This window comes from Citrobacter sp. Cpo015 (assembly GCF_030333035.1).
Classification (GTDB): domain Bacteria; phylum Pseudomonadota; class Gammaproteobacteria; order Enterobacterales; family Enterobacteriaceae; genus Citrobacter; species Citrobacter portucalensis.
The window spans coordinates 345356-576041 of record NZ_JAOWGS010000019.1 but is presented as its reverse complement, the minus strand read 5'-3'; the positions used below and the strand labels follow the sequence as shown (position 1 = coordinate 576041).

The window sequence follows — 230686 nt, the reverse complement described above, 5'->3', positions numbered from 1 at the left end:
ATCCAGCTCAGGAGTTCCGGGATATTGGCGCCAAGAGCAAACTGTTCACCGGTAAAATCCGGGAATTGCTGCAAATGCCTCTTTCCACCGACCAGAACATCCGCCGTCGCGACCGCTTCTCGTGCCGCAGGCGTCATCAAATGCAAACCGGCGGGGCCCATCCCTACAACGGTTAACATTGCATCTCCTCAGCAATTTCTGCGACCGGACGATTACTTCCAAGAACCTGATTATCAAAAGAAAACATGATGGCATCGCAGGTCGGGGGATTTTTGGTAAAACGCAATGTTTGCAGGACACGCATACAAATGCGCTGAGCCAGATGGTCATAAATGTGCTGGAAACCGTACGCGTCGATATGTTCCATCGCCGCTTCGGTGGTATCGCACTCGCTGACCAACGTCAGCAGTTCCAGCGGTGCGCCAAGTAGCGCGAGGTGGGCCACCAGCGTTTCCATGCGGGCATCGGCAATATGGCTATGGGTATGGAAGATCCCCGCCGCGATTTTGACGAGCTTGCCTGGATGTCCCACCAGCACGATTTGCCGGAACCCCAGACGTACAGCTTCTTCAATCATGTAACCGACAAAGTTGCTCATGGTGACCACCACCTGGGTGTCGATACCCATCTGCTCGCGCACAAAACGCTCGCCGTGGTTTCCCGGCACCAGTACAACACGCTCCAGCCCTGCCGCCCGCTTAATTTCCAGCTCCAGCGACAGTGAACGCTTCCAGCTCTCTTCTGACATCGGCGTGACAATACCCGTGGTGCCGATAATCGAAATGCCGCCAAGAATGCCAAGGCGAGAGTTGTAGGTTTTTTGCGCCCGTTCTTCGCCTTCTGGCGCGAAGATTTCAATCTGCGCCCCACGATTTGGGCCAATCGCTTCGCGGACAGCTGATTCAATGGTCTGGCGAGGTGTACGGTTAATCGCCGAACTGCCCACCGGCAGGCCAATCCCTTTGCGGGTTACCGTACCGACCCCTTCACCGCCCTGTAAGGCAATCACGCCACTATCGTCTAACGTCACGCGAGCAAAAATCAGCATGCCGTGGGTGGCGTCCACATCATCTCCACCGTCTTTGCGGATGGCCGCTATTGCCTGCCGCCCTTCGATATGCGGTGACTCCACGTTCAGGCACAGCGTCACCCCGGAAGGCGTCACGATGGAAACCTGATGGATGAGGTGTTGGCGCAATACCATCAACGCGGCAACTTTTGCCGCCGCCGTGGCGCACGATCCCGTGGTATACCCTTTACGCAGCGCTTTACCGTTGTGCCACACCGGCGTATCGAAGGCCTCGCTCATCGCGCCCCCTGCATGTGATAAAGCATGGCGTTGACGATAGCGGCGGCGACATTGCTTCCCCCTTTGCGGCCTAACGCTGCAATGGCGGGCAAATTGCTTTGGGTCAGGGCATCTTTCGACTCTTCAGCACCAACGAACCCAACCGGTACACCCACCACACCGCTGACGGCAACATCATGCTCAAGCAGGCGGAACAGCGCAGTCGGCGCGTTGCCAAAGACAAACAGCTTTTCCCCCTCTTCCTTCACCGCAATGTCGACTGCCGCCATGGACCGGGTAATACCCTGCTCTTTTGCCGTACGCACAACCCGCGGGTCGCTGATGTAGCAGCGGCATTCACCGCCGAATTTTGCCAGCAGCGTTTTATTGATCCCGGAAAGCGCCATCGTGGTGTCGGTGTAAATCACGCTCGAACGGCTAAGCGCCGCACAAAACTGCTCCAGCACATCACTGGAAAACCACAGAATGTCCAGCCAGTCGAAATCTGCCGTCGTGTGAATAACCCGCTTGATAATGGCTTCATGTAACGGACTGGCAAACTGATAGTCCGGACGGGTTTCACGGATGATCTCGCCAATAATGTCGAAACTTTTGGCTTCAATCGCTTGGGGTTGCTGGATGTATTGCATTATGTTGTCCTCAGGCTACACCGACCCACAGCCACCGCAGCGCAATAAACAGCGCCAGTGCCAGCGTCGATGCCACCCACATCAGTCGAATCGTATGGGAAATGTCGTCTACCGAAATGTCGCGTTGTGCATCACCGATCCACGGTTTCTCAACGCGCTCGCCAAAGTAGTCATTAGGACCACCCAGACGAATGCCTAATGCCCCGGCTACGGATGCCTCTGACCACGCACAGTTTGGGCTGCTATGGTTGTAGCGATCGCGCCAGCCAATCTGTAAAGCTCGCGAGCCGTCTTTACGACATAAAAATGCCGCCACGCCCAGCAACAGCCAGCTCAGTCTTGCAGGAATAAAGTTCGCGACATCGTCCAGACGCGCGCTGACCATACCAATAGCGCGGTATTTTTCATGTTTGTAGCCCACCATGGAGTCAAGGGTGTTTACCGCTTTGTAGGCCATCGCCAGGGGCGCACCGCCGAGGAGGAGAAAGAACAACGGCGCGATAATGCCGTCTACGGTGTTTTCAGCCACGGTTTCCACCACCGCGCGATTGATCTGCTGCGGTTGCAGCTGTGAGGTATCACGCCCCACAATCCACGATAGTTTTTCCCGACTCTGAGCAAGGTCACCGGCCCGTAGCGGACGTTCGACATCCTGCGCGGCCTTTGCCAGGCAGCGTCCGGCCAGCACGGTAAAGATCATCCATACCTCTACCACCCACCCCAACCAGGGATGAATAGATTCTGCCAGTGCCAGCACGCCCCAGGACACAGCCCAGGTCAGACCAACCACCACAATCCACATCACCGCGCCGCCGATGCGCAGCGCACGGTCGCTATGGCAATAACGCCGAATAACTCGCTGCACGGCAGAAATCAGATTGCCAATCCAGCGCACCGGATGTGGCCAGTTCTGCGGATCGCCGATGATAAAATCAAGCAGCCAGGCAACACACCATGCAAGGATCGTCATAGCGCACTCCTCGCGGCTGCCAGCCAATGGTTAAGCATCTGCGGACGTTGAGCAAAATGAACGTGTAGATAGCTGGCAAAGGTGTTTCCGACCTGCCAGCCGCCGGACCAGGCTTGCAGCGTTTTACCATCGCGCACTTTGCGACAGTTCATCACCGCTGGCGTTTCAGGGGTAAAATCGGAGTAGTGGAATTCATGTCCGCGCAGCACTTCGCCTTCTGCAGCTAACAATGTTTGCTGCGCGGCCTGCGCTTCGCAGTAGCCAAATCGGGTCAGACGTTTCCCCATTTTGCTGTGGCCGGGAATGATATCCGCCATCAGCCAGGTATCGCCGTTGCTGTCCTCAAGCGAACTGCCGAGATACATCAGCCCCCCGCACTCTGCATAAATCGCGACGCCACGTTGATGTGCCTCTCGCAGTTGATTCAGCATCGAGACATTGCGAGCCAGCGCCGCAGCGTGTAGCTCTGGATATCCGCCACCTAACCAGATCATCTGACAGTCCGGTAAACAGGTGTCGTGCAACGGGCTAAAACGGACAACTTTAAGCCCCGTACGTTCCAGCAGCGTAATGTTATCCGGGTAGTAGAAGTTGAAGGCTTCGTCATCGGCAATGGCAACCGTTAGCCCTGCTCCGGCGTCTGCGGCAGGAAGCGCGGGCCATTCGCCAGCAGGAAGATTGGTTGACTGGCTTAATGTCAGAAGCGCGTCGATATCAAGGGTTTGCTCCAGCGTCGCGGCAAAAGCCTGCCACGGTTGCTGATTGATAACCGACTCACGTGCGGTTACTAAACCCAGATGACGTTCGGGAAGGGCAACCCCATCCATACGGGGTACGTAGCCCAAGACGGGTACATCGCAGTAACGTTCGATTGCGACTTTCAGTAACTGGTAATGCGTTTCGCTGTTAACCCGATTAACAATAACCCCGGCGATGTTCAGGGTGGGATCAAAATGCTGAAAACCCATTACCGTTGCGGCGATTGAAGTGGAAACGGCTTTGCCATCAACCAGTAAGATGACCGGACAGCCTAACTGTTTAGCCATCGCGGCGGTGCTGCAGTAGTTTGGGTCGGTACCATAGCCGTCATACAGCCCCATAACACCTTCAATAACGGCGATATCCGCATGTTGCATCTGCTCGTTGAATAGAGCGTTCAGCGTGGGGACGGGAAGCATGAAGCTATCAAGATTGCGGGAAGCGGTACCGCATACCGCTGTATGCCAGCCGGTATCAAGGTAATCAGGACCTACTTTGCAAGGCTGGACGCGCAAACCGCGTTTTTTCAACAAGCTCAACAAGCCCAGCGTCACCGTGGTTTTACCACAGCCGCTTCCGGTACCTGCAAGAACAAATGCGTGAAAATTGGCCGCCATACCCTGATCCTGTTCAGGGTGGTAGGGGTGTAGAGATACCCAGTCTCTCGACTGTATGCATCTGAACCACCCACTTCCCACCGAAGTTGTTGGTAGTCACTGACAGGCAGGTCTTCTGGCTTAGCGTCATCCTCACCCGTCCTTCCCAATCTTGCGATCAGTGGTCCATACGGGGTCGTCAGCATCACAGCAGCGGGGGCTGCGGGGGATTCTCACCCCCTTCCCTACCACAAATGTGGCAAACCTGTCAGTTCAAGAGCCTGGTTAATTAAGCGCTCTGTTATGAGGTAAATTCACGACCTCATGACAATAATTCAATTTAATATCTTTCCGAGTTCATTCAGCCAATTTTCTGGCCTTAACCCACTTATTCACACGTTCACTTTTTGAATGAAAGTATCAGCTAAGAATAAAGAAAGTCATTCACACAGACACTGTATCTCATCACAAAAATAAAAACTGGTGCAGTTTATCCCTCTAATACCATTATTTTGTTGCGCTATGACAATTTATTGACTGCTGTTGTCACATTTCATTTTATAATGACTAACATAGCGCCCGATATCAAAAATCGGCAATAGCAAAATATTGCTATTTAAGCGGATTCACCGCGTGAAATGACATTTATTTGCTGGCGAAATGCCTGCGGCGTAACCTGATAGGTCTGGCGGAAAACTTTGCAAAAATAACTTGTTTGCGAAAAGCCTAAATTACGCGCAATGCTGGCTATGCTCCAGTCACTGTGACAAAGCAGCTCTTTGGCACTGGCCATTCTTTGCTGGTTTACCCATGCGTTAAAACCAATACCCTGATATTTTTTGAACAATTTGCTGAAATAGTACGGGCTAAGGAAAACATGAGAGGCAACATCTTCCAGACGTAGATCGTCTGATAAATGTGCATCAATATAGCGCAGGGCTTTTTTCATTTTACTGTCATGAGGGTTGGTACTACGGTTAGCGCGTACCGGCTCTGACTGCTGCGGGTTATCTTTGATAACAACAAAATTAAGTTGTTTCTTAAGGCAATTTTCGACGATGAGCTTGAGTAAATCCGCTGAAGCAATGACGCGAGAATAGTCCATTTCAGGTACATTACGGAACTCGTTTACCAGCTCTGGATCGGCTTGCCAGCGGTCATCGACGTTCAGAATATCAACGAGGCCTACATCGTTACTTAAGCGTACTTGTCCACAAAGCACGAACCCTACCAGGTGTCCCGCGATGACCAGCGGAATTGAGAAATCGGTAAGCCCGGCATGGCAGCGATAAATGCAGGGTTGATCGGATTTAGAGGCTTCCAACCCTCCACAGCGGTCGCTCATACGACAACGCGTACTATGCTGAGGATGCTGGCGCATCAACTGGCAAAAAGGAGTGAAATTAAAAAGCTCAGAAATTTCATCACCGTGAATATTGACAACCACAACAGCCAGACTGGTGGCCTGTGCAAAATCCTGTGCGATTTTATTAATGAGTTCTGAGTTCAGGGCACTCGCAGAAATCATGATAAAACCTCTCAGTTAATTTATTGTTATAAATAAAACATATTATTCACACATTCATTTTCATCTCGCGATCCAGCGCTCTGATGAAAGTCAGCATTGAACATAACAAAAGTCTCCCATTGTTGGGAGACTTTTTAAGCCGTTCAGGAAACCGGATCACGAAAACAGTTTTTACCTTTCAATAATAAACATCTTTCGTGAAGCTAGCTCTCGTTTTCCTCCAACTTACACGAATTACACGGTAAATTTTTGCCAATAAAATAACGATAAATTGCTGCGCCCGCACAGGCGCCGATGATGGGTGCCACAATCGGCACGATGAAATAAGGGATATCGCGCCCCCCGGTCATCGCAACATCACCCCACCCGGCCATCCAGGCAAACAATTTAGGACCAAAATCACGTGCCGGGTTCATCGCAAAACCGGTAAGTGGACCGGTTGATGCGCCAATAACAGCAACCAGAATACCAATCAGCAGTGGTGCTAACGGGCCTTTGGGAACACCGTTACCGTCATCCGTTAGCGCCATAATCATCCCCATCAGAATGGAGGTAATCACCACTTCGACCAGTGCGGCCTGCCAGACACTCAGTGCGGCGGCAGGATACGTACTAAAAATGCTGGCAAGTTGCAGGCTTTCCAGACTACCGCGTACCATTTGATGGGCTGATTCATACTCAATAAATAAGCTGCCGTACAACAAATAGGCCAGCATAGCGCCACCAAAGGCCCCCGCTATCTGAGCGACAGAATAAGGTAGTACCTTACGACCCGGAAAACAGGCAAACAACCAAAGTGCGATGGTAATAGCGGGGTTGAGATGGGCCCCAGAAATCCCGGCTGTCAGGTAAACTGCAAGCGAGATCCCCAAGCCCCATATGATGCAGATCTCCCACAATCCCAAACTGGCACCCGCGACCTTCAGGGCGCTCAGGCACCCAATACCAAAAAACAAAAATAGTCCGGTACCTAAAAACTCAGCAATACATTGCGCTCTTAGTGAATCGTTCATTGTGACACCTTCTAAGCAGAGTTCGTGTCTTTACCAGCGGACTCCTTGCTGGCAGGAAGATTACTTCAAGGCTTACTATAAAAATCTGTATCGGCAAATTGTTGGCAATCTGCAAGCGACATGCCCTTAAAAATCGTGTTGTGATAGCAAATTCTTGCTATCACCTTTATTAAAGCAGGCGGTAAAACGAGGATTTACCCTATTAAAAGTACATTTTCAAAATAATAAAATATTGCGAAAAGCAGAATTCTATTTTCAAACGATCATCACAATTTCATTTTTCTCGCATAGCAAATGATATTTAAACTGTCACTCGGAAAAGTGTAAATATGGAATTAACATAACCAAATAGTCACATTACTTAAACTAAAAATAACCAACAAAAACAAATTATTATGATGACATATAGCAATTTTATCTCACCATAACCCCACTATTTTTTCACTCTTACTTTCAACTCAGCCATTCTTTTTCCTCGCTTCTTTTTATAGTCATGAAAATCGGGACAACCCAGGCGAGGTCTTTATGCAACAAGAAGCGTTAGGAATGGTAGAAACCAAAGGCTTAACTGCAGCCATAGAGGCCGCAGATGCAATGGTGAAGTCAGCCAATGTAATGCTGGTCGGCTACGAAAAAATTGGTTCGGGGCTGGTAACAGTCATTGTCCGTGGCGATGTCGGCGCAGTCAAAGCAGCAACAGATGCAGGTGCCGCCGCAGCCCGTAATGTGGGAGAAGTGAAAGCCGTACACGTCATCCCACGCCCGCATACCGATGTAGAAAAAATCTTACCGAAGGGAATTAGCTAATGAGCAGCAATGAGCTGGTTGAACAGATCATGGCGCAGGTGATTGCTCGCGTGGCAACGCCGGAACAGCAGGCTATCCCTGAAAATAATCCTCCAACACGAGAAACGGCTATGGCAGAGAAAAGCTGCAGTTTAACGGAGTTTGTCGGTACCGCGATTGGCGACACCGTCGGTCTGGTAATCGCCAACGTAGACAGCGCCCTACTGGACGCGATGAAACTTGAAAAACGGTATCGCTCCATTGGCATCCTTGGCGCCCGTACTGGCGCAGGCCCGCACATCATGGCCGCCGATGAAGCGGTAAAAGCCACCAATACTGAAGTCGTCAGTATTGAGTTACCACGTGATACCAAAGGCGGCGCAGGTCATGGTTCGCTGATTATTCTTGGCGGCAACGATGTTTCCGACGTGAAACGCGGCATTGAAGTCGCACTGAAAGAACTGGATCGCACCTTTGGCGATGTTTATGCCAACGAAGCCGGTCACATCGAAATGCAGTACACCGCACGCGCCAGCTACGCGCTGGAAAAAGCCTTTGGCGCACCGATTGGCCGTGCCTGTGGCGTTATCGTCGGCGCGCCAGCATCCGTTGGTGTCCTGATGGCCGATACGGCCCTGAAATCCGCCAACGTGGAAGTTGTGGCCTACAGCTCCCCTGCCCATGGCACCAGCTTCAGTAACGAAGCCATTCTGGTTATTTCGGGTGACTCTGGCGCTGTTCGTCAGGCCGTTATCTCCGCCCGTGAAATCGGTAAAACCGTACTCGGGACCCTCGGCTCAGAGCCGAAAAACGATCGTCCGTCCTACATCTGATATCAGTGAGGCTGATTCATGAGATCGAAAAGATTTGAAGCACTGGCGAAGCGCCCTGTGAATCAGGATGGTTTCGTTAAGGAGTGGATCGAAGAAGGCTTCATTGCGATGGAAAGCCCGAACGACCCCAAACCGTCGATTAAAATCGTCAACGGTACAGTCACTGAACTGGACGGTAAATCCGCCAGTGAATTTGACTTAATCGACCATTTCATTGCCCGCTATGGCATTAACCTAGCGCGCGCAGAAGAGGTCATGGCGATGGACTCGGTCAAACTGGCCAATATGCTTTGCGACCCTAACGTGAAGCGCAAAGACATAGTGCCGCTGACCACCGCAATGACGCCGGCAAAAATTGTCGAAGTGGTGTCCCATATGAACGTCGTTGAGATGATGATGGCGATGCAGAAAATGCGTGCTCGTCGTACACCATCTCAACAAGCGCACGTCACTAACGTCAAAGATAACCCGGTGCAGATTGCCGCTGATGCCGCTGAAGGCGCATGGCGCGGGTTTGACGAACAGGAAACAACCGTTGCCGTTGCACGTTATGCGCCATTTAACGCCATTGCGCTGTTAGTCGGCTCACAGGTTGGACGCCCGGGCGTATTAACCCAGTGCTCGCTGGAAGAAGCTACCGAACTTAAACTCGGCATGCTAGGCCACACCTGCTACGCGGAAACCATCTCCGTCTATGGTACTGAACCCGTCTTTACCGACGGCGATGACACGCCATGGTCGAAAGGCTTCCTCGCCTCGTCCTATGCTTCCCGTGGTCTGAAAATGCGCTTTACCTCCGGCTCTGGCTCAGAAGTTCAGATGGGTTACGCCGAAGGCAAATCGATGCTTTATCTGGAAGCCCGCTGCATTTACATCACCAAAGCTGCGGGCGTACAGGGCCTGCAAAACGGTTCAGTAAGCTGCATCGGTGTCCCTTCCGCCGTGCCGTCAGGCATTCGTGCAGTGTTGGCTGAAAACCTGATTTGTTCCTCTCTGGATCTGGAATGCGCCTCCAGCAACGACCAAACCTTTACCCACTCGGATATGCGTCGTACTGCGCGTCTACTTATGCAGTTCCTGCCGGGTACTGACTTCATTTCTTCTGGTTATTCCGCGGTGCCGAACTACGACAACATGTTTGCGGGTTCGAACGAGGATGCTGAAGATTTTGACGACTACAACGTTCTTCAGCGCGACCTGAAAGTAGACGGTGGTCTGCGCCCGGTTCGGGAAGAAGACGTTATCGCCATTCGTAACAAAGCGGCACGTGCGCTGCAGGCCGTCTTTGCCGGGATGGGATTACCACCAATCACTGATGAAGAAGTGGAAGCTGCGACCTACGCCCACGGTTCGAAAGATATGCCGGAACGTAACATCGTTGAAGACATCAAGTTTGCACAAGAGATCATCAATAAAAACCGTAACGGTCTGGAAGTGGTGAAAGCCCTTGCTCAGGGCGGATTTACCGATGTCGCTCAGGACATGCTCAATATCCAGAAAGCCAAGTTAACCGGGGATTACCTGCATACCTCCGCCATTATCGTTGGCGACGGACAGGTGCTATCCGCTGTCAATGATGTTAACGACTATGCCGGTCCGGCAACAGGTTATCGCCTGCAAGGCGAACGCTGGGAAGAGATCAAAAACATCCCTGGCGCACTTGATCCCAACGAGCTTGGCTAAGGGGTGAAAAATGGAAATTAATGAAAAACTGCTGCGCCAGATAATTGAAGATGTGTTGTCTGAAATGCAGACCAGCGACAACCCCGTCTCTTTCCGCGCATCTACAGCGGCAAGCGCACCTCAGGCTGCGGCGACACAGGGAGACAGCTTTCTAACCGAGATTGGTGAAGCCAAACAAGGCCAGCAACAGGACGAAGTGATTATTGCCGTAGGGCCGGCGTTCGGGCTCTCGCAAACCGTCAATATCGTAGGGATCCCGCATAAGAATATCTTGCGCGAAGTGATTGCCGGTATTGAAGAAGAAGGCATTAAAGCGCGCGTTATCCGCTGCTTTAAATCCTCCGATGTGGCGTTTGTCGCCGTTGAGGGGAACCGTCTGAGCGGTTCCGGGATCTCTATCGGCATCCAGTCAAAAGGTACCACGGTTATCCACCAGCAGGGGTTACCGCCGCTTTCAAACCTGGAGCTGTTCCCTCAGGCACCGCTTCTGACGCTGGAAACCTATCGTCAGATCGGTAAAAACGCCGCGCGTTATGCCAAGCGTGAATCTCCGCAACCGGTCCCTACTTTGAATGACCAGATGGCCCGTCCTAAGTACCAGGCCAAATCAGCCATTCTGCACATTAAAGAGACCAAATACGTTGTGACAGGCAAAAACCCGCAGGAACTGCGCGTGGCGCTTTGATAAAGGATACCTCCATGAATACCGACGCAATTGAATCGATGGTTCGGGATGTGTTGAGCCGGATGAACAGCCTGCAAGGCGAGTCTGCGACTCCGCCCGCGGCGAGTTCATCAGCACATACCGCGAAAGTCACGGATTACCCTCTCGCGAATAAACATCCTGAGTGGGTAAAAACTGCGACCAACAAAACGCTGGACGACTTCACGCTTGAAAATGTTCTGAGCAACAAAGTGACCGCGCAGGACATGCGCATCACCCCTGAAACACTGCGCCTGCAGGCGGAAATCGCCAAAGATGCCGGACGTGACAGGCTGGCGATGAACTTCGAGCGCGCAGCCGAGCTAACCGCTGTTCCTGACGATCGCATTCTTGAGATCTACAACGCGCTGCGCCCGTACCGCTCAACAAAAGATGAGCTGATGGCTATCGCCGACGATCTCGAAAATCGTTATCAGGCAAAAATCTGTGCAGCTTTCGTTCGTGAAGCGGCAGCGCTGTACGTTGAGCGTAAAAAACTCAAAGGCGACGACTGACTCAGGGAAAGGATCATGCGATATATAGCTGGCATTGACATAGGCAACTCATCAACGGAAGTCGCTCTGGCTACTCTCGATGAGTCTGGCGTACTGAGCATCACCGGCAGCGCGCTGGCAGAAACCACCGGAATTAAGGGCACATTACGTAATGTGTTTGGCATTCAGGAGGCCCTTACGCTGGCGGCAAAAAACGCCGGTATCAATGTCAGCGATATTTCGCTCATCCGTATTAACGAAGCCACCCCGGTCATTGGCGACGTGGCGATGGAAACAATAACCGAAACCATCATCACTGAATCCACCATGATCGGCCATAACCCTAAAACACCGGGCGGCGTCGGGTTAGGCGTGGGCGTCACTATTACGCCGGAAGACCTTCTCAGTCGCCCGGCGGATACGCCCTATATTCTGGTGGTGTCATCGGCATTTGATTTCGCCGATGTCGCTACGATGATTAATGCCTCCGTCCGTGCTGGATACCAGTTGACTGGCGTTATTTTGCAGCAGGACGACGGAGTGTTGGTCAGTAATCGTCTGACTCATCCCCTGCCCATCGTCGATGAAGTCCTTCATATCGACCGTATCCCGTTGGGGATGCTGGCTGCCATTGAGGTCGCTGTACCAGGAAAGGTCATTGAAACCCTTTCCAACCCCTACGGCATTGCAACTGTCTTTGGCCTCAATGCCGATGAGACTAAAAACATTGTTCCGATGGCACGGGCGCTGATCGGCAACCGTTCAGCCGTGGTGGTGAAAACGCCGTCAGGTGATGTGAAAGCGCGAGCGATTCCTGCCGGAAATCTGGAGCTACAGTCTCAGGGTCGTACCGTACGGGTCGACGTTGCCGCGGGCGCCGAAGCGATTATGAAAGCGGTTGGTGAATGCCCAAAACTGGATAACGTGACCGGAGAAGCTGGCACCAATATTGGCGGCATGCTGGAGCATGTGCGCCAGACGATGGCTGAATTAACCAACAAACCCAGTCATGAAATTTTTATTCAGGACCTGCTGGCGGTCGATACCTCGGTTCCCGTCAGTGTGACGGGTGGACTTGCCGGTGAGTTCTCGCTGGAGCAGGCTGTCGGCATAGCCTCCATGGTGAAATCAGACCGCCTGCAAATGGCGATGATTGCCCAGGAGATCAAGCAAAAGTTCAACATTGACGTCCAGGTTGGCGGGGCCGAAGCCGAAGCTGCCATTCTGGGAGCCTTAACAACTCCGGGCACAACACGACCACTGGCTATTCTGGATCTCGGCGCGGGTTCAACCGACGCTTCTATCATCAATCCTAAGGGCGAAATTATTGCCACGCACCTGGCAGGCGCAGGCGATATGGTCACGATGATCATTGCCCGTGAACTGGGTCTGGATGACCGTTATCTCGCTGAAGAGATTAAAAAGTATCCGTTGGCGAAAGTTGAGAGCTTGTTCCACCTTCGCCACGAAGACGGCAGCGTTCAGTTCTTCCCTACGCCTCTCCCACCAACGGTTTTTGCGCGCGTGTGCGTAGTGAAACCCGATGAACTGGTGCCACTGCCTGGTGAACTGGCGCTGGAGAAAGTACGGGCCATTCGTCGCAGCGCCAAGGAGCGCGTTTTCGTTACTAACGCACTCAGAGCGCTACGTCAGGTCAGTCCGACCGGGAACATTCGGGATATTCCCTTTGTGGTACTGGTTGGCGGCTCATCTCTGGATTTTGAAGTTCCACAGCTGGTCACCGATGCTCTGGCGCATTATCGACTGGTTGCCGGGCGCGGCAACATTCGTGGTACCGAAGGTCCGCGCAATGCGGTTGCGACAGGACTGATCCTCTCCTGGCATAAGGCATTCGCTCATGGAAAGTAATCTCACCACACCAGCCATCGTTATCTTCACCAGTGCTGACTGTGCTGACGTCTGGAATGACGTACTGCTGGGTATTGAAGAAGAAGGGATTCCCTTTGTGATTCAGGAGAGTAGCTCAACTGACGTTATCCACAACGCATGGTTGGCCGCCAGCCAGTCTCCATTGCTGGTCGGTATTGGCTGTAACAGCGAAAAACTGGTCGTGCACTACAAAAACTTACCCACGTCAGCACCACTTTTTACGCTGACGTATCAACAAAATAGCCACGATCGCCGCAGCATTGGTAACAACGCTGCGCGGCTGGTTAAAGGCATTCCGTTCCGGGAATGCCACTCATAACCCACAGGAGAAAAGCAGTATGAATAACGCACTGGGACTGGTTGAAACAAAAGGGCTTGTCGGCGCTATTGAAGCCGCTGATGCCATGGTGAAATCCGCAAACGTGCAGTTGGTTGGTTACGAAAAAATCGGCTCTGGCCTTATCACCGTTATGGTTCGCGGTGATGTCGGCGCAGTGAAAGCAGCCGTAGATGCTGGAAGCGCAGCCGCAAGCGCCGTTGGTGAGGTGAAATCCTGCCACGTTATCCCGCGTCCGCACAGCGACGTTGAAGCCATTTTACCTAAATCCGCATAAGTCGTTGCAACCAAGGAGCACAGCGTGAAGCAATCACTGGGATTACTTGAAGTTAGTGGTCTGGCATTAGCCATCAGTTGCGCGGACGTCATGGCGAAAGCCGCCTCCATCACGCTGGTGGGCCTCGAAAAAACCAACGGCTCAGGCTGGACGGTGATCAAGATAATCGGGGATGTGGCCTCCGTCCAGGCGGCCATTTCCACCGGTGTCAGTTTCGCTGACCAGCGAGATGGACTGGTGGCTCACAAAGTCATTTCCAGACCCGGGGATGGGATCCTGTCGCATAGCGTTGTCCTGGAGCCTGAGCCAACGCCCGAACCCATACCAGCCGTACCGCATGAAGAAATATTTGTAGACCATGATGTACCCGAAGCACCGCAAGATGCAGAGTTGATTAGCTGCAATTTGTGTCTTGATCCTGCCTGCCCTCGCCAAAAAGGCGAGCCGCGCACGCTTTGTCTTCACTCTGGCAAACGAGGTGAAGCGTAATGGATAAACAGCAACTGGAGACCACTATCGCTAAGGTTCTGGATGAAATGCGCGAGCGCCCGATTCCGCTGGGGATCTCTAATCGTCATATTCATCTGTGCGCTGAAGATTACGGTCGCTTGTTTCCCAATAACCCCATTAGTGAGAAAAAAGGGCTGCTGCAGCCAGGACAATATGCAGCAGAGCAGACTGTCACGCTGGTGGGGCCAAAAGGTCAGTTAAAAAATGTGCGTTTACTCGGCCCGCTGCGCAGTACCAGCCAGGTCGAAATTTCTCGTACCGACGCCCGCACGTTGGGAATTGCTGCTCCGCTGCGGATGTCGGGCAATATTCAGGGCACACCCGGTGTTCGTCTCGTCAGCCCATTTGCTGAACTGGACTTAGCATCCGGGGTGATCGTCGCCCAACGGCATATCCATATGTCTCCGCTCGATGCTCTGATTCTGCGGGTTTCCCATGGTGATAAAGTCTCGGTCGCCATTAATGGCGATGAACGTCGACTGATTTTCGATAACGTCGCCGTACGCGTTTCGCCGGACATGCGCCTCGAAATGCATATCGATACAGATGAAGCCAATGCTGCAGGCGCTGATAATCCCCAGGCATTCGCCACACTGGTGACCTCACGATGAACAACGAACTGCTGCAACGCATTATCGAGGAGGTTGTTTCCCGATTAAAAAAACGCGCGGAAAGCACGCTCACTCTTAGCGTTGCGCAGTTACGGGAAATCGATTCACGGACAGTATGCTGCCAGTACTCGTCGCTCCTTCTCCAGCAAGTGGATCTGCCATTACTGGAACAAATTGCCGAAGGCTGCCCAGCCAACATGTCGGTGGGAAAGATTCACGACGCGCTGGCATGCGGAGTCCGCGTAAAAATTTCACTACAACACCGATTGTTACCCGCAATCCCCGTGAAAAAACTCGCACGTCTGCCGCTGGAGTTCAATGATGAACGGGGACGAATCATCTTTTTGCATCCTGAGAAGCTTCTCAGCTATGCCGACGTCGCCCAATTAAGGGATGGCGTACTGGTGTTGCGCCGTCGGTGTGTCGTGACGGCTCTGGCTCAGGAAGCAGTCAGTCTGCGAAATGTCCAACTAATTAAGCAGGAGTGAGCTATGCATCTGGCCCGGGTTACAGGCGTTGTGGTTTCCACGCAAAAATCCCCATCACTGGTGGGAAAAAAACTGTTGCTGGTACGTCGGGTAAGTGCTGACGGAGAGCTTCCTGCATCCCCGGTGAGTGGAGATGAAGTCGCTGTTGATTCTGTCGGCGCAGGGACCGGCGAACTGGTATTACTCAGCAGCGGATCCAGCGCCAGACACGTTTTTTCTGGCCCTAACGAGGCCATCGATCTGGCTATCGTCGGCATTGTCGACACGCTTTCTCGTTAGGAGGAATTATGGCGATTTATACCCGCACTGGTGATGCCGGAACAACAGCCCTCTTTACCGGACAGCGCGTGAGCAAAACGCATCCACGCGTGGAAGCCTACGGTACGCTGGACGAACTGAATGCGGCGCTAAGTCTGTGCGTTTGTGCAGCGAAAACCCCGCAGCACCGGCAGTTACTTGAAAATATCCAGCTGCAGCTTTTTTGGTTCAGCGCCGAACTGGCAAGCGAAAGCGAAGAACCAACGCCAGAGCAGCGCTACATCAGCTCAGAAGAAATTGCGGCACTGGAAGCTGCCATCGATACCGCAATGGGAAGAGTACCGCCCCTGCGCAGCTTTATTCTACCTGGCCGCAGCGAAGCCGCCAGCCGACTGCACTTTGCCCGTACGCTGGCACGCCGTGCAGAGAGACGACTGGTCGAGCTCTCCACCGAGATCTCCGTCAGACACGTGCTGATGCGTTATATCAATCGCCTGTCCGACTGCTTATATGCAATTGCACGAGCAGAAGATCATGACGCCCATCAAAACGACATCATTCAGAAAGTGGCTGAGCGCTATCTCGCTGCCGTTCAAGCACCAGCCATAAAGGAGCCGACTATGTATCTGTCTTTTCAGGAGCTCCACCAACTCACTCGCGCTGCGGTGACGAGAGCAGAAGAACTTCAGGTTCCGGTCGTCATTAGCATTGTTGATGCCAACGGAACCCAAACGGTGGTCTGGCGCATGCCTGACGCATTACTCGTGAGTAGCGAACTGGCACCCAAAAAAGCCTGGACTGCCGTGGCGATGAAAACCGCCACGCATGAGTTGACATCAGCAGTGCAACCCGGCGCCGCTCTTTACGGTCTGGAAAGCCATATGCAGGGAAAAGTCGTCACCTTCGGTGGCGGGTACGCATTATGGCGTGAGGGTTTACTCCTCGGGGGTCTTGGCATCAGCGGAGGAAGCGTTGAACAGGATATGGACATTGCAGAAACGGCCATTGCGGCGATTAACGTGAGAACACATCAATGAATACTTCAGAACTTGAAACCCTTATTCGTAACATTTTGAGTGAGCAACTCGCCCCGGCAAAAGCAGAAGTTCAGGGTAACGGTATTTTTCCGTCCGTTGGCGAAGCTATCGATGCAGCGCATCAGGCTTTTCTGCGTTACCAGCAATGTCCATTGAAAACCCGCAGCGCCATCATAAACGCCCTACGCGAAGAACTGACGCCTCATCTTGCTTCACTGGCCGCTGAGAGCGCTGCCGAAACGGGTATGGGCAACAAAGAGGATAAGTTCCTTAAAAATAAAGCCGCGCTGGACAACACTCCGGGTATCGAAGATCTCACCACCACGGCGTTAACCGGCGACGGCGGCATGGTGTTATTCGAGTATTCACCGTTTGGCGTGATTGGTTCTGTCGCCCCCAGTACAAACCCGACAGAGACCATTATTAACAACAGCATCAGCATGCTGGCGGCAGGGAATAGCGTTTACTTCAGTCCGCATCCGGGTGCTAAAAAGGTTTCACTCAAGCTGATTGCCATGATCGAAGATATTGCTTTCCGTTGCTGCGGAATTCGTAATCTTGTCGTCACGGTCACAGAACCCACTTTTGAGGCTACCCAGCAGATGATGGCGCACCCTAAAATCGCAGTTCTGGCGATTACCGGTGGCCCTGGCATTGTTGCTATGGGCATGAAAAGCGGGAAAAAAGTCATCGGCGCAGGCGCAGGAAATCCACCCTGCATTGTTGATGAAACGGCCGACCTGGTTAAGGCGGCGGAAGATATCATCAATGGCGCATCCTTTGATTACAACCTCCCCTGCATTGCTGAGAAGAGCCTGATTGTTGTTGATGCCGTTGCCGAACGACTGGTTCAACAGATGCAGTCTTTTGGTGCGATGCTTCTCAATAGCGAAGAGGTAGACAAACTGCGCGCTGTCTGTCTACCAGAAGGCATAGCCAATAAAAAACTGGTGGGTAAAAGCCCGGCAACCTTACTGGAAGCAGCAGGAATACCGGTTCCGGCAAAAGCGCCTCGATTACTGACAGGCATCGTCAAGGCTGACGACCCGTGGGTTACCAGCGAGCAATTGATGCCAATGCTCCCCGTCGTAACGGTGAGCGATTTTGACAGTGCATTAACGTTGGCCCTGAAAGTTGAAGAGGGATTGCATCACACCGCCATTATGCATTCGCAAAATGTGTCACGTTTGAACCTTGCCGCGCGCACGCTTCAGACCTCAATCTTTGTGAAAAATGGCCCCTCTTACGCCGGGATCGGCGTTGGTGGTGAAGGTTTTACAACCTTCACTATTGCGACGCCAACCGGTGAAGGAACAACATCTGCGCGCACTTTCGCACGCTCTCGTCGTTGCGTGCTGACAAACGGTTTTTCTATTCGCTAATGGGGCCGTTATGAATAGCTTTTCACTGCAAACTCGATTGTACAGCGGCCAGGGAAGTCTGGATGTGCTCAAGCGTTTCACGAATAAGCATATCTGGATTATCTGCGATGGTTTTCTCGCACGTTCTCCCCTGATTGAAAAGCTGCGCAACGCTCTGCCAGCGGATAACCGCATCAGCATTTTCAGCGATATCACCCCCGATCCCACCATCGGTACGGTAGTACAAGGGATTGCACAAATGCAGTCCCTGCGACCGGACGTCGTGATGGGTTTTGGTGGCGGCTCAGCACTGGACGCCGCAAAAGCCATCGTCTGGTTCAGCCGACATTTCGGTATTGAAATTGAAACCTGTGTTGCAATTCCCACCACCAGCGGCACAGGCTCCGAGGTAACCAGTGCCTGCGTGATTAGCGATCCGGATAAAGGCATTAAATATCCATTGTTTAATAATGCGCTTTACCCGGACATGGCCATCCTTGATCCAACGTTGGTTGTCAGCGTACCACCTGCCATCACCGCGAATACCGGCATGGACGTGTTAACGCATGCGCTGGAGGCTTACGTGTCCACGAAGGCCAGCGACTTCACAGACGCACTGGCTGAAAAAGCGGCTCAAATCGTCTTCCAGTACCTGCCTGTCGCCGTCAGCAAAGGCGACTGTCTGGCAACCAGGGGGAAAATGCACAATGCATCAACGCTCGCGGGAATGGCATTTAGTCAGGCTGGACTGGGGATCAATCATGCGATTGCCCATCAGTTGGGTGGTCAGTTTCATCTGCCGCATGGACTTGCCAATGCGCTGCTGCTGACCCATGTCATTCATTTTAATGCCCGCGATCCGCGAGCTGCGAAGCGCTATGCCCGTTTTGCTAAAGCCTGCCACCTATGCCCGGATAACGCGAACGATACAGCAGCATTGAATGCGCTCATTCATCATATTGAGCTACTGAAAAAACAGTGTGCGTTGCCTTCTTTTGTTGACGCGCTTAAAGACGGAAAGCAAGCCTGGTCACAACGTATCCCGTCGATGGTTCAGGCCGCGCTGGCTGACGTCACGCTGCAAACCAATCCTCGTGTTGCCGATGCCAGTGCCATGCAGGAACTGCTTGAGGAATTATTATGAAGACAGCCATGACGGCAGAGTCCACGCTTTATGATGCACAGACCATTCGCGAACGCGTTCGCGCAGCGGGTGTTGTCGGCGCCGGAGGCGCAGGCTTTCCTGCTCACGTAAAATTACAGGCCCAGGTCGATACCTTTCTGGTCAATGCGGCTGAATGTGAGCCAATGCTGAAAGTTGACCAGCAGTTGATGGCCGTCCAGGCTGAGCGACTTATCCGCGGCGTTCAATATGCCATGACGGCGACCGGAGCCAGTGCCGGAATTATTGCGCTCAAAGAGAAATACCAAAAGGCTATCAATGCATTAACGCCCCTGCTGCCTGCCGGGATCCGCTTACATATTTTGCCTGATGTCTACCCGGCTGGTGACGAGGTTCTGACCATCTGGATGGCAACAGGTCGGAGAGTTCCGCCTGCCGCGCTGCCGGTTAGCGTCGGTGTGGTGGTCAATAACGTCCAGACCGTGCTCAACATCGCCAGAGCAGTTGAGCAGCAGTACCCCGTTACGCGTCGCACCCTGACCGTTAATGGTGCAGTCGCCAGTCCCATCACACTCACTGTCCCTATCGGAATGCCTTTACGTGACGTTCTGGCGCTGGCTGGTGGCGCAACCGTTGACGATCCCGGCTTTATTAACGGTGGTCCGATGATGGGCGGCCTGATTACTTCACTGGATACCCCCGTAAGCAAGACCACCGGGGGCCTGCTGGTTTTGCCTAAGTCTCATGCGTTAATTCAGCGACGGATACAGGATGAACGCACCGTGCTTTCTGTAGCAAAAACCGTTTGCGAGCAGTGCCGTTTGTGTACGGATTTGTGCCCAAGGCATTTGATCGGCCATGAATTATCCCCGCACCTGTTGGTTCGTGCGGTTAATTATCAGCAGGCGGCCACACCGCAGCTGCTGCTCACGGCCCTGACCTGTTCAGAATGCAACGTGTGTGAAAGCGTAGCCTGCCCGGTTGGGATTTCACCGATGCGCATCAACCGTATGCTGAAACGCGAGCTGCGGGCGCTCAACCATCGTTATGAAGGGCCGCTAAATCCTGAGGATGAAATGGCGAAATACCGGTTGATCCCGGTTAAGCGCCTTATTACCAAACTGGGTCTTAGCGACTGGTATCACGATGCGCCACTGGCTGAGACTGATTATTCCACAGATAAAACGACGCTGTTGTTACGCCAGCATATTGGTGCCAGCGCCATCCCATGTGTAGAACAAGGCGAACGCGTTGTTCGCGGTCAATGCGTTGCCGATGTGCCGTCCGGTGCATTAGGCGCGCCTGTTCACGCCAGCATTGACGGTATTGTCAGCGAAATCACTGAGCAATCTATCACGGTAATTAGAGGTTAATCATGTCTCAGGCTATAGGGATTTTAGAACTCACCAGCATTGCCAAAGGGATGGAAGCTGGTGATGCCATGTTAAAAAGCGCGAATGTGAATTTACTGGTCAGCAAGACCATCTGCCCGGGAAAATTTCTACTCATGCTCGGTGGTGACGTAGGTGCCGTACAACAGGCGATTGCCACTGGAACATCTCTTGCTGGCGATATGCTCGTTGACAGTCTGGTACTCCCCAACATTCATGCCAGCGTACTCCCCGCAATCAGCGGCCTAAACAGCGTGGATAAGCGTCAGGCTGTTGGTATTGTCGAAACATGGAGCGTTGCTGCCTGCATCTGCGCCGCCGACCGGGCGGTTAAAGCCTCCAACGTCACGCTGGTACGCGTCCATATGGCATTTGGTATTGGCGGCAAGTGCTACATGGTCGTTGCTGGCGATGTATCCGATGTGAATAACGCAGTGACGGTTGCCAGTGAAAGCGCGGGTGAAAAAGGCCTGCTGGTTTACCGCTCGGTCATACCCCGCCCGCATGAAAGCATGTGGCGACAAATGGTGGAGGGATAATGGAAAGACAACCCACCACGGATCGAATGATTCAGGAATATGTACCTGGCAAACAGGTCACGCTGGCGCATCTTATTGCTAATCCAGGTAAAGATTTGTTCAAGAAGCTGGGATTACCAGATGCGGTTTCCGCAATCGGTATTCTGACCATTACCCCCAGCGAAGCCTCAATCATCGCCTGTGATATCGCCACGAAATCAGGGGCGGTAGAGATTGGTTTTCTCGACCGGTTTACCGGTGCGGTGGTACTGACGGGTGATGTTTCCGCCGTTGAGTACGCGCTGAAACAGGTAACCCGAACGCTGGGCGAAATGATGCGTTTTACCGCGTGTCCCATCACCCGGACGTAATCTCATGAAACGTATCATGCTAATTGGCCCCAGCCAGTGCGGTAAAACATCGCTCACGCAGTGCATGCGGGGAGAAGCGCTTCACTATCAGAAGACCCAGGCCATAGTCTGGTCTCCTACGACAATAGACACACCGGGTGAATATCTTGAGAACCGCTGCCTGTACAGTGCGCTGCTGGCCAGCGCCTGTGAAGCAGACATTATTGCGCTGGTACTCAATGCTGACGCGCCGTGGTCACCATTTTCTCCCGGTTTTACCGGACCAATGAACCGACCCGTTATTGGCCTCGTTACCAAAGCCGATTTAGCCAATCCGCAGCGTATTTCTCTTGTGGAGAGTTGGTTAGTTCAGGCTGGTGCGCAAAAAGTATTTGTCACCAGCGCGCTGGAGAATACTGGGGTCGATGAGATGTTCATTTTTCTGAATGCAAAGGAACCTTCATGTCTCACAAAATAATGGCCATTAATGCAGGTAGTTCCTCGCTTAAATTTCAACTACTGGCGATGCCGCAGGGTGAAATGATCTGTCAGGGGTTGATTGAACGTATCGGTTTGTCTGATGCGCAGGTCACCCTAAAAACGCCAGCGCAGAAATGGCAGGAGACTTTGCCCGTAGCCGATCATCGTGAAGCCGTAACGTTGCTCCTGGAAAAACTGCTCAACCACCACATTATCAACAGTCTGGAAGAGATCGACGGCGTGGGTCATCGCGTCGCGCACGGCGGAGAATCTTTTAAAGACTCCGCGCTGGTAACTGATGAAACGCTGGCAGAAATCGAGCGACTCGCGGAACTGGCCCCTCTGCATAACCCGGTAAATGCGTTGGGGATCGCGGTATTCCGCCAGCTATTGCCCAAAACACCAGCCGTTGCGGTGTTCGACACCGCCTTTCATCAAACGCTTGATGAGCCTTCTTTCATCTATCCCCTGCCCTGGCGTTACTATGCAGAGTTGGGTATTCGTCGCTATGGTTTTCATGGTACCAGCCACAAATACGTTAGCTCACAGCTTGCTGAAAAACTGGGTGTACCACTCAGCGCCCTGCGCGTTGTTTGTTGTCATCTGGGCAACGGCAGCAGCATCTGCGCCATCAAAGGCGGACAATCGGTGAATACGTCAATGGGCTTTACGCCGCAGTCTGGCGTGATGATGGGCACGCGAAGTGGCGATATCGATCCGTCCATTTTACCGTGGATTGCCCTGCGAGAAGGCAAAACACCGCAGCAGCTCAACCAATTGCTCAACAATGAGTCCGGATTGCTCGGTGTTTCTGGCATCTCACCTGACTACCGCGACGTTGAACATGCCGCAGATACGGGCAATCACCAGGCGGCGCTGGCGTTGACGCTTTTTGCTGAGCGCATTCGTGCCACCATTGGTAGCTATATTATGCAGATGGGCGGTCTGGATGCCCTGGTGTTTACCGGTGGTATTGGCGAAAACTCCGCACGGGCGCGCGCTGCGATTTGTCGTAATCTGAATTTCCTGGGGCTGGCCGTTGATGAGGAAAAAAATCAGCGTAATGCCACCTTCATTCAGACGGAAAATGCGATGGTCAAAGTGGCGGTGATTAATACCAATGAAGAGCTGATGATTGCGCAAGACGTTATGCGTTTAGCGATATCTGAAACTGTGACATTGGGCATTCCTGCATAATACTGCCGCACCGCAAATTGCGGCAAATCATGGTAATAGCGCGATCGCCATGACACTATGCGCCGAAGATTTCTGATCACATAGGTGAAGACGTGGCTGTTGCGCAATGTCCCGCATCGTGCGGAGAACTTATCCAGGGCTGGATTCTGGGCAGTGAGAAATTGGTCTCCTGCCCGGTTGAATGGTATAGCACCGTTGAGGTCACTTCAGGTTCACCGCTGACAGATGAACGTCCACTTTCGCGGGCGATGGTTGAGAGGTTATTGCTGCACTGGCAATACCCGGCACAAATGAGTCAGGATATTCGAATTGATGTCCAGTCAACCATTCCTGTCGCTAAAGGGATGGCCAGCAGCACAGCGGATATCGCCGCCACGGCAATCGCCACGGCGCAGTATCTGGGTCATCAGCTAGACGAATCCACTCTGGCGCAGCTTTGCGTTTCGCTGGAACCTACCGACAGCACCGTTTTCCGCCAGCTTACGCTGTTCGATCACAACGACGCCTCCACGCAAATTGCCTGTGAAGCCCAGCCTCAACTCGATCTGCTGGTTCTCGAAAGCCCGGAAACCTTGCTTACCGCTGATTATCACCGTACTCCACGCCAGTCAGGGTTACTTGCAGGCGCTCCAGCGCTGAAACGCGCATGGGAAAAGGTACAGGAAGCCTGTATCAGTCAAAATCCTTATCGGATGGGTGAAGCCGCCACGCTGAGCGCGATCGCCAGCCAGTTGCTGTTACCTAAACCAAATTTTGATTCACTTTTAGCGCTGGTAGAAGAATGTGATTTATACGGTGTCAACGTTGCGCACAGTGGCAGCGTAGTCGGTCTGATGCTCGACAGAAAGCGTCATGATGTGGACTACATTAAATGGATGCTGACGCAGAAAAAATTAACGGAACACTGGCCGGAACAGCATTTGTTGCGGATGGTAACTGGCGGGGTCGAACTGCAATAAGGGCCGCCGCTATGCAGCGACCCGGACAAGCATAAAATCGTTACTCGGCTTTCGCTTCGCCGTTTTTCACTTCGCCCATCGCTTTCAGCTTTTTAGAGATGTCGCGGCGCTCTTTAGAGATCTCAGCGTTTTTGATGATGTAATCATCAACACGATCTTCATAATCGCTTTTCATGCTGGCGATAATGCCCTGAATCGCTTCCACGCTCATTCCAGGCTTGATGTAGTCGCTCAGGTTGTCCAGCAGCAGAACACGTTTCTGGTTGTCACGGATCTTTTTCTCAACGTCCTGGATTTCACGTTGCAGTTTGTTTTTACGACGGAACAGACGAACAAATTCCAGCACGTCCTGGAAAGAAGGCTTGGTAGTTTCCATTTTTACACCCCTGATAATGTGAGATTCGGATTCGTTAAAACAACGGCTAAAGTGGGTCAACATTACTTTCATGCCCGCCATACTTCAAGTTGCATCTGCATCGACCATGCATGGTTGAAACCTGAATTATCGAGGGTAAAGCCATTGCAGTTACCAATGGTTTTAGCCTTTTTCAGTATCATACCTCTAATCGTTGCTGAATCGAAGCAGCAGTAGAACCAATCCCCTCATCTGCTCTTTATTTGCGCAGCGCGCGACAGATCAAATGAGAGAGCAACTCCAGCTGTCGCGCCATTTCCATATTTAGCCAAACGTAGCCGTGAATGGGCGTTTCAGCGACATTATCGCCCTTATGCTCAGCAATAAGCTGACGTAACTCCACCACGGTGTCATTGAGTTTTTCCGTATTGGCAAGCACCGGTTGTGGATTACCTTCATACAATGCGTGGGTTATCGTCAGTAGCGCCTGTTGTGTCCTGAGCTGTGTTTCACGCAAAGTATGCGCATTCAACATAACAAAGTGGCTGGTACGGCTGGCCCAGAGCGCATTGATTTGCAGCTCAAGCATGCAGACCAGGTTGCGATTAACCGTCTGAATAGCTTCAAAGATTGATTTTTGAATGCGGGTTTCTTTGCTGGCAGGAACGATGAGCCCACGCATTTTGACAACATCGCTTAAAAGCTGTTGTAAATGCTTTTCCAGTCGCGGTTGCTCCAGCAGGTTGGGAGATAGCGCAGCCTGATACACCCGATTGTACCCCGTTACGCAATGCGCCAACTGAATTCGCCAGTGTATAAATGCCCGCTGCGGCCAGATACCGGTAAACAGCATTGCCAGTAATGAACCCAGAATAACATCGCCGCCGCGCCATAACGCTGTGTTCATATCACCAGCGGGGGCGCCCACAACGACCGCAAGCGTTATACCAATCAGCAACGCCTGATACGGCTTTTTACCCAGTGCCAGCCAGCCGCAGAGAAACATCGCTACCGCGCACCATATCAGCATTAGCGGAAGTGAAAAGAGCTCCAGACGAAGAGCCACCAGCCCAAGTACCGAACCCAGAATTGTCCCGCCAATACGCTCAAACGCTCTGGGGACAACGTTCCCCCAAAAGGAAATAGGCCCCATAATTACCACCAACGTAATCAGAGGCCATGTACCTTCAGGAATGTTCAACAGGCGAACCAACAGAAAAGTAAAAAGAAACGCCAGCGCAATGCGAACACCATGCACCACACGATAATGACGATACAAACGAATTTCAAAAGGACTCAGTGACTTATCTGCACGCACTCATGCACTCCGTCAGGGAATTGCAAAGAACAGAATTGTACCTGTTTTTTGAGTGAAAACATCACCCTGATGACCAGGACATTCATCCTGATTTACACCAAAAACAGTTACTTCGACTGTACCGGCACGTACATTTCAATGTCCCAGTAGCCGTCCTCCATGCCATTGTTCATATAAACTTCAAAGCAAGGTTTAGCGGCTATCGCATACGTCGAATCCTGCAGCAGGCGCTCAAAGAACTGATACCACGGCGTCGCGAAGTCATGATTTTCAACGCGCGCAACGGCGATAGCATAGTCGCCCCCCGCCAGTTCGGTCTGGATCACCCCTTCGCTGTTTTCTGGGATCTCAAAACCTTCAGGCACAGACACCACGGTATCACAACGCAGTTTTTCCGCCGGAACAACGTCAGGATTGTCGTAATAAACGGCTATCCATTCCAGCGGTACGATCTGCTTACCGTCGACCCACATCATTAACTGCTCGAAACCCTGCTTTACCGTTTGTTCCCACGGTCCAACCATATGGAAACCGGCAATTATGCGTTTCTCAACCTGCTTTATCTCGTACTCCATATAACCTCCGTTATTACACTGTATTTATATACAGTGTAATTTTTAGGTATGACGGCCACAAGGAATCAGTGATTATTATGTGAGCAGATTCGCACTCTTGCCAGTCAGGCACATCAGGAAAAACTACGCCTTGTGGTGGAAGTAATCGCTCAAACGCGAGAAGACACCGCCTTCGTTGACAGACTCCAGCGTAACCAGAGGCCAGTGCGCCACCAGTTTATCCCGATCGTAGAGTTCAATTTCCCCCACACGTTGATGGGCAGCAATGGGGGCAACCAGTTCTTTCTTATCAAGAACATATTTTGCCTTGATATTAGCGACTTCGGCTTTAGGCAGGGCCATCCAGAAATCCTGCTCTGTGCCAAGGCTAATTTTTTCTTTATCGCCGTACCAGATCCGTTCAATACCAACCTGCTTACCGCTACGTAATACCTGCACGGTATCGAAGTTCTGTTGTCCCCATTGCAGCAGTTTTCGCGCCTGGTCTTCACGCCCTTTCGCACTCTCCGCCCCCATCACAACCGCAATCAGGCGGCGCTGACCATCAACAGCTGAAGCAATCAGATTGAATCCAGCGCCGGAGGTATGCCCAGTCTTCAGACCGTCGACGTTCATGGTTTTATCCCACAACAAACCGTTACGGTTTTGCTGCGTAATTCCGTTCCAGGTAAGGCTTTTTTCACTGTACATATGGTAGAAATCCGGCTCTCCATGGATGATAGCTCTCGACAGCACGGCCAGATCGTATGCTGAGCTGTGCTGACCTGGCGCATCCAGACCATGTACCGTTTCAAAATGCGTGTCCCGCAAGTTCAGCTTTTGCACATAGCTGTTCATCATCGCGACAAACTGCGGCTGCCCTCCGGCGATGTAATCCGCCAGCGCCACGCAGGCATCATTACCGGAATCAACAATTAGCCCGCGACTCAGGTCGCGCACAGAAACGCGATCACCTTCTTTCAGGAACATTATGGATGAACCGACGAATACCGGATTATCTTTCGCCCAGGCATCGCGCCCTACGGTGACAATATCTGTCGGACTAATACGCTTGCTGTCGATTGCGCGATCGACAACATATCCGGTCATCAGCTTGGTCAGGCTGGCAGGGTTGCGCTGCTGGTGTTCATTTCCGGCTGTCAGGATTTGGCCCGTGGTGTAATCCATTAATACCCACGCACCGGCATTAATTGCTGGAGGCTGTGGAGCGAAACTGGCGACGTCGGTCGCGTACGCGGGCGAAAAACTCATCGCAAATAGTGAAGCGGCAATAAACAAACGGCGTTTCAACAGCATGTCCTCAGGAAATGGAGAAATAGCCGTTCTTTTTACGGAAGTTCTGGCGAACAAACATGGATAAATTGCAAGAAAATGTGACATAAGGCACATTTTCTTGCTGTAAGGAAAGGATTTCAGATATCGACCGCGTCTGACGTTACCCTTTGCGCGGTGCTGTCTCTGCGTGATGGCTGCGATGACGATGATAGCCATCTATCATGCTGCGGAAAATTTGCCCCGGTGTGTCACCCAGCGTGCACAGGTAAATATGTGCACAGATGAACAGTAAGCCGACAATCGCCAACACCATATGCAGCACCAGCATCACAGGCCCAGCCCCTACCACCTGCGGGTAGAGGCATAACAACCCGGTGATGATTAGCAGCGGAATCAGCGCATACATGATGGCCAGATAAGCCAGCTGTTGTAGCGGGTTAAATTTACTCTCTGCCGTTGCGGCAAACGGGTGTGGTTCACCCTTCATGATGCCATACAGATAAAAGCGCGTTTGCAACAAGCAGCGTGATATCAACCCGTTAAACTTCACCCGGTAATGACAACCGTTGCCGCTGGTTGCGTTGATTAGCACAAAACCAACCCAGAAGGCCAACAAGGCGAAACCGCACCAGGTATGTACCTGCACCATCAATGCCACCGGTCCGACAGAGAAGTGACCAAACAGGCCACTCAGCAAAAGCAGGATAAAAAGCAGCGCATTACCCCAGTGCCAGCGGCGGACTGCCAGAGAATAAAGGTAATCCCGGTGCTCTTCTCCGGTTGCCGTCTTGGGTGCCAGCATCCGACGTAACAGCGCGTGCATAACCAGGCCCGCAATCATCAGCACAACAACAACGCCTGCATAAATGAGCCACAGCGGCCAGTAGTCCGGCGCATAGTTAAGCTCTGCTCCCCAGATAGAATTCATGCTTTACCCTCCTGATGGATCTCTTTACGCCGATAAACACTCACCGGGCCGCTACGCGTATCCTGCTGGCGATAAACCTCTTTTTGATTTATCCAATGCTGAATTTCCGGGTCGTCACGACGACCAAATTTCAGCGCATCCGTCGGACAAACGGAAACGCAGGCGGGTGATTGACCGCTCTCGAGTCGGGTATCTGCGCAGAAGTTACATTTGTCGGCAATTCCCGTTTGCGGATTGAGATAACGGACATGGAACGGGCAAGCGGCAACGCAGTAGTCACAGCCAATACAGCGAGACTTATCCACTTGCACAATGCCATTTTCGTCGCGAAATGATGCACCGGTCGGACAAACGCTGACGCAAGGCGCATCTTCACAATGCTGACAGGAAACGCGAACAAACTGGAAGTGGGACAGTACCTCGGGTTCATGTTCGGGTGAACGGATCTGCACCTGTAGACGGCTAAATCCCTCTGGCACATCATTCAGAACTTTGCAGGCAACCGTGCATGCCTGACAGCCGATACAGCGTTTCTCGTCGTGCAGCATGACATAAGGGTTTGTAGATTGATTCATGATGTTCTCCTTTCTCATGCCCGACGAAGAGTAACGCCAGCGGTGTGGACCACCGTACCGGAAACCGGACTGGTAACATGCGGAAGCAAATTACCGCAATGGATACCGTGCGTTGTCGCTGCGGTTTTGGCTCCCGCCTTGGCGCCAAATCCCATATAAACAAACAGCGTATCGGGCCGAATTCCGGCGGTGACCAGCGCTTTGCCTTTTTCCTTGCCGGTCGCATTTTCCAGCCAGATGTCATCACCGCTTTTGATGCCTTTTTCACGGGCCGTTTGCGGGTGGATCCACACCGCGTTATCCCACATCAACTCGCTAAGCAGTGGCACGTATTGCGTCGCACCGTTGGTATGAACCGCCACTTTTCCCTGGATAAAATAGAGTTCACTGTCGCCTTTAAGCGCAAAATTGCGCGCGCGCGGAATACCATAGCCAGGCAGGAGCGTTTCCAGCTCTTCGGAATAGAGTTCGATTTTTCCTGACGGAGATTTAAAGCGCAGTTGCTCGCCATAGGTACCGTCGCTGTCAACCGCCACCGCGCCCGGATAGCGTTCCACAAACTGACGCACCGCTTCAGGTTCACGCAGCAGCAACGGAACACCCCACTCCCGATACCCTTTCTGACGCAATTCAGCAGATAGCGCATGATCGCCATTAAGCTGGTATAACTGACGCGTTTGCATATCCTGCCATGGGTAGAATTGGCCAAGGCCTAACTGCACGGCCAGCTCTTTCCAGATTTGCCAGCTCGGACGCGCATCACCAATAGGTTCTACTACCTGCTGACGCAGGGCATAGGCTGGATTCAGACCCGACATGTCTGAAACTTCTTCATCGCGCTCAAGATAAGTACATTCAGGCAAAAGGTAGTCGGCATACGCCGCGCTTTCGCTTAGGTAGACATCACAACTGACCACAAGGTCGAGCTGTTCAACGGTTTTGACCAGATCTGGTCGACAGGTTACGGTTTGGAAAGGGTTGTGTCGGGACATAATCCATCCCTTCACCGGATAAGGCGTCTGGTTTAACACAGCATCAATGATGCTTTGCACCACACCACCGCCCGCCGCGATGTACTTAAACTGCGGGGCTACCAGATCGATACGCTGCGCCGTTGGCTTGGGTAATTTGACATCGGGTTTTGCCAGCACCGGAGCGACCTTCTCTCCAGCCAGCTTATTGTAAGTTGCCGCCGCTTTTTTCTGATACAAACCGCCTTCACGCTCAATATTGCCAAGCAGCACATTGAGGGTAAAAATCATGCGCCGCATATCAATTTCTTCTTGCGAAAACGTCGCGCGATGGCCCGGACTGACGATGGCATGAGGCGCGCAGGCGGCCATTTCGCGGGTGACCCGAACAATGACATCAGCAGGCACATCCGCGAGCTGCTGCGCCCATTCCGGCGTGGTCTCTTGTACCGCTTCTGCCAGTTGCTCAAACCCCGTGGTGTAGCGCGCAACAAAGTCCGCGTCATACAGATTTTCATTGATCATGACGTGACACATGGCCATCAGCACCGGTAAATCGCCGCCCGGCTTGAGCGCATGCCATTCATCCGCCTTGCTGGAGAATACGGACAGACGGGGATCGAAGCTGACCATCTTCGCCCCCTTCTCCTGCGCGGTCATCAGCTCATGCGTATCAGCAACCTCGATCCCTTCATAGAGGTTATGGCCAAAAGAGACCATATAACGGGTATTGGCGATATCCATGGCTAAATCGCCACCCATCATAACTTTAGCGGCAATGGCTTTACCGGCAGGACACGTTGATGCGTGAGTAAAGGTATTCGGTGACCCGAAAGCCGTCGCGAGGTGAAATAAATGGCCAGACAGCGAGCCAGATTTAGACGAGAAGACGACTCCCTGGGGACCATATTGCGTTTTTATTGCCGTCATTTTTTCGGCGATTTCTTTATACGCCTGTTCCCAGCTAATAACCTGCCAGTCACCGCTCCCGCGAGGTCCTGTGCGTTTCATGGGTTTAACAATGCGATGAGGGTCGTTGACCAGGCTAACGCCGCTGCCGCCGCGAGCGCAGACACGTGTCCCCTGCTGTGGCGCATTAGGGTTTCCCTGAATAAAAACCGTTTTATTATTAATCACCTGAGCCTGAATTGGGCAGCGAAAAGAACACATCTCGCACAAACTTGGCGTCAGGGATGTTTTCCCTTTGATACTCTCAGGAGAATTTCGCGCCAGTGCCCCAGGCGGGAAACTGCCTATCGCACAGGCTGAACAGCCTATACCCACTCCTCGCAAAAAATTACGCCGACTAATGCTCATATAACCTCCTGTTATTAGATATATCCAATAATTATATGGCGTTTAGATTATTTATTTTTTACATCAATCACATTTCATTACAATGTATGACAGCGAATTGACATAAATAAAAACCCATTGTTTATAAAAGATTTTTAAAGTTTCCAGAACACAGTAAATAAAAGGGAAATAACAATAATGGTTATCAGTTAGATTATTTACAAACCCGCAACCTCAAGATATTTTATTTCCGTAATTTATTTTAACAGTGCGGAATTTATTAATTAATTCCATTAACGTCCTGTTTATCTCAATTTTATTGCGTACACAATCCAGCTTCGATAATGCCATAGCTGATTATCTCGCTATTTTTTGGTATTCTTGAACCAGCGCTAAATTGATCCCGGACATAACTGAACAATGAATGACGGCAAGCAGCAACCTGGTTTTCTCTTCCACGATTACGAGACCTTTGGTACCCATCCGGCGCTGGACAGACCCGCGCAATTTGCGGCTATACGCACAGATAATGATTTCAACATCATCGGTGAACCAGAAGTCTTTTATTGCAAACCCGCGGACGATTATCTGCCGCAGCCTGAGGCGGTGTTGATTACGGGTATCACACCGCAGGAAGCACGTGAAAAGGGAGAAAATGAAGCCGCTTTTGCTGCACGCATCCACGCCCTGTTCACCGTGCCGGAAACCTGTATCCTGGGCTATAACAACGTGCGCTTCGATGATGAGGTGACGCGCAACATCCTGTATCGCAATTTCTACGATCCCTATGCCTGGAGCTGGCAGAACGATAATTCGCGCTGGGATCTGCTGGATGTGATGCGCGCCTGCTATGCCCTGCGCCCTGAAGGCATTAACTGGCCGGAAAACGACGACGGCTTACCCAGCTTCCGCCTGGAGCATTTGACCAAAGCCAACGGTATTGAGCATACCAACGCTCACGATGCGATGGCGGACGTATACGCCACAATCGCAATGGCGCAATTAGTGAAGTCGCGCCAGCCGCGTCTGTTTGATTACCTCTACAGCCATCGTAATAAGCACAAGCTGGCCGCGCTGATTGATGTCCCGCAAATGAAACCGCTGGTCCATGTCTCTGGTATGTTCGGCGCATGGCGCGGAAACACCAGTTGGGTAGCGCCGTTGGCGTGGCATCCGGAGAATCGTAACGCGGTTATTATGGTCGACTTAGCCGGTGATATTTCGCCGCTGCTCGAACTCGACAGTGACGCCCTGCGCGAGCGGCTTTACACGTCTAAAGCGGATCTGGGTGATAACCCGGCCGTACCGGTTAAACTGGTGCACATCAACAAATGTCCGGTACTGGCACAGGCGAATACCCTGCGTCCGGAAGATGCCGACCGTCTTGGCATTAACCGCCAGCATTGTCTGGATAATCTCAAAGTTCTGCGCGAAAATCCGCAAATACGCGACAAAGTGGTCGCGATCTTTGCCGATGCGGAACCCTTTACACCATCAGATAACGTGGATGCCCAACTGTACAACGGCTTTTTCAGCGATGCTGACCGTGCGGCGATGAAAATCGTTCTGGAAACCGAACCGCGCAATTTACCGGCACTGGATATCTCCTTCGTCGATAAGCGCATTGAAAAACTGCTGTTTAATTACCGTGCACGTAACTTCCCGGGAACGCTGGACGAAGCTGAGCAGCAGCGCTGGCTGGACCATCGTCGCCAGGTATTCACACCGGAGTTTTTGCAAAATTACGCCAATGAATTGCAGCTTTTGAGCCAGCAATATGCGGATAACAAAGAAAAGTTGATGCTGCTGAAATCACTCTGGCAGTATGCCGAAGAGATTGTATAAATCCCACGTATAAAAAAACGGAGAACATGTCTCCGTTTTTTTTAGTTAAATACTGTTATTACGCGACATCTTCGTCGTACTGCGGTACCGGATTGCGGAAGCTTTTGGTCACACAAGCCAGGTAAATCAGACCGATACCAGCCCAGATCAGACCCAGAACCATTGAGCTCTCTTCCAGGTTCACCCACAGCGCACCAACGGTCAGCGCGCCGCACATCGGCAGGAACAGATACTGGAAGTGGTCTTTCAGCGTCTTGTTACGCTTCTCACGGATCCAGAACTGGGAGATCACCGACAGGTTAACGAAGGTAAACGCCACCAGCGCACCAAAGTTAATCAGCGCCGTCGCCATCACCAAGTCGAAATTGATTGCCAGCAGAGCAATCGCACCAACCAGAATGATGTTCATAGACGGAGTACGCCATTTCGGGTGTACATAGCCGAAGAAACTTTTCGGGAACACGCCGTCACGCCCCATTACGTACATCAGACGCGCTACGCCTGCATGCGCCGCCATACCGGACGCCAGTACGGTAATGGTAGAGAAAATCAGCGCGCCAACCTGGAAGAATTTACCGGCGACGTACAGCATGATTTCCGGCTGTGAAGCGTCTGGATCCTTGAAGCGCGAGATATCCGGGAAGTACAGCTGCAACAGATAGGTGGAGACGATAAAGATCAGGCCACCAATCAGCGCAGTCAGGAAAATCGCACGCGGGATCACGCGCTCAGCGTCTTTGGTTTCTTCTGACAGGTTGCTGATACCGTCAAAACCGGTGAACGAGAAGCACAGGATCGTAGCGCCCGTGATCATCGGGATCACGTGTGCATCACCTGACCAGAACGGACGGCTGCTCGCCAATGTACCAGCACCTTCCCCTTCGAACACGCCATAAACGACCATGCCGAGGATCACTGCAATCAACACCACCTGCAACAACACGATTACGGTGTTGAAATTCGCAACGGATTTAAGGCTGCGCAGGTTAAAGGCGGTCATAAAGGCCACCAGCGCCACCACGAATATCCATGACGGTATCGACGGCACCAGGGCTTCAAAATAAATTTTTGCCAACAGAATGTTGATCATCGGAGCGAACAGGTAGTCCAGCAGTGATGACCAACCCACCATAAAGCCAACGGTCGGGCTAATGGATTTCTGGGCGTAAGTGTAGGCAGAGCCTGCAGACGGATAGCGACGCACCAGTTTACCGTAGCTCAGTGCGGTAAAGAGGATGGCGATCAGTGCAAAGGCGTAAGCTGTCGGGACGTGACCATCGGTCATTCCTGATACGATACCGAATGTATCGAACAGCGTCATCGGCTGCATATAGGCAAGGCCCATCATGACAACCGGAACCAGCGTAAGCGTTTTACGTAATTCCACGCGAGAGGTGTTTGGAGTAGCGTTATGCGACATGGTTATCCCCCATTACGGCGAAAACCGTCGCGTAAGCAAAAAATTGCCCCATTTTTTGTTAATCCTCAGCGACAACAACTGTCGATTTTTAAGTAAGTATCTATCCGGTACGAAGCCCGGCCTCTTTTATGAATGATTGGTTTGATGCAAAAAAATAACCGACGCGTATTAAAACGTCGGTTAATGTCATTTTTTGCAAGCGGCGTATTTTGCCCTAAATTGGGGAGAAATAACAAGAGATTGAAGCGACCACAAAAGAATATTTTTTCTTAACTGATTGATTTGTCAGCAGCCGTTTTAACATACACCCCCGCAATAGCACTATTTGCTAAAATTTCATCCCGCCACCAGGCACTGGCCAACCCGGCGGTCTGTTCATTCCAGCCTATCCACACGGGTTCAAAGACAATTTGCGCGACCACTTTTTTCTCAATCAGTGCGCCGCTCTCCAGAAATCGCTGCGCCAGGTAGCGCGGAATATAGCCACATCCCAGACCACTGATTTGCAGTTCCAGCTTGGTTTTGAAGTCAAAAACGGTAATGGCTTCCTGATCGTCCAGCACCTGGGAACCTGAGACGTTGGCATGCTGCGCATTGTCGCCCACCACAATGGCGCGAAAACGGCGAATGGTACGACGATTTAACGGTTCCTGTTCCTGCGCCAGCGGGTGATGCGGCGCAACCACAAACACCTGTTCCAAAACCCCGAGCCTTGCAAAGCCAAATTCACTCGCAGCAGGGGGTTCATGCATGGCGCCAACGATAATATCCGCCCGGCCCTGAGTGAGGGCATCCCAGGAGCCGCCCAGCACGCCATTGATAAATTTCAGGCGCGTCACGCTGTGGTGTTGATAGAAAGACTCGATGAGTGGGGCCAGCAGTGAAAAGGGAAACGTATCATCTACGCCAATAACCAGTTCATTCTCCCAGCCTTCGTGAAGTTTAATCGCCTGCTTTTCAAGTTCGCGGACGGTGTGCAGCACCTCCCGCCCCTTTTCCAGCAGCATCTGCCCGGTGCGGGTGAACTTAGCCCGGTGTCCGCTGCGATCGAGTAGCTGAATATTAAGATCGCTTTCCAGCTTATGGACGGTGTAGCTAAGCGCAGACGGCGTCTTAAACAATTTTGCCGACGCCGCCGCGAAACTGCCCTCTTTTTCTAATGCATCGAGGATGATAAGAACGTCCAGCAGTGGTTTCATACTCGCCCCCTGGCGGTATACAGCGGCACTCTGCTGGATTGTCACTCCATCGGCATCACCAGCGGGTCAGGATACTGGTACTCAAACCCAAGCTCATTACAAATACGGTTGCCATCAATGACTTTACCTTTACCGTTATCCGTACCGCCGCGAAATTCCGGCGGCTCCATCCCCAACTGGCGGGCCATCTGCGGATAGAACACGTTACGCGCTGGATGCATAGGCGCACATATATTATAGATGTGTCCCCCTTTAGGCGCTTGCAGCAGTAACGTGATGGCAGAAACCACATCGTCCAGATGCACCAGATTGACGCCATGATGTCCGTCAGGTGCCGTCTTGCCAGCGAAGAAGCGACCAGGATGTCTTCCCGGACCGACCAACCCGGCCAGACGCAAAATATCCACCGATGTGCCTGGCAAATTGTGCAACCAGTCTTCAAGTTCTTTCAGGACACGACCGCTCGCCGTGACCGGATTACGCGGCGTCCCCTCTTTCACTGTGCCTTGAACGTCACCATAGACTGACGTCGAACTGGTAAAAATAATTCGTGGGATCCGATACGCCAGCGCGCTGTCGACCAGCTCCTGCATGGCCTGCAAGTAAAATGCTTCCCCAGGACCGCTACGACGCGCAGGCAGCGTAATAACCAGCGCATCGGCGTCCATCAGTGCGTCGAGATCGTCAGCCTCACAGACCAGTTCAGGTTCCAGGCGCAGCGAATAACTCTCGATACCGCTCATGCGGGCCGCTTCCACCCCATCCAATGTGGTTTTGCTGCCGGTAACCTGCCAGCCTCTCGCCGCCAGCGACATGGCTAACGGCATGCCTAACCAACCTAACCCGACAATTGCGACCTTTTTCATGCCTTCTCTCCTGACTTTTGGCCTATAACGCAAGGCTACGCCAGCCCACGGTGGCTGACAATTCATAGTATCAATATGAAATGAATTAATGATCAAAAAAAGCCCTTGCTTTCCGTAGCTAAAGTGGTTTAGGTTAAAAGACATCATATGAATAAACATTCATCGAGAAAATTTATGACACGCGCTCAATTCAAACACCATCATCACCATCATCCTGACTAGTCTTTCAGGCGATGTGTGCTGGGAGACGTTTAAATCTTCCAGCGGTGCATGAGCGTATGAGAAAGCCCCCGGAAGATTTCTTCCGGGGGCTTTTTTTTGTGCGTGACCCAAACTGATTCAGACAGGATAACGAGGAATAAAGAATGTTAGACAACACCCGTTTACGCATAGCTATGCAGAAATCAGGCCGCTTAAGCGATGATTCACGCGAATTACTGGCCCGTTGCGGCATTAAAATTAATCTTCACACCCAGCGCCTGATTGCGATGGCGGAGAACATGCCGATCGATATTCTGCGCGTGCGTGATGACGATATCCCGGGCCTGGTGATGGATGGTGTCGTTGATCTCGGCATCATCGGGGAAAACGTTCTGGAAGAGGAACTGCTCAACCGCCGGGCACAGGGTGAAGACCCTCGCTATTTTACTCTGCGCCGTCTGGACTTCGGCGGCTGCCGTCTCTCGCTGGCTACCCCGGTTGATGAAGCCTGGGATGGCCCGGCAGCGCTGAACGGTAAACGTATCGCGACCTCTTACCCACACCTGCTCAAACGTTATCTCGATCAGAAAGGAGTTTCGTTTAAATCTTGTCTGTTAAACGGCTCAGTAGAAGTCGCTCCCCGTGCGGGTCTGGCTGATGCGATTTGCGATCTGGTGTCCACCGGCGCAACGCTTGAAGCCAACGGTCTGCGCGAAGTAGAAGTGATCTACCGCTCTAAAGCCTGTCTGATTCAGCGCGACGGCGAAATGGCCGAAGCCAAGCAACAACTGATCGACAAACTGCTAACCCGTATCCAGGGGGTTATTCAGGCCCGTGAATCCAAATACATCATGATGCACGCGCCGAGCGAGCGTCTGGACGAGGTCATCGCCCTGCTGCCCGGTGCTGAGCGCCCTACCATTCTGCCTCTGGCGGGCGACCAGCAGCGTGTTGCCATGCACATGGTCAGCAGCGAAACCCTGTTCTGGGAAACAATGGAAAAACTGAAAGCGCTCGGTGCCAGCTCAATTCTGGTGTTGCCGATTGAGAAGATGATGGAGTGATCTGATGCCTGATGGCGCTTCGCTTATCAGGTCTACAAGAATTGTCACAATTATTGATATTACGGGTCTTGTAGGCCGGATAAGGCAGCGCCGCCATCCGGCAACACCCGATGATGGAGTAACGACCATGAGCTTCAATACCCTGATTGACTGGAATAGCTGTAGCCCCGAGCAGCAGCGCGAACTGCTGATGCGCCCGGCAATTTCCGCCTCTGAAAGCATCAGCCGTACGGTGGCTGAGATCCTTGAGAACGTCAAAAATAACGGCGACCGGGCGCTGCGTGAATACAGCGCGAAGTTTGATAAAACCGAGGTTGGCGCGCTGCGCGTCACCGAGGAAGAAATCCAGCAAGCCAGCAGTCGCCTGAGCGACGAACTGAAACAAGCCATGCAGGCGGCGGTGCGTAATATTGATACTTTCCACAGAGCGCAAATTCTACCGCCGGTGGATATCGAAACCCAGCCGGGCGTACGCTGCCAGCAGGTTACCCGCCCTATCGCTTCCGTGGGCCTGTATATTCCTGGAGGTTCGGCACCGCTGTTTTCCACCGTATTAATGCTGGCGACCCCGGCGCGCATCGCCGGTTGCAAAAAAGTGGTGCTGTGCTCACCGCCGCCAATTGCCGATGAAATCCTCTACGCCGCGCAGTTGTGTGGCGTAAAAGAGGTGTTTAATGTGGGCGGTGCGCAAGCCATTGCCGCGCTGGCGCTGGGCACCGAATCTATTCCTAAGGTCGATAAAATCTTCGGGCCGGGCAATGCGTATGTGACCGAAGCCAAACGCCAGGTCAGCCAGCGTCTTGACGGCGCGGCCATCGACATGCCTGCTGGCCCGTCCGAAGTGCTGGTTATCGCCGACAGCGGTGCGACGCCGGACTTTGTTGCCTCTGACCTGCTATCTCAGGCAGAACACGGCCCCGACTCGCAGGTTATCCTTCTGACGCCAGACGCTACGCTTGCCGAAGGCGTTGCCAAAGCCGTTGAACGCCAGCTTGCTGAGCTTTCCCGCGCTGAGACCGCACGTCAGGCACTCTCCTCCAGCCGCTTAATCGTGGCGAAAGATCTGGCGCAGTGCGTTGAAATATCTAACGCCTACGGTCCGGAACACCTGATTATTCAGACCCGCAACGCGCGTGAACTGGTTGATGAGATCACCAGCGCCGGTTCGGTGTTCCTCGGCGACTGGTCGCCGGAATCCGCAGGCGACTATGCTTCTGGCACCAACCACGTTCTTCCGACCTACGGCTATACCGCGACCTGCTCAAGCCTTGGACTGGCTGATTTCCAGAAACGGATGACCGTACAGGAATTAACCCCACAAGGTTTCTCTGCCCTGGCCTCAACCATTGAAACACTGGCCGCTGCTGAACGACTGACTGCCCACAAAAATGCCGTCACCCTGCGCGTTAACGCCCTGAAGGAGCAAGCATGAGCACTGACAACTTTCTCAGCGTCACTGATTTAGCCCGTAAGAATGTTCGCGAATTAACGCCCTATCAGTCTGCCCGTCGTCTCGGCGGTAGCGGAGATGTCTGGCTCAACGCGAATGAATACCCCACCGCCGTTGAGTTCCAGCTCACTCAGCAAACGCTGAACCGCTACCCGGAATGTCAGCCGAAAGCGGTGATTGAAAATTACGCGCAGTATGCTGGCGTCAAGCCGGAGCAGGTGCTGGTCAGCCGCGGCGCAGATGAAGGGATCGAACTGCTGGTGCGCGCGTTTTGCGAACCCGGTAAAGATGCGATTCTGTACTGCCCGCCGACTTATGGCATGTACAGCGTCAGCGCCGAAACGATTGGCGTTGAGTGCCGCACCGTTCCAACACTCGACGACTGGCAACTGGATTTGCAAGGCATCGCGGACAAGCTTGATGGCGTGAAGGTAGTCTACGTATGCAGCCCTAATAACCCAACCGGCCAGCTGATTAACCCGCAGGATCTGCGTTCACTGCTCGACATGACGCAGGGTAAAGCTATTGTGGTCGCTGATGAGGCCTATATTGAGTTTTGCCCGCAGGCCACGCTGGCAGGCTGGCTGTCTGAGTATCCGCATCTGGTGATATTACGCACGTTGTCCAAAGCGTTTGCGCTCGCCGGTTTACGCTGCGGGTTTACGCTGGCGAATGAAGAGGTTATCAATCTGCTGTTAAAAGTGATTGCCCCTTACCCGCTCTCTACGCCGGTGGCAGATATCGCCGCCCAGGCGCTGACGCCGCAAGGGATTTCCGCCATGCGTAAACGCGTAGAGCAGATCCTGGAAGAGCGTCAGTATCTGGTGGAGAACCTGAAAACAATTCGCTGTGTAGAGCAGGTATTCGATTCTGAAACCAACTATGTTCTGGCGCGCTTCACCGCATCAAGTAGCGTATTTAAATCTTTGTGGGATCAGGGCATTATCTTACGAGATCAGAATAAACAACCTTCGTTAAGCGGCTGCCTGCGAATTACTGTCGGAACCCGTGAAGAGAGCCAGCGCGTCATTGACGCCTTACGTGCGGAGCAAGTATGAGCCAGAAGTATCTTTTTATTGACCGTGATGGAACCCTGATTTCCGAACCGCCAAGTGACTTTCAGGTCGATCGCTTTGACAAACTTGCCTTCGAGCCGGAAGTTGTTCCCGTTTTGCTGAAACTGCAAAAAGCAGGTTTTAAGCTGGTTATGATCACTAACCAGGATGGACTCGGAACCCAGAGTTTCCCGCAGGCTGATTTTGACGGTCCGCATAACCTGATGATGCAAATTTTCACTTCTCAGGGCGTGACGTTTGATGAGGTATTGATCTGCCCGCACCTGCCAGCGGACGAGTGTGATTGCCGTAAGCCAAAAGTGAAGCTGGTTGAACAGTATCTGGTTGAACAGGCCATGGATATGGCGAACAGCTACGTCATTGGCGATCGGGTAACCGATATTCAGCTCGCTGAAAACATGGGCATTAGCGGATTGCGTTACCATCGCGATACCCTGAACTGGGCGATGATCGGCGAGCAGTTGACCAAACGTGACCGCTACGCACACGTTGAGCGTAATACTAAAGAAACGCAGATTGACGTCAAAGTCTGGCTGGACCGCGAAGGCCGCAGCAAAATCAATACCGGCGTTGGCTTCTTTGACCACATGCTGGATCAAATCGCCACCCACGGCGGTTTTCGCATGGAGATTGCCGTCAAGGGCGATCTGTATATAGACGATCACCACACCGTTGAAGATACCGGTCTGGCGCTGGGCGAAGCCTTAAAGCTGGCGTTAGGCGATAAACGCGGCATCAACCGTTTTGGTTTTGTGCTGCCGATGGATGAGTGTCTGGCACGTTGCGCGCTGGATATCTCCGGCCGTCCACACCTGGAGTACCGCGCGGAGTTTACCTACCAGCGCGTTGGCGATCTGAGCACGGAGATGATCGAACACTTCTTCCGTTCACTTTCTTACACTATGGGCGTCACCCTGCACCTGAAAACCAAAGGCAAAAATGACCACCACCGTGTGGAGAGCCTGTTTAAAGCCTTTGGCCGTACGCTGCGTCAGGCGATTCGTGTAGAAGGCGACACGCTGCCCTCCTCAAAAGGAGTGCTGTAATGAACGTGGTGATTCTGGACACCGGTTGCGCCAACCTGCATTCGGTAAAATCCGCCGTCGCACGCCACGGATACGATCCTGTTGTCAGTCGTGACCCGGACGTGGTGCTGCGCGCCGATAAACTATTTCTGCCGGGCGTAGGCACCGCGCAGGCGGCTATGGACCAGTTGCACGAGCGCGAACTGATTGAACTGATTAAAGCCTGTACGCAACCGGTACTGGGGATCTGTTTAGGTATGCAACTGCTGGGCCGCCGCAGCGAAGAGAGTAACGGTGTCTCCCTACTGGGCATTATTGAGCAGGACGTCCCGAAGATGACCGATTTCGGTCTGCCGCTGCCGCATATGGGCTGGAATCGCGTCTATCCGCAGGCGGGAAATCGACTGTTCCAGGGCATTGAAGATGGTGCGTATTTCTACTTTGTACACAGCTACGCTATGCCGGTAAACCCGTGGACCATCGCCCAGTGCAATTACGGCGAACCGTTTACCGCGGCAGTACAAAAGGACAATTTCTTTGGCGTACAGTTTCACCCGGAACGTTCGGGCGCGGCTGGGGCACAGTTGCTGAAAAACTTTCTGGAGATGTAATGATTATTCCGGCATTAGATTTAATCGACGGCACGGTGGTGCGTCTTCATCAGGGCGATTACGCTAAGCAACGTGATTACGGTAACGATCCTCTCCCCCGTTTGCAGGATTATGCAGCCCAGGGGGCTGAAGTGCTGCACCTGGTAGATTTAACCGGCGCGAAAGACCCGGCACAGCGCCAGATCCCGCTGATCAAAACGCTGGTCGCTGGCGTCAATGTTCCGGTACAGGTTGGCGGCGGCGTGCGTACGGAAGCAGACGTGGCGGCGCTTCTTGACGCAGGTGTGGCGCGCGTGGTGGTGGGTTCGACGGCGGTAAAATCCCCCGAGATAGTCAAAAGCTGGTTTGCCCGTTTTGGTGCCGACGCACTGGTGCTGGCGCTGGACGTTCGTATTGACGAGCACGGGAATAAACAGGTTGCGGTCAGTGGCTGGCAGGAAGATTCAGGGGTTTCACTGGAAGAACTGGTTGAGACCTATTTACCCGTCGGCCTGAAGCACGTGCTGTGCACCGATATCTCCCGCGACGGTACGCTGGCAGGCTCAAACGTCGCGCTGTATGAAGAAGTATGCGCCAAATACCCGCAGGTGGCGTTTCAGTCATCTGGCGGCATTGGCGGAATCGAGGACGTAGCGGCCCTGCGCGGGACCGGAGTTCGCGGCGTGATCGTCGGACGAGCCCTGCTGGAAGGAAAGTTCACCGTTGAGGAGGCCATTCAATGCTGGCAAAACGCATAATTCCTTGTCTGGACGTCCGTGATGGGCAGGTGGTAAAAGGCGTCCAGTTCCGTAATCACGAGATTATTGGCGACATTGTCCCGCTGGCAAAACGCTATGCCGATGAAGGCGCAGATGAACTGGTGTTCTACGATATCACCGCTTCCAGCGATGGACGCGTAGTGGATAAAAGCTGGGTATCACGCGTGGCGGAAGTGATCGATATTCCGTTCTGTGTTGCCGGTGGCATTAAATCCATCGACGATGCGGCGCGCATTCTCTCCTTCGGGGCGGACAAAATCTCCATCAACTCCCCGGCGCTGGCCGAACCGGAACTTATCACCCGTCTGGCGGACCGCTTCGGCGTGCAGTGCATCGTGGTGGGCATTGATACCTGGTATGACGCCGAAACCGGCAAATATCATGTAAATCAGTATACCGGAGATGAAAGTCGTACCCGCGTCACGCAGTGGGAAACACTGGACTGGGTGCAGGAGGTCCAAAAACGCGGCGCGGGCGAAATCGTCCTGAACATGATGAACCAGGACGGCGTTCGTAACGGTTATGACCTGGAGCAGTTGAAAAAAGTGCGCGACGTCTGCCACGTCCCGCTGATTGCCTCCGGCGGTGCGGGCACCATGGAACACTTCCTCGAAGCCATCCGGGATGCCGACGTTGACGGCGCGCTTGCCGCCTCCGTCTTCCACAAACAAATTATCAATATTGGCGAATTAAAAGCGTACCTGGCAACACAGGGCGTGGAGATCAGGATATGTTAACGAAGCAACAATGCCGCGAGCTGGACTGGGAAAAAACCGACGGACTGATGCCAGTCATCGTGCAGCATGCGGTTTCCGGTGAAGTATTGATGCTGGGGTATATGAACCCGGAGGCGCTGGATAAAACGCTCGAAAGCGGCAAAGTGACCTTTTTCTCGCGGACCAAGCAGCGCCTGTGGACCAAAGGAGAAACCTCCGGTCACTTCCTGAATGTGGTGAGCATTGCGCCTGACTGCGACAACGACACCCTGCTGGTGCTGGTTAACCCGATTGGCCCAACCTGCCATAAAGGCACCTCAAGCTGCTTTGGCGACGCCAGCCACCAGTGGCTGTTTTTGTATCAGCTTGAACAACTGCTGGCCGAACGTAAAACCGCTGACCCAGCCAGCTCCTACACCGCGAAACTGTATGCCAGCGGCACCAAACGCATCGCACAGAAAGTGGGTGAAGAAGGCGTAGAAACCGCGCTGGCCGCGACGGTGAACGACCGTTTTGAGCTGACAAATGAAGCCTCTGATCTGATGTATCACCTGCTGGTGCTGCTGCAAGACCAGGACCTCGACCTGACGACGGTGATTGAGAATTTACGTAAGCGTCATCAGTAATCTGCAGACGTAAAAAAACCGGGCAGAGCCCGGTTTTTTGTTGTCAGCTTTAGACTTACTCAGCTTTGGCTTTGTAACCACGCAGAGCATTTCGCCCCAGCACCACACCGGCACCAATCATCCCACCGAGCAGAACTGCCAGTACGAGGGTAATCGCTTTTTTCGGGCTGTCACGACGAATTGGTAACGTTGGTTTCATCACATAGCGGTAGGCGTGTAACTCAGCCCCTTCAAACTTAAGATTTTCAATATCCAAAAGCTTTTGCTTGGTCTGGAAGTAGTTATCAGACAATATCAAAGGACGTGTAGATTCGTGCTCAATCATGGACTTCAGGGCATCACTACCCAACAGGAACATACTGTCCTGTGTCACATCCTGCGTCTGCTGAATTTGCGGCTTAGTCACCCCGGCCTGCTCTGCATAACGCAGCGCTTCCTGAATTTGCTTAATTCGCAGATCTTTTTGCTCCTGCGCGACCACTTCCTGAGTTTTCAAAGAGTCCTGAATCGTGGTTGTTTGCAACTTGATATTATCAACCAGGTCAAGCTCCAGCTCTTTAGCAACCTTTTCATCTGTTTGTTGAATGTATTCAGCCAGTTGACGCTGAGCGTCTTCTGGTGAGCCACTCACATAAGAAATCGCCAACGGCAGTGGTTGACCTTTAACAGACTGATCAATCGTCAGTTTTTCTGGTTTTTCCTGATTATCAAGCATTTCAGCCAATGCAGATAAAGAGGTGCTGAATCGCCCGATCACATTTGCCTGAAGTTCAGTGGTCTTAGGCGCACTGGCACCATACAACACATTGAGGGCGTTGTTATATGTGGCGATCTGACCAACATCCGGTTGAGTAATAATGGCTGTTGAGGTCCATTTCTCCTTAGCAACTGCCAGATAGCCCACAGCAAGCACTATGGCAATAACAATCGCGATAACGATTGTTACTTTCCCACGCCACAACTGTACCAGTAAATCAATCAGATCAATCTGTTCCGGATCGTGACTGCGCCCGGACATGTTGTTATCACTTACAGACATAGAAACCCTAGATAAGGAAAGACTTAAACTGGAATCAGTTTAGCTATAAATTGAGGTAATGCCATAGGATTAATGATAAAAAAATCAAATTGTTTCAGGGATTTTGATTGGTATTTCAATCACTACTGAAAATCGATACGATTAAACAAAAGTGTCAATACTCAAAGAACATCTTCATGCGCAAAAAACCATCAACACACAGGTTTCATGCCCGCTAATCGTTATACTTTACAATTCATTTTATTGAATTCATATCGTGAATACTTACCGTCTGACCAGTAAAAATGGTAGGCGTAAATAATATAACAATTAGCTTTTTTACCATCTAAAGGTATCATTCCACTTTTTAGTAGCACCTGTTGGTGCCTGGCTATTATTTAGCCAAAAAGAGGAATAAACATGAAATACCTGGTTACGGGTGCCGCTGGTTTCATCGGCTTCCACGTTAGCAAACGCCTCCTTGAGGCTGGCCATCAAGTAGTCGGTATTGATAACCTGAACGATTACTACGACGTCAGCCTTAAACAAGCTCGTCTGGAATTACTAGCACAGCCTGGTTTCCTGTTTCATAAAATTGATTTAGCCGACCGCGAAGGCATGACCGATCTCTTCGCATCCGGGCATTTTGAACGTGTGATTCATCTCGCCGCACAAGCTGGTGTACGTTATTCACTCGAAAACCCGCATGCCTATGCAGACTCAAATATCACAGGCTTTCTGAACATACTGGAAGGGTGTCGCCATAATAAAATTCAGCATTTACTCTACGCATCCTCCAGTTCAGTTTACGGCCTGAATCGCAAAATGCCTTTCTCTACGGATGATTCCGTAGATCATCCCGTGTCGCTGTATGCAGCAACCAAAAAAGCCAACGAACTGATGGCCCATACTTATTCCCATTTGTACGGATTGCCCACAACCGGGTTGCGTTTCTTTACCGTGTACGGTCCTTGGGGTCGTCCTGATATGGCGCTGTTCAAGTTCACCAAAGCGATGCTAGAAGGAAAGAGTATTGACGTCTATAACTATGGCAAAATGAAGCGTGACTTTACCTATATTGATGATATCGCAGAAGCAATCATTCGCCTGCAGGATGTCATTCCACACGCAGACAGCCAATGGACCGTTGAAACAGGCACGCCAGCAGCCAGCATTGCGCCCTATCACGTCTACAATATCGGCAATAGTTCACCGGTTGAGCTAATGGACTATATCCAGGCTCTGGAAGATGCTCTGGGTATTGAAGCGAAGAAAAACATGCTACCACTACAGCCAGGTGATGTGCTGGAAACCAGCGCAGACACTCAAGCGCTGTATGAGGTAATTGGTTTTAAACCTGAAACCACGGTAAATGATGGGGTGAAGAACTTCGTTGACTGGTACCGTGATTTCTACAAAGTTTGATTACTGGCCTGATTAAAATAAAAAAGGCCTTATATAAGGCCTTTTTTATGGAGACGAGATTAATCACTACCAAACAAATCGCGGGTATAAACTTTATCGGCAACATCAGCTAATTCTGACGTCATACGGTTGGAAATAATAATATCCGCTTCATTTTTGAACGCATTAAGATCACGCACAACTCGGGAATGGAAAAATTCATCCTCTTCCATGACCGGTTCATAGATAATAACAGGCACGCCCTTGGCTTTAATGCGCTTCATAATCCCCTGAATAGAAGACGCGCGGAAGTTATCAGAGCCACTTTTCATGATCAAACGGTACACGCCAACTACCTTAGGCTTACGCGCAAGAATAGAATCTGCGATGAAGTCCTTACGCGTACGGTTCGCATCAACGATCGCGCCAATAATGTTATTCGGTACAGACGCGTAGTTCGCCAGCAACTGCTTAGTATCTTTCGGCAGACAATAGCCACCATAGCCGAATGACGGGTTGTTGTAGTGATTACCGATACGCGGATCCAGGCACACACCTTCAATAATCTGCCGTGAATTCAAGCCAAGACTTTCTGCATAGCTATCCAGCTCGTTAAAGTAAGCCACACGTAACGCCAGATAGGTGTTAGCGAACAACTTGATGGCTTCGGCTTCAGTCGAGTCGGTAAACAGCGTCGGAATGTCCTTTTTAACCGCTCCTTCCTGCAGCAGCGCGGCAAAACGCTCGGCACGTTCGGAACGTTCACCAATAACGATACGGGACGGATGCAGGTTGTCGTACAGTGCACGACCTTCACGCAGGAATTCTGGCGAAAAGAAAATATTGTCGATACCCAACTGTTCTTTAATGGAGTTCGTAAAGCCAACCGGAATCGTTGATTTAATTACCATCACCGCATTTGGGTTAATTTCGACTACATCGCGGATCACTGACTCGACGCTCGAGGTGTTAAAGTAGTTAGTTTTTGGATCGTAATCAGTCGGTGTCGCGATGATAACGTAGTCCGCGTCGCGGTAAGCATCATACTTATCGGTCGTTGCACGGAAATTCAGCTGTTTTGTCGCCAGATACTCTTCGATCTCTCTATCAACGATCGGCGATTTTTTCTGATTCAGCATCTCGACCTTCGTCGGAACGATATCCAGAGCGACCACTTCATGGTGCTGGGCAATCAGAATGCCATTGGATAAGCCGACATAACCGGTACCGGAAATTGTTATTTTCATTCGATAGTAACTTTTGTGAGTTAAACCACGGTGAAAGTCCATCGACCATCACAAGAATTAGTTTTTTAACTCTGACAACTAGTTAATGTCAAGGTTGAGTCCTGTTACCGGGAGGAGGTTAAGGCCCAATTAACGGTTTGCAATTTCAGCGATACCACAGAACCTCGGCATTTTGGGCACAAAGAAGGCCGATAATAAACTTCGGGGCTGGAAATTATGGATGATTAAATCAGATTAATCTGCAGGTAGTGATTGTATAACTAGGCGCTGTGGTTTTGAACTTTAGAACACCCATTCCCCCCCATAATCAAGTTAAAAAGTAGCATTAATCACCATGAAAATGGTGGAATGCAGTCGCTCTGGTATACAGTTCTATACTCACGATGATACCTATCCGAAGGCTTTCATACTGACACCACCAAAATGACTATGGCGTCGGTTACAGTTCTAGAACACTTCAATGTAATCGAAGATATCCATCGGCCATACTACAAATTTTATATAACTTCTTCCTGATGTGTTCTTTTCAGAGAACGACTCAGGTACAGGATTTTCCCTGCAGCGGCCCATGCTCATTCCCCTGATCTCTGCACACCATGATGTTTTTGCCACCAGACCGCAATACAAGTGCATGCAACGACAGCACTCGTAACAGTTTGGATTTCATCGTTCAGCCCACCATTTATGACTATGGCCAGATTCAATCAGTCCTGTTGATATAAGTAATATCGGTTGTCCTCACTTGATGGAGCTTCAGAGCAGTAAATTCATGCTGTAAGCAATTAGACACTATAAGTGATGGTCGAGCCGGAGTCCGCTAGGCACTTTATAACCATGTATGCCTGTATCCTATTTTCCTCGTAACTCAAGCAACACGGTTGCTGCAGCACACCTCACAGATTTCAGAAAAAACACCGTAGATCCAGCGGTAACCGTGAACTCCACTTCTCAGCGTATAAGTGCCACGGATGAGGTCGAGCAGTCACTGGTTATCCTTTTCTCCGGCGGATACAGCTACATGGAACCAGATATAAAATCCATCTCGGACAACATTTCGCATAAATCCAGGGGGAGTCTATAGACTCCTCCGGCATTGTTTGATGATTTAGGGATTTAACGCTGATTTTAATCTCTTGGTAATAAACTTAACTGCCAAATTCGCCTGATAATATTCAGCACCATTTTTACCTAATTCTTTACAATGGGAGGGATCATTCATCATTGTTTGTATACAGTTAACGACCTCATCAATTTGTTTATGGGTAAAACTATATCCAGCACAAGCTACTTTCTCAACAAACGTTCCATAGTCAGTAGATTCCTCAACTAAAGAAATAACGGGAATGGAACACCTAAAATAATCAATAGTTTTTGATGGGAATGTAGGGACATCAACATTATCGACTGTAGCAACTATTCCTAATTGACATGCTGACACCAACGCCAAATATTCATCACGTGGAACATAGTCATATAACAGAACATTTTTAATATTTTCATCAAAGATTCTTTTCTCAACGTCAGACTTTAATGAACCACTTCCCAATATAATAAACTTAACTCTATCAGACTTTATATTCTTTTTAATATCTAATATACTATCAATACCACGTCCAGCTTCTAATTGTCCACCAAACACACAGACAAAATCATCACCAGCAATATGATATTTTTCTTTAATCAAACTTAGGCATGTGTTTTCCTGAAATATTTCATTCGGTCCCCATATGGGAATTATTTTCTTTCTACCGCAATAGTCAGGGTATTTATTATTGAAATACTCCATATTACGCTGACTCATCAACCCAACAAAATCACTTTTATAGATATAAAATTTTTCAATCAATGAGAAAGGCTTAAGTAACAGTTTGGGCAGCAAACCTATCTGATAGTGATGATAAGGGAAAAAATCCCATAGTATAAAAGCAGATGTGCATTTATATTTTCTTTTAAAAAACCAGTTAAGAAAACCACAAGTCATCGCAGGTGAAAAATGAATAATTAAATCATATCTATCCCTATTTATTTTTTGTGACACATCACGCCACACCCCAATACCAGAAGTAAACCACTTATGTAATTTACCATATTTATTACTTCTTGGACGAATAAGAAAAACACTCCCATCAGACAATTCTATAGACTGTTCTACATTAACAGAACTCCAGTCATTAAATATAACATCCACTACATCACCTTCGGTTTTGAATTGTTCTATTAACTCATTAGTTAACCATGGTGATTTCCCAGAAATATCCATTTTACTGCACAATATCAGTATATTCAATTTTTCGAACCTTTTCATAATAAAAATATACATACAACAAAGTAATACTTTGAGTTATTACATATCCTATCAATGGAGCTCGCCACCCAACATATGAAATTAAAAACAAAGTAGCACTTATAAAAACTATAGAATTCAAAAACTCTACAGCAATAGAATATTTAACCTTTCCACAAGACAGTATGTACATCAGAAGAGAACTATACAGAAGCTTAATGACATCACCAATGATTTGTAATTGTACATAGCTTGCTACTAACTTAAATTCCTTACCTAACAGCAACCAGACAATAATGTCCCTACCAAAATAAACGACAATAAGGCTACCAATTAACATTGGTATATAGAACACCATGAATCCTTTGAAGTTTTTGACCTTAATGTCTTTTTTATTTACAGATGAAAGCTTAGGATATAGATAACTTAATAAAAATATAGAAAAAAATTGAATATAAGCATCTGAAATTTTTATGCTTGCGAACCAGTAACCTACAACCCCCCACCCTAATTCAGTGCCAATTTCCTTTCGCAGAATAAATTGTGAAACAGGCCACAGCACCGCACCTGAAATAGTAACCATTGCGTAACCGGATAGTTTTTTTACATACCCAGACTCTATTCTTGTTAATGAAAAAACCCCACAATATTGTTTTCTTTTTTTAAAGAAATATATTACTCCATATATCCCCATAAATAAATTAACAAACATAGCTGTATAGATCAAACTTTTTTCAGTAAAGAATAAAACCCCAATCAATACAGTAATCAAAAATAAAGCTGAGTTAAAAACTGTCTGCAGACTGCTATTCCACGTATCAACACCACTAATAAAAAACACATTCGAATATAAACCAAAAGCAACAAAAAGTTGCACTATCGCATAATATCGTATTATGTCTGCGTGCAAAACACTTGTAAAAATTAAGAATGAAAATTCATTTGCAAAAAAAAACAAAATAAAAAAAAGTATAATATTTATAATGGCTACTATTGTAAAATTCTGATTAAAAACCTTAAGCCAACTCTTATAATCTCCTTTATTTTCCGACAAATATTTAACCATTCCATTATTTCCTCCTCCAAGAGATAACATGGAAACAATCGCGACAAAGGTTAAAAACTGACCTAAACTACCAAACTCTTCCGGAGTAATATAGCTAGATATAATCTTAAGGTATATAAAACCCACCAACATTTTTATTAAGTTACTGCTACCTAACTTAATAAAATGTAGAGTCATACTGTTTTTTTCCACTGAACATCCTTAATAAAAATAACAACCCAAACTATGAATGCAGTATAGATTTCGGGTGCAATAGCGAGTTGGTTGTTCGCAGTGGAAAAAATGACGCCGTAAAAAAGGAATATAAAGACCATCACAGCAGAAAAAAGATTCTCTAATACAGCTATTTTCCATGTAGTTGCTAAAAATAGAGACATTAATAATATAAAAGGAACAACAAGATAATAGGAAATATCATTAGCCAACCATGGATAGATGGTACTCCATGTATAACCATCACTCCAACCGACTCCATTTAGTTGTCCCATAAGCGAGCAACTATATAAATCAATATTCAATAGGTTATCAATGGCTGAAACAAGGAATGGAGAATGACCAACAAAGAAGGTGAAACACTGATCCATTCCCAATGTCAAGTAGAGTCCATAATATCCTTGGGATAGATAAGACGTTAACATGCTAACCGAGAAAAATATTTCGTCCGACATAAACGAATGAAATATGGAGTTTTGATTGGCGCAAGCAATATTATAAACACAAAAATCAAGGTCTCCACTCAGTCGCTCATATTTCCTAAAGGAAAAAATAATGAAGAACAACAAAAATAAAATTATGAGAATAAAGAATACTCTTAAAACTTGATAAGTCGAAAACTCACCACTTCTAATTTTTTGAGCGATTAGTACAAGAGTTACGCTAACAAGAAGAATGACTAACTCACCAATTTCTCTATCAGTACCTCGGAAGATTGAAAATAAGATCATTCCAAGTACAAATATAAACCCAAAGAATACTTGCTTTCTTGTTAAGTATTTCCAGCGCATAACCATTAAGGGAATGACCGCATAATACAAAGGAGCCATTATTATGGAGAGTATTTTATAAAGATAAAATCCGCTTCCTTTTTCTGCCTCATGTGTCAACATTGTCTGATAGGCTAATCGAGGATCAATCGCTAATTCAAAAATATTACCAAGCGAGTTTCCTGTATAGATAAAGATCGCCATTAGTGTAATGGTGAAAAGAATCGCTGATATTGTCGAAAAATGTCTTACTATTTTTAGCCCAGAAACATAATTTTTTGATGATATAAATGCTTTCGCATTTAGGCCTAAATAAATACCTAGGTATGATGCACATATAATACAAGCTACAAATAAACTTAGTATCCACACCCCATTTGTATCTATTGGCCATAGAATAATATCTGACAGGAATAGCAAAAAAGTAAATAACACATATAGCGGTAACAAATAAATTAGTGAGAGCAATTGAAACCTCAATATTTTTTGGTTTGAGAGTTTAGCTTATGATAGGAATTACCTCCACCTACAGCATATAAAACTGAAGAGAGATTTACTATATCTACGAAGTTAACGAAGTTTACACCAGAAAACACCATCACCCACTGAGACTTAATATTTCTATAGTAAACTCAACGAAAACTTACATGATATTCCAACTATTAGCTATGCCCCGAAAAAAACATACATCTATAAAGATTATATATCAATAAAATCACTTTACTAGCAGAATTGAATATAAGCATTGAAATACCATATTACGTGTAACTTAGTCTTATTCCAATCATTTTTGTATTTGTCGCATAGCAAATAAACTATTAATCTTAGAAAGATCTTATAGTGAGTAACTGCAAGAATTAACTCAGATATATAAAAAGAGAAATACAGCATCACTTAATTAAGCCAATAAGTGAATTCAACTCTACTTATTGGCTATTAATAAAAACGGTTACTCTTGGAACCACTCAGTGTGGAACACACCTTCTTTATCGGTGCGTTTATACGTGTGCGCGCCAAAGTAGTCACGCTGCGCCTGGATCAGGTTAGCCGGCAGTACCGCAGAGCGGTAGCTGTCGTAGTAGGCTACCGCTGCAGAGAAGGTCGGTACCGGAATACCGTTCTGCACAGCATAAGCCACTACATCACGCAGCGCTTGCTGATATTCGTCAGCGATATTTTTGAAGTACGGAGCCAGCAGCAGGTTCGCGATACCTTTGTTTTCAGCATAAGCGTCAGTGATTTTCTGCAGGAACTGCGCGCGAATGATGCAGCCCGCGCGGAAGATCTTCGCGATTTCGCCGTAGTTCAGATCCCAGTTGTATTCGTCAGACGCAGCGCGCAGTTGAGAGAAACCCTGCGCGTAGGAGACAATTTTACCCAGGTACAGCGCGCGACGCACTTTCTCAACAAACTCTGCTTTATCACCAGCCAGTTTAGCCTGCGGGCCAGACAGCACTTTAGATGCCGCAACGCGCTGGTCTTTCAGAGAAGAGATGTAGCGAGCGAATACGGATTCAGTGATCAGCGACAGCGGTTCGCCCAGATCCAGAGAACTCTGGCTGGTCCATTTACCGGTGCCTTTGTTCGCCGCTTCGTCCAGGATCACATCAACAAGGTATTTACCTTCTTCATCTTTTTTGGTGAAGATGTCTTTAGTGATGTCGATCAGGTAGCTGCTCAGCTCGCCTTCATTCCACTCGGTGAAGGTAGTAGCCAGCTCTTCGTTAGACAGGTTCAGGCCGCCTTTCAGCAAGGAATAGGCTTCAGCAATCAGCTGCATATCGCCATATTCGATACCATTGTGCACCATTTTTACGTAATGACCTGCACCATCCGCACCAATATACGTTACGCACGGTTCGCCATCTTCAGCTACCGCAGCAATCTTGGTCAGGATAGGAGCAACCAGCTCATACGCTTCTTTCTGACCGCCAGGCATGATAGACGGGCCTTTAAGTGCGCCCTCTTCACCGCCGGAAACACCGGTACCAATGAAGTTAAATCCTTCCCCGGACAGTTCACGGTTACGACGGATAGTATCCTGGAAGAAGGTGTTACCACCATCAATAATGATGTCGCCTTTGTCCAGATACGGCTTCAGAGAATCAATGGCAGCATCGGTGCCAGCACCCGCTTTCACCATTAACAGGATACGACGAGGGGTTTCAAGAGACTCGACGAACTCTTTCACCGTGTAGTAAGGAACCAGTTTCTTCCCCGGGTTCTCGGCAACAACTTCTTCAGTTTTTTCGCGGGAACGGTTGAAGATAGAGACGGTATAACCACGGCTTTCGATGTTGAGCGCCAGGTTGCGCCCCATCACTGCCATACCGACGACGCCGATCTGTTGCTTGGACATTACATACTCCTGTCTGGTGTGATCGCCACGCTACTTATGCGCGGCTTGAATGTATTCTAGATGTTAACTCAGGATACTTGAAAGTAGATAGCAGTTGATGCGCTAACTCAACATGTCACATTCAAAGCGCATCCAGAGACATTATGCTTTGCATGCCATACCAGATCACAAATGCCATCAGTAGGCTGAAAACCTGTTGGAATTTTCAGTAAAAGAGTACGAATGATATCATGCTCAAATTTAGTACATGCCTCATCCATTTGCTTAAGGTAACTTTCAAGTTCTGTCCAACTGAGCATATCTTCATGCGCAGTCATAATTCTCGGATGAGATGTGCCAAGAACTTGCTCGCCAATCAGCAATTCTTCGTAGAGCTTTTCTCCTGGGCGCAACCCAGTGACTCTAATTTCTATATCGCCATCTGGATTTGATTCATCTTTAATCTTTAGGCCGCAAAGTTTGATCATACGAGTAGCAAGGTCATATATTCGCACAGGATCGCCCATATCAAGCACAAAAACATCTCCACCTTTGGCCATGGCGCCAGCCTGAATAACTAACTGAGAGGCCTCTGGTATTGTCATGAAATAGCGGATGATATCTTTATGCGTCAGAGTAACAGGCCCACCTTGCTCGATTTGCTTTTCAAACAATGGGACAACCGACCCTGATGAGCCTAAAACGTTACCAAATCTGACCATACTGAAACAGGTTGTTGACTGCTCTTGCGCTAAAGCCTGTAAAACCAACTCCGCAACACGTTTCGTCGCCCCCATCGTATTAGTCGGTCTCACAGCTTTATCAGTTGAAACCAAGATAAAAGTCTCAACATTAGATGATATCGCTGCTTGAGCACAATACAGCGTCCCAAAAATATTATTCCTAACACCTTCTACTACATTATATTCAACCAGCGGGACATGTTTATAAGCTGCGGCGTGATAAACAGTATTAACATTAAAAACACGCATAATAGTTTCTAAACGATGCAGTTTTTGAACTGATCCCATTAGCGGAATTATTACAACATCATTATTATCATTATGCGCGAGCATAGTTAGTTCTTTTTCGATAGAATAAAGTGCGAACTCAGATACTTCAAACAAAATCAGAATCTTGGGGTGTTGTAAAATAATTTGCCGACATATCTCAGAACCAATTGAACCACCAGCCCCAGTAACCATGACAACTTTATTACAAATATTTTTCGCTAATAATTCTGCGTCAGGAGAAACAGGTTCCCTTCCGAGGAGATCATCAATAGACACCTTTTTAAGTGCCATAATTTGAGCCTTTCCTTCAACAAGATCTACCATGCCGGGTATAGATAAAACCTCACATGGGAAATCCTCTAAATATGTAATAACTTCCTTTCGCTTTTCAATTGAAATAGAAGGCATCGCTAACAATATCTTTTTTATGCCATAACGATGAACTAACTTACCAATATTATTACGAGAGTAAACGGTCACCCCATGAATAACAACTTTATTCAATAAAGGATTATCATCAATAAATGCAACAGGAAAATACTCATCTACCTGTCTTAGGGCTGTTAATAGTTGTCTTCCTGAAGCACCTGCGCCATAAATAATGACTGGTGTACGTCCACGTACCGCATAGGTAAGCAACATTCTAAATAACAGTCTTGATCCGCAAATGAATAATAAAGAAAAAGAAAAGTAAATTATTGGTATTGCCCTGGGAAGAAATATACCAAAGAAATAAGATAATGTTATAAGCAGTACGGTTGATACGCAAAGACCTAACAGGACAGTAATAAATATCTTAGCTGTCACATATCTTAAAACTGTACGGTATAAACCCGTCCTTGCAAAGATACATACAGTAGCAACAATAAGACAAGCCAATAACTTCCAGTGCTCGTAGCTAGTATAAGGTGCAGAAACATCCATCCGGATCCAAAAAGCACCCCAGAAAGCGATAAGCAATAAAACAAAATCTATTGCTACCATTATTATGCGTTTTATATGACGAGGCAAGCTGAGTAGTTGCGTTAACATTCTATACCACATTTAAATAAGGAGGAGATAGCACGATCTGCTATCTCAAGTAAGGTTAGTCGATACTTATAACTGACAAATTTTGTCAAATAAAGGCATTAATCAGGACCTTACGTGCAACTTCACATGTTAACTCAATTTCTGAGGACGTTAACGTTGGATGAACCAAGAACATCAGACTAGTATTCCCCAACTCCACAGCATGAGGTAGAGGGTTTGCAGGTCGCCATGGTGTATTATCGAAGGCTTTTTCAAGATAAATTTCAGAGCAACTCCCCTGATAGCAAGGTACTCCGGCATTATTAATTTCATTAATTATACGATCTCTGGTCCATCCTTCTTTTAAAGCTGATGGCTTAATAAATATATAATGCTTGTATTCAGCATGTTCAATATAATCTGGGATATTTACTAACCTCACACCACTAAGGTCAACTAATGCTGCATCAATTGCTTTACCATTTTCCTGGCGACGCTGAGTCCATTCATTCATTTTTCTTAATTGAATGCGTCCGATCACAGCCTGCATTTCCAACATGCGCCAGTTGGTACCAAATGACTCATGCAACCATCTAAAACCTGGTTTGTGTTCACGGTTATAGACAGCATCATAACTTTTGCCGTGATCCTTGTAACTCCACATTGAAGACCAGAGGGACTTATCATTAGTGGTCACCATTCCACCTTCGCCTCCCGTCGTCATGATCTTATCCTGACAAAATGACCAGGCAGCAATATGACCAATACTACCAACTCGCTTGCCTTTGTATCGCGCACCATGTGCCTGCGCACAATCTTCTATAACATAAAGACCATGCTTTTCAGCTAGTTCCATAATAGGATCCATTTCAGCTGGCATCCCAGCCAGATGTACAACAATTATTGCTTTCGTTTTCGATGTTAAAACAGCCGAAATTGTTTCAGCTGTGATGCATTGACTATTGAGATCGACATCAGCGAAAACAGGATTAGCCCCGGCAGTTACAATGCATGATGCTGATGCTAAAAAAGTGCGAGATGTTACGATAACATCATCACCACATCCAATATTTAATGCCTTGAGAGCAACATCCAGCGCCAATGTACCATTGCTCAATGCAACCGCATATTTAGTGCCAACCCATTGAGCAAATTCCTCTTCAAATAGACGACACTCATTACCTGTCCAATAATTGACCTTATTTGACAATAATGTAGAGGAAACTGCATCTGCTTCCTCTTGCGTAAACGAAGGCCATGGAGAAAATTTTGTATTTAGCATAATATAATTCCTTTAAGCTCTAAAATCGATCGCAGCCAAATATGTGGGCGAGACTGCTCTGAGGTAATTTTATTTTGAGAGTGAATGTTACGTCCATCATTCATAATCCCAATTGTTTTCCACCCTAGATTATTAGGGGTAATAAAATCTTTATTTATATTATCCCCTACATAAATATATTCACAGTTCCCGTGAAGATTCTGGATATATTCAAATCTGAGTGGATCTGGTTTTTCAGAGTTATCAAATTCTTCCGATATATAAGCGGTGAACTCTTGTAGGCAAAGAGCCTTTATTTTATTTCTTTGTGTTATGGTGCGTCCATCAGTGAGAATGGAAACACCACTAGTGCTATCCTTTAGGTATCGAAGCATAGTCAGGACTTCATCATCAATAGCAATGATGGGTTGATGATTTCGATACATCCAAATAAATTGTTCTTTCGATGTTTGAGGAAGACCGAGCCAATTTATTATATCTGTAAAAAGATCTTTTGAATGGCCGTCATAATAATTACTCAATAAATCAATAATATCTCGGTCATATAACCTTATGACCTCTTGTCGAATATATTCAAACCCAGAATTTCTGAAATCAACTTCTTTATATAAGGTATCATCAAGGTCAAATACCCAATAACTATTATCAGATATCTGGATATTCATGAGATAATACCTTGGCATCATAACGTAACATTAAAAGATCAGCTTCCCAGTCATCAATAAAATGGATAACTTGATCACTTATGTATTCTTTTAATAAATACAACGGGTAATTTGCTCCAGCTGCATAAGATAAAGGATATCCACCACCAAAACGAGGGTTAATCTCCAACCCTTTAACATCACCTGTTGTTTTATTATAGAACACCTGTACAGTAACACAACCGACAACACCTGGTATTTTTATCAAGCGTTCAAGAAGATATTTATAAACCACTCCTTTCCTTGTTACCCCTTTACTCACCTCACCACTTCGCGTTTCTATTCTTTCTCGAGGAACAAGACATTTAAGTTCACCCAGCTTAGAATAATAACAATCAACTGTAACTTCCACGTACTCCTTCCCGATGAGTTCCATGTACATATTATTCTTATTATTTAGGATATCATCAGTAAGATCATTTTCATTATTTAGTACAAAAGCACCAATACTGCTACTTCCATTATAAGGTTTACAGAAACATGGAAACTTCATGGAATCACTATCATAAATTTCAGGTGATGTTATATCTAACCTTTGAAACAAATCCGCGGTCTTTCTCTTATCGCGGCATGCAGTAACAAATGTTGGTTCCGGTACTGAAATATGACAACCAAATTTACTGAAACTATCTTTAGCTCTACTTAATTTTTCTAAATCTGTATCAATAGTAGGAATAACCAATTTGATAGAGTTACTCTGACAAATAGCCATCAGATTATCAATATATGCTTTATCTGTAGCTCGAGGAACTTTAAAAAAACCATCAGCGACCAGACATGCAGAAGACAATTCCGGAACCATATCGGTACACATGACCTTGCCACGAATGTTGAGACTAGCCATCGCTTCACGGAATGCTATTACCAATTCAACACGTCTTCCAGCCGATAATATAAGAACGTTATTCATCATTTCTTTCCTTTAAAAACTGGCATCGTTGCATGTCCTTCAGAAGATATCCCTTCCTTTATAAATACTTTTTTTATGGTTAGAAATAATATTTTAATATCAAGCCACAATGAATGGTTATCAACATACCAGACATCCAGTTTGAACTTTTCCTCCCAACTCAATGCATTACGCCCATTCACTTGTGCCCAACCCGTGACACCAGGTCGAACATCATGTCGGCGTTTTTGTTCTTCATCATATAGTTCGAGGTAACTCATCAATAAAGGTCTGGGTCCGACCAGACTCATATCCCCTTTGAGTACATTCCATAACTCCGGAAGTTCATCCAAGCTTAATGCTCTAATTTTCCTACCAAAAGCGGTCAAACGCTCTTCATCAGATAATTGATTACCTTGTACATCGACAGCATCCTTCATGCTACGGAATTTAATCATTTCGAAGGGAACGCCATTTTTCCCCGGACGAAGTTGCCTGAAAAAAGCAGGTTTTCCTAACTGTTGCCTTACAAGAATAAAAGTAACAGCAATAACAGGAGATAGGCATATCAAAAGTATTACTGATGCAATGATATCAAATAATCGTTTTAACATATTACTTTGCGACCTGATTAAATATATCAATGAATTTTTTCACACCCTCACTGAGGCATAAGTTTTCAGTATAATAAGCAGACCCATTGCGACCTAAAACAGCAAGCTCATCACCTGATAGTGAGGTAAGGTGTTTAATACCTAAAGCAATCGATGCAGGGTTACCCGGTTCACATATTACTCCTGCATTAGCCCTACTAACTAACGCGGCAGCATCCCCATCAACAGCCATGACAATAGGTTTTCCACATGCAAGGTATGCTTGTGTCCGCGAAGGTATCGTAATTGAGAATAACTCATCATTAATTAAATGAACAAGCAGGGCATCAGACTGTTGAAAAATGTCACCAATTTCAGAAGGTGGGACGCGCGGGATGAAAATTACATTGCCTATTTTTTGCTCGATAACTATTTTCTCAGCATCTGACTTAGCTAAACCAGATCCTACTAAAACGATGTTAGCATTTACCCCATCTTCCTGTAATAGCTTTGCAGCAGAAATAATAGATGGTAATCCTTGAGCAAGTCCAAGATTTCCAGCGAATACAACATTAAACTTACCATCCGGTAAAACAACACTGCTTTTGTGGTGATTTCTTAGATTTTCTTCATCACTCCAATTATATATAACTTCAATTTTCTCAGGAGGAACCCCTCGCGAGATTAGCCTTTGCTTAAATCCCGGCGAGAGTACAACTATTTTTGTTGCCCGACGATAAACAAAATTGCAAACGCCGTTAACAATATTAAGAATTTTTTTATTTGTAAGCATCCCTGTCGATGCCAATGTGTCAGGCCATAGGTCTTGTATGTCAACAACAAATGGCGTCCTGCGAAACAATGAAATAATTGAGGCCGAAAGAGCTGTTGTTAATGGAGGATGGTACGCATAAATAACATCAGCCTTTTGCTTACGGAATACTCCATAAATCATGCTAGATAAAAAGAATGATATATAGTTAAAAACCCTTTTTAAAGCAGAACGCCCATGGTGTGGATAAAGTGGAACACGGTTGATTATTATATCCTCGCATTTCTCCCGTTGGAAAAACTTTATTTTGTAGCCATCATATACTTTTCCTCCCGGGTAATTAGGGAAACCAGTAATCACTTCGACTTCAACATTTTGCTTTCTTAATTCTTTAGCAAAAGCAAGACCTTTGAAAGTAGGTTCAGGATCAAACCATTGTGTCAACAATAAGACTTTCACTTTAATCTATACACCATCAAAAAGTCACTCTGGACTCGCCAGAGTGATGGCCTTATTAGTATTTACGCCAAACAACACGTTTAACATAATCAGTATAGGAGAGGATAATTCTTGCCACTTTATCAGAGACATTTGGCATTGAATAGTCACTCACTTGGCGTAGGAATCGTTCATTATCACGTGGCTGATTTTTTATCATATCAAGAGCCTGAAGAATACGCTCAGGATCAACACCGGTCATTATTACCGTACCTTCTTCCATTCCTTCTGGACGCTCGTGCGCCTCACGGATATTGATAGCAGGAAAATTGAGAATCGATGATTCTTCAGTAATTGTACCGCTATCAGAAAGGACCGCTCGTGCTTCCTTCTGTAATTTTACATAATCTTTAAAGCCAAGCGGCTTTAACAATTGTATGTGCGAGTTAAATACAATTCCTTTTGCATCAATTCTTTTCTGAGTTCTCGGGTGTGTAGAAATAATTACGGGTAACTGATAAGTTTCTGCTACTTTGTTTAACGACTCGACAAGATTCATTAAATTCTTATCTGAATCAATGTTTTCTTCGCGGTGAGCACTTACTACAAAATATTCGCCGGATTTGACATTAAGACGTTCAAGAATATTTGATGCTTCAATACCATCGGAATAATGAGTAAGAACTTCAAACATTGGGCTGCCAGTCTTAATGATACGATCAGCTGGTAATCCCTCCGCAAGAAGATATTCTCGTGCTATATCACTATAGGTAAGATTAATATCAGCCGTATGATCAACTATACGACGATTTATTTCTTCTGGAACTCGCATGTCGAAGCAGCGGTTCCCGGCTTCCATATGGAAAATAGGAATCTTACGTCGTTTTGCTGGAATGGCCGCAAGACAGCTATTAGTATCACCAAGAACCAGCAATGCATCAGGTTGAGTTGATTCGAGAACCTCGTCAACTTTGATGATAATCTGACCAATAGTTTCAGCTGCATTTTTACCAGCTGCATTCAAGAAATGATCAGGTTTACGAACACCAAGATCGTCGAAAAAAATTTGATTAAGCTCGTAATCGTAGTTTTGACCAGTATGAACAATCGTATGTTCAAAATAATCATCTAGTTTAGCCATAACACGCGACAATCTGATAATTTCAGGTCGTGTACCAACGACAGTCATAACATGCATTTTTTTCATCTTTTACTCATCAGAGATTTTGTAGTTAACTGTATCAGGATTCTCAGGATCAAAAATTTCATTTGCCCAGAGCATGACTATCATTTCATCATCACCAATATTCGTGATGTCATGCGACCAACCAGGAACAGTCTCGACTATTTTCGATTCATCTCCATCAATAAATATTTCGTAATAGTCATTCGAATCAATATGTCTGAATGCAAATTTTGCTTTGCCCTTAATAACCAAGAATTTCTCATTTTTAGTATGATGATAATGCCCACCTCTTGTAATGCCAGGATGTGCAGTAAAAAATGAAAACTGACCAGACTCTTTGGTTTTTAGCATTTCAACAAACGTCCCGCGAGGATCGCTATGACGTTTGACTGAATAAGCAAATTCTGAGGGAGAATAATAACTCAGATAAGTTGCATATAGCGCTCTGGTTAAACCGGTACCAACGTGGTCGATTAGCAGGCCATGCTGCTTATTCTTAAATGACCTGATGGTGTCAACAACGTTACCGACACTCGTACTATAAACAGGTGTGACTTCTGCGCTTTTCTCATCAACTTTGCCTTTTAAGCAATCAACGAATGATTTGCAGACATCATCAATATAAACCAGTTTTAGCGGGGCATCCGGATTATTTATAGTCACGTCTAACCCGTTAAGAATATTATAGCAAAAAGTTGCAACTGCTGAATTATAGTTAGGTCTACACCATTTGCCAAACACATTAGGTAAGCGATAAATATACGTTTTTGCGCCAGTCTCTTTCGCATATTTGCTTACTGAATATTCTGCTGCCGCCTTACTTTTTCCGTAATGATTGTCGAGTTCAGCTTGAATTGATGAAGTTATGAGTAAAGGAGTTTTATTACCAAAATCAACTAATTTATTTACAATGTAATCAGTTAAGTTAGCATTGCCCTCATAAAACTCTGAATCACTTGTTGGGCGGTTAATCCCAGCAAGATGGAAAACAAATTCCGCAGATTGCAATGCTTCATCAAGCTGCTCAAGTGAGTTGTCTCGATCGATACAAATTACATCGTCATACCCGTTTTCACGTAAATGGACACGCAGATTTTTTCCGATGAACCCATTAGAACCAGTAATGACAATCTTCATATTATTCATCCAGTTGATATTCTTTTTTATCGCAAATAGCTCTAATAAAAGCCAGTTTTAGCAATAATTTTTTCATACCTTCTACATCAAGACGATCTGTATTGTGTGAATTATAATCTTCAATTTGCGAAATTCGCTGATCGCCCTGTTCTACGTATTTCCCATAATTGAGGTCTCGAAGATCAGGTGGAACACGGTAATATTCACCCATATCTTCAGCAGCGACCATTTCTTCACGGCTCAGTAATGCTTCATACAATTTTTCACCGTGGCGGGTACCAATAATATGTACAGGGTGTTCTGGAATCTCCATCAGTTCTTTGAGGGCAATAGCCAATGTTTCAATTGTTGCAGCTGGTGCTTTTTGAACAAAAATATCACCATTATTGCCATGTTCAAAGGCGTATAACACGAGATCAACCGCATCATCTAAAGTCATCATGAAACGTGTCATATTTGGGTCAGTAATCGTCAGAGGTTTACCCTCTCTAATCAAGTCCACAAATAATGGAATAACCGAGCCGCGCGAAGCCATAACGTTTCCGTATCGAGTACCACAAATTACGGTTTTAGACTTATCAACATTTCGGGATTTAGCTACAATAACTTTCTCCATCATAGCCTTGGAAATACCCATCGCATTGATAGGATAGACTGCCTTATCTGTACTCAGGCAGACAACACGTTTCACACCATTTGCAATTGCAGCCTCGAGTACATTTTCAGTACCTAACACGTTCGTTTTTACTGCTTCCATGGGATGGAATTCACAAGATGGTACTTGCTTCAAGGCCGCTGCATGGTAAAGGAAATCTACACCACGAGTTGCATTTAAGATTGATTGATAGTCACGGACATCGCCAATATAAAACTTCAATTTTGAGTTATTATATTTTTTTCGCATGTCGTCTTGCTTTTTTTCATCACGACTGAAAATACGAATCTCTGCAATATCCGTATCTAAAAATCTTCTTAAAACCGCATTCCCAAAAGAACCTGTACCACCTGTAATTAACAAAACCTTATTTTTAAACATATAAAATTTCTCTCATTAGCTTTTTAGACGCTTAACGTCTTTTCCTACAACGTCTTTGACTGTAGTAAATTAAATATTAATCTTATAAAAATGAAATCTACTGGAAGTGTATGCAGTTTTGCTTTTTCTGATCGTTTATTAATCAACAAAGTTCAGAATTACGTTTAGAAAGATCAGGCATCGATATACCTTCACGATCAAACACGCTACCGCCCCTGGCTTTACAGCTACCAGACCACTAGCTAGATTCCAAAGATGATGGTCACTGCCAACTCAGGCAAAGACGTCAAAATCAAGCACTAATTGTCTTACCAAATGCTGACAGAAACAAGGAAAAACCCAACAAAAAACAGATTAAACTTAGTAGGTTAACTTATTATAATTAGTTGCTTTTCATATAAAAAACGACAGTAACACTCCGCTGCATAAAGCATAGACACCGGAATGTTAACTGCCGCTCTTTTTTCTGGCATACATCACAAAGACGTGAACATCTTCTACTCGCTCAACAACTTCTCAATGCCCTTCCTGAACTTAACCCCTTCCTTCAGGTTACGCAGCCCATACTTAACGAATGCCTGCATGTAGCCCATTTTTTTACCACAGTCGTAGCTGTCGCCTGTCATCAGCATAGCATCAACAGACTGTTTTTTAGCCAGTTCTGCAATGGCATCCGTCAACTGGATACGTCCCCAGGCACCTGGAGCAGTTTTTTCCAGCTCTGTCCAGATATCAGCCGAAAGCACATAGCGCCCTACAGCCATCAGATCAGAATCCAGCGTTTGCGGCTGATCCGGTTTTTCGATGAACTCAACGATACGGCTGAATTTACCTTCGTTGTCCAAAGCCTCTTTGGTTTGAATAACAGAGTATTCAGACAGATCGCCCTCCATACGCTTAGCCAGCACCTGACTGCGCCCAGTTTCATTAAAACGAGCAACCATAGCAGCGAGGTTGTAGCGCAGCGGATCCGCACTTGCGGTATCCAGAACAACGTCAGGTAATACCACGACAAACGGGTTATCACCAATGATAGGACGAGCGCAAAGGATGGAATGACCCAGACCCAGCAACTGAGCCTGACGGACGTTCATGATAGTCACGCCCGGAGGACAGATAGACTGCACCTCGGCTAATAACTGGCGCTTAACACGCTGCTCAAGGAGTGATTCGAGTTCGTAAGAGGTGTCGAAGTGGTTCTCAACGGCGTTCTTAGACGCATGAGTCACCAGAACGATTTCTTTGATACCTGCAGCTACAATTTCGTCGACAATGTATTGAATCATCGGCTTGTCTACGATCGGCAGCATCTCTTTAGGGATTGCCTTCGTGGCAGGCAACATGTGCATCCCCAGACCCGCTACCGGAATAACTGCTTTCAAATTAATCATTAAGTCATTCACCTATTCAATTGTTGCTGAATTATAGCTTTTTAGCTTGTTTTAGCCAGTATGAATTACATTACTCCGATGCCGCGTATGTTACGCCGCTTAACTGCGGAATGCAGTAATCTTAATCCCAGGCGGGTACAACTTTTGCCAGGAATGGTCGCAAAGTTACCTCCCCTGCCCCGGTAGCCGAAAATTCACCGCTTCGACATTCACCACCTGATGGTTTACCCGGTCAATGTCAACTGAACTTTGCCCGCTTTCGTTTACCGCATGGATATTCGCCAGTGATAGCAAGGTGTCCTGCTTAGCCATAAACTTGCCGCGTACGTCCTTGCGCAGATCGAAGTGCATCTTGAGCGCGGGTCCTGTTGCGGATTGCTGCATCACTCTGATGTTACGTAAAAAAAGGTGCTGCGGTTGGTTGTGCAACTCAAGTGTGGCTCGCTTCATCTCCACGTTGGTGATGGCCACGAACGACGTTGCATTACCTGATGAGATCTGAATGCCGCGTAATTTATATTCAAGTTTCGTGTTATCCAGATGGATATTATTTAACTTAAAGTTCTGCGGGATGGATAAATATCGTCCTTTAATAACACCGTAGCCAATGAGCATACCTGCGCTATTTTCCATATTGATATTATCAATCACGAAATTATCGCAGCCATAAATAGCAACCGTTGCATTATCAATGCCTGCTTTCTTACTAAAATCTGGGGTAATATTTCGTGCGGTGATATTACGAATGATAAACTGTTTGCCGTTCTCTACATGGACTAACTGTCGACAGTCGGTACCGGTGATATTCGCCACCACAAAGTTTTTTACCGCCAGTTCATCGGGATAGGAATTGTCATAGGTACTGCCCGCCAGCCCGATGCCGATGCCCCAGTTCACGTTGCCGTTGGTACAGTTAATACGTTCAATGACATGGTCAGAAATGAGAATGTTGCTGTCGTTGATCGCCACATTCCACTCAATGGCATCTCCCTGTAGATCGCTAAAACGGCAGTTTGTAATCTTTACGCCATCCATCCGGTTATGAAAGCCCTGACGCAGGATCCCATAGTTAGCGCGCGTGACGGTAATATCCTGAATAGTCAGATTGCGCATCAGCCTCGGTGTTTTGCCGCCGATATAGATTTGCGTCACTGGCCCGAAACCACTCATGGCAATCCCTTTTATCACGCAATCCGAACCGCGCACATCGAGAGTAACGTTTCTCAGACTCCCCCCCTGCTCACCCATCACCTTACATCCATCCTGCAGAACAAAGCGACCACGGCCATTGCCGCTGATTCTGCCTTGCAGGTGTAGCGTTTTGCCAGGAGGAATAACGATAGCGGTATTGAGATCCTTGCATTCCAGTTCTTTGGGTACGACTACCGTTTGTCCTTCTTTGAACGCCTGCCTGAAAGAAGCGACCCAATCCTTTGGGTTGTAATTCTGAATGTTGACGCTGTCCGATGATTCAAGCGCCCGGACAACGGGAGAATGCAGTACGACAAGCGCAGAGCCTGCCGTCAGAAAAGTACGGCGTGAGAGTTTGTTCTCTGACATACAACCTCGATTTACATCGTTTGCAGCAGACTGGCTAACTGTTTATTGATCGCTAACTGATTAAATTCAGTTTCAATTTTTTCGCGCGCGCACTGCACAATCGGTTGTACCTGCTCACTGTCGAGCAGGCTAAATGCCGCTAAACGCTCTGCCAGTGCCTGCGCATCGTTTTCCGGTGCCAGCCAGCCAGACTTGCCCGATTCGACCAGTTCAGGGATCCCACTGTGGACAGTTGAAATTACCGGGATACCCACCGCCATCGCCTCCATCAGCGCCACCGGGATCCCCTCCATATCGCCGTCTCTTCCGGTAATCGACGGCAGCAAAAATACATCCGCCTGCTCAAGCATCTCCTTTACCTGATGGCTGGGCTTAAAGCCGGGCATCTCAATCACGTCATCGAGTTGATATTGCTCGATCAGTGTGCGTAAACGTCGCTCCCAAGGGCCGATACCCAGAATGCGATAACGAAATGAAACGCCCTGCTCTTTTAACTGACGACAGGCTTCGATGGCGACGTGCAGTCCTTTTTTCTCGGTTAACCGGGCGACAGAGATAATTTCCAGCGGTGCAGCTGGTGCTTTCGGTTGGCGAGGGGTAAAACGCGTCATGTCGATACCCATACGCGAAACCGCGATTTTTTGCGGCGGGCATCCCATGTTTTTTAAACGTCCGGCCCAGAGATTGCTGATGGGTAACATCAAATCTCCACGTTGAAACAGCTGCTGATACTCAGGGGTATAGCGGGTAAGCACATCACGATGCGAAACATCGACACCGTGAAATACCGTAGCGATTTTTCCGCGGATCATCCCAAGCTCACGCAGCTTAGCGGCCGTTACGCCTGCTGGCCCAAAATGAGCAATAAAGACATCCGCTTCAAACGCCCGCGGATTCCCACCGCAAATGGCCGCCAAAATCAGATTGCGCGCCTCCTCGCCATAGCGTGGAACATTCAACGCTTTCCAGGTCGCTGCGCGGGTAATACCGTTCAGAACTGCCGCCGCCCTATATTTCAGCTTCGCCAGTTTGCTTTCCGGTTCATTCAGCAACCAGCGCGTTTTTTCACCCAGCCGGTAGGTATTAAATGAGGCATGCGTATTTTCAAGATCGCCCTTCTGCAAAGCGACAATCTCCACGTCGTAGCCCATATCGATAAATGCGGTTATCTGATTGAGTACAAAGGTCTCAGAAGAGAGCGGAAATTTAAGCAGGAAAAAGCCAATCTTCATTTTTCCCCCTCAATACGCGTTAAAACCGACTGCACCATGTGTACCCCGCGTTCGCGTTCGCGTGTCACAGCATCCCCAAGCCGTATGTTCAGATCAGGTAACTGTCCGAGGGTATCGGCGACCTTTCCTTCCAGACTGCCATCGAGCAGATGGCGAATATCGACAGCCATCTCCGGCAACCCCAACTGTTGCATAATTCCTGCCGATTTATGCTCGTAGTTAATGGCGATGGCAGGCGTCATAAAATTCATCGAGATGATGGCAGAGTGCAAGCGAGTCCCCACCGTCAGATCGCATGCCCCCAGAATCTTCCCCATCTCCAGATCGTTAAGTTCATCCATCACCACGTGATATCGGGACGAATCGTTAACATACTGACGCAGGTTTAACGCCACCATGCGGTCATCTTTGTTGTAACTATCAATACCAGTGCAGGTTGACAGCGCTATCACCTGGTAACCTTCATCAAGGATGCGGTTCACCACGCCGGCAAAGGCTTGCTCATAGGCCTGCTGCGTTGTCCCCAGACGCTTATCAAAAGGAGCCAGCTCGCGCAATGTAATGGCAACGGTCTTCTGTTTAGCCGCCATGTCTAACCAGTGCTGTACCGCATAACCTGGCTCAAAATCCTCATGATGATTGTCGACAAGCCAGGCCGTATCCACGCCTGTTTCGACTTTATCCGTGGTAATTGCGCTGCGCTTCATCAGATCCAGACTGACGGATTCACGTAAAATCAATGCATTACAGTGGCCAAACACGTAGTTCGCCAGTTGATTAAACTGCTCATCCTGGAATGGCCCCACGCTGTGACCAATCATGTACAACGGTTTTTTCGCCATAAACGAACACAACGCATGCTCAAACTGCGGCACACCATACAGATCGACAAAGAACGATCCGCCGACCTGGATGATGGCGTCATAGCGCGACAACAAACGAACAAAATCGGTAAAGCCCTGGGCGATAGCGATATTGCGCAGATTACCGGAGTCGGTAACACGCGAGAGCAGTACCTGGTGCTGATAGCGACGACGCAGCACTTTCTTCACGCGCCCCATAACACCCACTGCGTTGTTGTGTTGCTTCATCTGGGAATACAGCGGATCGCCCATCACCGGGCGGTTCAGCAACCATGAGGAGCTCACCGGGTAGCGGCTCATAACATCCACTTCAGTCTCGGGACGCAACGCGTTAATGGCATCCAGCAAACCGCGCAGGATCGCGCTATCCCCTCGGTTCCCGCAGGTATGGTTGCCCAAAATTAATAGTTTCATTTTGACCTCTTAAAGCGTTGTTCTTATCCTGCACGGAGCAAGGTTTTCATTTTTTCACTGCGACAGAGCTGGCGTTTTATTTCCACCACCAGCGGATGACGCGACAGCACTATCATTAGCGCAAACGCCAGCGCCCCTGCCGTTATCTGGCTCCCCAACAACACGCCCAACGACAGTTGGCCATGCAGCATTACGCCCAGCGCATAGCTCACCACAAGGGTTGGCAAGGAGAGATACAACGGTAGCCAAAGACTGAGCATGTACTGGCGGTAGCTGGGGCCAAGAACAGGTTTAATCATCACGAAATAGCTGAGGACGGTGTTAATCACCTGGACCAGCAAAAAGCCCAGCGTCACGCCAATTGCCCCAGCCAGATGTCCACCGATGAAAATGGCGGGAATAAACAGAAAGGTTTTGAACACATTGAATTTAAAGCTGATATCGACCCGCGCTTTCGCCATCAGCAGTGAACCGATTGGATTCCCCACCGAGCGCAGCAGCCCAACAATGCACAGCAGTTGCTGAATGGGGATAATGCCGTTCCACTTCTCGCCGAACACCAGCGGCACCACGTTATTCGACACCACCATCAGTCCCAGCAGCGCCGGGAAGTTGATAATCCCAACCACCGACAGCAGCTTGTAAAAATTCACTCGCAGCTTTTCACTGTCGTCCTGGATTTTGGCAAACGCCGGAAACAGCACGCGGGTGATAATCGGGTTCAGTTTGATCGGGGGGACAACCGCCACATTCCAGGCGAGATTGAATCCGCCTGCCACGCCAGCTCCCAACGTGCGGGCTAACACCAGTGTGGAAAGGTTGGTATTGATGTAATTGATGATGCTGTCTGCCGTCAGCCACGCACCAAAACGCAGATTCGACGAAACGGATGCCAGCGAAAAATGCAGCCCCGGACGGTAAATCCGGCGACCAAAATAGCCGAACAGCAGCGTACGTAGCGTACTGTTTACCAGATACCCGAGAATGGCCGTCAGTGCGAGCGGCCAGAAATGGGCGCTGACTACGGTAAAGATAAAACCAGCCAGTACCGAACTGGTTTCAATCATGCCAATTTTGTTGAAGGCCAGCTCTTTTTGCATCAGCGCGCGAAACTGCTGCCCGTGCGGTATCACCACAAACGCCAGCGATAACGTTTTGATGAGCGGTGCCAGTTCTGGGTTATTAAGTACGCTGGCAATCGTCTCGCTCAGCAGAAACATCGCTACGCATACCACGATACCCAGCCCCACGTTGAGCCAGTACAGCGTGGTCAGTTCAAGATAGCCAATCTCTTTGCGCTGAATAATTGAGTTGGCAATACCAAAGTCAGACAACGTATCAGCCAGCGCGATGATCACCAGCGCCACGGTTAACAACCCGAACTGGTGGTTATCAATAATCCGTGCCAGTACGGTCATCTGGATAAGACCCAGACCAATGATGATCACCGTGGCAATCGCCGACCACTTTGCGCCGTTCAGCGTTTTTTCTCGTAAGCTCATGTTAATACGCCGCTTTGTTGACAAAGCCTTTGAATACCGTCAGAAAAACAATTTTGATATCGAACCACACGCTCCACTCGCGAATGTATTCGAGGTCAAACTCCACACGTTTTTCCATTTTTTCCAGCGTATCGGTTTCACCGCGCCAGCCGTTGATTTGTGCCCAACCGGTAATACCCGGTTTCACCTTATGGCGTAACATGTACCCCTCGATCAGCTGGCGGTACTGTTCGTTATGCGCCACCGCATGCGGGCGTGGCCCAACAATAGACATGCCCCCGGTCAGCACGTTAATAAACTGCGGCAGTTCATCGAGCGACGTTCGGCGCAGGAAATTCCCCACAGGGGTAACGCGCGGATCGTTTTGCGTCGCCTGCGTCACCACCGCGTCGTTTTCCATCACTTTCATCGAGCGAAATTTCCAGACTTTGATCGGCTTTCCGTCCATGCCATAACGGGTCTGGCGGAAAATCACCGGTCCTTTGGAGGTCAGTTTTACCAGTAGCGCTATGCCACACAGCACCGGAGAAATAAGCAGCAGGATCAGCGAAGCCAGCACGATATCTTCCGCGCGTTTCAACAGGCGATTGATCCCCGAGAGCGGCGTGTCATACAGCGGCACCACCGGAACGCCATTCATCTCTTCAATCCGTGAATGCAGAATGTTGAAGGTAAAGACATCAGGAATAAGGATCACTGAGCAGGTGGTGTCGGCCAGCTCACGAACCAGTTTTTTGACGCTGGCGCCATCGCTCATCGACATGGCGATATAAACGTTATGAATACGTGAGGCTTTGGCGTCATCCACCAGCTGTTGCAGATTACCGGCCCAGTCGCGGGAGTTTTTTCCAGGGATAGGATCGTGATAGACACCTGCTACTTCAAATCCCAGCCACGGTTCATGGCGAAAGCTGTCCAATAGCATTTGTCCGGCTGGCAGGTCCCCTGCCACCGCCACCCGGCGAGTGTTATACCCGCGATTACGCAACCATCCCGCGCCGTAGCGAATAAACGAACGGCTCAACACCAGGCCAACGCTGGATAGCAGATACCACGCCAGCCAGACGGCGAGACGGTTATCAAAATCGTTATTAAAGGCGATCAGACCTGCGCAAAAAATCAGACTCAGCGTCCAGTTTTGCAGCAACAGCACCAGCTCAGTGGAAATTTTGACACCGCGCCAGGAGCGATAAAAATCCGTTATGCCACCGAGCATCTGAAAAACGACCAGCGTGATCAGCGCCACCAGCAGGTGCATGTACAGGAAAGGCAAACCGCTTAATTCGCAGATTACCCACAACCCGCCAAACATGATGGTGATATCTGAAAAGCGTTGCACCATCGAAATTAACGACGCATTGGTTTTGGCGCGTTCGCGCTTTTTTAGATGTGTCATCGTGGTTCCTGTTAGTCACCCTTTGCCCAGAATCGGGCAAAGGAAGCACCAGCATTACTGATTCAGTAACGCCAGAAGAGTGCGCGTTCGCGCTTCCATCAACGGAATATCTCCGCGCGATTCCACGTTCAGGCGCACCACCGGTTCGGTATTGGAAGAGCGTAAATTGAAGCGCCAGTCGACAAACGACATGCTGATACCGTCCGTTCTGTCCACCGACAACGCCTCACGGGAAAAATGCTGCTCCACGCGCGCAATCGCTGCCGTCGGCTCTGCCAGCGTACTGTTTATTTCTCCGCTCGCCGGGTAGGCCACCATCCGGTCACGGACCAGTTCGCCCAGCGACTGCCCTTTCAGACACAGCAGCTCCGCCACCAGCAGCCACGGGATCATTCCGCTGTCGCAATAGGCAAAATCGCGGAAATAGTGGTGCGCGCTCATTTCGCCACCATAAATGGCATCTTCATGGCGCATCCGCTCTTTGATAAACGCGTGCCCGGTTTTAGACATCACCGGTTTACCGCCTGCCGCCGTCACCACATCCACGGTGTTCCAGGACAGGCGTGGGTCGTGGATAATTTTCGCCCCCGGATTCTTCTCCAGAAACGCTTCCGCCAGCAGGCCAACAATGTAGTAGCCCTCAATGAACTGACCTTTTTCATCGAACAGGAAGCAGCGGTCAAAATCACCGTCGAAGGCAATCCCCATATCCGCGCCGTGTTCAATCACCGCGTTACGCGTGTCTGCCCGGCATTCCGGCAGCAGAGGATTGGGAATACCGTTGGGGAAGTTGCCATCCGGCGTGTTGTGAATTTTGATGAACTCGACCGGCACGCCCAGCGCCTTAAAACGGGCTTCAATAGCGTCAACCACCGGACCTGCCGCGCCGTTGCCGGAATTGAGCACCAGCTTCATCGGTTTCAGGTTGGCGGGATTGATGTAACCCAGCAGGTGATCAATGTAGGCATCGCGGGTAGTAATGCGCTGGTAGCGGCCACGTTTTGTCTCATCAACCGCCGGGAAGTCATTGGCTTCCGCCAGGCGCTGCACGTCGCGCAGACCGGTATCACCGCTGATGGGCCGTGCCCCTTCCCGCACCAACTTCATGCCGTTGTAATCCATCGGATTATGGCTGGCGGTCACTTCAATACCGCCGTCAATGTCCAGGTGGAAGGTGGCGAAGTAAATCTCTTCGGTGCCCGACATGCCAATATCCAGCACATCCACCCCCGCATCCTGCAGTCCTTTCGCCAGCGCCAGCTTTAGCGTCTCGCTGGTCAGGCGCACATCGCCGCCAAGGACAATCGTTTTTGGCTTCAGGAACTCGCCGTAAGCGCGGCCAATACGCCACGCGATATCTTCATTCAGCTCTTCGCCCAGCCTGCCGCGAATATCGTAGGCTTTGAAACAGGTTAATTTCGTCATGATTTACCCTTCTTCAGGCAACAGGAGGCCCTGACTCTTAATGAGCCTTTTAATGAGTGTTAAATGCATTTCCCGGAGCGCTTCGCTTATCGGGCCTACGGTGTTGTAGGCTAGATAAGCGCAGCGCATCCGGCATCAGGTACGCCCGTATCTGTCCGCAAACCGCACCACATCATCCTCATCGAGATAAGATCCGGAACGCACTTCAATCAGATCGAGCGGGATTTTCCCCGGGTTCTCCAGACAATGGGTAGCCCCCAGCGGAATATAGACAGACTCGTTTTCAGCGAGCAGTTTGATGTCATCATTGATTGTCACCTTCGCGGTCCCAGCCACCACAACCCAATGTTCAGCCCGGTGATGATGCATCTGCACGGACAATCCCTCACCGGGTTTAACGGTAATCCGCTTCACCTGGTAACGGTCTCCGGCATCAATAGAGTCGTACTTGCCCCATGGACGGTAAACTTCACGGTGAATATGGTGCTCATGACGTCCGTCAGCTTTAATTTGCTCCACCACTTTTTTGACGTCCTGCACCGCGTTGCGATCGGCGATCAGCACCGCATCTTTGGTCTGCACCACCACCAGATCCTTCACCCCGACGGTCGTCACCAGGCCAGATTCGGCATACACGTAGCTGTTTTCCGTTTTATGGCTAATGACGTCACCATGATGCACATTACCTTCAGCAGTATGGGCGCTGATTTCCCACAATGATGACCAGGAGCCAACATCGCTCCAGCCTGCGTTCATGGGCATCACCACCGCATCGGCCGTACGCTCCATTACCGCATAGTCCACAGACTCTTCCGGGCAGGCGAGAAACGCCTGTTCATCAACGCGGATAAAATCGAGATCGGGGTCAACCGTACTCATGGCGTTTTCGCAGGCCTCAAGAATGTCGGGGCGATATTTTTTCAGTTCTTCCAGATAGCGCCCGGCCCGGAACAGAAACATGCCGCTGTTCCAGTAGTAGTTGCCGCTCGCCACGTAAGCCTGCGCGGTTTCCAGATTGGGCTTTTCAACAAACTGCGCCACCTCAAAAGCCACGGCGTCGGTATTGGTCGGCGAAACCTCGCCGCGACGTATATAGCCGTAGCCGGTCTCCGGCTGGTCCGGCACGATACCAAACGTCACCAGCTTACCCGCGCTGGCATACGGCATTGCATTGCGAACCGCCTCGCGAAATGCCTCTTCATCGGCAATCATGTGATCGGCCGCCAATACCAACAGCAGCGGATCTTCCCCCGGACTTTGACGTTTTGCCGCCAGCGCGGCCAGCGCTATCGCCGGTGCAGTATTGCGCCCGGCGGGTTCGAGAATAATATTCTCAGTCAGCTTGTGCAGTTGTCGTAGCTGTTCCGCCACGATGAAACGGTGTTGTTCATTACAGATAACCACTGGGCTTTCGCACTCCACACCGTTCAGACGACAAATCGTTGTCTGCAGCATGGTGAGATCGCCTTTCAGGCACAGAAACTGCTTTGGATATAGTACGCGGGACAGAGGCCATAAACGGCTACCCGAGCCACCGGCCATCACCACCGGAAAGAGTTTGTTTTGACTCATCATGTACCCCGAATATCTGCAATAAATTGGCTCAGCACGTTTTCTTTATCCAACGTGCGTTCGGCATACTCACGTGCCACCGTGTTAATCTTTGGCATGGTTAACGCCTGTTGAATCCCGCCAACCAGCGCACTCACTGATTCAGGCTCGACACACACCGCGATGCCTGGGTGAGCGTCACACAACTGACCCAACTCGGTCTCAGGTTCGGCGGTAATCACCGCGTTACCACCAACGGCGAGGATATTGGTCAGTTTGGAGGGCAATACGGCATCCGCCGCACCGCGCTTTTGTACCACCAGATGACAGTCCGCCATCTTGAGCAGCGCAGGCAGCGCGTCATAAGATTGCAGCGGAAAGAACTTCACATTGTTCAGGCCGCGTTCGCCAGACATACTCTCCAGCCGTGCTTTACCTCCGCCCTGCCCGACAATCACAAACATCCAGGGCTGTTCGCTCAACAGGGCCGCTGCGTCAATCACACTTTCCAGCCCTTGCTTTTCACCGATATTGCCTGAGTAGAGAATGATTTTTTTATCATCAGGCAAGCCCAGTTGCTGGCGCAACGCCAGAGCATCGGCGTCGCTCACGTCACGAAAACGCGCTACTTCTGACCAGTTCGGAAAGAAAATGACCTTCTGTGCATCAACGCCCTTCTCCTGCGCTTTATTCATCATTGAGCGAGAAATGGTCGAAATATGATCCATATTCAACAGCCCACTGCGCTCAAAGGCGCTGGCCAGTTTTGCCACCGCGCCACGCTTGCCTTTGCCCGCCATGCCAAGCCCCAGCATGGCATCGACTTCGTAATCCTGAATATGCAGCAGCGTGCGCGCCCCGGACAGCTTCGCCAGCAGGCGCATGCCCGGCGTACAAAACAGCGTCGGCACTACCCCAATGATGCGATCCGGCTTCCAGCGGCGCTGCGCAAGCAGCGGGAAGAAACTGCTCAGGGCGAAACTGCCTAGATGCAGCAAGCGCTTGAGCGTAGAAGGCTGCTCAGGCACATACAGCGGACAACGCCAGACGATGGCATCGCCCTCTTCACGTCGATAGCGCCAGGATGAATAGCGACCGTTGACCTTCCACTGCGGATAATAAGGCGGCGCAGTGATCACCCGTACGTCATGCCCCTGTTGCGCCATCCACTCCACCATTTCACCGGTGTATTTACCGATACCGGTCAACTCCGGCGAATAGTTGATGCCATACACAAGGATCTTCATAGCCCGGGTACTCCGGCCTGACTCTTCTCACAGAAGTAAGCCCGGCTGTTGTCATGCACGTGGTCACTGGTCAGAATCTCTTCAATTGTCAGCCAGCGGTACGCGTCATGTTGAACGTCAGGCAGTTGCAGGTCGTTTTCCGACACCCGCAGACGAAATCCCAGCACGATGTAATGCGTTGAGAAATCTTCCCCGGAAAAGTTGTCGTCATAGAAGTGCTGCCAGACCCCGTAAAACTCTGCAGCGGACAGCGGTAAACGTAACCCCAGCTCAGCTTCAGTAAGCCGCTCAAAAGCTGCGCGCAGCGGTTCATCTTTTTGCACCCGACCGCCGGGCACGAACCAGTACCCCTGCGCCGGACGATTGAGGCGCTTGCCAAGCAAAAATTCGCCCTGGGCGTTTTCCACGATCAAATCGATGGAAATCAGCGGAGTTGAACGTACAACGGTGGCAAAATCCTCATGACGTAAAAACATGCTTACCCCCGGTAACGCTGCTGGTTTTCAAGGAACCACTGATATGTACTGGCAAGCCCCGCTTCCAGAGATATCTCGTGATACCAGCCCAACTGATGCAGACGCGTAACGTCAAGCAATTTGCGCGGCGTGCCGTCCGGTTTGCTGGCGTCAAACACCACGCGCCCCTTGTAACCCACGACCTGCGCGATAGTCTGGGCCAGTTCACGGATGGTGCAGTCCACACCGGTGCCCACGTTGATATGCGACAGCATTGGTTGGGTATATTCCTGCAACACTTCCTGAGCCAGCTCCATCACGTGGATACTGGCCGCCGCCATATCGTCGACATGCAGAAATTCACGCATTGGCGTCCCGCTTCCCCACACCACCACATCCGGCGTATTTTGCTCGCGAGCCTCATGAAAGCGGCGCAGCAGCGCCGGGATCACATGCGAATTACTCGGATGAAAGTTGTCATGAGGTCCGTACAGATTGGTCGGCATCACCGAGCGATAATCACGGCCATACTGTCGGTTATACGATTCGCACAGCTTGATACCGGCAATTTTGGCAATCGCATACGGCTCATTGGTCGGCTCCAGTTGCCCCTGCAAGAGTTCACTTTCGGCGATTGGCTGGGTAGCTTGCTTGGGATAAATACAGGATGACCCGAGGAACAACAGTTTATTCACGTTATGCAGATGCGCCGCATGAATAATGTTGCTCTCAATCATCATATTTTCATAAATAAAATCAGCAGGATAAGTATTGTTCGCCACAATCCCTCCCACTTTTGCCGCCGCCAGATAAACCTGGTCAATACTTTCAGCGGCAAAGAACGCCTGCACCGCACCGGCGTCCAGCAGATTAAGCTGGTCGCGAGTACGCAGCACCAGTTCTACGTTATCTCGCTGCGCCAGTTGTCTGACGATGGCGGCCCCCACCATCCCGCGATGGCCCGCCACAAAAATACGTTGTGTCTTCATCCTCAGTACTCCAGCGCGATGGCGACCTCGTAACCGTGCGACTTGAGCAGGGAATGTTTCTTCGCCGCATCAAGATCGTTGGCAACCATTTCCGAGATCATCTGGCGCAGTGTGATTTCCGGTTTCCAGCCCAGTTTTTCATGTGCTTTGGCCGGGTCGCCCAGCAGCGTTTCCACCTCAGCCGGACGGAAGTAGCGCGGGTCAACGGCAATCATGACATCCCCGGGTTTCACCCCCGGCGCATCGTGTCCGGTCACAGAAACCACGATGCCTTTCTCATTTACACCCTCGCCTTCAAAGCGCAATTTAATCCCCAACTGAGCGGCCGCCATTTCCACGAACTGGCGCACGGAATACTGCACGCCGGTGGCAATCACGAAATCTTCCGGCTTATCCTGCTGCAGCATCATCCACTGCATCCTGACGTAATCTTTGGCATGTCCCCAGTCGCGCAGTGAATCCATGTTGCCCAGGTACAGGCAAGACTCCAGCCCCTGAGCGATGTTGGCGATCGCCCGGGTAATTTTGCGAGTGACAAAGGTTTCGCCGCGGCGCGGAGATTCGTGGTTGAACAGAATGCCGTTACAGGCATACATCCCGTAAGACTCGCGGTAGTTGACGGTGATCCAGTAGGCGTACAGCTTGGCAACGGCATACGGTGAACGCGGATAGAACGGCGTGCTCTCTTTCTGTGGGATTTCCTGTACCAGACCGTACAGCTCAGAGGTGGACGCCTGATAAAAACGGGTCTTTTTCTCCAGACCAAGGAAGCGGATAGCCTCCAGCAAACGCAAGGTGCCGATCGCATCAACGTCTGCGGTGTATTCCGGTGAATCAAACGACACCGCGACATGGCTCATGGCGCCCAGGTTATAGACCTCATCCGGTTGGACCTCTTTTAAAATACGGGTCAGGTTGGATGAATCCGTCAAATCGCCATAGTGCAGATGAAATTTGGGATTGCCTGAATGCGGATCCTGGTAGATGTGGTCCACACGTTCGGTGTTGAATGATGAAGCGCGACGCTTAATACCGTGTACTTCGTACCCTTTTTCCAGCAGGAGTTCTGCCAGGTAAGAACCATCCTGCCCGGTTACGCCAGTAATGAGAGCGACTTTTGACATGTTATAACCTCTTCAGTGATCCCCTCAGGGAGTAACTTTCTCGACGCGTTCGCGCGTGACTACTGCGGGATTTCCCCGACAAATGACATTTGCTGGCAGCGATTTAAATACGCTGCTTCGTGCTCCAACGACGGTGCCATCGCCAATCGTCACGCCAGGCGCGACAAAGACATCTGTCGCCAACCAGCATTTAGCGCCAACCACAATCGGCGTGGCGTTAATATCAAAATGTTGACTGGCATAATCATGACTCCCGGTGCATAAATAACTTTTTTGCGAAATAACCGCATGGGCGCCAATCGTAATATCACCTAACGTATATAAAACCGCGTCGTCACCCACCCAGGCATAATCTCCCAGGGTTAATTTCCACGGATAAGTAATTTTTACTGAAGGCCGAATGACTACGTTTTTTCCTATTTTTGCGCCAAACATTCGTAATAAAAATGCACGCCAGCGATACATAACCTGCGGTGACCAGCGAAATAATGTTGCTTGTACCGCCCACCATAATTGCACTTTAATAGCACCACCGCCGCGAAAACCTCCAGGCACTTTAAATCCGCTTAAGTCCTGCATAATATGCCCTTACGTTTTTCCATATAAGGTTTTTGTTTTACCGGTTGTGCGCAGACGTAAATATTCTGACAAACCGGTCCAAAAACCTGGCATGTGTAATATCTGGCGCTGTACTTTTTTGGCATCCCGACACAATTCCAGATTATTCGTCGTTGACACTCCGCCCATGGAAAACTCCGACACCAACCCGCTCAGCTTTTTAAAAGCGTAACCGGACTTGTATAATTGGGCTGCCAACGCGTAATCAGACGATATTTTATATTGCAAATCATAATGCCAGACATTCAGCCCTGAGAGCGGAAAGAATATCGCCTGATGACTGGCGGGCAGGCTGTGATAAATATACCAACCCGGTTTTGCCCGGCGCTTAATTTTGTTGCCATTGCCGAAATCCAGCAACGCATCGCCAATGACCATGGTTTGGTCGCTCTGCATTTTTAGCTGGCGGATAAAATGTGCCGCATCCGCATGCAGAATATCCCCGGAGTTGAGGAACAGTGCAAACCGTCCGCGCGCCATCGCGATGCCTTTGTTCATCGCATCATAGATGCCGTTATCCGGCTCGCTGACAAACCGTAACCGGTATTCCCCACAGAGCCCTTCAAGAAACGCCGACGAACCATCCGAGGAGCCGCCATCAACAACAATCCACTCAAAACTGATATCACCCGCTTGCGCCAGATGTGCCAGCGATGCGTGAGTTTTGACGATCCCTTCCAGATTGCGAAAGGCGACGGTAATGATACTGAGCAGCATGTGAGTTACCTCGCGATATTCAGCGCCTTGCGCAATATAAACGGACACACAATTAAAAATGCGTATTCCGGACTAAATACTGAACCTGTAAAAAACAGTGACAACGGTGTAAAAAGATAAAGCTGCACCCGATAATTCTGATTATCGCCAAACGCATTGATCATCATTTTCATGACCTTCCCCATGTACCACAGGGCTAATATCACCGCGAACCATGAAAAATAAATAATCAGCAGATACAAACCATTGTCTATTGTTTTACCGACATCTGCACCGTTAAAAATTCCGAATGACGCAACGTATTCATAAAGTGAGCCAAATCTCACTACGCCATCAACGTTCAGTAATGAATAACCGACCATCACTAATGGCCCTACGATACGATAATACGATGACGAACCTTCAGTTCCTAAATCACCAAGCCGCGTTTCGATGTACGGAAAAGCAAATATCACACCAACTAAAAACACGCTTAATGAGATTATCGCCAGCGGTAGCTTCTTTTTTATCGCATCCTTATTCAGGTACTGAAACGCCCACTCCAGGAGGTAAAACAAAATAAACGTCATTACCCCTGAAAACGATCCTGATAATATTATCCCTGCCAGAATCATAGCATCGGACTTAGGTGTTTTGATACCAAACTGTTTGATGCTGAGCCAAATTGAGATTAACGCCAGAGCGAAGAATGCCGGTTCGAAATAGAGCGCAGTGGTACGTTTCCCACCAAATTTAATAAAGTTCAGAACATAGCTGTTACTGTAAATAAGATATTTCGAAATAACTTCCATTAAACTGCTGCCGCCGCTGAGAATTATCTGCGCCATTTCAACCGCAGCTAACCCCACCACCAGTCCCACAACCAGCCAGAAAAACCGCAAGATCTTAGCGTAGTTATGCGGTGAAATGGTTTTGAAGCGAATACTCCACACCATGCCAATGATCACCACGGTATAAACAAACAGCATCGCTGACGTTACGTACTTACTGGCATCCAGTGATTGACCGAACAGGTAGTTAAACGCCGTCAGCCCGCCCCCTACCCCCAGCGCGATCATTAATTTTTTGATATTGATGCGCTCGACAAACAGCAACAGCAGAACGGGTAAGAAGGTGACGATAGTTATCGGGAAGCTCTCGCCAAGCTGGGCGAGTTTGACGTTAACCAGCAGATAAAGCAGCGGTAGCACCAGATAGCTACAGATTCTGATAGAACGAGACATATTCCTCCAGCATCTGTTGCCCACTGTATGCCACCCGACTGCGTTGACTGAACGCGGTAAGGGACGTGTCAAATACCGCCTGCGCAATGTCTGATTTTTTCAGCTGCACCAGCTGCAATACGTCCGCTTCGCTGAACGTTTTGCCGCCTGATTTGGCCAGCACTTCCTGCGCGGCATCGCTGTGCGTGGCAATTACCGGTACGCCGATGGAAAGCGCTTCACACAAAATCAGCGGGTAGTTATCGACACGGGAGCTGAACACCAGTCCATCCATCTGGTTAAGCGCACTCATCAACGTGCGCTTATCGCTCTCAAAACCGTGGTTGATGACGTTATCTCCCGCAAATGGCGAAAACTTGCCGAAGGTATGCAGCTCAATTTTGTCCCCAAGCGCGCTAATCGCTCGCACCAGTTGTTGACTGGTTTTGCCGTCATAGCGCAGGTCATGAGCCACCACGGCAATTTTCGGCCGACCGCTCTCCGCAGGCATCGCGGGTAGTTCGGCAAGAATGGCTTCGGTTGCCACATCAATGCCATTATTGATAACGCGGCAGCATCCCACGCCATACAGGCTGTTGAATGCGTCGGCCACATGTTGACTGGGCGAGATAAACTGGCAGCCCAGCGCCAGCATGGCACGGAACATCTGCCGCTTACCGGGCAACTGCTGATGGGCTTTATCGACTTTTACCGGCGGATAGTTGCTGAGCGTTGGGCATTTCTGACAGCCCGTTCTCCAGCCTTCGCAGCCATCGGTAAAGGCACAGCGCCCGGTCACGCTCCAGTGATCGTGCAGGGTCCAGACGAAGGTGATATCCGGTTTATGCGCCTTCACTTTTTGGCAAAAGGTCACCACCTCTTCCAGGTTCAACCAGTAGCTGTGCAACACATGAAAATGCAGTACCAGCGGGCCGCAGGTGCGGGTAACCGTGCGATATAGCTTGTCGAGATTGCCGAACATGTCGCGATTTGCAAAACGAAACAGCGCAATGTTAGCCGCCGACGTCAGGCGCGGCGTATATTTGATAACCTGTGGGTATTTCGCATGACTGGCGCTTTTTTTACCGCCTTTGCCATAGCCATAGACAAACCGTGACGACAGCCCTTTTTCCAGCGCGCGAAGATGCAAATCTAACGCCACGCCTGCCGCACCACCTTCTGCGAGTCGCACATTAAACTGTAATATCTTCATTTTATTACCTTCACCCGTGCCTTCTCGCCCACGACCAGCGTATTGTCCGGGACGCTATCCACCACGACGCTCCCGGCGCCAATCGTCACGTTATCTCCAATAGCAACGTCGCCGAGCAGAGTGACATTGGCCCCCAACTCAACGCCGTTACCGATGACCGGACAGGATGGGTCGTTGGCACCAAGATTGCCGATGGTGACGCCGTGGCGTAGGGTAAAATCATCCCCCGCCACCACGTGTTTATTGATAACCACCCCATAGCCATGATGGATGGTGAAACGACGACCGATTGATGCAGCAGCCTGAATTTCATAGCCAAACAGGCATTCGGTGATAAGGCGGTACATCACCAGCACCGGGGCAGCCCACAGGTTGTTTATGATGTTTTTTTTACGCCAGACGGAGCAAAAATGGGCAATCCGATAGGCCGCCACCATGCAGCAGGGGCGCAGACTCCAGCCGTTCGCGCGTAAATCTTCCAGCATACTTAGCGTCCTCGCAGTCCGTCGGCCAGACGCTTACTGTTGCGAACAGAAAGCAGCGTCAGCAGCGTGCGCCAGTTCATCCGTTTGTTGCGGATCTGATAGAGGGTAAACAGCTGATATTTCTTGCTGGCCCGGTCAAATTTGCCTTTGTGCTTGCGGTAAAACTGAAAGTAGCCGGAGAATTTATTCGGCGATGAGGTAATACGCATCTCGCCGTGATTCACATGCAGGATCTGCGTCGCCTCTTTGACCTTCCACGGTTTGCCATACGCCACCACCATGCGCAGGAAGATGTCGTAATCCTGCGCCGCTTTCAGCGTGGTATCGAACAGGCATGCTTTAAACCGCCATGCCCAGGTAAATACCTGATTACCAATGATGTTGCGCTTATAAAACCTGCGGCGTGAATAAACGGACTTCGGATAGAGCGGCAGACTGGTCGGCTGCGAATACACTTCGCCCTCACAGACATAGTCATTGGCATACAGAAACGCCCGTGTGACCAGTTGATGCCGATACTGCAGGAACACGCTCAGGCGGTTCGGCGTCCATTCATCATCATCATCAATCCCCGTAATGTATTGCCCGTTGGCCAGCATAATGGCCTGATTACGCACCGCACAGGCCCCGGAGTTGGTGGAATTATGCGTATACGACACGCGCGGATCGTTGAGTTCCTCAACAAACTGCTGCAACTGCTCATATGAGGAAGAGCAATCATCCACAATGATCATCTCCCAGTGAGGGTAGTCCTGGCGCAACACCGATTTAATCGCCCGAATGGCCAGCTGCTGGCGGTTCCAGGTTGGCATATAAATTGAAATTAGCGGGTTTTCTGTCGTCATTTTCGTTTCCGGATAGATACGCTTTTGTAGGCCGGATAAGGCGTTTTCGCCGCATCCGGCAGGGTTGGTGATTTATTTCGCATCCGACGTATATTCGTATTCGTAGTAGCCGTAATCCTGATACCCGCTGGCACGGCGGAAGATCGAGTTGAGGATCACCCCTTTCACCTGAATGCCGTTTTGCTCGAAGCGACTCAGGCTGGTTTCCACCTCTTTCAGCGTGTTGACCGCATAACGCGCCACCATCAACGTGGTGCCGACGTGACGCCCCACGATGGCCGCATCGGTCACTGCCAGAATTGGTGGAGTGTCAATCAGCACCAGGTCATAGTGCGAGCTGGCCCAGGCAATCAGTTCGCCGAAACGCTCGCTCATCAACAGCTCGGAAGGATTGGGAGGGATTTGACCGCGAGGGATCAGATCAAAATGCGGAATCGATGTCGGTTTGGCGCTGGATGAGATATCCCCCTTGCCAATCAGGATCTCAGACAGGCCGTTGACGTTATTGGTCCCCAGCAGTTCGTGGGTATAGCCTTTGCGCATATCGCAGTCGATCAACAGCACGCGTTTGTTGGTCTGGCTGATGACTGCCGCCAGATTGGCGCAGACAAACGTTTTGCCAATCGACGGGCTGACGCCGGTCAGCATCAATACGTTGTTACGCGCCTGCATCATGGCAAAGTGCAGGCTGGTACGCAGGCTACGGACCGCTTCTATGGCGAGATCGGTTGGATTACCCACGGCCAACAGCTGGCTTTGCTTGTAGCGTTTCACACCTTTAATGGTCTGAACGTTATCACGTGCTTTTTGCCATTCGGACAGCGGAATACTGGCATACACGCTGATACCATGCTCTTCCAGCGCCTGCGGGCTTTCAATCCCGCGATTAAACAGAGAACGCAGCAGTACGCCCACCACCGAAAGCATTAAACCGAGAATGATACTGCCGAGAATAATCAGCGCCGTTTTCGGCTTCAGCACGCCAGGCTGGGCAATCGCGGGATCGACAATGCGCACATCGCCAACCGTACTGGCCTCGGTAATCTTCAGTTCCTGTTGCTTGTTCAGCAACTGCATATAGACCTGCTGACCGGACTCCACATCACGCGTCAGACGAACAATTTCCTGCTGCGTTTTCGGCATCGCCGTTACGCGCCCGTTCAGCTTACTTTTCTCATCTTCCAGCGCCTGGCGTTTTTCCAGCAGCGTGCGGTACGCCGGATGCGCTTTGGTGAACAGCTTGGAAATCTCCGCTTCTTTGAAGGTCAGTTCATTCAGTTGCGCATCGATATTCACCATCGAATCCAGCACCGCTTTGGCTTCCAGCGGCAAATCCACGGAGTCTTTATCCTGACGAAAGGCGTTCAGCTTGTTTTCAGCAACGTCAAGCCGGTTACGTACCTCAGGCAGTTGCTTTGCCAGAAACGCCAGACTTTTGGCAGCCTCTTCGGATTTACGTTCCACGTTTTGTTGCAGATAGTTGCGGGTAATACTGTCGAGGATCTGGCGGATTTGCTCGCGGTCTTCGCCGGTAAACGTCAGGCTCAATACGCCGGTGTCTTTGCCCGTTTCCGTCACCATCAGGTTATTTTGCAGGGTGTTTATCATGCCCAGCGTGGAGAATTTGCTGACGGTAAATTGGCTCTCCGGGCTGGCATGAATCGCCTCAACCAGCATCGTCACGCCATCATGTTCCAACACCTTGCCGACTTGCCCCCGGGCGCTAAAACCCCCGTCACTCACCAGTTGATAGCTTTTGTCATTCAGCACATTGAGCGTGAAGGTCTGTTCATTCATTGCCTTTGGCAACGTGAAGGTGGTCACATTAACCGTTTCGTTCTGGCGGCCCATCAGCCGGTCCCAGCCCGCGCCAAAAATAGGGAATGTATCTTTGGTAACGGCGATATCGAGGTTAAGATCGTCTACCGTTTTCCCTAATACCAGACGCGACTGGATGAGCTGAATTTCCGCTTCCGAGGCCGGAGGTTTGTTCGACAACGCCGAGCCAATATCCTGCACCAGTGAATTTCCGGTATTTTGCTCAATTTGCACCAGCGCGTCCGCACTGTAGATGGGTGTGGCGAACAGCGTGTAGACCGCGGCGCACAATGCAAAAGCCGCGGTAATGCCAAGTACCCACCAGCGGGCTTCCACCACCGTTGCGACCAGACGACCAATATCGATTTCATCATTGCCGGTTACCGGCGCAGCAGACTGTTTAACTTTTTCTGTCATTGTTTTCCCTGCTCTGCGTTCAGTGCCTGAGCCCATTGGCGGGCAGACCGTTCAAGTAATGCGTACACCGCGTCAAACGCATCACGGCTTTTACGATACGGATCGGGAATTTCGCGCTCGCTGTCCCAGTGCCCAAAAAGCATCACTTTGCCACGCATCTCCGGTACCATTTCACACAGGGCAGAGATATGGCGCTTCTCCATGGTCAGGATCAGGTCATACTCCCGGCACATTCGTCCCGAGATCTGCCGGGCACAATGATTATCCAGTGACAGGTTGTGCGCCTGTGCCACGCTAATAGCACACGGATCCGCGCCTTTCCCCACCAGCGCCCCAAGACCGGCTGAAGAGACCGTTAACGCCGGATGAAATTGCCTTAATAAGCGCTCTGCCGTCGGGGAACGACAAATGTTCCCCACACAGACAACTAAGATTTTGTTAAACATGATGATTACCAGTTGTGAAGGTCGCTGGCCGTGTCCGTCATATAGCGAACACCGCTAATAGTCGGCAGCAACTGATTGATCAAACGGTTCCAGCGAGCAACCGGCGCGGTAGTGACGTACACTACATCGTATGGCTGGAGTCGGAATGATGTTGCCATCACCAGCGACGTCGCATCGGACATATCAAGCTGATAGATATTGGCGATCTTGCCGTTGTTCCCGCCCTCGCCTTTCAATGGTCGAATAACGAAAATGCCGCTGGCATTGGAGGTAGTCAGGTCAATACCTTCGGCATTGCCCAGCGCTTCGGTAAGCGTCATGCCGCTGAAGTCCATTTTGAGGGTGCTCTGTTTTTTCACTTCTCCCATTACGAAGACTTTCAGATCGTCATTACGCGGAACAAACAGAATGTCGCCAGGATAGAGCAGACGGTTCTGGCTCAGGTCGCCATTTTGCATCAGCGCTTGCAGTGAAATACGTTGCTCCTGCCCTTTATGAGTCAGTACAACGTTGCGCCAGTCTGCTGCCTCGGTGAGGCCGCCAGCGGCGTTAATTGCATCGAGAACGGTAAGCGGCACGTTGGTGATGGCCTGCTGGCCGGATTTGTTCACCTGCCCGGAGACATAGGCCTTCTGCGAGCGGAAAGCGGCGATATTAACGTCCACCTGCGGGTCAGCAATGTACTTCGCTAAGCGCCCGGTAATATCACTACGAATCTCTGCCAACGTTTTTCCCACCACGCTGACTTTGCCGATGTAGGGGTAAAACATGGTGCCATCAGGCTGAACCCAGTTGCCGGTATCGCTTGAGCTACGGTACTGCCCAGCCGGCGTGGTGAGTTCAGGATGGTCCCAGACGGTCACATTCAGGACATCCCCCGGGCCGACCCGGTACTGATATCCGGAAATCTCCTGGTCCAGCGACATATTAGGCTGGGCAACATTTGGTCGAGGACGTAATTGTTCGACCAGCCGTGGCGTGAGTGGATAAACATTCACCATGCGATCGATATCAAAATCAGCGTCCTGCTGTTTAATCACATCTTTGCCCATCGTAGACATATTGCTGCCCGGAAGCACGGTACAACCGTTTATCAAGATCACCGATACCAATACTGGCATCAATTTAAGTTTGGATTTCATCATTGATTATTTATCACTTTGGCAGAGTATTTATCACATGCAATCTAAATAGCGACTTCGCCTGTACGTATTTACCTTGCCGTTAATTGAAATGGAATTTAACTGGCATCAGTCCTAAAAAAAATGAATTCATCTGCGGTCTCTTGACAGAATAATTTAGGCTTGTTTCAGGCGACCAGACACGCTACCGCCCCTGGCTTCACTAGCTACCAATGCACTGATTAATTTAAATTTTTATCTTCTCCTTTATTTTCATCACATTTACAGCGTTAACGCATCGGGAATGGCGCCACTGATTGATGAGGAAATATTTATCTTTTGATTATTACCGCAAGAATTGTTGCAGCTATGCGAATATCAGGCAAGATAACAAACCGCCGATACCTGGCTTTTAAGATTAATATTAAGCGTCGGATTTATATATTTTTAGGATTTTATTGATATTGACAATATTGATATAAAAATATTCCACCTGCGATATTTCCTAAATATATTTAGATTAATAAAATCATTTCCTGTAGTTACATTAAGGCTATTATCCTGCATCAGTTCTGATATAACCGACAGAGAAATCCCTTCTCGCCATTGCATTTTTCGCCAGTTTTACCCATGATCGAATTGTGACAATTGTCATACAACTATGGGTATAGCATTTACTATGGAATGGATTGCCGATCCGTCAATCTGGGCCGGACTGGTCACGTTAATCGTGATCGAACTTGTTCTTGGCATTGATAATCTTGTTTTTATTGCCATCCTCGCGGAGAAACTACCTCCTGCCCAGCGGGATAAGGCGCGTATTACCGGGCTACTGCTGGCGATGGTTATGCGCCTGCTGCTGCTGGCATCAATATCCTGGCTGGTAACGCTGACCACGCCGCTGTTCAGCATTCGCGATCTCAGCTTCAGCGCCCGCGATCTGATCATGCTGTTCGGGGGTTTCTTCCTGCTGTTTAAAGCCACTATGGAGCTCAACGAACGGCTGGAAGGGAAAGACAGCGATAACCCCACCCAGCGTAAAGGCGCTAAGTTCTGGGGTGTGGTCGCGCAAATCGTGGTGCTGGACGCCATCTTCTCTCTGGATTCCGTCATTACCGCTGTTGGCATGGTCGATCACCTGGCGGTGATGATGGCGGCAGTCATTATTGCCATCAGCCTGATGTTGCTGGCCAGCAAGTCGCTGACGCGCTTTGTTAACAGCCATCCAACTATTGTTATTCTGTGTCTGAGCTTCCTGCTGATGATTGGTTTCAGTCTGGTGGCCGAAGGGTTTGGTTTCCATATCCCGAAAGGTTACCTGTACGCGGCCATCGGCTTCTCGGTCATGATCGAAGCATTGAACCAGTTGGCTATCTTTAACCGTCGTCGCTTCCTCTCAGCCAACCATACTCTGCGCCAGCGCACCGCCGAGGCGGTAATGCGGCTGCTGAGCGGGCAAAAAGAAGATGCCGAACTGGATGCCGAAACCGCGGCGATGCTGGCGGATCATCATGAAGGTCAGATTTTTGCGCCTCAGGAGCGGCGGATGATTGAACGTGTGCTGAACTTCAATCAGCGTACGGTCAGCAGTATCATGACCTCGCGCCACGATATTGAACATATCGACCTCAATGCGCCCGAAGCAGAAATCCGCGCCTTACTGGAAAAAAACCAGCATACGCGTCTGGTGGTCACTGGCGAAGACGAGCAGGAGGAACTGCTGGGCGTGGTGCATGTCATCGATTTGCTGCAACAGTCTCTGCGCGGCGAACCGCTCGACCTGCGCGTCTTGATTCGCCAGCCGCTGGTGTTCCCGGAGACCTTGCCGCTGCTTCCGGCGCTTGAGCAGTTCCGTAATGCCCGGACGCACTTCGCGTTTGTAGCCGATGAATTTGGTTCCGTCGAAGGGATTGTAACGCTGAGTGATGTGATGGAAACCATCGCCGGCAATCTGCCAAACGAGGTAGAGGAAATCGACGCCCGCCATGATATTCAGAAAAACGCCGATGGTTCGTGGACCGCTAACGGACATATGCCGCTGGAAGACCTGGTGCAGTACGTGCCTATCCCGTTAGACGATAAGCGTGAGTATCACACCATTGCCGGGCTGTTAATGGAGTATTTGCAGCGTATCCCAAAAACCGGGGAGGAAGTTCAGGTTGGCGACTACCGACTGAAAACCCTGCAGGTGGAAAATCATCGCGTGCAAAAGGTCCAGCTGATACCGCTACACAGTGAAGAAGAGATGGATTACGAGGTGTAAGTCACGAGCCGGATGGGGCATTAGCCACCATCCGGCAATATGAATCAGAGCTTATCCAGCAACTTTTTAACATCTTTGCCGTTGCGGGAATCTTTATTGCGATCTGCCCAGTCATTCAGACGACGTTTTGCTTCATCCTGCAGATGCTTACGCAAAAGCTGATCAACTTGCAGACTGTAGTTCAGTGATTGCCACTGGCCATAGACCCTGAGAGGAACCGGGGTGGCCTTCAGGAAACTAATCAACTTACTTTCGCCATCCCAACCGCCCAGCACGCGAATGTTAAACAGCGTGTCGCAATTCTGCTTCACCAGATCTAACGTTCCTTTGCCGGTTAGCGCCAACATCGCGGACTCGCCTGCCATGTTATCCAGCGTCACCTCTCCGTTATCCAGTGTCATATCGGTTACAAAATGATCCAACCGGGTCACGTTATCGAGGTTTTGCTGAGATTTAACATCCCCACCGCTGCGTTCTACAGCCTGTTGAATCATCTGCTGGAAGTTCATCCCTTCCATTCGCGTATCGTTCATTTCGACATGGGCCTGCCCTTGCCAGCTATGGCGAAACGCCTGGGCATCAATATCTGAGCCGGAAAAATCTCCCGCCAGCGACAGCTTGCCGGTGAGTGCGATGGGGTAATCAAAGGCCTTCAGAATCGTGCCAATTTCCACACCTTCCAGGCGCGGATGAAAGACCGCTCGCGGTTCTCCCTTTCTGGCATCCAGCGCGCCGGGCAGTGAGATCAGCCCGCCATCACTTTTTCCCTGCAACTGCGCAATGTTCAGTAAGCCGAACCGGTTGTCTATTTTTGCCGAAACATTCTCAAACGCCATTTTCCGCCACAGCACTTTGTCAGCCTGCAAAGCGATGTCTGCCGAAAAACCCTTGAGTCCCTGATACGAAACGGCATCAACCTGGGAAGCAATGACGGGGCGCGCCAGCGTTGACTGACTCTGACCTTGCTGAACGTCACCTTTTGCTGTCGCCGCTGCGTCATGCTGTACGAGCAGGTTATCCAGATTGAGCTGACCAAATTTTAAGTCGACGGCCCATTCCGGTTTTTCCAACAAGGATACGTGCGCTTGCCCGGAGAACGAAGAGTCATTAGCGGTCAAATTTATCTGGCTAAACGAAAGCTGTTTTTTCTCTTCCAGCCATTGCGCCTGAAGATGTCCCTGACCGTTGATCCCCTGGGGCGGCAGATCGGCCCCCTGCAATTGCCAGCTTAACTGCTCGATATTCGCAGATAAGTTGTGCGGATAATCGGAGGCATCGACCGTGCCGTTAAAGGATAACGCGAGATCGCGCTGATCGCGGTTCACACGCCCGGAAAAATCAAACGTACCGCGGTGCTGGCTATCTTGTTCCATCTCCAGACGAATATCACGAACGGTAACTTGTTCGTCGTCTTCATGCTGGAATACCAGAACACTGTCGGCAACCCGCAAACGGGCGATATCAAACGACCACCCTTTGTCTTCCGCCAGATCGGGCAACATATTGTCTTTTGGGGCAACGGGCGCATCTTTACCGCGCACCGCCTCAGTTTGCGGGGTCAGTTGAATCACTGCGCCTTTGAGCATCACCTGCTTCACGCTGAGCTGGTGGCTCAACAGCGGCCACAACGCGACGTCGAGACGCATATTGTCGGCACGAACCAGAGGCTCGCTGGCACCTTCAGCCGTTAACACCACTCGCCCTGAGAGGATACTCAGTTGCGGCCATACGTGCCAACGCAGGGGGCCATCCAACTGCAGCTGATACCCACTACGTGCGGCAACCTGCTTGACCATATACGCGCGGAAATCATTCGGATTCACCAACAGTACTAACGCAGAAAAGCCGGCCACCAGCACGACCAGAAGAATCATCAGCGTCGTCAGAAATCGTCTCATGCTATCCCCAATGGACTGATAAACAATCAGTCTTTATCGATCCGGCTGGCAACAGCGCCCTGCTGGTCGCGATACTTCGCATCCTGACGACGGTTGTATGGTCGCGCTGCCGGACCGGAAAGCGGTTCGAAACTTAACGCGCCAATCGGCATGCCCGGACGCAGAGCCAGCGGTAATTTTCCGGAGTTGTAAAACTCCAGTACGATACAGCCAGACCAGCCCGGATCGATACGGTGTGCGGTGACGTGTACCATCAGTCCCAGACGCGCCAGAGATGAACGGCCATCTAACCAACCGACGAGATCGGAAGGCAGCGTCACGGATTCGAATGTTACTGCCAGCGCAAGCTCACCCGGATGCAAGAAGAATGCCTCGCCGTCCTTGAGGACGATTTCATCACTCATCACGCGATCCAGCGCGGCGCTGACTTCATCTTTCGGTCCGCTCAAATCGATATACGCCGCCGTATGACCGCGGAACGTACGGAATTTGTTGCCAAGACGCACATCCACCGTGGCGCCATTGATTCGCTCGACAGGAGGGCGTGGAGTGATCGACAGGCGACCTTCATCCAACCAGGCTTCAATATCTCGATCACATAAACGCATGGCACTTTCTCCTTTCGTGCTTCAAACCCTTAATGCCAGGTGCGTTAAGGGTGAACCAGGTTATCACTGAACGGTACACAATTCGCTGAACTTATTCAAAGAACTGACTGATTTTAGCCTTCAGAATATCGATGGCGATGCGGTTTTTACCCCCGCGCGGCACAATGATGTCGGCGTATTGCTTTGAAGGCTCAATAAATTGCAGGAACATTGGACGGACGGTTTTCTGGTATTGCGCCATCACCGAATCCATTGAACGACCACGTTCATTCACATCGCGCTTGATACGGCGCATCAGACAAATATCCAGCGGCGTATCAACAAAAATAGAAAAGTTCATCTCATCGCGCAAACGCGCATCCGTCAGCAGCAAAATGCCTTCCAGGATAATGACTTTCTTCGGTTCGATATGAATAGTGTCTTGCGTACGCGTGTGTTCAACGTAGCTGTATACCGGCAGCTCAATGGCACAGCCGCGTTTCAGCGTTTGCAGATGTTGAAAAAGCAGGCTGTGATCCATCGCGTTCGGATGGTCGTAGTTGGTTTTTACGCGTTCTTCCATCGACAGATGGCTTTGATCTTTGTAATAGCTGTCTTCGGGAATAACGCCAATATGTTCGTCACCGACTTGTTCACGCAATTCGCGATAAAGAGTACTGGCAATAAGGCTCTTGCCGGAAGCCGATGCGCCGGCAATGCCGATAATGACGCACTGATGGGACTGATCAGTCATAAATTTAGCGACCTGATTAACCTGGATGTAAGGAAGGGCGGCGTCGAAACGCCAAACGCGGCAATTATAGGGATTTCAGCGGCGCGATGCCACCCCAGGCTGCACCAATGCTGTCCCTGTCGCAAATTAAAATGGTCAGATTTAGAACAGCCGCTATATTTATTCACCTGCCTTAGGAATTAATAGCTTGGGAGTGTTAATTTATGAGCAGCTGGCGTATAAATTGTAAATTGTTTGTACTAGCATAATCCCAGATTAAATGTGATGCGTCCGGCATCTCTGCTGGGCGACAACGGCTATTTGGGTAGAGTGGTAATGAGTAAACAATCCCAACATGTTTTAGTTACCTTACCCCATCCTCTACTGCGCCTGGCCAGTTTAGGTCTGGTGGCTTTCATCTTTACGTTGTTTTCGCTGGAACTATCACGTTACGGCGCACAGCTTGCCCCTCTGTGGTTTCCAACCTCTATCATGATGGTGGCTTTTTACCGTCACGCGGGAAAGATGTGGTCTGGGATCGCGCTGGCTTGCTCATTCGGTAGCATCGGCGCCTCTTTACTTTTTTTCCCCGGACAGTCGCTTAATTTCTCCTATACGGTCATTAACATTATTGAGGCTGTTGTTGGCGCAATGTTATTGCGTAAACTGCTGCCCTGGTACAATCCCTTACAAAATTTGAATGACTGGGCGCGCCTGGCATTTGGTAGCGCGGTTGTTCCGCCACTGTTGGGCGGCATTTTGATGTGGTTGTTGCTGCCGAAGGACACGTCGTTAAATACCTTTCTCATTTGGGTACTGTCAGAATCCATTGGCGCACTGGCGCTGGTGCCGCTGGGTTTGTTGTTTAAGCCGCATTATTTACTCCGCCACCGCAACCCACGCTTACTGCTTGAGACCCTGATTACCCTGCTGGTGACCTTAACGCTCAGTTGGCTGTCGATGATGTACATTCCGTGGCCATTTACCTGCGTTATTGTCCTGCTGATGTGGAGCGCTGTCCGTCTGCCGCGTATGGAGGCATTTTTAATATTCCTCAGCACCGTAATGATGGTTTCGCTGATGCTGGCCGCCGACCCTTCGCTGCTCTACACCCCTAAATTGACCGTATTGACCAGCATACCGTGGCTACCGTTTTTGATGATCCTGTTGCCCGCCAATATGATGACCATGGTGATGTACGCATTTCGAGCCGAACGCAAGCACATCTCTGAAAGCGAATCGCGGTTTCGCAACGCCATGGAATATTCCGCGATTGGCATGGCGTTAGTCGGTACCGAGGGGCAATGGTTACAGGCCAATAAAGCCTTGTGTCAGTTTCTGGGCTATAGCCAGGAGGAGTTACGCTCACTGACCTTCCAGCAATTAACCTGGCCGGAAGATTTGAACAACGACATTGAACAGTTGAACATGCTGGCACGCGGAGAGATTAATAGCTATTCCATGGAAAAACGCTATTACACCCGTTCGGGCGACGTCGTCTGGGCGTTGCTGGCCGTTTCGTTGGTGCGTCATAGCGACAATACCCCACTCTATTTTATCGCGCAGGTTGAGGACATTAACGACCTGAAGCATACCGAGTGGATTAACAAACGGTTGATGGAGCGCATTACCCTCGCCAATGAAGCCGGGGGGATTGGGATCTGGGAATGGGAACTCCAGCCTGACGTGATCAGCTGGGATAAACGGATGTTCGATCTCTACGAAGTTCCTGCGCATATCAAGCCCAGTTGGCAAGTCTGGTATGAGTGCGTGGTACCCGAAGATCGTGAGTACGCCGAAAATGTGATTCGTGATTCACTGGCCGCACGGGCTCCGTTTAAGCTTGAGTTTCGTATCGCGGTAAAAGATGGCATACGCCATATCCGCTCGTTGGCCAACCGGGTACTGAATAAAGACGGTGAAGTTGAACGCTTACTTGGTATCAATATGGATATGACCGAAGTCAAGCAGCTTAACGAAGCGCTGTTTCAGGAAAAAGAGCGCCTTCACATTACGCTGGATTCAATCGGCGAAGCGGTGATTTGTATTGATGTCGATATGAACGTGACCTTTATGAATCCGGTTGCTGAGAAAATGAGCGGCTGGCAGCAGGACAGTGCCATCGGCATTCCGCTATTGACGGTACTACATATTACTTTTGGCGAGAACGGTCCGCTGATGGAAAATATCTACAGTGCTGACATGTCGCGTACGGCAATCGAACAGGAAGTGGTCCTGCATTGTCGTAACGGCAACAGTTATGACATTCAGTACAGCATCACGCCCCTCAGCACCCTCGACGGCAGCAGCATTGGCTCGGTGTTGGTTATTCAGGACGTCACAGAGTCGCGGAAGATGCTCCGCCAGCTTAGCTACAGCGCCTCGCATGATGACCTGACCCAGTTGGCAAACCGGGTCAGCTTCGAAAACCATCTAAAACAATTGCTGCATTCGGTACACGACACGCACCAGCGCCATGTGTTGGTTTTTATCGATTTGGATCGTTTTAAAGCGGTGAACGACAGCGCGGGTCATGCCGCTGGCGATGCCCTGCTGCGTGAACTCTCAGCGCTTATGCTCAGCATGTTGCGATCCAGCGATATGCTGGCACGCCTGGGCGGCGACGAGTTTGGTCTGTTGCTACCGGATTGTAATATCGAAAGCGCCCGCTTTATCTCAGGTCGCGTCATCAGTGCTATTAATAATTACCACTTTATGTGGGAAGGCCGCTTACACCGTATAGGTGCCAGTGCGGGAATTACGCTGATTGATGAGAAAAACCATGTCGCGACCGATGTGATGTCTCAGGCCGATATCGCCTGCTATGCGGCGAAAAACAGTGGGCGTGGACGTGTCTGCATTTATGAACCGCAGCAAAGCCAGGGTCATGCCGCGCGTAGTCAACTGACATTGGATGAGCAAAGACACACCATTATGAACAACCCAATGCTGATGATCGCCAGAGGTGTGGCTTCCCCGCGTATACCGGAGACGTTTAGCTTCTGGATTATTTCGCTTCGCTTAGGCACCGCTGAGGGTGAAGTCATTGAGGAGCAAGCCTTCCGCGCCGGGCTGGTCGATCCCGCGTTAAGCAAGGCGCTTGACCGTCGGGTATTTAGCGAGTTCTTCCAGAACTCTGCCCAAGCAGTAGCCAGTAAGGGCCTCAGTATTGCCCTGCCCCTTTCCGCCGTCGGCCTGCTCAACACAGAACTTATCGATGAGCTGCTGGAGCACTTGCAACGCAGTCCACTACCGCCGCGATTGCTGCATCTGACCGTTCCGGCAAGCGTCTTCAAAACCAACCCAACGCAGGCTATATCCGCCCTGCATCGACTGCGTCAGTACGGTTGTCGAATTGTATTAAGTCAGGTTGGTCGCGATTTAGAGCTCTTTGACAACCTGAAATATCGCATTGTCGATTACCTGTTGCTCGACAGCGAGCTAAGTGCCAGCGCTCCCGGCAACCTGATCGACGAAATGTGGGTGTCCATTATCCAGGGTCATGCCCAGCGCCTGGACATAAAAACTATCGCCGGTCCGGTGCAGTTGCCACTCATCATGGATACGCTTTCTGGCATCGGTGTTGATATGATTTATGGCGATATTATTGCCGATACCCAACCGCTGGATCTGCTACTGAATACCAGTAATTTCGCCATCAACTGACGGTTGCCAGCCATCCGTATACCAAATATGTAACAGCGCATAGGAGCGCCAGGGTTTCCAGCGCTCTGCATACCGTCGGATCTGGGCCGGTGTCATGCCGGGAAAACGCTGTTTAATCAGATAATCATCCGGCAGAAAAACGTCCTTCGCCTGCCAACCACGTAGCGCGAAATAGTTGGCGGTCCAGCGCCCTATCCCGGGAAACGTTTGTAGCTGCTTAACGCCTTGTTCGATATCGGCAGGGGCTGTTGTCGCGAGCGTTCCTTCAAGGGTTGCATGAGCCAGGTGAATCAACGCTTCAGCGCGTTTGAGCGGCATTCCTAACGCTTTCAGGCGTAGCGGATCGGCATTGGCAAGCGCTTCCGGCGTAGGAAAACACACATACTCGGGCGCATCCTCCAGCGCTTCCCCGTAAGCGTGCGCCACTTTCGCCGTCAGTTTCGCGGCCATCAATACGCTGACTAACTGCCCTAAAATCGCCCGCACCCCTTGCTCAAACGCATCGACACATCCCGGCAGGCGCAGTCCCGGACGCGCCGCACCGAGGCTACCCAGCGCGGCGATAATTTGCTGCGGGCAACAGCCAAGATCGAACAAGCGCGTTATTTTTGCCAGGCACTCGGAAGCTACCGGCTGTAACCCTGTGCTCAACGTCACGTGTAGCACGTTGGCGTCTAGATCCGGGACAACGCGCACCAGACCACGATGCCCCCCTACGGACAGGCTTCTGACATAATCCAGCTCTCCTACGGTTTCGACACCTTCAACCGCACGGGCGGCAAGAAACCCCAGCATCCAGGGCCAGTCATAAGGCGGTTGCCAGCTCAGCGTGAACATTCAGTTTTCCTTTTTACGCAAACCTACAGCATAAACGGTATTCAATCAGTACGCCTTGCTTTCATATTCCAGTTGTCGGGGCGTCAACTATTCGTTAAAGTCACGCCCCTTCTTCACTGGCATGGGGATTTTTACGGTGTTTATTGGTTTTGACTACGGTACGGCAAACTGTTCAGTGGCCGTTATGCGTGACGGGCAGCCCCACCTGCTCAAAATGGAAAATAACAGCACGCTGCTACCCTCAATGCTGTGCGCACCAACGCGCGAAGCGGTTAGCGAGTGGCTGTATCGCCATCACGACATCCCAACTACGGACGATGAAACGCAGGCGCTGCTTCGCCGTGCAATGCGCTACAACCGCGAAGAAGACATCGACGTTAACGCCAACAGCGTGCAGTTCGGTCTGGCATCGCTGGGTCAGTATATTGAAGACCCGGAAGAGGTGTACTTCGTTAAATCGCCAAAATCATTTTTGGGCGCCAGCGGTCTGAAGCCGCAGCAGGTTGCGCTGTTTGAAGATCTGGTCTGTGCAATGATGCTGCACATTCGCAACCAGGCGCAAAGCCAGCTGCCGGAAGCTATCACTCAGGCCGTGATTGGTCGGCCCATCAACTTCCAGGGATTAGGTGGCGATGACGCCAACACCCAGGCGCAGGGTATTCTTGAACGTGCGGCCAAACGCGCCGGTTTTCAGGATGTCGTCTTCCAGTACGAGCCGGTAGCGGCGGGACTGGATTACGAAGCGACGCTGCAGGAAGAAAAACGCGTGTTGGTGGTGGATATTGGCGGGGGTACGACCGACTGTTCACTGCTGCTGATGGGGCCGCAATGGCATCAGCGTGCCGATCGCGAAAACAGCCTGCTGGGACACAGTGGCTGCCGCGTAGGCGGGAACGATCTGGATATCGCGCTGGCGTTTAAACACCTGATGCCACTGCTAGGTATGGGCGGTGAGACAGAAAAAGGTATCGCCTTACCGATTCTCCCGTGGTGGAACGCGGTCGCAATCAACGACGTTCCCGCGCAAAGTGATTTCTATAGCAGCGCCAACGGTCGACTGCTCAACGATCTTGTCCGCGACGCGAGAGAAGCCGATAAAGTCGCTCTGCTGCTTAAAGTCTGGCGCGAGCGTCTGAGCTATCGCCTGGTGCGCAGTGCAGAAGAGAGCAAAATCGCACTCTCCGACCAGACGATTGTAACGGCGGCGATACCGTTTATCAGCGACACGCTGGCAACCGATATCAATCAACACGGACTGGAAGCTGCGCTCAATCAGCCCCTGGCGCGTATTCTCGAGCAGGTCCAGCTGGCGCTGGACAACGCACAGGAAAAACCAGACGTGATTTATCTGACCGGCGGCAGCGCGCGTTCGCCGCTGATTAAAAAAGCCCTCGCCCAGCAGCTTCCCGGGATCCCTATCGCGGGTGGCGATGACTTCGGTTCTGTCACCGCCGGACTGGCCCGCTGGGCTGACGTTGTTTTCCGCTAAGCCGCTCGCATGCTGAAAAGTGTGCGTATTGACATCATCCTTGCTGTGGCTTATTTTCAGGAGTGAGGGTTAGGGAAGGTTTCCCCTCCCCCTGGTGTCTTAGTAAGCCGGTAAGCTAATGACTAAGAGTATCACCAGTATGATGACGTACTTCATCATAACCCTTTCCTTATTTTGGCCCCTTCCTCGGGAGGGGCTTTCCCGTTCCAGCGTCCCGCTGAAATCTCTGGCTTTCCTCCTTTTTGCCTTGTCAGCACTCTATCGCACAATTGCGTATTCGCTATCTTCACCACCGATTGTTGCGTAACGCCTCGCAAAGCCGCGTCAGCATTCAGACGAATCCCGACAGTGTTTCATAATTCCTCCATTTTTCTCCCTTGTTCACTGGCTAAACTAGTATCATTCCGCGAATCGTTTCAGGATGAGAAACTCATAACAATGAAAGGCAGTAATAAATCCCGCTGGGTGATAGCAATCGTGATCGTCGTGGCCGCCGTCGCCGCCATCTGGTTCTGGCAAAGCCGCAGCGCATCCCAGGGAACCCCACCGGGCGCGACCAAACCCGCGCAGCACACGGCGGGGTCAGGACGGCGTGGAATGCGCTCCGGACCGTTGGCTCCCGTGCAGGCTGCCACCGCCACCGAGGAAGCCGTGCCACGCTATCTGACAGGGCTGGGGACCGTTACTGCCGCAAATACCGCCACGGTGCGTAGTCGGGTGGATGGTCAACTCATCGCCTTACACTTTGAGGAAGGACAACAGGTTAAAGCCGGTGACCTGCTAGCAAAGATAGATCCCAGCCAGTTCAAAGTTGCTCTGGCTCAGGCGCAGGGACAACTGGCAAAAGATAAAGCCACGCTGGCGAATGCCCGTCGCGATCTTGCCCGCTATCAACAGTTGGTTAAAACCAATCTGGTCTCCCGTCAGGAGCTGGATGCCCAGCAGGCGCTGGTCAATGAGACGTTAGGCACAATCAAAGCGGATGAAGCCAGTGTCGCCAGCGCACAGTTGCAGCTCGACTGGAGCCGGATAACCGCGCCTGTCGATGGTCGTGTCGGCCTGAAACAGGTCGATGTCGGTAACCAGATTTCCAGCGGCGATACCACCGGAATTGTCGTCATTACGCAAACGCATCCTATCGACCTGATATTTACGTTGCCGGAAAACGACATTGCTACCGTATTGCAGGCACAAAAATCGGGGAGCCCGCTGAAGGTCGAAGCCTGGGACCGAACCAATTCGCAAAAGCTGAGCGAAGGCGTTCTGCTCAGCCTCGACAATCAAATTGATGCCACCACCGGAACAATCAAAGTTAAGGCTCGTTTTAACAATCAGGATGATGCTTTATTCCCTAACCAGTTCGTTAACGCCCGCATGCTGGTCGACACACAACAAAATGCTGTTGTGATCCCAACTGCCGCCCTGCAAATGGGTAACGAAGGCCACTTTGTCTGGGTACTGAACAGCGATAACAAAGTGAGCAAACACCTGGTTAAACCGGGTATTCAGGATAGCCAAAAAGTGGTGATTGCCGCCGGGCTTTCTGCGGGCGATCGGGTCGTGACCGACGGGATTGACCGTCTGACGGAAGGCGCAAAAGTCGAAGTCGTTGAGGCGCACGACGCCTCTGTTCAGGACGAGAAAACAGCGCCACGCGGATACGGCAAAAAAGGAGCTAACTCCTGATGCAGGTGTTACCTCCGGACAACACAGGCGGACCATCGCGCCTGTTTATTCTGCGCCCCGTCGCCACCACGCTGCTGATGGTCGCGATTTTGCTTGCCGGAATTTTCGGTTATCGCTTCCTGCCAATCGCCGCCTTACCTGAAGTGGATTACCCCACGATTCAGGTCGTTACGCTCTACCCTGGCGCCAGCCCGGACGTCATGACCTCGGCGGTCACTGCACCGCTTGAACGTCAGTTTGGACAGATGTCTGGCTTAAAACAGATGTCATCACAAAGCTCCGGTGGCGCATCGGTCGTTACGTTACAGTTTCAACTGACGCTCCCGTTGGATGTTGCCGAGCAGGAAGTTCAGGCCGCGATTAACGCCGCCACCAATTTATTACCCAGCGATCTCCCTAACCCTCCGGTATACAGCAAGGTAAACCCGGCAGATCCGCCGATCATGACGCTGGCGGTCACATCCAGCGCCATGCCGATGACGCAGGTGGAAGATATGGTCGAAACCCGCGTCGCGCAGAAAATCTCTCAGGTATCCGGCGTGGGCCTGGTAACACTTTCCGGTGGGCAACGTCCGGCGGTCCGCGTGAAGCTTAACGCTCAGGCCATTGCCGCACTCGGTCTGACCAGCGAAACCATCCGTACGGCCATTACCGGTGCCAACGTCAATTCGGCGAAAGGGAGTCTTGATGGCCCAACGCGTGCCGTTACCCTGTCAGCCAACGACCAGATGCAGTCCGCGGATGAATATCGTCAGCTCATTGTTGCCTATAAAAGCGGGGCACCGGTTCGTCTGGGCGATGTTGCCACCGTTGAGCAAGGGGCCGAAAACAGCTGGCTGGGCGCATGGGCCAATAAGCAACAAGCCATTGTGATGAATGTTCAGCGTCAGCCGGGGGCAAACATCATTTCCACTGCTGACAGTATCCGCCAGATGCTGCCACAACTCACCGAGAGCCTGCCCAAATCGGTTAAGGTCAGCGTACTTTCCGATCGTACGACCAATATCCGTGCGTCCGTAGCGGATACCCAATTTGAATTGATGCTGGCGATTGCGCTGGTAGTCATGATTATCTACCTGTTTTTGCGCAATATTCCGGCAACCATTATTCCTGCGGTCGCCGTACCGTTATCGTTAATCGGTACTTTCGCAGTGATGGTATTTCTTGATTTCTCCATCAACAACCTGACCCTCATGGCGCTAACCATTGCGACAGGTTTTGTGGTGGATGACGCTATCGTGGTTATCGAGAATATTTCACGCTATATCGAAAAAGGCGAAAAACCGCTGACTGCTGCCCTGAAGGGCGCGGGCGAGATTGGTTTTACCATCATCTCTCTGACATTTTCACTGATCGCCGTACTGATCCCACTGCTATTTATGGGTGATATCGTAGGTCGATTATTCCGGGAGTTCGCTGTGACGCTGGCCGTGGCGATTCTGATTTCCGCCGTTGTCTCGCTCACTCTTACGCCGATGATGTGCGCGCGTATGCTGAATCAGGCCTCATTGCGTAAGCAAAACCGCTTCTCCCGTGCCTCAGAGCGCATGTTTGATCGCGTTATTGCCGGGTACGGTCACTGGCTGGCAAAGGTACTCAACTATCCGTGGCTGACGCTCAGCGTGGCGCTTGGTACGCTGGCGCTGAGCGTCATGCTGTGGGTCTTTATTCCCAAAGGCTTCTTCCCGATACAGGATAACGGCATCATCCAGGGCACGCTGCAGGCACCACAGTCCAGCTCGTTTGCCAGCATGGCCCAGCGCCAGCGTCAGGTTTCAGATGTCATTCTGAAAGATCCGGCGGTAGAAAGCCTGACCGCTTTTGTCGGTGTGGACGGCACTAATACGGCATTGAACAGCGCGCGCTTACAAATCAACCTTAAGCCTCTGGATGAACGCGACGATCGGGTGCAGAAAGTGATTGCCCGCCTACAGGATGCGGTTGACAGAGTTCCCGGCGTTGACCTTTATCTTCAGCCCACTCAGGATCTGACGATTGATACTCAGGTCAGCCGGACGCAATATCAGTTCACGCTGCAAGCGACATCCCTTGATGCCCTCAGCACCTGGGTTCCACAGCTGATAGCAAAACTAAATCAGCTACCGCAACTGTCCGATGTCAGTAGCGACTGGCAGGACAAAGGGCTGGTAGCATATGTGAACGTCAATCGTGACAGCGCCAGCCGTTTGGGCATCAGCATGTCAGATGTCGACAACGCCCTGTACAACGCCTTCGGCCAGCGACTGATTTCAACCATCTACACCCAGGCAAATCAGTATCGCGTGGTGTTAGAACATGACACCAACAATACGCCAGGGCTTGCGGCACTGGATACAATTCGTCTGACCAGTAGCGACGGCGGCATAGTACCGCTCAGCGCGATCGCCAGTGTTGAACAGCGTTTTGCCCCGCTGTCGATTAACCACCTCGATCAGTTCCCGGTCACCACCATCTCGTTCAACGTGCCAGACGAGTGGTCGCTGGGTGATGCGGTACAGGCCATTCTGGATACCGAAAAAACGCTTAACCTGCCCGCAAATATTACCACCCAGTTCCAGGGCAGCACGCTCGCCTTCCAGGCTGCGCTGGGAAATACCATCTGGTTGATTGTGGCTGCGGTTGTCGCGATGTATATCGTACTGGGTGTGCTGTATGAGAGCTTTATTCACCCAATTACTATTCTCTCCACGTTGCCGACGGCGGGCGTCGGGGCGCTCCTGGCATTAATGATTGCCGGGAGCGAACTGGACGTCATCGCGATTATCGGCATTATTTTGCTCATCGGTATCGTCAAGAAAAACGCCATCATGATGATCGATTTTGCCCTTGCCGCGGAGCGCGAACAGGGAATGTTACCACGCGATGCCATTTTCCAGGCTTGTCTGCTGCGTTTTCGCCCGATCCTGATGACTACACTGGCGGCACTGCTCGGCGCGTTGCCGCTGATGTTGAGTACCGGCGTGGGCGCAGAGTTACGTCGTCCATTAGGTATTGGCATGGTCGGTGGGCTGCTGGTGAGTCAGGTATTAACCCTGTTTACCACCCCGGTGATTTATCTGCTGTTTGACCGTCTGTCGTTGTACGTGAAAAGCCGCTTCCCGCGTCAGGAAGAGGAAGCGTAAATGAAATTTTTCGCGCTTTTCATTCATCGTCCGGTGGCGACCATTCTCATTTCGGTAGCCATCACCCTGTGCGGCATACTCGGATTTCGTCTGCTGCCGGTCGCTCCGCTACCGCAGGTGGATTTTCCGGTGATCATGGTCAGCGCATCGTTACCGGGTGCCTCACCCGAAACGATGGCGTCCTCGGTCGCAACTCCGCTGGAGCGCTCGCTGGGGCGCATTGCGGGCGTGAACGAAATGACTTCGAGCAGTTCACTTGGCAGTACGCGTATTATTCTCGAATTCAAATTCGACCGTGACATCAATGGCGCGGCGCGGGACGTTCAGGCCGCAATTAACGCCGCGCAAAGTCTGCTACCCAGCGGGATGCCGAGCCGACCAACGTATCGCAAAGCCAACCCTTCCGATGCGCCAATCATGATCCTGACGCTAACATCGGACACGTACTCGCAAGGTGAATTGTACGATTTCGCATCAACACAACTGGCGCAGACCATCGCACAGATCGACGGCGTGGGCGACGTGGACGTTGGAGGCAGCTCACTGCCTGCGGTGCGTGTAGGGCTTAATCCGCAGGCGCTGTTTAACCAGGGCGTGTCGCTGGACGACGTGCGTAGCGCAATTGACAACGCCAATGTACGTAAGCCGCAGGGCGCTATCGAGAATGATACCCACCGTTGGCAGGTACAAACCAACGATGAGCTGAAAACCGCCGCCGAATACCAGCCGATTATCATCCACTACAATAACGGCGCGGCGGTGCGACTGGGCGACGTTGCGTCTGTAACCGACTCGGTGCAGGACGTACGCAACGCGGGGATGACCAATGCCAAACCGGCCATTCTGCTGATGATCCGCAAGCTACCGGAAGCCAATATTATTCAGACGGTAGACAGCATTCGCGCCAAATTGCCGGAGCTACAAACGCTGGTCCCGGCCGCTATCGATCTGCAAATAGCCCAGGACCGCTCGCCGACTATTCGCGCCTCGCTGGAAGAAGTCGAACAGACGCTGATTATCTCCGTGGCGCTGGTTATCCTGGTGGTCTTTATTTTCCTGCGCTCCGGGCGCGCGACGCTGATCCCCGCGGTAGCTGTTCCGGTCTCGCTGATCGGTACCTTTGCCGCCATGTATCTGTGCGGATTCAGCCTGAACAACCTGTCGTTGATGGCGTTAACCATTGCCACGGGATTTGTCGTCGATGACGCCATCGTGGTGCTGGAAAATATTGCCCGCCACCTGGAAGCAGGAATGAAGCCGCTCCAGGCGGCGTTACAGGGTACACGCGAAGTGGGATTCACCGTGCTCTCCATGAGTCTGTCGCTGGTGGCGGTATTCCTGCCACTGCTGTTAATGGGCGGATTGCCTGGGCGCTTGCTACGCGAATTTGCCGTCACGCTGTCGGTTGCTATCGGTATCTCGCTGCTGGTGTCGCTGACATTAACGCCAATGATGTGCGGCTGGATGCTCAAATCCAGCACCCCGCGCGAACAGTCTCGCAAGCGGGGTTTTGGTCGTGTGCTGGTGGCGCTGCAACAGAGTTACGGTACCTCGCTTAAATGGGTGCTGCGCCATACGCGGCTGGTAGGCGTGGTGTTACTCGGTACCATTGCGCTGAATATCTGGCTTTATATTTCCATCCCCAAAACCTTCTTCCCGGAGCAGGATACGGGTGTATTGATGGGTGGGATCCAGGCCGACCAGAGCATCTCATTTCAGGCCATGCGCGGCAAACTGCAGGACTTTATGAAGATCATCCGCGACGACCCGGCGGTGAATAACGTCACCGGTTTTACCGGTGGTTCGCGGGTCAACAGCGGGATGATGTTTATTACCCTCAAGCCACGTGATGAGCGCCGTGAAACCGCTCAACAGGTGATTGACCGCCTGCGCGTCGCGCTTTCAAAAGAGCCAGGTGCGAATCTGTTTTTAATGGCGGTGCAAGATATTCGCGTTGGTGGACGCCAGGCCAACGCCAGCTATCAATACACATTGCTGTCCGACGATCTCGCGGCGCTGCGTGAGTGGGAACCGAAGATCCGTAAGGCGCTTGCCGCCCTGCCCCAACTGGCAGACGTCAACTCCGATCAGCAGGACAATGGCGCGGAGATGAATCTGATTTACGATCGCGACACCATGTCTCGTCTGGGGATCGACGTGGCAGCCGCCAACAGCCTGTTGAATAATGCTTTCGGACAACGGCAAATTTCGACCATCTATCAGCCGATGAACCAGTACAAAGTGGTGATGGAGGTCGATCGACGTTACACCCAGGACATCAGCGCACTGGACAAAATGTTCGTCATCAACAATGACGGTAAAGCGATCCCGTTATCGTTCTTTGCTAAATGGCAGCCGGCGAATGCGCCACTGTCTGTGAACCATCAGGGCTTGTCTGCCGCCTCAACCGTGTCGTTTAACCTGCCGACAGGTTCTTCACTGTCAGAAGCGACAGAGGCCATCAACAGAACCATGACCCAGCTCGGCGTCCCTTCCACGGTTCGCGGTAGCTTTGCCGGTACCGCACAGGTATTTCAGGACACCATGAATTCGCAGGTGATCCTGATTATCGCCGCCATCGCCACGGTCTATATCGTGCTGGGGATGCTGTATGAAAGCTATGTCCATCCGCTGACCATTCTCTCCACGCTACCTTCGGCTGGCGTCGGGGCGTTGCTGGCGCTGGAACTGTTCAATGCCCCGTTCAGCCTAATCGCCCTGATAGGGATCATGCTATTAATTGGCATTGTGAAGAAAAACGCCATCATGATGGTCGATTTTGCGCTGGAAGCGCAGAGAAACGGCAAGCTACAGCCGGAAGAAGCTATTTTCCAGGCCTGCTTGTTGCGCTTTCGCCCAATAATGATGACCACGCTGGCGGCGTTGTTTGGCGCGTTGCCGTTGGTGTTATCCGCAGGAGATGGCTCTGAACTGCGTCAGCCTTTGGGGATAACCATTGTCGGTGGGCTGGTCGTGAGCCAGCTCCTGACGCTGTACACCACGCCCGTGGTCTATCTCTTTTTCGACCGTCTGCGTCTGCGTTTTTCGCGTAAAAACAGCAAACCGGTAGCAGAGTTATGACAGAACTTCCCGACAGCACCCGCTGGCAACTTTGGATTGTGGCATTTGGCTTTTTTATGCAGTCGCTGGATACCACCATCGTTAACACCGCGCTTCCCTCGATGGCGGCAAGCCTCGGGGAAAGCCCGTTACACATGCATATGGTCATTGTGTCATATGTTTTAACTGTTGCCGTGATGCTGCCCGCCAGCGGATGGCTGGCGGACAAAGTTGGCGTGCGTAATATCTTCTTCACCGCCATCATCCTGTTTACGCTTGGCTCGCTGTTTTGTGCCGGGTCCAGCACGCTCAACGAGCTGGTGATGGCGCGCGTCTTACAAGGCGTTGGCGGCGCGATGATGGTGCCGGTCGGCAGGCTAACGGTGATGAAAATCGTCCCGCGTGAGCAATATATGGCGGCAATGACGTTTGTCACTTTACCCGGTCAAATCGGCCCGCTGCTGGGCCCGGCGTTAGGCGGAATTCTGGTTGAATACGCCTCCTGGCACTGGATATTTTTGATTAACATTCCGGTTGGTATTGTCGGCGCGATAGCGACGTTAATGCTGATGCCCAACTACACCATGCAAACCCGACGTTTCGACCTCTCAGGGTTCGCGATGCTGGCGGTCGGCATGGCGGTACTGACGCTGGCGCTCGATGGCAGCAAAGGAACCGGCCTCTCCAGTATCACGCTGGCGGCGCTGGTTATCTGCGGGGTATTGGCTATTGCGCTGTATCTGAAACACGCCCATCGTAATCCGCGTGCGCTATTCAGCCTGAATCTGTTTCGCACACCAACCTTCTCGCTAGGTCTGTTCGGCAGTTTTGCCGGACGCATCGGTAGCGGCATGTTGCCGTTTATGACACCAGTGTTTTTACAGATTGGCCTCGGTTTTTCACCTTTTCATGCCGGGCTGATGATGATCCCGATGGTGCTGGGCAGTATGGGCATGAAGCGCATTGTGGTGCAGGTCGTTAACCGCTTTGGTTACCGTCGCGTACTGATTACCACTACGCTTAGCCTGTCGCTGGTCAGTCTGTTGCTAATGACCACGGCACTGCTGGGCTGGTATTACGCCCTGCCCTTCGTGCTGTTTTTACAGGGAATGGTCAACTCAACGCGTTTTTCATCCATGAACACGCTTACGTTAAAAGATCTGCCTGACGATCTGGCCAGCAGCGGTAACAGCCTGCTGTCGATGATCATGCAGCTATCGATGAGTATTGGTGTGACCATCGCTGGCCTGCTGCTGGGCATGTTCGGCCAACAGCATATCGCCATCGACAGCGGAAGTACGCATACCGTCTTTATGTATACCTGGCTGTGCATCGCATTCATCATTGCGCTGCCCGCCATTATTTTTGCCCGCGTGCCGAACGACACGCAAACCAACGCGGTGATTTCACGGCGCAAAAGGAGCACCTGATGAAGTTCTGGCGGCCCGGTATCACCGGCAAACTGTTTCTGGCGATTTTCGCCACCTGCATTGTGTTGCTGATCAGCATGCACTGGGCCGTACGCATTAGCTTCGAACGTGGTTTTATTGACTATATCAAGCACGGCAACGAGCAGCGGCTGCAAATGCTCAGCGACGCATTAAGCGAGCAGTACGAGCAGCACGGCAACTGGCGATTCTTACGCAATAACGATCGTTTTGTTTTCCAGATCCTGCGCTCTTTTGAACACGACAACGACGATGATAAACCGGGTCCAGGCATGCCGCCGCACGGCTGGCGTACACAGTTTTGGGTTGTCGACCAAAACGCCCGTGTGCTTGTCGGCCCGCGCGGCCCAGTTCCTCGCGACGGCATGCGCCATCCCATACGCGTTAACGGTAGCGAAGTGGGCGCCGTGATTGCCTCTCCTGTGGAACGCTTAACGCGGAATACGGATATCAATTTCGACATGCAGCAACGACGATCCAGCTGGCTTATCGTTGCGCTCTCCACGATCCTGGCCGCGCTGGCGACATTTACGCTGGCGCGCAGCCTGCTGGCCCCGGTTAAGCGGTTGGTGGAAGGCACGCACAAACTGGCGGCGGGCGATTTCACCACTCGCGTTACGCCAACCAGTACGGATGAGCTGGGCAAGCTGGCGCAGGACTTCAACCAGCTCGCCAGTACACTGGAAAAAAACCAGCAGATGCGTCGTGACTTTATGGCCGATATTTCTCACGAACTGCGTACGCCGTTGGCGGTGTTGCGCGGTGAACTGGAGGCCATTCAGGATGGTGTCCGCCAGTTTACCCCTGACTCCGTTGCCTCGTTGCAGGCTGAAGTCGGTACGCTCACCAAACTGGTTGACGACCTTCATCAGCTCTCCATGTCAGATGAAGGCGCGCTGGCCTACCAGAAAACATCGCTGGACCTCATCCCCCTATTGGAAGTGGCAAGCGGCGCATTTCGTGAACGCTTCGCCAGCCGTGGATTGACCATACAGCTTTCGCTCCCCGACAGCATGACGGTATTTGGTGACAGGGATCGTCTGATGCAGCTGTTCAACAACCTGCTGGAAAACAGTCTGCGCTACACCGATAGCGGTGGCGGGTTGCATATCAGCGCCGAACAACGCGAACGCATGGTGTTATTAACCTTCGCAGATTCCGCTCCCGGCGTAAGTGACGAGCAGTTACAGAAGCTGTTTGAACGATTTTATCGCACCGAAGGCTCGCGCAACCGCGCCAGCGGAGGTTCCGGGTTGGGGCTGGCGATTTGCGTCAATATCGTACAAGCGCATAATGGTCTAATCCGCGCCGCCCATTCGCCTTTTGGTGGGGTTAGCATTACAGTAGAGTTACCGCTGGAACGCGATTTACAGAGAGATGTATGACTGAGTTACCCATTGATGAAAACACACCGCGTATTCTGATCGTGGAAGATGAGCCTAAGCTGGGGCAACTGCTGATCGACTACCTGCGGGCAGCGAGCTATGCCCCTACGCTGATCAACCACGGCGACCTGGTTCTGCCTTACGTGCGCCAAACGCCGCCCGATCTGATCTTGTTGGATCTGATGCTGCCCGGTACCGACGGTCTGACTCTGTGTCGGGAAATCCGCCGCTTCTCAGAAGTCCCCATCATGATGGTAACCGCTAAAATCGAAGAGATTGATCGCCTGCTAGGGCTGGAGATCGGTGCTGATGATTATATTTGTAAACCTTACAGCCCGCGTGAAGTTGTCGCGCGCGTAAAAACGATCCTGCGTCGTTGCAAACCGCAGCGCGAACTGCAACAAATGGATGCAGACAGCCCGCTTATCGTCGATGAAGGCCGTTTTCAGGCCTCCTGGCGTGGGAAGATGCTCGATTTAACGCCCGCCGAATTCCGCTTACTTAAAACGTTGTCACATGAGCCGGGTAAAGTGTTCTCCCGTGAACAGTTGCTCAATCATCTCTATGACGATTACCGCGTCGTTACAGACCGCACCATCGACAGCCACATTAAGAACCTGCGACGTAAGCTGGAGTCGCTGGATGCCGAGCAGTCGTTTATTCGCGCGGTCTATGGCGTGGGGTATCGCTGGGAAGCCGATGCCTGCCGAATTGCTTAAACTCTCATGCCCTTCAGGGCTCAGTTGTTCCGTGAGCCCTGGTAACTAGCAACTCTCCAAATATCGCTCATACTCTTTCTGACAATACTGTCGTCAATAACTGTTTGATATAAAACTTTTAATCAAGGAGTTCATATGGCTGGTTGGTTTGAATTAAGTAAGAGTAGCGATGATCAGTACCGCTTTGTTCTTAAAGCTGGGAACGGGGAAATAATCCTTACCAGTGAGCTTTACACTACAAAAGGCGCTGCAGAAAAAGGGATCGCATCTGTCCAGGCTAACAGCCCTCTGGATGAGCGTTATGAGAAAAAAACAGCGTCTAATGGCAAATTACATTTCAACCTGAAAGCTGCAAACCACCAGATTATTGGTAGCAGTCAACTGTATGCGAATGAACAGTCACGCGAGACCGGTATTGCTTCAGTTAAGACCAATGGTGTCAGTCAGACGATAAAAGATAAGACCTGATAATTATTTGCTCAGCCGGGTAACGCAACGCTGTCGCCCGGCGTTTTTCTTTACCTGACTTCCTCGCAGCGCTACAATGCCCGCCCTTAATATGGGGGCACTCCCCTAACCGCCTCATTGAGTGAGGCGAGTCTGACCTGTCATCAGAACGAGAAAATTATGTTTAAACCGGAACTCCTTTCCCCGGCGGGAACGCTGAAAAACATGCGTTACGCTTTCGCCTATGGCGCTGACGCTGTGTATGCGGGCCAACCGCGTTACTCACTGCGCGTACGCAACAACGAATTCAACCACGAAAACCTGCAGCTCGGCATTAATGAAGCCCATGAACTGGGTAAAAAATTCTATGTGGTGGTTAACATTGCCCCACACAATGCCAAGCTGAAGACCTTCATTCGTGATCTGAAACCGGTGGTGGAAATGGGGCCGGATGCACTGATCATGTCAGACCCTGGTCTGATTATGCTGGTGCGCGAAAACTTCCCTGACATGGACATTCACCTTTCAGTACAGGCTAACGCCGTAAACTGGGCGACGGTGAAATTCTGGAAGCAGATGGGGCTGACCCGCGTGATCCTCTCCCGCGAGCTGTCGCTGGAAGAAATCGAAGAGATCCGCACCCAGGTGCCGGATATGGAGCTTGAGATCTTCGTTCACGGCGCGCTGTGTATGGCCTACTCCGGCCGTTGCCTGCTTTCTGGCTATATCAACAAACGTGACCCTAACCAGGGTACCTGCACCAATGCCTGCCGCTGGGAATACAACGTGCAGGAAGGCAAAGAAGACGTGGTGGGCAATATCGTGCATAAGTACGAGCCTATTCCGGTACAAAACGTTGAGCCTACGCTGGGTATCGGCGCACCGACAGACAAAGTCTTTATGATTGAAGAAGCCCAGCGTCCGGGTGAGTATATGACCGCGTTCGAAGACGAACATGGCACTTACATCATGAACTCAAAGGATTTGCGTGCCATTGCCCACGTTGAACGCCTGACGCAGATGGGCGTGCATTCCCTGAAGATCGAAGGCCGCACCAAGTCATACTATTACTGTGCACGTACCGCGCAGGTCTATCGTAAAGCCATTGATGATGCCGCAGCCGGTAAACCGTTCGACCCGCAACTGCTGGAAACGCTGGAAGGTCTGGCGCATCGTGGTTACACCGAAGGGTTCCTGCGCCGCCATACCCATGACGACTATCAGAACTACGAATACGGCTTCTCTGTTTCCGAGCGTCAGCAGTTTGTCGGCGAATTCACCGGCGAACGTAAAGGTGAACTGGCCGCCGTACTGGTGAAAAACAAATTCACCGTCGGCGACAGCCTGGAGCTGATGACCCCACAGGGCAACATTAACTTTACCCTCGAACAGATGGAAAACGCGAAAGGTGAAGCCATGCCGGTTGCGCCGGGCGACGGTTACACCGTGTGGATGCCAGTACCAGAGGATATCGATCTGAATTATGCATTGTTGATGCGTAATTTTACCGGTGAGTCCACGCGCAACCCGCATACTAAGTAGTTAATTACGGTTATTTTTCAGCGTTCGGAAGATTCTTAGAAATCGATCACATACCGTTTCGTTCATTAAGGGTATTATCCCCTCCGCTGAAAAACATAACCCATAAATGCTAGCTGTACCAGGAACCACCTCCTTAGCCTGCGTAATCTCCCTTACGCAGGCTTATTTTTTGCCTGTAATCTACTGAAATAAATGGATTTATTTCTATCAATGTCCACACATTGACCACATCGATACTAAAAGCCTCGCTTATGCGAGGCTTACCCCTTCCTCACCTGAACTAAAAAGTAATGCCACATCAGACAGGAAGAAGCCCTTACAAATCATTTTTTCAGGTTGTATAAATGAGATACCAGACACTTATTTTCGATTAATACCAATGTATTCTCATTAAATATTGTAAAATTTCTATGAAAACAAGGAATTGGCAAAGATGGATACTAAGAGAAGATTAAAGCGGGCTCTAAGTGCAATTGATGACGCCATGACCGTTTTGAAGCGTACACGCTCCAAGGTAGAGAATGGCCGTTCAGATATCAACAGGGCTATAAGTGAACTTGACGACGCAGAATCAAACATACGTAAAGCGATACGCGAACTACCGGACGATGTCTAATCGCGAAAATACAGAAAACCCCGCATTTGCGGGGTTTTCTTTTGGTTCACAGCCAGGGCATTTGATGCTGACCGGTCATCGTCGGGTGCGGCGGAGCCGGTACGACTTCCCCCGGCGAAACGATGAAGCGCTCAACGGTTTCAGTCGTGACAAAAGTACAACTGCAGTTGATGTTAGTGCACTGATGATACCGCTCTTTTGTGGTATCAGAAAAATAGCGACTCGTGCGGGCGTGAGCGGCGTAATGGCATTTCGGGCAGTGAAACATGATGAGCACCTCTGAGCGTTTTCAATACAGTGATCCTACTAATTTTATACTTATAAAACAAATATATACATAAAATTACTGCGCTATTTCCTCGCTCTCATACTCCACATCAGAAACCTTAACCTCAAGCTCTAAGCCCGTCGTGAAACCACTCCCGTTTAGACTGTGCACCACACGGCTGATTATCCACGCCTGTTCGTCTATCACGCGCTTAAAGCCTTTCACGGCCACCGGCGTTTCGGGAAATAAATCAGCCCGGCCAGTGGCAAGCGTAATGGAAAACTCCGCCACGCCCCGCTGTATCTTGTCCCACTTTGCCTGAGCCGCGCGCATGGCCTGCGCCTTTGTGGCATAGATGGTCGTGAGCTCAAGAACGTTGTCCGACTCTCCGGCCATATACTCACCTTCCCGCGCTTCCTGCTCTTTTTTCTTCTTAGCCTTTGCTGATGTTTTGGTGGCTTTCGGGTGCTGCAGCGCGCGCAGGTGCTGCTCTTTGGGTTTACGTTTGAGCTTCACCTTTTGCTTTTGTGGTTTCGGGTCTCTGGTATGCAACCATTTCGCCGTCACACCGGTGTACGCCTCCCGGTCTGCAATGGCGAACTGATGGCGGTCGCCGTCCCCACGCTCGACGGTCATTTGGGGGATCGGCTTACCACTGGCCGTCATCGCACTACCGGCTTTCAGGAATAATAATTTCCCGGCTTTCACCGACACTGATGCACCGTTACGCTCAGCAAGTCGGGACAAAAACGCCGCGTCGGATTCCTGCGTCTGGTCGATATGGGGAATAGCGATGGCTTTCAGGGCGTCAGCAACACTGGCCGTCAGCTTATTACGCTGCGCGATGGTCTCCACAATCACCCCGAGCGTGGTGTCGTGCCATGACTGCTCGCGCCGTGAGTTCAGCGAGCCGCGAAAATCGGCGCTACGTCCCCGGATGGTCAGCGTATCAGGCGCACCCCGGTGCTCGATTTCATCCACCGTGAAACTCCCCTTGTTGACCAGTGCGGAGCCCTGCCAGCCCAGCCACAGCGTCAGTGATGCCCCGCGCGGCGGCAGCTCGACCAGCCCGTCAGTATCATCGAGCGCGATATCGAGCTGGTCAGCCTCGAATCCGCGATTGTCGGTCATGGTCAGACCGATAAGCCGGTCGCTGAAATTCTGCGTGATATCCGCCCCGTCCAGCGTGAGCATATACGCAGGGGCAACACGCGCCCCAGCCTGAATATTCATTCCCGTTATCATCCTGCCAGCCCTCCCGCCCATTCACCGGCAGACGTGACCAGATTATCCGCCTGCGTTTTCAGGTCGCCATACATGGCCGCGAGCGACTCGTCGACGCGTTTCAGGGACAGAGTGAACTCGATTTTTCTCGCTGCGCCGTCGCTGAAAAGCTCGGTGTGGTTATGAGTCACTTTATCGATAACGTACATCCCGTGGATCATGCCGGTTCCGTCAATCAGCGGCCACGCACGCCCCTCATCGGCCATCAGCTCAATCGCCAGCAGCGACAGACGCCCGCCGGTGATTTCAGGGTACAGCGTCCCCGACAGGGTGCGTGAAGTTTCCCCCTCGCCGAGAAACTGATAAGCCGGTCGCCTGCCGATACGGTCATTGGACACCCACCGGTAGTCCTTCGAATACTGCATCGACTGATGCGGCAGGGTTCGCCGCTCAAACACAAAAAAGCCCAGCACCATTAACATTTTGCCCCCTCTCTCAGTCGAGTCTCATATTGGATCGCTGACGCGCACGCTTTTCACGGTCTAGTTTGTCGACGGCGTCGCGGAGCTGACGGTCAAGGTCGCCACCCGGCGCCCCCCCGCCCTGCAGTGTGATGTTGTATTCGCTTTTGCTCTGGTCGATATAAGAGCGACCTGCAGGCGCAGTGACCGGCTGATACGCCTGATACCCGCCATAACTCGCTGTCGCAGGGATATACCCGCCACCCGGTGAAGCCTTATCCGCGTTGGCTACAGTCTGGTCGAGGTCGGTCGATTCTTTTTTGATAACGCCGAGTTTCTCCAGCAGCCAGTCAACCTTGCCGCTCAGGCTGTTAAACAGGTTGAGCGGCGTCATCAGCGCATCAGCCAGCGCCTGACCAAACGCCACGCCGACATTTTTGCAACTGTCGAGCGTGTCCTGCGTGGCTTTCACCGGTGCAAGCAGGTCTTTAAACCACTGGCAGACAACGCCCAGCTTTTCCGCAATGGCATCAAACACCGGCGCGAGCGGGGAAAACATCGCCCCCACCGGTGCAAAGGCGGCTTTCAGCCCCTCCACCACCCCCGAGAAAAATGCGCCAATCGGCTCCCAGTATTTACGGATGAGCAGCGCCCCGGCCACCACCGCCCCGGCAACCGCCAGCACCGGCAGGCTGATTGCGCCAATAGCCGTGACAATCGCGCCGCCGACCGTACTGAAAACCACACCGAGCACGCCAGCCGCCGCAATGATGGCATTAATCCCCATCACCACCGGCCATGCGATAAGGCCAATCCCGCCCATCACACCAATAAGCGCCAGCGCCCCCCCGACCACCACGCCGAGGGTGGTCGCCAGCCCCTTATTTTTCTGGATCCAGCCGTCGAGTCTGAGCACATACTGCGTGGCCGTCTGCGTCAGCTTACGCAGTGAGCCCTCCTGCTGGTCAAACAGGTCAGTCCCGACCGCCTCATAGGCTGACTGAAATTCTTTGAAGTCGCCGCCGAGGTTATCCTGCATAACCTTAACCAGCTCCTCAGTCTTGCCGTCCGAGGCTTTAAAAGCGGCGGTGAGCTTATCGAGCTTGCCGGTTGAGGCCGCCGTCATCAGCACGGCGGCCGCCGAGCTGGCCTCCTCCCCGAAAATGGTTTTCATGTATTCCGCGCGCTGACCCGTCCCGAGATTATTTTTCTCAAAACTGCGCTGCATTTCTTTCAGGATGGAAAATATCGGGCGCGTGTTGCCCTTGCTGTCGGAGGTTTTCACCCCGAGCTCTTTGATGGCGTCGTAGGCTTTGCCGGTCGGTGCCTGCAGGCGACTCATAACAGCACGGCTTCCCGTTCCCGCCATCGAGCCGGTGATTTTTGAATCGTGCAGCGCCCCCACCATCGCGGCGGTTTCCTCGATACTCACCCCGGCATTTTTCGCCACCGGCGCGGCATAGGTCAGCGCATCGCTCATCCCGTCAAAATCGGCGGCGGTTTTGTTCATCGTCATCGAGAGAACATCACCAATATGCGCGACCTTGTCATTTGAGAGCTGAAACGCTGATTTCATCCCGGTCAGCAGCGCGGCGTTCTCTTCCATCGTGCGCTTGTTGGACAGCGCCATATTCAGCGTGACCGGCGTCGCCGCCTGAATGGCCGCCGCATCCCCGCCACTTTTGGCGATAATAATCTGCGCCCCCGCCGCATCATCGGCAGAGGCCGCTGTATTGTCCCCGAGCTGGCGAGCCTGTTTGCGCAGCGCCTGCATTTCGGGTGACTGTTTGTCGACACCGAGCACCGCCTGCAGCTCTGAGTTCTTCTGCGCAAATTCATAGCCCGGCATCAGCAGCTTAACCCCGGCCATCGTTCCCGCCGTCGCAATACCGACACCGGCAGCGCCCGCCGCCGCCGCATTACCGGCCAGTGATTTACCGGCCTGATACCGCTCTTTCACCCGGCTTAACTTCGCCTGCTGTGCGCTGACTTTCGCCAGTGCCTCGCGCTGACGGTTAAGCTGGGCGGTGGTTTCAGCGATGCGGGATTTAAGCCCCCGCTCATCATTTGCCAGATTACGGGTATTAATTCCCGCCGCACCGAGCTCGCGCTGCTGGCGCTTTACTGACTCCGTGAGGCTGTTGTATTTCGTCTGCAGCCCTTCGGCGGCGCGCTTTGCGGATTCAAGCACCTGCGCCTGCGCGCGCGTCGGGCGCTCCGTGTTTTTAAACTGCGTGGCGAGTGCTTCGGCTTCCTGTTTCGCTTTATCAAGCGCGTGACCGGTCACGGCAAGCTGTGCGCTGGCTTTTCGGAATCCGTCGATACGGGATGCCTGCGCATTCAGCTCGCGCAGGCTTTTCTGTGAGGTGCGGATATCACCGGACAGGGATTTGCTGGCGTTCTGAATCGCTTTGAGCGGTCGGCTTGCCCGGTCGACGGCATTCAGCAACACCTCGATTCTGACGTTATTGCTCATGATGGTTTCCGCTTCGTTGCAGCGCCTTGTCGCGCCATGTCAGGAGCTCGGTCACGCTCAGGGAATGTAACTCTGATGGCGGCCAGTGGAAAATCACCGCGATATCCGCCATCAGGTCATCGACCGACAGGTTTTTCGGAAAGGTCAGCGACCCGAAGCAGGCGACAAAAAACCGACCACCTTACCGGCCAGCGAAATCAGATCAGACGCATCAAGACGCGTGACCTCGTGCTCGGTCAGGGCGGGATACGTCATGCGTGGCAGCACTTTAATCAGCGCATCAACGTCGGAATTCGCCAGCGAGGCCAGCGACACCCCGCGCAGGGTTCCGGCATTCGGTTTGGTCAGCGTGACCTGTTCAATTTTCTGCTCACCGCGCATCAGCGGGGTATCAAAAATCACCATATTCGGATTGACGGTTTCAGTGTCAGCAACGGCAGTTTCATTGATATTTTTCATGGGTATTCTCATCAGTAAAAGGGACCGGCCAGCCTCACTGACCGGGTAAGGGATTACAGGCCAATCGCCCTGCGGTGCTCTGCCAGACGGTCGACGCCGTCGACTTTCAGCACCATGTTAACGACGTCAATCTCGATGACTTCGCGGCCATCAATCGTGAGCTGGTAATAGGCGCACTCGGTCGACATTTTGGTCGTGCCGCTTTCGCCCTGCCTGTTCTCACCGCCGTCATATTCTTTGTGACGGCCACGCATCACCACCTCGACGGCAGAAATCGCGCCAGTGTCATCACGCTGGAAAGAGCCGGTAAAGCGCAGCGGCACACTGTCAGCGCCCGGCGAGGCATACTGCGCCCACAGTTCAACGTCAGGCAGACCGCCGAGCGTCCATTCCAGCGACAGCGCGTCGTCATCGAGGCCGAGGTCAATTGATACCGCGCCCGGCATCCCGCCGCCGCGATATTTCTCCAGCTTGCGGGTCAGCTTGGGCAGGGTGACGGACTCAACGACGCCCATGTAGCTGAGGCCATCGTTGAACATATTCAGGTATTTAAGTTTGCGGGGTAACGCCATGCTCTGAGCTCCTTAGCTGTTGACCGAGTCTGACAGATTCGCCAGATAGGTATCGGTGATGCGCTGGCGCAGGGTCAGGTTCTCCAGCGGCGGGACGGGGGTGTAGTCATAATCGATATACAGTTTCCCGACTTTCAGGGTCGCCGTCTCGTTTGACTCCGGGTCATACCAGCAGGAGCCGTCAACGATATACCCGTTATTTTTCAGCTCGCGGAATTTGGCATTGATACCCGATACGATGTCGCGAATGAGGGTCGGGGTAATGGGTTTATCCATCGCCCACGCATGCGCCTCCGCCATCGTGTCGGCCAGTACCTGCGCGGTGCGGGTGTAGTTCTCATACAGGAAAAGCGGGTCATCTGAGCAGGTGCGGTTTCCCCAAAACTTGAAACCGTCATTGCGGATAAGCGTCGTAACACCGGCTTTGTTAAGCAGGTTGGCGTCGGTCGCGGGCTCCTGCAAATCCCACGACACAGAGGCGCTGACGCCGGTGACGCCATTCACGCCGACGTTTGACAGGGTTTTATGCCAGCCGACGGTCTGGTCAATTTTGGCACGCAGACCGAGCGCGCGCGCCGTTGCCCAGGCTGTCGCAGTCTCATTCGCCGTGGTGTCCCATGCCAGAAAATCAGGGAAGATAACCATCAGCTCACGCTGGCTGAAATTCTCGCGGTAGTTGATGGCGTCAGAAATGGTTTTGCAGCCCCACGCGCTGACATAGCCAAACGCGCGCAGGCTCTGGCAGGTGGACGCGAGCGCCGTCGCCACTTCCTGCGTATCCAGACCCGGCACGCCGAGAATGCGCGGCTTCACGCCGGTGACGGTCTGCGCCGCCAGCAGCGCTTTCAGGCCGGTATATTTGCCGTTTTCATCTGTCGTGCCAATGATGTTGGAAATGGTTTGTTTCTTCCCGGCCTCCGGGTCATCCGGGTCTTCTGCACCTTCGGCCACGCGCACGGCCACAATGACCGGCTTACACTGGTCAGCGATGGCCTGCAGGGACGTCGACAGCGTCCCCTTTTTGCCCGCCTTGCCGATAGCGCTTTGTACGTTGGTAATGAGCACCGGCTCATTGAGGGGAAATGTCTTTTCGTCAGCATCACTGGCCGTGCAGACCATGCCGATGATGGCCGTTGAGACGGTGGAAATGGTGCGCACGCCATCGTTAATCTCGATGACCTCTACGCCATGATGAAAATCACTCATCCGTTTAACTCCGTGGTTAAGGGTGAGTGTATTTTCTGTTGTGTGGTGACGGCGGGCTATTTGTCAGGGTTGGATAAGGTCTGACACAACCGGAGGCAGGAAAGCGCGGGCAACCGCCCGCCTGAGTGATGCCGGTTATGCGGGCAGTTCCGGCCATGTGATATCGGGTGCATCTTCGGGTTTGACCCTGTTGAGCATGACGCGATACTTTTTCCATGCGAGTAAACGCGCCGCTTCGTCTTCCGTTGCCATATCCAGATCAACGGCATCCTGCAGCGGGGCAATCGCCGATGTTGCAATCATCAGCAGGTTTGCTTTTTCCTGCGCCGCCTGCCCCTGACGAAATGTTTTTTCCGCTTCGACATCGTGGATCCACTTAGCACCATCCCATTTTACATACTCCCCGTCAGGTGCAACCGACACAACGTTATCAGGCAGAGCACCCAGCTTTTCAATAACAGCGGGCTTGCCGGTGCTGATGTCATAAACGGTTGTCCCGCGGTGGTCTTCCACCCGCGACCATTTATTAGCCTGAGCATCGAAAACAGCCACAAAACCCGCCGTCACTTTTGGGGGCGCAATATCGGTGCTGTAGGCAGGCAGACCTGTATTAGCCGGAATAAAGCCATCCCCTTTACCGATAAACTCATTCGTGGCAGATGACAGGTTGTAAATCGTAATAACCCGGTTGGTGCTGGTCATTTTAAAAGCCATTATGCAAGCCTCACTAAATAATTAAATGCGGTGTTTTTTACGGTGTTTTCAGCCTGACCCGAGGGCGAAACGGTCACGCCGTGACTGTGCGCACCAATGTAGACAGAGTGAGCATGCGCCCCTATCCCCACAACGTGATCATGCGCACCAATGCCGACGGCGTGAGCGTGGTCGCCGACGCCACCAACAGCCCCCCAGTTTGTCCTGTCAGAGCCGGTATTGGACATGGCAACAACATCCCCCGCCTGACCGAACTGCGTTCGCCCGGAAATCGGGTGGTTGTGTGCGCCCGCGCCGGTTGTGGATTTTGTGCCATAGTCAAAGACCGATACCGGTTTGGTTCCGTAATCAAATCCGGTGGTGTCCCGGTTTCCGAGGTCGGTACTTGCGACCGTTGCGCCGTGGTCGTGCCACTTAATGCCGTCCAGCTCCTGAGACAGGACCGCACGACTATCAGGTCTGCCCTTTATCGTCTGGCCGCGCATATCTGGAATAACGCCAGAGGGATACGCCACAGCCAGCAACGGATAGACTGATTTATCAAAAGGTTGTCCCTGCATTAAGGCGTGAGCGGGTGGAACGGTATCGGATGGCCACGGAATCGGCGCACCGACAGGAAAAGCATCATCGGGTGTCCACGTCGTCCACGGCTGCGTGGAATATTTGCTCCGCGAATAGCTTCGGGAACTGCTGTACACGCGATAAACCTGCGTTATCCCTGCGCCCTTTAACACCATCAGCGAACCGGCATTATTTTCCGGGTAATGCAGCGCAGCACTGGTATTGGCATTTGCAGGTTGAAAATACAGACCCGGCGTCTGGTAATTATCCAGATTCTGGTCAGCACCAAGCTCAATGCACTGACCGTCAAAAATATCCTGTGACGTGACGCTGATATCACCGGCCAGCGAATGTCCGTTAACTTTTCGCTCAGACGGGACGCGACCATTCGCATTATCATTCACCGCCTTAACCGCTTTCGGTGTCGCGGCGAGGGTCTCAGATGTGCTGTCGGTGGCGCTGCTGAGTTTCACCAGACCTTTCTGCGCCGTGCTCGCGTCCTGAGCCGTATATTTACCATTAGCAAGGTCATACGCCGTCTTAATCGCTTTCGGCGTCGCGGCGAGCGCCTCAGACACGCTGTCGGTGGCGCTACTGAGCTGCACCAGACCTTTCTGCGCCGTGGTCGCGTCCTGAGCCGTATATTTACCACTGGCGAGGTCATACGCCGCCTTAACCGCTTTCGGCGTCGCTGCGAGGCTCTCAGACGTGCTGTCGGTGGCGCTACTGAGTTGCACAAAGCCTTTTTCTTTCAGCGTGGCGTCAGGATGCCTGCGGGACTGCTCATGCTCTGCCAGCTTGTCGTCAACATAATCCTGCGTCGCCATGACCGTTGTCGCGTCAATGGACAGCTCCACTGAGGCGATACTGCTGACAATAATCACCATGCGACAGGTCTGCGCACGCCCCGAGCCCTCCGCCAGCTCCGGCTTGTAGCTCTCCGCCATATTGGCAACGGCTATCAGCGTGCCTGCGTCATCATACAGACCCAGCTCACGCATCCAGAAGCCGCCCACCTCGGGAGGAATGACCAGCTCCGCAACGATATAGTTTTTATTTTTGTTATCCTGGCTGATTTTATTCAGCGCATGACGCCAGACTTCATTGATGAGCTTTACCTGCCCGACGTTCGGCTCCGGCAGTGCGCCGCCGCCATCACCGACGGCCATCGCGGTAAGGTTCACTTTTTTACCACCCGGCACCGTCGCCGCCGCCAGTTTTGCAGCTCCGGCAGTGGTAATGATTGTTTTAAATTTCGTGCTCATTATTCCTCACTCATCCGGGATAAACCGTAATAATGTCGCCGTCATACACCACACCACCGACATACATATGACCGGGTATGTCCTGGATAATATTCAGACCAATCAGATGACGGCTGGCAGGCTTCGCATCCGCAATCAGGCGCTCCATTTCAAAATACATTTCCTCAGTGATACCGCTTTCCAGCACACCGATATCAAGCCGGAATGTGCCGGGCGGCTCGCTGGTCTCCCACCATTCCGTGACGTTGATGACATAGCCGAGCGGCTCCACCACCCGACGAACAGCGCCGATAGTGCCTTTGTGGCAGTGAATAAAGTACGCATCACGGATGACGGCGCGCTTCGTTTCTTCCGGCCAGTTCTCATCCCAGCGGTCGACAGAAAACGCCCACGCCAGCCACGGCAGCAAATTTGCCGGGCAGGTGTCAGGGCTCCACAGACGACGCAGCGGGACGGGGGTGTTTTCTATATCCGCGCAGGCACGCGCCGCCGCCACCTCAAGCGGTGACGAGCCCACCGGCAGCAGACGGGTATCACTCATCCGAGCCCCCGATCACAATGCTGTAATCAGTGCAAAATGACGCCTGCGCACTGCTGAGCACAAGGTCAGCCACCGGCGCGGCCAGCTCCACACGCTGGACACCCTCGACATGCAGCGCGGCATAAATGGCAGACAGGCGAATGTCACGCCCGAGGCGGTGCTGCGCACTGATATAGCCCTCCAGCTTTTTCACGGCAGCGGCGCGAATGGGTTCACTCTCGGGACCGGGATAGAGATAAAGCGAGGCGGTTATCTGGTATTCAACAATGTCGGCTGACTGCACCGTCACACGGTCTGCGACCGGCCTGACATCTTCGGCGTTAAGTGCGTTACGTACCACGGCGAGCAGCTCATCAGAGGCGACGCCGTTGTTTTCACGCGACAGCACAGAAATCGTCACACAGGCGGGTGACGGGCTGGTCACTGAGATATCTGCGACCCGCCCGTCAGCGCTGCGACCATGGAACTGATAAGCGCCGACAGACCCGGCCACGCTCATTCCTTCAAATGCCTGCTGAACGCGCAGACGGTAATCGGTGTCCGACTCCATAACGGCAGGTGTGGGCGGCAGCGTGGTCTCATCTGCAGGCGTGATAACAAGACGCCCGACGCTGAAATTTGCGCCGATATTATCGAGGTCATTACCGGCGGCATACGCCAGCATGACCGCGCGCGCCGATTCATTCACGCGCTGACGCCAGATAACCTCCCGGTAAGCATTCTCCTGCAGCAGCTTAACAATCGGCTCAGATTCAAGCGTCAGCGTGCGCGCAACCGCCTCCTGCTGTTCCTCCGGGTACAGTGAGACAAGCGTCGCCTTTCGCTCTGCCAGAATGGTTTCATAATCCAGCTCATCCACCACATCAGGCGCAGCGAGCAGGCTCAGGTCAACAATAGCCATAGTGTTTAACTCAGTGGAATGGTGATAGAAAAAGGCTGGCCTGACGCCGAGCGCGTGCCGGTGATATCGACATACATCGCGCCGTCATTCTCCCCGCGCTCAAAGGTGATAGTCGTCAGGCTGACGCGCGGCTCCCACTTCTGGATCGCGGAATAACACGCGGCCATAATCTGCAGGCGCAGTGCCGGGGTCTGCGGCTGGTCAGTCAGTGCCGACAGCAGCGAGCCGTATTCACGACGCATGACACGCGAGCCAACCGGCGTGACCAGAATGTCGCGCACGCTCTGCCTGATATGCTCAATCTCAGAAATACTGAGCCCGGTATGACTGTTCATGCCCAGATAGCTCGTTGTCATTTTGTCCCCTGCGTCCAGTTGTCACCGGCTTTAACGCCGCCGTGGCCGTGGTCATCCACCTGTACGCCGTTGGATTTAAACGTACCGCCGCCGTGCTCGATGTTGCCGCTCATCTTCCCGCCCTTTTGCACCTCAAGCGTGGCCGTGGTCAGTTTGTTGGTGCAGACCACCTCGGGGGTATCGAGCGTGATGCGGGTGGACGCTTTGACCAGTACCAGCGGCACCGTTGCGGTAATGGCGTCCGACGCGGTAACGTCAGCGGTTTTAATACCGCTCACCGTGAGCGCCCCGCTCTCGGGTTCGTACTCGATAACTGCCCCATCAGGAAAGGAAACGTGAAAGGCATCAGGCGAGGCCGACGGCGCGGGATGGTCATCAGAGAAAATACCGGGCAGCACAAAGGCGGTATCGAGCTCGCCACCAATGGCAAGAATGAGCACCTGCTCGCCAACCGAGGGAGCCCACCAGACCCGCGAGCGACCGGCGCGGCAGGTCAGCCAGTTTAACCAGGTGGTTTGCATCCCACCGGTCTGGACACGACAGAGCCCCTCATCGGGATTGACTGCGGTCACAATGCCGGTGCGGATAAGGTTTCGGATCGCGCGGGCGATATCCTGAATGGAATTTAAAGTATTCATGGGGAAAGGATGCCGCCGGGCAAGGCCTGCGGCAATCTGGCGAGGTTTTACCAGCCTTAGTACAACATAGAGTCGCCCTAAAACAATTCCAATCCGTGATTATAAAAATACTTTTAATAAACGAAATCACTATAATATAATTGATAAAATTCAAAATCATCTTAGTCGTTCATTGACAAATATTATTTTTTATGTAAAACAAGTAATTTCATTAACTTATAAAGAGAAAAGAACGTGGCTAAACTTAGAGACATGGAAGAGCTTATAGAAGAGATAGTTGATGTAAATATGAAATCATATATGCGAGAGGCGCTAACATGCTATATGACTGATGCCTATAGAGCTTGTATCGTAATGTCATTCATAGCAATATTTGAAGATATTTATGCAAAACTTGATGGTTTAGCAAAAACAAATTCAGTTGCAAGAGATATTTACAACCAAATAAAAAGACAGAGAGATGAACAAAAAGTTTTCGAAAGTGATTTACTAACAAGACTAAAAACAGCCCAAATAATATCAGAGTTAGACGCGGATTTTTTAGATGTACTACGAAAACTTAGAAACAAGGCAGCCCATCCATCAGGACATAAGCCAACCGCAGAAGAAGCGAGATACGTTTTTGCTGAAACAATCGATAGATTTTTAGCAAAACCTGTATTGTCGACAACACAAATTGCTGATCAGATCATCAAAAAATTGACTCATGCTTATATATTCCCAACTGTTTATATCACTGATCATGCTGAAATAGTTAATTTAGACGTTAAAACTTTGCATGAAGATGGTTACCACTACCTAATTAGTAAATTATTAATAGCTTTTTCAGATGTAAATGAACAAACAAAAATAAATGCCAGGAGATATATCCTCGGACTTACATACAAACCACTCAACGATAAAGTTTTATTGCAAATAAAAAAACAAGTTATCGAAGCAGGAAGCACAGATGAATCCAAACGAGACCTATTAATGAGTTGCATTTCTGCAAATAGTAACACTCTTTCAGAGCTAGAAAGCATGGTTTATGTAAGACTAAATGCAATGTTAGAGAAAACCATTAAACTCACAACCACTTCCGATCAACCTAACAAGTTAACCCATCCTGTATCAGTATTTATCAGCTTAGTAAAGGCTGGGGAGGAAATAGCCCTCAAACATTTTGATAAAAACATAACGACAATTATTGACAAATACAAATTCAATGAATACGTTTTAAAAAACGTAAAAAAACATTCATGGATACGGGATATTTTAATAAAATCAATATATGCGGAAGCCGGTTCAGATCAATTTGAAACTGCTAATAAATTTGCCGATTCAGCTTATTCTCACGATGAGGCATTATCAGAGTTACTTGATGAAAAAGAATGCTTCGAATTAATTCTCAATATTTATAAAGCATCAGAAATCGGAGCATTCTCTGCAATTAGACTGCGCAATGCCAAATTCACGCAACTGTCAAAGGTAAAGGAAAAGGCATTAAGCAAATCTACTGAGCATGAAATCGAATACGAAGAACTACTCAAAAAGATCGTACCAAAATACGAAAATCTAACTGATTTCCTTAGCATCGTAAGCTAAATAAAAACAAAATGGGAGGAGTATACTATCACACGCCTCCCAATAAAAACCTTTCACACCAAAAAAAGTTAATCTGAAAATATAAATTCAGTCAAAATCTTATCAATCATTTCTTTTTCACAACGCCCAACCCCTAATAAGATTCGCTCACTATACTTTATTTTCCGACTGTTATTACTAGGTTTATCTTTCAAACCATATTGATGAACTCGCGCTATACGCTGCACTTTGCCAGTAAACTCCACCACAGCAGTAGCATTGCGGCCACTGGCTTTCATGTAGCGACTCGTTCGCAGCTTCTGAAACATCGCCCGTTTTATTCGCCCTTTTTTCGCCCTGAGCGGTTGGCGTTTTCTGGCCTGATAAGGTGAGCCGTCAGGCGCTTTTTGCTGTTTGATGCGTTGCTGTTGCGATCTGCGCAGCTCCTTTGCGATTTCAGAGGCCAGCTTACGCCGACCCGCCGGTGATATTGCCGCGATCAACCCCGCAAGTTTGTCATCAAAAGGTTTAAATTCATTCATCCCACTTGCTCACCAGCTCGCCATTTATATACAACTCAGTAGGTCGCATCACCGGCTCGGGTAATGGCGGTTCAGGTGCATAGCTGACGTGCAGCGCTCCGTTTTCATCCCTGACGAGGGTGCGCTCAGTAAGCTGCAAGCTGATACTGATATCAACATTTTCCCCGTCATTTAAATCCATCTGGAATCGATAGCCCTTTTTGCGCCCCTCATCGAGCGTGCAGATATCCGGCTGGTTCTCACGCAGCCACGCCGCAACCGGCACGAAAATCAGGTCAGGGTCGCCCACAAAATCGCAGACGATCACATTCAGGGTGTAATTCTTTTCATGAGACAGTGAGGCCGCGAGACGCGCATCGATATTTCCCTCATCGGCAAAGATACGCATCATTTCGGGGTTGTTTTTTAGCTGTGGTACGGCGTCATTCAGCGCTTTGCGCAGGCTTTTCATTTTCTGCATCGATTTTATCCTGACAGTCTTTGATGGTTTCGACCTTAATCGCACAGGCGGTGAGCGCGTGCTCAAGCCTGCGAATATCGGCACTCAGATCACCGTTAGTGACGGGCTCACTTCCCGGCATCGGGCAGAGATTCACCTTCGGACAGGCGTTGTAAACAACGGGCGGCGGAGGCGCAGCCTGTTCGGATGTGCAACCGGCGCACAGCATCAGGCAGCTTATCGCTGTACCAGCGGCGTAACGTCTCGTTTTCATTCATCAGCCTCGTTATGGTTTCTTCCCGCTTAACCGCCTGATCACCGGCAACGGCCAGCTCATCGCCGAGCCTGACCTGCGCATCTTCATTCGCCCTGGCGATTCGCTGCGATACGGCAAGCTGATTTTTCAACATGCCAATAGTCGTCTTTTGCTCGCTGGCAACACGGTTCGCTTTCTCAAAGGAACGGGATAAATTCGCGTTATCGTGACGCAGCCACAGCACCACGACGAGCAGCCCGGCCAGCAGGATCACCAGCACTTTCATTGCATCCCCTTTACGCAGTAAGCCCGTTCCCGCGCGCGGCGGTTCTCCAGCCCTTTATTTTTTGTACCGTTGACATACACCCAGCGGGTGAGCTGGTCGCACGCCTGCCACCACTGATGACGTTTGATATACGAGACCAGCGTCGACCGGCAGGCCGCACCGGTTCCGACGTTAAACGCAAAACTGACCAGCGAGTCATAGACGCGCGGTGGCATATCTACCGGCACACAGACCGCGAGCCGTTGCTCGACGTTAAGCACATCGGCAACGAGATTCTCCGCCGCCTGTCGCTCTGTGATATCCCCTTTCGGGACCACCCCGGCAGTGTGGCCGATGCCCGCCGTCCACACTCCCGCGCTGCACTGGTAAGGTGTCAGGCGACATCCTTCGAGGTCGGCAATCAGTGCCAGCCCCTCGGGCGAGGTGTTAAGCAGACGAAAGTCAGGCATCAGCGCGGCCAGCGCCAGCACGGCGGCCACACTGCAGCGTTTAATGATTGAGCTCACGGGCAGCCTCCTTATCGAGTCCGAGTGAGGTCAGGTAGCGGTAGGTTTTGCGCTTAAACCAGTAATTCGTCAGCGCGGTAAAAATGGCGCAGGCACTCCCCACATAGAACGCCAGCTTTTCGGGGGACATCGCCCCGAAATACGCCAGCCCCGCGGCCAGCCAGTAAGCGATAAACGTCGTGATTTTTTCCACACTCAGTCCCATAAATTCACCGTCTCGGTTTTCGGGGCGCTGTCAGTTTCGGGCAGTTCAATTGCCGTGCCGTGCGGCAGAATAACGCCCAGCTCCGACAGCCCCGGATTCGCCTGCAGCACCGTTTCAACGACGCCCTCAGTGCGCCCGTAATACCGGGCGCAAATCGCATCGAGGGTGTCGCCCTGCATAGCCCTGACCTTCATCAGATTTGGCCGACAATACAGCGCGGCTTGTCCTGAATACGCGCCACAGACCAGCGCATATCCCGCCACAGCTCATCGATAACCGCCTCGGTGCTTTCCGCCTTACGGTCACCTTTCGCCGTCGCATCGATGCCGCGATAGCGCTCAAACAGCGTGGCACTGGTCATGGCGCAGACGGCGCGGAAATAATGGAAACAGCGCACGCTTTCGCCATCGATATCATCGGCTGGCACATCGGCCAGCGTGTTATGCCCTGCGGCCATTTGCTCAACCCGCCACAGGGCAAGCTCCGCATTGGTTTCAGCCATACCGGCTTTAATCGCATCATTCAGGCGCAGCGCGGAAACGGTCTGCTCCAGACGCATCAGCTCGCGCACACGCTTCGGATCCACATCAGGGAAAAAGAAGGTATTTTTTATTACCGGCTCGCTCACGTCCGGTGGTGGTATCACCACGCCCGGCACATCCTGCGGCTCTTTTTTTGGCTCAATAATCACTGTCGTCATGACAACCTCGGGTAATGGGTGGGCGGTGGACGCCGGTCGCAGTCAGGGCAATCAATACCCGCATTGACCGGCGTGCCGCCCGGCTCGGGGAGCGTTCTGTTAACCTGCGGCTTTTGCCGCTTTCGGGGGACGCCCGCGCCGTGCCGCCGGTTTAGCGGCAGGTTTGCGCGTGCGCGGTTTATTCTGTTTGGGTGCAGGTTCTGGTTTGGGTTTCAGCGCACGCTCGAGCTGTTCAATATCTTTTTTCACACCGACAGTTCGCTCTAACTGGATCGCACGCTGCAGGTGCGCCAGCGCGTCAGTCAGACGGCCAGCCTCACGCAGCACGTAGCCGGTAATTTTGTGCAGCTTCGCGCGCACGATATCCGGCATGTCTGCCCGTTCGGTCAGTGCAATGGTGTCGAGCAGGAGCTGCAGCCCGACAGGCTGTTTCGCATCGAGCAGGCGCTGCGCTGACAGGGCAACCTCTTCGGCGAGTAAATAAGGCGTGGTGCGGCGGTGGCCGCCGGTCGGCATGGTCAGGCCATAGGTCATCGCATAGCGGGCAATCTCCAGCGCACCGGCTATGTCATCCGCATCGAGACGCCACAGCATGACGGTCATGACAATGTCATCCTGTGCCCCTTTTCCGGCGCTGAGGACACCCGACACCCACGGCAGATAGAACGGCAGCAGTTCACGCTTTTTGTCTGCCTTGCGTTCATTGGAGCGGATTTGTTTTAACGTGCGACAGTCTGCGGCCAGCTTGACGAGCATCTGCTCATAGGCAGTTGCATTGCGCAGCGGAGCAGCAGCCCGCCGCGCAGTTTCAGAGGCCGAGACCCGCATCATGTGACGCGCTGCGGGACTCGTCATGGCTTATTCCCCGCTTTCCGGTGCAGCAGGTGCAGTGAAGTCACCGAGTTTGATGTTTTCAATCAGGCAACCGGCGGCGTAAGCCTCGACCACATAGTCAATATTCATCGACTCGTAGTTTTCGACGCGGTCTTTCTTCGGCTCCTCGATGATGGCGCGACGGTGTGCATCATCCATGAAGTAAATCGACAGGTTATCGAGGCGCGTCACCATCAGGGCATTCGCCGGGAAGTACGGCACGCGCACTGCAGGCAGGTTGCCGATACGCTTCTGGCTGATGATGATGTCAGCAGCCAGCGTTTCGCTGTTTTCCTGCGCTTTGTTGACCAGCGGGAAATATTTATCTGCCATCAGCTTACGGCCAGTGATAACGACGAGCTCCGGGTCATCCTGATAAATCTCATCAATCAGGTTGGTGGTCGAATCCATCACCAGCGCATCGAGGTTTTCATAGTCACCGTTTTTACCCACGCGGATCACATCGGAAATGACCTTGCCGTCATCATCGGTGACGTTGGACATCACGCGCGCAGCAGCTTCATTGCGGTATTTCTGCAGCCAGCCCACCGCGACATCCTGCAGCATCGGATTCGTTTTGCGGTTGGAGGTCTCCGCGCGGGTGATACCGTTGAAACCGGCCATGATGAAATCGAGCGACTGACGCTTGATAATCGCGTCGCGGATACGGGTCTGAAAGTCCTGAAAACGCGCCCACAGGTCGAGCTGTTTGTAACGGATATGGAAATCAAAGTTGATTTGCGCGCACTCGTATTTGTTGGATTCGAGCGCAGTGAAATCAGCGGTCTTACGCTCGTCATCGGCGGTGGTGTCCGTGGTGCTCGCAATCGTACCGTTGACGCCTACCCCGACTTTTTCGCCTTTCAGCTCGTCGACCGGCACGATATTGATTTTGGTCAGAAACGCGGATGACGCCTGCAGGGTGGTCATCAGGGTCTGTGTCACGGACGGCTCAACGGTGAATTTTTTCGCCACGTCATCGGTGTCGACGCCGTTCAGCTCCGCCACGCGGGACAGGTAAGCATTGAATTTAAAGCGGGTATCTTTACGCATTGTTATTCCTGTTTTTCTAAAAAGGGGCATCAGGCCGGGTGACGCGCACCCGGCAGGTCTGTCAGCAGTTGGTCAGCAGCTCGTCGCCCGTCCCGCCTTTCGACTTCTCGCGGCGCGGCTGGCGATAGCTTTCGGTGTTATCGAGGGAGCTTTTCAGGGCGTTAAGCGCCTGCGCGCTCTGCGTGATCTGGCTGGTCACGTCCTGCTTTAGCTGTGCAAAGGCGGTTTCCAGCTCAGTGACGCGCGTTTCGGTGGCGGTCAGGTTGGTCTGTACCTGCTCAGAGACGGCGGTCACCGCCTCATGCACATCAGAAAGGCGGGCGTCATCGCTGACCTGTTTGCGGCTGAAAATCGATTTGACCCTGTCGGTCAGGCTGTTGAGCATGGTCTCGGGAACATCCTCGAATTCCAGCTCAGCAAGGGTGGCCACCGAGAAGAGGTCGCCCGGCTGGTCTTTTTTACCGGCGAGCGGGTTCTGCGCAGCACGGCTGCAGAATTCGAGATATTCCGTACCGAGGCTTGCCGGGTCATCGGTCACGGCGAGACCAATCAGATAGCATTTACCGGTATTTGAGAAATTCGGGCGAATTTCCATGGAGGTGTAAACCTTCTGACCGGCACGCACCATGCTCACCAGTTCATCAAGCGGTGCAATCCTGGCAAACAGCGCCTTTTTACCGTTCAGCGCAGAGTCATCACTGATGATTTCCGCTTTCACTTCGGTCACATCGCCGTAGCGTTTAAACGGGCTGTCAGGCCAGAGGCTTTTGATGTGTTCGAGGTTAATACGGCAACCATAGACGCGCGGGTCAAAGGTATCCGCCATGTCCTGAATGTCATCACCGTTGATGACACGGCCATCGCAGGTGTCACCCTCGACGCCGATGCGAAACCATTTAGAAACTTTCTTTGCCATTGTTCAGGTGTCCTGATGTTGGGTTTTCGGTTCGGGTGTAGTTTCCCGACTCCGCCCCGCATCAGCCACCGCTTGCAGACGTGCCCCCCCTGACACAACAGGGGGTTAGCGATAATGCCCCGCTATTTCCTTAGCCTTGCCCCGTATTCACTGACACGAGGCAACCATGACCATTTCAACTGACCTCTCCCTTTTGCACGACCCGCGACGACAGGCGCGCCTGCTGTTCTGGCAGGGGTTTTCCGTGCCACAAATCGCCGACACGCTGCAGGTCAAGCGCCCGACCGTGCAGAGCTGGAAACAACGTGACGGCTGGGAGGAAACCGCCCCGCTTAACCGCGTGGAATCCACGCTCGAGGCGCGCCTGATTCAGCTTTATGCAAAGCCTGACCTGACGCCGCATGATTTCAAGGTCGCTGATTTTTTGTCACGCCAGATGGAACGGCTCGCGCGTGTCAGCCGCTACGGCCAGACCGGAAACGAGGCAGATTTAAATCCCAACATTGCCAGCCGCAACAAAGGCGACCGCCGCAAGCCAAAACGTAATTTTTTCAGCGATGAGGCTATCGAAAAGCTCGAAGAGATTTTCTTCGATCAATCCTTTGAGTATCAGCTCAACTGGCACAAGGCCGGTATCGCGCACCGTATTCGCCACATCCTCAAATCGCGCCAGATTGGCGCAACATTCTACTTTGCCCGCGAGTCACTGCTGCGCGCCCTGAAAACCGGGCAAAACCAGATATTTTTGTCGGCCAGTAAGACGCAGGCTTACGTGTTCCGAAAGTACATCATCGCCTTTGCGCGCATGGTCGAGGTCGACCTGTCAGGCGACCCGATTGTCATCGGCAACAACGGCGCAGAGCTGATTTTTCTCGGGACAAATTCCAACACAGCGCAGAGTCATAACGGCGACCTGTATGTCGATGAAATCTTCTGGATCCCCAACTTTCAGAAACTGCGCAAAGTCGCCTCGGGGATGGCGTCACAGTCGCACCTGCGCACCACCTACTTTTCAACCCCCTCGACGCTGGCACATGGCGCCTATCCGTTCTGGTCAGGTGAGCTGTTTAACCGGGGACGCAGCAGCGCCGCCGAACGTGTCGACATCGATATCAGCCATAAGGCGCTGGCCGGGGGCGTGCTGTGCCCGGACGGACAGTGGCGGCAGATTGTCACCATCGAAGATGCGCTCGCCGGGGGATGCACGCTGTTTAATCTGGATCAACTGAAACAGGAAAACAGCGCCGATGATTTCCGCAACCTCTTCATGTGCGAGTTTGTCGACGACAAGGCGTCGGTATTCCCGTTCGAGGAGCTGCAGCGCTGCATGGTCGATGCGATGGAAGAATGGGAGGACTTCGAGCCGTTTTCTGACCGTCCGTTTAACTGGCGTCCGGTGTGGATTGGCTATGACCCGTCACATACCGGCGACAGCGCAGGCTGTGCGGTACTGGCTCCACCACTGGTTGCCGGTGGCAAGTTCCGCATCCTTGAGCGTCACCAGTGGAAAGGCATGGACTTTGCGACACAGGCCGAGGCCATCCGCGAGCTGACCGAAAAATACTGCGTCGAGTATATCGGCATCGATGCGACCGGCATCGGCCAGGGTGTTTACCAGCTCGTGCGCTCATTCTTCCCGGCAGCGCGCGCCATTCGCTACACGCCGGAAATGAAAACCGCGATGGTGCTGAAAGCGAAAGACACCATCCGACGCGGGTGTCTGGAATACGACGCCGGTGCAACCGACATCACTCAGTCATTTATGGCTATCCGTAAAACCATGACCAGCAGCGGGCGCAGCTCCACCTATGAGGCCAGCCGCAGTGAAGAAGCCAGCCACGCAGACATCGCATGGGCAACCATGCACGCCCTGTTAAACGAGCCGCTTTCCGCCGGTAGCGGTATGCATTCAACGTCAATTCTGGATATTAACTGACATGAAAAAACAACAGAAGAAACCTGCCACAACGACCGCCAACGCGCCGCAAAAAATGGAGGCGTTCACCTTTGGCGAGCCCTCCGCCGTTCTGGATCGCCGCGATATCCTCGATTATGTCGAGTGCATCAATAACGGGAAGTGGTACGAGCCGCCGGTCAACTTCTCAGGTCTGGCAAAAAGCCTGCGCGCCGCCGTGCATCACAGCTCGCCGATTTACGTGAAACGAAATATTCTGACGAGCACCTACATCCCGCACCCGCTGCTGTCGCGTCAGGATTTCAGCCGCCTCGTGCTGGATTATCTGGTCTTTGCCAACGGTTATCTTGAGAAGCGTATGAGCGTTACCGGCCAGCTTTTAAAACTGGAAACATCACCGGCAAAATACACCCGTCGTGGCGTCGAGGAAGGTGTTTACTGGTACATATCGAGCTTTAACAACCCGCACCCGTTCGCACCCGGCTCGGTGTTTCACCTGCTGGAGCCTGATATCAATCAGGAGCTATACGGCATGCCGGAATACCTGAGCGCACTCAATTCGGCCTGGCTGAATGAATCCGCCACCCTGTTTCGTCGCAAGTATTACCAGAATGGCGCGCATGCGGGTTACATCATGTACGTCACCGACGCGGCGCAGAGCAGCACTGACGTCGAGTCGCTACGCTCTGCGATGCGGGATTCAAAGGGACTCGGGAATTTTAAAAACCTGTTTTTCTACGCACCCAACGGGAAACCGGATGGCATCAAAATAGTGCCGCTTAGTGAGGTCGCCACGAAAGATGACTTTTTCAATATTAAAAAGGTGAGCGCCGCTGACCTGCTCGATGCGCACCGCGTACCGTTCCAGCTCATGGGCGGCAAGCCGGAAAATATTGGCTCAATGGGGGATGTTGAGAAGGTTGCGCGGGTGTTTGTGCGTAACGAACTGACCCCGCTGCAGGAGCGCTTTAAAGAGATTAACGACTGGCTCGGGATGGAGGTGATCCGCTTTAAAGATTACAGTCTTGAATCAGAATAACCCTGCAAAAATCGCCGCCTCCGGGCGGCCTCATCCCTGACAGCCTCAGCCCCACCACACACAATCCAATCTCATCGCGAAACCATCGCAGACTTGCAACATGACAGCGCCGTCACGACGCGCACAGACGCATTAAATTAAATGCTGTCACCGCCTCTGGCGCGCAGTGCTATCCCCGCCTCGCCTGCCCTCTTGATGGGTCGGTTTTAATGCAGTTGCATTCCACGTACCGTGCTCACTATACCTAGCCCTATCCTTCTTAAACCTTCCAATGATATACATGCAAATCAATGCAGAAATACGCGGCGTACTATTGACATTTTTATGTTTAGATATTTTTATTTTTTTGACATAAATCACAACTGAAACTAGATGAATCATAACAAGTAAAGTAACCTACACCTTTTAAACAAATCATAAAAACGGTAATTGATAATGACGAAATTTTTAACAAAAATATACAACAATACTGACTTTTCCCTAGATGATAACGTAATCAATATACAAGGGAAAAACTTAATCATCACAGGAGGAAATGGTTGTGGAAAAACAACTCTCCTAAATGAGATAAACAACAAAATATCGACCCATCTTATTAATAAAAATGTCCAATCCATGACGCAACTGAACTCAAACTTACAACACTATTTAAGAGAGAGAGAAAAACATCCTAAAGGTTCTAATCAATATCATCAAGCACAAACACAAATACAATATTACGAAAAGGAGATAGAAAGAACATGGGGAGGTTTACAAATAGAGTATAGCGATCAGAACGAGTTATCAATTTTACTCCACAGCTGAAAAGCAATCATAGCTAACTTCCAGGCTAACAGACAAGCGACCATAGCTCCTGCAACCGGAGCTAACAAATTAGAAAAAGCAGATGAATCTAATTTCATAAATATATCTAATCAGCAGCTTGGAAATAAATTCGAGCAACACCTAGCAAATTTAAAAACTCGCCAATCCTTTGCCAAAACATATGACAACAACATTACCCTTTATAACTCTATTGACAACTGGTTCAATCAACTAGAAAATAACATAGCCTACCTAATGGAGGATGATACATTCACTCTTAAATTTGAACCTGATGATTTTAAATTTTATTTAATTCAAGAAAACAAAAAACCATATACTTTTCAAACATTATCATCTGGCTATTCTGCTATATTTAACATCCTGTCAGATTTAATTATGAAAACTGAAACATTTAAAATTTCGCCAAGTGAATTGCATGGTATTGTAATGATCGATGAAATAGATGCTCATCTGCACGTTTCACTTCAACGAAAAATATTACCATTCTTGACAAGAACCTACCCATTAATTCAATTCATCGTTACTACACACTCACCCTTCGTAATTGGCTCATTAGAAGATGCTATAATATACGATCTGAGTTCAAAGCAACACTTTGAAGATCTTTCTATTTTCTCCTATGAAACAATAATAGAAGGGTTGCTAGGTGTACCTGTTGTTTCAATTTCTCTTGAAAAAGACATAAGAAGGCTATCAGCATTAATAAATGAAACAAACTTAGACCTTAGTGCTATAGGTGAGATAGTCACAAAACTACTCCCATATAAAGAAAAATTAGATGATGAATCAGCTATATTTTTATTAAAAGGAATTTCATTACTTCAAAACAATAAGGAAGGTGCATGATGTTTCCTGTGCAAAAATCAAAAATAGCACCTAACTCCCTTGAAAAAAAGACATCCTATAGAGAAAAGGATGTAATAGAAGCGTTATCTCATGACTTTTATAATAAATGTTACATTTGTGAAATTAAAGACCCACTTGTCTTAAACGTTGAACACTTTAGGCCTCATGAAGGCGATGATGATAAAAAATATGACTGGAATAATTTATTTTTCGCTTGCGGGCGCTGCAACAACATCAAGAGAAATAACTTCGAGAACATTCTTGACTGTACAGACCAACAAACAGACGTATTGAGAGCGGTTAAACATACTTTTCCGACAACGGCTTATGCAGAAATCGTCAATATCACCCCAATGAATGACGATCCAAAAACTTTAGAAACCGCCAATCTAATATCTAAGGTTTTTAATGATGCAAACACTGGAAATAAAGACCTTACAAGAGTGTTTCTTAAAAAGAGATTAATGCGCCAATATAGAAAATTCTTAGAGTTAATTTATTCTTATGATGATGAAGATACATTACCAGAAGAAAAAAATGAAATATCAAAAAAAATAAAAAACATGCTCCGGGTTGAATACGAATTTTCAGCTTTCTTAAGATGGTCGATATTAGAAGCTCCACAACTCCATCATTTTAAAGAAGGTATCTTTTAACATATTTTTAGCGAGATGCATTCCATAAATCGCACCTCGCTAATAATTATATTTTTGGAAAGATTAATTATGCAAAATTATAGTGTAAATGGGTATTATGACATGTCTAAGCAAGCATACTGATGCTGTTAAAATTGTTTTTTCAAAAATCGCGCCACTTTATTGGTGCCTGATAGCAATATCATTCCCCATCATAAACAACTGCCACCCCACGAACCAACGCAACGAGCTCCCACCATTCTGGGGAAATTCCTTTCAGAAGCAAATCGAAATGAATTATCAGTATCTGCTGCCTTACCGCTTTGGTTATCCTAACTGATGGTGCTTGGTCAGCAGGTTTGAGCGGTGCGGCTTTTCTGAGGTGTATCAACTTTTAAAGCGCCTTTAAGCACCTTCACAACGTCCGGCTCATCCCAAGCAAGAACCCCTCTATCAATCAGATTTAACACCGCTGCAGCTTGCTCAGATGGTGCGGGTGTCATAACTGGAGTATCAATACCGGTGAGTTTTCCACAGTTATTGACAGGACTCCGAGGCGCGGCAATGCCGCTTTTTAAAGTCAAAGGCTCAACGGCCAACAGCTTTGGAACGATGCGCCATTCGGCTGTACGGGTAACATGTATCAGCTCAGAGCCCAAGTGCGGAGCGTAGATGCCCACGACTCTCTCTATATCCTCTTCGTAGGCGTTGACCTCGTCAGTCACGTTACGAGCCACACGGACGGTCTGACTATCACGTGGTACGTTCGCCCCACCCTGCGCCGCGATATAAAGGTCAAACTCACCCTCGTCAGCTGCGGCTCTTGTAGCCTCGACTCGCTCATCAAATTCATCAGCAATGCTTACGCCACGAGGTAATTTGCGCAGCTCACGATATGCCCCCATCGTTGGCAGTCCAATAGATTTAAATTGCGGGATACGCCACGTTGACGCCCATGCGGTTACTGCTGCTGCAGTATCAGTGAGAGGTTTACCGGTATCGTGATCGACTTGCCCATCAAGTGCATACCCGTCGATATTCTTCGCAATGTATTTTGCGATGTAACCGGCTGCACCACCTTGATTGAGGTGCTTCGCTTCAAAACGCTGTGCTGCAGCACCCTTTTCGTCGCCATCTTCCTTTAAGGCATAGCGTCGCATGATTTCAGTAATATGTTTACGTTGCTCTGGTTTGCAAAAAAGCATCATGTGCCAGTGCGGCGTTCCGTCATGATGCGGCTCTACAACACGCATACCATAGACCTGCAAATCATTATCTTTAAAGGCTGTACGCATCAGGCTCCAGATACGACATAAATACCGCTGACCATCCTTCGGCGTAAAAGCGGTGTCATTCCATCCGTGATTAAGTTGCACCGTCTTTTTATCGCCCTTTCCGACCTGACGTGTAGGGTGATACTTCGATGGCGTGGTGATAGTGATAAACATACCGACGTCACCCTGCCCAGCCGCATAGCGTTCAATACCTGCGATTGTGTTCATCAGTTCCATACGACGGATTTCAGGGTTTGAAATACTTCCCATGACTTTGCTGATGAGATCGATACGCTCACCGGTAACTTTGTTTTCCAGCTCGCACGATTTGAGGTATTCGAGATTAGCCAAGCGGCGAGAATGCACGTCGCGGATCGCCGTTCTGCTGGCGTATGGGGAACGGTCTTTATTCACCTCACCGGCAGCAATCAGCAATGCCTCGTGCCAGCGCATACGCTGCGCCTTAAACTGGTTAATCCACCACTCATCATTAATCAAACGAGATATAGCGGAAAATGCCTGGCGGATCGTGATTTGCCCTTTGCAGTATTTTTTCCAGAACATCGGTGTAATGTTGAATGCGCGAGCTGCACCAGCAACGTGGCCGTACAAATGCGCCTGAGCCTCATCAGTAAAAAGAGTCTCTTTACCGCCGTGAGTATCAGCCCAAGCGTCGCTAAGTTCTTCATAAGCAACATAGAGCTGCGAAGCGATACGGGCAGCAAATTTTTTGAGAGCCTTGTCACTCATACCTGCTAAACGCGAATAGCTTTCGCGCTCACTCAGGAAGAGTAGCGATGCCGTCTCGTTCATTCCGTTTAGCTGATTGACCCGCTCAAGACGCGGCCCCACCCTTTTCTCGACAGTGTTCTTGAGGAAATAGAAACCATGAAGGGGGCTTTTATTACGACGGATGAAATCATAACGCGAGTTAAACAGCGTTTTTAAGACATAAGGCAGACGATTAACTTTACCTAAAACACCTTGCACCTGACGGAATTCGCCACGTGTAAGAGGTCTGTCACGGCCAATTGCAGAACGTGGAGCATTCCAGGGATAAGCACCGACGAATGTATCATCGGTGTGCTTCGAGAAAGGAGGTGGTGGCGAAGGGGCAGTACGCCCCCGAGGTTCAGCAGCCATTCGAATTGAAGGCGTCCAGACATTGCTTCACTACACGCTCAATCTGAGTTTCAAGCGCAGAGAAACAGGTAGCATCTCCCGTTAAAAGGTCATGCAAAGCAAGGCCTGAAACGAGCTTAGGGATAGTTGGGTAGTAACCCACAACATCTAGCCATTCCTTACCTTCGTTTTTCCCGGAGGTAGCGATTTTCTTTTCCTGCAAAATAAACTGATAGCGGTCACTAGTAATAACGTACTGGTTATTTATATCGATACGGATACTCATTCTTACTTCCTTCTAAAGTGGATAAACCGCTCAACCAAAAATTGAGTTGTGCAATTTTTCTGATTCTTGACCTAACAAATCGATAATCTCAGTGCGGCTAAGTTCTGACTTACTGATGTGCGCGATAAGCCCGTCAAATTGAGAAGAGAAACGGGTCGCCGTGTCGCGCTGTGCTTCACTTACTGCCTGCTCCAGAAGTGCCGAAAACGCACCCCGCTGAGCTGTTTTTTGTTTTTGCATTTACCTATCTCCAGACAAAAAGGGTCCCCACGCTGTAAGGCGTGTAATAAATCGAATCCAGATTAATTAATGTAAATACTGCTCAGGTTTTACCGAGGTTAAAATAGTCGGCGCATACTCAAAAAGGCTAAACAGCTCTCGCAAGGCGCGGAAAAGTTTGTCCCGCCAATAGCAGTCGTCCTCGTTCAATCGCCAGTGCGGCATACTGAATTCTTGATCTGTGAGCCCGGCATGACGAAAAAGAGAACGCCTTTGGCTAACAGTAAGACGGCTAATGAAAGTCGCCCTAGTAGAGCCATGCTGACGAAACCGACAAAATGCGAATCTCAGTTCATCCAGCGCACAGACAAGGCGCTCGCGATCTGCTTCGTCCATTTCTTCTAAGCGCATGACAGAGTGACGCTGTTTTAATTGAGCATGAAAACAAACTGTCAGTCGTTCGCGCTCCATCATTTGATTGTAAAAATCACAGGTGTCTTGCCAGCGTGGCTGAGCCAGGTACTTACCAACCAGCCCTCGAAGTGCCGCTGGCTGTTTCTGGATCACATCAAGAGTCATAACGGTCATAACCATTTCCCTCTTTTTCTGACCAAACGGAAAAGTGTCTCAATAATGTCAGGCTTACGAGTGCGGATGATGATGCCCCTGCGGCCGGACCCGTGAGTGATAGTAAAGTTAATCGGGTTAGGGCTTTCTCTCCGGAGTAGCTGGGCAATGCAACGAGGTTCATTTGTACTTTCAATATTCATTAACGTGGTTCCCCTAGACCGAGCCACATTAGCCACCCTTCTCGAATCGCTTTTGGGCGGCTCTCATACGCCATTTTCATGCCGTTGTTCCATGCAGGAAGATAAACCCAATATTCTCCAGCTCTACCAGTTGCAGACTGTGGATCGGTCATCTCAACGATGGGTAATTTGCCCTTCTCAATCATCCCCTTAACAGCTGCAGGGCTTTTACCTATCAGGCGTGCAAACTCTTGATAAGGAACTGCGTCAGTGGCGCTCTCTAATGACTTCTTCATCTGGTACACTTCTCCGTTAGCGTTTTAATTGCTCTTAATGGCTTATAATTGCCTTTAATGAGACTACGAATGTGAAATACAAACTACGATAAACACAAAATTACGCAATAGGAGTAATTATGTCAATAGACGTTTCAGAGAAGCTAAAGCTTATGCGGGAGTCAGAAAGACTAAACCGTAAAGAAGTCAGCGAGTTAACTGGCGTACCTTACAGCTCACTTTCAAGCTATGAGAGCCGTTCAAAAAATGCAGGTGTAGAATCCATCATGAAAATTCTCCAACACCCTCGTTTCACGAAGTACACGATGTGGTTTATGACTGACCAAATAGCACCTGAAGCTGGGCAAGTTGCACCGGCTCTCGCGCACTTTGGGCAGCAGACAACAACATCTCCCCACTCCGACCAGAAAACTGGCTAACCATTTACGGCGCTTATTTGTGTAGTAAATGCACGAAGAGTTTTTGTTATTTAAATCAGGAAATTGAAGTAAGCAGTAACATCATCGGGAGGCTTTATGTCTATTAAAAAGCTCGATGATGGTCGATACGAAGTGGACATCAGACCTGCAGGGCGCAACGGAAAGCGCATCCGCAGGAAATTTGACAAGAAAAGTGAGGCTGTAGCTTTTGAGAAACACACTCAATACAACCATCACGATAAAGAATGGCTGGCTAAACCGACAGATAAGCGGCATCTGTCTGAATTAACAAAAGTCTGGTGGGATCTGAAAGGCAAGCATGAAGAACACGGAAAATCCAACTTGGGTAAGATTGAAATCTTTACCCGGATCACTGATGACCCTTGCGCGTTTCAGATAACCAAAGCTCTTATTAGCCAGTACAGCATGACTCGCAGAGGGCAAGGCATAAAACCGGCCAGTATAAACCGCGACCTTACCTGCCTGAGTGGTATGTTTACTGCGCTAATTGATGCGGAGTTGTTTTTTGGTGAACACCCTTTCAGAGGGATGAAAAAGCTCAAGGAGCAGAAACCAGAAACCGGCTATCTGACGCAGGAAGAAATAACATTGTTGCTTGCCAATCTTGACGGGGACAACAAGAAAATCGCGATTCTCTGTTTAAGTACCGGCGCTCGATGGGGTGAGGCCGCGAAACTGAAAGCTGAGAACGTAATACAGAATCGAGTTACGTTCGTTAAAACAAAGACGAACAAACCGCGTACTGTCCCTATCTCTGAGGAAGTAGCCGTAATGATTGCGGGTAAGGGTTATCTGTTCCCTGATGCTTCATACCCGAAGTTCAGGCGAACAATGAAAGATGTAAAACCGGATCTACCGGACGGGCAAGCAACTCACGCATTGCGTCACAGTTTTGCTACCCACTTTATGATTAACGGCGGGAGTATCATCACCCTGCAGAGAATACTGGGACATTCACGGATAGAGCAGACAATGGTCTATGCGCACTTTGCCCCGGAGTATCTTCAGGATGCTGTTTCACTCAATCCGCTACGTGGTGGTGTTGACTCCCGGAGTGTCCACACAGTGTCCACAGTAGGGTAGTTTATTATGGCTTTCAGTGGTCTTGCGTGCCGCGCAAACCCGCATTGCACCGCTGAAAGCCCATGTTACCTACCCTGAAAAACGCCCTTACGCAGGCTTATTTTTTGCCTGCCGTTTAAACTCCCCTGAATATCCCAATTCAAATCACTTTTATCAGGCGAAAAAAAACCGGGCATTGCGCCCGGCTGATTAGGTGATTAAAGATTAATGTGCAGCTTCTGGCTTGTGCTTTTGTGCACTCTGGAAACCATAGGTCAGCTCATTTTTCTCTTTATCCAGCGCAACGGTCACCTGGCCACCATCCACCAGCGAACCAAACAACAGTTCGTTAGCCAATGGTTTTTTCAGGTTATCCTGGACCACACGCGTCATTGGACGTGCGCCCATTGCGCGGTCATAGCCCTTCTCTGCCAGCCAGTCACGTGCTTCCTGGCTCACTTCCAGAGAGACACCTTTCTGATCCAGCTGAACCTGAAGCTCGACGATAAACTTATCAACAACCTGATGAATCACCTCGGTAGAGAGATGATCGAACCAGATAATGTTGTCGAGGCGGTTACGGAATTCCGGCGTAAACACTTTTTTGATTTCGCCCATTGCATCAGTACTGTTGTCCTGATGAATCAACCCAATCGATTTACGCTCAGTTTCACGCACACCGGCGTTGGTGGTCATGACCAGCACCACGTTGCGGAAATCCGCTTTACGCCCGTTATTGTCGGTCAGCGTGCCGTTATCCATCACTTGCAGCAGCAGGTTAAAGACATCCGGGTGCGCTTTTTCGATTTCATCCAGCAGCAGTACCGCATGCGGATGCTTAATAACAGCATCGGTCAGCAAACCGCCCTGGTCGAAACCGACATACCCCGGAGGCGCACCAATCAGGCGGCTGACGGTGTGGCGTTCCATATATTCGGACATATCAAAACGCAGCAGTTCAATGCCGAGTGCTTTGGACAACTGCACCGTGACTTCGGTCTTACCGACGCCAGTTGGTCCGGCAAACAGGAACGAACCGACCGGTTTATGCTCGTGTCCCAGACCGGCACGGCTCATTTTGATCGCTTCAGTCAGCGCCTCAATGGCTTTATCCTGTCCGAATACCAGCATTTTCAGACGGTTGCCCAGGTTTTTCAGCGTGTCGCGATCGCTCTGCGAAACGCTCTTCTCCGGGATCCGCGCAATGCGGGCCACAACGGACTCGATATCCGCCACGTTGACGGTTTTCTTGCGCTTGCTGACCGGCATCAGACGCGCACGCGCGCCCGCCTCATCGATCACGTCAATCGCTTTATCCGGCAGATGACGATCGTTAATGTATTTCACCGCCAGTTCAACCGCTGCACGCACCGCTTTGGCGGTATAGCGGACGTCATGGTGCGCTTCGTATTTCGGCTTCAGACCGTTGATTATCTGCACGGTCTCTTCTACCGATGGCTCAGTGACATCGATTTTCTGGAAACGGCGCGCTAACGCACGATCTTTTTCAAAGATATTGCTGAATTCCTGATAGGTTGTGGACCCTATCACACGAATCTTCCCGCTGGAGAGCAACGGCTTGATAAGGTTAGCCGCATCCACCTGGCCGCCCGATGCCGCACCCGCACCGATAATGGTGTGGATCTCATCGATAAACAGAATGCTGTTAGTATCCTGTTCCAGCTGTTTCAGCAGCGCCTTAAAGCGTTTCTCAAAATCACCGCGATATTTGGTGCCAGCCAACAGCGAGCCGATATCCAGGGAGTAAAGGGTGCAATCAGCCATGATTTCAGGCACATCACCCTGGACGATACGCCAGGCGAGGCCTTCAGCAATGGCGGTTTTACCGACACCAGACTCTCCCACCAGCAGCGGGTTGTTTTTTCTGCGACGGCACAGTACCTGAATGGCGCGCTCCAGCTCTTTGTCCCGGCCAATGAGCGGATCAATTCCGCCCACTCGGGCAAGCTGGTTAAGGTTAGTCGTGAAGTTTTCCATACGGTCCTCCCCGCCAGCTTGCTCTTCGTTATTTGGCTGATTCCCAGAGTCAGAAGACTGATTGGGTTCGTCTTTGCGCGTGCCATGAGAAATAAAATTCACCACATCAAGACGACTTACTTCATGCTTACGCAGCAGATAAGCCGCCTGAGATTCCTGCTCGCTGAAGATAGCGACCAGCACATTTGCGCCGGTAACTTCATTGCGCCCGGAGGACTGAACATGAAAGACCGCGCGTTGCAGTACACGCTGAAAACTCAACGTTGGCTGCGTGTCGCGTTCTTCCTCACTGGCAGGCAATACAGGTGTGGTCTGTTCAATGAAGGCTTCGAGTTCCTGACGGAGCGCCACCAGATCCACAGAACACGCTTCCAGCGCTTCGCGGGCCGATGGGTTACTGAGCAACGCCAGTAACAAGTGCTCGACGGTCATAAACTCATGTCGGTGCTCGCGCGCTCTGGCGAAAGCCATGTTTAAACTGAGTTCCAGTTCTTGATTGAGCATAGGCACCTCCCCCAATGTTTATGCCTGCATTCAGGCTTTTTCCAGCGTACACAGCAACGGATGCTCGTTCTCCCTCGCATATTTGTTCACCATCGCTACTTTGGTTTCAGCCACTTCGGCAGTGAACACACCGCAGATAGCTTTGCCTTGATAGTGAACTGCAAGCATCAGTTGCGTTGCACGTTCTACATCATAAGAAAAGAATTTTTGTAACACGTCAATAACAAACTCCATCGGAGTGTAATCATCATTGACTAATATCACTTTATACATAGATGGCGGTTTTAGCGCGTCGCGCAATTTGTCTTCCGCCAGCAGATCGAAATCCAGCCAGTCGTTCGTCTTACCCATTGTCAGTCGTCATCTTCAGTTACGGTTTCCGGCAGAAAATCTTGCCGCTGACAAGCAGCCTATGCGCACAATCAATCTACCTCAAGTATTAGATAACTATCATCTATTAGTGCCATCCGCGACATCTGTCACATAACCGACAATAGCGTTAACTGCTTCAAATTTTGATGCATTTTTACCCTATTCCGTCTGCATGGCGCTTGACGCCCCGCCTGATTTCTCTAAATTGTAGTTTCGAGAGTTGGCGAGGTTTTGAACAGCCCCCACTCCGCCACCGGTTCATTCCATCTTACTTATATAAGATTTACGAAGGATGTCGAAGTATGGAAACGGGTACTGTTAAGTGGTTCAACAACGCCAAAGGGTTTGGTTTCATTTGCCCCGAAGGCGGCGGCGAAGATATTTTCGCCCATTACTCCACCATTCAGATGGATGGTTACAGAACGCTAAAAGCCGGACAGTCTGTCCAGTTTGATGTCCACCAGGGGCCAAAAGGCAATCATGCCAGTGTCATCGTGCCTGTCATTGAAGCAGAAGCTGTCGCATAGCTCTTCTGTCTCATTGTGTACATCCCGCAGTCAAAATGCCAGCCCTTGCGGCTGGCATTTTTATCTCTGTGGCATTATTCCCGCGCCAGAGCATCTACCGGATCCAGACGTGCCGCATTCCGCGCCGGTAGCCAGCCAAACAACACACCGGTTGCAGTCGAACACAGAAACGCCGTCAACAGCGCGACGGGTGAAAATCCAATTTCCCAGCCCGGCAGAAATAGCTGTAGCGTAAAAGCGATCAGCATCGACAGGCTAATGCCCAACGCGCCGCCAACCAGACACACTAACACCGCTTCAATTAAGAACTGTTGCAGCACGTCACTGGCGCGAGCGCCAACCGCCATACGAATACCAATCTCACGCGTTCGTTCGGTTACTGAAACCAGCATAATATTCATCACGCCAATCCCACCGACCACCAGCGAAATCACCGCCACCAGCGTCAGGAAGAGTTGTAATGTACGTGTGGTCTTTTCGGCGGTTTTCAAGATACCGTCCATATTCCAGGTGAAGAAATCCTTCTTACCGTGGCGCAACGTCAACAGTCGGGTCAGTTGCTGTTCGGCCTGGGCACTGTCAAAACCATCCTTCACCCGCACGGTGATCGAGTTCAGCCACGACTGTCCCATGATTCGCCCGGACATAGTGCTATAAGGCAGCCAGACACGCAGGATCTTGCTACTGCCAAACATCGACTGTTTCTCTTCTGCAACACCAATCACCGTGGCAGGCATATTCCCCACCAGCACGACTTCGCCAACAACTTTCGCTTTATTGGGGAACAACTGACGACGGGTATTACTGTCGAGCACCACCACCTGAGCGCGCCCCGCCAGTTGCTCGGCGTTAAAGGTGGTCCCTTCGCTAAATGTCATGCCATAGACGTTGAAATAGTCGCCGCTAACGCCATTAGCACTGGCAGCAACATCGATATTGCCATAGCGTAACCGCAGGTTCTTCGACACCGCAGGCGTTACTGAACTGACCCAGGGCTGCTTCTGTAGCGCCGTCAAATCGTCATACTTCAACGCCTGTTGATATTGCGGATCGTCGTCGCCGAAGTCTTTGCCTGGATAGATATCAATGGTGTTAGTACCAATAGCGCGAATATCTGCCAGTACCAGTTGTTTAGCCGCATCGCCTACCACCACGATCGACACCACCGAAGCAATACCGATGATGATCCCAAGCATGGTCAGTAACGTACGCATCTTATTCGCGGCCATTGCCAACCAGGCCATGGTAAGTGCTTCACGAAAACCGCTGACAAACTGGCTCCAGCCGGATGCCGTTTTCACCGTTGGCTCCGCAATATCGCGTCCGCCAGAGGGTTTCTGTGGCGGTGGATTGCGCACAATCTCACCGTCACGAATTTCAATGACCCGTTCGGCCTGCGCGGCGACCTGGCTGTCGTGAGTAACGATAATTACCGTATGCCCGCGATCGCGCAGCTGATGCAAAATCGCCATCACCTCTTCGCCGGAATGGCTATCCAGTGCACCGGTGGGTTCGTCGGCAAGAATAACCTGCCCCCCGTTCATCAGCGCACGCGCGATACTGACCCGCTGCTGCTGACCACCGGAAAGCTGGGAAGGTTGATAGTCAACCCGGTCACCCAACCCCAGCCGCTGGAGTAATTCCTGCGCACGCGCCAGGCGCTGCTTACGTTCAGTGCCCGCGTAGACCGCCGGTACCTCAACGTTTTGTGCGGCGGTTAAATGCGACAGCAGGTGATAGCGCTGGAAGATAAAACCAAAATGCTCACGACGCAGTTGCGCTAGCGCATCGCTATCCAGCGTAGAGACATCACGTCCGGCAACGCGATACGTACCGCTGGTTGGCTTATCCAGACAGCCGAGAATGTTCATCAGCGTCGATTTACCCGAACCCGACGCCCCGACAATCGCCACCATTTCCCCGGCCTGAATGCTCAAGGATACGTCCTTCAACACCTCAACCTGGCCTTCGCCTGACGGATAGCTGCGGCGGATATGGCTCAGCTCAAGCAATGCTGTCATTTTGCAGCTCCAGCGTTGCCCTCACCGGTAATGACTTCATCCCCCTCTTCCAGCCCTTTCACGATCTCCACATCGGTGTCATTACGCGCGCCGATAACCACTTCACGTTCGCGGGTTTCGCCGTTACGCAGCAACCTGACGTTATAACGATTATTGCCGATAGGATCGCCCAGCGCCGACAGCGGGATGGTCAGGACATTTTTGACATCAGTGAGCTGGATATGGACCTGCGCGGTCATATCCAGGCGCAGGATCCCTTTCGGGTTGGGAACTTCGAAGCGGGCATAGTAGAAAATCGCATCATTCACTTTCTCTGGCGTCGGGAGAACATCTTTGAGCTTATCTTCGTAGCGCGTCTGCGGATCGCCCAGCACGGTAAACCAGGCCTTTTGCCCCGGATGCAGGTGAATTACATCAGCCTCAGAAACCTGCGCTTTCACCAGCATGGTGCTCATATCCGCCAGGGTCAGAATGTTAGGTGCCTGCTGGGCGGCAATAACGGTTTGCCCCTGCAGGGTAGTAATTTGTGTTACTTCGCCAGCCATTGGCGCAACGATGCGGGTGTAATCAAGGTTGGTTTTCGCCGTATCGAGAGAGGCCTGATTACGCTTAATTTGCGCGTCAATTGTGCCAATTTGCGCCTGTTTGACCGCCATTTCGGTGGCCGCCGTGTCGAGATCCTGCTGTGAAACGGCCTGAGTTTTCGCCAGCTGTTGTTGGCGGGAGAGAGTGACCCGCGCCAGCTTCCACTCAGCTTCGGCTTGTAAACGCTGGGCGCGCAATTCCATTAGCGTCGCTTCAACCTCTTTGATTTGGTTTTGCGCCTGTTCAGGATCGATAACACCGAGCAACTGATCTTTTTTCACTTTATCGCCAATCGCGACCGACAGCGTTTTTAACTGCCCGCTGACCTGCGCCCCGACGTCAACTTTACGCAGCGCATCCAGCTTACCGGTCGCCAGCACGCTTTGTTGCAGATCGCCAGGACGAACAATTAATGTTTGATACTGAGGTAAAGGCGCATTAAGCGTTCGCCAAAGTGCAATTGCCGCCACAATAAGGACGACGGCGAACAGAAAATAGCGTTTTTTGATTTTTCCCTTGAGCTTCATAAATGTCCCAATTCCCCCAATACGCCCACCAGAGTGGAGTGCTAAACATCAACGTTAAATAAATCGCCGTTGAAAAGCGCAAGAATAACAGAGTTATTGATGAATGGTTAAGATCCGCTGTGCTGAAATTAGTACAAAGGTATCAATCGGATTTATATTATGAGCCAGCTAACTGAAAGCACTTTTCTTTCCACCAAACCAGTCACGCGTTTTGGCCTTTTTTTCAGCCTGAGCAGCGGTCATTTACGGCCCGCACATTGCTGGGATAAACGGAGCTTTCGTCGTAAGTTTATCTGGCGTTCATTATTGATACCCCGCCTCACTCAGGAATGGATGACTGAACTGGCCCAATGGCCGGATCTTGGCCCCCTGCTCGCCCGTCAACCCCGACTGCCGGTTCGTTTGCACCGTCCTTATCTTGCGGCAAACTTCTCCCGCAAAATGCGTTTAGATGCGGTGCGTTTTCATTACCATTTTATCCGCCACGCATTCTTACCCGCTGAATTTAACGCCTTATTAAGCAATGACGGGTTACATCTGGCGCAAACTGAAGGTAAAGACGGCGATATATTTACCATCACCATGATGATGTTTCCGGTACTGGATAAAGAGGGTGAAGCCACCATTCAGGTGCGCAATGGTGACGGAGACGTGCTAACTAAAATGACGTTTACGTTCTGCGAATATAATGGGAAAAGGACATTATTTATTGGCGGTGTGCAGGGCAATGCGCAACTACCGCACGAAGCAATTCAAAAAGCGACGAAGTCCTGCCATGGAATTTTCCCAAAACGTATTGTGATGGAAACCATTTGCCGTTTAGCCGAACAGTTGAATATTGAAAAAGTTATGGCTGTAAGTAATGAACAGCATATCTTTCGCAGTCAACGCTACCACGATAAAAACAAGGTGATCCATTCTGACTACAACGCTTTTTGGGAGTCGGTTGGCGGTGAGTGCGACAGCAACGGGTACTATCATATTCCGCGCACGCTGGCGCGAAAAAGCGAGGCGGATATTGCGAGCAAAAAACGCGCAGAATACCGCCGCCGCTATCAGCTACTGGACAGCATCCATTCGCAGCTGTCGTCGATGTTTCGCCACTAATCCGCTCTGCCGCGTGCCAGCCACAGCACGCGGGAAAACATTTTTCGCAGCAGCGTTGGCACCGCATCAACGCCCCGTCGCCCGGCTTCCATCGCCACCTCAATGGCCAAATCCGGTTTTGACGAACGATGTATCGCCTTGGAGATTATTTTGCGCATATTCATAGGCACATTCTCCGGAATTTGCGCCACCCGGTGAAAGACGTCAGCAAATCCCTGGCGATACATAAAGTGTTCCATATCCAGCGCGGGGAGCATGGTCAAATGCTCACGCTCTTCCTCTCTGTCGTCATTCAATAAGCTACGTACCGTGGCCGCGTACTTTTTCCCGGCTTCATCGCCATCGACCAGCACATGCCACTCTATCCCCATCCGGCGGGCGAATTTAACCAGCGGCTTAAGACCGGACTGGGCAAATTCAATGACTTTAATCCCTTCTGCATCAAAGTGATGTCCGCACTGCCGGGCCAGTTCGTTAATAACCCAGGTTTCCGTTTCACCTTCCACCAGCAGCCAGCAGCGGGCAAACAACGATGACGCACGATTAAAACGAATATGAAATGCGATTCGCCGACCATCTTCTGCACTGATCCCACCCGGCCCAAGCCGCCAGGCAGCGACACGGGATGATTCACGTACCAGACGAACAACATGCTCAACAGGCGTAAGGGACAGCAGCTCACCGGAGTTGGTGGTCGCCACTCGCTGCAGAGGCAGTAAATTCAACAAGTGCCAGGCCACCGACAGCATGATGGGATGTAAACGCGTTTCCGGATCTTCCACCAGCAGTAAAGGTCGGGCGTCTTTATCCAGCCTTAGCGTGCCTTTGGCCTGCAACAAGGTCGAAAAGAGGCCCAACAGAATAACCCGGTGCGTACGTCCGCCGGGTTTATCAATCATGCGGTTAATAATGTCCAGATAGCGCCAGCTTCGTTGTTCGTTATTGGAGCGACGGCGCATCAGACGGTAGCGGGACTGGCCAGCCCCCTGCTCGGAAAAATAGTGCTCCAACAACTGAACCATGGCCGATAACCCCTGGCGAATCTGCCCGTCAGTCAGGTTTTGCGGCCGGGTAGCCAGCTCACGCGCCAGAAAATCCAGTTGGCGGGCGGTGACTTCGACATCCGCCGAGTCCGGCACGGTACCGTTGCGGATCCGTCGCATAAATCGCGCGTCGCGCAGACGCAGTACCGGCATCAGACGCACAAGGTGGCGCGCCTGATCGTTAATGTCATCGAGAGGTAATGGATGGCCGTCGCCATCAAGAAAACTGCGCAAGGTAAGAACGCTACCGTCATCCGCACACTCGCCTTCCAGGCGATAAAAAATGCGGTGATAGCCATCCTGGCAAGGCGTCCAACTGGCTTCCAGAGGACGATAGCGACGCACCCGGTGACGACCTGGTTGGGATTCACGAAACGTCAGGATAATGTGCAGGTGGTGTTCCCGGCCCTGTATATCACCCGGCGGGAACCAAAAATCCTCGCGGACAAAATGATACAAGTCTGACTCCGGCGACAGCAGCAGGGTCAAGGCATCCAGCAGACTGGATTTACCCCACGCGTTCTCTCCAATCAGCACGTTGCTCTGCTCCAGCATCAACGACAGACGGTTAATACCACGAAATCCAACAATCTCAACGCGTTCGAGAATCATATAGCCTCCGGAAATGCTAACTTTTTCCTTCAAGTTATCAGGAGTATAACGGCAAGCGGGCGCTCAGGACACCCGATATCAATCTGGCGTGAATCGCAAAAGCAAAAAAAATAAGAATATTCTTCTTATGTTTTCTCCTGAATATAATTTCAGAACTTAATCATCGTCCTTTCGCTAATTGAACTATGCTTCATTCACCCAAGATTCAAAAAGGAATCGCAACATATTGCCTTAAATCAAATTTTTTCATCAATTTAACTGGCGAAGGGATGATATTTTTTTCTAAAATACCCGCTCTTTCATCATCGTCCCTTTTAGCGATGAATTACCGGGTAAGGAACACGAACCCGGAACTTTTAATTGAGGTGGTTATGTTCAGGAAATTAGCAGCTGAATTCTTCGGTACGTTTTGGCTCGTTTTTGGTGGGTGCGGTAGTGCAGTGCTGGCAGCCGCATTCCCAGAATTGGGAATTGGATTTGCCGGTGTCGCGCTGGCATTCGGCCTGACAGTATTAACCATGGCATTCGCTGTGGGTCATATTTCAGGTGGGCATTTTAACCCGGCGGTAACCTTCGGTTTATGGGCTGGCGGTCGTTTCCCGGCAAAAGATGTTATTGGTTACGTTATTGCTCAGGTTGTGGGCGGTATTGTTGCAGCTGCGGCACTGTATCTTATTGCCAGCGGTAAAGCAGGTTTTGATGCAACGGCCAGTGGTTTTGCTTCGAACGGCTTTGGTGAACATTCACCAGGCGGTTATTCCATGCTTTCTGCCGTCGTCATTGAAATTATTCTGACCGCAGGTTTCTTATTAGTGATCCACGGCGCGACCGATAAACATGCTCCGGCAGGTTTTGCACCTATCGCAATTGGTCTGGCGTTAACACTGATTCACTTGATCAGTATTCCGGTCACCAACACCTCCGTAAACCCGGCGCGTAGTACCGCAGTAGCCATTTTCCAGGGCGGCTGGGCATTGCAACAATTGTGGTTCTTCTGGGTCATGCCGATTATCGGTGGGGTTCTCGGCGGTCTTATTTACCGCACCCTGCTCGAAAAACGCGATTAATCGCTAACAAAAAGGCCTGGCGAAAGTCAGGTCTTTTTTTTCCTCTCTATATTTCCTTTTATTTGCAACTTTACTCCCCTCTTTGCATTGAGTAGTGTGTATACCCGTTATACTTCAAGTTGCAGATGTGTTGACTGCGCTCGCTCCCCCCAGTCACGTACTTATGTACGCTCCCGGGGATTCACTCCCTTGCCGCCTTCCTGCAACTTGAATTATTTAGGTTATAGTGACGCATTTCGTCTTACTTCTCAGCAAGGATCTGATTTTCATGTTTTCAGGGCTGTTAATCATTCTGGTTCCCCTTATTGTGGGCTACCTTATTCCGCTCCGGCACAGGACTGCATTACAACTTATCAATCGCCTGTTAAGCTGGATCGTCTACCTTATTCTCTTTTTTATGGGTATTAGCCTGGCGTTTCTGGATAATCTCGCCAGCAACCTGTTAGCCATTCTTCATTATTCTGCGGTCAGCGTGACGGTCATTATACTGTGTAATATTGCGGCGCTGTTCTGGCTGGAGCGTTCGTTGCCCTGGAGACACAACCACAAGCAAGAAAAGCTCCCCTCGCGAATTGCAATGGCGCTTGAGTCGCTTCAGCTTTGCGGCGTCGTCGTCATCGGCTTCCTGCTCGGCCTCACTGGGCTTCCCATTCTGCAGCATGCCACCGAAGCCAGCGAATATACGTTAATCTTTTTACTGTTCCTGGTGGGGATTCAACTGCGCAATAGCGGCATGACCTTAAAGCAAATTGTGCTGAACCGTCGGGGGATGATCGTGGCCGTCGTCGTCGTCGCCAGTTCGATGCTGGCGGGGGTTATCAATGCCTTGATCCTCGGTCTACCGCTGAAAACCGCGCTGGCGATGGCATCAGGTTTTGGCTGGTATTCCCTGTCCGGTATTCTGTTAACCGAATCGTTCGGGCCCGTAATTGGTAGTGCCGCCTTCTTTAACGACCTGGCCCGTGAGCTGATCGCCATTATGTTGATTCCAGGAATGGTGGGCCGCAGCCGCTCTACCGCGCTGGGATTATGCGGCGCGACATCAATGGACTTCACCCTGCCCGTTTTACAACGCAGCGGCGGTCTGGAAATGGTCCCAGCAGCCATCGTCCACGGCTTTATTCTGAGTCTGTTAGTGCCTCTGCTGATGGCGTTTTTCTCCGCCTGACGCCGGAACAAATACCTCTCTGGCGGTAGTCAGCTACCGCCAAAATTGCGCTAAATCAATCTCCCTGCAAGTAGTAGTAGAAATCCCTTTTATCCCTTCGCGCACAGGCATAACCTTAAACATGTATATTAAATATAACTTTAAAAGGTGTGACCATGTTTTGTGTGCAATGTGAACAAACCATCCGTACTCCGGCAGGAAACGGCTGCTCTTACGCGCAGGGTATGTGCGGTAAAACGGCTGAGACCTCCGATTTGCAGGATCTGCTGATTGCTTCCCTACAAGGTCTGTCTGCATGGGCTGTTAAAGCACGTGAATACGGCATCATCGACCATGAGGTTGATAACTTTGCGCCGCGTGCGTTCTTCTCCACGCTGACTAACGTTAACTTCGATTCCCCGCGTATTGTTGGCTATGCCCGTGAAGCTATCGCCATGCGCGACGCCCTGAAAGCGCAATGCCTGAACATCGACGCGAACGCAACGGTCACCAACCCGATGGCCGATCTGCAACTGGTCAGCGACGATCTGGGCGACCTGCAACGTCAGGCCGCTGAATTTACCCCGAACAAAGACAAAGCAGCCATTGGCGAGAACATTCTCGGCCTGCGTCTGCTGTGTCTGTACGGCCTGAAAGGTGCGGCAGCTTACATGGAGCACGCGCACGTTCTCGGTCAGTACGACAACGAAATCTACGCTCAGTACCACAAAATCATGGCATGGCTGGGTACCTGGCCTGCCGATATGAACGCTCTGCTGGAGTGTTCAATGGAAATCGGCCAGATGAACTTCAAAGTGATGAGCATTCTGGACGCCGGTGAAACCACCAAATACGGCCACCCGACCCCGACTCAGGTCAACGTAAAAGCAACCGAAGGTAAGTGCATCCTGATCTCCGGTCACGACCTGAAAGATCTGTACAACCTGCTGGAGCAGACCGAAGGTACCGGTGTTAACGTTTATACCCACGGTGAAATGCTGCCGGCGCACGGCTACCCGGAACTGCGTAAGTTCAAGCACCTGATCGGCAACTACGGCAGCGGCTGGCAGAACCAGCAGGTAGAGTTTGCCCGCTTCCCAGGTCCGATCGTCATGACCTCTAACTGCATCATCGACCCAACCGTTGGCGCGTACGACGACCGTATCTGGACCCGTAGCATCGTCGGTTGGCCGGGTGTAAGCCACCTCGAAGGCGACAACTTCGGCCCGGTTATCGCTCAGGCACAGCAGATGGCTGGCTTCCCGTACAGCGAAATCCCGCACCTTATCACCGTAGGTTTCGGTCGTCAGACCCTGCTGGGCGCTGCTGATACCCTGATCGACCTGGTGAGCCGCGAAAAACTGCGTCACATTTTCCTGGTTGGCGGTTGTGACGGTGCACGTGGTGAACGTAACTACTTCACCGACTTCGCCACCAGCGTGCCGGATGACTGCCTGATCCTGACCCTTGCTTGCGGTAAATACCGCTTCAACAAACTGGAGTTCGGCGATATCGAAGGCCTGCCGCGTCTGGTGGATGCTGGTCAGTGTAACGATGCTTACTCTGCCATCATCCTGGCGGTAACCCTGGCTGAGAAACTGGGCTGTGGTGTGAACGATCTGCCGCTGTCTCTGGTGCTCTCCTGGTTCGAACAGAAAGCGATTGTTATTCTGCTGACCCTGCTGTCTCTGGGCGTGAAAAACATCGTCACTGGCCCGACTGCACCTGGTTTCTTCACACCGGATCTGCTGGCAGTTCTCAACGAGAAATTTGGTCTGCGTTCCGTGACCACCGTTGAAGAAGACATGAAGCAACTGCTGAGCGCGTAAGGAGTAAAGAATGACAATGCCAACTCATCAGTGCCCATGGCGGATGCAGGTTCACCACATCCATCAGGAAACGCCGGATGTATGGACAATTTCGTTGCTATGCCACGATTATTATCCTTACCGCGCCGGGCAGTATGCACTGGTCAGCGTACGTAATTCAGCGGATACGCTGCGTGCTTACACCATTTCTTCAACGCCGGGCGTTAGCGAGTACATCACGTTGACCATCCGCCGGATTGACGATGGCGCAGGTTCACAGTGGCTAACCCGCGACGTGAAGCGCGGCGACTATATCTGGCTGTCGGATGCAATGGGTGAGTTCACCTGTGAAGATAAAGCGGAAGACAAGTTCCTGATGCTGGCCGCCGGCTGTGGTGTCACGCCAATCATGTCAATGCGTCGCTGGTTGGCAAAGTACCGCCCACAAGCGGATGTACAGGTAATCTTTAACGTTCGCTCGCCGCAAGATGTCATTTTTGCCGACGAGTGGCGCGAATATCCGGTGACATTAGTTGCTGAAAACAATGCCACAGAAGGTTTTGTTTCCGGCCGACTGACGACTGAACTGCTGAAAAGCGTACCGGATCTGACCTCGCGTACCGTGATGACCTGTGGCCCGGCACCGTATATGGATCTGGTCGAGAAAGAAGTCAAAGCGCTGGGTGTGACGCGCTTCTTTAAAGAGCAGTTCTTCACACCTGTTGCCGAAGCCGCCACCAGTGGCCTGAAGTTTACCAAGCTACAGCCGGCGAAAGAGTTCTACGCGCCAGTGGGCAGTACGCTGCTGGAAGCGCTGGAAAGCAACAAGGTTCCGGTTGTCGCCGCATGCCGTGCAGGTGTTTGCGGCTGCTGCAAAACCAAAGTGGTTGACGGTAACTACACGGTCAGCAGCACCATGACGCTGACCGACGCAGAAATCGCTGAAGGTTATGTGCTGGCTTGTTCCTGTCATCCGCAGGGTGATTTAGTGCTGGCGTAATTGGCCGGTATCTGATGTGCAAAAGGCCGCCTGGCTGTACCGGGTGGCCTTTTTTTATGCTGTCAGGCGTTGCAAAATTCTGATGTTTTCACTCTCCCCGCAAATTATCGACCACACTTACCCTGCGCAGATTAAACATAATCCCCGACTAGCACGTCGAACTTTCTACAAGGATCCCCATGAAAAAAGTGGCTATTGTCGGCGTCGGTCCCACCGGGATTTATACGTTTCATGCCCTGGTTGAGCGCGGTGAACCGCTGGAAATAGAGCTTTACGAGCAAGCTGAAGAGGCGGGCGTTGGCATGCCTTACAATAGCGACAACAACGCAGACCACATGCTGGCAAATATAGCCAGCATTGAGATCCCGCCGATCTATATCAGTTATCTGACGTGGCTTCAGAATCAAAGTGATAACTATCTGGCCCAGTTTCAGATTGAACGCGCGTCTTTGCATGAGCGGCAATTTTTGCCCCGCGTGATCCTCGGCGACTATTATCGCAATCGTTTTTTAGCCATTGTCGAGAAAGCGCAACAAGCCGGTTTCACGATTCGCATACATGAATCAAGCGAAGTCACCGACCTGCGAGCAGACCCGAATGGGGTTTCTTTGTGGATCAACCACGCGTCACAACCCGTTGAGGTGGATTTCGCCGCTATCGCCACTGGTCATCTGTGGCCTGAAACGGATGCTCAGGAACGCAAATTTTTCCCCAGTCCTTGGACCGGTCTGATGGACGCGCAGATTGGTGCTTGCCGGGTAGGGATTCTGGGCACCTCATTAAGTGCTATCGACGCCGCAATGGCTGTGGCCAGTCAGCATGGCACCTTCACTACCAATACCGACCATTCACTGCAATTCACACCTAAATCCGACAGTCAAAACCTGAAGCTGACCCTGATGTCGCGCAGCGGGGTACTGCCTGAAGCGGATTTTTACTGCCCCCTTCCGTATGAATCGCTGAATATCGCGACGCCAGAAGCAATTGAAGATGCCATTGCCTATGGACAAAACGGATTACTGGACCGCATCTTTCAGCTTATGGCGCAACAACTGCAAGACGCAGCGCCAGGCTGGTGCCAACAGGTGGCGCTTGCGACGCTTAACGCCGACACGTTCCCCGAAGTCTATTTCGCCGACAGGCTCAGACATGACCCTTTTGACTGGGCGAGACGTAACCTGGTAGAAGTTGAGCGCAACAAGCAAAAACAACATACCGTCGCCTGGCGCTATACCTTGCTGCGCCTGCACGAGGTTATCGAGGAGATAGTCCCTCATCTTGATACCCGCGACGAAAAACGTTTCAGGTGCGGACTGGCGCGGGTATTTATTGATAACTATGCGGCAATCCCGTCAGAGTCAGTTCGCCGACTGCTGGCGCTGCACGAAGCCGGGCTGATTGAGATCCTCGCGCTTGGCACAGATTATGAGCGTATGAATGAACAGGAAATGACGGTAATTTCCCACCACGGTCAGCGCAGCGAATTTGATGTGTTTATTGACGCCCGAGGACAACGGCCATTGCAGAGCAAAGATATCCCGTTCCCAACGCTACGCGATCAACTGCTGGCCTGTGGCGATGAGATCCCGGATATCGGCGAAGATTACACGCTGCAAGCGCCGGAAAACGCCCGCAATCGCATCGCTTTTGGCGGGCTGCCGTGGTTAATGCACGATCGTCCGTTTATTCAGGGACTGGTGGTCAGCGCTGAAATAGGCGCCGCGATGGCAAGGGCATTGACGCAGCGAGCGCTGAGACGTCGGCACAAACTATGGAACAGTGACGACATATAGATTAGCGACAAATTGAACGACGAGGCGGAGCAATGCTACGCTTTCCCGCCTCGGTATTGACTCTCAGATGGTAACTATCGCCAGGCAGAATTCCCGGCAACGGAGTAACGCCCCGCGCCCAAAAACGCCACGGCCAGCGCGCCGATAAAGAAATAAACCAGACTTTCAATCGCCCATGCACCGGTTTTATCCAGTGTCCAGGTTTCCCCCATCCCGACCATCAGCCATGCCACAACCATCGTAAACGCCAGCCCCAACGCCGCCGGACGCGTCAGGATGCCAAGAATAATCAGGCACGGTGCCACAACCTCTCCCAACAGAACGCCATACGCAATAAAGCCTGGGAAACCTTTCGCTATCAACATACCGCTGATGCCATCAATACCCGCAAAGAGTTTATGCAGCCCATGAAACAGCATCAGCCCACCGACGGCAAAGCGTAACAATAACTTGCCAAAATCTTCGTGAGTCAGTACTCGGTTAACTGAATTTAATAGTTTTATAACCATTTGAATTTATTCCTTGTTTCACCATGTCCAAAACAAACTACGCTTAATACAGGTTAAATGAAACCTGCCGGAAATAAGGGGAAAATGAGAAGCATAACTATTATCTTCATCTAAACTTGTAACCGGTATCACATTAGAGGAGAAGGAAAACCATGAAACAAACGGTTGCCGCTTTTATTGCTAAAACACTCGAACAGGCTGGCGTAAAACGCATTTGGGGTGTAACGGGTGACTCGCTAAATGGTCTGAGTGACAGTCTGAATCGTATGGGAACAATTGACTGGATGCCAACCCGTCATGAAGAGGTTGCAGCCTTCGCCGCGGGCGCTGAAGCGCAGTTGACGGGCGAACTGGCCGTCTGCGCAGGCTCGTGCGGGCCAGGCAACCTGCACCTGATCAACGGGCTATTTGATTGTCACCGTAACCACGTCCCGGTACTGGCAATCGCCGCGCATATTCCCTCCAGTGAAATAGGCAGCGGTTATTTTCAGGAGACCCACCCGCAAGAGTTGTTCCGCGAATGTAGCCACTATTGCGAGCTGGTTTCCAGCCCAGAACAGATCCCACAGGTGCTGGCAATTGCCATGCGTAAGGCGGTGCTCAACCGTGGCGTTTCCGTGGTGGTTTTACCCGGTGACGTGGCGCTAAAACCTGCACCTGAAAGCGCCACCACGCACTGGTATCATGCGCCGCTCCCGGTGGTGACTCCACAAGAAGAAGAGCTGAGAAAACTGGCGCAACTGCTGCGCTACTCCAGCAATATCGCCCTGATGTGCGGTAGTGGCTGCGCCGGTGCGCATAAAGAACTGGTTGAGTTTGCGGCTAAAATCAAAGCGCCGATTGTTCACGCCCTGCGTGGTAAAGAGCATGTTGAGTACGATAACCCCTATGATGTGGGTATGACCGGGCTGATTGGCTTTTCATCCGGCTTCCATACCATGATGAATGCCGACACGTTGATCCTGCTTGGCACCCAGTTCCCCTATCGCCCGTTCTACCCCACCGACGCCAAAATTATTCAGATTGATATCAATCCGGCGAGCATTGGCGCGCACAGTAAAGTTGATATGGCGCTGGTAGGCGATATTAAATCTACGTTACGTGCCCTACTGCCGCTGGTGGAGGAAAAAACCGAGCGTCAGTTCCTGGACAAAGCGCTGGAGCACTATCGCGAGGCGCGCAAAGGGCTGGATGATTTAGCCAAACCCAGCGATAAAGCCATTCACCCGCAGTATCTGGCGCAGCAGATCAGCCACTTTGCCGCTGACGATGCCATCTTTACCTGCGACGTTGGTACGCCAACGGTGTGGGCAGCGCGCTATCTGAAAATGAACGGCAAACGTCGTCTGCTCGGATCGTTTAACCACGGGTCGATGGCGAATGCTATGCCGCAGGCACTCGGTGCACAAGCGACCGAACCAGGACGCCAGGTTGTAGCAATGTGCGGTGACGGCGGCTTTAGCATGCTGATGGGGGACTTTCTGTCGGTTGTCCAGATGAAGCTGCCGGTGAAGATTATTGTCTTCAACAACAGCGTACTGGGATTTGTCGCAATGGAGATGAAAGCGGGCGGTTATCTGACCGACGGCACTGAACTGCACGACACCAACTTCGCGCGGATTGCCGAAGCCTGCGGCATTACAGGCATTCGCGTGGAAAAATCCTCAGAGGTTGATGAAGCGCTACAAAGGGCGATGTCGATTGACGGCCCGGTGCTGGTCGATGTGGTCGTGGCGAAAGAAGAGCTGGCGATCCCGCCGCAGATCAAACTCGAACAGGCTAAAGGTTTTAGCCTGTATATGCTGCGCGCAATCATCAGTGGACGCGGTGATGAAGTGATCGAACTGGCGAAAACGAACTGGCTCAGGTAAAACATCCTTATTAAATCACACACAAAATCATTCATGATGCATCAAGGCGGCTAGCCCGAAAATCCCCAGGAGCATAGGTATACTATGTGACTGGGGTTTAAGGGTGCGGCCAACGCCGAGGCAGCCTGAAGGATGAAGTGTAATAAGGAGACACCATGATTGATTTACGCAGTGATACCGTCACCCGGCCGAGTTGCGCCATGCTGGAAGAGATGATGGCAGCCCCGGTCGGGGATGACGTGTATGGAGACGACCCTACCGTTAACGCCCTCCAGCAATACGCCGCAGAGCTTTCTGGTAAAGAAGCCGCTATTTTCTTACCTACCGGTACTCAGGCTAACCTGGTGGCGCTGCTCAGCCATTGTCAGCGTGGCGAAGAGTACATTGCCGGCCAGGGCGCGCATAACTATCTCTACGAAGCAGGTGGCGCAGCGGTGCTCGGTAGCATTCAACCGCAACCTATCGACGCCGCACCGGATGGCTCCCTGCCTCTGGACAAAGTAGCTGCAAAAATCAAAGTGGACGATATCCATTTTGCCCGCACCCGCTTGCTCAGCCTGGAAAATACCCACAACGGCAAAGTGCTGCCGCGCGAGTATCTGAAAGACGCATGGGAATTCACCCGTGAGCGTAATCTTGCCCTGCACGTCGACGGCGCACGTATTTTTAACGCCATCGTCGCCTACGGCTGTGAACTTAAAGATGTCACGCAATACTGTGATTCGTTCACCATTTGCCTCTCCAAAGGCCTCGGTACCCCCGTTGGTTCACTGCTGGTCGGCAGCCACGAGTACATCAAACGCGCTATTCGCTGGCGCAAAATGACCGGTGGCGGAATGCGTCAGGCCGGTATTCTGGCAGCGGCCGGGCTGTATGCGCTGAAAAATAACGTGGCGCGTTTGCAGGAAGATCATGACAACGCCGCCTGGATGGCGGAGCAGCTGCGCGAAGCAGGGGCGGACGTCATGCGCCACGACACCAATATGCTGTTTGTTCGCGTTGGCGAAGAGCACGCTGCCGCGCTGGGCGAGTATATGAAAGCGCAAGGTGTGCTGATTAACGCCTCCCCGATTGTGCGCCTGGTGATGCACCTGGACGTATCACGTGAACAACTTGCTGAAGTCGTCGCCCACTGGCGCGCTTTTTTAACCCAATAAGGAGATGGGCGTGCCGCAACGGATTTTGGTTCTTGGCGCCAGTGGCTACATTGGTCAGCATTTGGTACAGGCGCTCAGTCAGCAAGGGCATCAGGTGTTGGCTGCGGCACGTCGCATTGAACGGCTGGAAAAGCAGCAACTGGCCAATGTCAGTTGCCACAAGGTCGATTTGAATTGGCCAGATAACCTCACCCCGCTGCTGACGGGTGTTGATACGGTTTATTATCTGGTTCATGGTATGGGCGAAGGCGGTGATTTTATCGCCCACGAACGTCAGGTGGCGATGAACGTGCGCGATGCGCTGCGTAATACGCCAGTTAAACAGCTTATTTTCCTGAGCTCATTGCAGGCTCCCCGGCATGAACAATCCGATCATCTGCGTGCGCGACAGATAACCGCAGACACCCTGCGCGAGTCAGGCGTGCCAATGACGGAATTGCGCGCGGGCATTATCGTGGGGGCTGGTTCCGCTGCTTTTGAAGTCATGCGCGATATGGTTTACAACCTACCGGTTCTCACCCCTCCACGCTGGGTACGCTCGCGTACCACACCTATCGCGCTGGAGAATTTAATGTACTACCTGGTGGCATTGTTGGAAAATCCCACACAGCATCACCGCGTCCTCGAAGCCGCCGGGCCGCAGGTGTTGAGCTATCAGGAACAGTTCGAGCATTTTATGGCGGTCAGCGGTAAACATCGCCTGCTCATCCCCATCCCCTTCCCTACCCGCTGGATTTCGGTCTGGTTTTTGAACGTCATCACGTCAGTGCCGCCAACCACGGCCAAAGCGCTGATCCAGGGCTTAAAACACGACCTGCTGGCCGATGACACCGAATTACGTGCGCTGATCCCACAAAAACTGATTGCCTTTGATGACGCGGTGCGCAGCACGTTGAAGGAAGAAGAGAAGCTGGTCAACTCCAGCGACTGGGGTTACGACGCACAGGCGTTTGCCCGCTGGCGTCCAGAATATGGCTATTTCGCCAAACAAGCTGGCTTTAGCGTTGAAACCTCTGCCAGCACAAAAGCGCTGTGGCAGGTTGTGAATCGACTCGGCGGCAAAGAAGGCTATTTCTTTGGCAATATTCTATGGAAGACGCGCGCGGCGTTGGACCTGCTGGTCGGCCATAAGCTGGCAAAAGGTCGCCCCGAACACCCACTATTGCAAGTTGGCGACACCGTTGATAGCTGGAAAGTCATCATCGTTGAGCCGGAGAAACAGCTGACGCTGCTGTTTGGGATGAAAGCGCCGGGACTGGGTCGCCTGAGCTTCACACTGGAAGATAAAGGCGATCACCGACGCATTGATGTACGCGCGTGGTGGCATCCGCACGGTATGCCTGGCCTCTTCTACTGGCTGTTGATGATCCCCGCCCACCTGTTCATTTTCAGGGGGATGGCGAAGCGTATAGCCAAACTTGCAGAACAAATCACAGACTAATGATAAAAAGAGCCTGTATTCTTTCATGTTTCCCATTGCATACAGGCGTAATTCACGGAAGAATGCGCACGACGTTTTTTAAACACAGTGGATTGATATGAAGGTACTGGTTACCGGAGCCACCAGCGGCTTGGGCCGAAACGCGGTTGAGTTCTTATGCAGCAAAGGCGTCAGCGTCAGAGCCACCGGTCGCAACGAAGCGATGGGCAAGCTGCTGGAGAAAATGGGCGCAGAGTTTGTGCATGCGGATTTGACCGAGCTGGTTTCTTCGCAGGCAAAAGTGATGCTGGCCGGCATTGACACGCTGTGGCACTGCTCCAGTTTCACCTCTCCATGGGGAACTCAGGAAGCTTTTGATCTGGCCAACGTTCGTGCTACCCGCCGTCTGGGCGAGTGGGCCGTAGCCTGGGGCGTACGTAACTTTATTCATATCTCCTCTCCGTCGCTGTATTTTGATTATCACCATCATCGCGATATCAAAGAAGACTTCCGTCCCCATCGCTTCGCCAACGAATTCGCCCGCAGCAAAGCGGCTGGTGAAGAGGTGATTGCGCTGCTCGCCCAGGCCAACCCGCAGACTCGCTTTACTGTCTTGCGCCCACAAAGCTTGTTCGGACCTCACGATAAAGTCTTTATTCCCCGCCTCGCCCATATGATGTACCACTACGGCAGCATCCTGTTGCCGCATGGCGGGAGTGCGCTGGTGGATATGACCTATTACGAGAACGCAGTTCACGCGATGTGGCTGGCGAGTCAGGAAGCCTGCGATAAGCTGCCGTCGGGTCGTGCGTACAATATAACCAACGGTGAACATCGCACCCTGCGCAGTATTGTGCAGAAACTTATCGACGAGCTGAATATTGATTGCCGTATCCGCTCCGTGCCCTACCCGATGCTGGACATGATTGCCCGCAGCATGGAACGCTTAGGCAATAAATCGGCGAAAGAGCCAAAGCTTACGCATTACGGTGTTTCGAAGCTGAATTTTGACTTTACGCTGGATACCAGCCGCGCCCAGGACGAGTTAGGTTATCAGCCCGTTGTGACGCTGGATGAAGGGATTGAGCGTACCGCGGCCTGGCTGCGCGACCACGGTAAGCTGCCGCGTTAGGCTGATAGCCATTGCAGGGTGGCGGAAAAACCTGCCAAATTAACCGTAGGCCTGATAAGCGAAGCGCCATCAGGCATTGGTGTCTGCGTTAACCCTGCCCGTATTTCTCCAGTAACGCTTCGGCAATCGCCTGCGTTTCCGCGTCCGCCACGCCATTCCACAACGTCGAGCGGAAGTGCATCTGGAACGCCATAATCACCCGCTGCTGTTCACACGGCGTCATCTCGGGTTTTACCTCATAGCCATAGCGTGACAGCAGATCGAGCAATGACGCGGTTTCTACCGGCGTATGGGGCGCTCGTCCGGCGAGATAAAATGCCACACGCTGAGCATCCGGCCATGCGCCAATGCCCTGAGCGGCCAGTGCTTGCCACGGAAACAGCGGACCGGGATCGTCCTTACGCTGCGGCGCAATGTCTGCATGAGCCACCACGTTTTGCGGTTTTATGTCGTAGCGGGCGATAATATCTTTCGCCAATGGGATTAACGCCTGAATCTGCGCGGGCTCAAACGGCGCAAAATACTTGCTGCCCGCTGATTTTTGCCAGCCGCGGTTTTCCAGCTCAATGCCAATTGAGGTATCGTTAATACGCGTAGCGCCGCGCCAGAAGCTAATCCCCGCATGCCAGGCCAGATCTTTTTCCGGCACCAGTTGCCAGATACGCGGTTTACCATGGTAAAGCGGCGGCACTGCGGGGATCAAATAGTGTGAACTGACGTTTTTATCGGTCAGCGTAGCCAGGGAAGAGTCAAAATCATCGGCCGTGTAATGGATAACCAGTACTTTAATGCGCGGATAAGCAGCCTGGGCCTGACGGCGGGTATATAACTGATACCCGTCTTTGTCGACAATCCCTTTTTCGCCAGCACATCCCACCAGCAACAGCGTAAATGCCAGCAGACACAACAGACGTTTCATCGGCGAGTTTTCACCGCGGTACCGCTGACGCTCACCATCAGCATGCTACCGTCTTTGCCTACGGTTTCGTAATCGATATCGATACCGACCACCGCATCAGCACCCAGCGCTTTCGCCTGTTCGCCCAGCTCCTGAAAAGCAATTTCACGCGCTTTACGCAGCTCTTTTTCATACGCGCCGGAGCGACCGCCAACAATATCGCGAATACCGGCAAAAAAATCGCGGAAGATATTCGCGCCTAAAATGGCTTCACCGGTAACAACACCGCAGTACTCCACGATGCTCTGTCCTTCCAGCGTAGGGGTTGTCGAAAACTGCATGGTTAATCTCCTTTTTGCGCTAAGAGTACGACCTCAAAAGCATTATCAAACCAATACACTATGACACTCAAAGGAAAGCCCGCCAAATAAAACTGCTATCCTTGTTGATGTGTAGCGGTTTCAGGTGGTGCGTTTTTTATTTTTATTTGACTGGCATGCCGCCAAAAATAAAAAAGCCCCCAGATGCTTGGGGACCTGAAGTTATTATTTTCTAAAATCTAATGGCGCCTGGCCGGACTGAATGTACATTGCTACGTTATCAAATGTAATCATTTTTGATTTACAAAAAATACATTTTGCCCCGAACGGATTTCCCTCAGTAACATCAAAGGTTGATGTTCTGTATTGGGAACCATGGCAACATGGACAGCGAAAGTGAATATGATTAGTAATAATAGTTACCTCAAAGCGCCACAACATTAATTGCGGATGGACCTTTAGGTCCCTGCTCCACACCGAATTCGACTTTCTGGTTTTCATTCAGCGTCTTAAACTCATTACTTTGAATCGCTGAGAAATGGACAAAGACATCTTTGCTGCCATCTGCAGGCGTAATGAAGCCAAAACCTTTTTCAGGATTGAACCATTTAACTAAACCAGTCATTTTAGTAGACATATATTTATTCCTTAATTTGAGCCTTTCGGCAAGCTTGGTTTTTATGACAGAAACTTCGTAGTGCTTAATGAAGAGACTCAAAGAGGGGATAAACGGATTACACCTGAAAATGAGAACTGCTTGAGTAAACTACTTTGTATATCGTCTGTTATTCAAACCGACCGGATCATTAACGCACGGGCACCGAGATTAAGCAACTCTTATTTTAGCCATCCGTAGTCCCTTATAGCCAACAGCACGGCATGAATTTTGTTTAGCCAGGCGTAAAGCGCGGCAAATGGAACATGCAAATGCTCATATGGTCTATACAGTATAAGAAGCATGAATGGCCGCCAACGCCCCGTTGCAGGTTGATATACTAAAGCTGAAGCTGGCAACGAGCGCCACCAACATACTTCAGGTGGGGTGTCCGCGAATTTGCTTTAGCAAAAACAATGTGTTAATCGATCATACAATCTTTAGTGAGACCGAATTGTTCATCGTAGAACACAATTAGTAGGAAGCTTATAAGGAAATCATTATGCGCTATTCGAAACTCTCTCTGCTGGTTCCATGTGCACTACTTCTCAGCGCCTGTACGACCGTGACGCCGGTCTACAAAGATAACGGCACGCGTAGTGGTTCATGCATAGAAGGTGGGCCAGACAGCGTGGCTCAACAATTCTATGATTACCGTATTCAGCATCGAAACAATGATATTACCGCCCTTCGTCCGTACCTGAGCGACAATCTGGCTAAACTGCTGACCGATGCCAGCCGTGATAATGCACACCGCGATCTGTTTAACAGCGATCCGTTCTCCAGTCGCGCTACGTTACCAGACAGCGCCAGTGTCGCCAGCGCATCGACTATTCCGAATAGTGATGCACGCAACATTCCACTGCGCGTAGAGCTGAAACAGGGTGACCAAAGCTGGCGTGATGAAGTGCTGATGATCCGTGAAGGTCAGTGCTGGGTCGTTGATGATGTACGCTATCTGGGCGGCAGCGTACACGCGCCAGCCGGGACGCTGCGCCAGTCTGTCGAAAACCGCTAACCGCCCCATTCACCCGCTTAAATCATAACCCCCATAAATTGTCTGGCATTCTGCATAGAATGCCGACATTTATTCTTGCCCACTGGTGGCCCCGCTATTTTGTGCTATGTTTAGAGAAGAATGCGGTTTGCATTTAACTTTTAACGCATAAATATTGCATAACTATTCTGTCAAAGGTAGTATCTGCGGCTTCAATAGCTATCAGACTGCCAGTATCGAGTGTCAATGAGTATTCAATTAAACGGCATTAACTGCTTCTACGGCGCACATCAGGCGCTGTTCGATATCACGCTGGATTGCCCTCAGGGTGAAACACTGGTGTTACTTGGCCCAAGTGGAGCCGGGAAAAGCTCGCTGCTGCGCGTACTCAACCTGCTTGAGATGCCGCGCTCGGGCACGCTCTCTATTGCAGGCAACCGTTTCGACTTCACGAAGACCCCGTCAGATAAAGCCATTCGGGATCTGCGTCAGAACGTGGGCATGGTCTTTCAGCAATATAATCTCTGGCCGCATCTCACGGTTGTGCAGAACCTGATTGAAGCGCCCTGCCGCGTACTGGGTCTGACAAAAGAGCAAGCGATGGCGCGTGCCGAGAAACTGCTGGAACGTCTGCGCCTCAAGCCTTACAGCGATCGTTACCCATTACATCTTTCCGGTGGCCAGCAACAGCGTGTGGCCATTGCCCGCGCGTTGATGATGGAGCCGCAGGTGCTGCTGTTTGATGAACCGACCGCCGCGCTTGACCCGGAAATTACCGCCCAAATCGTCAGCATCATTCGCGAACTGGCGGAAACCAACATTACTCAGGTGATCGTCACCCACGAAGTGGAAGTTGCACGTAAAACGGCCAGCCGTGTGGTGTATATGGAAAACGGTCATATCGTCGAGTTTGGGGATGCGAGCTGCTTTGCCAACCCGCAAACCGAAGCGTTTAAAAACTATCTTTCTCACTAAGATTCGGGACAATACAATGAAAAAAGTTCTGATTGCCGCGCTAATCGCAGGTTTTAGTCTTTCCGCTACCGCAGCCCAAACCATTCGTTTCGCCACCGAAGCGTCTTATCCTCCGTTTGAATCTATCGATGCGAATAACAAGATCGTAGGTTTTGACGTTGATCTGGCAAACGCGCTGTGTAAAGAGATTGACGCTACTTGTACCTTCACCAATCAGGCCTTCGACAGCCTGATTCCGAGCCTGAAGTTCCGTCGTTTTGACGCGGTAATGGCCGGTATGGACATCACACCTGAGCGTGAAAAACAGGTGCTGTTCACCACCCCGTATTACGACAACTCTGCGCTGTTTGTGGGCCAGCAGGGTAAATACACCAGCATTGACCAGCTGAAAGGTAAAAAAGTCGGCGTTCAAAACGGTACTACGCACCAGAAATTCATCATGGATAAACATCCGGAAGTGACCACTGTGCCGTATGACAGCTACCAGAATGCCAAACTCGATCTGCAAAACGGTCGTATTGACGGCGTCTTTGGTGATACCGCAGTAGTAACCGAGTGGCTGAAAGACAATCCTAAGCTTGCCGCGGTTGGTGACAAAGTGACGGATAAAGATTACTTCGGTACAGGTCTGGGCATCGCGGTACGCCAGGGCAATACCGAGCTGCAGCAGAAATTTAACGCTGCGCTGGAAAAAGTGAAGAAAGATGGGACTTACGAGACCATCTACAACAAATGGTTCCAGAAGTAATATTTGATGAATGAATTTTTTCCTTTAGCAAGCGCCGCCGGGATGACCGTCGGCCTTGCCGTTTGTGCGCTGATCATTGGCCTTGCGCTCGCCATGTTTTTTGCCGTCTGGGAGTCAGTAAAATGGCGCCCGGTGGCATGGGCGGGCTCGGCCCTGGTCACCATCCTGCGCGGTCTGCCAGAAATTCTGGTGGTTCTGTTTATCTATTTCGGCTCCTCACAGCTGCTGCTGACGCTGGCCGATGGCTTTACGATCAATCTCGGGTTTGTACAAATCCCGGTTCAGATGCAGATCGAAAACTTCGATGTCAGCCCGTTCCTGTGCGGTGTCATTGCACTGTCATTACTGTACGCCGCTTACGCGTCGCAAACGCTGCGTGGCGCGCTGAAGGCCGTGCCACTCGGACAATGGGAATCAGGTCAGGCGTTGGGTTTGTCTAAAGCCGCGATCTTCTTTCGTCTGGTGATGCCGCAGATGTGGCGTCATGCCTTACCGGGACTGGGTAACCAGTGGCTGGTATTGCTGAAAGATACCGCGCTGGTCAGCCTTATCAGCGTGAACGATCTGATGCTGCAAACGAAGAGTATTGCCACCCGCACCCAGGAGCCATTTACCTGGTACATTGTGGCGGCCGCTATTTATCTGGTGATTACGCTGGTGAGTCAGTACATTCTCAAACGCATTGACCTGCGCGCGACACGTTTTGAGCGGAGACCAGGCTGATGCTTGAGTATTTACCTGAATTGTTGAAAGGGCTGCATACCAGCCTGACGCTGACGGTCGCCTCCATCGTGGTTGCTCTGGTGCTGGCGCTGATCTTCACCGTCATCCTGACGCTGAAAACGCCGGTGCTGGTGTGGCTGGTTCGCGCGTATATCACGCTGTTTACCGGTACACCGCTGCTGGTGCAAATCTTCCTGATCTACTACGGACCAGGACAGTTTCCGGCATTGCAAGAATATCCGGTACTGTGGCATCTGCTCTCTGAACCCTGGTTATGCGCCTTAATTGCGCTGTCGTTAAACAGTGCGGCCTACACTACGCAACTGTTCTACGGCGCTATCCGTGCAATCCCGGAAGGCCAGTGGCAGTCCTGCGGAGCGTTAGGGATGAGCAAAAAGGATACGCTGGCGATTCTGTTGCCGTACGCCTTTAAACGCGCCCTCTCCTCGTATTCCAACGAAGTGGTGCTGGTATTTAAAAGTACCTCACTGGCTTACACTATCACGCTGATGGAAGTCATGGGCTATAGCCAGCTGCTGTACGGTCGTACTTATGACGTTATGGTCTTCGGTGCGGCAGGTGTGATTTATCTGATCGTCAACGGTTTGCTGACGCTGATGATGCGCTTAATCGAACGTAAAGCGCTGGCGTTTGAACACCGGAATTAAGCATATGCCTGACGGCGCTACGCTTATCAGGCCTACGGTTCATGCACCTTTTGTAGGCCGGATAAGGTGCTAGCACCGCCATCCGGCAAATATGCATAAAGCAAAATAATAAAGACGGACAACAACCTAAATTGTCCGTCTTTTTTTATACCATAAAAAATATTTAATCATTTTTATTGCATACAAATTCATAAAATGGCATTGTTACCCCACGCCGCAGACACGGTAATAATCATAAGATTGACAGACGGGAGTTCCACCATGAAAAAGTTAGTACTGGCCGCATTACTTGCTACTTTCGCCGCTGGCGCCTCAGCTGCTGATAAAATTAGTTTCGGTGTATCAGCCACGTATCCGCCATTTGAATCACTGGACGCGAGCAATAAAATTGTCGGTTTTGACATCGACCTGGCAACGGCGCTGTGCAAACAGATGCAGGCAGAATGTACTTTCACCAATCACGCTTTCGACAGCCTGATCCCCGCGCTGAAATTCAAGAAATATGATGCGGTAATTTCCGGAATGGATATCACACCTGAGCGTAGCAAGCAGGTTGCATTTACTCAGCCTTACTATGCCAACTCCGCGCTGGTGATTGCCAAAAAAGATACCTATAAAACCTTTGCCGATCTGAAAGGAAAACGCATCGGTATGGAAAACGGCACCACGCACCAGAAATACCTGCAGGACAAACATCCTGAAGTGAAAACCGTGGCCTACGATAGCTATCAGAATGCGATTATCGACCTGAAAAATGGCCGTATTGATGGCGTATTTGGCGATACCGCTGTGGTTAACGAATGGCTGAAAACCAACCCGCAGTTAGGCGTTGCCACTGACAAAGTAACCGATCCGCAATACTTCGGTACTGGCCTTGGCATCGCGGTTCGCCCGGATAACAAAGCCCTGCTGGAAAAACTGAACAGCGCGCTGGCGGCAATCAAAGCTGACGGCACGTACCAGAAAATCAGCGATCAGTGGTTCCCGCAGTAACGTCTGCCCAATCTGAAAAGCCGCGCTCTGCGGCTTTTTTTATCTCTTCGCCTGCGCTTTCAGTCAGTTCTTACGCCATAAACGCTTTCCTGGCATACACTTGTTAAAACGAAAAAAAGTGAGGCAAACGGATGATAGCGTTCCCTGCCAGTTTACTGATCCTCAATGGAAAAAGTGCTGATAATCTCCCCCTGCGTGATGCCATTGTGAAGCTTCGCGATGAAGGCGTGGAAATCCATGTTCGCGTGACCTGGGAAAAAGGCGATGCCCAACGCTACGTTGATGAAGCTCGTCAGCTAGGCGTTGCTACGGTGATAGCCGGCGGCGGTGACGGCACCATCAACGAAGTTTCGACAGCGCTGATTCAGTCGCAGGGTGGCAATATTCCAGCGCTGGGTATTTTACCGTTGGGAACGGCGAATGACTTTGCCACCAGTGTTGGTATACCCGATGACCTTGATAAGGCGTTAAAGCTGGCTATCGCTGCAAATGCGACTGCAATCGATATGGTGCTGGTCAACGATAAAACCTGTTTTATCAACATGGCGACCGGCGGGTTTGGCACTCGCATCACCACCGAAACGCCGGAAAAACTCAAGGCCGCACTGGGCGGTGTATCGTATTTTATTCACGGATTAATGCGCATGGATACGCTCAAGCCCGATATCTGTGACATTCGTGGGGAGGATTTTCACTGGCAGGGTAAAGCGCTGGTGATTGGTATCGGTAACGGTCGCCAGGCCGGTGGTGGGCAACAGCTTTGCCCGACGGCGCTGATCAACGACGGCCTGCTGCAACTGCGCATTTTTACCGGCGAAGAACTACTGCCAGGACTGCTTTCGGCGTTAACGCAATCCGAAGACAACCCTAACATTATTGACGGCGCATCGTCGTGGTTTGATATCCGCGCCCCACACGAAATTACCTTTAATCTCGATGGTGAACCACTCAGCGGACAAGAGTTTCATATTGAAATCCTGCCCGCTGCGCTACGTTGCAGACTGCCGCCGGGTTGTCCGCTGTTGCGCTAACCCAACAACAATCCGAGGGATCAGGCAATAGTGACTTTGCTGTCCAGATAAACGTCCTGTACGGCGTTAATCAACTTAACGCCGTCGGCCATGGTTTTCTTGAACGCTTTACGCCCCAGAATCAGCCCCATACCACCCGCACGTTTGTTAATAACCGCCGTACGCACTGCATCGCTCAGGTCGGTGTCACCGCCGGCCGCCCCGCCAGAGTTAATTAACCCGGCACGCCCCATATAACAGTTCGCCAGTTGGTAACGCACCAGGTCAATTGGATTCTCGCTGGTCAACTTGGTATAGACGCGATCGTCGGTATAGCCAAAATTAACCGCTTTATACCCGCCGTTATTTTCCGCCATTTTCTGCTTAACGATATCCGCTCCGATAGTGGCAGCCAGATGGTTAGCCTGCCCGGTAAGATCGGCGGAAACATGGTAATCCACGCCATCTTTTTTAAACGCGGAGTTACGCAGATACGCCCACAGCACGGTAACCATACCCAACTCATGGGCGCGCTCAAACGCCGCTGAAATCTCTTCAATCTGGCGGCGAGATTCCTCAGAACCGAAATAGATGGTTGCCCCTACCGCAACCGCACCCATATTGAACGCCTGCTCTACGCTGGCATACAGCGTCTGGTCAAAGGTATTCGGATAGCTGAGCGTTTCGTTGTGGTTAATTTTAACGAGGAACGGGATACGGTGCGCGTAGCGGCGGGAGACAGAAGCCAGCACACCGTAAGTCGATGCCACGCAGTTGCACCCTGCTTCGATAGCCAACTCCACAATATTCTTCGGATCAAAGTACAGCGGGTTAGCGGCAAACGAAGCCCCAGCAGAATGCTCTACCCCCTGATCCACCGGTAGGATCGACAGATACCCTGTCCCGGCAAGTCGCCCCGTGTTATACAGCGTCTGCATATTACGCAGCACGGCAGGCGGACGATTGTTATCCACCATTACGCGATCGACGTAATCATGTCCAGGCAGGTAAAGTTGGTCAGAAGGAATGGTCATACAACGATGCTGTAAAAGGCTGTCGGCATCTTTGCCAAGCAACTGCGCAATATCAGTCATAGCTATGCTCCCGTAAGTTCCGGTTTAAAACCGGAATATGGATTGTCCTGACCCGCCTTTTTGCGGGCAGCATTAAGCCTGGTACCGACTGCGCTTTTTTTCCATCTTTAGCGCACTTTTCAGCAACTTCTGCTGGCTCGATTCAGGAAAAAATAATGTTAAGACGGTCAAAGTTTAACCTCAAAGGTATTTCAAAGGTATTATTGAATGGTACTATCAGCGCGTACCTTACCTGTCATGAAGGATTTAAAGATGAAAACTACAGTTAAGCTGTCGTTCATGATGTTTGTAGAGTGGTTTATCTGGGGTGCCTGGTTTGTACCACTGTGGCTGTGGCTGAGTAAAAGTGGCTTTAGTGCCGGTGAGATCGGCTGGTCCTACGCCTGCACCGCCATTGCGGCGATCCTGTCGCCCATTCTGGTCGGTTCAATCACTGACCGCTTTTTCTCCGCGCAAAAAGTGCTGGCGGTGTTGATGTTCGTCGGCGCTATTCTGATGTACTTCGCCGCCCAGCAAACCACCTTTAGCGGATTCTTCCCTCTGTTACTGGCCTATTCGTTGACCTATATGCCGACGATTGCGCTGACCAACAGTATTGCTTTTGCCAACGTACCGGATGTTGAACGTGATTTCCCGCGCATCCGCGTGATGGGCACCATTGGCTGGATTGCCTCCGGTTTGGCCTGCGGTTTCTTACCGCAAATGCTTGGCTATAACGACATCTCACCGACCAATATTCCCCTGCTTATCACTGCCGGAAGCTCCGCATTGTTAGGCATTTTTGCCTTCTTTTTACCGGATACGCCGCCAAAAAGTACCGGCAAAATGGATTTCAAAGTTATGCTGGGTCTGGATGCGCTGATCCTGCTCCGCGATAAGAACTTCCTCGTCTTCTTCTTTTGCTCTTTCCTGTTTGCGATGCCACTGGCGTTCTATTACATCTTTGCCAACGGTTACCTGACAGAAGTCGGTATGAAAAACGCCACCGGCTGGATGACACTGGGCCAATTCTCTGAAATCTTCTTCATGCTGGCGCTACCGTTTTTCACCAAACGCTTTGGCATTAAAAAGGTATTGTTGCTTGGTCTTATTACTGCGGCGATCCGCTACGGATTTTTCGTTTACGGCGGTGCGGAAGAATATTTCACTTACGCCCTGCTGTTTCTCGGCATTCTGCTGCACGGCGTCAGTTACGACTTCTATTACGTCACGGCTTACATCTATGTCGATAAAAAAGCGCCGGTCCACATGCGCACCGCAGCTCAAGGGCTTATCACCCTCTGCTGTCAGGGGTTCGGCAGCCTGCTCGGTTACCGTCTGGGCGGCGTGATGATGGAAAAAATGTTTGCTTATCAGGAACCGGTTAATGGTCTCACCTTTAACTGGGCTGGCATGTGGGGATTTGGCGCGGTCATGATTGCCGTCATTGCCGTGATGTTTATGATTTTCTTTCGCGAATCAGACAAAGAAATCACCGCCATTAAGGTGGACGATCGCGATGTAGCGTTGAAACAAGGGGAAGTAAAATGAAAGCAGAACGTATTCTCGGTGCTCTTTATGGGCAGGCGTTAGGGGATGCGATGGGCATGCCGTCGGAACTGTGGCCAAGAACCCGGGTAAAAGCACACTTCGGTTGGATCGACCGTTTTTTGCCCGGCCCTGCGGAAAATAATGCCGCCTGCTATTTTAACCAGGCGGAGTTCACTGATGACACGTCCATGGCACTATGTCTGGCAGATGCCCTGCTTGAGTGCGACGGCGAAATTGTGCCAGACGTTATTGGTCGCAATATTCTGGCCTGGGCCGAGCAGTTTGATGCCTTTAATAAAAACGTGCTCGGCCCGACCTCGAAAATTGCGTTGAACGCTATTCGTGACGGTAAACCGGTCGCCGAACTTGAAAACAACGGCGTGACCAATGGCGCGGCAATGCGCGTTTCCCCGCTGGGATGCCTGCTGCCCGCCCGCGATCTTGATGCCTTTATCGATGATGTGGCACTGGCCTCCAGCCCAACGCATAAATCGGATCTGGCTATCGCGGGAGCCGTTGTCGTCGCGTGGGCGGTATCGCGCGCCATCGACGGAGGAAAATGGTCAGAGATTGTCGACGCGCTACCTGCCATTGCCCTGCATGCGCAGCAAAAACGAATCACCACTTTTAGCGCATCGCTTTGTGCACGCCTTGAACTGGCGCTGAAAATCGTCCGTAACGCCGATGGCGTCGAGTCCGCCAGCGAGCAGTTGTATCAGGTTGTGGGGGCAGGAACCAGCACCATTGAGTCCGTTCCTTGCGCTATCGCCATGGTTGAGCTGGCACAGACCGATCCTAACCGCTGCGCCATTTTGTGCGCTAACCTCGGCGGCGATACCGACACCATCGGGGCGATGGCAACCGCCATTTGTGGTGCATTACACGGAGTGAGCGCGATCAACCCAGCATTGAAGCAGGAGTTGGACGCGGTGAATCAGCTGGACTTTACCCACTACGCCAACGGGTTAATGCGACTGCGCGAGCAGCGGGAGGCGCTATGAGCAACACGCATCTGCAACAACTTCTCTCGCAGTTACGTACACAGCAGCCAGTAACGGTGGTGGGTGCGGCGGTGATTGATGTCATTGCCGATGCGTATGCCCTCCCCTGGCGCGGCTGTGACATCGAGCTCAAGCAGCAAGGTGTTAACGTTGGCGGCTGCGCACTCAATATCGCCGTCACGCTTAAGCGTTTAGGTATCGATGCCTGCAATGCTCTACCACTGGGTCAGGGAGTGTGGGCCGACATTATCCGCAACCGGATGACAAAAGAGGGACTGCATAGCCTGATCGACAATGCCGAAGGCGATAACGGCTGGTGTCTGGCGCTGGTGGAGCCGGATGGCGAGCGTACCTTTATGTCTTTTAGCGGCGTTGAGAATCAGTGGAATGCCGCCTGGCTGGCACAGCTGGATATCCCGCGTCATAGCCTGGTGTATCTTTCGGGTTATCAGCTAGCGTCCCCGTGCGGTGAATTGCTGGTGCAGTGGCTGGAAGGTCTGGAAGAGGTGACACCATTTATCGATTTTGGCCCGCGCATCGGCGACATTCCCGAGCCCTTACTGGCAAGAATTATGGCCTGTCGTCCGCTGGTGTCACTTAATCGTCAGGAGGCGGAAATTGCTGCCGAGCGGTTTGCATTAAGTCAGGATGTGGAAGGTTTTGGCGCAGAATGGGTGCAGCGTTTCACCGCACCGGTGGTCGTGCGTCACGATAAAGACGGCGCATGGTATTTCAGCACACAGACATCCGGCTGCGTACCGGCATTTGCAACGGCGGTCGTTGATACTATCGGCGCAGGTGACAGCCACGCTGGCGGCATGCTGGCTGGGCTGGCGTCTGGCTGGACGCTGGCCGACTCAGTGCTGTTAGGTAACGCGGTGGCGTCCTGGGTAGTTGGACATCGCGGCGGCGATTGCGCCCCGTCACGCGAGGAGCTACTCCTCGCACACAAAAACGTATAGATCGCTACGACAGTAACTGATGCTGTATTCAATAGGCCGTTGCTGCTGGTCAAGCGCTACCTGCTTGATCACCAGTACCGGCACTTTGCTATCCATTTGAATGTGCGCTTGGAACTCTGCGTCAGGCATTCTGGCGCTAACACGTGAGCGCGTGCGCTGCGGGAAAATATGCTGGCTACGAAAATAGTCATACAGCGAAACACCGATGGCATCCACGTCATGAATTAGATGTGCGGGTACCCAGGACTCTTCAATAGAGACTGCGTTTTCGTCAACGTAACGAATACGTTTGAGCAGGAAGACATCACTCCCTGCGACAACAGCCAACTGCTGTGCCACCTCTTCCGGGCAAGGCACAATTCTTTTGTTAACCCACAACGTATCCGGTTTTTTACCGCGCAACACCACCTGCTGAGAAAAACCGCGCGCTTCTTTAAGCGAATACTCGAAGATATTGTTAATTTGCGTTCCGTAACCGCGGGCACGTGTTACTACACCTTCTTCTTCCAGAGCCTGCATCGCCTTGCGTACCGTAATCCGAGAAACGCCGGTCAACTGGCTGAGGTCGCGCTCGCCGGGCAGGATATTGCCGTGCTCCAGGATCCCACTGCGCACAGCATTCTTCACCGTCTGCGCAAATTTCATATACAGCGGCGTGTTATCCGCCGCTGAAATACGTTCATTCAGTTGTGCGATAAGCTGGGTATGCGCTTGTTCCATTTATCTTTTTCCTGGCCGCCGTTTCTGCAGCCAGTATACCCATTACCACCACGCGTGGAAATGATGCACCGGACCAATTCCCTCGCCAACTTCCAGCGTGTCGGCCTGTGCCAACGCCGCTGAAAGCCACAGTTTGGCTTCCTGTACGGTATCGGCCCAGTTGTTATGGCGCGGACGCAGGGCTGCCAACGCCGCCGATAGCGTACAACCGGTGCCATGGGTATTTTTGGTCATCACCCTTGGTGCGGTAAAACGCTGCTCACCATCGCGCGTAAAGAGCCAGTCGGGGCTTTGTGCATCATCCAGATGACCGCCCTTCATCAACACTGCCTCGCAGCCCAGCGCCCGTAGCGCCCTTCCCTGCTCTAACATCTCCTGCTCAGTTTGCGCATGCGATGCCCCGAGCAGTGCAGCAGCTTCGGGTAAATTAGGGGTGATAATCGAAACCTGCGGCAGCAAACGGGTACGCAACGTTTCTACCGCCGAGGGCGACAGCAACGGATCGCCGCTTTTCGCCAACATCACCGTGTCCAGCACCACATTTTGTACCCGATGGCGACGTAAACGTTCGGCAACAGCTTCGACAATGTCCGTCTCAGCCAACATACCGATTTTAGTCGTATCAATACGCACATCATTGAACACAGAATCCAACTGCGCGGCGACAAAATCAGGTTCAATGCGATACACCGACTGCACCCCACGCGTATTTTGCGCCACCAGCGCCGTGATAACGGAACAGCCGTAAGCGCCCAGCGCCGAGAAGGTTTTTAAATCAGCCTGAATACCCGCGCCACCGCTTGGGTCGGTTCCGGCGATCGTTAATGCGTTAATCCGTTTCATGCTTGCTCCTGGGCGTTCAGGTTATAGAGGGCGTCGAGAAATGCCGGGACAAAGCTACCCGGTCCGTTTGATTGCCCGGTGGCGATTTGCCCGGCCTGTTTCATCCAGCTACAGGCGGAGGCGACGTTATCAAGTCGGTCACCACGTAAAGCGCAACTGGCCGCAACAACCGCTGAAAGAGCACATCCGGTGCCCACCACGCGAGTCATCAACGGGTCACCACCGTCCACGCAAACGGTACGCTGACCATCGGTGACGTAATCCACTTCGCCGGTCACCACGACAATGGTCCCAATCTGACGAGCCAGCGCCTGCGCTGCCGGAAGCGCAGCGACAGCCGTATCGGTTGTATCCACGCCGCGTCCCCCACCGTTCATGCTGGCCAGAGCAAGTATTTCCGAAGCGTTGCCACGAATAGCAGCAGGCTGTAGTGACAATAATTCCAGGCAGAAGCGGCGGCGAAACTCAAGCGCGCCTACGGCAACGGGATCGAGCGTCCACGGGGTTTTAGCATTCTGAGCATGCTCAACTGCGGCACGCATCGCCGCGGCCCGTTCCCGAGTTAAGGTGCCGACATTAACCAGCAACGCACTGGCAATGGCGGCGAATCGGCTGGCTTCTTCAGGCTCGATAACCATCGCAGGCGATGCGCCCAGCGCCAGTAATGTATTGGCAGTAAAGCTTTGCACGACCTCATTGGTCATACAGTGTGTGAGCGGGGATAAGATTCTAAATTGGTACAAGGTGTGAGCCGCGAGCGCGCGGCTGTGCAGGTCAGGCTGCATGGTTCAGCTCCTGCCCGCGCGAAGAAGGGACACGAGCAGTGTCAGACTTCCCTACGCTGGCATTATCCAGATCAGGTGGTACGGGTATTTCTCAGCCTTCACCAGGAAGGGCACCCCGAGTCGTTGAAACACAAATATAATATTCAGGTTTCAGCAACAGGATACTGCCTGCGCTTAACGATGTAAAATGGCGCACTCCGCACTCGCGCAGTGAATCTACTGGTGACGATTGCCGGATTTCTGTACTTTCAGTTACACTTTTTACGAAATGACTGGAGTGATCACAAAATAATGCTTGTCAGATGTCCTGTTAGCCAAGAATCATACATGACTGATTTTGATGACCCGAACAGGTAGAGAGGATGGGTATGAAGAAGAAAATGTTGCTGGGCGCGCTGTTGCTCGTAACCAGCACCGTCTGGGCCGCGCCTACAGCTACTGCTGCCGCAAAGGGTATTGATCAATATGAGCTAAAAAGTTTTATTGCCGATTTTACCCATTTCAAACCCGGTGACAAAGTGCCACCACTGTATCTCACCGAAGAATACACCATTAAACAGTGGAATCTGCGCAACCTGCCCGCACCGACCGCAGGCACCCATTGGACCTACATGGGCGGCGCGTATGTGTTGGTCAATGATGCCGATGCTAAGATCATTAAAGCCTACGATGGCGAGATTTTTTATCATCGATAATGGTATTTAATTAAAATGAAGAACACGTACTGTCCAAGAGGCAATTCGTGTTCTAAATTTCATGAAAAAATCAATCATATGTAATAGTAAAAACAACCTTGCTTTGCACTTTCCCTGTTCGTAACGGTTCATTATTAATTCGTGCATACCTGGCACTAACTATAAAATTATAATATTTGTCAACCGCGCCCATCTTTTCTATTCTTTTTAAAACAGATCCATTTTTTAAGGGGACACTGGTATCTGAGCCACTGTAGATATTAAACCCCACTCCTTGCGCACCATCAGGTAAAGTGTTTTTCAGGGTAAGTCCATCATCCGACCAATCGCCAGAAGAAACTTTTAGGGTGACAGGATTTGTTGCTACACTATACACACCGTTACATTCTAGCTTTAGAGTATCAGAAACATTCCCTCCATATCTACCAGCCTGTAAATCTTTTATAGAAATATTAGGTAAAGTAATAGCATAATCAGACTGTAAAAACTTACAGGTTGTCGGTTTATGCGTTATATTGAAAGTTATTTTTTGCGAAAATGAAGCATTCAGACCTAGTAAACATGCTAAAATATTTGTCAAACTACAGCTGGAATTTGATGAAAATATAATCGCATCATCAATAGTAAAGGTGCTGGTGTTAGAAAACCGCTGTTTTACATTACCAGGATCGTCGACATATTCAACCTTAAGTTGAATATTTTTTGTATTAAACAAATCTGCTGCTGAATAATTACGACTGGGAAATACTGAACCTGGCGTAGGTATTGGCCATTCCCCCCCGACAGAAGCATTTAATTTAATATATATAGATTTCCCGCCTGAAGAATTTTGTAATTCAACTATATAATCTTGTAGGCTATTGGCGATATAAATTTTATCTCCAGAGCTATAACAACTAAAACTCCCATCAAAATTCGTATTGAAATTTTTAGTCTCCCCTTGATCCGTTAATGTGAAACTAATGTTAGCATCTTTATCTTGCGTTCCCGAGCAAGTTGCGTAAGACATCATTGGAAATAATAAAGCCAACATTATGTAATACTTTTTCATGTATCACCTCACCGACAAATATAAACTTTACTTTCATCAATCGTTTTATCGAAGGTGATTGCGCATGAAAGTCCCTGTTGTTTATCGACCGCCACTTTTATCTCCGGCGGTACTTGGTTGGTACGAATAAAAAGCTGACTTCCCTGACCTACCACACCAATATTTTGTCCATGGCTGTCTTCAACTTCATAGCCAAACGTCAGCGGTGAACCATCTGGACGCAACGCACGAATAAACCATGGCTGACGTTGATCGGTCTCAAATTTAACCAACACCACGGCACCCCGATAGGGAGAGGTACTGTGTCGATTCCCCATCAACTCGGTTTCACTGTTCGTATTTGAAATATCCAGCATCAGTTTATTTTCCCGATAGGGGGTAATAGTATCGTATAACACTACACCGTTATGGTTCGTGATACGGTATCGTTGCCCGTTAACATAGGCCCCTTCCAGTCCCGGAGCCTGAAGAATAGCAAAGGTATCTGAGAGACGATTAGCCAAATTCACTCCGCCAGACCATGCCAACACCCCGCCTGAAATATTGCCGCTGGCTTGCATATATTTATTTGACTGGCTATAGCTGCCGTTTAGCGTAGCAAGCGGTGCATTCCACGTTAGGTTGGCACCAGCCATTGTTTCGCTGTCCTGACGCTGATGACTCAGGTTGACACCGTAGTTAAACTGGTCGCGATCGCCAATCGTTCCTGAGAGCCCGGTCGTATTTGAGGCAAAGCCGTCATCATCAAAAGTTGTTGAATTGGATACATATAAACGTCGGCTTCTTGAAGTTATATCATCTCCCCATTCAAACGGAATAGAGATAAAAAAGTTAAACCGCTTATCTTCGCGATGATTTTCATCATAAGTCTGACTGGCAGAAAACGTATAACTGATCCGTTGCCATGTATTTGAATAACTCAACTGATAATCTTTACTGCTGCCGCTACGCCCCCAATAATCGCGCCATAGTGTACTCAGTGATACAGACCCCCAGCCGACTGGTAAAGATTGGTTGATGTTTGCAGAAAAACTATTTTTACGGCCAAAATCATTCTGGTAATAATCTGCAATGTCATAAACATCATTTTCATCACGGTGATAGCTGTCTTTATTATTAGCCCAAACGTGATCGTTAAACGTTCGGTAATCCCGTGATGAGTATCGATAGGCAGCAAGGCCAAAACGAGTGGCGGTTTGTGTTAAATATTTATTATAAGCAATTTGATAGCTTTGCCCATCAAATACATCGCCATTATCTTGTTTACTGTGCGAACGCGTCGCATCCACGGAGATGGCGCCAATTCGGGTATTCCAGCCAGTCCCTAACGTAAACGAATTGTAGTTATCAGCGAGCATCGTACCGGCGTATAACGTCAAGAGGTTATTCCACCCATATTGATAACTTAGCTGGGTAAAATCGGTTTGGTTACTTGCACCCTCAATATGGCTGCGACCAGCGACAAAATCATATTTGGATACACCAGGTTGCAGCATATTCGGGACAGAAGAGAACGGTACCAGATAGGTCGTTACTGACCCATCGGCCTCTTTAATACTGACATCAAGATCAGCACCACCGCCCGCCAGTTGTAAATCAGCGATAGAAAACGGACCTGGCGGTACCTCTTTTTGGTAAACCACAAATCCGTTCTGCTCAATAGTCACTAACGCATTACTCTGTGCAATCCCCTGAACCAATGGCGTAAAGTTTTGCCTTGAGTTCGGTAACATCTGCATATCACGGTACACTCGCACTCCGCGAAAGCGCACAGAGTCAAAAATATCAGACGATGTGTACATATCCCCGACACGCAGAGTACCGAGAATTTGCGAGATCCCACGCTCAAGGTAAAAAGTATTACTTTTCCACTCACCGCTACTGTCTTGAGCTTTGGTGTAGCTGGCATCTGAATGTAACTGCCAGCCCAGCAGATTCAGTCCACTGTTAAAACGAGCATAGGTGCTTTTACTATTACCAGAATTTTTATAGTCGCTGTAATACTGACTAAGGTAATAAGAAGTATAAAGAGCATTAATTCCACGGTCCCAGTTTTCTGGGGGAACATAACCATTTTCCAATTCATCTACATAAGCCTGGGGTACGCTAAGGTTTAACTGAAATTTTCCTATATTCCAACTATAGCTTCCTCCTTGAACCATTTGCTTAAGCGTCAGACATGTCTGGGTTTTATCGATCTCATCAGTATTAATTCCTAAACGCGAAATCGTATCGCGGGACAGACAAGTTTCTTCAGGGGTGTCTTTAACAGTAATATCATATTTACCGCGCCATTGAGCATTGACATAGATATCAATATCATACTGCCCTGGCAATGGATGGTTATCATCAATACGGAAATCAGAAACCTTCGCCCCCTTCATACCACCAGACATAAAATTGGTATCGAAGGTCTCTTCAGCATAGGTAGTAATACTCCATAACGAAATTAATATCGCAGAAGCAAGCGGGGTCATCCTTAACATAATCAGCTCCTGTTATTTCAAGCTGACGCTATCACTTATAAAGCTGCCATAATCATTGATAATGGTTAATTTATATTGGTTAGCGTTACTACTTTTAACCATGACGGGTTCACTAGAGAATGGTGCGACCATCACTGATTTATCATTTATTTTCACACTGCCAACTTTTATCTCAGCTACCGTAACCCAATTAGCATTGTCATTTTTTATGACAAAAGTCTTACCATTGCGTACCAAAACTATTTTTTTGAAAGTCGCACTATTAACTGGTGCAATACCTGACGGACGGTAAAATAATTTAATACGATTCTGCATCGCAAACTTTATAACATTCTTGCCAGCATTTGCTGGGTTATTAGGCGGAATATCCAGTACATTAAGATAAAACAGGCTCTCTTTATTTTTCGGCAACGTATTGGGCATTTTTTTGATTTTGAGCTGTTGACCTGAATTGCCCGGCACCCTGACCACTGGAGGCGTTAATAAAAAGGGAACCTGAATCTTCTCTGGCGGTAATGATGTATTACCATCATCGATCCAGGCCTGAACCAGAGAGGCATTTTGTTCCTGGTTCATTAACTGCAGCGTTATTTCACTTTTTTCCGCGGGGTAAATAACTCTTGTGCCATAAATCACTATCCCTGCATGAACTGGTGTAACAACTGATAATGTGATTACCGCACATAGCATCTTCATTTTTCATTCCTTATTTTATGCCGGCAACCAAGGTTGCCGGCATAACATTATTCCTGGATGACCATCAGTTTTACAGTTCCGTTTACCTTACCCTCAGAAACGTTAGTTGCTGATTTTGCATACCGCGCAGAAAGAAGCAACTCATATTTATTATCGCCTAATGATTTAAGATCAGAAATAGCAAGCGTTGAGTTTCCGTCTTTTTCAATTAACTTATTTTTATGGTATAATTTAAAACCAACACCGGTAGCACCACCAGATCCCTGAGCCACGGTGTTTTCGATAACATCATTATAATCGAAAGCAGCACCATCAACTTTAATAATTACATCTTTGTTTGGATCGCATACCAAAATCATTGGTGTTGTCGCTTCATTTTCGCCAAATGGAACATCAACGCCAACATCGTAACCTTGAAATGCCGAAGCAGGTACATTTCCTAATTCAATTGCAGAAACATTATTCCCATTATCGAATCGACAAGCGGTACCTGTTACTTCGCCAGTAATTGTCAAAGTTCCTTGTTCCTCTGCAGGAGCAGCAAAAGCCCCACCACTCAAAAATACGCCAGCCAATACAGCAGCAATAATTGAACGATTCATAGTATCTTCCTTAATCAATATATTTAGATTTGTTACTCGGTGTTATTCCTGTAACTAGAATCTACACGCTTAAATCGTTACCGCAATGTAAACGGAATGTTTTTTTGATTTAAGACAAGTTACTCAATGCAATATAATTACAACAAATAGTCAGGAACCAATCTTATTTACAAAATTAATAAGTTAACGTAATTTACCATTCATATTTATTTTCAAGATAAATAAAAAAGCCCACATCATTCATGAGAGTGATGTGGGCTATATGAAAGAGAGTATTCTAGTCGTAGCGGTTGAGGATAATTTGACGATTATCGCTGCCCGGAACAGCGACCAGTTCCGTTGTTACTCCCCTCACCACCGATGAAACAGTTTGTTCGGTACTGGAAACGTGGGTGGTGTTGCCGCAGCGCTGTTGAAGCTGAGCATTTACCACTTCGGTACTGCAGGTCGGCGCGACAACGTTGCCGCTAATAGTTAAGGTTGCGGTATCTGTTCCCAATGCGGGAAGACTTAATCCATAAGCCAGAACTATAATTCCCAGCGACAAAGTTTTTTTCATCTAAACGTCATTCCTGTATTAAGCCCGATTTAACATGCAGGGTAGTTATTTAGCGTAATAATAGGTGCGCTACCACGCGAAAACCAATTGAAATACTAAATCAATAGGATAGGCATGATCAATTTAAATGATGAATATCGGATTTAATTCAGAAAAAAACATGTTTTATTAAGACAGGGTAAACAATGCTCTATTTTTTCTTCATCTTATATATTCACCGCATCAATATATCATTGATGCGGTGAATAATTTTTAACGCCAGAAATTACACCGCGCGGAAGGCAATCTCGCCCGGAATAACTTCACCCTGCCAGTACAGCTGCGCTGCTACGCGCCCTGCAAGGTCACGGTAAATGGTGGTAAATTCGCTATCAGGACGGCTAATCACCGTCGGCGTACCACGATCGAGGTCCTCACGCAGAGAAATATGCAGTGGCATCTGTCCCAGCAGTTGAGTGTGATACTGCTCAGCCAACTTCTGTGCCCCACCGGTACCAAAGATCGGTTCATGGTGACCGCAGTTGCTGCAAATATGCATACTCATATTCTCAACAATACCCAGTACCGGCACTTCGACTTTTTCGAACATCACGATGCCCTTTTTTGCATCGATCAGCGCGATGTCCTGCGGCGTAGTGACAACAACTGCGCCCGTTACCGGAATGTTCTGCGCCAGCGTCAGCTGGATGTCACCGGTGCCCGGCGGCATATCCAGTACCAGATAATCAAGATCCGGCCATAAGGTTTCCTGCAACATCTGCAGCAGCGCTTTGCTGGCCATCGGGCCGCGCCATACCATCGCGTTATCGTCAGTGACCAGATAACCAATGGAGTTCGTTGCCAGACCATGAGACATGATCGGTGCCATGTGGGTACCATCTGGCGAGGTTGGACGCTGGTTTTCCGCGCCAAGCATTGTCGGGATAGACGGACCATAAATATCGGCGTCCAGAATCCCTACCTTCGCCCCTTCTGCAGCCAGCGCCAGCGCCAGGTTCACGGCGGTAGAGGATTTACCCACGCCACCTTTACCTGAACTGACGGCGATGATGTTTTTCACACCATTAATACCCGGCTGGTTTTTCACGCGTTTCAGCGTCGCGATGTTATGCGACAGTTTCCAGTCGATCGCTTTCGCACCGGTAATACGCAGCAGATCGGCGCTACATTGCTCTTTTAAGTCCTCAAACGCGCTATGCCAGACAAACGGCATGACCAGCTCAACGTGCAACGTGTCATCCATCCAGGCGACGTGGTGCAACGCTTTAAGCGTCGTCAGATTATGCTTCAGGGTTGAATGCTGAAAATTCGCCAGCGTCCCGGCAACCATGGCGCGCAGGGTCTCTGGTGATTTGGCCTGGGATTGTGCGTTCATCCCGACTCCTTTTTGTTGTTCTGAATATACAATAGTCACCAGGTAGTTTACTCCAACCGCAACAATTATTCATTTACGGATAAATGCCCTTATCGCTTGGCGCAGTAATTACCATTTTGGTACTATCAAAGCCCTTTTCACTACAAAAGAAGTAATTGCCCACTATGACTCAAGTCGCGAAGAAAATTCTGGTAACGTGCGCGCTGCCGTACGCCAACGGCTCAATCCACCTCGGCCATATGCTGGAGCACATCCAGGCTGATGTCTGGGTCCGTTACCAGCGAATGCGCGGCCACCAGGTTAACTTCATCTGCGCGGACGACGCACACGGTACGCCAATCATGCTGAAAGCACAGCAGCTTGGGATCACGCCAGAGCAGATGATCGGTGAAATGAGTCAGGAGCATCAGACTGATTTTGCAGGTTTTGACATCAGCTATGACAACTACCACTCGACGCACAGCGAAGAGAACCGTGAGTTGTCTGAGCTGATTTATACTCGCCTGAAAGAGAACGGTTTTATTAAGAACCGCACAATCTCCCAGCTTTACGATCCGGAAAAAGGCATGTTCCTGCCGGACCGTTTCGTTAAAGGCACCTGCCCGAAATGTAAGTCTCCGGATCAGTACGGCGATAACTGTGAAGTCTGCGGCGCAACCTACAGCCCGACCGAACTTATCGAGCCGAAATCCGTCGTGTCTGGCGCAACGCCGGTGATGCGTGACTCCGAACACTTCTTCTTTGATCTGCCGTCATTCAGCGAAATGCTGCAGGCGTGGACGCGCAGCGGCGCGTTACAGGAGCAGGTCGCCAACAAAATGCAGGAATGGTTCGAATCCGGCCTGCAACAGTGGGATATCTCTCGCGATTCCCCGTACTTCGGTTTTGAAATCCCGAATGCGCCTGGCAAGTACTTCTATGTCTGGCTGGACGCGCCAATTGGCTATATGGGTTCATTCAAAAACCTGTGCGATAAGCGCGGTGACACCACCAGTTTTGACGAGTACTGGAAGAAAGATTCTGACGCCGAGCTGTATCACTTCATCGGTAAGGATATCGTTTACTTCCACAGCCTGTTCTGGCCTGCCATGCTGGAAGGCAGCAACTTCCGTAAGCCGACCAACCTGTTTGTACACGGTTATGTGACGGTGAACGGCGCGAAGATGTCCAAATCTCGCGGCACCTTCATTAAGGCCAGCACCTGGCTGAAGCACTTCGATGCCGACAGCCTGCGCTACTACTACACCGCGAAGCTTTCTTCACGTATTGATGACATCGACCTGAACCTGGAAGACTTTGTCCAGCGCGTTAACGCCGATATCGTCAACAAAGTAGTCAACCTGGCATCCCGTAACGCCGGCTTTATTGCTAAGCGTTTTGACGGCATTCTGGCGGCTGAGCTGGCCGACCCGGCGCTGTATAAAACCTTCACCGACGCCGCAGCGGTGATTGGCGAAGCATGGGAAAGCCGTGAATTTGGTAAAGCTATCCGTGAAATCATGGCGCTGGCCGACGTGGCAAACCGCTACGTTGACGAACAGGCACCGTGGGTCGTGGCTAAACAGGAAGGCCGCGATGCCGACCTGCAGGCGATCTGCTCCATGGGTATCAACCTGTTCCGCGTGCTGATGACTTACCTGAAACCGGTTCTGCCAACGCTTGCTGAACGTGTTGAAGCTTTCCTGAACAGCGAACTGAGCTGGGATGCCATTGAGCAGCCACTGCTCGGCCACAAGGTCAACACCTTTAAAGCGCTGTACAATCGCATCGACATGAAACAAGTTGAAGCGCTGGTTGAGGCGTCGAAAGAAGAAGTGAAAGCAGCTGCTGCACCGGTTACAGGCCCGCTGGCTGATGACCCGATTCAGGAAACCATCACCTTTGACGATTTCGCCAAAGTTGACCTGCGTGTAGCACTGATTGAAAACGCCGAGTTCGTGGAAGGTTCCGACAAACTGCTGCGTCTGACGCTGGATCTCGGTGGTGAGAAACGTAACGTCTTCTCTGGTATTCGTTCTGCGTATCCAGATCCGCAGATCCTGATTGGCCGCCAGACCATTATGGTTGCCAACCTGGCACCACGTAAGATGCGCTTCGGCATTTCCGAAGGGATGGTGATGGCCGCAGGTCCTGGCGGGAAAGATATCTTCCTGTTAAGCCCGGACGAAGGTGCAAAACCAGGCCAACAGGTGAAGTAAATCAAACATCTCAAGCGCTGCAACCGCAGCGCTTTTTTTTGCTACGCAAGTGCTTCCTCTAATCTTAACCCCTGCTCCATTTTCGGACTGCTTCGTTGTTAATATTAGATTTATTCTATACTGCTCTGGTATCAAGGTAGTCCGGGCTCACCAGATTCGTGGACGTTATTATTTAACATCCGATATTCATGAAATGGAGTTTTACATGAAAGCGTTACAAAAATTATTTTCTCTCGCCGTGGCATCGATTGTGGTTTTTTCCCTGGCGGGATGTGGTGATAAAGAAGAGACAAAAACATTCAATGCCAACATTAATGGTTCTGATATCACCGTCTCTTACACCTATAAAGGTGATAAGGTCCTGAAGCAAATCTCCGAAAGTAAAATTAGCTATGCGTCAGTCGGTGCCAGCAATAAAGAGGAAGCAGCAAAAGTATTCGACGCATTAAGCGCCAAATATCAGAACATTCCTGGCATAGAAGAAAAACTCACCTATTCAGATACCTACGCGCAAGAAAATGTCACTATCGATATGGAAAAAGTTGATATAAAAGCGTTGCAGGCCATTTCAGGGATGAAGCTATCTGAAAACGCCGATAAAAACATCAGCATGAAGCAAATGCAAACGGTAATGGAATCGGCTGGTTTTAAAGAAGTGAAGTAAACCATTGGCGACCCTATGTTAATCGGGTCGCCCATTTTTTTTATGGCTTCGCGTTATGTACCCGTGATGTCAAACCACGCAGAAAATAACGCAGGAACTGATCGCCGCATTCGCGATAGTTCTTATGATCAGGTGCACGCATCATGGCGGTAATTTCCGGCATCGACACACGGAATTTCTGCTCGGTCATAATAGCCAGAATATCGTCGGTTTTCAGCGAAAAGGCGATACGCAGCTTTTTCAGCACAGTATTGTTATTAACACGACGCTCCAGCGCCAGTTCCGGTGCAGAATCATCTTTACCACGCAGATGATAAATCAGGCCGTTTAAAAAACCGGAGAGAATGATATCCGGGCAACGAACAAACCCAGCCTCATCTTCTTTTGTCATCCAGGTATCGAAACCTGCGGAGGTGGATTCCATGTCAGCAAGCGCAAGAATACGCACCATGTCGTTATTGTTCGCTTTCAGGGTGTAGCGCAGGCTACGAAGAATATCGTTACTTAGCATAGAGCCTTCAACTGTCGGTGATGCAATGGCGCGCAGTGTATCAGTTTTACAGTCCAATCGCCTCTTTTAGACTTTTAAGATAACGACGACTCACCGGAACGGTCAGTCCGTTACGCAAAATCAGTTCCGCCTGACCGTTGTCTTCCAGACGGATCTCCTGCAATTGCGCCATATTTACCAGATATTGCCGATGGCAACGCAGAAGAGGAGTACGGCTCTCCAGCGTCCTGAGCGTCAACTCAGTGAAGCCTTCTTTGCCATCGCTGCTCGTCACATACACACCACTCATGCGACTGCTGATAAACGCCACATCATCCATTTGCAGCAAATAAATCCGGCTATGGCCGCTGCACGGAATAAACTTCAGCGCCTGCTGATTTTCTGGCAGCAGTGATACATCCTGCTTAGTGCGCTCCTGACGCAAACGGATCAGCGTTTTTTCCAGCCGTGCTTCTTCAATCGGCTTGAGCAGATAATCAAACGCATGTTCTTCGAAGGCTTTCACCGCATACTCATCAAAGGCGGTCAGAAAAACAATGTACGGACGATGCTCGGGATCAAGCATGCCAACCATTTCCAGGCCGCTGATTCGCGGCATCTGAATATCAAGGAACAGAACATCCGGACGCAATTTATGCACCGCGCCAATGGCTTCCACCGCATTCGAACATTCACCGACAATCTCGATGTCGCTTTGCTCTTGCAACAGGATCCGCAGATTCTCCCGGGCTAACGGTTCGTCATCGACAATCAGCACTTTGATCATGCCAGTTCCTCCAGAGGAAGTCGTAAAGTGATTCGAGTAAAGCGGTCAGGTTCACACGCTACGCTGATGCCAAAATCATCGCCAAACCGCTCACGCAGTCGTTTATCGACCAGATTCATACCCAGTCCACTGGCTTCTGAGGTTGGCTGATACAGCCCGGCATTGTCTTCGATATCCAGCATCAGATATTGCCCTTCGCGACGGGCGGTGATCGATACTTCACCGGTATCCAGTAACTGAGAAGTACCGTGTTTAATGGCATTCTCCACGATGGGTTGCAGAGTAAAGGCGGGTAATTGCTGATGCGAAAGTTCTTCTGGCACCGTCAAGGTCACCTGAAGACGCGACTGGAATCGTGCCTTCTCAATTTGCAGATAAGCATTAACGTGTTCAATTTCATCGGCCAGCGTCACAATTTCCGACGGGCGTTTTAAATTTTTACGAAAGAACGTCGACAGATACTGCACCAGTTGGCTGGCCTGCTCGCTATCGCGGCGGATTACAGCTTTGATGGTGTTGAGTGCATTAAACAGAAAATGGGGATTGACCTGGGCGTGCAGGAGTTTTATTTCCGACTGCGTGAGCATCGCTTTTTGCCGCTCATACTGCCCGGCCAGAATCTGTGCCGAAAGCAGTTGGGCGATCCCTTCCCCCAGCGTACGGTTGATCGAACTAAAGAGGCGGTTTTTGGCTTCATACAGTTTGATGGTCCCCATTACCCGCTGGTTTTCACCTCGCAGAGGGATCACCAGCGTCGAGCCTAATTTGCATTGCGGGTGCAAAGAGCAACGGTAAGGAACTTCATTCCCATCGGCATACACCACCTCTCCGGTTTCAATCGCGCGTTGGGTATATGACGATGAAATAGGTTTGCCGGGTAGATGGTGATCGTCACCAATACCGGTAAACGCCAGCAGTTTCTCACGATCGGTAATCGCCACCGCACCGATATCCAGCTCTTCATACAGCACCTGAGCAACCTTCATGCTGTTAACCTCGTTGAACCCCTGGCGTAAAATACCTTCTGTTGAGGCGGCAACTTTGAGTGCTGTGGCGGAAAAAGCGGAGGTATATTTTTCAAACATCGCCCGTTTATCGAGCAAAATACGCATAAACAAGGCGGCGCCCACGGTATTGGTTACCATCATAGGCGCGGCAATATTGCTGACCAACCGAAACGCATCGTCAAACGGACGGGCAATTAATAAGATGATCAGCATCTGCACCAGTTCGGCGACAAAGGTAATCGCCCCCGCAGTCAGCGGACTAAAGACTTTATCGGTACGACCACGACGGGTGAGCACGCTGTGCACCAACCCGCCGAGCAACCCTTCCACAATGGTCGAGATCATGCAGCTAAGCGCAGTCATCCCACCCATCGAATAACGATGCAAACCGCCGGTAAGACCAACTAAACCACCGACCACAGGGCCGCCAAGCAGCCCGCCCATCACCGCGCCTATAGCGCGAGTGTTGGCAATAGAATCATCAATGTGCAGCCCGAAATAGGTACCTAAAATGCAGAAAATGGAAAAAGTAACATAGCAAAGCAGTTTGTGCGGGAGTCGGATAGTCACCTGCATCAGCGGGATAAACAAACGCGTTTTGCTCATGAGCCACGCGATAACGAGGAACACACACATCTGCTGAAGCAGCAGCAACACCAGATTAAACTCGTACATACCCGCCAACCACACATCACTTAAAAGCGCGTAACATACATGGGCTGCGTGTAACTTTCTTTGAAGTGTTGCAAAAAAAGACGAATTTGTGAGAACGATCACTCGAAAGCGCGAGCATGGTTACAAAATCACCCATTCATAGATCAAAAAACAGACAAAACTACCTGGTTCGCAAAAGAGCGTCTAAAGTAAAACTGGGACCTCGCGAGCAAGAGTGAGACGACGATGGCGCTTTACACAATAGGTGAAGTGGCTTTGCTTTGTGATATCAACCCTGTCACTTTACGCGCGTGGCAGAGGCGTTACGGATTACTTAAACCGCAGCGGACAGACGGCGGGCATCGCCTGTTTAACGATGCGGATATCGACCGGATCCGCGAGATAAAACGCTGGATAAACAACGGTGTTCAGGTCAGCAAGGTTAAAATGTTGCTCAGCAATGAGAGCATTGATGTGCATAACGGTTGGCGTGAACAACAAGAGACGCTGTTGAGCTATTTGCAAAGTAATAATCTGCATAGTCTCAGACTTTGGATCAAAGAGCGTGGCCAGGATTATCCCGCACAAACGCTCAATACCCATTTGTTCATTCCGTTACGCCGACGTCTGCAATGCCAACAGCCGATCCTGCAGGCGTTACTGGGGATCCTCGACGGCGTACTGATCAACTACATCGCGATTTGTCTGGCCTCAGCACGTAAGAAACAGGGGAAAGATGCTCTGGTGGTTGGCTGGAACATTCAGGATACGACCCGTTTATGGCTGGAAGGTTGGGTCGCCAGCCAGCAGGGATGGCGCATTGACGTCCTTGCCCATTCGCTGAACCAACTGCGACCGGAGCTGTTTGAAGGTCGAACCTTACTCGTCTGGTGCGGCGAGAGCCAAACGCCCGCACAGCAGCAACAGTTGAACGAATGGCGCGCGTTGGGTCACGATATTTATCCACTCGGCATTTAATATTCTATTAACAAACGTGTACAATCCTTGAATTCATATAAGGAGTGCATAATGAGCGCAGCTAAAATCGGTGTCATTACCCTCTTCCTGCTGATGGCCATCGGCGGTATCGGCGGTGTCATGCTGGCAGGCTATACCTTTATTTTACGTGCCGGGTAAGATGCCTCGCTAATTTCTCAAACCCGCGGTCAACAATTACCGCCGCCAGCGCGACCAGCAGCGCTCCTTGAATCACATAGGCGGTATTGAACCCACTCAGCCCGATAATAATCGGCGTACCCAGCGTGTTCGCCCCAACGGTTGAGGCGATGGTTGCGGTGCCGATATTAATAATCACCGACGTGCGAATCCCGGCCAGAATCACCGGGGCCGCCAGCGGCAACTCGACTTTACGCAGCCGCTGCCCCTGACTCATGCCCATTCCGCTGGCAATATCCATCACGCTGGGTGAAATTCCGCCGAGTCCCGCCAGTGTTGCCTGCAAGATCGGTAATACGCCATACAGGATCAACGCGATAATTGCCGGTTCAGGACCAAATCCCATCACCGGTACAGCTATCGCCAACACCGCAACTGGCGGAAAGGTCTGCCCCACGGCGGCGATGGTTTCCACCATCGGCCGGAATTCCGCGCCCCAGGGCCGGGTTACCGCTATACCGGCCCCGGTGCCAATAAGAACAGCAATCAGGCTTGAAATCCCCACCAGGCCAAAATGGCTCAGTGCCAGCGCCGCAAAACTTTCCTGCTGATACACGGGACGCGGTAGCGCCGGAAATAGCGCACTGAACAAGGCCTGACTATGAGGCAACCCAACTAACAGGACCAGAAACAGGACAATAAGCCATAACAACGGATCAGCAAGACGTTTCACGGGTCGGCATCTCCGAAAGCAAATCACGAAAATGAAGCGTCCCGCAGGACAACCCCTGCGGGGTCACGACCGGCAAGACGTCGCAACCACGCGCTACGAACATCGACAACGCATCACGCAGCGTCATTTCATCTACCAACGGTTCACCGGCTGTGTGTTCACCGCGACGGATAAAATCCCCTACCGTGCGAAGCGACAGCAGACGTACGCCCAGTTCACTACGGCCAAAGAATGTTTGCACGAATTCGTTCGCCGGTGCTGTCAGCATCGACAGCGGCGTGCCTTGCTGCACTACCTTTCCTGCATCCATAAGAACCAGATGCTCCGCCAGCCTTAGCGCCTCGTCGATATCATGCGTCACCAGCACAATGGTACGCCCGAGCAGACGATGAATACGCGTCATCTCCTGCTGCAGCGCACCGCGGGTGACCGGATCCAGCGCGCCAAAAGGCTCATCCATCAGCAGTACCTGCGGATCTGCCGCCAGGGCACGCGCCACTCCGACCCGTTGCTGTTGCCCGCCAGACAGCTGATGCGGGTAACGATGGCGCAAACTTTCCTCAAGACCCAGCAGCGCCATCAGTTCGTCTGTTCGGTCATCAATACGTGAACGCGACCACTTTTGTAGCTGCGGCACCGTGGCGATGTTCTGCGCGACGGTCCAGTGGGGAAACAAGCCAATAGACTGAATCGCGTATCCCATGCGCCGCCTTAACTCCAGCACCGGTAGGCTGCGGATCTCTTCCCCGGCAAAGCGAATCTGTCCGCTGTCATGTTCAACCAGCCGATTGATCATTTTCAGCGTGGTGGATTTCCCGGAACCTGACGTGCCAATTAACACCGAAAAGCTGCCCTCCCCCAACCGCAGATTAAGGTCGTCAACGGCTTTTTGCTGGCCATAGGTTTTACTGACATGGCGAAATTCAATCATTATTCGATACCTCTAGCAGCGCGAGCCCTAAATCAAACAGCGCATCAATCAATACCGCCAGTACCACAACCGGGATCACGCCCAGCAACACTAAATCGACGGCGCTACTGAGCAATCCCTGAAAGACCAGCGCGCCAAATCCCCCTGCGCCAATCAGCGCAGCAATCACCGCCATTCCCACCGTTTGCACCATCACTACCCGTAAACTGCGCAAGAAGACCGGCAATGCCAGCGGGAACTGCACTGAGACAAACCGCTGGAAAGTGTTCATCCCCATCGCTCGGGCGCTTTCCAGTACATCCTGCGGCACCTGATTCAACCCAGCCACAACGCCACGTACCAGCGGTAACAGCGCATACAGCACTAACGCAATAAGCGCAGGCGTCTGGCCGGTTCCGGCGACGCCGAGCGAACCCAACAAAGGAAAGTGCTTCACCAACCCGGCAAGGGGCGCAATTAACAGGCCAAACAGCGCGACTGAGGGAATGGTTTGGATGATATTCAGTACCGCAAAAACCGGCCCCTGACGGGAGACAGAGAAAGCACACCAGATGCCCAACGGCACACCAATAAGCAGCGCGGGCACCACGGTAGCGAACAGAATTGTCAGATGCTGCGCCAGGGCGTCGTTGAAGACATCCTGGCGGTTGGCATATTCTTTAAGCAGGGAAAGATCGTTAAACGTGCCGGAGAACAAAAGCACCAGCGGAAAAATAAACATTTGCGCGTGCAACAGCCAACGCCATGATGCCAGCTCGGTTATGCGACGAATGGCGTCACTGGCGGCCAGCAGCATCAGTCCTAGCCCCAACCAGAACCCGCTGCCCAGGCTGGTTCTGGCCAGTGGACTTCCCGTCTGGGCCAGATACGTTGCCGTTGTTCCTGCGGTTACCAGCGCTGCAATAACCAGCAACTGGCTAATAACAAGCGTCAATATATTGCCGGGCTTTCCCGGTACAAAGCACAGAAGAAACAGCAGCGAACAGGCTACTGCCAATCCCCACGCCATGTCGGGCCGGATATCCCAGAGTTGGCGCCCCTCACCGGAGACCAGGCGATTAGGCGCATAGCTAATGAAAGGCAGCGCTGCCGCCGCGAAGGTAAGAAGTACCAGTAACAACAGCACCCGATTAACTGAAATCTTTGACAAAACACCCACCTGCTGCAAACTCCGTTACTTCACCCATCCTTTTTGCTTCAGGTAGTCTGCTGCAACTTTTTTCGCATCCAGCCCCTCCACGGCAATACTGGCATTCAGCTGCTGCAACGTTTTTTCATCCAGGCTGGCAAAAACCGGTTGTAGCCATTCTCCCATTTGCGGGTAGTCTTTCAGCACCGATTCACGTACGACGGGTGCTGGCGCATAAATGGGTTGGACACCTTTGGGATCGCTTAAAGTTTGCAGACCAAGCGCCGCAACCGGGCCATCGGTGCCATAAGCCATCGCCGCATTGACTCCAGAAGTCTGCTGCGCCGCTGCTTTAATCGTCACCGCGGTATCTCCCCCAGCTAGCGACAACAGCTGATTTTGATTCAGTTTGAAATCATAGGCTTTTTCAAACGCAGGCAACGCGTCAGCCCGTTCGATAAATTCAGCAGAGGCAGCAAGTTTGAATGTTCCCCCGTCTTTCAGGTAGCGGCCTAAATCAGCAAGGGACTCAAGCTTGTTCTTTTGCGCGACATCCTGGCGTACCGCAATGGTCCAGGTATTATTGGCGGGTGCAGGTGTTAGCCAGACCAGCTTATTTTGCTCTGCATCCAGCTTTTTCACTTTCTCGAAACCGGCCTGCGCATTTTTCCACGCGGGATCATTTTCATCTTTAAAAAAGAATGCGCCATTACCGGTATATTCCGGATAAATATCCAGCTCACCGGAGGTGATTGCCCCACGCACTACTGGGGTGGTGCCCAGCTGTACTTTATTGACAGTTTTCACGCCATGGCTTTCGAGCACCTGCAAAATAATGTTGCCGAGCAGCGCCCCTTCGGTATCTATTTTTGAACCAACCGTGACGGGTGACGCGGCCTGTAAGGGTAGGCTGATCGCGGCTAACAGCGCCAGCGAACCCACCGATACTTTTGAGATTATCATGCTGTACTCCTCATCCTTTTGCGGCCCTTTTCAGAGACTTGAGGAAAAAGCATAGTCGAAAAATCAAGCCTTAACCTGGCAATTGGGTGGTAACGCTGAGAGTTATTAGCGGTAAGGCGATAATAAAATAAAAAAAAATCCGGCAAACCCAATATGAATTTGCCGGATGATACGACTTTGTCAGCCTGATAAGCGTAGGGCCATCAGGCATGCTGCATGACTTTATTCATCTATTACAGCAGTTCAAATTCGCCCTGCTTCACTCTGGCGGAATCCACGCCGATGAAAACGTTAAATTTGCCAGGCTCTGCATCGTATTTCATCTGCTGGTTCCAGAATTTGAGCGCTTCAATATCAATCGGGAAGCTGACGGTCTGGGTTTCACCTGGCTTAAGATTCACTTTTTCAAAACCTTTCAGCTGTTTTACCGGACGACTCATGGAGGCGGTCACATCCTGTAAATACATCTGAATCACCGTTGCACCTTCGCGTTTGCCGGTGTTGGTCACCTGCACGCTGGCCGTCACGGTTCCGTCACGCTTCATCGTCGGAGAAGAGAGCTTCACATCAGAAACCGTAAACGTGGTGTAGCTCAGGCCATAACCAAAGGGATACAACGGACCATTGGCTTCATCAAAGTAGCGCGACGTGTACTTGTTCGGCTTATCGGCGTTATACGGACGACCGGTATTGAGATGGCTGTAATAGACCGGGATCTGTCCAACAGAGCGCGGGAAAGACATCGGCAGCTTGCCTGACGGATTGTAATCACCAAACAGCGCATCGGCGATGGCGTTACCGCCCTCCGTCCCGGCAAACCAGGTTTCGAGGATCGCATCGGCTTGTTGATCTTCCTTCACCAGCGCCAGCGGACGACCGTTCATCAACACCAGAACCAACGGTTTACCCGTGGCTTTCAACGCGGCAATCAGGTCACGCTGACTTTGTGGAATGGTGATATCGGTGCGGCTGGAGGCTTCATGCGCCATGCCCTGCGCCTCACCGACTACCGCGACAACCACATCAGATTGCTTCGCGGCGTTAACGGCTTCATCGATCATCGCCTGCGGCGAACGCGGGTCAACCTTTACCGCTTCTTCATACAAGTTGAGGAAATCGACAATGCCTTTGTCGTTAGTGATATTCGCCCCTTTGGCGTACAGCACTTTGCCCTGTTCGCCGACGGCATTTTTAATCCCCGTCAGCACCGTTACCGACTGATCGGCAACACCGGCGGCGGACCAACTGCCCATCACATCACGCTTGCTGTCGGCCAGCGGACCGACAACCGCCACGGTGGCGGATTTTTTCAGCGGCAACGTTTCCAGACGGTTTTTCAGCAGCACCAGGCTTTCGCGCGCCACTTCACGCGCCTCTTTGCGATGCAAACGGCTTTCTGCGTTGGTGTCCTGTGGGTCAGATTCTTTGGCCCCCAGATGGCTGTACGGATCGTTAAACAACCCCATATCATATTTCACGTTCAGCACATGACGCGCGGCGTCGTCCAACTCCGCCATCGTCACTTTACCGGATTTAATCAAGCCCGGCAGATATTTGCTGTAATACTCATCGCTCATACTCATGTTGATGCCGGACTTGATCGCCACACGCACCGCATCTTCAGGATCGGAGGCGGTACCGTGCTTAATCAGTTCCTTAATCGCGCCGTGATCGGAAACGGTAATCCCCTTAAAGCCCCACTCATCACGCAGCACGTCTTTTAGCAGCCAGGCATCTGAGGTTGCAGGCGTACCGTTCAGCGAATTAAGACCCACCATCACCGCACCGCTACCGGCGTCCAGCCCGGCTTTATACGGCGGCATATAGTCGTTGAACAGGCGCTGTGGGCTCATATCGACGGTGTTATATTCCTTGCCACCTTCAACCGCGCCATAGGCGGCGAAGTGCTTGACGCTGGTCATCACCGAATAGCGGTCAGCCGGGCTTTTCCCCTGCATCGCTTCCACCATGGTTTTACCCATCGTAGCCGTTAAATACGTGTCTTCACCAAAACCTTCTGAAGCACGGCCCCAGCGCGGATCGCGAGAGACATCGACCATTGGCGCCCAGGTCATATTCAGACCATCATCGGCAGCTTCATACGCGGAAATACGGCCAACGGTTCTGACCGCATCGAGATTAAAAGAGGACGCCAGGCCGAGACTTATCGGGAACACGGTACGCTGGCCGTGCAATACGTCGTAGGCAAAAAAGAGAGGAATTTTCAGGCGGCTGAGCTCCATCACCTGATCCTGCATTTTGCGGATATCCTGGCGCGTGACGGTGTTAAAAATTGCCCCAACCTGCCCGTCTTTGATCATCTCGCGGATGGCTTCTTTCGGGTTATCAGGCCCGACGCTTATCAAGCGTAGTTGCCCAATTTTCTCATCCACGGTCATCTGTTTAAGTAAATCGGTAACGAATGCATCCCGCGCTTCTGGCGTCAGAGGATGGTTACCAAACAGCGTGTCCGCCAGCGCTGGTTGCAACGCCAGACTCACCGCGACACCTACAGAACATAGCCATTTCATGTTGATTCTCTCTTTATTTTTTCCCGACGAGGCAGCGAAAATATAACAAAAACCGCAGTTTGCCGTAAGACTAAACGGGAGCGATAAAGAAAGCTAAGGTTATTCTCCTAATTTTCGAAACCAACGCGACTCAGTGGAAGACAACCCAGAGACAATGTGAATGAGAAAGCGTATTGTCATACAAAGCGCTATGCTTGTTCCTGATATTGAGTCCCACCACAAGGAGTGGAGAATGTCTTCCATTACAACAGATAATAAAGCTTTTCTGAATGAACTGACCCGTCTGGTAGGTCATTCACACCTGCTCACAGACCCTGCTAAAACCGCCCGCTATCGCAAGGGATTCCGTTCCGGTCAGGGCGATGCACTCGCCGTGGTGTTCCCTGGCTCGCTTTTAGAATTGTGGCGCGTCCTGAACGCTTGTGTCGCCGCAGATAAAATTATCCTGATGCAGGCCGCCAACACTGGGCTGACCGAAGGCTCTACGCCAAGCGGTAATGATTACGACCGCGAGATTGTCATTATCAGCACCCTGCGCCTTGATAAGCTGCACGTCATCGGCAAAGGCGAACAGGTGCTGGCCTATCCCGGCACCACGCTTTATTCACTGGAAAAAGCGCTCAAACCGTTTGGCCGTGAGCCGCATTCGGTGATCGGATCTTCCTGTATCGGCGCTTCAGTGATTGGCGGTATTTGTAACAACTCCGGCGGCTCGCTGGTTCAGCGCGGTCCGGCATACACGGAGATGTCGCTGTTTGCGCGTATTGACGAGCAGGGTAAATTACAGCTGGTTAACCATCTGGGTATCGAACTGGGCCAGACCCCAGAACAGATCCTTAGCAAACTTGATGACGAGCGTATCAAAGATGACGATGTGCGCCATGACGGGCGTCATGCACACGATCACGACTACGTTACCCGCGTCAGAGATATTGAGGCGGACACGCCCGCTCGCTATAACGCCGACCCGGATCGGTTGTTTGAATCATCCGGTTGTGCAGGCAAGCTCGCGGTTTTTGCGGTGCGTCTGGACACCTTCGAAGCCGAAAAAAACCAGCAGGTCTTTTACATCGGTACCAACCAGCCAGAGGTGCTGACGGAGATCCGCCGTCATATTTTGGCAAAATTTGAGCATCTGCCGGTCGCCGGTGAATATATGCACCGCGATATTTATGACATCGCTGAGCAATACGGCAAAGATACGTTTCTGATGATCGACAAGCTCGGCACCGACAAAATGCCGTTCTTCTTCACCCTGAAAGGTCGCACCGATGCAATGCTGGAAAAAGTGAAAATTTTCCGTCCACATTTCACCGATCGGGCAATGCAGAAATTTGGCCATTTGTTCCCCAGCCACTTACCCGCGCGCATGAAAAGCTGGCGCGATAAGTACGAACATCACCTGCTGTTAAAAATGGCCGGTGGTGGCGTGGCTGAAGCGCAAAACTGGCTAAGCGAGTTTTTCAAAACCGCTGAAGGCGACTTCTTTGCCTGTACGCCGGAAGAAGGCAGCAAGGCGTTTTTGCATCGCTTTGCGGCGGCTGGCGCGGCGATTCGTTATCAGGCCGTACATGCCGATGAAGTGGAAGATATTCTGGCGCTGGATATCGCGCTGCGCCGTAACGACACCGAATGGTACGAGCATCTGCCTGCAGAGATCGACAGCCAACTGGTGCACAAACTCTATTACGGCCACTTTATGTGCTACGTCTTCCACCAGGATTACATCGTGAAAAAAGGCGTGGATGCGCATGCCCTGAAAGAGCAGATGCTGGAGCTTCTGCACGAGCGCGGAGCACAGTATCCAGCAGAGCATAACGTCGGACATCTGTATAAAGCACCGGAAACATTAACCCGTTTTTACCGCGAGAATGACCCCACCAACAGTATGAATCCGGGGATTGGGAAAACGAGTAAGCAAAAGTTCTGGAAAGAGTCGTAAACCAGAAAAAGATAAGCGCCACCGGGCATGTTGCCGGGGGCGCTTCGCTTGCCCGGCCTACCGCTACATTAGCTATGTGTATGCCGGATGAGGTGTCTTATTTAATCGTTCTGTGCAGTTTGCTCGCTCGTCGCTGAACCCGCCGCTGCCATCTGCGCCGCTTTTTGCTTTTTATAGCTCAGCGCCGCTGCCGGAACCGGCATCACCTTGCCCGTTTCGATCCAGGTACGTAAACGGCTGGCATCGGCAAAGTGGGTATATTTACCGAACGCATCCATCACCACCAGCGCCACCGGTTTGTTATTGATCACGGTGCGCATCACCAGACAGTGGCCTGCCGCATTGGTAAACCCGGTTTTGGTTAACTGAATATTCCAGTTATCGCGGTATACCAGATGGTTAGTGTTACGGAATGGCAGCGTATAAGCCGGGTTGGCAAAGGTCGCCATATCTTCACGCGTGGTGCTTAACTGGCCAATCAGCGGATACTGCTTGCTGGCGATCAGCAGCTTGGTTAAATCACGGGCGGTCGAGACGTTATGAATCGATAAGCCGGTTGGTTCCACAAAGCGAGTCTGAGTCATGCCGAGCGCTTTCGCTTTGGCATTCATGGCCTTAATAAACGCGTTATAACCGCCAGGGTAATGATGCGCCAGGCTCGCCGCCGCACGGTTTTCTGATGACATCAGCGCCAGCAGCAGCATGTCTTTACGGCTAATTTCACTGTTCAGTCGCACACGAGAGTAGATGCCTTTCATTTCCGGCGTCTGGCTGATATCAACTTTCAGCTTCTCATCCAACGGCAGTCGTGCATCAAGCACTACCATCGCGGTCATTAATTTGGTAATCGACGCAATCGGACGCACAAGGTCCGGGTGGTTCGAATAGATAACTTTGTTGGTATTCAGATCAACAATCATCGCGCTACCGGACGCTATCTCAGGCTGAGAAGCTGCTGCGGTAGTTGCCGTTTTAGCCACGGCTTGGGGTGCAAAAGGAACGGCCAGCACCAGGGCAAGGCTTAATAATGAAACTCGGAATTTCAGCATGATGAGATTTCTGATAATGGTTCACGCACGTCACAACGCACACCGCCAGAGACTAAGTATTATCTCAAGCTAGCTCAGGCATCATAGCGATCCGGCAGGTTTGCCGCCACAGGAGAATCGTCTCGAAATGCTGCGTTGCTGACTTTTACGTCAACAACGCAACGCAGACAGGTTTATCCGTCAGAATAACCGATAGCCGTAACCCCACAGGATTACCGTAATCGCCAGCAGAACTTCCAGTACCAGCACACCGATCGCCAGCGTCGAACTGGAAAAGCTCAGGCCTTCCTCTTTAGAGATATTCAGGAACGTCGGAATGCCGAGATAGAGTAAATAACCGGTGTAAAACAACGCAATGGTCCCCACCAATGCGCACAGCCAGACCAGCGGATAAAGTGCGACCAATCCGCTTAAAAACAGCGGCGTCGCGACATACCCTGCAAAGACCATGCAATGCGCCAACGACGGGCGCTGCGGGTAATTACGTGCCATCCACCAGATAACCCGGCCCATGACGGCGACGCCTGCCAGCATCACCCCGTAAAACAGAATTGCCATCGCAAATCCGGTCAACAGAGATAACTTCAGGATATTGCCATCGCCAAAATTCCAGCCGATTTGCGTGGTACCGATAAACGCGCAAACAACCGGGATTGCCGCCATCAGCAGTACATGGTGGGTATAGTGATGCGAAACACTTTCGTTTTCGCTGTTGATCACGTGCATTTCACGATCGGGATGGGAAAACAGCCCCCAGACATGGTTCATACCGCCCCCTTCTTGTCAGCTCCGGACCTCAACACTTCAAGTATAATTCAGCTTTTGATTATTTTATGTACACATGAAAAATACCGAAGCGCCGGGTAAAAAGTGTGTAAGCCGTAGGCTTGATAAGCGAAGCGCCATCAGGCATTAGGGAACTGAACGACGTTAAGCGCTACTATGCGTCTTTTCCGGCATCAAGTATTCATAGGGTGTATGCTATTACCGTGGAGGTCATACAACGTATGGATATAACGCATTATGTTGCGCAGTACGGCTATGCTGCGTTAATCATCGGCAGCCTGGCGGAAGGTGAAACCATTACCCTGTTAGGCGGCGTCGTGGCGCATCAGGGAGTCCTGAAATTCCCGCTGGTGGTACTCTCGGTCGCACTAGGTGGGATGATTGGCGATCAGTTGCTCTATTTACTCGGACGTCGTTTTGGCGGCAAAATTCTGCGTCGTTTCTCGCGCCATCAGGCGAAAATTCATTATGCGCAGAAAATGATCCAACGACGTCCTTACCTGTTTGTGGTCGGTACGCGCTTTATGTACGGCTTTCGCGTTATTGGTCCCTTACTGATTGGCGCCAGTCACCTGCCGCCGAAGATCTTTTTACCGCTGAATATTCTTGGCGCGTTTGTCTGGGCATTGCTATTTACCACCCTTGGCTACGTCGGTGGTGAAGTGATTGCACCGTGGCTGCACAGCCTCGACCAGCATATCAAGCATGGCATCTGGCTGGTGCTGGCTATTGGGATAGTCGCGGGCGTTCGCTGGTGGATGAAACGTCGAAGCACGCGTAAAGCGCAATGAAGATGGCCCGACAGCGGAACACCGTCGGGCCGAACAATCAGGATGCGTGATAACCGCCGCCCAGCGCACTGGTCAACTGAATTGAAGCATCCAGCCATTGGCCTTGCAAAAGCAGACCGTTGCACTGCTCACGTAATGCCGGGATCTTTGCCTCGCTAACCCTGGAGCCCGCAATAATACCCGCATTAAAGCGCGCCTGTGCCAGCCCCACTACGCGCTGAGCGTCATGTTCAATCTGCTGCTGATGCTGATTTTTCTGCGCCAGTGTTTCTACCTGCGATGCCGCACGTGCCACGTCATTCACCGCATCCACCACAGCTTTGTTGTAATTCGCCACCGTCAGGTTACTTTGCGCTTTCGTAATATCGAGATTCGCATTCAGCCTGCCACTGTCAAAGATAGGCAGCGTCAGCCCGGCGGTTACGCCCATTTGCTGCGCGGAATGGCGGAACAGGTCACTCAGATGTAACGCATCCTGTTGTAAAAATGCCATCAGATTCACATCGGGATAAAACGCCGCTTTCGCCGCATCAATGCTGCTCAGCGATGACTCAATGTACCAGTGTGCTGCCTGCAAATCTGGTCGACGGGCCAGCAGCGAATAACCTAGCTGGGACGGGAGCTGACTTTCAACCACGGGCAGTTTGGTCGAATGGAGCTTCAGGGCAACGGACTGCGAGTTGCTCAGCGCGCTTAGGCGCGCCTCAATCACCTTCATTTTACCGCTGACATCGTTCAGTTGCTGCTCCGTCTTGCTGGAATCGATATCGGTTTCAACACCTTCCACCGAAGAAGTGAGGCCGTTTTGATACAGTTGACGATCGACGGTAATCACATTTTGCTGCTCGCTTTCGATTTGCGTCAGCACGGTTTTCAGTGCGGCCTGCGTCTGCCATTCCCAGTAAAGACGGGAGACACCGCTCGCCAGTAGCTGCCGGGTTTGCTCGCGCTCAGCCTCACGCGCCTTAACGGCTCCAATGCGCGCAGTCACTTCGGCCCGATTCTTACCCCACAGATCCAGATTCCAGCCGGCGGTTAAACCAAAGGTACCGTTGGTGTACCACGGCCCTGTATTTCCATCCAAATCAGTAGCAAACGGTCCCATCAGCCCCTCAGCTGACATTTTCTGACGCTCAACGTCTGCGGAGAAGTCGATCTCCGGGCCATCTTGCGCTTCCACGGCCTTAGCCTGCGCCTCCGCCAGTTGAATGCGCTGTTCCGCGACCTGCATATCAGGAGAATTTCGTAACGTGCTGTCAATCAACGCATTAAGCTGGGGGTCGTGATATGCCTTCCACCACTGGCTGTCCGGCCAGCCATTTTTTAACGCGGCAGGCAATGTGGTATCGACATTTGCGGCAGGCGTCTGCTGTGACAGAGACTGGCGGTCATCATGCATCGGCGCGCAGCCAGACATCAGAACAAAAAGCGGCAACAATGCCGTCGTGACAAACACAGAATTACGATTCATGGAGATATACAGGTAAGAAAAGATGTGCAGAGATTACGACTTGTCGCGGTTGCTTTTTTAGTTACGCGTGGCAATACATCTTTGGCAATAAAAATATATAATCAGCAAAATATACATCTAGTGAATAATATAGATTAAATAATTTTAATAATTAATGGATGGAGATGTTATGTCACAGAATATCTATGACGATCCTGAGTTCTTTGCCGGATATGCCACGCTGGATCGTTCAGTAAAGGGACTCGACGGCGCGCCAGAATGGCCGACAATACAAGCGATGCTCCCCTCTCTTCAAGGCAAAAACATTCTTGATTTGGGCTGTGGATATGGTTGGTTTTGCCGCTACGCGCGCGATAATCAGGCAGCCAGCGTAATGGGACTGGATATTTCACAAAAAATGTTAACCCAGGCACACAGTATGACGCAGGGTAATGGCATCGTTTATCAGCGTGAAGATCTCGAAACGCTAACCCTGTCCCCAAATTCTTTTGACCTGGTTTATAGCTCGCTTGCCCTGCACTATTTGCACGATATAGAACGATTATTCGTAACCATTTACCAGTCATTAACACCAGGCGGTATGTTAGTTTTCTCTGCCGAGCATCCAATTTATACCGCACCGCTTAATCAGGGTTGGATAAAAGATAAAACTGGGCAGCTGTCCTGGCCGGTTAATCATTATCAGCAGGAAGGTGAGCGCATCAGTAACTGGTTTGCTGAAGGCGTCAAAAAACAGCACCGTAAGCTGGCGACCTGGATTAATGCGCTGATTGCCGCCGGATTCGAGATCGTCTGTGTCGATGAATGGGGACCGTCCGCGCAACAGATTGCTGAAAACCCGGCTTTAGATGAAGAAAAAGAGCGGCCGATGGTGTTTCTGCTCAGCGCACGTAAACCAGCATAACAACGCCTCCAGGCAGAATGATTGATACTTTCCTATACTCAATCTGAACTTACCAAAAAAAGGAAAGTTAATGAAAATTCTGCTGTGGGTAATTCTGATTATTTTTCTGATTGGGCTATTGGTGGTAACAGGCGTGTTTAAGATGATTTTCTGATGTCGTCATTTCGCCCAGGCCTGATAGCAGAAATCTCAGGCTATTCTTCTCTCTGATGCCGGATGGCGGCGTAAACGCCTTATCCGGCCTACTGGAACTGAGAGCAGGCAGTAATCTCGATAGCCTGAATCGCACGTGCGATATCCGGCGAATTATTTAACGCACGAATTTCCTGAAACAGTTCTGTTGCCTCTGAATATTCTTTGCGCAAATACCCTAACCACTGCTTAATCCGCGCTACATGATACAGCCCGGTGTCCCCCTGCTTTTCAAGGCGGGTATATTTTTGCAACAGCGTCACGACTTCAGGCCACGGCATACGCGGCTCGTTGTATTTCACCACGCGGCTCAGGTTCGGAATATTTAATGCGCCACGTCCGATCATCACCGCATCGCATCCGCTGATGGCCATACAATCCTGGGCGCTCTGCCAGTCCCAGATTTCGCCATTCGCAATAACCGGAATGGACAGCCGCTGACGGATCTCGCCAATCGCCTGCCAGTTGATATGTTCCGCCTTGTAGCCCTGCTCTTTGGTTCGGCCATGCACCGCCAGCTCGCTGGCACCAGCCTGCTGGACGGCATCGGCAATTTCAAACTGCCGGTCGCTGTTGTCCCAGCCCAGACGAACTTTCACCGTCACCGGAAGATGAGCCGGGACCGCCTCGCGCATAGCTTTTGCGCCCCGGTAGATAAGCTCAGGATCTTTCAATAATGTTGCGCCACCGCCGCTACCGTTCACCAGCTTCGATGGACAGCCACAGTTTAGATCGACACCGTACGAGCCCAGTTCTACCGCTCGTGCGGCATTCTCCGCCAGCCACTGCGGATACTGTCCTAACAGCTGAATGCGAACCAACGTGCCGGATGGCGTCCGGCTGTTGTTATGCAGTTCCGGGCAAAGTCGATGAAATACTTTTGCCGGCAGGAGCTGATCCACCACGCGCACAAACTCGGTAATGCACAGATCGTAATCATTCACTTCAGTCAGCAGCTCGCGCACCAGTGAGTCGAGCACGCCTTCCATCGGCGCCAGTAAAACACGCATATCGTTATCCGCAAAAAAAGAGGCGCTATGGTAGCGCCTCCGTTCGGGAGATTAAAGAGGCTCAGCGCGGCAACAGGCAGTTATCTTCTTTCCAACCGTACAGCCATTCCATACCGCGATAAAACTCCACCTGCGATTTGTCTTTCCACAGCAGATTACGTACCTGACGCTCGACGCCTGCGGCGTGGTAGACACGGCCCATTTCACGCGTTGACCAGACGATGCGTGCGGTACGCGGAATACGCACCGACTCATACAGCGCAAAGGCATCAGCCGCATCGCCATCACAGTGCTGTAGCGCTTTACCGAGCGTTACCGCGTCTTCCAACGCCATACAGGCACCCTGCGCCATATATTGTGCCACCGGGTGAGCGGCATCCCCCACCAGCGTGATGCGGTCGGTTCCCCATTTTTCTACCGGCTCGCGGTCAGCGGTGGACCAGCGCCGCCATGACGTCGGTTTATCCAGCATCTGACGCGGGCGCGGATGAATACCCGCAAAATAGGAGAGCACTTCCTCTTTGCTGCCATCCTTCACGCCCCACTCTTCCTGCTGACGACTGTGGAAGGTCACCACCAGGTTATATTGCTTACCGCCGCGCAGCGGATAGTGCACCAGGTGACAGTGTGGTCCGGCCCACAGCACCGGTGCGTTAATGCGTAAATCCTCCGGCATATCATCGCAATCAATCACGGCACGATAGACCACGTGTCCGGTAACCCGTGGCGCATCGCCAATCAGAGACTGACGAACGACCGATTTTACACCGTCACAGCCCACCAAAATATCCGCCGTCCAGCTGTTGCCGTGCTCATCAAATACCGTGACGTCATTCTCTGTCTGGCGAATATCAACCACGTTAGTTGAAGTGCGATACTCAACGTTAGGATGCACCAGCGCCGCTTCCCAAACGCTGGCGTGAATATCAACCCGATGGATAACCGCATAAGGACCGCCAAAGTGATCGCGGAACGCCTGGCCGGTTTCAATGCGGACCACCTCTTTTGCGTTTACCGCATCCATCATTGTGATGTGGTCGGTAAAAACGGCACGCTGACGGGCGACTTCTCCCACGCCAAGGCTGTCCAGAGCAGAGAATGCATTTGGCCCGAGCTGAATACCCGCGCCAATTTCACCAATCTCGTGCGCTTTCTCCAGCAACATCACTTTAATGCCCTGACGTGCCAGCGATAGCGCGGTCGCCGCGCCGCCAATCCCGCCACCCACGATAATTGCGCGTGTCACTTTAGCCATTGTCGTTCTCCTTATCAGGCTGGAATTTTATCTTGTTGATTCTCGGGCGCGGCGGCGATAAACGCCGGAAGCTGAGTACAGGCATCATATACCGCCTTACAGCGCGGATATCCGCTCAGATCGCACCCCATACGTAACGCGTTCGCCCACTGTGGGATCAGACAGCAATCCGCCAGCGTCGGCGCATCACCCACGCAGAACTTCCCCGAATGACTCTGGCGCAGCATCTGTTCCACCGCGCTTAACCCTTGCTGGATCCAGTGTGCATACCAGCGTTTTTTATCTTCTTCACTGACCTTTAACTCTTCGCTCAGGTAGCGCAGTACCCGCATGTTATTCACCGGGTGGATATCACAGGCGATGGCATAGACAATTTCCAGCACCTTACTGCGCACCGGGAAGTCGGCAGGCAGCAGTGGCGTTTGCGGAAAGTGGCCATCCAGCCAGTCAATTATTGCCAGCGACTGCCCAAGTGATTCTCCGTCATCGGTCACCAGAGTCGGCACCAGTCCCACCGGGTTCATCCGTCGGTAGGCCAGTTCGTTCTGCTGACCGATGCGAATGTTGACGCCCACCGTCTGGTAATCCAGCCCCTTCAGCGCCAGCGCAATGCGCACCCGATATGACGCCGAGCTATTAAAGAAACTGTACAGCTTCATCATCCACCTCAGACAATCTTCACGGCGATGGGGGTTAAACCGTCTACGTTTCCGGTGATCACATCCCCTTTCACTACCGCCCCCACGCCTTCTGGGGTACCGGTGTAGATCAGATCGCCCGGCTGCAGTTCGAAGAAACCAGACAGATAGCTGATGGTTTCATTCACAGACCAGATGAGGTGGCGAATATCGCTACGCTGATGATCGTCGCCGTTGACCTGCAACCAGATTGGCGCATTGTTAACATCCACACTTTCGCTGGCTTTATGCAGCGGCGCGATGGGCGCGGAGAGATCAAACGCTTTGCCAATTTCCCACGGACGCCCCATCTGCCGCATCTCCATCTGCCGATCACGGCGGGTCATATCCAGACCGGTGGCATAGCCCCAGATATATTCGTGCGCTTTTTCCAGCGGAATATCGCTGCCCTTTTTGCCAATCGCCACCACCAGCTCTATCTCATAGTGATAGTTATCGGTTTGCGATGGGTACGGCAGTTCGAGGATCTGACCAGCCGCCACCGGGACTACCGCATCGGCAGGTTTACAGAAAAAGAACGGTGGTTCGCGATCCGGATCAAAGCCCATTTCACGGGCATGGGCGGCATAGTTACGGCCCACGCAGTAAACACGGCGCACAGGAAATTGTTCATCACAGCCAACAACCGGAACGGTAACAGGCGCTTGTGGTTCAAATACGTATTGCGTCATTTTCTCTCTCCCAAATTAATAGCGTGCTTCGCGGAACAACCCCAGGGCTTCCTGAACCGGTCTGTCCGAAAAACTGAATAAGACGGTATCTTCGTGGGTCTGGAACGACACGCCGTGCCAGGTTGGCACCACAAAGATATCTTTTGGCGAAAAGTTGAAGGTCTCGTTACCAATGGTGACCTGCCCACATCCTTCCACCACGTGGTAGATAGTGCTGTCGGTGGTACGCGCCATCCGTGAGGAAAAGCCCTGCGGCAACAGTTGCAGGAAGGTTCCCATCGAAGGCATGGGATAACCGCCGGTTACCGGGTTGACGTAACGCATCTTGTAACCGTCCCACTCATCGGCGTCGCCCATGCGCGTCAGGTCATGCAGTGCTTCACGGCTTCGATCGTAGCGATAGTTAAAAATCGGCGATGAGTTACCTTTCTGATGACGCAGCGGCAGCATATTGGCCGCGTAGCGCGGTAAGTAATCCCCTTCCTTGCGCGTGACCGGCTGCTGATCTTCCGGGTAGTCTTCCGCAAAGCCACAGCCCAGCAGGTTCACCAACGGCAGGTCCAGACCGTCCAGCCACACCACCGGTTCACTGCCCGGGTTGCCGTGATCGTGCCAGCGCCACTGCGGCGTCAGAATAAAATCGCCTTCATGCATCTGGGTGCGCTCACCGTCCACAGCGGTAAATGCCCCTTTCCCTTCGACAATAAAGCGCAGCGCAGATTGATTATGACGATGACTCGGCGCAACCTCGCCTGGCATAATTAACTGCAATACCGCGTACAGCGTTGGGGTGATTGAAGACTGTCCACGCAGCATTGGGTTTTCCAGCACCAGCACGCGGCGAATTGCCTCTTTCGCGCCAATCAGATCGCCACTTTCCAGCAGCAGCGGGCGGATCTCCTGATAGTTCCAGTACGCAGGCGCGCAATGTGCGTTCGGTGTTGGCGGCACCAGGCGGTGCAGCGACTCCCACAGCGGGGTCAGATTCTGCCCGGAAATATGCTGGTAAAACTGCTGACGGCTGTTCTTAACGTCCTGATTCAGTTCAGACATAGGGATTCTCCTTATTCATTCACAACACCTGCGCGTGGCAGAGTATTTGAGGCAGAGGCCGACTGGCGGATAACAACCGTCAGCAGCGTAAGCATTACCGCGCTGATGGCCGCCGGGACGGCAATAATGAAAAACAGGTTATCGAATGAGAAATTCATCGCCATCATCACCCCGCCGGAAAGCGAGCCGACAATCGCGCCGCAGCGCCCCACTGCATTAGACCAGCTGACGCCCGTCGCCCGACTTTGTGTCGGATAAAGCGTGGCGGTTAACGCATTAAGACCAACCTGAGAACCGCTAATGCCGATGCCGGTGCCAAAAATAGCCAGTGCCATCAGCCACAGACCGTTTTCGCTCAGGCCAATCATGACGATGCACACTGCGCCCAGCGCATAACTCACGGCCAGCACGCGGAAAGGATTGTATTTGTCCATCAGCACGCCCAGCGCCAGTGCCCCCAGCGTTCCTCCAATCTGGAAGGCGGCAGTTACCCAGGAGGCATGCTGCAGATCAATTCCACGATGGTTAAGCAGCGTTGGCATCCAGCTGGAGAGCAGATAAATAATCAGCAGGCTCATAAAGAACACTACCCATAGCATCAGGGTAATAGGCAGCTGTCGCCCAACGAACAGCTGGCGAATGCTGCCTTTAGCAATTGCGGCACCCTCGTTGAGATAAAAATGGGTATTGTCATAACGTTCCCGGGTGATGGCACTGACGGTTCTGGCAATCACGTTTTGCGGCAGTTGACGACGAACCTGCCAGCGCGGGGATTCCGGTAGCGCAAACAGCAGAGCAACAAATAACATTAGCGGTAGAACGCCTCCCAGCACCAGAATGCCGTGCCAACCAATCACCGGCACCAGCTGTGCGCTGACGATACCGCCCATTGCCGATCCCAGAGTAAAGCCACAGAACATCATAGTGACCAGTGCGCCACGCCGACGCGCGGGCAGGTATTCCGAGGTCATAGTAATGGTATTCGGCATCGCGCCGCCCAGCCCTAAGCCGGTAAGAAAGCGCAAAATAACCAGCGTTTGTAGATCGGGTGAAAAAGCCGAAATTAGACTGAGCGCGCCGAACAGCGCCACGCAGAGTTCTATCACTCGTTTGCGGCCAAAACGGTCGGACAGCGGGCCACAGAGTAGCGCGCCAGCGGTCAGCCCCAGCAGACCTGCACCAAACAGCGGTGCCAGATCGCCGGCAGTAAGCTGCCAGTGAGTGCGAATATCAGGTGCGATAAAACCAATCGCCGCGGTATCAAATCCGTCGAGCATGACAACCAGAAAACAGCAGATGATAACGCGCCACTGGGTCTTACCGACGGGGGCGGAATCGATCAGTGCTTGTAGATCACGTTGTTGAGTCATAGTGAATGCCTCAGTGCAGGTAGAGTAGATGTCTGTTTTGTTTTAGGTATGTTGCGACTTTGTATGTTTGGAGATGAAATGTACAATGGCTTTTCATGCAGAGGCATAACCTGGAGGTTATAGCAAATGGCGAACTGGGCGCAGAAACTGAAGTTGCAACACCTGCAAACGCTTATCGCGCTGGGCGAACAGGGAAATCTGACGCACGTCGCCCGGATGATGAATATCACCCAGCCCGCGTTGTCGAAATGGTTATCACAGCTCGAAGATGAGATTGGCATCACGCTCTTTGAACGTCACAGTAAAGGCTTGCGCCCTTCCGAAGGCGGCAAGTTGCTACTGCAACATGCCCAACGCCTGATCAATGATATGGAGCGTTCGCAGTATGAAATCGCCCGTTTTAAGCAAGGCGGCCTTGTAGGGAGTCTGAAGATTGGCTGCTCGCCGGTAGCGACCGACTGTGTTTCACAGGCAATACTGGGTTTGCTCACAGAACTGCCAACCCTGCATCTAAATATTGAAGAGAAAGTGATGACCCCGCTGCTGCACGATCTGCTCGCGGGTTCGGTGGATGTCGTCGTCGGTCGGGTCGGCGGTCGGGCGCTTCAGTTACCGCTCAATTATCAAGTGCTGTATACCGAGCCGGTCTGTTTCGTCGCCCGCCCCGATCATCCCCTGGCAAAATTACCCCTGCTCACCTGGCACGATCTGGCTAACTGGCGCTGGATTGTCTGGCCGACAGGAACCCCTATCCGGATAAGCATTGATAACGCGCTGGTTGATAACGGCGTAATGTTGCCGGAAAACATCATTGAATCGGCATCAATCAACGTCAGTACCAACCTGCTGCAAAGTAGCGACATGATCTCTATTCTTTCTCTACGGCTGGCACAACGGTATGCCGCCCTGGGACAACTGGCTATCCTGAATCTGCCGAAGATTGAACAAAAAGGCAGCGTCGGCGTATTCTGGCGCAACAACGAAACGCCTACTACCGCCCTGAATCGTTTTCTGTTCTACCTGGCACAAGTTTAGCGCGGAGAGTTAGGGCCATCGCCCGATGTTCCAGATATCTATTTCCTCTATGCTTAGAATTCATGATGTGATCGGTAGCACGTTTTTAAGTTTAATTGTATGATGAATAAGTCTCGTCAAGGGTTTCAACTATGAGCAAAGCACTGAACGTTATCTGGCAATATTTGCGCGCATTCGTCCTGATTTATGCCTGCCTCTATGCAGGTATTTTTCTTGCATCGCTACTCCCTATCACCATTCCGGGCAGCATTATCGGCATGCTGATTCTGTTTGTTTTACTGGCTTTGCAGGTGTTACCGGCAAAATGGGTTAACCCCGGCTGCTACGTGCTGATTCGCTATATGGCCCTGTTGTTTGTCCCGATTGGCGTGGGGATCATGCAGTACTTTGACCTGCTGCGCGCGCAATTTGGTCCGGTGGTGGTGTCTTGTACCATCAGTACGCTGGTCGTTTTCCTGGTGGTGAGCTGGAGCTCGCACATTGTGCACGGTGAGCGCAAAATCGTTGGGCAAAAAGAGGCTAAAGCAAAAAAATGATGTCGTATATCTGGTGGTCGTTACCTCTTACGCTGGCGGTATTTTTTGGCGCACGTAAGCTGGCAGCTCGCTTTAAAATGCCTTTGCTGAATCCGCTGCTTGTTGCCATGGTGGTGATCATTCCCATTCTGCTGCTGACAGGTATTCCCTACGATCACTATTTCAAAGGCAGCGAAGTGCTGAACGATTTGCTGCAGCCTGCCGTGGTCGCGCTGGCCTATCCGTTATACGAACAGTTGCACCAGATTCGCGCCCGCTGGAAATCAATCATTGCTATCTGTTTTGCCGGGAGCGTTGTGGCGATGGTAACAGGTACAACAATCGCCTTGTTGATGGGCGCATCACCACAAATTGCCGCGTCTATCATGCCAAAATCGGTCACTACACCTATCGCTATGGCCGTGGGAGGCAGTATTGGCGGCATTCCGGCGATCAGCGCCGTATGCGTCATTTTTGTCGGCATTCTCGGGGCGGTATTTGGTCATACGTTACTCAATGCCATGCGTATCCGCACTAAGGCAGCTCGTGGGCTGGCAATGGGCACCGCGTCGCACGCCCTGGGCACCGCACGCTGTGCGGAACTGGACTATCAGGAAGGTGCGTTTAGCTCACTGGCGCTGGTCATCTGCGGCATTATTACCTCACTGGTTGCCCCGTTCCTGTTCCCGATTATTCTGGCAGTGGTGGGTTAATCTTCATTTTTTAGCTATTTATTTGCGATGCGTTGCACATTTTTCATTTAAGTTTCATAAGTTGCATACACAATGAGATTTGGATCACATATAAAGCCATAACAGGCCCGTAAACTACGATTCCATTACATTGTTATGAGGCATCGCCATGCATCCACGTTTTCAAACTGCTTTTGCCCAACTCGCGGATAACTTGCAATCAGCCCTGGCCCCTGTTCTGGCGGATGCACATTTCCCCGCCATGCTAACTGCTGAGCAGGTCTCTTTGCTGAAACGCGAATCGGGACTGGACGAAGACGCGCTGGCATTCGCTCTGCTGCCGCTGGCTGCGGCCTGCGCACGTACTCCGCTGTCCAACTTCAACGTTGGGGCAATTTCTCGCGGCATCAGCGGCAACTGGTACTTCGGTGGGAACATGGAGTTCCTGGGCGCGACCATGCAGCAAACTGTTCATGCCGAGCAAAGCGCTATCAGCCACGCCTGGCTGCGCGGTGAAAAAGGGCTCGCCGCCATCACCGTCAACTACACGCCGTGCGGCCACTGTCGCCAGTTTATGAACGAACTGAACAGCGGACTGGATTTACGGATTCATCTGCCGGGACGTGCGCCACACGTGCTGCGTGATTACCTGCCAGATGCCTTCGGCCCGAAAGATCTGGAGATTAAAACGCTGCTGATGGACGAGCAGGATCACGGCTTCGCGCTGCAGGGCGATGCGTTGACCCAAGCGGCAATCACTGCTGCCAACAGATGTCATATGCCATACAGCAAATCCCCAAGCGGCGTGGCGCTGGAGTGTAAAGATGGCCGTATTTTTAGCGGCAGCTATGCTGAAAATGCCGCCTTTAACCCGACCCTGCCACCGCTGCAGGGCGCGTTAAACCTGTTGAATCTGAACGGTTATGATTATCCAGATATCCAACGCGCCGTGCTGGCTGAAAAAGCCGACGCGCCGTTGATTCAGTGGGATGCGACCTCCGCCACGCTGAAAGCACTGGGCTGCAATAATATTGAGCGCGTTCTCCTGGGTTAATCGACTCAATAACGCCAGTTCGTAGGCCGGATTAGGTGTTTACACCGCCATCCGGCACTATGCAGAATGCCTAAAATCCCCTCAATCAGACTGCTGTTTCTTGCGCTACGTCTTCCGGTACAGTAGCCTGATTGAAATTCCATCCAAATAACGAGTTTTCTGCATGTTAAAGCGCGTGTTTTACAGCCTGTTAGTCCTGTTAGGCTTGCTGCTTTTGACTGTGCTTGGACTCGATCGCTGGATGAGCTGGAAGACTGCTCCCTACATTTACGACGAACTGCAGGATTTACCCTACCGCCAGGTAGGTGTGGTTCTGGGCACGGCGAAGTATTACCGCACCGGTGTCATCAATCAGTATTACCGCTACCGCATTCAGGGCGCATTGAACGCCTATAACAGCGGGAAGGTAAACTATCTGCTGTTAAGCGGCGACAATGCCCAGCAAAGCTACAACGAACCCATGACGATGCGTAAGGATCTGATTGCCGCAGGCGTTGATCCCGCTGACATCGTGCTTGATTACGCCGGGTTCCGCACGCTCGACTCCATCGTGCGTACGCGTAAAGTATTCGATACCAACGATTTCATCATTATTACTCAACGATTCCACTGTGAGCGCGCCTTGTTTATTGCGCTGCATATGGGTATTCAGGCTCAGTGCTATGCGGTGCCTTCGCCAAAAGATATGCTCACCGTGCGGGTACGTGAATTTGGTGCCCGTTTTGGCGCACTCGCCGATCTCTACATTTTCAAACGTGAGCCTCGTTTTTTAGGTCCACTGGTGCCCATCCCTACCATGCATCAGGTACCGGACGATGCGCAGGGGTATCCGGCGGTCACGCCTGAACAATTACTCGAATTACAAAAGAAACAAGGAAAATAAGCATGGAAGGAAAAACGATCTTTATCGTTATTGGCGTACTGATGATTGTTCTCTGGACGTGCAGAGAAGGCCTGAAGGGACTACGTTCCGGTATCGTCGAGAAAACAGTGAAAGGTTCGCAGACGCCAATGATCATTTCTCGCGCTAAAGAGCCCAGCACTTACTGGAGCTATATCATCGTTTATTTCGGTATGGCCATTGGTGCATTGTTCACTGGTATCTGGTTACTCTTTATCAAATAAAAAAACCGATGCAGAACGCCTCTGCACCGGTTTTATTTTTCTCTTCCCAGATTACTTCTTACGCGCGTACTTCAGTGAGTCCAGCGCGACCGCGAAGATAATAATGCCGCCCTTGATAATATACTGCCAGTATGGGTTCACGCCGATGTAGGTCAAACCGTAGTTGATGACGGTGAAGATAATCACACCGGTCACTACGCCAAAAACGGTACCTACCCCGCCGCTGAACGACACGCCGCCAACCACGCACGCCGCAATCGCATCCAGCTCATACATAAAGCCGAGGTTGTTGGTCGCTGAGCCGATACGCCCTGCTTCCAGCAAACCACCGAAGGCATAGAACACGCCAGACAACGCATAGATAATCAGCAGGTTCAGCGCAACGTTTACACCGGACACTTTCGCAGCTTCCGGGTTTCCGCCGATGGCGAAAATGTTTTTACCGAAGCGGGTCTTGTTCCACAGCACCCACACAAAGGCCACCGCAATCAGCGCATAGAATGTGATGTAGGAGAGTCGGAAACTGCCCAGTGCAATAAAGCCCTGCGCAAAGGTTGAGAATCCACTGTCAAAGCCAGAAATTGGCGATGCGCCGACGAAGTCGTAGTACAGGGAGTTGATCCCGTAAACGATAATCATCGTACCCAGTGTGGTAATAAACGGCGTTACGTTCAGATAAGCAATGATAATACCGTTCACCAGACCGATAATGGCGCCAATCACGCAGACAATCAGCACCACTACAATGATCGGCATCGTCGCCATTTCCGGGAACACCTTGTTGGCATTCTCCATCGACTGCAACAGAGTTGCCGCCACCACTGCCGCCAGGCCAACCTGACGCCCCGCCGACAGGTCGGTCCCTTGGGTAACAATCAGTCCAGCCACACCCAATGCGATAATAATACGCACCGAGGATTGCGTGAGAATATTACTCAGGTTCAGTAAGCTTAAGAAAGTGGGATCCTGGAAAATAATAATCGCCAGCAAAACCAAAAGAACAACGTAAATTCCGCCTTCTTTCAGGTAAGTAAGAAAACTTTTCTTATTTAACGCACTCATGAGGAGCCCCTAATCTTAAAGGTGCAAAGACGCAAGACGGAGTATTTCGTTTTGCGTTGTTGTTTTAGTGTCAACAATTCCAGCAACGAGACCATTGCTCATCACCAGAATACGATCGGTAATACCCAGCAGCTCCGGCATTTCAGAGGAAATAATAATAATCCCCTTATCCTTTTTCGCGAGTTCGGCAATCAACTGATAAATTTCAAATTTCGCGCCAACATCGATTCCACGCGTCGGTTCATCCAGCATCAGAATTTCTGGCTGGGTTAATAACCAACGACCAATAACCACTTTTTGCTGATTACCGCCAGAAAGTGAACCGATTTGCGTACGATGACCCGGTGTTTTTACCCTCATGGAGTCAATTACCCACTGGGTATCACTCTTCATGCGGGAATTATCCAACAGACCGACTTTGTTTTTGTAATTTTGGATATTAGAAATTAACGAGTTAAAACCAATGTCCAGATACGCATAAATACCGGTTGAGCGGCGCTCTTCCGTGACCAGCGCAAAACCATGGTTGATGGCTTCATTTGCACTGTGGTTATTAATTTTTTTTCCGTGTAGCGTAATCGTACCTGATGATTTCTCACGAATACCAAAAAGCGTTTCAACGATATCCGTGCGTTTTGCGCCTACCAGACCTGCAATCCCAAGAATCTCCCCTTTGTGCAAATCAAACGAGATATCACGAATCGACGGCTGGCGCAGCGAGGTCAGGTTACGCACTTGCAGAATGACTTCACCAGGTTTGTTTTCTTTATCCGGAAAACGTTGGTTCAGTGAACGTCCAACCATCATGGCGATGATCTTATCCATATCCAGCCCTTCCAGCGGCTGGGTCGCAATCCACTGGCCATCGCGCAGAACGGTAATTTCATCGCACAGCTGGAAGATTTCTTCCATTTTGTGAGAGATATAAACAATACCGCATCCACGCTCTTTCAGCTTACGGATGATGGTGAACAGATGGTTAACTTCTTTTTCGGTTAACGATGAAGTTGGCTCATCCATGATGACGATTTTGGCGTCATAGGAGAATGCTTTCGCAATTTCAATCATCTGCATTTGTGAAACTGATAATGTGCCGACACGCGCACGCGGATCGATATCAATATCCAGTTCATCAAATATCGCTTTGGTATCGCGGTACATTTTTTCCTGATCGACAAACATGCCTTTGGTGGGATAGCGTCCCAGCCACATGTTGTCCATCACAGAACGTTGTAATACCAGGTTTAATTCCTGGTGTACCATCGAAATACCATTTTCGAGCGCTTCTTTCGCAGAATGAAAATCGATTTCTTTACCCTGAAATAAAATACTGCCGGAATCTTTTTGATAGATGCCGAAAAGACATTTCAATAATGTTGATTTCCCCGCTCCATTCTCTCCCATTAGGGCGTGAATAGAATGCGGGCGGACTTTTAAATTGACATTATCAAGCGCCTTAACACCGGGGAAGGACTTGTTGATGCCGGTCATTTCCAACAAGTATTCGCCTGACGACTGAGTATGTGTGCTGACCATAATTATACCTTGTTGGCCTTGCAGAGTGCGTTATTAAGGGCGCAATGAAATTGCGCCCACATACGGAGTATTTATTTGTTGGTGAACTCTGCCAGATTATCTTTATCGACACCTACGTACGGAACGCGAACAATCTTGTTCTCAATTTTCCAGTTAGTGCCATCTGCCGCACCTTTACCGTCAGCCAGGTTTTTCGCCAGATCGAAGGTGGCTTTCGCCTGGTTGTTGGCATCGTTCAGCACGGTACCGGCCATGGCGCCAGATTTCACCAGAGCCAGCGCTTCAGGCAGCGCATCCACACCAAATACTGGTACGCTGGTTTTGTTGTGCGCTTTCAGCGCTTCAACTGCACCCATTGCCATCGCATCGTTGTTAGCGATAACCACTTCAATTTTGTTCGCGTTTGGACCAGACATCCACGCATCCATCTTATCTTTCGCCTGAGCGGTATCCCACATTGCAGTATCTAACTGCAGCTGCTCAGTTTTAATGCCTTTGTCGTTCAGCTCTTTAATCACGTAAGTGGTACGTGCTTCAGCATCCGGGTGTCCCGGTTCGCCTTTCAGCAGAACAAACTGAATTTTGCCGTCTTTGTTCAGGTCCCAGTTCGGGTTAGCTGCCCAGTGTTTGGCAATCAAATCACCCTGAATAATGCCGGACTCTTTAGAGTCGGTACCGACGTAATACGCTTTGTCATAGCTGTCCAGCGCTTTACGAGAAGGTTCTTTATTGAAGAATACGATCGGTACGTTCTGTCCGCGTGCTTTTTCAATGACCGTGCCAGCAGCTGCCGGGTCAACCAGGTTAATCGCCAGTGCTTTAACGCCTTTTGCCAGCAGCACGTCGATCTGATCGTTTTGTTTGGACTGGTCGTTCTGCGAGTCGTTCATCAGCAGCTGTACATCTGGTGCCGCTTTGGCATCTTTTTCAATAGCCTTACGTACTACAGACATAAAGTTATCGTCATACTTATAGATAGTCACACCAATGCGGGTATCAGCAGCGTGCGCAGCCGCGCCGAATAACATGCTTGCCATTACAGCAGACAGGGTCAACACCTTCTTATTCATGGTATCTCCGGTTTTATTATGCAGGGTAGTACTTGAGATAAATGCTCGGCAGGCAGAACGTTACTGAAGTGTTACTGAACGCCGAAGCTCACTTTTAAAAAATATTTCTTCCGTGTCTGGCAACGCTCCAAAAACAGGCTTTAATTTTTGTTTAAGGCACCTATACCTCGATGAAAGTGATTATTCACCGTTACATAGTAGTTACAGCGCAACAAACAGTGTCATCATAGCTATCGCATTGTTAATATACTGTGAATTTACTCACATATTGAAAGCGGTTACATCGCGCAACGTTATGAGTTAGTGATCGGTGCCGCATTCTGCCGCAGCGCGACTGAATGACGACGCACCAGCGTTGGCATAAAACAATGCGACGCCTGCGGATCCAACGTGCCAGCCGCACCCTGTAGCGCAAGCTCCGTCGCCATTTTTGCCATTGAGGCAATGGGATAGCGCACAGTGGTTAGCTGCGGATCGGTGTAACGCGCGATGGGAATATCATCGAAGCCAATGATAGAAAGGTGTAATGGAATAGCGATGCCGTTATCTTTTAGCGCAGTCAGCGCGCCGGCTGCCATATTGTCGTTGTAAGCAAAGACCGCCGTCAGTTGTAAGTTACGCCCCAGCAATTCCACCATCGCGGACTCTCCGCCCTGCATATCGGGCGAACCAGTGCCGACCCAGCTTTCTGCCGCAACAATCCCCTGCTCTTTCAGGGCAGTTAACCACCCTTCTTTGCGCATGGCGTCATCTTCAATACGGTGGCTTGATGCCAGATAACCGATGCGTTGATGACCATTATTTAGCAGCATTCGGGTAGCCATTTTGGCACCGCTGATGTTATCCAGGCAGACGCAACGGTGGGCGTAGCCAGGAACAAGGCGGTTGATCAGTACCATGCCGGGGATTTGATCCATAAACTCGGCCAGTTCCCGATCGCTCAGTGCTTTAGAGTGTACAATCAGCGCGTTACAACGTTGGCGAATCAACACCTCAATGGCATGACGTTCTTTTTCCGCCTCATGGTAGCTGTTGCCAATCAGGACATACTTCTGATGCTGCTGGGCAACCATATCCACGGCTTTTACCAGCGCGCCAAAAAACGCATCTGATACATCCATGACGACAACGCCAATCGTGTCGCTTACCTGCGTCGCCAGCGCTTGTGCGTTGGCATTAGGTCGATAGCCAAGCTGAGTGACTGCCTTCATTACCGCTTCACGCGTATCGGGACTCACCAGCGCACTGTTGTTCAGTACGCGGGAAACGGTCGCTACAGAAACGCCAGACTGCCGTGCCACATCACGAATGGTTACCATATTCACTGCCCTGTTTTAGATTGCGGCTGCCCGCAGACACCCCAGGCTGGGTATTTTGTCAGCACAATGAAACGGACTGCGTGAGTGAAGTCACAGGAATGAAAGCGCTTACATCCATTTTGTTAATGAATGTGATCCAGATCGTTATCTGGATGTTCGCGGTAATGATGTCCCCGCAGCACGCAGGGTTAATTGACGCCACAGCCATTCCACCGGGCCCTGCCGGTAGAAACGCAGCCATATGACAGAGAAAAGTAAGTTAATCGCCCAGACAGGGATGACGAAAAACAGCAGCTCCAGCCGGTCAAATTTCATAAATAAACCGGCCTGATAAAACAACGTGGTGCAGATTAAGGTTTGTAACAGATAGTTGGTTAATGCCATGCGCCCCACACAGGCGATAGCAATGACCCATTTGAAGCGACTAAGCTGCGGCCAGAAACCAAACATCAGCGCGGCATAACCAATGGTTTGCAAAGGCGCACCCAACTCTCGCGGGGCTTGTAACAGGAAGGCACACCAGCGGTAGGACCAGTCCAGTTGCCACTGGGCGACGATAGCAGGCAGGTTAATCGCCATGCCGATAATAACCAGCAAAACGCCAGTGCGTCGATAATGCTGCAAACTGTACTGCCCTTTTAGCCAGCCGCTACGCATTAATGCCGCGCCGAGCAGCATCATTCCCGCCAGTTGCCAACCGTATTGCGCACCCAGCGCCAGCAAGCTATTGGACATCATATCCACGCGATTGCTGATTGCTTCCATTCCGCCGTTCACTTTCCAGTATTTTTCATACAGCAACGCTGAAGCATCCGGTGTCCAGGCGCGGCTGGTTTCGCTCCCGGAGATCACTCCCAGCAGCAGCAGTACGCCAACGCCCACCAGATACAGCAGCACACCGGTGTTAAATAAGCTTTTTACCGACGGCGCATCCCGGATCAGCCGCCAACAAATCAGGCCGATCAAGCCATATGCCAGCAGGATATCGCCATCCCAGAAGAGTAAACCGTGAATAAAACCCAACAGCACCAGCAACGTAAGCCGCGACTGGATCCAGCGTTTACCACGCGGGAGCAGCATTTGCAGACCGGCACCGAACAGTAGCGCAAACAGCGTGAGGAATTTTACCTGCGCGAAGAGATCGAGCAGCGCCCAGGTCCAGGCGTCGGATAAGGTGATGTAGCCATACCAGGCGGGATTGAGGTATGCCGCCTTTGGCAAGCCAAAGGCGCTAATATTGAGAAGCAGGATACCAAGAATGGCGACGCCACGAATAAAATCCAGCGTGACATTACGCTCCATGGTTCCTGCCCTAATCAGTTGTGATGACGTACTGCGCGCAGAAATTCCTGACGCGTGTTCTGGCTGGACTTAAACAATCCGCCAAGAGAAGTAGTGGTGGTCGCACTGGTCGCATCGCGAATGCCGCGCGCTTTCACACAGTAATGCACCGCATCAATCGATACCGCCACATTATTCGTCCCGAGCAGCGTTTGCAGCGCGGTGAGAATTTGCTGGGTCAGACGTTCCTGTACCTGCGGACGCTGTGCAAAGAACTGCACAATGCGGTTAATCTTCGACAGACCAATGACCGAATCTTTCGGAATATACGCCACCGTCGCTTTGCCATCGATAGTGACAAAGTGGTGTTCACAGGTGCTGGTCAGCGTGATATCACGAACCGTGACCATCTCGTCCACCTTCATTTTGTTTTCAATGACGGTGATTTTCGGGAAGTTGGCGTAATCGAGGCCGGAGAAAATCTCATCGACATACATTTTCGCAATGCGATGCGGAGTTTCCATCAGACTGTCATCGCTCAAATCGAGATTGAGCAATTGCATAATCTCGGTCATATGGCCAGAGATAAGACGTTTGCGTGTTTCGTTATCCATCTCTTGCACGGGCGGGCGCAGCGGGGTTTCGAGACCACGCGCAACCAGCGCTTCATGAACCAGTGCCGCTTCTTTACTGAGTGATGACATTTCTTCTTCTCCTGCAGGTGGGGCGCCTCTGCCCTGCATGGGGCAAAGTTTTTAGGCTGTGTCACAGCCAGAACATTGTGCGTGAGGCGGCGCACATAATCCAGTATTCACCGTGATAATTATTGAAATTGGCACAGCCTTTCAGCATTGCTGATTTCACTTGTCGTTCAGCCCGGTGACGTCGAGTGTTAATGTAAAGTTATATAGATGATGAAGTATGTTTGCTCAATGCGGAAGTGAAAGTTACTCACAGTGCTATGAATAATCTGTATTATGATGAGTTCGCAAACACATTCAGGTTCAACACAACAAGGAGCCACGCATGGAAATGCTTGAAGAGCACCGCTGTTTTGAAGGCTGGCAGCAACGCTGGCGTCACGACTCCGCCACGTTAAATTGCGCCATGACCTTCAGTATTTTTCTTCCACCACCCCGTGATAACGCCGCGCCTCCGGTGCTGTACTGGCTGTCGGGCCTGACCTGTAATGATGAAAACTTCACTACCAAAGCAGGCGCGCAGCGCATTGCAGCTGAGCTGGGTATTGTTCTCGTGATGCCGGACACCAGCCCGCGCGGCGAGCAGGTTGCCAACGATGATGGCTACGATTTAGGTCAAGGGGCCGGATTTTACCTCAATGCCACCCAGCAGCCGTGGGCAACGCATTTTCGTATGTATGACTATCTGCGTGATGAGCTTCCGGTACTGATTCAGTCGCAGTTTAACGTCAGCGATCGCTGCGCCATCAGCGGACACTCCATGGGCGGCCACGGCGCATTGATTATGGCGCTGAAAAATCCCGGGAGATACACCAGCGTTTCCGCCTTTGCGCCGATCGTAAACCCTTGTCGCGTTCCGTGGGGTGAGAAGGCGTTTAGCGCTTATCTGGGCGAAGATAAAACACAGTGGGCAGAGTGGGATAGCTGCGCGTTAATGCTGGCCAGCAAACCCGCAGACGCGATCCCGACGTTAATCGATCAGGGAGACAGCGATCAGTTTCTTGCCGATCAGTTGCAGCCCGCGGTACTGGCCGAAACTGCCCGTCAGACCGCATGGCCAATGACGCTACGCATCCAGCCTGGTTACGACCACAGCTATTACTTTATTGCGTCGTTTATTGAGGATCACCTGCGCTTCCACGCCCAGTATTTGCTGAAGTAATTCCTGAGTTGAGGGCGGAAGCCCTCTTCATTTCTCCATCATTCCTTCACTTTTTCTCCTTTTTTCTTCCCCAACTATCTTATTGATTAAAAAAGCATTTCACTCCAAATCATATCAAACACAAATGATTTCTATTATCATTTGTGTTTACAAATATTCATACTTTTGTACAATCCCCCCGCTTCTTTACTGAAAAGAGTCCTTAAAAGACAAATACATACAATTGTCATGGCCTTTCACATGACGCGCAGTTTGATTCATTTAAATGGAATGATACAAATGACTATACCTCACGTTAAGGCTGTAGCTGCCGCAGTATGCGTCGCCTGCCTCCCATCACTCGGCCATGCCGCTGAACAAGACACCGTGGTCGTTACCGCTACCGGTTTCGAGCAGAAAATTCAGGATGCCCCGGCTTCAATATCTGTTATTACCAAGCAGCAGATTGAGGACAAAGCCTATCGAGATGTCACCGATGCGCTAAAAGATGTCCCTGGCGTCGTCGTCACTGGCGGGGGAAGCAGCAGCGATATCAGTATTCGTGGTATGGCTTCGCAATACACGCTGTTCCTGGTCAATGGCAAACGTATCAGCACACGCGGCACACGACCTAACAGCGATAACTCAGGTATTGAACAAGGCTGGTTACCGCCGCTGGAATCCATCGAGCGTATCGAAGTCATCCGTGGCCCAATGTCATCGCTTTACGGCTCCGATGCGATGGGTGGCGTTATTAACGTCATCACCAAAAAAGTGTCGAATACCAAAGCCTGGACCGGATCCTTACACGGCGATGCCACTTTCCAGGAAGACAGAGATTCCGGCGATATTTACCAGACCAACGCCTATGCGTCTGGACCACTGATTGACGGATTACTTGGCGCGAAGGTGACCGGATTATTCTCCCACCGCGCAGAAGATGAAATCGTAAATGGCTACAATGAACAGCGTATGCGTAGCGGGGGATTAACCCTGAACTTTACGCCAGATGATAAAAACGACATCGATTTCGATTACGCACGTGAATTGCAGGATCGCGACAGTACGCCAGGCAAATCCATGGCAGAGGAAAACTGCCGTAACGGAAGCTGTAAGCCCAACAGTAAAAGCGAAAACAAGTATGTGCACACCACGTACTCAATAACCCACAGCGGTTATTACGACGACTTCAACTCCACCAGCTATGTCCAGCAGGAAGAGACCGACAATCCCGGTCGCCAGATGAAGTCCTACAACACGATTTTCAATAACCAGAACCAGGTATTCCTTGGGGCGCACACCCTGACGTTGGGCGGGCAATACCGTTATGAAAAACTACGCGATAACGGCAACCAGCTGCAAGCGGCTGATGGACTGAACAAACTGACCCGCTGGAGCTGGGCGCTGTTTGCTGAAGATGAATGGGCCGTTACCGATACCTTCACGCTGACCGGCGGTCTGCGTATGGATAAGGATGAAAACTACGGTGACAACTGGACGCCGCGCGGCTATGGCGTATGGCATCTGAGCGATCAGTGGACCTTAAAAGGCGGCGTTTCCGCGGGCTATCGCGCACCGGATCTGCGCCAGTCTTCTGCCAGTTGGGGACAGGTCACCGGCGGCGGCCGTCTGAACGGAATCATTGTCGGCAACCCGGATCTGAAGCCGGAGAAAAGCCTCAGCGAAGAGATCGGTTTACTGTGGGATAACGGCAACAACCTCAACGCAGGCGTTACATTGTTCAATACCGACTTTAAAAACAAAATCACCGAAGTTCGCCGTTGTAACAGCAGTTCCGATCCGGCCTGCACCATCGGCAATACTACTTATGACTTCGTCAGCGATCGCGTTAACGTCGATAAAGCCAATATGCGCGGCGTAGAATCCACCTTCGGCTGGAAAATAACCTCCGACGTCAACTGGACCGCGAACTACACCTACACGGAATCTGAGCAGAAAAGCGGTCAGTTCTCCGGCCAACCGTTGAACAAAATGCCGAAGCATATGTTTAACACGACGCTGGACTGGCAGGCTACGCAGGATCTCGGTTTCTGGAGCCGTCTGAATCTGCGCGGGAAAACGTCTGAATACCTGAGCCGTACCTCAATGGCACAGGGCACCCCGTCCTATACTCAGGTCGACGTTGGTTTACGTTACTATGCTACCAAGGATCTGTTGATGACCGCTGGCGTGTATAACGTGCTGGATAAACAAATCGATTACGATACCTACGACACCGTCCTTGATGGACGTCGTTACACGGTTGGCATGACTTACAGCTTCTAAGTCTGACGCAATAAAAAACCCCGGTACTCATCATGCCGGGGTTTTTGTTATGCTTTTTTATACTGTTACTTCTTCACGCGACCCGGGAATTTCATTTCGCTGTAGCGAACAAAACGGGTTCCTTTGGTCAGCTTATAGCCAAACCAGATAATCAGGAACAGCGGGATACCGATATAGGTAGCCATCACGCCGCCCCAGTCAATGCTGTCTTTCAGGAACGCTTCGTAGTTCTGACCCAGGGTAATAATCAGGCACAGCACAAAGGCGAAGATCGGACCCAGCGGGAAGAAGCCAGAACGGTACGGCAGGTCCTTCACATCGTGACCCTGCAGCACATAACCGCGACGGAAGCGATAGTGGCTAATAGCAATCCCCAGCCAGGCGATAAAGCCCGTCATCCCGGAAGTATTCAGCAGCCACAGATACACGGTCTGGTTGCCAAACATTGAAGTCAGGAAGCACAGCCCCGCCACCACGGTGGTCGCATACAGCGCGTTACGCGGTACGCCGCCACGAGACAGTTTGCCGAAAATACGCGGCGCTTTACCGTCACATGCCAGGGTATAAAGCATACGCGTGGAGGCGTACATCCCGGAGTTACCTGCCGACAGCACCGCCGTCAGGATAACTGCGTTCATCACCGCTGCCGCAGACAGCAGACCCGCATGCTGGAATACCAACGTGAACGGGCTAACGCTGATGTCTTTTACATCGTTACGCAGCAGGCTTGGATCGGTGTACGGAATGATCAGGCTGATAATCAAAATCGCGAACACATAGAACAGCAGGATTCGCCAGAACACCTGACGTACCGCACGTGGAATGTTCTTTTCAGGATCTTCAGATTCGCCAGCCGCGATACCGATAAGCTCTGTCCCCTGGAAGGAGAAGCCGACGATCATCGCCACGCCAATCATCGCAGCAAAACCACCGGCAAACGGTGCATCACCGGTCGTCCAGTTGCTCCAGCCCACCGGCTGAGCGCCTTTGAAGATACCGAAAATCATCATCACGCCAACCACGATGAAG

At 51.0% G+C, this 230686-nt stretch carries 221 protein-coding genes, 2 pseudogenes, 2 riboswitches and 1 other annotated feature (2 of these 226 cut by a window edge); of the genes and pseudogenes, 89 read left to right on the top strand and 134 right to left on the bottom strand.

The window, feature by feature from the left end:
• The 7 genes from OGY67_RS02780 to pduF all read right to left on the bottom strand — a co-directional run.
• On the bottom strand, positions 1 to 179 hold the 5' portion of the coding sequence (locus OGY67_RS02780; RefSeq protein ID WP_008785139.1) for a cobalt-precorrin-7 (C(5))-methyltransferase. It extends 427 nt beyond the left edge of the window; only the first 179 of its 606 coding nucleotides appear in the window; it begins with the start codon at positions 177 to 179; its stop codon lies off the left edge, out of view.
• Positions 173 to 1309: a cobalt-precorrin-5B (C(1))-methyltransferase CbiD gene (gene cbiD, locus OGY67_RS02775; protein WP_235127235.1), complete on the bottom strand. Its 1137-nt coding sequence runs from the start codon at positions 1307 to 1309 to the stop codon at positions 173 to 175. Before cbiD ends, OGY67_RS02780 begins: the two co-directional genes overlap by 7 nt.
• Positions 1306 to 1938, bottom strand: coding sequence for a cobalt-precorrin-8 methylmutase (locus OGY67_RS02770; RefSeq protein WP_008785140.1), 633 nt, complete (start codon positions 1936 to 1938; stop codon positions 1306 to 1308). The genes cbiD and OGY67_RS02770 overlap by 4 nt, the downstream gene beginning before the upstream one ends.
• 10 nt (positions 1939 to 1948) lie before the next feature.
• Complete coding sequence (gene cbiB / locus OGY67_RS02765; RefSeq protein ID WP_048216004.1) at positions 1949 to 2908, bottom strand: adenosylcobinamide-phosphate synthase CbiB; 960 nt, start codon at positions 2906 to 2908, stop codon at positions 1949 to 1951.
• A complete protein-coding gene (locus OGY67_RS02760) occupies positions 2905 to 4284 on the bottom strand; it encodes a cobyrinic acid a,c-diamide synthase CobB (RefSeq protein ID WP_079935269.1) in 1380 nt (459 codons plus the stop codon). The genes cbiB and OGY67_RS02760 overlap by 4 nt, the downstream gene beginning before the upstream one ends.
• 88 nt (positions 4285 to 4372) lie before the next feature.
• Positions 4373 to 4547: riboswitch (cobalamin riboswitch) on the bottom strand.
• A gap of 332 nt (positions 4548 to 4879) precedes the next feature.
• Entirely contained in the window at positions 4880 to 5791 is a 912-nt protein-coding gene (gene pocR / locus OGY67_RS02755; protein ID WP_003834122.1) for a transcriptional regulator PocR, read from the bottom strand.
• A 203-nt stretch (positions 5792 to 5994) separates the two neighbouring features.
• Entirely contained in the window at positions 5995 to 6804 is an 810-nt protein-coding gene (pduF, locus tag OGY67_RS02750; protein ID WP_003030258.1) for a propanediol diffusion facilitator PduF, read from the bottom strand.
• 525 nt (positions 6805 to 7329) lie between these two features.
• On the opposite strand from pduF, the gene pduA reads away from it, so the two are divergent.
• The 21 genes from pduA (at position 7330) to OGY67_RS02645 (ending at position 24090) form a co-directional block, all read left to right on the top strand.
• A complete protein-coding gene (gene pduA, locus OGY67_RS02745) occupies positions 7330 to 7611 on the top strand; it encodes a propanediol utilization microcompartment protein PduA (RefSeq protein ID WP_003030255.1) in 282 nt (93 codons plus the stop codon).
• On the top strand, positions 7611 to 8423 hold the full coding sequence (pduB, locus tag OGY67_RS02740; protein ID WP_003834129.1) for a propanediol utilization microcompartment protein PduB: 813 nt from the start codon (positions 7611 to 7613) through the stop codon (positions 8421 to 8423). Before pduA ends, pduB begins: the two co-directional genes overlap by 1 nt.
• 18 nt (positions 8424 to 8441) lie before the next feature.
• Positions 8442 to 10106 carry a propanediol dehydratase large subunit PduC gene (pduC, locus tag OGY67_RS02735; protein ID WP_003030249.1) on the top strand — a complete coding sequence of 555 codons (1665 nt, stop codon included), beginning with the start codon at positions 8442 to 8444 and terminating at the stop codon, positions 10104 to 10106.
• 10 nt (positions 10107 to 10116) lie between these two features.
• Positions 10117 to 10791 (top strand): propanediol dehydratase medium subunit PduD, encoded by a 675-nt coding sequence (gene pduD, locus OGY67_RS02730; RefSeq protein WP_270561582.1) that lies wholly within the window; start codon positions 10117 to 10119, stop codon positions 10789 to 10791.
• Positions 10792 to 10805: 14 nt separating this feature from the next.
• A complete protein-coding gene (gene pduE / locus OGY67_RS02725) occupies positions 10806 to 11324 on the top strand; it encodes a propanediol dehydratase small subunit PduE (RefSeq protein ID WP_003030243.1) in 519 nt (172 codons plus the stop codon).
• 15 nt (positions 11325 to 11339) lie between these two features.
• The gene (locus OGY67_RS02720; protein ID WP_048216001.1) at positions 11340 to 13172 is read left to right on the top strand and encodes a diol dehydratase reactivase subunit alpha; all 1833 of its coding nucleotides are present in this window, start codon (positions 11340 to 11342) and stop codon (positions 13170 to 13172) included.
• Positions 13162 to 13512: a glycerol dehydratase reactivase beta/small subunit family protein gene (locus tag OGY67_RS02715; protein WP_286573398.1), complete on the top strand. Its 351-nt coding sequence runs from the start codon at positions 13162 to 13164 to the stop codon at positions 13510 to 13512. Before OGY67_RS02720 ends, OGY67_RS02715 begins: the two co-directional genes overlap by 11 nt.
• 19 nt (positions 13513 to 13531) lie before the next feature.
• Complete coding sequence (gene pduJ / locus OGY67_RS02710) at positions 13532 to 13807, top strand: propanediol utilization microcompartment protein PduJ (protein WP_001057752.1); 276 nt, start codon at positions 13532 to 13534, stop codon at positions 13805 to 13807.
• Between the two features lie 24 nt (positions 13808 to 13831).
• Positions 13832 to 14296, top strand: a complete 465-nt coding sequence (locus OGY67_RS02705) for a BMC domain-containing protein (RefSeq protein ID WP_032943897.1) — start codon at positions 13832 to 13834, stop codon at positions 14294 to 14296.
• A complete protein-coding gene (locus tag OGY67_RS02700; protein ID WP_128317434.1) occupies positions 14296 to 14928 on the top strand; it encodes a phosphate propanoyltransferase in 633 nt (210 codons plus the stop codon). The genes OGY67_RS02705 and OGY67_RS02700 overlap by 1 nt, the downstream gene beginning before the upstream one ends.
• Positions 14925 to 15416, top strand: coding sequence for a microcompartment protein PduM (gene pduM, locus OGY67_RS02695; protein ID WP_100272187.1), 492 nt, complete (start codon positions 14925 to 14927; stop codon positions 15414 to 15416). The genes OGY67_RS02700 and pduM overlap by 4 nt, the downstream gene beginning before the upstream one ends.
• 3 nt (positions 15417 to 15419) lie before the next feature.
• Positions 15420 to 15695, top strand: coding sequence for a EutN/CcmL family microcompartment protein (locus tag OGY67_RS02690; RefSeq protein WP_003030211.1), 276 nt, complete (start codon positions 15420 to 15422; stop codon positions 15693 to 15695).
• Between the two features lie 8 nt (positions 15696 to 15703).
• Positions 15704 to 16711 (top strand): two-domain cob(I)yrinic acid a,c-diamide adenosyltransferase PduO, encoded by a 1008-nt coding sequence (pduO, locus tag OGY67_RS02685; RefSeq protein ID WP_286573395.1) that lies wholly within the window; start codon positions 15704 to 15706, stop codon positions 16709 to 16711.
• Entirely contained in the window at positions 16708 to 18093 is a 1386-nt protein-coding gene (pduP, locus tag OGY67_RS02680; RefSeq protein WP_048215996.1) for a CoA-acylating propionaldehyde dehydrogenase PduP, read from the top strand. Before pduO ends, pduP begins: the two co-directional genes overlap by 4 nt.
• 10 nt (positions 18094 to 18103) lie before the next feature.
• Positions 18104 to 19216 carry a 1-propanol dehydrogenase PduQ gene (locus OGY67_RS02675; protein ID WP_286573392.1) on the top strand — a complete coding sequence of 371 codons (1113 nt, stop codon included), beginning with the start codon at positions 18104 to 18106 and terminating at the stop codon, positions 19214 to 19216.
• Complete coding sequence (gene pduS / locus OGY67_RS02670) at positions 19213 to 20568, top strand: cobalamin reductase PduS (protein ID WP_286573391.1); 1356 nt, start codon at positions 19213 to 19215, stop codon at positions 20566 to 20568. The genes OGY67_RS02675 and pduS overlap by 4 nt, the downstream gene beginning before the upstream one ends.
• Before the next feature lie 2 nt (positions 20569 to 20570).
• Entirely contained in the window at positions 20571 to 21125 is a 555-nt protein-coding gene (gene pduT / locus OGY67_RS02665) for a propanediol utilization microcompartment protein PduT (RefSeq protein WP_003030201.1), read from the top strand.
• A complete protein-coding gene (gene pduU, locus OGY67_RS02660; protein ID WP_008785151.1) occupies positions 21125 to 21475 on the top strand; it encodes a propanediol utilization microcompartment protein PduU in 351 nt (116 codons plus the stop codon). Before pduT ends, pduU begins: the two co-directional genes overlap by 1 nt.
• 4 nt (positions 21476 to 21479) lie before the next feature.
• Entirely contained in the window at positions 21480 to 21932 is a 453-nt protein-coding gene (gene pduV / locus OGY67_RS02655; protein WP_008785152.1) for a propanediol utilization protein PduV, read from the top strand.
• On the top strand, positions 21917 to 23131 hold the full coding sequence (locus tag OGY67_RS02650) for an acetate/propionate family kinase (protein ID WP_008785153.1): 1215 nt from the start codon (positions 21917 to 21919) through the stop codon (positions 23129 to 23131). The genes pduV and OGY67_RS02650 overlap by 16 nt, the downstream gene beginning before the upstream one ends.
• A gap of 92 nt (positions 23132 to 23223) precedes the next feature.
• Positions 23224 to 24090, top strand: a complete 867-nt coding sequence (locus OGY67_RS02645; protein WP_003834174.1) for a GHMP family kinase ATP-binding protein — start codon at positions 23224 to 23226, stop codon at positions 24088 to 24090.
• Between the two features lie 40 nt (positions 24091 to 24130).
• Here OGY67_RS02645 and OGY67_RS02640 read toward each other — a convergent pair whose 3' ends face one another.
• The 7 genes from OGY67_RS02640 to phsA all read right to left on the bottom strand — a co-directional run bounded on the left by OGY67_RS02640 (position 24131) and on the right by phsA (position 31404).
• Positions 24131 to 24466, bottom strand: a complete 336-nt coding sequence (locus OGY67_RS02640; RefSeq protein ID WP_003834176.1) for a DUF496 family protein — start codon at positions 24464 to 24466, stop codon at positions 24131 to 24133.
• Positions 24467 to 24704: 238 nt separating this feature from the next.
• Positions 24705 to 25763 (bottom strand): FUSC family protein, encoded by a 1059-nt coding sequence (locus OGY67_RS02635; RefSeq protein WP_008785155.1) that lies wholly within the window; start codon positions 25761 to 25763, stop codon positions 24705 to 24707.
• A gap of 107 nt (positions 25764 to 25870) precedes the next feature.
• Positions 25871 to 26338: a DNA gyrase inhibitor SbmC gene (gene sbmC / locus OGY67_RS02630; RefSeq protein WP_008785156.1), complete on the bottom strand. Its 468-nt coding sequence runs from the start codon at positions 26336 to 26338 to the stop codon at positions 25871 to 25873.
• 123 nt (positions 26339 to 26461) lie between these two features.
• Entirely contained in the window at positions 26462 to 27634 is a 1173-nt protein-coding gene (dacD, locus tag OGY67_RS02625; protein WP_286573389.1) for a serine-type D-Ala-D-Ala carboxypeptidase DacD, read from the bottom strand.
• A gap of 139 nt (positions 27635 to 27773) precedes the next feature.
• Entirely contained in the window at positions 27774 to 28541 is a 768-nt protein-coding gene (gene phsC, locus OGY67_RS02620; RefSeq protein ID WP_213752967.1) for a thiosulfate reductase cytochrome B subunit, read from the bottom strand.
• The gene (gene phsB / locus OGY67_RS02615; protein ID WP_003834185.1) at positions 28538 to 29116 is read right to left on the bottom strand and encodes a thiosulfate reductase electron transport protein PhsB; all 579 of its coding nucleotides are present in this window, start codon (positions 29114 to 29116) and stop codon (positions 28538 to 28540) included. The genes phsC and phsB overlap by 4 nt, the downstream gene beginning before the upstream one ends.
• 14 nt (positions 29117 to 29130) lie before the next feature.
• Positions 29131 to 31404, bottom strand: a complete 2274-nt coding sequence (gene phsA, locus OGY67_RS02610) for a thiosulfate reductase PhsA (RefSeq protein ID WP_008785159.1) — start codon at positions 31402 to 31404, stop codon at positions 29131 to 29133.
• A gap of 399 nt (positions 31405 to 31803) precedes the next feature.
• On the opposite strand from phsA, the gene sbcB reads away from it, so the two are divergent.
• Positions 31804 to 33228, top strand: a complete 1425-nt coding sequence (gene sbcB / locus OGY67_RS02605) for an exodeoxyribonuclease I (RefSeq protein WP_234692095.1) — start codon at positions 31804 to 31806, stop codon at positions 33226 to 33228.
• A 58-nt stretch (positions 33229 to 33286) separates the two neighbouring features.
• On the opposite strand, the gene plaP is transcribed toward sbcB, so the two are convergent.
• The 4 genes and pseudogenes from plaP to OGY67_RS02590 form a co-directional block, all read right to left on the bottom strand.
• Positions 33287 to 34648 (bottom strand): putrescine/proton symporter PlaP, encoded by a 1362-nt coding sequence (gene plaP / locus OGY67_RS02600; RefSeq protein WP_003834188.1) that lies wholly within the window; start codon positions 34646 to 34648, stop codon positions 33287 to 33289.
• A complete protein-coding gene (yoeI, locus tag OGY67_RS23685; protein WP_099045591.1) occupies positions 34638 to 34700 on the bottom strand; it encodes a membrane protein YoeI in 63 nt (20 codons plus the stop codon). Before yoeI ends, plaP begins: the two co-directional genes overlap by 11 nt.
• A gap of 162 nt (positions 34701 to 34862) precedes the next feature.
• Positions 34863 to 35847 (bottom strand): annotated as a pseudogene (locus OGY67_RS02595) (LysR family transcriptional regulator).
• Between the two features lie 41 nt (positions 35848 to 35888).
• Positions 35889 to 36713 (bottom strand): SDR family oxidoreductase, encoded by an 825-nt coding sequence (locus tag OGY67_RS02590; RefSeq protein ID WP_008785162.1) that lies wholly within the window; start codon positions 36711 to 36713, stop codon positions 35889 to 35891.
• A 174-nt stretch (positions 36714 to 36887) separates the two neighbouring features.
• On the opposite strand from OGY67_RS02590, the gene hisL reads away from it, so the two are divergent.
• From hisL to hisIE, 9 genes are all read left to right on the top strand, one after another.
• Positions 36888 to 36935, top strand: coding sequence for a his operon leader peptide (hisL, locus tag OGY67_RS02585; RefSeq protein WP_100250077.1), 48 nt, complete (start codon positions 36888 to 36890; stop codon positions 36933 to 36935).
• Positions 36911 to 37033, top strand: a sequence feature (His leader region). Its footprint overlaps the gene before it by 25 nt.
• Positions 37034 to 37078: 45 nt before the next feature.
• Entirely contained in the window at positions 37079 to 37978 is a 900-nt protein-coding gene (gene hisG, locus OGY67_RS02580; protein ID WP_003834191.1) for an ATP phosphoribosyltransferase, read from the top strand.
• A gap of 127 nt (positions 37979 to 38105) precedes the next feature.
• A complete protein-coding gene (hisD, locus tag OGY67_RS02575; protein WP_286573382.1) occupies positions 38106 to 39410 on the top strand; it encodes a histidinol dehydrogenase in 1305 nt (434 codons plus the stop codon).
• Positions 39407 to 40486, top strand: coding sequence for a histidinol-phosphate transaminase (hisC, locus tag OGY67_RS02570; protein ID WP_286573380.1), 1080 nt, complete (start codon positions 39407 to 39409; stop codon positions 40484 to 40486). The genes hisD and hisC overlap by 4 nt, the downstream gene beginning before the upstream one ends.
• Positions 40483 to 41550, top strand: a complete 1068-nt coding sequence (gene hisB, locus OGY67_RS02565; protein ID WP_032943910.1) for a bifunctional histidinol-phosphatase/imidazoleglycerol-phosphate dehydratase HisB — start codon at positions 40483 to 40485, stop codon at positions 41548 to 41550. Before hisC ends, hisB begins: the two co-directional genes overlap by 4 nt.
• Positions 41550 to 42140 (top strand): imidazole glycerol phosphate synthase subunit HisH, encoded by a 591-nt coding sequence (gene hisH, locus OGY67_RS02560; RefSeq protein WP_001103544.1) that lies wholly within the window; start codon positions 41550 to 41552, stop codon positions 42138 to 42140. Before hisB ends, hisH begins: the two co-directional genes overlap by 1 nt.
• Complete coding sequence (gene hisA, locus OGY67_RS02555; RefSeq protein WP_008785166.1) at positions 42140 to 42877, top strand: 1-(5-phosphoribosyl)-5-[(5-phosphoribosylamino)methylideneamino]imidazole-4-carboxamide isomerase; 738 nt, start codon at positions 42140 to 42142, stop codon at positions 42875 to 42877. Before hisH ends, hisA begins: the two co-directional genes overlap by 1 nt.
• Entirely contained in the window at positions 42859 to 43635 is a 777-nt protein-coding gene (gene hisF, locus OGY67_RS02550; RefSeq protein ID WP_234692098.1) for an imidazole glycerol phosphate synthase subunit HisF, read from the top strand. The genes hisA and hisF overlap by 19 nt, the downstream gene beginning before the upstream one ends.
• Entirely contained in the window at positions 43629 to 44240 is a 612-nt protein-coding gene (gene hisIE, locus OGY67_RS02545; RefSeq protein ID WP_000956425.1) for a bifunctional phosphoribosyl-AMP cyclohydrolase/phosphoribosyl-ATP diphosphatase HisIE, read from the top strand. The genes hisF and hisIE overlap by 7 nt, the downstream gene beginning before the upstream one ends.
• Positions 44241 to 44295: 55 nt before the next feature.
• Here the strand turns inward: hisIE and wzzB are convergent, their stop codons facing one another.
• Positions 44296 to 45279: an LPS O-antigen chain length determinant protein WzzB gene (gene wzzB / locus OGY67_RS02540; RefSeq protein WP_234692099.1), complete on the bottom strand. Its 984-nt coding sequence runs from the start codon at positions 45277 to 45279 to the stop codon at positions 44296 to 44298.
• A gap of 399 nt (positions 45280 to 45678) precedes the next feature.
• On the opposite strand from wzzB, the gene OGY67_RS02535 reads away from it, so the two are divergent.
• The gene (locus OGY67_RS02535) at positions 45679 to 46683 is read left to right on the top strand and encodes an NAD-dependent epimerase (protein ID WP_234692100.1); all 1005 of its coding nucleotides are present in this window, start codon (positions 45679 to 45681) and stop codon (positions 46681 to 46683) included.
• A 59-nt stretch (positions 46684 to 46742) separates the two neighbouring features.
• Here the strand turns inward: OGY67_RS02535 and ugd are convergent, their stop codons facing one another.
• The 35 genes from ugd to OGY67_RS02360 form a co-directional block, all read right to left on the bottom strand.
• Complete coding sequence (gene ugd, locus OGY67_RS02530; RefSeq protein WP_048215977.1) at positions 46743 to 47909, bottom strand: UDP-glucose 6-dehydrogenase; 1167 nt, start codon at positions 47907 to 47909, stop codon at positions 46743 to 46745.
• A 1105-nt stretch (positions 47910 to 49014) separates the two neighbouring features.
• Complete coding sequence (locus OGY67_RS02525; RefSeq protein ID WP_286573377.1) at positions 49015 to 50169, bottom strand: glycosyltransferase family 4 protein; 1155 nt, start codon at positions 50167 to 50169, stop codon at positions 49015 to 49017.
• Between the two features lies 1 nt (position 50170).
• Positions 50171 to 51451: an oligosaccharide flippase family protein gene (locus OGY67_RS02520; protein ID WP_286573374.1), complete on the bottom strand. Its 1281-nt coding sequence runs from the start codon at positions 51449 to 51451 to the stop codon at positions 50171 to 50173.
• Positions 51433 to 52710 carry a hypothetical protein gene (locus tag OGY67_RS02515; RefSeq protein ID WP_234692103.1) on the bottom strand — a complete coding sequence of 426 codons (1278 nt, stop codon included), beginning with the start codon at positions 52708 to 52710 and terminating at the stop codon, positions 51433 to 51435. Before OGY67_RS02515 ends, OGY67_RS02520 begins: the two co-directional genes overlap by 19 nt.
• 481 nt (positions 52711 to 53191) lie before the next feature.
• Positions 53192 to 54601: an NADP-dependent phosphogluconate dehydrogenase gene (gene gnd / locus OGY67_RS02510; protein ID WP_234692104.1), complete on the bottom strand. Its 1410-nt coding sequence runs from the start codon at positions 54599 to 54601 to the stop codon at positions 53192 to 53194.
• Between the two features lie 107 nt (positions 54602 to 54708).
• Positions 54709 to 56625 (bottom strand): polysaccharide biosynthesis protein, encoded by a 1917-nt coding sequence (locus OGY67_RS02505; RefSeq protein WP_234692105.1) that lies wholly within the window; start codon positions 56623 to 56625, stop codon positions 54709 to 54711.
• An 85-nt stretch (positions 56626 to 56710) separates the two neighbouring features.
• The gene (locus OGY67_RS02500) at positions 56711 to 57886 is read right to left on the bottom strand and encodes a DegT/DnrJ/EryC1/StrS family aminotransferase (RefSeq protein ID WP_234692106.1); all 1176 of its coding nucleotides are present in this window, start codon (positions 57884 to 57886) and stop codon (positions 56711 to 56713) included.
• The gene (locus OGY67_RS02495) at positions 57880 to 58551 is read right to left on the bottom strand and encodes an HAD family hydrolase (protein WP_234692107.1); all 672 of its coding nucleotides are present in this window, start codon (positions 58549 to 58551) and stop codon (positions 57880 to 57882) included. Before OGY67_RS02495 ends, OGY67_RS02500 begins: the two co-directional genes overlap by 7 nt.
• A complete protein-coding gene (locus OGY67_RS02490) occupies positions 58532 to 59503 on the bottom strand; it encodes an ATP-grasp domain-containing protein (RefSeq protein ID WP_286573367.1) in 972 nt (323 codons plus the stop codon). Before OGY67_RS02490 ends, OGY67_RS02495 begins: the two co-directional genes overlap by 20 nt.
• Positions 59500 to 60093 (bottom strand): sugar transferase, encoded by a 594-nt coding sequence (locus tag OGY67_RS02485; protein ID WP_286573366.1) that lies wholly within the window; start codon positions 60091 to 60093, stop codon positions 59500 to 59502. The genes OGY67_RS02490 and OGY67_RS02485 overlap by 4 nt, the downstream gene beginning before the upstream one ends.
• Position 60094: 1 nt before the next feature.
• Positions 60095 to 61303 carry a glycosyltransferase family 4 protein gene (locus OGY67_RS02480; RefSeq protein ID WP_234692110.1) on the bottom strand — a complete coding sequence of 403 codons (1209 nt, stop codon included), beginning with the start codon at positions 61301 to 61303 and terminating at the stop codon, positions 60095 to 60097.
• Between the two features lie 55 nt (positions 61304 to 61358).
• Complete coding sequence (wecB, locus tag OGY67_RS02475; RefSeq protein WP_234692111.1) at positions 61359 to 62489, bottom strand: non-hydrolyzing UDP-N-acetylglucosamine 2-epimerase; 1131 nt, start codon at positions 62487 to 62489, stop codon at positions 61359 to 61361.
• Between the two features lie 3 nt (positions 62490 to 62492).
• Positions 62493 to 63605: a UDP-2-acetamido-2,6-beta-L-arabino-hexul-4-ose reductase gene (gene wbjC / locus OGY67_RS02470; RefSeq protein WP_234692112.1), complete on the bottom strand. Its 1113-nt coding sequence runs from the start codon at positions 63603 to 63605 to the stop codon at positions 62493 to 62495.
• A gap of 1 nt (position 63606) precedes the next feature.
• Positions 63607 to 64641, bottom strand: a complete 1035-nt coding sequence (fnlA, locus tag OGY67_RS02465; protein WP_234692113.1) for a UDP-N-acetylglucosamine 4,6-dehydratase/5-epimerase — start codon at positions 64639 to 64641, stop codon at positions 63607 to 63609.
• A 497-nt stretch (positions 64642 to 65138) separates the two neighbouring features.
• Complete coding sequence (galF, locus tag OGY67_RS02460; RefSeq protein WP_234692114.1) at positions 65139 to 66032, bottom strand: GalU regulator GalF; 894 nt, start codon at positions 66030 to 66032, stop codon at positions 65139 to 65141.
• Positions 66033 to 66197: 165 nt separating this feature from the next.
• The gene (gene wcaM, locus OGY67_RS02455) at positions 66198 to 67592 is read right to left on the bottom strand and encodes a colanic acid biosynthesis protein WcaM (RefSeq protein ID WP_286573361.1); all 1395 of its coding nucleotides are present in this window, start codon (positions 67590 to 67592) and stop codon (positions 66198 to 66200) included.
• 11 nt (positions 67593 to 67603) lie between these two features.
• Positions 67604 to 68824, bottom strand: coding sequence for a colanic acid biosynthesis glycosyltransferase WcaL (gene wcaL / locus OGY67_RS02450; RefSeq protein ID WP_286573359.1), 1221 nt, complete (start codon positions 68822 to 68824; stop codon positions 67604 to 67606).
• A complete protein-coding gene (wcaK, locus tag OGY67_RS02445) occupies positions 68821 to 70101 on the bottom strand; it encodes a colanic acid biosynthesis pyruvyl transferase WcaK (protein ID WP_286573357.1) in 1281 nt (426 codons plus the stop codon). The genes wcaL and wcaK overlap by 4 nt, the downstream gene beginning before the upstream one ends.
• Before the next feature lie 23 nt (positions 70102 to 70124).
• Complete coding sequence (gene wzxC / locus OGY67_RS02440; protein ID WP_286573354.1) at positions 70125 to 71603, bottom strand: colanic acid undecaprenyl disphosphate flippase WzxC; 1479 nt, start codon at positions 71601 to 71603, stop codon at positions 70125 to 70127.
• Position 71604: 1 nt separating this feature from the next.
• Positions 71605 to 72999 carry an undecaprenyl-phosphate glucose phosphotransferase gene (wcaJ, locus tag OGY67_RS02435; RefSeq protein WP_008785190.1) on the bottom strand — a complete coding sequence of 465 codons (1395 nt, stop codon included), beginning with the start codon at positions 72997 to 72999 and terminating at the stop codon, positions 71605 to 71607.
• Positions 73000 to 73053: 54 nt separating this feature from the next.
• Positions 73054 to 74424, bottom strand: coding sequence for a colanic acid biosynthesis phosphomannomutase CpsG (gene cpsG, locus OGY67_RS02430; RefSeq protein WP_103285522.1), 1371 nt, complete (start codon positions 74422 to 74424; stop codon positions 73054 to 73056).
• A gap of 135 nt (positions 74425 to 74559) precedes the next feature.
• On the bottom strand, positions 74560 to 75996 hold the full coding sequence (gene cpsB, locus OGY67_RS02425) for a mannose-1-phosphate guanyltransferase (RefSeq protein ID WP_286573799.1): 1437 nt from the start codon (positions 75994 to 75996) through the stop codon (positions 74560 to 74562).
• The gene (gene wcaI / locus OGY67_RS02420) at positions 75996 to 77222 is read right to left on the bottom strand and encodes a colanic acid biosynthesis fucosyltransferase WcaI (protein WP_048215961.1); all 1227 of its coding nucleotides are present in this window, start codon (positions 77220 to 77222) and stop codon (positions 75996 to 75998) included. Before wcaI ends, cpsB begins: the two co-directional genes overlap by 1 nt.
• The gene (locus tag OGY67_RS02415) at positions 77219 to 77698 is read right to left on the bottom strand and encodes a GDP-mannose mannosyl hydrolase (RefSeq protein ID WP_286573350.1); all 480 of its coding nucleotides are present in this window, start codon (positions 77696 to 77698) and stop codon (positions 77219 to 77221) included. The genes wcaI and OGY67_RS02415 overlap by 4 nt, the downstream gene beginning before the upstream one ends.
• Positions 77699 to 77700: 2 nt before the next feature.
• The gene (gene fcl / locus OGY67_RS02410; RefSeq protein ID WP_057067829.1) at positions 77701 to 78666 is read right to left on the bottom strand and encodes a GDP-L-fucose synthase; all 966 of its coding nucleotides are present in this window, start codon (positions 78664 to 78666) and stop codon (positions 77701 to 77703) included.
• A 2-nt stretch (positions 78667 to 78668) separates the two neighbouring features.
• The gene (gene gmd / locus OGY67_RS02405) at positions 78669 to 79790 is read right to left on the bottom strand and encodes a GDP-mannose 4,6-dehydratase (protein WP_048235024.1); all 1122 of its coding nucleotides are present in this window, start codon (positions 79788 to 79790) and stop codon (positions 78669 to 78671) included.
• A gap of 24 nt (positions 79791 to 79814) precedes the next feature.
• Positions 79815 to 80369 carry a colanic acid biosynthesis acetyltransferase WcaF gene (gene wcaF, locus OGY67_RS02400; protein ID WP_048235022.1) on the bottom strand — a complete coding sequence of 185 codons (555 nt, stop codon included), beginning with the start codon at positions 80367 to 80369 and terminating at the stop codon, positions 79815 to 79817.
• A gap of 9 nt (positions 80370 to 80378) precedes the next feature.
• On the bottom strand, positions 80379 to 81125 hold the full coding sequence (gene wcaE / locus OGY67_RS02395; protein ID WP_286573347.1) for a colanic acid biosynthesis glycosyltransferase WcaE: 747 nt from the start codon (positions 81123 to 81125) through the stop codon (positions 80379 to 80381).
• A gap of 5 nt (positions 81126 to 81130) precedes the next feature.
• Entirely contained in the window at positions 81131 to 82348 is a 1218-nt protein-coding gene (gene wcaD, locus OGY67_RS02390; RefSeq protein ID WP_286573345.1) for a colanic acid polymerase WcaD, read from the bottom strand.
• Positions 82323 to 83540, bottom strand: a complete 1218-nt coding sequence (gene wcaC / locus OGY67_RS02385; protein WP_195994797.1) for a colanic acid biosynthesis glycosyltransferase WcaC — start codon at positions 83538 to 83540, stop codon at positions 82323 to 82325. The genes wcaD and wcaC overlap by 26 nt, the downstream gene beginning before the upstream one ends.
• The gene (wcaB, locus tag OGY67_RS02380; RefSeq protein WP_032943932.1) at positions 83537 to 84025 is read right to left on the bottom strand and encodes a colanic acid biosynthesis acetyltransferase WcaB; all 489 of its coding nucleotides are present in this window, start codon (positions 84023 to 84025) and stop codon (positions 83537 to 83539) included. Before wcaB ends, wcaC begins: the two co-directional genes overlap by 4 nt.
• 2 nt (positions 84026 to 84027) lie before the next feature.
• A complete protein-coding gene (wcaA, locus tag OGY67_RS02375; protein WP_008785202.1) occupies positions 84028 to 84870 on the bottom strand; it encodes a colanic acid biosynthesis glycosyltransferase WcaA in 843 nt (280 codons plus the stop codon).
• A 72-nt stretch (positions 84871 to 84942) separates the two neighbouring features.
• Positions 84943 to 87105 carry a tyrosine-protein kinase Wzc gene (gene wzc, locus OGY67_RS02370; RefSeq protein ID WP_286573341.1) on the bottom strand — a complete coding sequence of 721 codons (2163 nt, stop codon included), beginning with the start codon at positions 87103 to 87105 and terminating at the stop codon, positions 84943 to 84945.
• On the bottom strand, positions 87102 to 87551 hold the full coding sequence (wzb, locus tag OGY67_RS02365) for a low molecular weight protein-tyrosine-phosphatase Wzb (RefSeq protein WP_032949610.1): 450 nt from the start codon (positions 87549 to 87551) through the stop codon (positions 87102 to 87104). Before wzb ends, wzc begins: the two co-directional genes overlap by 4 nt.
• A gap of 5 nt (positions 87552 to 87556) precedes the next feature.
• A complete protein-coding gene (locus tag OGY67_RS02360; protein WP_003834266.1) occupies positions 87557 to 88696 on the bottom strand; it encodes a polysaccharide export protein in 1140 nt (379 codons plus the stop codon).
• A 655-nt stretch (positions 88697 to 89351) separates the two neighbouring features.
• Between OGY67_RS02360 and OGY67_RS02355 the strand changes: the two genes are divergently transcribed.
• Positions 89352 to 90935, top strand: coding sequence for a TerC family protein (locus tag OGY67_RS02355; protein WP_032943936.1), 1584 nt, complete (start codon positions 89352 to 89354; stop codon positions 90933 to 90935).
• 44 nt (positions 90936 to 90979) lie between these two features.
• Here OGY67_RS02355 and asmA read toward each other — a convergent pair whose 3' ends face one another.
• The 3 genes from asmA to udk form a co-directional block, all read right to left on the bottom strand.
• Positions 90980 to 92833, bottom strand: coding sequence for an outer membrane assembly protein AsmA (asmA, locus tag OGY67_RS02350; RefSeq protein WP_286573338.1), 1854 nt, complete (start codon positions 92831 to 92833; stop codon positions 90980 to 90982).
• Positions 92834 to 92859: 26 nt separating this feature from the next.
• Entirely contained in the window at positions 92860 to 93441 is a 582-nt protein-coding gene (dcd, locus tag OGY67_RS02345) for a dCTP deaminase (protein WP_003834269.1), read from the bottom strand.
• Positions 93442 to 93532: 91 nt separating this feature from the next.
• On the bottom strand, positions 93533 to 94174 hold the full coding sequence (gene udk, locus OGY67_RS02340) for a uridine kinase (protein WP_006683902.1): 642 nt from the start codon (positions 94172 to 94174) through the stop codon (positions 93533 to 93535).
• Between the two features lie 315 nt (positions 94175 to 94489).
• Between udk and OGY67_RS02335 the strand changes: the two genes are divergently transcribed.
• A complete protein-coding gene (locus OGY67_RS02335; RefSeq protein ID WP_286573336.1) occupies positions 94490 to 97819 on the top strand; it encodes a diguanylate cyclase in 3330 nt (1109 codons plus the stop codon).
• On the opposite strand, the gene alkA is transcribed toward OGY67_RS02335, so the two are convergent.
• The gene (alkA, locus tag OGY67_RS02330; RefSeq protein WP_286573334.1) at positions 97787 to 98656 is read right to left on the bottom strand and encodes a DNA-3-methyladenine glycosylase 2; all 870 of its coding nucleotides are present in this window, start codon (positions 98654 to 98656) and stop codon (positions 97787 to 97789) included. The genes OGY67_RS02335 and alkA overlap by 33 nt on opposite strands.
• 136 nt (positions 98657 to 98792) lie before the next feature.
• On the opposite strand from alkA, the gene yegD reads away from it, so the two are divergent.
• The gene (gene yegD, locus OGY67_RS02325) at positions 98793 to 100145 is read left to right on the top strand and encodes a molecular chaperone (RefSeq protein ID WP_032943940.1); all 1353 of its coding nucleotides are present in this window, start codon (positions 98793 to 98795) and stop codon (positions 100143 to 100145) included.
• 99 nt (positions 100146 to 100244) lie between these two features.
• Here yegD and OGY67_RS02320 read toward each other — a convergent pair whose 3' ends face one another.
• A complete protein-coding gene (locus tag OGY67_RS02320) occupies positions 100245 to 100304 on the bottom strand; it encodes a type I toxin-antitoxin system Ibs family toxin (RefSeq protein WP_106672390.1) in 60 nt (19 codons plus the stop codon).
• A 279-nt stretch (positions 100305 to 100583) separates the two neighbouring features.
• Between OGY67_RS02320 and OGY67_RS02315 the strand changes: the two genes are divergently transcribed.
• The 8 genes from OGY67_RS02315 to trhP all read left to right on the top strand — a co-directional run bounded on the left by OGY67_RS02315 (position 100584) and on the right by trhP (position 113554).
• A complete protein-coding gene (locus OGY67_RS02315; protein ID WP_286573332.1) occupies positions 100584 to 101831 on the top strand; it encodes an MdtA/MuxA family multidrug efflux RND transporter periplasmic adaptor subunit in 1248 nt (415 codons plus the stop codon).
• Positions 101831 to 104953: an MdtB/MuxB family multidrug efflux RND transporter permease subunit gene (locus OGY67_RS02310; RefSeq protein ID WP_286573330.1), complete on the top strand. Its 3123-nt coding sequence runs from the start codon at positions 101831 to 101833 to the stop codon at positions 104951 to 104953. The genes OGY67_RS02315 and OGY67_RS02310 overlap by 1 nt, the downstream gene beginning before the upstream one ends.
• Positions 104954 to 108034 (top strand): multidrug efflux RND transporter permease subunit MdtC, encoded by a 3081-nt coding sequence (mdtC, locus tag OGY67_RS02305; protein WP_235127185.1) that lies wholly within the window; start codon positions 104954 to 104956, stop codon positions 108032 to 108034.
• Positions 108031 to 109443, top strand: coding sequence for an MFS transporter (locus OGY67_RS02300; RefSeq protein WP_128612021.1), 1413 nt, complete (start codon positions 108031 to 108033; stop codon positions 109441 to 109443). The genes mdtC and OGY67_RS02300 overlap by 4 nt, the downstream gene beginning before the upstream one ends.
• The gene (gene baeS, locus OGY67_RS02295; RefSeq protein WP_003834277.1) at positions 109443 to 110846 is read left to right on the top strand and encodes an envelope stress sensor histidine kinase BaeS; all 1404 of its coding nucleotides are present in this window, start codon (positions 109443 to 109445) and stop codon (positions 110844 to 110846) included. The genes OGY67_RS02300 and baeS overlap by 1 nt, the downstream gene beginning before the upstream one ends.
• Positions 110843 to 111565: an envelope stress response regulator BaeR gene (baeR, locus tag OGY67_RS02290; protein ID WP_032943946.1), complete on the top strand. Its 723-nt coding sequence runs from the start codon at positions 110843 to 110845 to the stop codon at positions 111563 to 111565. The genes baeS and baeR overlap by 4 nt, the downstream gene beginning before the upstream one ends.
• A 135-nt stretch (positions 111566 to 111700) precedes the next feature.
• Positions 111701 to 112033 (top strand): YegP family protein, encoded by a 333-nt coding sequence (locus OGY67_RS02285; protein ID WP_048224506.1) that lies wholly within the window; start codon positions 111701 to 111703, stop codon positions 112031 to 112033.
• Between the two features lie 159 nt (positions 112034 to 112192).
• Positions 112193 to 113554 carry a prephenate-dependent tRNA uridine(34) hydroxylase TrhP gene (trhP, locus tag OGY67_RS02280; RefSeq protein ID WP_032943948.1) on the top strand — a complete coding sequence of 454 codons (1362 nt, stop codon included), beginning with the start codon at positions 112193 to 112195 and terminating at the stop codon, positions 113552 to 113554.
• 662 nt (positions 113555 to 114216) lie between these two features.
• Here the strand turns inward: trhP and OGY67_RS02275 are convergent.
• From OGY67_RS02275 to OGY67_RS02210, 14 genes are all read right to left on the bottom strand, one after another.
• The gene (locus OGY67_RS02275; RefSeq protein ID WP_047090157.1) at positions 114217 to 114438 is read right to left on the bottom strand and encodes a DNA-binding transcriptional regulator; all 222 of its coding nucleotides are present in this window, start codon (positions 114436 to 114438) and stop codon (positions 114217 to 114219) included.
• 75 nt (positions 114439 to 114513) lie between these two features.
• Positions 114514 to 115683 (bottom strand): phage late control D family protein, encoded by a 1170-nt coding sequence (locus OGY67_RS02270; protein WP_208744070.1) that lies wholly within the window; start codon positions 115681 to 115683, stop codon positions 114514 to 114516.
• Positions 115680 to 116144, bottom strand: a complete 465-nt coding sequence (locus OGY67_RS02265; protein ID WP_286573325.1) for a phage tail protein — start codon at positions 116142 to 116144, stop codon at positions 115680 to 115682. The genes OGY67_RS02270 and OGY67_RS02265 overlap by 4 nt, the downstream gene beginning before the upstream one ends.
• A gap of 13 nt (positions 116145 to 116157) precedes the next feature.
• Entirely contained in the window at positions 116158 to 118599 is a 2442-nt protein-coding gene (locus tag OGY67_RS02260) for a phage tail tape measure protein (RefSeq protein ID WP_286573323.1), read from the bottom strand.
• A complete protein-coding gene (locus OGY67_RS02255; protein ID WP_306308100.1) occupies positions 118589 to 118747 on the bottom strand; it encodes a GpE family phage tail protein in 159 nt (52 codons plus the stop codon). The genes OGY67_RS02260 and OGY67_RS02255 overlap by 11 nt, the downstream gene beginning before the upstream one ends.
• A complete protein-coding gene (locus tag OGY67_RS02250) occupies positions 118744 to 119058 on the bottom strand; it encodes a phage tail assembly protein (RefSeq protein WP_099530295.1) in 315 nt (104 codons plus the stop codon). Before OGY67_RS02250 ends, OGY67_RS02255 begins: the two co-directional genes overlap by 4 nt.
• Positions 119059 to 119111: 53 nt before the next feature.
• Entirely contained in the window at positions 119112 to 119630 is a 519-nt protein-coding gene (locus OGY67_RS02245) for a phage major tail tube protein (RefSeq protein ID WP_286573321.1), read from the bottom strand.
• A 12-nt stretch (positions 119631 to 119642) separates the two neighbouring features.
• Entirely contained in the window at positions 119643 to 120836 is a 1194-nt protein-coding gene (locus OGY67_RS02240) for a phage tail sheath protein (RefSeq protein ID WP_127791819.1), read from the bottom strand.
• Between the two features lie 135 nt (positions 120837 to 120971).
• The gene (locus OGY67_RS02235) at positions 120972 to 121550 is read right to left on the bottom strand and encodes a tail fiber assembly protein (protein ID WP_286573318.1); all 579 of its coding nucleotides are present in this window, start codon (positions 121548 to 121550) and stop codon (positions 120972 to 120974) included.
• A complete protein-coding gene (locus OGY67_RS02230; RefSeq protein ID WP_286573316.1) occupies positions 121550 to 123376 on the bottom strand; it encodes a phage tail protein in 1827 nt (608 codons plus the stop codon). The genes OGY67_RS02235 and OGY67_RS02230 overlap by 1 nt, the downstream gene beginning before the upstream one ends.
• Positions 123377 to 123386: 10 nt before the next feature.
• Positions 123387 to 123917 (bottom strand): phage tail protein I, encoded by a 531-nt coding sequence (locus OGY67_RS02225; RefSeq protein ID WP_275163078.1) that lies wholly within the window; start codon positions 123915 to 123917, stop codon positions 123387 to 123389.
• Complete coding sequence (locus OGY67_RS02220; RefSeq protein ID WP_286573310.1) at positions 123910 to 124818, bottom strand: baseplate assembly protein; 909 nt, start codon at positions 124816 to 124818, stop codon at positions 123910 to 123912. The genes OGY67_RS02225 and OGY67_RS02220 overlap by 8 nt, the downstream gene beginning before the upstream one ends.
• Before the next feature lie 5 nt (positions 124819 to 124823).
• Complete coding sequence (locus OGY67_RS02215; protein WP_286573305.1) at positions 124824 to 125174, bottom strand: GPW/gp25 family protein; 351 nt, start codon at positions 125172 to 125174, stop codon at positions 124824 to 124826.
• Positions 125171 to 125812: a phage baseplate assembly protein V gene (locus OGY67_RS02210; protein ID WP_286573303.1), complete on the bottom strand. Its 642-nt coding sequence runs from the start codon at positions 125810 to 125812 to the stop codon at positions 125171 to 125173. The genes OGY67_RS02215 and OGY67_RS02210 overlap by 4 nt, the downstream gene beginning before the upstream one ends.
• A 234-nt stretch (positions 125813 to 126046) precedes the next feature.
• Between OGY67_RS02210 and OGY67_RS02205 the strand changes: the two genes are divergently transcribed.
• On the top strand, positions 126047 to 127396 hold the full coding sequence (locus OGY67_RS02205) for a DUF4145 domain-containing protein (protein ID WP_198801959.1): 1350 nt from the start codon (positions 126047 to 126049) through the stop codon (positions 127394 to 127396).
• A gap of 68 nt (positions 127397 to 127464) precedes the next feature.
• Here OGY67_RS02205 and OGY67_RS02200 read toward each other — a convergent pair whose 3' ends face one another.
• The 11 genes from OGY67_RS02200 to OGY67_RS02150 form a co-directional block, all read right to left on the bottom strand.
• Positions 127465 to 127917: a phage virion morphogenesis protein gene (locus tag OGY67_RS02200; RefSeq protein ID WP_198801958.1), complete on the bottom strand. Its 453-nt coding sequence runs from the start codon at positions 127915 to 127917 to the stop codon at positions 127465 to 127467.
• Positions 127910 to 128377, bottom strand: a complete 468-nt coding sequence (locus tag OGY67_RS02195) for a phage tail protein (protein ID WP_198801957.1) — start codon at positions 128375 to 128377, stop codon at positions 127910 to 127912. The genes OGY67_RS02200 and OGY67_RS02195 overlap by 8 nt, the downstream gene beginning before the upstream one ends.
• Entirely contained in the window at positions 128340 to 128585 is a 246-nt protein-coding gene (gene lysC / locus OGY67_RS02190; protein WP_233097469.1) for an Rz1-like lysis system protein LysC, read from the bottom strand. Before lysC ends, OGY67_RS02195 begins: the two co-directional genes overlap by 38 nt.
• Positions 128485 to 128898: an Rz-like lysis system protein LysB gene (gene lysB, locus OGY67_RS02185; protein WP_198801956.1), complete on the bottom strand. Its 414-nt coding sequence runs from the start codon at positions 128896 to 128898 to the stop codon at positions 128485 to 128487. The genes lysC and lysB overlap by 101 nt, the downstream gene beginning before the upstream one ends.
• Positions 128895 to 129404, bottom strand: a complete 510-nt coding sequence (locus tag OGY67_RS02180) for a lysozyme (RefSeq protein WP_198801955.1) — start codon at positions 129402 to 129404, stop codon at positions 128895 to 128897. Before OGY67_RS02180 ends, lysB begins: the two co-directional genes overlap by 4 nt.
• On the bottom strand, positions 129388 to 129609 hold the full coding sequence (locus tag OGY67_RS02175; RefSeq protein ID WP_198801954.1) for a phage holin family protein: 222 nt from the start codon (positions 129607 to 129609) through the stop codon (positions 129388 to 129390). Before OGY67_RS02175 ends, OGY67_RS02180 begins: the two co-directional genes overlap by 17 nt.
• On the bottom strand, positions 129600 to 129803 hold the full coding sequence (locus OGY67_RS02170) for a tail protein X (RefSeq protein ID WP_046276226.1): 204 nt from the start codon (positions 129801 to 129803) through the stop codon (positions 129600 to 129602). The genes OGY67_RS02175 and OGY67_RS02170 overlap by 10 nt, the downstream gene beginning before the upstream one ends.
• Positions 129803 to 130309, bottom strand: coding sequence for a head completion/stabilization protein (locus OGY67_RS02165; RefSeq protein WP_127791801.1), 507 nt, complete (start codon positions 130307 to 130309; stop codon positions 129803 to 129805). The genes OGY67_RS02170 and OGY67_RS02165 overlap by 1 nt, the downstream gene beginning before the upstream one ends.
• Before the next feature lie 99 nt (positions 130310 to 130408).
• Positions 130409 to 131164 (bottom strand): phage terminase small subunit, encoded by a 756-nt coding sequence (locus OGY67_RS02160; protein WP_286573293.1) that lies wholly within the window; start codon positions 131162 to 131164, stop codon positions 130409 to 130411.
• A gap of 3 nt (positions 131165 to 131167) precedes the next feature.
• Positions 131168 to 132235: a phage major capsid protein, P2 family gene (locus OGY67_RS02155; protein WP_286573291.1), complete on the bottom strand. Its 1068-nt coding sequence runs from the start codon at positions 132233 to 132235 to the stop codon at positions 131168 to 131170.
• 61 nt (positions 132236 to 132296) lie between these two features.
• Positions 132297 to 133151 (bottom strand): GPO family capsid scaffolding protein, encoded by an 855-nt coding sequence (locus OGY67_RS02150; protein ID WP_286573289.1) that lies wholly within the window; start codon positions 133149 to 133151, stop codon positions 132297 to 132299.
• Positions 133152 to 133317: 166 nt separating this feature from the next.
• Here OGY67_RS02150 and OGY67_RS02145 point away from each other — a divergent pair, with 166 nt between their 5' ends.
• The 5 genes from OGY67_RS02145 to OGY67_RS02125 all read left to right on the top strand — a co-directional run bounded on the left by OGY67_RS02145 (position 133318) and on the right by OGY67_RS02125 (position 138432).
• Positions 133318 to 135087, top strand: coding sequence for a terminase ATPase subunit family protein (locus OGY67_RS02145; protein ID WP_191608586.1), 1770 nt, complete (start codon positions 133318 to 133320; stop codon positions 135085 to 135087).
• Between the two features lies 1 nt (position 135088).
• Positions 135089 to 136105: a phage portal protein gene (locus OGY67_RS02140; protein WP_286573286.1), complete on the top strand. Its 1017-nt coding sequence runs from the start codon at positions 135089 to 135091 to the stop codon at positions 136103 to 136105.
• Positions 136106 to 136540: 435 nt separating this feature from the next.
• The gene (locus OGY67_RS02135; RefSeq protein WP_286573284.1) at positions 136541 to 136909 is read left to right on the top strand and encodes a DNA/RNA helicase domain-containing protein; all 369 of its coding nucleotides are present in this window, start codon (positions 136541 to 136543) and stop codon (positions 136907 to 136909) included.
• A 6-nt stretch (positions 136910 to 136915) separates the two neighbouring features.
• A complete protein-coding gene (locus tag OGY67_RS02130; protein ID WP_353622378.1) occupies positions 136916 to 137776 on the top strand; it encodes an AAA family ATPase in 861 nt (286 codons plus the stop codon).
• Positions 137773 to 138432 (top strand): HNH endonuclease, encoded by a 660-nt coding sequence (locus OGY67_RS02125; protein WP_249357156.1) that lies wholly within the window; start codon positions 137773 to 137775, stop codon positions 138430 to 138432. Before OGY67_RS02130 ends, OGY67_RS02125 begins: the two co-directional genes overlap by 4 nt.
• A gap of 181 nt (positions 138433 to 138613) precedes the next feature.
• Here the strand turns inward: OGY67_RS02125 and OGY67_RS02120 are convergent.
• The 6 genes and pseudogenes from OGY67_RS02120 to OGY67_RS02095 form a co-directional block, all read right to left on the bottom strand.
• Positions 138614 to 140828 (bottom strand): annotated as a pseudogene (locus OGY67_RS02120) (replication endonuclease).
• Positions 140818 to 141093, bottom strand: a complete 276-nt coding sequence (locus OGY67_RS02115) for a DUF5405 family protein (RefSeq protein ID WP_286573279.1) — start codon at positions 141091 to 141093, stop codon at positions 140818 to 140820. Before OGY67_RS02115 ends, OGY67_RS02120 begins: the two are co-directional and overlap by 11 nt.
• A 30-nt stretch (positions 141094 to 141123) precedes the next feature.
• Positions 141124 to 141333, bottom strand: a complete 210-nt coding sequence (locus tag OGY67_RS02110; protein WP_099530339.1) for a DUF2732 family protein — start codon at positions 141331 to 141333, stop codon at positions 141124 to 141126.
• A 66-nt stretch (positions 141334 to 141399) separates the two neighbouring features.
• Positions 141400 to 141900, bottom strand: coding sequence for a phage replication protein B (repB, locus tag OGY67_RS02105; RefSeq protein WP_029139596.1), 501 nt, complete (start codon positions 141898 to 141900; stop codon positions 141400 to 141402).
• Complete coding sequence (locus tag OGY67_RS02100; protein ID WP_286573277.1) at positions 141897 to 142082, bottom strand: hypothetical protein; 186 nt, start codon at positions 142080 to 142082, stop codon at positions 141897 to 141899. Before OGY67_RS02100 ends, repB begins: the two co-directional genes overlap by 4 nt.
• Positions 142082 to 142357, bottom strand: a complete 276-nt coding sequence (locus OGY67_RS02095) for a Cox family DNA-binding protein (protein WP_049002087.1) — start codon at positions 142355 to 142357, stop codon at positions 142082 to 142084. The genes OGY67_RS02100 and OGY67_RS02095 overlap by 1 nt, the downstream gene beginning before the upstream one ends.
• Positions 142358 to 142476: 119 nt before the next feature.
• Between OGY67_RS02095 and OGY67_RS02090 the strand changes: the two genes are divergently transcribed.
• Both OGY67_RS02090 and OGY67_RS02085 read left to right on the top strand, forming a co-directional pair.
• Positions 142477 to 142776: a helix-turn-helix domain-containing protein gene (locus OGY67_RS02090; RefSeq protein WP_286573275.1), complete on the top strand. Its 300-nt coding sequence runs from the start codon at positions 142477 to 142479 to the stop codon at positions 142774 to 142776.
• Between the two features lie 96 nt (positions 142777 to 142872).
• On the top strand, positions 142873 to 143880 hold the full coding sequence (locus tag OGY67_RS02085; protein ID WP_286573272.1) for a phage integrase: 1008 nt from the start codon (positions 142873 to 142875) through the stop codon (positions 143878 to 143880).
• Positions 143881 to 144084: 204 nt separating this feature from the next.
• Here the strand turns inward: OGY67_RS02085 and clpA are convergent, their stop codons facing one another.
• Positions 144085 to 146361 carry an ATP-dependent Clp protease ATP-binding subunit ClpA gene (gene clpA, locus OGY67_RS02080; RefSeq protein ID WP_208744023.1) on the bottom strand — a complete coding sequence of 759 codons (2277 nt, stop codon included), beginning with the start codon at positions 146359 to 146361 and terminating at the stop codon, positions 144085 to 144087.
• Positions 146362 to 146391: 30 nt separating this feature from the next.
• Positions 146392 to 146712, bottom strand: a complete 321-nt coding sequence (gene clpS, locus OGY67_RS02075) for an ATP-dependent Clp protease adapter ClpS (protein WP_003036810.1) — start codon at positions 146710 to 146712, stop codon at positions 146392 to 146394.
• A 323-nt stretch (positions 146713 to 147035) separates the two neighbouring features.
• Here clpS and cspD point away from each other — a divergent pair, with 323 nt between their 5' ends.
• A complete protein-coding gene (cspD, locus tag OGY67_RS02070) occupies positions 147036 to 147260 on the top strand; it encodes a cold shock-like protein CspD (RefSeq protein ID WP_003036813.1) in 225 nt (74 codons plus the stop codon).
• Positions 147261 to 147334: 74 nt separating this feature from the next.
• On the opposite strand, the gene macB is transcribed toward cspD, so the two are convergent.
• Both macB and macA read right to left on the bottom strand, forming a co-directional pair.
• Positions 147335 to 149281 carry a macrolide ABC transporter ATP-binding protein/permease MacB gene (gene macB / locus OGY67_RS02065; RefSeq protein WP_048215946.1) on the bottom strand — a complete coding sequence of 649 codons (1947 nt, stop codon included), beginning with the start codon at positions 149279 to 149281 and terminating at the stop codon, positions 147335 to 147337.
• Complete coding sequence (macA, locus tag OGY67_RS02060; RefSeq protein WP_286573268.1) at positions 149278 to 150393, bottom strand: macrolide transporter subunit MacA; 1116 nt, start codon at positions 150391 to 150393, stop codon at positions 149278 to 149280. The genes macB and macA overlap by 4 nt, the downstream gene beginning before the upstream one ends.
• 159 nt (positions 150394 to 150552) lie before the next feature.
• On the opposite strand from macA, the gene OGY67_RS02055 reads away from it, so the two are divergent.
• Entirely contained in the window at positions 150553 to 151500 is a 948-nt protein-coding gene (locus tag OGY67_RS02055; RefSeq protein ID WP_048234957.1) for a VirK/YbjX family protein, read from the top strand.
• On the opposite strand, the gene OGY67_RS02050 is transcribed toward OGY67_RS02055, so the two are convergent.
• Positions 151497 to 153155: an ATP-dependent endonuclease gene (locus tag OGY67_RS02050; protein WP_003834292.1), complete on the bottom strand. Its 1659-nt coding sequence runs from the start codon at positions 153153 to 153155 to the stop codon at positions 151497 to 151499. The genes OGY67_RS02055 and OGY67_RS02050 overlap by 4 nt on opposite strands.
• 371 nt (positions 153156 to 153526) lie before the next feature.
• Here OGY67_RS02050 and aqpZ point away from each other — a divergent pair, with 371 nt between their 5' ends.
• The 5 genes from aqpZ (at position 153527) to OGY67_RS02025 (ending at position 159970) form a co-directional block, all read left to right on the top strand.
• Positions 153527 to 154222, top strand: coding sequence for an aquaporin Z (aqpZ, locus tag OGY67_RS02045; RefSeq protein WP_003840208.1), 696 nt, complete (start codon positions 153527 to 153529; stop codon positions 154220 to 154222).
• Positions 154223 to 154490: 268 nt separating this feature from the next.
• Positions 154491 to 155390 (top strand): LysO family transporter, encoded by a 900-nt coding sequence (locus tag OGY67_RS02040; protein ID WP_016150624.1) that lies wholly within the window; start codon positions 154491 to 154493, stop codon positions 155388 to 155390.
• 155 nt (positions 155391 to 155545) lie between these two features.
• Entirely contained in the window at positions 155546 to 157198 is a 1653-nt protein-coding gene (gene hcp / locus OGY67_RS02035) for a hydroxylamine reductase (protein WP_048234955.1), read from the top strand.
• Positions 157199 to 157208: 10 nt separating this feature from the next.
• A complete protein-coding gene (hcr, locus tag OGY67_RS02030; protein WP_003027256.1) occupies positions 157209 to 158177 on the top strand; it encodes an NADH oxidoreductase in 969 nt (322 codons plus the stop codon).
• A gap of 179 nt (positions 158178 to 158356) precedes the next feature.
• Complete coding sequence (locus tag OGY67_RS02025; RefSeq protein ID WP_286573265.1) at positions 158357 to 159970, top strand: FAD-NAD(P)-binding protein; 1614 nt, start codon at positions 158357 to 158359, stop codon at positions 159968 to 159970.
• Between the two features lie 74 nt (positions 159971 to 160044).
• Here OGY67_RS02025 and OGY67_RS02020 read toward each other — a convergent pair whose 3' ends face one another.
• Positions 160045 to 160479, bottom strand: a complete 435-nt coding sequence (locus tag OGY67_RS02020) for a DoxX family protein (protein WP_003834302.1) — start codon at positions 160477 to 160479, stop codon at positions 160045 to 160047.
• A 152-nt stretch (positions 160480 to 160631) separates the two neighbouring features.
• Here OGY67_RS02020 and poxB point away from each other — a divergent pair, with 152 nt between their 5' ends.
• From poxB to OGY67_RS02000, 4 genes are all read left to right on the top strand, one after another.
• Complete coding sequence (gene poxB / locus OGY67_RS02015) at positions 160632 to 162350, top strand: ubiquinone-dependent pyruvate dehydrogenase (protein WP_032943955.1); 1719 nt, start codon at positions 160632 to 160634, stop codon at positions 162348 to 162350.
• 155 nt (positions 162351 to 162505) lie between these two features.
• On the top strand, positions 162506 to 163507 hold the full coding sequence (gene ltaE / locus OGY67_RS02010; RefSeq protein ID WP_286573263.1) for a low-specificity L-threonine aldolase: 1002 nt from the start codon (positions 162506 to 162508) through the stop codon (positions 163505 to 163507).
• 10 nt (positions 163508 to 163517) lie between these two features.
• Positions 163518 to 164948, top strand: coding sequence for an SDR family oxidoreductase (locus OGY67_RS02005; RefSeq protein ID WP_079934593.1), 1431 nt, complete (start codon positions 163518 to 163520; stop codon positions 164946 to 164948).
• A 97-nt stretch (positions 164949 to 165045) separates the two neighbouring features.
• Positions 165046 to 166059 (top strand): 3-beta-hydroxysteroid dehydrogenase, encoded by a 1014-nt coding sequence (locus OGY67_RS02000; protein ID WP_100272139.1) that lies wholly within the window; start codon positions 165046 to 165048, stop codon positions 166057 to 166059.
• Positions 166060 to 166147: 88 nt separating this feature from the next.
• Here the strand turns inward: OGY67_RS02000 and OGY67_RS01995 are convergent, their stop codons facing one another.
• From OGY67_RS01995 to cspG, 4 genes are all read right to left on the bottom strand, one after another.
• Positions 166148 to 166978 (bottom strand): N-acetylmuramoyl-L-alanine amidase, encoded by an 831-nt coding sequence (locus OGY67_RS01995; protein WP_286573260.1) that lies wholly within the window; start codon positions 166976 to 166978, stop codon positions 166148 to 166150.
• Positions 166975 to 167298 carry a heavy metal-binding domain-containing protein gene (locus OGY67_RS01990; protein ID WP_001160725.1) on the bottom strand — a complete coding sequence of 108 codons (324 nt, stop codon included), beginning with the start codon at positions 167296 to 167298 and terminating at the stop codon, positions 166975 to 166977. The genes OGY67_RS01995 and OGY67_RS01990 overlap by 4 nt, the downstream gene beginning before the upstream one ends.
• Positions 167299 to 167502: 204 nt before the next feature.
• Positions 167503 to 167691 carry a cold shock small protein YmcF gene (gene ymcF / locus OGY67_RS01985; RefSeq protein ID WP_071692589.1) on the bottom strand — a complete coding sequence of 63 codons (189 nt, stop codon included), beginning with the start codon at positions 167689 to 167691 and terminating at the stop codon, positions 167503 to 167505.
• A gap of 10 nt (positions 167692 to 167701) precedes the next feature.
• A complete protein-coding gene (gene cspG / locus OGY67_RS01980; protein ID WP_020996661.1) occupies positions 167702 to 167914 on the bottom strand; it encodes a cold shock protein CspG in 213 nt (70 codons plus the stop codon).
• 520 nt (positions 167915 to 168434) lie between these two features.
• Here cspG and OGY67_RS01975 point away from each other — a divergent pair.
• From OGY67_RS01975 to yegS, 7 genes are all read left to right on the top strand, one after another.
• A complete protein-coding gene (locus tag OGY67_RS01975) occupies positions 168435 to 168950 on the top strand; it encodes a lipoprotein (RefSeq protein WP_003834409.1) in 516 nt (171 codons plus the stop codon).
• A 225-nt stretch (positions 168951 to 169175) separates the two neighbouring features.
• Positions 169176 to 169904, top strand: a complete 729-nt coding sequence (gene artP, locus OGY67_RS01970; protein WP_003027295.1) for an arginine ABC transporter ATP-binding protein ArtP — start codon at positions 169176 to 169178, stop codon at positions 169902 to 169904.
• Between the two features lie 16 nt (positions 169905 to 169920).
• Entirely contained in the window at positions 169921 to 170652 is a 732-nt protein-coding gene (gene artI / locus OGY67_RS01965) for an arginine ABC transporter substrate-binding protein ArtI (protein ID WP_003027298.1), read from the top strand.
• Between the two features lie 6 nt (positions 170653 to 170658).
• Positions 170659 to 171375: an arginine ABC transporter permease ArtQ gene (gene artQ, locus OGY67_RS01960; RefSeq protein ID WP_003027301.1), complete on the top strand. Its 717-nt coding sequence runs from the start codon at positions 170659 to 170661 to the stop codon at positions 171373 to 171375.
• Positions 171375 to 172043, top strand: a complete 669-nt coding sequence (gene artM, locus OGY67_RS01955) for an arginine ABC transporter permease ArtM (RefSeq protein ID WP_003840185.1) — start codon at positions 171375 to 171377, stop codon at positions 172041 to 172043. Before artQ ends, artM begins: the two co-directional genes overlap by 1 nt.
• Positions 172044 to 172304: 261 nt before the next feature.
• Positions 172305 to 173036 (top strand): arginine ABC transporter substrate-binding protein ArtJ, encoded by a 732-nt coding sequence (artJ, locus tag OGY67_RS01950; RefSeq protein WP_003027308.1) that lies wholly within the window; start codon positions 172305 to 172307, stop codon positions 173034 to 173036.
• Positions 173037 to 173167: 131 nt separating this feature from the next.
• Complete coding sequence (gene yegS / locus OGY67_RS01945) at positions 173168 to 174067, top strand: lipid kinase YegS (RefSeq protein WP_286573258.1); 900 nt, start codon at positions 173168 to 173170, stop codon at positions 174065 to 174067.
• 20 nt (positions 174068 to 174087) lie between these two features.
• Here yegS and fbaB read toward each other — a convergent pair whose 3' ends face one another.
• Complete coding sequence (gene fbaB, locus OGY67_RS01940; protein ID WP_003834421.1) at positions 174088 to 175140, bottom strand: class I fructose-bisphosphate aldolase; 1053 nt, start codon at positions 175138 to 175140, stop codon at positions 174088 to 174090.
• A gap of 252 nt (positions 175141 to 175392) precedes the next feature.
• Between fbaB and OGY67_RS01935 the strand changes: the two genes are divergently transcribed.
• The 3 genes from OGY67_RS01935 to OGY67_RS01925 are packed head-to-tail and all read left to right on the top strand — an operon-like array spanning position 175393 to position 178633.
• Positions 175393 to 176670 carry a nucleoside permease gene (locus tag OGY67_RS01935; RefSeq protein ID WP_286573256.1) on the top strand — a complete coding sequence of 426 codons (1278 nt, stop codon included), beginning with the start codon at positions 175393 to 175395 and terminating at the stop codon, positions 176668 to 176670.
• Positions 176667 to 177671 carry an ADP-ribosylglycohydrolase family protein gene (locus tag OGY67_RS01930; protein ID WP_060683555.1) on the top strand — a complete coding sequence of 335 codons (1005 nt, stop codon included), beginning with the start codon at positions 176667 to 176669 and terminating at the stop codon, positions 177669 to 177671. The genes OGY67_RS01935 and OGY67_RS01930 overlap by 4 nt, the downstream gene beginning before the upstream one ends.
• The gene (locus tag OGY67_RS01925) at positions 177668 to 178633 is read left to right on the top strand and encodes a PfkB family carbohydrate kinase (RefSeq protein WP_286573254.1); all 966 of its coding nucleotides are present in this window, start codon (positions 177668 to 177670) and stop codon (positions 178631 to 178633) included. The genes OGY67_RS01930 and OGY67_RS01925 overlap by 4 nt, the downstream gene beginning before the upstream one ends.
• Here the strand turns inward: OGY67_RS01925 and OGY67_RS01920 are convergent.
• Genes OGY67_RS01920 through thiM form a run of 3 tightly spaced genes read right to left on the bottom strand, consistent with a single transcriptional unit; the run spans position 178607 to position 180981 of the window.
• Entirely contained in the window at positions 178607 to 179353 is a 747-nt protein-coding gene (locus tag OGY67_RS01920; RefSeq protein WP_286573252.1) for a GntR family transcriptional regulator, read from the bottom strand. The two genes, OGY67_RS01925 and OGY67_RS01920, sit on opposite strands and share 27 nt — an antisense overlap.
• A 42-nt stretch (positions 179354 to 179395) precedes the next feature.
• The gene (thiD, locus tag OGY67_RS01915; RefSeq protein WP_048234945.1) at positions 179396 to 180196 is read right to left on the bottom strand and encodes a bifunctional hydroxymethylpyrimidine kinase/phosphomethylpyrimidine kinase; all 801 of its coding nucleotides are present in this window, start codon (positions 180194 to 180196) and stop codon (positions 179396 to 179398) included.
• Entirely contained in the window at positions 180193 to 180981 is a 789-nt protein-coding gene (thiM, locus tag OGY67_RS01910) for a hydroxyethylthiazole kinase (RefSeq protein WP_286573249.1), read from the bottom strand. Before thiM ends, thiD begins: the two co-directional genes overlap by 4 nt.
• Before the next feature lie 31 nt (positions 180982 to 181012).
• A riboswitch (TPP riboswitch) is annotated at positions 181013 to 181109 on the bottom strand.
• A 240-nt stretch (positions 181110 to 181349) separates the two neighbouring features.
• Between thiM and OGY67_RS01905 the strand changes: the two genes are divergently transcribed.
• Complete coding sequence (locus tag OGY67_RS01905) at positions 181350 to 181676, top strand: RcnB family protein (RefSeq protein ID WP_032941982.1); 327 nt, start codon at positions 181350 to 181352, stop codon at positions 181674 to 181676.
• A 70-nt stretch (positions 181677 to 181746) separates the two neighbouring features.
• On the opposite strand, the gene OGY67_RS01900 is transcribed toward OGY67_RS01905, so the two are convergent.
• The 6 genes from OGY67_RS01900 to apbC form a co-directional block, all read right to left on the bottom strand.
• A complete protein-coding gene (locus OGY67_RS01900) occupies positions 181747 to 182727 on the bottom strand; it encodes a fimbrial protein (protein ID WP_286573242.1) in 981 nt (326 codons plus the stop codon).
• Between the two features lie 8 nt (positions 182728 to 182735).
• Positions 182736 to 185213 carry a fimbrial biogenesis outer membrane usher protein gene (locus OGY67_RS01895; RefSeq protein ID WP_286573240.1) on the bottom strand — a complete coding sequence of 826 codons (2478 nt, stop codon included), beginning with the start codon at positions 185211 to 185213 and terminating at the stop codon, positions 182736 to 182738.
• Positions 185214 to 185225: 12 nt separating this feature from the next.
• The gene (locus tag OGY67_RS01890; RefSeq protein ID WP_213752576.1) at positions 185226 to 185909 is read right to left on the bottom strand and encodes a fimbria/pilus periplasmic chaperone; all 684 of its coding nucleotides are present in this window, start codon (positions 185907 to 185909) and stop codon (positions 185226 to 185228) included.
• A 47-nt stretch (positions 185910 to 185956) separates the two neighbouring features.
• A complete protein-coding gene (locus OGY67_RS01885; protein WP_213752575.1) occupies positions 185957 to 186511 on the bottom strand; it encodes a fimbrial protein in 555 nt (184 codons plus the stop codon).
• Between the two features lie 277 nt (positions 186512 to 186788).
• Positions 186789 to 187070 carry a DUF2574 family protein gene (locus tag OGY67_RS01880; RefSeq protein ID WP_085047890.1) on the bottom strand — a complete coding sequence of 94 codons (282 nt, stop codon included), beginning with the start codon at positions 187068 to 187070 and terminating at the stop codon, positions 186789 to 186791.
• 265 nt (positions 187071 to 187335) lie between these two features.
• Complete coding sequence (apbC, locus tag OGY67_RS01875; RefSeq protein ID WP_213752574.1) at positions 187336 to 188445, bottom strand: iron-sulfur cluster carrier protein ApbC; 1110 nt, start codon at positions 188443 to 188445, stop codon at positions 187336 to 187338.
• Positions 188446 to 188609: 164 nt separating this feature from the next.
• Between apbC and metG the strand changes: the two genes are divergently transcribed.
• The gene (gene metG / locus OGY67_RS01870; RefSeq protein WP_286573234.1) at positions 188610 to 190643 is read left to right on the top strand and encodes a methionine--tRNA ligase; all 2034 of its coding nucleotides are present in this window, start codon (positions 188610 to 188612) and stop codon (positions 190641 to 190643) included.
• A gap of 205 nt (positions 190644 to 190848) precedes the next feature.
• Complete coding sequence (locus OGY67_RS01865) at positions 190849 to 191307, top strand: YehR family lipoprotein (protein WP_071444692.1); 459 nt, start codon at positions 190849 to 190851, stop codon at positions 191305 to 191307.
• A gap of 40 nt (positions 191308 to 191347) precedes the next feature.
• Here OGY67_RS01865 and OGY67_RS01860 read toward each other — a convergent pair whose 3' ends face one another.
• From OGY67_RS01860 to OGY67_RS01850, 3 genes are read right to left on the bottom strand one after another with little or no spacing between them, the layout of a single operon-like run.
• On the bottom strand, positions 191348 to 191818 hold the full coding sequence (locus tag OGY67_RS01860) for a YehS family protein (RefSeq protein ID WP_003834454.1): 471 nt from the start codon (positions 191816 to 191818) through the stop codon (positions 191348 to 191350).
• 46 nt (positions 191819 to 191864) lie between these two features.
• A complete protein-coding gene (gene btsR, locus OGY67_RS01855) occupies positions 191865 to 192584 on the bottom strand; it encodes a two-component system response regulator BtsR (protein WP_003840155.1) in 720 nt (239 codons plus the stop codon).
• Entirely contained in the window at positions 192581 to 194266 is a 1686-nt protein-coding gene (locus tag OGY67_RS01850; protein ID WP_003834458.1) for a sensor histidine kinase, read from the bottom strand. Before OGY67_RS01850 ends, btsR begins: the two co-directional genes overlap by 4 nt.
• A 225-nt stretch (positions 194267 to 194491) precedes the next feature.
• On the opposite strand from OGY67_RS01850, the gene mlrA reads away from it, so the two are divergent.
• Both mlrA and OGY67_RS01840 read left to right on the top strand, forming a co-directional pair.
• Positions 194492 to 195223, top strand: coding sequence for an HTH-type transcriptional regulator MlrA (gene mlrA, locus OGY67_RS01845; protein WP_286573232.1), 732 nt, complete (start codon positions 194492 to 194494; stop codon positions 195221 to 195223).
• A gap of 51 nt (positions 195224 to 195274) precedes the next feature.
• On the top strand, positions 195275 to 195382 hold the full coding sequence (locus OGY67_RS01840) for a protein YohO (RefSeq protein ID WP_003027354.1): 108 nt from the start codon (positions 195275 to 195277) through the stop codon (positions 195380 to 195382).
• Here the strand turns inward: OGY67_RS01840 and OGY67_RS01835 are convergent.
• From OGY67_RS01835 to bglX, 5 genes are all read right to left on the bottom strand, one after another.
• On the bottom strand, positions 195363 to 196094 hold the full coding sequence (locus tag OGY67_RS01835; RefSeq protein WP_048234924.1) for an ABC transporter permease: 732 nt from the start codon (positions 196092 to 196094) through the stop codon (positions 195363 to 195365). The two genes, OGY67_RS01840 and OGY67_RS01835, sit on opposite strands and share 20 nt — an antisense overlap.
• Entirely contained in the window at positions 196078 to 197025 is a 948-nt protein-coding gene (locus OGY67_RS01830) for an ABC transporter ATP-binding protein (RefSeq protein WP_213752571.1), read from the bottom strand. The genes OGY67_RS01835 and OGY67_RS01830 overlap by 17 nt, the downstream gene beginning before the upstream one ends.
• Positions 197018 to 198184 carry an ABC transporter permease gene (locus OGY67_RS01825; protein WP_286573224.1) on the bottom strand — a complete coding sequence of 389 codons (1167 nt, stop codon included), beginning with the start codon at positions 198182 to 198184 and terminating at the stop codon, positions 197018 to 197020. The genes OGY67_RS01830 and OGY67_RS01825 overlap by 8 nt, the downstream gene beginning before the upstream one ends.
• Before the next feature lie 15 nt (positions 198185 to 198199).
• A complete protein-coding gene (gene osmF / locus OGY67_RS01820; protein WP_103014210.1) occupies positions 198200 to 199117 on the bottom strand; it encodes a glycine betaine ABC transporter substrate-binding protein OsmF in 918 nt (305 codons plus the stop codon).
• Between the two features lie 233 nt (positions 199118 to 199350).
• Positions 199351 to 201648 carry a beta-glucosidase BglX gene (bglX, locus tag OGY67_RS01815; protein ID WP_286573222.1) on the bottom strand — a complete coding sequence of 766 codons (2298 nt, stop codon included), beginning with the start codon at positions 201646 to 201648 and terminating at the stop codon, positions 199351 to 199353.
• 232 nt (positions 201649 to 201880) lie between these two features.
• On the opposite strand from bglX, the gene dld reads away from it, so the two are divergent.
• Positions 201881 to 203590, top strand: coding sequence for a D-lactate dehydrogenase (dld, locus tag OGY67_RS01810; RefSeq protein ID WP_020996666.1), 1710 nt, complete (start codon positions 201881 to 201883; stop codon positions 203588 to 203590).
• 101 nt (positions 203591 to 203691) lie between these two features.
• Here dld and pbpG read toward each other — a convergent pair whose 3' ends face one another.
• Entirely contained in the window at positions 203692 to 204639 is a 948-nt protein-coding gene (gene pbpG, locus OGY67_RS01805; protein WP_048234922.1) for a D-alanyl-D-alanine endopeptidase, read from the bottom strand.
• A gap of 180 nt (positions 204640 to 204819) precedes the next feature.
• A complete protein-coding gene (locus tag OGY67_RS01800; protein ID WP_003834475.1) occupies positions 204820 to 205407 on the bottom strand; it encodes a Yip1 family protein in 588 nt (195 codons plus the stop codon).
• A 239-nt stretch (positions 205408 to 205646) separates the two neighbouring features.
• Between OGY67_RS01800 and OGY67_RS01795 the strand changes: the two genes are divergently transcribed.
• Entirely contained in the window at positions 205647 to 206216 is a 570-nt protein-coding gene (locus OGY67_RS01795) for a DedA family protein (RefSeq protein WP_286573220.1), read from the top strand.
• 37 nt (positions 206217 to 206253) lie between these two features.
• Here OGY67_RS01795 and mdtQ read toward each other — a convergent pair whose 3' ends face one another.
• On the bottom strand, positions 206254 to 207687 hold the full coding sequence (gene mdtQ / locus OGY67_RS01790) for a multidrug resistance outer membrane protein MdtQ (protein WP_149281508.1): 1434 nt from the start codon (positions 207685 to 207687) through the stop codon (positions 206254 to 206256).
• Between the two features lie 169 nt (positions 207688 to 207856).
• Between mdtQ and OGY67_RS01785 the strand changes: the two genes are divergently transcribed.
• Both OGY67_RS01785 and yohP read left to right on the top strand, forming a co-directional pair.
• Entirely contained in the window at positions 207857 to 208591 is a 735-nt protein-coding gene (locus OGY67_RS01785; RefSeq protein WP_008785256.1) for a class I SAM-dependent methyltransferase, read from the top strand.
• A gap of 70 nt (positions 208592 to 208661) precedes the next feature.
• Complete coding sequence (yohP, locus tag OGY67_RS23750) at positions 208662 to 208745, top strand: small membrane protein YohP (RefSeq protein WP_015572324.1); 84 nt, start codon at positions 208662 to 208664, stop codon at positions 208743 to 208745.
• A gap of 88 nt (positions 208746 to 208833) precedes the next feature.
• Here yohP and dusC read toward each other — a convergent pair whose 3' ends face one another.
• From dusC to mhbT, 6 genes are all read right to left on the bottom strand, one after another.
• Entirely contained in the window at positions 208834 to 209793 is a 960-nt protein-coding gene (gene dusC, locus OGY67_RS01780) for a tRNA dihydrouridine(16) synthase DusC (protein ID WP_100272124.1), read from the bottom strand.
• 61 nt (positions 209794 to 209854) lie between these two features.
• The gene (locus tag OGY67_RS01775) at positions 209855 to 211048 is read right to left on the bottom strand and encodes a 3-hydroxybenzoate 6-monooxygenase (protein WP_008785258.1); all 1194 of its coding nucleotides are present in this window, start codon (positions 211046 to 211048) and stop codon (positions 209855 to 209857) included.
• 14 nt (positions 211049 to 211062) lie between these two features.
• Positions 211063 to 211707, bottom strand: coding sequence for a maleylacetoacetate isomerase (maiA, locus tag OGY67_RS01770; protein ID WP_003834489.1), 645 nt, complete (start codon positions 211705 to 211707; stop codon positions 211063 to 211065).
• A gap of 8 nt (positions 211708 to 211715) precedes the next feature.
• Entirely contained in the window at positions 211716 to 212417 is a 702-nt protein-coding gene (locus OGY67_RS01765) for a fumarylacetoacetate hydrolase family protein (protein WP_032943989.1), read from the bottom strand.
• Positions 212418 to 212432: 15 nt separating this feature from the next.
• Positions 212433 to 213470: a gentisate 1,2-dioxygenase gene (gene gtdA / locus OGY67_RS01760; RefSeq protein WP_286573214.1), complete on the bottom strand. Its 1038-nt coding sequence runs from the start codon at positions 213468 to 213470 to the stop codon at positions 212433 to 212435.
• A gap of 11 nt (positions 213471 to 213481) precedes the next feature.
• Positions 213482 to 214840, bottom strand: coding sequence for a 3-hydroxybenzoate transporter MhbT (gene mhbT, locus OGY67_RS01755; protein ID WP_128611991.1), 1359 nt, complete (start codon positions 214838 to 214840; stop codon positions 213482 to 213484).
• A 126-nt stretch (positions 214841 to 214966) separates the two neighbouring features.
• Between mhbT and OGY67_RS01750 the strand changes: the two genes are divergently transcribed.
• The 6 genes from OGY67_RS01750 (at position 214967) to OGY67_RS01725 (ending at position 219261) form a co-directional block, all read left to right on the top strand.
• Positions 214967 to 215875 (top strand): LysR substrate-binding domain-containing protein, encoded by a 909-nt coding sequence (locus tag OGY67_RS01750; protein ID WP_286573212.1) that lies wholly within the window; start codon positions 214967 to 214969, stop codon positions 215873 to 215875.
• Between the two features lie 131 nt (positions 215876 to 216006).
• Positions 216007 to 216411: a CidA/LrgA family protein gene (locus tag OGY67_RS01745; protein ID WP_003834497.1), complete on the top strand. Its 405-nt coding sequence runs from the start codon at positions 216007 to 216009 to the stop codon at positions 216409 to 216411.
• Positions 216408 to 217103 (top strand): CidB/LrgB family autolysis modulator, encoded by a 696-nt coding sequence (locus tag OGY67_RS01740; protein ID WP_003027380.1) that lies wholly within the window; start codon positions 216408 to 216410, stop codon positions 217101 to 217103. Before OGY67_RS01745 ends, OGY67_RS01740 begins: the two co-directional genes overlap by 4 nt.
• 148 nt (positions 217104 to 217251) lie before the next feature.
• Positions 217252 to 218136, top strand: coding sequence for a cytidine deaminase (gene cdd / locus OGY67_RS01735; protein WP_048234909.1), 885 nt, complete (start codon positions 217252 to 217254; stop codon positions 218134 to 218136).
• 163 nt (positions 218137 to 218299) lie between these two features.
• Positions 218300 to 219019 carry an outer membrane permeability protein SanA gene (gene sanA / locus OGY67_RS01730; protein WP_003027383.1) on the top strand — a complete coding sequence of 240 codons (720 nt, stop codon included), beginning with the start codon at positions 218300 to 218302 and terminating at the stop codon, positions 219017 to 219019.
• Between the two features lie 2 nt (positions 219020 to 219021).
• Positions 219022 to 219261, top strand: coding sequence for a DUF2542 family protein (locus tag OGY67_RS01725; RefSeq protein ID WP_003834502.1), 240 nt, complete (start codon positions 219022 to 219024; stop codon positions 219259 to 219261).
• Between the two features lie 51 nt (positions 219262 to 219312).
• Here OGY67_RS01725 and mglC read toward each other — a convergent pair whose 3' ends face one another.
• The 6 genes from mglC to folE all read right to left on the bottom strand — a co-directional run bounded on the left by mglC (position 219313) and on the right by folE (position 226233).
• Entirely contained in the window at positions 219313 to 220323 is a 1011-nt protein-coding gene (gene mglC / locus OGY67_RS01720) for a galactose/methyl galactoside ABC transporter permease MglC (RefSeq protein ID WP_003027393.1), read from the bottom strand.
• Positions 220324 to 220338: 15 nt separating this feature from the next.
• Positions 220339 to 221859 (bottom strand): galactose/methyl galactoside ABC transporter ATP-binding protein MglA, encoded by a 1521-nt coding sequence (mglA, locus tag OGY67_RS01715; RefSeq protein WP_003027396.1) that lies wholly within the window; start codon positions 221857 to 221859, stop codon positions 220339 to 220341.
• Between the two features lie 71 nt (positions 221860 to 221930).
• On the bottom strand, positions 221931 to 222929 hold the full coding sequence (gene mglB / locus OGY67_RS01710) for a galactose/glucose ABC transporter substrate-binding protein MglB (RefSeq protein WP_003027399.1): 999 nt from the start codon (positions 222927 to 222929) through the stop codon (positions 221931 to 221933).
• A gap of 293 nt (positions 222930 to 223222) precedes the next feature.
• Positions 223223 to 224248 carry an HTH-type transcriptional regulator GalS gene (gene galS / locus OGY67_RS01705; RefSeq protein WP_032943995.1) on the bottom strand — a complete coding sequence of 342 codons (1026 nt, stop codon included), beginning with the start codon at positions 224246 to 224248 and terminating at the stop codon, positions 223223 to 223225.
• A 144-nt stretch (positions 224249 to 224392) separates the two neighbouring features.
• The gene (gene yeiB / locus OGY67_RS01700) at positions 224393 to 225550 is read right to left on the bottom strand and encodes a DUF418 domain-containing protein YeiB (protein WP_191227002.1); all 1158 of its coding nucleotides are present in this window, start codon (positions 225548 to 225550) and stop codon (positions 224393 to 224395) included.
• A gap of 14 nt (positions 225551 to 225564) precedes the next feature.
• On the bottom strand, positions 225565 to 226233 hold the full coding sequence (folE, locus tag OGY67_RS01695) for a GTP cyclohydrolase I FolE (RefSeq protein WP_003027410.1): 669 nt from the start codon (positions 226231 to 226233) through the stop codon (positions 225565 to 225567).
• 322 nt (positions 226234 to 226555) lie between these two features.
• Here folE and fghA point away from each other — a divergent pair, with 322 nt between their 5' ends.
• Together fghA and OGY67_RS01685 are read left to right on the top strand one after the other, a co-directional pair.
• The gene (gene fghA / locus OGY67_RS01690; protein WP_286573208.1) at positions 226556 to 227392 is read left to right on the top strand and encodes an S-formylglutathione hydrolase; all 837 of its coding nucleotides are present in this window, start codon (positions 226556 to 226558) and stop codon (positions 227390 to 227392) included.
• A 279-nt stretch (positions 227393 to 227671) separates the two neighbouring features.
• Complete coding sequence (locus OGY67_RS01685; protein WP_103285549.1) at positions 227672 to 229657, top strand: ligand-gated channel protein; 1986 nt, start codon at positions 227672 to 227674, stop codon at positions 229655 to 229657.
• Positions 229658 to 229722: 65 nt separating this feature from the next.
• On the opposite strand, the gene lysP is transcribed toward OGY67_RS01685, so the two are convergent.
• Positions 229723 to 230686, bottom strand: the 3' portion of a protein-coding gene (gene lysP, locus OGY67_RS01680; RefSeq protein WP_003834517.1) for a lysine-specific permease. 506 nt of this gene lie beyond the right edge of the window; 964 of the gene's 1470 nt are visible here — the last part of the coding sequence; its start codon lies off the right edge, out of view; the stop codon is at positions 229723 to 229725.

What these genes read in the sequence shown, in the direction of transcription:
- cbiD (WP_235127235.1), bottom strand. Translation starts at nt 1,309, where the DNA reads ATGAGCGAGGCCTTCGATACGCCGGTGTGGCACAACGGTAAAGCGCTG.
- OGY67_RS02770 (WP_008785140.1), bottom strand. Translation starts at nt 1,938, where the DNA reads ATGCAATACATCCAGCAACCCCAAGCGATTGAAGCCAAAAGTTTCGAC.
- cbiB (WP_048216004.1), bottom strand. Translation starts at nt 2,908, where the DNA reads ATGACGATCCTTGCATGGTGTGTTGCCTGGCTGCTTGATTTTATCATC.
- OGY67_RS02760 (WP_079935269.1), bottom strand. Translation starts at nt 4,284, where the DNA reads ATGGCGGCCAATTTTCACGCATTTGTTCTTGCAGGTACCGGAAGCGGC.
- pocR (WP_003834122.1), bottom strand. Translation starts at nt 5,791, where the DNA reads ATGATTTCTGCGAGTGCCCTGAACTCAGAACTCATTAATAAAATCGCA.
- pduF (WP_003030258.1), bottom strand. Translation starts at nt 6,804, where the DNA reads ATGAACGATTCACTAAGAGCGCAATGTATTGCTGAGTTTTTAGGTACC.
- pduA (WP_003030255.1), top strand. Translation starts at nt 7,330, where the DNA reads ATGCAACAAGAAGCGTTAGGAATGGTAGAAACCAAAGGCTTAACTGCA.
- pduB (WP_003834129.1), top strand. Translation starts at nt 7,611, where the DNA reads ATGAGCAGCAATGAGCTGGTTGAACAGATCATGGCGCAGGTGATTGCT.
- pduC (WP_003030249.1), top strand. Translation starts at nt 8,442, where the DNA reads ATGAGATCGAAAAGATTTGAAGCACTGGCGAAGCGCCCTGTGAATCAG.
- pduD (WP_270561582.1), top strand. Translation starts at nt 10,117, where the DNA reads ATGGAAATTAATGAAAAACTGCTGCGCCAGATAATTGAAGATGTGTTG.
- pduE (WP_003030243.1), top strand. Translation starts at nt 10,806, where the DNA reads ATGAATACCGACGCAATTGAATCGATGGTTCGGGATGTGTTGAGCCGG.
- OGY67_RS02720 (WP_048216001.1), top strand. Translation starts at nt 11,340, where the DNA reads ATGCGATATATAGCTGGCATTGACATAGGCAACTCATCAACGGAAGTC.
- OGY67_RS02715 (WP_286573398.1), top strand. Translation starts at nt 13,162, where the DNA reads ATGGAAAGTAATCTCACCACACCAGCCATCGTTATCTTCACCAGTGCT.
- pduJ (WP_001057752.1), top strand. Translation starts at nt 13,532, where the DNA reads ATGAATAACGCACTGGGACTGGTTGAAACAAAAGGGCTTGTCGGCGCT.
- OGY67_RS02700 (WP_128317434.1), top strand. Translation starts at nt 14,296, where the DNA reads ATGGATAAACAGCAACTGGAGACCACTATCGCTAAGGTTCTGGATGAA.
- pduM (WP_100272187.1), top strand. Translation starts at nt 14,925, where the DNA reads ATGAACAACGAACTGCTGCAACGCATTATCGAGGAGGTTGTTTCCCGA.
- OGY67_RS02690 (WP_003030211.1), top strand. Translation starts at nt 15,420, where the DNA reads ATGCATCTGGCCCGGGTTACAGGCGTTGTGGTTTCCACGCAAAAATCC.
- pduO (WP_286573395.1), top strand. Translation starts at nt 15,704, where the DNA reads ATGGCGATTTATACCCGCACTGGTGATGCCGGAACAACAGCCCTCTTT.
- pduP (WP_048215996.1), top strand. Translation starts at nt 16,708, where the DNA reads ATGAATACTTCAGAACTTGAAACCCTTATTCGTAACATTTTGAGTGAG.
- OGY67_RS02675 (WP_286573392.1), top strand. Translation starts at nt 18,104, where the DNA reads ATGAATAGCTTTTCACTGCAAACTCGATTGTACAGCGGCCAGGGAAGT.
- pduS (WP_286573391.1), top strand. Translation starts at nt 19,213, where the DNA reads ATGAAGACAGCCATGACGGCAGAGTCCACGCTTTATGATGCACAGACC.
- pduT (WP_003030201.1), top strand. Translation starts at nt 20,571, where the DNA reads ATGTCTCAGGCTATAGGGATTTTAGAACTCACCAGCATTGCCAAAGGG.
- pduU (WP_008785151.1), top strand. Translation starts at nt 21,125, where the DNA reads ATGGAAAGACAACCCACCACGGATCGAATGATTCAGGAATATGTACCT.
- pduV (WP_008785152.1), top strand. Translation starts at nt 21,480, where the DNA reads ATGAAACGTATCATGCTAATTGGCCCCAGCCAGTGCGGTAAAACATCG.
- OGY67_RS02650 (WP_008785153.1), top strand. Translation starts at nt 21,917, where the DNA reads ATGTCTCACAAAATAATGGCCATTAATGCAGGTAGTTCCTCGCTTAAA.
- OGY67_RS02640 (WP_003834176.1), bottom strand. Translation starts at nt 24,466, where the DNA reads ATGGAAACTACCAAGCCTTCTTTCCAGGACGTGCTGGAATTTGTTCGT.
- sbmC (WP_008785156.1), bottom strand. Translation starts at nt 26,338, where the DNA reads ATGGAGTACGAGATAAAGCAGGTTGAGAAACGCATAATTGCCGGTTTC.
- dacD (WP_286573389.1), bottom strand. Translation starts at nt 27,634, where the DNA reads ATGCTGTTGAAACGCCGTTTGTTTATTGCCGCTTCACTATTTGCGATG.
- phsC (WP_213752967.1), bottom strand. Translation starts at nt 28,541, where the DNA reads ATGAATTCTATCTGGGGAGCAGAGCTTAACTATGCGCCGGACTACTGG.
- phsB (WP_003834185.1), bottom strand. Translation starts at nt 29,116, where the DNA reads ATGAATCAATCTACAAACCCTTATGTCATGCTGCACGACGAGAAACGC.
- phsA (WP_008785159.1), bottom strand. Translation starts at nt 31,404, where the DNA reads ATGAGCATTAGTCGGCGTAATTTTTTGCGAGGAGTGGGTATAGGCTGT.
- sbcB (WP_234692095.1), top strand. Translation starts at nt 31,804, where the DNA reads ATGAATGACGGCAAGCAGCAACCTGGTTTTCTCTTCCACGATTACGAG.
- plaP (WP_003834188.1), bottom strand. Translation starts at nt 34,648, where the DNA reads ATGTCGCATAACGCTACTCCAAACACCTCTCGCGTGGAATTACGTAAA.
- OGY67_RS02590 (WP_008785162.1), bottom strand. Translation starts at nt 36,713, where the DNA reads ATGAAAAAGGTCGCAATTGTCGGGTTAGGTTGGTTAGGCATGCCGTTA.
- hisG (WP_003834191.1), top strand. Translation starts at nt 37,079, where the DNA reads ATGTTAGACAACACCCGTTTACGCATAGCTATGCAGAAATCAGGCCGC.
- hisD (WP_286573382.1), top strand. Translation starts at nt 38,106, where the DNA reads ATGAGCTTCAATACCCTGATTGACTGGAATAGCTGTAGCCCCGAGCAG.
- hisC (WP_286573380.1), top strand. Translation starts at nt 39,407, where the DNA reads ATGAGCACTGACAACTTTCTCAGCGTCACTGATTTAGCCCGTAAGAAT.
- hisB (WP_032943910.1), top strand. Translation starts at nt 40,483, where the DNA reads ATGAGCCAGAAGTATCTTTTTATTGACCGTGATGGAACCCTGATTTCC.
- hisH (WP_001103544.1), top strand. Translation starts at nt 41,550, where the DNA reads ATGAACGTGGTGATTCTGGACACCGGTTGCGCCAACCTGCATTCGGTA.
- hisA (WP_008785166.1), top strand. Translation starts at nt 42,140, where the DNA reads ATGATTATTCCGGCATTAGATTTAATCGACGGCACGGTGGTGCGTCTT.
- hisF (WP_234692098.1), top strand. Translation starts at nt 42,859, where the DNA reads ATGCTGGCAAAACGCATAATTCCTTGTCTGGACGTCCGTGATGGGCAG.
- hisIE (WP_000956425.1), top strand. Translation starts at nt 43,629, where the DNA reads ATGTTAACGAAGCAACAATGCCGCGAGCTGGACTGGGAAAAAACCGAC.
- wzzB (WP_234692099.1), bottom strand. Translation starts at nt 45,279, where the DNA reads ATGTCTGTAAGTGATAACAACATGTCCGGGCGCAGTCACGATCCGGAA.
- OGY67_RS02535 (WP_234692100.1), top strand. Translation starts at nt 45,679, where the DNA reads ATGAAATACCTGGTTACGGGTGCCGCTGGTTTCATCGGCTTCCACGTT.
- ugd (WP_048215977.1), bottom strand. Translation starts at nt 47,909, where the DNA reads ATGAAAATAACAATTTCCGGTACCGGTTATGTCGGCTTATCCAATGGC.
- OGY67_RS02525 (WP_286573377.1), bottom strand. Translation starts at nt 50,169, where the DNA reads ATGGATATTTCTGGGAAATCACCATGGTTAACTAATGAGTTAATAGAA.
- gnd (WP_234692104.1), bottom strand. Translation starts at nt 54,601, where the DNA reads ATGTCCAAGCAACAGATCGGCGTCGTCGGTATGGCAGTGATGGGGCGC.
- OGY67_RS02505 (WP_234692105.1), bottom strand. Translation starts at nt 56,625, where the DNA reads ATGTTAACGCAACTACTCAGCTTGCCTCGTCATATAAAACGCATAATA.
- OGY67_RS02500 (WP_234692106.1), bottom strand. Translation starts at nt 57,886, where the DNA reads ATGCTAAATACAAAATTTTCTCCATGGCCTTCGTTTACGCAAGAGGAA.
- OGY67_RS02495 (WP_234692107.1), bottom strand. Translation starts at nt 58,551, where the DNA reads ATGAATATCCAGATATCTGATAATAGTTATTGGGTATTTGACCTTGAT.
- OGY67_RS02490 (WP_286573367.1), bottom strand. Translation starts at nt 59,503, where the DNA reads ATGATGAATAACGTTCTTATATTATCGGCTGGAAGACGTGTTGAATTG.
- OGY67_RS02485 (WP_286573366.1), bottom strand. Translation starts at nt 60,093, where the DNA reads ATGTTAAAACGATTATTTGATATCATTGCATCAGTAATACTTTTGATA.
- wecB (WP_234692111.1), bottom strand. Translation starts at nt 62,489, where the DNA reads ATGAAAAAAATGCATGTTATGACTGTCGTTGGTACACGACCTGAAATT.
- wbjC (WP_234692112.1), bottom strand. Translation starts at nt 63,605, where the DNA reads ATGAAGATTGTCATTACTGGTTCTAATGGGTTCATCGGAAAAAATCTG.
- fnlA (WP_234692113.1), bottom strand. Translation starts at nt 64,641, where the DNA reads ATGTTTAAAAATAAGGTTTTGTTAATTACAGGTGGTACAGGTTCTTTT.
- galF (WP_234692114.1), bottom strand. Translation starts at nt 66,032, where the DNA reads ATGATTAATTTGAAAGCAGTTATTCCGGTAGCGGGTCTGGGGATGCAC.
- wcaM (WP_286573361.1), bottom strand. Translation starts at nt 67,592, where the DNA reads ATGTCAGAGAACAAACTCTCACGCCGTACTTTTCTGACGGCAGGCTCT.
- wcaL (WP_286573359.1), bottom strand. Translation starts at nt 68,824, where the DNA reads ATGAAGATTGGCTTTTTCCTGCTTAAATTTCCGCTCTCTTCTGAGACC.
- wcaK (WP_286573357.1), bottom strand. Translation starts at nt 70,101, where the DNA reads ATGAAACTATTAATTTTGGGCAACCATACCTGCGGGAACCGAGGGGAT.
- wzxC (WP_286573354.1), bottom strand. Translation starts at nt 71,603, where the DNA reads ATGAGCTTACGAGAAAAAACGCTGAACGGCGCAAAGTGGTCGGCGATT.
- wcaJ (WP_008785190.1), bottom strand. Translation starts at nt 72,999, where the DNA reads ATGACACATCTAAAAAAGCGCGAACGCGCCAAAACCAATGCGTCGTTA.
- cpsG (WP_103285522.1), bottom strand. Translation starts at nt 74,424, where the DNA reads ATGACGAAATTAACCTGTTTCAAAGCCTACGATATTCGCGGCAGGCTG.
- cpsB (WP_286573799.1), bottom strand. Translation starts at nt 75,996, where the DNA reads ATGAGTCAAAACAAACTCTTTCCGGTGGTGATGGCCGGTGGCTCGGGT.
- wcaI (WP_048215961.1), bottom strand. Translation starts at nt 77,222, where the DNA reads ATGAAGATCCTTGTGTATGGCATCAACTATTCGCCGGAGTTGACCGGT.
- OGY67_RS02415 (WP_286573350.1), bottom strand. Translation starts at nt 77,698, where the DNA reads ATGTTTTTACGTCATGAGGATTTTGCCACCGTTGTACGTTCAACTCCG.
- fcl (WP_057067829.1), bottom strand. Translation starts at nt 78,666, where the DNA reads ATGAAGACACAACGTATTTTTGTGGCGGGCCATCGCGGGATGGTGGGG.
- gmd (WP_048235024.1), bottom strand. Translation starts at nt 79,790, where the DNA reads ATGTCAAAAGTCGCTCTCATTACTGGCGTAACCGGGCAGGATGGTTCT.
- wcaF (WP_048235022.1), bottom strand. Translation starts at nt 80,369, where the DNA reads ATGCAGGACTTAAGCGGATTTAAAGTGCCTGGAGGTTTTCGCGGCGGT.
- wcaE (WP_286573347.1), bottom strand. Translation starts at nt 81,125, where the DNA reads ATGCTGCTCAGTATCATTACCGTCGCCTTTCGCAATCTGGAAGGGATC.
- wcaD (WP_286573345.1), bottom strand. Translation starts at nt 82,348, where the DNA reads ATGTCTCGTTCTATCAGAATCTGTAGCTATCTGGTGCTACCGCTGCTT.
- wcaC (WP_195994797.1), bottom strand. Translation starts at nt 83,540, where the DNA reads ATGAAGATATTACAGTTTAATGTGCGACTCGCAGAAGGTGGTGCGGCA.
- wcaB (WP_032943932.1), bottom strand. Translation starts at nt 84,025, where the DNA reads ATGCTGGAAGATTTACGCGCGAACGGCTGGAGTCTGCGCCCCTGCTGC.
- wcaA (WP_008785202.1), bottom strand. Translation starts at nt 84,870, where the DNA reads ATGACGACAGAAAACCCGCTAATTTCAATTTATATGCCAACCTGGAAC.
- wzc (WP_286573341.1), bottom strand. Translation starts at nt 87,105, where the DNA reads ATGACAGAAAAAGTTAAACAGTCTGCTGCGCCGGTAACCGGCAATGAT.
- wzb (WP_032949610.1), bottom strand. Translation starts at nt 87,551, where the DNA reads ATGTTTAACAAAATCTTAGTTGTCTGTGTGGGGAACATTTGTCGTTCC.
- OGY67_RS02360 (WP_003834266.1), bottom strand. Translation starts at nt 88,696, where the DNA reads ATGATGAAATCCAAACTTAAATTGATGCCAGTATTGGTATCGGTGATC.
- OGY67_RS02355 (WP_032943936.1), top strand. Translation starts at nt 89,352, where the DNA reads ATGGAATGGATTGCCGATCCGTCAATCTGGGCCGGACTGGTCACGTTA.
- asmA (WP_286573338.1), bottom strand. Translation starts at nt 92,833, where the DNA reads ATGAGACGATTTCTGACGACGCTGATGATTCTTCTGGTCGTGCTGGTG.
- dcd (WP_003834269.1), bottom strand. Translation starts at nt 93,441, where the DNA reads ATGCGTTTATGTGATCGAGATATTGAAGCCTGGTTGGATGAAGGTCGC.
- udk (WP_006683902.1), bottom strand. Translation starts at nt 94,174, where the DNA reads ATGACTGATCAGTCCCATCAGTGCGTCATTATCGGCATTGCCGGCGCA.
- OGY67_RS02335 (WP_286573336.1), top strand. Translation starts at nt 94,490, where the DNA reads ATGAGTAAACAATCCCAACATGTTTTAGTTACCTTACCCCATCCTCTA.
- alkA (WP_286573334.1), bottom strand. Translation starts at nt 98,656, where the DNA reads ATGTTCACGCTGAGCTGGCAACCGCCTTATGACTGGCCCTGGATGCTG.
- OGY67_RS02315 (WP_286573332.1), top strand. Translation starts at nt 100,584, where the DNA reads ATGAAAGGCAGTAATAAATCCCGCTGGGTGATAGCAATCGTGATCGTC.
- OGY67_RS02310 (WP_286573330.1), top strand. Translation starts at nt 101,831, where the DNA reads ATGCAGGTGTTACCTCCGGACAACACAGGCGGACCATCGCGCCTGTTT.
- mdtC (WP_235127185.1), top strand. Translation starts at nt 104,954, where the DNA reads ATGAAATTTTTCGCGCTTTTCATTCATCGTCCGGTGGCGACCATTCTC.
- OGY67_RS02300 (WP_128612021.1), top strand. Translation starts at nt 108,031, where the DNA reads ATGACAGAACTTCCCGACAGCACCCGCTGGCAACTTTGGATTGTGGCA.
- baeS (WP_003834277.1), top strand. Translation starts at nt 109,443, where the DNA reads ATGAAGTTCTGGCGGCCCGGTATCACCGGCAAACTGTTTCTGGCGATT.
- baeR (WP_032943946.1), top strand. Translation starts at nt 110,843, where the DNA reads ATGACTGAGTTACCCATTGATGAAAACACACCGCGTATTCTGATCGTG.
- OGY67_RS02285 (WP_048224506.1), top strand. Translation starts at nt 111,701, where the DNA reads ATGGCTGGTTGGTTTGAATTAAGTAAGAGTAGCGATGATCAGTACCGC.
- trhP (WP_032943948.1), top strand. Translation starts at nt 112,193, where the DNA reads ATGTTTAAACCGGAACTCCTTTCCCCGGCGGGAACGCTGAAAAACATG.
- OGY67_RS02275 (WP_047090157.1), bottom strand. Translation starts at nt 114,438, where the DNA reads ATGTTTCACTGCCCGAAATGCCATTACGCCGCTCACGCCCGCACGAGT.
- OGY67_RS02270 (WP_208744070.1), bottom strand. Translation starts at nt 115,683, where the DNA reads ATGATAACGGGAATGAATATTCAGGCTGGGGCGCGTGTTGCCCCTGCG.
- OGY67_RS02265 (WP_286573325.1), bottom strand. Translation starts at nt 116,144, where the DNA reads ATGTTAATGGTGCTGGGCTTTTTTGTGTTTGAGCGGCGAACCCTGCCG.
- OGY67_RS02260 (WP_286573323.1), bottom strand. Translation starts at nt 118,599, where the DNA reads ATGAGCAATAACGTCAGAATCGAGGTGTTGCTGAATGCCGTCGACCGG.
- OGY67_RS02250 (WP_099530295.1), bottom strand. Translation starts at nt 119,058, where the DNA reads ATGAAAAATATCAATGAAACTGCCGTTGCTGACACTGAAACCGTCAAT.
- OGY67_RS02245 (WP_286573321.1), bottom strand. Translation starts at nt 119,630, where the DNA reads ATGGCGTTACCCCGCAAACTTAAATACCTGAATATGTTCAACGATGGC.
- OGY67_RS02240 (WP_127791819.1), bottom strand. Translation starts at nt 120,836, where the DNA reads ATGAGTGATTTTCATCATGGCGTAGAGGTCATCGAGATTAACGATGGC.
- OGY67_RS02235 (WP_286573318.1), bottom strand. Translation starts at nt 121,550, where the DNA reads ATGGCTTTTAAAATGACCAGCACCAACCGGGTTATTACGATTTACAAC.
- OGY67_RS02230 (WP_286573316.1), bottom strand. Translation starts at nt 123,376, where the DNA reads ATGAGCACGAAATTTAAAACAATCATTACCACTGCCGGAGCTGCAAAA.
- OGY67_RS02225 (WP_275163078.1), bottom strand. Translation starts at nt 123,917, where the DNA reads ATGAGTGATACCCGTCTGCTGCCGGTGGGCTCGTCACCGCTTGAGGTG.
- OGY67_RS02220 (WP_286573310.1), bottom strand. Translation starts at nt 124,818, where the DNA reads ATGGCTATTGTTGACCTGAGCCTGCTCGCTGCGCCTGATGTGGTGGAT.
- OGY67_RS02215 (WP_286573305.1), bottom strand. Translation starts at nt 125,174, where the DNA reads ATGACAACGAGCTATCTGGGCATGAACAGTCATACCGGGCTCAGTATT.
- OGY67_RS02210 (WP_286573303.1), bottom strand. Translation starts at nt 125,812, where the DNA reads ATGAATACTTTAAATTCCATTCAGGATATCGCCCGCGCGATCCGAAAC.
- OGY67_RS02200 (WP_198801958.1), bottom strand. Translation starts at nt 127,917, where the DNA reads ATGAATGAATTTAAACCTTTTGATGACAAACTTGCGGGGTTGATCGCG.
- OGY67_RS02195 (WP_198801957.1), bottom strand. Translation starts at nt 128,377, where the DNA reads ATGCAGAAAATGAAAAGCCTGCGCAAAGCGCTGAATGACGCCGTACCA.
- lysC (WP_233097469.1), bottom strand. Translation starts at nt 128,585, where the DNA reads ATGCTGTGCGCCGGTTGCACATCCGAACAGGCTGCGCCTCCGCCGCCC.
- lysB (WP_198801956.1), bottom strand. Translation starts at nt 128,898, where the DNA reads ATGAAAGTGCTGGTGATCCTGCTGGCCGGGCTGCTCGTCGTGGTGCTG.
- OGY67_RS02175 (WP_198801954.1), bottom strand. Translation starts at nt 129,609, where the DNA reads ATGGGACTGAGTGTGGAAAAAATCACGACGTTTATCGCTTACTGGCTG.
- OGY67_RS02170 (WP_046276226.1), bottom strand. Translation starts at nt 129,803, where the DNA reads ATGAAGGTCAGGGCTATGCAGGGCGACACCCTCGATGCGATTTGCGCC.
- OGY67_RS02165 (WP_127791801.1), bottom strand. Translation starts at nt 130,309, where the DNA reads ATGACGACAGTGATTATTGAGCCAAAAAAAGAGCCGCAGGATGTGCCG.
- OGY67_RS02160 (WP_286573293.1), bottom strand. Translation starts at nt 131,164, where the DNA reads ATGACGAGTCCCGCAGCGCGTCACATGATGCGGGTCTCGGCCTCTGAA.
- OGY67_RS02155 (WP_286573291.1), bottom strand. Translation starts at nt 132,235, where the DNA reads ATGCGTAAAGATACCCGCTTTAAATTCAATGCTTACCTGTCCCGCGTG.
- OGY67_RS02150 (WP_286573289.1), bottom strand. Translation starts at nt 133,151, where the DNA reads ATGGCAAAGAAAGTTTCTAAATGGTTTCGCATCGGCGTCGAGGGTGAC.
- OGY67_RS02145 (WP_191608586.1), top strand. Translation starts at nt 133,318, where the DNA reads ATGACCATTTCAACTGACCTCTCCCTTTTGCACGACCCGCGACGACAG.
- OGY67_RS02140 (WP_286573286.1), top strand. Translation starts at nt 135,089, where the DNA reads ATGAAAAAACAACAGAAGAAACCTGCCACAACGACCGCCAACGCGCCG.
- OGY67_RS02135 (WP_286573284.1), top strand. Translation starts at nt 136,541, where the DNA reads ATGACGAAATTTTTAACAAAAATATACAACAATACTGACTTTTCCCTA.
- OGY67_RS02125 (WP_249357156.1), top strand. Translation starts at nt 137,773, where the DNA reads ATGATGTTTCCTGTGCAAAAATCAAAAATAGCACCTAACTCCCTTGAA.
- OGY67_RS02115 (WP_286573279.1), bottom strand. Translation starts at nt 141,093, where the DNA reads ATGAGTATCCGTATCGATATAAATAACCAGTACGTTATTACTAGTGAC.
- OGY67_RS02110 (WP_099530339.1), bottom strand. Translation starts at nt 141,333, where the DNA reads ATGCAAAAACAAAAAACAGCTCAGCGGGGTGCGTTTTCGGCACTTCTG.
- repB (WP_029139596.1), bottom strand. Translation starts at nt 141,900, where the DNA reads ATGACCGTTATGACTCTTGATGTGATCCAGAAACAGCCAGCGGCACTT.
- OGY67_RS02100 (WP_286573277.1), bottom strand. Translation starts at nt 142,082, where the DNA reads ATGAATATTGAAAGTACAAATGAACCTCGTTGCATTGCCCAGCTACTC.
- OGY67_RS02095 (WP_049002087.1), bottom strand. Translation starts at nt 142,357, where the DNA reads ATGAAGAAGTCATTAGAGAGCGCCACTGACGCAGTTCCTTATCAAGAG.
- OGY67_RS02090 (WP_286573275.1), top strand. Translation starts at nt 142,477, where the DNA reads ATGTCAATAGACGTTTCAGAGAAGCTAAAGCTTATGCGGGAGTCAGAA.
- OGY67_RS02085 (WP_286573272.1), top strand. Translation starts at nt 142,873, where the DNA reads ATGTCTATTAAAAAGCTCGATGATGGTCGATACGAAGTGGACATCAGA.
- clpA (WP_208744023.1), bottom strand. Translation starts at nt 146,361, where the DNA reads ATGCTCAATCAAGAACTGGAACTCAGTTTAAACATGGCTTTCGCCAGA.
- clpS (WP_003036810.1), bottom strand. Translation starts at nt 146,712, where the DNA reads ATGGGTAAGACGAACGACTGGCTGGATTTCGATCTGCTGGCGGAAGAC.
- cspD (WP_003036813.1), top strand. Translation starts at nt 147,036, where the DNA reads ATGGAAACGGGTACTGTTAAGTGGTTCAACAACGCCAAAGGGTTTGGT.
- macB (WP_048215946.1), bottom strand. Translation starts at nt 149,281, where the DNA reads ATGACAGCATTGCTTGAGCTGAGCCATATCCGCCGCAGCTATCCGTCA.
- macA (WP_286573268.1), bottom strand. Translation starts at nt 150,393, where the DNA reads ATGAAGCTCAAGGGAAAAATCAAAAAACGCTATTTTCTGTTCGCCGTC.
- OGY67_RS02055 (WP_048234957.1), top strand. Translation starts at nt 150,553, where the DNA reads ATGAGCCAGCTAACTGAAAGCACTTTTCTTTCCACCAAACCAGTCACG.
- OGY67_RS02050 (WP_003834292.1), bottom strand. Translation starts at nt 153,155, where the DNA reads ATGATTCTCGAACGCGTTGAGATTGTTGGATTTCGTGGTATTAACCGT.
- aqpZ (WP_003840208.1), top strand. Translation starts at nt 153,527, where the DNA reads ATGTTCAGGAAATTAGCAGCTGAATTCTTCGGTACGTTTTGGCTCGTT.
- OGY67_RS02040 (WP_016150624.1), top strand. Translation starts at nt 154,491, where the DNA reads ATGTTTTCAGGGCTGTTAATCATTCTGGTTCCCCTTATTGTGGGCTAC.
- hcp (WP_048234955.1), top strand. Translation starts at nt 155,546, where the DNA reads ATGTTTTGTGTGCAATGTGAACAAACCATCCGTACTCCGGCAGGAAAC.
- hcr (WP_003027256.1), top strand. Translation starts at nt 157,209, where the DNA reads ATGACAATGCCAACTCATCAGTGCCCATGGCGGATGCAGGTTCACCAC.
- OGY67_RS02025 (WP_286573265.1), top strand. Translation starts at nt 158,357, where the DNA reads ATGAAAAAAGTGGCTATTGTCGGCGTCGGTCCCACCGGGATTTATACG.
- OGY67_RS02020 (WP_003834302.1), bottom strand. Translation starts at nt 160,479, where the DNA reads ATGGTTATAAAACTATTAAATTCAGTTAACCGAGTACTGACTCACGAA.
- poxB (WP_032943955.1), top strand. Translation starts at nt 160,632, where the DNA reads ATGAAACAAACGGTTGCCGCTTTTATTGCTAAAACACTCGAACAGGCT.
- ltaE (WP_286573263.1), top strand. Translation starts at nt 162,506, where the DNA reads ATGATTGATTTACGCAGTGATACCGTCACCCGGCCGAGTTGCGCCATG.
- OGY67_RS02000 (WP_100272139.1), top strand. Translation starts at nt 165,046, where the DNA reads ATGAAGGTACTGGTTACCGGAGCCACCAGCGGCTTGGGCCGAAACGCG.
- OGY67_RS01995 (WP_286573260.1), bottom strand. Translation starts at nt 166,978, where the DNA reads ATGAAACGTCTGTTGTGTCTGCTGGCATTTACGCTGTTGCTGGTGGGA.
- OGY67_RS01990 (WP_001160725.1), bottom strand. Translation starts at nt 167,298, where the DNA reads ATGCAGTTTTCGACAACCCCTACGCTGGAAGGACAGAGCATCGTGGAG.
- cspG (WP_020996661.1), bottom strand. Translation starts at nt 167,914, where the DNA reads ATGTCTACTAAAATGACTGGTTTAGTTAAATGGTTCAATCCTGAAAAA.
- OGY67_RS01975 (WP_003834409.1), top strand. Translation starts at nt 168,435, where the DNA reads ATGCGCTATTCGAAACTCTCTCTGCTGGTTCCATGTGCACTACTTCTC.
- artP (WP_003027295.1), top strand. Translation starts at nt 169,176, where the DNA reads ATGAGTATTCAATTAAACGGCATTAACTGCTTCTACGGCGCACATCAG.
- artI (WP_003027298.1), top strand. Translation starts at nt 169,921, where the DNA reads ATGAAAAAAGTTCTGATTGCCGCGCTAATCGCAGGTTTTAGTCTTTCC.
- artQ (WP_003027301.1), top strand. Translation starts at nt 170,659, where the DNA reads ATGAATGAATTTTTTCCTTTAGCAAGCGCCGCCGGGATGACCGTCGGC.
- artM (WP_003840185.1), top strand. Translation starts at nt 171,375, where the DNA reads ATGCTTGAGTATTTACCTGAATTGTTGAAAGGGCTGCATACCAGCCTG.
- artJ (WP_003027308.1), top strand. Translation starts at nt 172,305, where the DNA reads ATGAAAAAGTTAGTACTGGCCGCATTACTTGCTACTTTCGCCGCTGGC.
- yegS (WP_286573258.1), top strand. Translation starts at nt 173,168, where the DNA reads ATGATAGCGTTCCCTGCCAGTTTACTGATCCTCAATGGAAAAAGTGCT.
- fbaB (WP_003834421.1), bottom strand. Translation starts at nt 175,140, where the DNA reads ATGACTGATATTGCGCAGTTGCTTGGCAAAGATGCCGACAGCCTTTTA.
- OGY67_RS01935 (WP_286573256.1), top strand. Translation starts at nt 175,393, where the DNA reads ATGAAAACTACAGTTAAGCTGTCGTTCATGATGTTTGTAGAGTGGTTT.
- OGY67_RS01930 (WP_060683555.1), top strand. Translation starts at nt 176,667, where the DNA reads ATGAAAGCAGAACGTATTCTCGGTGCTCTTTATGGGCAGGCGTTAGGG.
- OGY67_RS01925 (WP_286573254.1), top strand. Translation starts at nt 177,668, where the DNA reads ATGAGCAACACGCATCTGCAACAACTTCTCTCGCAGTTACGTACACAG.
- OGY67_RS01920 (WP_286573252.1), bottom strand. Translation starts at nt 179,353, where the DNA reads ATGGAACAAGCGCATACCCAGCTTATCGCACAACTGAATGAACGTATT.
- thiD (WP_048234945.1), bottom strand. Translation starts at nt 180,196, where the DNA reads ATGAAACGGATTAACGCATTAACGATCGCCGGAACCGACCCAAGCGGT.
- thiM (WP_286573249.1), bottom strand. Translation starts at nt 180,981, where the DNA reads ATGCAGCCTGACCTGCACAGCCGCGCGCTCGCGGCTCACACCTTGTAC.
- OGY67_RS01905 (WP_032941982.1), top strand. Translation starts at nt 181,350, where the DNA reads ATGAAGAAGAAAATGTTGCTGGGCGCGCTGTTGCTCGTAACCAGCACC.
- OGY67_RS01900 (WP_286573242.1), bottom strand. Translation starts at nt 182,727, where the DNA reads ATGAAAAAGTATTACATAATGTTGGCTTTATTATTTCCAATGATGTCT.
- OGY67_RS01895 (WP_286573240.1), bottom strand. Translation starts at nt 185,213, where the DNA reads ATGTTAAGGATGACCCCGCTTGCTTCTGCGATATTAATTTCGTTATGG.
- OGY67_RS01890 (WP_213752576.1), bottom strand. Translation starts at nt 185,909, where the DNA reads ATGAAGATGCTATGTGCGGTAATCACATTATCAGTTGTTACACCAGTT.
- OGY67_RS01885 (WP_213752575.1), bottom strand. Translation starts at nt 186,511, where the DNA reads ATGAATCGTTCAATTATTGCTGCTGTATTGGCTGGCGTATTTTTGAGT.
- OGY67_RS01880 (WP_085047890.1), bottom strand. Translation starts at nt 187,070, where the DNA reads ATGAAAAAAACTTTGTCGCTGGGAATTATAGTTCTGGCTTATGGATTA.
- apbC (WP_213752574.1), bottom strand. Translation starts at nt 188,445, where the DNA reads ATGAACGCACAATCCCAGGCCAAATCACCAGAGACCCTGCGCGCCATG.
- metG (WP_286573234.1), top strand. Translation starts at nt 188,610, where the DNA reads ATGACTCAAGTCGCGAAGAAAATTCTGGTAACGTGCGCGCTGCCGTAC.
- OGY67_RS01865 (WP_071444692.1), top strand. Translation starts at nt 190,849, where the DNA reads ATGAAAGCGTTACAAAAATTATTTTCTCTCGCCGTGGCATCGATTGTG.
- OGY67_RS01860 (WP_003834454.1), bottom strand. Translation starts at nt 191,818, where the DNA reads ATGCTAAGTAACGATATTCTTCGTAGCCTGCGCTACACCCTGAAAGCG.
- btsR (WP_003840155.1), bottom strand. Translation starts at nt 192,584, where the DNA reads ATGATCAAAGTGCTGATTGTCGATGACGAACCGTTAGCCCGGGAGAAT.
- OGY67_RS01850 (WP_003834458.1), bottom strand. Translation starts at nt 194,266, where the DNA reads ATGTACGAGTTTAATCTGGTGTTGCTGCTGCTTCAGCAGATGTGTGTG.
- mlrA (WP_286573232.1), top strand. Translation starts at nt 194,492, where the DNA reads ATGGCGCTTTACACAATAGGTGAAGTGGCTTTGCTTTGTGATATCAAC.
- OGY67_RS01840 (WP_003027354.1), top strand. Translation starts at nt 195,275, where the DNA reads ATGAGCGCAGCTAAAATCGGTGTCATTACCCTCTTCCTGCTGATGGCC.
- OGY67_RS01830 (WP_213752571.1), bottom strand. Translation starts at nt 197,025, where the DNA reads ATGATTGAATTTCGCCATGTCAGTAAAACCTATGGCCAGCAAAAAGCC.
- osmF (WP_103014210.1), bottom strand. Translation starts at nt 199,117, where the DNA reads ATGATAATCTCAAAAGTATCGGTGGGTTCGCTGGCGCTGTTAGCCGCG.
- bglX (WP_286573222.1), bottom strand. Translation starts at nt 201,648, where the DNA reads ATGAAATGGCTATGTTCTGTAGGTGTCGCGGTGAGTCTGGCGTTGCAA.
- dld (WP_020996666.1), top strand. Translation starts at nt 201,881, where the DNA reads ATGTCTTCCATTACAACAGATAATAAAGCTTTTCTGAATGAACTGACC.
- pbpG (WP_048234922.1), bottom strand. Translation starts at nt 204,639, where the DNA reads ATGCTGAAATTCCGAGTTTCATTATTAAGCCTTGCCCTGGTGCTGGCC.
- OGY67_RS01800 (WP_003834475.1), bottom strand. Translation starts at nt 205,407, where the DNA reads ATGAACCATGTCTGGGGGCTGTTTTCCCATCCCGATCGTGAAATGCAC.
- OGY67_RS01795 (WP_286573220.1), top strand. Translation starts at nt 205,647, where the DNA reads ATGGATATAACGCATTATGTTGCGCAGTACGGCTATGCTGCGTTAATC.
- mdtQ (WP_149281508.1), bottom strand. Translation starts at nt 207,687, where the DNA reads ATGAATCGTAATTCTGTGTTTGTCACGACGGCATTGTTGCCGCTTTTT.
- OGY67_RS01785 (WP_008785256.1), top strand. Translation starts at nt 207,857, where the DNA reads ATGTCACAGAATATCTATGACGATCCTGAGTTCTTTGCCGGATATGCC.
- yohP (WP_015572324.1), top strand. Translation starts at nt 208,662, where the DNA reads ATGAAAATTCTGCTGTGGGTAATTCTGATTATTTTTCTGATTGGGCTA.
- dusC (WP_100272124.1), bottom strand. Translation starts at nt 209,793, where the DNA reads ATGCGTGTTTTACTGGCGCCGATGGAAGGCGTGCTCGACTCACTGGTG.
- OGY67_RS01775 (WP_008785258.1), bottom strand. Translation starts at nt 211,048, where the DNA reads ATGGCTAAAGTGACACGCGCAATTATCGTGGGTGGCGGGATTGGCGGC.
- maiA (WP_003834489.1), bottom strand. Translation starts at nt 211,707, where the DNA reads ATGAAGCTGTACAGTTTCTTTAATAGCTCGGCGTCATATCGGGTGCGC.
- OGY67_RS01765 (WP_032943989.1), bottom strand. Translation starts at nt 212,417, where the DNA reads ATGACGCAATACGTATTTGAACCACAAGCGCCTGTTACCGTTCCGGTT.
- gtdA (WP_286573214.1), bottom strand. Translation starts at nt 213,470, where the DNA reads ATGTCTGAACTGAATCAGGACGTTAAGAACAGCCGTCAGCAGTTTTAC.
- mhbT (WP_128611991.1), bottom strand. Translation starts at nt 214,840, where the DNA reads ATGACTCAACAACGTGATCTACAAGCACTGATCGATTCCGCCCCCGTC.
- OGY67_RS01750 (WP_286573212.1), top strand. Translation starts at nt 214,967, where the DNA reads ATGGCGAACTGGGCGCAGAAACTGAAGTTGCAACACCTGCAAACGCTT.
- OGY67_RS01745 (WP_003834497.1), top strand. Translation starts at nt 216,007, where the DNA reads ATGAGCAAAGCACTGAACGTTATCTGGCAATATTTGCGCGCATTCGTC.
- OGY67_RS01740 (WP_003027380.1), top strand. Translation starts at nt 216,408, where the DNA reads ATGATGTCGTATATCTGGTGGTCGTTACCTCTTACGCTGGCGGTATTT.
- cdd (WP_048234909.1), top strand. Translation starts at nt 217,252, where the DNA reads ATGCATCCACGTTTTCAAACTGCTTTTGCCCAACTCGCGGATAACTTG.
- sanA (WP_003027383.1), top strand. Translation starts at nt 218,300, where the DNA reads ATGTTAAAGCGCGTGTTTTACAGCCTGTTAGTCCTGTTAGGCTTGCTG.
- OGY67_RS01725 (WP_003834502.1), top strand. Translation starts at nt 219,022, where the DNA reads ATGGAAGGAAAAACGATCTTTATCGTTATTGGCGTACTGATGATTGTT.
- mglC (WP_003027393.1), bottom strand. Translation starts at nt 220,323, where the DNA reads ATGAGTGCGTTAAATAAGAAAAGTTTTCTTACTTACCTGAAAGAAGGC.
- mglA (WP_003027396.1), bottom strand. Translation starts at nt 221,859, where the DNA reads ATGGTCAGCACACATACTCAGTCGTCAGGCGAATACTTGTTGGAAATG.
- mglB (WP_003027399.1), bottom strand. Translation starts at nt 222,929, where the DNA reads ATGAATAAGAAGGTGTTGACCCTGTCTGCTGTAATGGCAAGCATGTTA.
- galS (WP_032943995.1), bottom strand. Translation starts at nt 224,248, where the DNA reads ATGGTAACCATTCGTGATGTGGCACGGCAGTCTGGCGTTTCTGTAGCG.
- yeiB (WP_191227002.1), bottom strand. Translation starts at nt 225,550, where the DNA reads ATGGAGCGTAATGTCACGCTGGATTTTATTCGTGGCGTCGCCATTCTT.
- folE (WP_003027410.1), bottom strand. Translation starts at nt 226,233, where the DNA reads ATGTCATCACTCAGTAAAGAAGCGGCACTGGTTCATGAAGCGCTGGTT.
- fghA (WP_286573208.1), top strand. Translation starts at nt 226,556, where the DNA reads ATGGAAATGCTTGAAGAGCACCGCTGTTTTGAAGGCTGGCAGCAACGC.
- OGY67_RS01685 (WP_103285549.1), top strand. Translation starts at nt 227,672, where the DNA reads ATGACTATACCTCACGTTAAGGCTGTAGCTGCCGCAGTATGCGTCGCC.